We start from the raw sequence: 187,926 nt of genomic DNA on the forward strand, positions 1-187,926 counted from the left end.
CGCGATCTAATAGCTTGTCTGTTCTACGTGCAATGATGCGCAAACTAAGAAAACTGAAAATCGTTCCGATAATCAGTCCAAGAAATACATCCTTGTAAGAGGTAATTCCCCATCCTAGCACTAGAAGCGCAAGCAAGTAGTACATATATTTCTTTTGTCGTTGGACAAGTCCATGTACGTCTATCATCATTGCTCTCCCGAATAGTAATGTTGAATGAGTCGAATCATTGCGTATACCCCTGTTCCTAACCCGAGTAATAACCCTATAATAAGAAACAACGGAAACGTTCCAACCTTATTATCAATCCATTGCCCACCAAAGATTCCAATAAGAATAGAACCAACTAACTGAGCAAGTATTCCTGACATTAAAGCATACGCTTTTATATGGCTGCGATCGTTTTTTTGCAAGGATTCATCCCTCCAATATGTAACCCTCATTCACGATGTGTTAATAATAACTCATTTTTCTGCATAAATTCTATACAAAATAAAAAGTTTACATTTTCGTCACGGAATAGATGCATTTTTGTCACTGAAAGCCCTACCATCTATCCCCGTTGTTAGCATACAATAGGGTATTAACAGTGTCAACGAGAAATCGTAAAAAATCAAAAAATTTGAGTATTAGGCATTTCCTCCCAAAAATGAAAACGTTCCCCTTCTAAATACTGGTTAGAGATATGCAATTTCTAACAGTTTTCTCTTTATAATAGAAGAAAATGTTCACAAGTTTGTCACTATTATATTTTTAAGATATAGCGCTTTCCTTCCATAATATAGTGTCCCCGAGACGTAAGACTTCTATATTATATGTGATGTGTATATAACTTATGTTGTATATACCCTGTATATTTATCTCCCCCTCCCCCGTGCGCTGAGGGCGAAAAAAAAACGAGCGGGGAATCCCCCTCTCGTCTGTTGTCTTACTTCGTTCCGAATAAACGGTCACCAGCATCACCAAGACCTGGAACTACATAACCATGGTCATTTAACTTCTCATCTAATGCCGCTACATAAATATCAACATCAGGATGCTCTTCCTGCACTACTTTTACTCCTTCTGGAGCAGCTACGATACACATTAATTTAATTTGCTTTGCACCGCGCTTTTTCAGAGAATTAATTGCTTCAGCCGCAGAACCACCTGTTGCTAGCATCGGATCTAGTACGATAAAGTCACGCTCTTCTACATCCGTTGGAAGTTTCACATAGTATTCTACCGGTTGCAATGTTTCAGGGTCACGGTATAAACCAACGTGTCCTACTTTTGCTGCTGGAATTAATTTCAGAATTCCATCAACCATTCCTAAACCTGCACGTAAAATCGGAATTAAACCAAGTTTTTTACCAGCGATCACTTTTGTTGTCGCTTTGCTTACAGGTGTTTCAATTTCAATGTCTTCAAGTGGAAGGTCACGAGTAATCTCGAAAGCCATTAAGCTTGCTACTTCGTCCACTAATTCACGAAAATCTTTCGTACCTGTATTCTTATCGCGAATATATGTAATCTTATGTTGAATTAACGGGTGATCAAATACATACAGTTTTCCCATGTGAATCTCTCCTTTAGATGATATTCATGCGTTTACACGCTTCTTTACACTATTTACGATTGTAAAGAAAACGCTACTAATATTCAAGGGCAAATTTGGTAAAATCATGATTTTACGATGAATCTATCTAGTATCTTTACCAATTATGGGAGCTGTATCCTTCATTATATCGCCAAAATTTATTCATCATTTGTATACATACTTTAAAAATAATATATGTCCACAAAAAAAGACTACTAAAACAATTACGTTTCAGCAGTCTTTTTTAATCTATTATAGATTTGTATACATTGGGAATTTGCTCGTTAACGCTTCTACACGTTTGCGCGCTTCTTCTAGTTCAGCTTCATTCTCATGATTTTTTAATGTATGAGCAATAATTGCTGCAATCTCATCCATTTCTTCTAAACCGAAATCACGTGATGTTACCGCCGCTGTACCGATACGTACACCGCTTGTTACAAATGGGCTTGCTGTTTCAAATGGAATCGTATTTTTATTCACTGTAATACCAACTTCATCTAATACGTGCTCTGCTACTTTACCTGTAATTTCCAAGTTACGAACATCAATTAAGATTAAATGATTGTCTGTTCCACCAGAAACAAGTGTAAGTCCTTCCTTTTGAAGGCCTTCAGCTAAACGATTCGCATTATTAATGATATTTTGTGCATATGTTTTAAACTCATCTTGTAGTGTCTCACCAAATGCAACAGCTTTTGCAGCAATTACATGCATAAGTGGGCCACCTTGAATACCAGGGAAGATTGATTTATCAATTTGTTTTGCAAATTGCTCTTCACATAAAATCATACCGCCACGTGGGCCGCGTAATGTTTTATGTGTTGTTGTTGTAACAAAATGTGCATGTGGTACTGGATTTGGATGTAAACCAGCTGCTACTAAACCGGCGATATGTGCCATATCAACCATTAAGTACGCGCCCACTTCATCTGCAATCTCACGGAATCGTTTGAAATCGATAACACGAGGATATGCACTTGCACCTGCAACGATTAATTTTGGTTTATGTTCTTTCGCTTTTGCTAATACATCATCGTAATTAATACGGTGAGATTCAGCATCCACGCCATATTCTACGAAATTATATTGTACTCCACTGAAGTTAACAGGGCTTCCGTGTGTTAAGTGACCACCATGAGATAAATTCATGCCAAGTACTGTATCGCCTTGCTCTAAAATCGTGAAGTATACTGCCATGTTCGCTTGTGCACCAGAATGTGGTTGAACATTTACATGCTCTGCGCCAAAAATTTCTTTCGCGCGATCACGTGCGATATCTTCTACTACGTCTACGTGTTCACAACCACCATAGTAACGTTTTCCAGGATATCCTTCAGCATACTTATTCGTTAGAACAGAACCTTGCGCCTCCATTACTGCTTCACTTACGAAGTTTTCCGAAGCAATTAACTCGATCTTTGAACGCTGTCTTCCTAGTTCTGCCTCAATTGCAGCAAATACCTTTTCATCTTGACGTTTTAAATGATTCACCAAAATCCCCCTTTTCTGAACGAATTACATCAATTCCCAATAGTTTTTTCTCATTTATTCAGAAAAAACGAAAATTCAGGTTGTAATTCTTTCGAACCTTCATGTTTTCAACTACATTCTAACATGACTTTCTATATCATAAAAGAAAAAAAAAGACCAAAATTGGTCTTTTCTTTCTTCTATTATAAGGTCAGACTACATACCTTTTACCTTTCGATATACAGCTGTTATAAGACTTTATAATTTTTCATGTTTAACGGCAAGGAATAGCTTCTTCATTTGCCGCATAAACGGCACGTGCTCCACCTATTAGTTTCCCACGTGTTTTCGCCATCGTTACATGCGCACTTCCTATTTCCTTCACACTTGTACGAACCGGTACAGCTACATGCTTTAAATGCATACCGATAAATGTATCGCCGATATCCATTCCTGCATCTGCTTTAATAAACTCAATTACTACCGGATCTTTAAAATTGTGATACGCATACGTCGCTAATGCACCACCTGCTGATCTAACAGGCGTAACTGTTACAATTTCAAATTGATATTTCATCGCTACATCTCTCTCAACTACTAAAGCACGATTTAAATGCTCACAACATTGAAACGCCAATTCAATACCCGTTCTCTCTTGAAATTGTTTTAACTCAGAAAAAATCGCCTCTGCCACTTCCATCGTTCCTGATGTTCCAATTCTTTCACCTAGCACTTCGCTCGTGCTACACCCCACTACAAAAATTTGACCACTTTGCAGCGTGGCTTGTTCTTGGAAATCAGAAAGCGACATTTGTAGCTGTTCTCTTACCTTTACGATTTCTGTCATTACGCCTCTTCCTTTCACAGGTTGGTTCACCAAATTATATTTCATACTACTTATAGTTAGAATCTATTACTTTGTTTCGTACGTTTTAATTTTTCCTACTCGGTTTTCGTGACGGCCACCTTCATAGTCAGTTGTTAGCCAAATTTTCGCGATATCACGCGCTAGACCAGCTCCAATTACACGCTCGCCCATCGCTAACATGTTAGTGTCATTATGCTCTCTCGTCGCTTTCGCACTGAAAGTATCATGAACTAATGCACAACGAATACCATTTACTTTGTTTGCTGCGATTGACATACCAATGCCTGTCCCGCAAACTAAAATACCACGATCCACTTCACCATTCGCGACCATTTCTGCTGCTGGAAACGCAAAATCAGGGTAATCAACAGAACCAGCTTCACATTCACAACCTAAATCAATATATTCAATATTTAACTCTTCTAATAAACTTACAAGTTCTTTACGGATATTCATACCGCCGTGATCAGATGCTACTACTACTTTCATTTTTACCCCTCCGAAGTTTCAATCAATTATCTTCATTTCACACTCGCTACCTTAATGGAACAAAGTGATCTCCAATATCGTATTATACACGAAACATCAACCTTCTGAATGTTTTTTCAGTAAAGTTTGTACAAGTTTTTCCATCTCCTCTAACGTTTCTTTATAAATAGAAAGCGATCCGCCAAATGGATCTGAAATATCCTTACTTACACCCTTAGTTAATCCATATAATGTATCCAATTTCTTTTCCACGCTCGGATAATACCCAAGTACAATTTGCTTATGGTTTTCCGTCATTGTTACTACAATATCCGCCCAATCAACCAAAGTATCGTTTACCTGCTGCGCGGCATGATCGATTACAATTCCTTTTTCAGCTAAAGCTTCCTTTGCATGTATCGACACATCGCTTCCAGGATAGGCGAAGACACCAGCAGATTGCACTTCAAATTTACCTTCTCCATAATGACGAAGCAAAGCCTCAGCCATCGGACTACGGCATGTATTTCCAGTGCAAACAAATAACACCCGTTTCATCTAAACCCACCCCTTTTTTTCTGTTTCCTACATTTATCCCGATTGGTGAAGGCTAATAATCAGCGGGGGATGAACACCCTCCGCTGATTAAAGTTTCACTTTATCATAGCGTACATTAGAATAGAACAAAAGAAATGTGAATATACGAAAGGCGCATTTCTCTTATATTTTTTCTAAGAAAAATGCGCCTTATCCACATATATGAAACCCTATTTCCAAGTGCCCAAAGTATTTTACCATACATAACGAACACACTACGAAACAAAATAAGGAATCCATTTCATATGAAACGGATTCCTTCTATCAAATAATTATTTCATTGTAACTTTCATTACTTCTGTTGAACCTTTTGTAGCTGTTACACCTACAGTTGTCTTAATAGACTCAGCTGCATCTGTGTTTGTAATAACGATTGGAGTAATTGTGCTTTTCGCTTTTTCACGAATTAATTCTAAGTCAAATGAGATTAATTTATCTCCAGCTTTTACAGCTTGTCCTTCAGAAACGTGAGCTTCGAAACCTTCACCTTCCATTTTTACAGTTTCTAATCCAACGTGGATTAAAATTTCTGTACCGTTTTTCGCTTTAATTCCAATAGCATGTTTCGTGTGGAATAATTGTACGATTTCACCATCAACTGGAGATACAACTACACCTTCAGTAGGATCGATCGCAACACCGTCACCCATCATACGACCAGCGAATACTGGATCTGGTACTTCTTCAATATTTTTCACTGCTCCAGTTAATGGAGCTACGATTGTTTCTTCATTTGTTTTTGAACCAAAACCGAATAATTTTTTAAACATAGGATAGTCCTCCTTATAATTTACCTAAAAGTTTATAGGGCAATCTCTATTCAAGATCGAAATACACGTAAGACTTCATACTTCGAATGTTATACTGTAAAAACGCTTTCGAAATAAATCATGTCATTACTACTAGACTCTTATTGTAGCGCCTCACAAAATTCCAGTCAATTCTGATTGTCTGAATAACAATAAGAAGTTAACTTCTACTTATATTTTCTCTTTTTTTCACTTACTTGTCTAGAGGTCTTTACTACATTTTATTTTTTTGTTGTTAATTTGTAAAATTAATTTCAAACTTTTTTCAAAATCCACTTGACTAAAGTAAGTAACTATTTTATTATTACTTACATAAGATAAGTTAATAACTTTTAGGAGGTTTTTTTAAATGATGGATATCGGTCTTCTTATTATTCGTCTTATTATAGGTATTACATTCATGGGTCATGGCGCTCAAAAATTATTCGGTTGGTTCGGCGGTTATGGCTTAAAAGGAACAGGTGGCTGGATGGAATCAATCGGGTTACGCCCTGGTGTATTCATGGCATTTATGGCTGGCGCAACTGAATTATTAGGTGGTTTCTTATTTGCAGCAGGTATTTTCACTGTAATTGGTTCATTATTTATCGTTGGAACAATGTTAATGGCAATCTTCACTGTTCACGGAAAAAATGGTTACTGGGTAACACAAGACGGATTTGAATATAATTTAATTTTAATCGCCGTTGCAGTTGGTGTAGCTTTAATCGGTCCTGGCGCATACGTTTTACTTTAATATTTATCTCTATTTCGAGATATTTACCAAAAAAGAGATTACTTCAAATTGAGGTAATCTCTTTTTCACATCATCAAAAAAATATTATTTTCAGCAGGAGATTCCCATTGATATCTTGTAAACAAACAATAAGTATTCATATTTAGAAAGGGGATTACAACATGTTATCCATTAATCCAAACGAACAAACCGAAAAAGATAATTACAAATTACTAACAGGAAGTATCATTCCACGTCCTGTTGCATTCGTTACTTCTGTAACTAAAGATGGTGTATTGAACGGTGCGCCCTATAGTTATTTCAATATCGTCGCTGCCAATCCACCACTTATCTCAGTTTCAGTACAACGCAAAGAAGGAAAACCGAAAGACACTTCCAGAAACGCAATAGAAAAAGGGGAATTTGTCGTACATATTTCTGATGAATCTTACGTAGAAGCGATCAACGAAACAGCAGCCAACCTCCCTCCTAATGAAAGTGAAATCGAATTAGCAAAACTAACACCGATTGACAGTGATGTCATTTCAGTACCAGGGGTTAAAGAAGCAAACATTCGAATGGAGTGCATATTAGAACGCGCTATCCCACTCGGCGGAACCGAAGACTCGCCAGCTTGTGACCTACTAATCGGCCGCGTCGTTCGCTTTCACGTCGCTGAACACTTATACGAAAACGGTCGAATTCACGCCGAAGAACTAAAACCAATAAGCCGCCTAGCAGGACACAACTATGCAAAACTAGGAGAACAATTTGAATTAGTGAGGCCTATCTAAAAGTGGAGGCGACTCGTTCAGCTCTGACCAGCTAAGGTTCTTTCGTCCTAAAGGCGCTTTTTTCCTTTCGGGCGGAAGGTTCTTAGATGCGAAGAGCTAGTCGCCCGAACTGGATATCACACCCTAAAGGCGGAAGCGGCTCGTTCAGAATGAGAGGGGGATGGAGCTCCTGACGTAGAGGCGCTTTTTGCCTCGCAGGAAGGCGCGAAGCCACCGACCATTCTAGCCGCTGGAGCTGGATACATTTAAAAGCGGAACCGACTGCCAAGACCCGGTGGCTAAGGTTCTTCCTCACAGAAGATGCTTTTTATCTTCTCGTGGGGAAGGTTCTTAGACTCAAGGGCCTAGGAGGTGAAGCTGGCCACTGGAACTGGATATATCCCCTAAAAGCGCAAGGGGCCCGTTCACTTCCATCACCTAAACATAACCCCCGCTGAAAGCGGGGGATTTTTTATCGTAATTCTTCGTTCTTCTCCTCTAATGCCGGTAATTTCTCTTTTTTAGATCTACCAAGCTTTATTACAAAGAAATATAAGGAAAGTAACGTAATAAGGAAAACAATTAAAAACGGGTACGGAGAATAAAAAGTACGCGCCGCCTCCGATTTTCCTGCAACAAACTTCAATGACTCAATATCTAAAAACTCAGCAAACATTTGTACACCGAGCATACTGAACCAAAAAACAAAAAAACTAATAATAATACCAAAAACTTGCTTCAATCTCGTCATTCATCTCATCCTTTCTATATTTGTAATTTTTTAGTGTGATCAATATAGTACAAACGAAACTATGCACAGAAAGGAACTATCTCACCATTCACGAATTAACTTAATCCAACCTAACATCGAAATTTGCAAAATAACACCCAATATTATAAGTCTTCTTAGCCATCGAGGAAAGAAGGTTAAAAGCTTAACATACCATTCCAATAGCTTGTTCATAATTCCCTCCTACATAAAATTATATAGGAAAAAGGAGATACAATCCAAACCCAACAAGAATAATACCACCTACTATTTCACCGTATGTGCCAAGTATATTTTTGGCATGGCTACCAAGCAATAAACCCATCCAAGCCAGTAGCATACTTATTAGTCCGAACAATAATATCGTAATAATTGTCTCTGCTCCGTAAATTCCAAGACTAAGACCTACTGAAAAACTATCTATACTGACACCAAATGCAAATACAAATAAACTAATTCCAATTGGAGCAGTTCTAGTCTCTTCCCCTTCTAAAATAGACGAATATACGATATAGAACCCTAGCCCAATTAATAAAATAGCTCCTGCAAAATTTGCGACATCCCCATACCTCTCTGATAGAAAACGTCCTAGTACCATTCCGATAAATGGCATAATAATATGAAATATCCCAATCGTCATACCTATATAAAGGATTTGTCTTAACTTTAATGTTACCATCCCCATACCGAGGCTCACTGAAAATGCATCCATCCCCAGGGCAAATGCCATAATTATTAAAGGTATTAATTGTTCAAGTGTCATTCATATCCCCCCTCGGACGTGCTACTTCACAATATGCTTATCCGAGGAGAAATATTCTGTTTGCTAAAGGTACATTATCATTCAATAATAATCTGATGTCCCGCAGCTTTTGTTAAACGATTCATAATTGCATTTCCTATGCCTTCATTCGGGAATGATTCACTAAAAATAACATCTACTTCACTTGCATCAAACGTTCTAAGCACATCATATAACTTAGTCGCAACGCTGGCTAAATCGCTTCGCACACCACAAGACAATACAACATCTGCACTATACACATGCTGATACTCTTCTGTCGTTAATACACCTACTTTAAACCCTTCTTTCTTTTTCTCATCCACAATACGTTGAATAAACTCACGGGACCCTTCAACAATACTAAGTGGCGCTTTCGGTGCATAATGTGTATATTTCATTCCAGGTGATTTTGGTTTTTCTTTCTCATCCTTTAAAGCTGGATCTAAAGAAACATTTCCTATCACGGCCTCTAATTGCTCCTTCGTAATCCCACCTGGACGTAAAATCGTCGGAACCTCGCTCGTACAATCAATTACAGTTGATTCAACGCCTACTCCTGTTGCCCCGCCATCAACAATACCAGCAATTTTCCCATTTAAATCTTCATACACATGAGAAGCTAACGTTGGACTTGGGCGTCCTGAACGATTCGCACTCGGTGCCGCAACAGGCACGTTTGCCTCTTCAATAAGGGCGAGCGCTACTGGATGATCCGGCATCCTCACTCCGACTGTATTAAGTCCTGCCGTAACCCTCTCTGAAATCCCTTTTTTTCTCGGTAAAATGATTGTTAATGGTCCTGGCCAAAAATGCTCCATTAACTTTTCTGCAACCGGCGGAATTTCTCTTACGATACCATCTAACTGAGATTTTGTTCCTATGTGGACAATCAGTGGATTATCGCTCGGTCTCCCTTTCGCTTCAAAAATTTTCGCTATCGCTTCATCATCCATTGCGTTTGCTCCTAACCCATATACCGTTTCCGTTGGGAAGGCCACCGCTTCATTTTCTCTTAATAATCTCGCTGCTTCTTTTAATTGTGGATAATATTTTTTTCTTTCCACAACATTATCCACAACCCACATATTTGTATGCATTTTTTCCCACGTCCTTTTCTACCATGAAATACTTGTCTATTTTTAGTTTACTATAAGATTTATCCAAAAGACAAACAAGGTTTATCCACAAAATGTGGATAAACCTTGTTAATCCGTGGATAACTTTGTGAATAGCTGACAATTTAGTATTATTGCATTTAGCTCTTTTATATTTTTACAAAAGTGTTCTAACTGTCGAATTTCCTCTGGCACTTCCTCTTTCTCTATAATGACAAAGTTAAAAAACTGAAAGATGGTCACAGATTGTGGATGATTTGTGAGTAAGTACAATTGTCGAATATCTTTTTCTTTCATATACTGCAAAAACATCTCGAAAAAATATAAGAAAGTCTGTTTATCCACATTAGGTGTGAATAAACAAGAACGGATAAGTGCATTTTCTCCACTTTGTTCATATCCAATTACCGCTCGTATTTCTCCCGCCTCTTCCAAGATCATAAATTGTGCGTACAACTCATTTATTTTATCATCTTTTTTATTAGCTTGTCCGAAAAAAGAATGTAATCTTTCTACATCTGCTTTCGTAGCAAAATACACGTTCTTCATAATAAATCCCTCCTCATTGATATATATGAGGAAGGATTTATTAATAGCACTATTTAGAGAATAAAGATGTAAAAGCTTCGACGATAAATAATTTAACCTCTGGTTTCTCTTCCTCTTCTACTGTTACATACTCATTTTGCTTTTCTTGTTTTTGCTCCACAGGTTTCTCCACTTTTTCCACAGTTTTTGTTTCTACTTTTTTTACAGGCTGTTCTTCTACTTGTGTTTCGTGTTTTACTACTTTCTTTTCCTGTGCTGTTACTTTTTCAGCTTTTTCCGGCTTTACTACTTTCTTTTCTTTCACCTTATCCTCTTTCTTCTCCGGTACATCCACTACTTCCTCATCTAATTGTCTCACCTGCTCCTCTTCAGGAGATTCAGCTTTCACAACATGTTCTTCTTTCCTTACAGCTGTACCACTTGAAAAATCTAAGAAACACATCGGTGGAAATAATACACACCACCAGTTTGCACCTTCACCTTTTCCAATTGTAATAAGTACCGCTTCATATTCTCCTGCTGGATAAATAAAATTCCCATATACCTTTGTAGGAAATTTCACATTCTTACCGAATTTCACTTGAAACGCCTCTTTACTTCCTTCTCTTTTCAGTGTATTTGCCACTGTCTTTTCAATTTCAGGAATATGATTTTGAATTACTTTTCGAGCTTCTTCAAATGACGTTAAATCCGCTACCCATCCATCAATTTGCGCTTTTACTTCATCGCGTACTTTACGCTTTAACGCCTGATCTTTATCGGAATCACTATTAGCTAAAATACGTAATCGAACGGCCTCTTTCGGAATAACAGTAGGCCCTTTTGCATCAGCTTTCATATATCCAAACTGCACAAGTAACTGTGCACCAATTAATAATAAAAGAAAATAAGCAATAACTTGTTTTTTCATTTCCTCCACCGTCCCCTCTAGAAACAGTGTGGACAGAGTTACTTCTTTCTAAACTATTAAATTCAAAATCTATATAAAAAACCGATAGAAAAGCATTTTTTCATTGGCGAGAGGGACTGGCTATGTATAGGAGCGGTCAGGGCCTTTTCCTGCCACGCGCAAAGTGTTAAAACAAAGACAGGCAACAAGGTGTATGTCCATTTTTATCTTTATGACAACAATCTATAGGTAATAAGGTACGTATTTTCTCTGGAATAATACTCCTTACCAAACTTCTAAATAGAATGTATGGCTGAGTAGTTACGAATTTTTCATACAAAAAATAGAGTAAGGCTTATACCTTACTCTATCTCTGCAAATACCATGCGATCTTTTCCATTAATATCAAATACAACTTCAACTTGAGCGCGCGGGAAAGTTTGCTGTAATAATGCTTTCACATCTTCACCTTGCCCTACACCAATTTCAAACGCCACAATCGCCTTTTTCTGTAATACATTCGGTAATTCCTCCATAAAACGACGATAGAAATCTAGTCCATCTTCACCACCAACAAGCGCACGCTTCGGCTCATGCTCCTTCACAACAGTAGAAAGACCACGCCAATCTTCCTCTGGTATGTACGGTGGATTGGAAACAACAACATCTAACTTCTGACCTGTTCCATAAAACGGAGACAGTAAATCGCCGTGATAGAAAGTTACATCCGCCCCTAAAGTTTTTGCATTTTCTTTTGCAACTTCAATCGACTCCTGCACGATATCTACTGTATACACATGAAGATTTTTATTTTCTAAAGCGAGCGTAATAGAAATCGCTCCACTACCTGTTCCAATATCCGCTATGTGAAGCTCCTCATTACCGAAATGGCGCTCAATTCTCTCTAGCACCCCAACTATAAGTTCCTCTGTTTCCGGTCTTGGTATCAATACCTCTTCATTTACAAAGAATGATCGGCCATAAAACATTTCATAACCGAGCATATATTGGATCGGAGTACCTTCTACGTGCTTGTGGATAAATTGTGCAAAACTTTTCTCTTGTTCCGCAGTTATTTCTTCACGCATATTCATGAGCATTCCGGTTCTGTTCGTCTTTAATACATGACAAAGGACGATTTCTCCCGCATTTTCATCTCGTCCATTTTCCTGTAAAAAAGAAGAAGCCCATTTCAGGGCTTCATAGACACGCATTACTCAGCTGCCTCCATCTTTTGCGCCTGATCTTCCATCACTAAGGCATTGATGAAATCATCTAACTTACCTTGTAGGATTTGATCTAGCTTTTGAATCGTTAAACCGATTCGATGGTCTGTAACACGGTTTTGCGGGAAGTTATACGTACGAATACGCTCTGAACGATCTCCGGTACCAACAGCTTGTTTACGGTTTTGATCATACTCAGCTTGCGCTTCTTGTCTAAATTTATCATAAACACGTGCGCGTAATACTTTCATCGCTTTTTCTTTATTCTTAATTTGTGATTTCTCATCCTGACAAGATACAACTACACCAGTCGGTAAATGCGTTAAACGTACCGCTGACATCGTTGTATTAACGCTTTGTCCACCAGGACCACTAGAAGCAAACGTATCAACACGAACATCTTTTTCATGAATATTAATTTCTACTTCTTCTGCCTCTGGTAGTACAGCTACAGTTGCTGTAGATGTATGAATACGTCCGCCAGATTCCGTTTCAGGAACACGTTGTACACGGTGAGCACCATTCTCGAATTTCAGCTTCGCGAAAGCACCTTTACCGTTAATCATAAAGATAATCTCTTTATATCCACCTAACTCTGTATAGCTCGCTTCGATAATTTCAGTTTTCCAACCTTGCACCTCAGCATAACGGCTATACATACGATATAAATCACCAGCAAATAAAGCTGCCTCGTCACCACCAGCAGCGCCACGAACCTCAACGATAACGTTTTTATCATCATTAGGGTCTTTTGGAACAAGTAAAATCTTCAGACGTTCTGATAATGTTTTCTCTTGTCCTTCTAATTCAGAAACCTCTTCTTTTACCATATCACGCATATCAGCGTCTAACTTATCTTCTAACATTGCTTTTGCATCTCGTAATTGCTCACGAACATCTTTATACTCACGGTACACCTCTACCGTGTCCTGAATATCAGATTGCTCTTTTGAATACTCACGAAGCTTATTTGTATCACTAATAACCTCTGGGTCACTTAACAATTCATTCAACTTCTCATAACGATCTTCTACAGCTTGCAAACGATCTAACACACCATTCACCTCTACATCCTAGTATCTAATACAAATAGTATATGGTACTTAATCAAAAAAACGCAAATTATATTTAAAAGCGTAAGCGGCTTGCTCAGGATCGCAGGACATTGGAACTCTCGACCTTGAAGCGCTTTTTGCTTCGAGCGAGAGAGTGAAATGGCCGGAGATTCTAGCCGCTGGAGCTAGATAATATTTAAAGCGCAAGCGGCTCGCTCAGAATGGGAGGAGGTTGGAGCTTCTGACAGAGAGGCGCTCTTTGCCTCGCAGGAAGAAGCGAAACCACCGACCATTCTAGCCGCTGGAGCTAGATAATATTTAAAGCGCAAGCGGCTCGCTAAGCTCTGACTGGCTAAGGTTCTCTCGCACAAAAGGTGCTTTTCACCTTGAGTAGCGGCGGTTCTTAGACACGAAGAGCTTGCCACCAATCTTCATCTATTTTCGAAAAAAACCCGCTCTACATAGCGAGTTTCACTTATCTTTGTTTTGTAGGTACTGCATGACAATGACGACAACGTGGTTCATACGATTCTGAAGCCCCAACTAAAATAATTGGATCATCAAATGCCGCTGGTTCTCCATCGATTAAACGTTGCGTACGACTTGCAGGAGATCCACATTCAGAACAAACTGCCTGCAATTTAGTTACATGTTCAGCAATCGCCATCAGCTGAGGAACTTGTCCAAATGGTAGACCACGGAAATCTTGGTCTAATCCAGCTACAATGACACGATAGCCACGATTTGCCAATACTTGCACCACTTCCACAATGTCCCCATCAAAAAATTGTACCTCATCGATTGCAATAACATCCATTTCTTCTGTTACATGGTTAAATATATCTTTTGAAGCTGAAACAGGAACTGCTTTAACCTTTAATCCATTATGTGATACAACATCTTCTTCACTATAACGATTATCAATACATGGTTTAAATACAATCGCATGTTGTTTCGCAAATTGTGTACGGCGTATACGGCGGATGAGCTCTTCTGATTTCCCAGAAAACATACTCCCGCAAATCACTTCAATCCAACCATTTTGATTCATTAAGTACATTGAGCTCTCCTTTCATCTACTTTCCTAATCCAAAGTAGGGTAAAGGTTTAATATTTTCACAAAAAAAACAGACAAGCGAATACATACACTTGCCTGTTTTATGTTCTTTATTACTTGATGCCGTATTTCTTATTGAAGCGGTCAACACGTCCGTCTGCAGTAGCAAACTTCTGACGTCCAGTGTAGAATGGGTGAGAATCAGAACTGATCTCAATTTTTAGTAATGGATAAGTGTTACCATCTTCCCACTCAACAGTTTCGCTAGAGCCTTTTGTAGACCCGCTTAAGAATTTGAAGCCAGTGTTCGTGTCCATAAATACAACTTTATTGTAATTTGGATGGATTCCTGCTTTCATTCTTTTCATCTCCTTCCGCCCTGAATCATTTTCGAAACAGAGTTTTTCATCTTCAGCTGCTTACACAACTATATTGATGAAACACATATGATGAAATTATAACAAGGCTAACTCCATTTTGCAACTACCTGTTTTTGTCTTTTTAAAATTAAAAGTGGAGGCGGCTCGTTCAGAATGAGAGGGGGATGGAGCTTCTGACGTAGAGGCGCTTTTTGCCTCGTAGGAAGAAGCGAAGCCACCGACCATTCTAGCCGCTGGAGATGGAACTAGATACCCCTTAAAGCGCAAGCGGCTCGCCCAGAATCGTAGGGCACTTCAAGCTCTCAATCCAAATACGATTTCCATCTTAAAAAACAATTTTTTCCATATATTACTCTCTCTAATATTCCCTTAAAAACATAAAAAACTCGCTTACTACGAAATAAGCGAGTCCCCATCTTTTCCCTTACTTAGTGGTTACATACCTTTTTGAGTCTGCAACAATGTTTTGTAAAAATTCTTCATTTGTCTTTGTTTGACGAAGTTTACGTAAGAAGCCTTCAACAAAGTCTGGTGTATCACGCATTGTTTTACGAATACCCCACAGCTTGTCTAAATGTTCTTTCGGAATTAATAGGTCTTCTTTACGCGTACCAGAGCGACGAATATCAATCGCTGGGAAGATACGGCGCTCAGCTAATGAGCGATCTAAGTGAAGTTCCATATTTCCAGTTCCTTTAAACTCCTCGTAAATTACATCATCCATACGAGACCCTGTATCAACAAGCGCTGTTGCTAAAATCGTTAGGCTACCGCCCTCTTCGATATTACGCGCAGCCCCAAAGAAACGCTTCGGTCTATGAAAAGCAGCAGGATCAATACCACCCGATAAGGTTCTACCACTTGGCGGAATAACAAGGTTGTAAGCACGCGCTAAACGGGTAATACTATCCATTAAAATGACAACGTCCCTTTTATGTTCTACAAGACGCATTGCACGCTCTAATACAAGCTCCGCTACTTTAATATGATTCTCTGGCACTTCATCAAAAGTAGAACTTACAACATCACCTTTAACAGAACGTTCAATATCTGTTACTTCCTCTGGACGCTCATCAATTAAAAGTACAATTAATTCTGCTTCCGGATGATTTGTTGTGACACTGTGTGCAATTTCTTTTAACAGACTTGTTTTACCAGCCTTTGGAGGCGCAACAATTAAACCACGTTGTCCAAATCCAACTGGTGCGATTAAATCCATGATGCGTGTCGGTAACTTTTTCGTTTCCGTCTCCAATTTCATTTGGCGATCTGGGTATAACGGTGTTAATGCAGGGAAATGTACACGCTCTTTTGCTGAGTCTGGATCATCTCCATTTACAGCTTCAACTTGTAGCAATCCAAAATAGCGCTCATTTTCTTTCGGAGGTCGTACTTTACCAGAAACCTTATCTCCATTACGTAAATCGAAACGACGAATTTGCGAAGCCGAGATATAAATATCTTCTGAGCTTGGAGAATAATTGATAGGACGTAAGAATCCAAATCCTTCTGATTGAATAATTTCTAATACGCCTTCCATGAAAAAGAAACCTTCTTTTTCTGCTCGAGCTTTTAAGATAGAGAAGATTAGCTCTTTTTTCGTTAACTTGCTGTAATACGAAATCTTAAATTCCTTCGCAAGCTCGTATAACTCTTTTAATTTCATGTTTTCTAATGCTGCAATTGACAAATTCATTCAGACACCACACTTTAACTTTATTCTCTTTTCACATGGGTAAAGGGAAAAATACGGAAGGCAAATAAATAATAATGAAAGGCAATAAGTTCAAGTAGGATAATATTCACTATTGTAACCCTTTTATCTAGTTTTAATCAATACGTTGAAACACAAATACAAGAAGCGAAGACAAGAAAATTTGTCTTCGCCTTTTCATATTTCTTTCTTTTTTTCTACTCACCTGATTTTAAGGCAGAATAGATAAGGCATTTCTGCTTTTATTTAATCCAGTTCCAGCGGCTAGAATCTCCGGTCATTTCGCTCTCTCACTCGAAGCAAAGAGCGCTTCAAGGTCGAGAGCTTAAAGTGTCCTGCGATTCTAAACGAGCCGCTTACGCTTTTTATTTAATCCAGCTTCAGCAGCTAGAATGGTCGGTGGTTTCGCTTCTTCCTGCGAGGCAAAAAGCGCCTCTTCGTCAGGAGCTCCATCCCCCTCCCATTCTGAACGAGCCGCTTACGCTTTTTATTTAATAACCAAATTCGGTTTTTTATTTAAGCTATGGCGGCCGTCTACGAAGCGTACTGTGCCTGATTTTGCACGCATAACAAGGGATTGTGTTGTTCCGACGCTACCTTTAAATTGAACGCCTCGTAATAGTTCTCCGTCTGTTACACCTGTTGCTGCAAAGATTGCATCGTCACCTTTTACTAAGTCTTCCATACGAAGGATACGATTGATATCTTCAATACCCATTCTTTTACAACGAGCTAGTTCAGCTTCGTTTTGAGGTAAGAGCTTCCCGTGAATTTCTCCACCTAAGCATTTTAATGCGACCGCAGCTAATACACCTTCAGGTGCTCCACCAGAACCGAATAGAATATCTACACCAGTACGGTCAAATGCTGTATTGATTGCTCCAGCTACATCTCCATCGTTAATTAATTTAATACGAGCACCAGCTTTACGAATTTCTTCGATAATTGCTTGATGACGTGGACGGTTTAAAACTGTCGCTACAACATCTTCGATATCTTTATTTTTCGCTTTCGCAACTGCACGTAAGTTGTCGATAATAGGTGCGTCAATATCAACTGCACCAACTGCTTCTGGACCAACCGCTATTTTATCCATGTACATGTCAGGAGCATGTAACAAATTGCCGTGATCTGCAATTGCAATAACAGCAAGCGCATTCCAGCCGCCAGCCGCTACGATATTTGTCCCTTCTAAAGGATCAACTGCAACGTCTACGCGTGGTCCATATCCTGTACCCAATTTTTCTCCGATATATAGCATTGGCGCTTCATCCATTTCACCTTCGCCAATTACAACTGTACCTTTCATCGGAATTGTATCAAATACATCACGCATAGCTGATGTTGCTGCACCATCTGCCTCATCTTTTTTTCCGCGCCCCATCCAACGCGCTGATGATAATGCTGCAGCCTCTGTTACACGTACTAACTCCATAGATAAACTTCTTTCCACGATAATCCCTCTCCTTTAAGTCTTTATATTTCTGCCGTATTTTGTGAACCTTGTTTTTCTATAAAGTGTACTTCCGTTAGTAGTGATTCTTCGCTCCCCATTAACGGAAGTATCACCACCTTATCCCGATTGGTGAGGGTTAATAATCGGCGTGGGATACCCCATACTGATTAAAGTTTCACTTTATGCATTCTTCATTTCTTCAATTTCTTGCTTTGTCATTTGTTCTCGCCAAATGTTTGCACCAAGCCCTTTAAGCTTGTCTACTATATTTTCGTAACCTCGATCAATATGATCAAGTCCCGTTACTTCTGTAATGCCATCTGCCATTAAACCCGCAATAACAAGGGACGCACCAGCTCGGAGGTCACTCGCTTTCACCTTCGCACCTTGCAATAAAACCGGTCCAGTCACAATTGCTGAACGGCCTTCTACTTTAATTTGCGCGTTCATACGGCGCAATTCATCAATATGCTTGAAACGTGCGCTGTAAATTGTATCAGTTACAACTCCTGTTCCATGCGCTTTTGTTAAAAGCGTTGTAAACGGCTGTTGTAAATCCGTTGGAAACCCTGGATATACAAGCGTTTTTACATCAACTACTTTTAACCTTCTATTGCCGTTCACTGTAATTTGGTCATCGTTCGTTTCAATTTGAACACCAGCTTCTCTTAGCTTCGCAGTAACGGATTCTAAATGCTGAGGAATAACATTATCAACTGTTACTTCTCCTCCTGATGCTGCTCCTAAAATCATATACGTACCAGCTTCAATACGGTCTGGAATAATAGTGTGGTGACAACCGTGCAGTGAATCCACACCATCAATTCGGATTACGTCTGTACCAGCACCTTTAATACGTGCTCCCATACTCGTTAACAATGTAGCTACATCAATAATCTCTGGTTCTTTCGCTGCATTTTCAATAACAGTTCTACCTTTCGCTCGTACAGCCGCTAGCATAATATTAATTGTAGCTCCTACACTAACAACATCTAAATAAATACGTGCCCCACGTAGTTCGTCTGCTCTTAAATAAATGGCACCTTGTTCATTTGTAACATATGCCCCTAACGCTTCAAACCCTTTAATATGCTGATCAATCGGTCGTGGCCCTAAATGACATCCACCTGGAAGCCCAATAACAGCTTTTTTAAAACGGCCAAGCATTGCACCCATTAAATAATAAGAGGCGCGCAATTTTTTCACTTTTCCATTTGGTAAAGGCATCGCAACCATGTTAGAAGGATCGACTACCATCTCTTCTTCCTGCCCATAAGTTACTTTCCCTCCAATTTCCTCTAGTAAGTCTCCTAACATTTTCACGTCCGAAATATTAGGAACACCGCCAATAGTTACTGGAGTATCTGCTAAAATTGTCGCTGGAATTAGTGCAACAGCACTGTTCTTTGCACCACTCACACGAATTGTTCCATTTAAAGCTCTTCCGCCTTCAATTAGCAACTTTTCCATATTGAGCTCCCTTCTTGTGAATGTATTTATCTTCTACTTCTTTATAAGAAGTAGAAGATTCCCCCTTAAGAATCTCAATCACTCTTTCCATCCCGAAACTCAATAAGTAGAAAACCATCACCTGTAGCTCCCCTGCTGTACAAATAGATGAAGATTAACTATTCATCGAATCAAATTACTCAATTCAGATACTTACCACATTTATTAATAGGACTATGCACATTATTTTCTATATTTGCAAACCAAAAATTCACTTTATAAAATCTTTAGACTTGTTCGCGCTTTCATTATACAACGAAAGGAAACCGTCTAAAAGACTAGACGGTTTCCAAAACGGAATTTTATTCTTACGCTTTACCGTTAGAACCGAACTCACGCATTTTACCAGCAACAGTTGCTTTGATAGCGTCGCGGCCAGGTCCAATATATTTACGAGGATCGTAAACTTCTTGGTCTTTGTTTAATGCTTCACGAACAGCTTTTGTAAACTCAATTTGGTTCTCAGTGTTTACGTTAATTTTTGAAGTACCTAGAGAAATAGCTTTTACGATATCAGCAGTTGGGATACCAGTACCACCGTGTAATACTAAAGGTACGCCAGTGAAGTCACGAACTTGTTCCATTTCAGCGAATCCTAAGTTAGGCTCACCTTTGTAAGGACCGTGTACAGAACCTAAAGCTGGAGCTAGGCAATCGATACCTGTTGCTTCAACAAGGTGCTTACACTCTGCTGGATCAGCGTAAATTACGCCTTCAGCGATGATGTCGTCTTCTTGTCCGCCAACTGTTCCAAGCTCAGCTTCAACAGATACGTTACGAGCGTGTGCGTATTCTACCACTTTTTTAGTAGTTTCAACGTTTTCATCGAATGGGTGGTGAGAAGCGTCGATCATTACAGATGTGAAACCTGCATCAATTGCTTCTTTACATTTTTCGAAGCTTGAACCATGGTCAAGGTGAATCGCTACAGGAACAGAAATGTTCATTTCTTCGATTAAAGCTTTAACCATAGCTACAACTGTTTTGAAACCAGTCATATGACGAGCTGCACCCTCAGATACACCTAAGATTACAGGAGATTTTTCTTCTTCCGCAGCAGCTAAGATAGCTTGAGTCCACTCTAAGTTGTTCATGTTGAATTGACCAACTGCGTATTTTCCTTCTAGTGCTGTGTTTAGCATTTCTTTCATAGAAACTAAAGGCATGGTGAATCCTCCTAAAAAACGTTTTTTGTATCCGATAAATTCTTATCGCTGGTAGTATGACCAGAATAAGGTAAAATATGTATATTTACATACCGGACTTCTTTCTACACTCAATAGGATAACAACTTGTACTCAAAAACTCAACTGTATTCACCTGCTCAATAGTCCATGTAAACGCTTTTTTCCATATTTTTTATAAAAAATTCATTTTTTACGCCTCTACAGCAAGCTGATCTCTCACTGCTTGACGAATCTCATCAATATCAAACGGTTTAGCAAAGTGCATTAAAGCTCCTAAATCTTTCGCTTCTTGAATCATATCCAATTCTCCATAAGCAGTCATTAAAATCACTTTAATACTCTCATCAATTTCTTTTACATGTTTTAAAATCTCTATACCATCCATACCTGGGATTTTCATATCTAACACTACTAAATCCGGATTATCTTTTTTCACGATATCTAAAGCTTGAAATCCATTCGCTGCTTGGAACGTCTGATAACCTTCTTTTTGGAACACTTCATGCAATAAAACACGAATGCCATATTGATCATCAACGATTAAAATTTTCCCTTCCATAACTCCCAACCTTTCTGTGTAAGTACAAGATTTAAAGCTTCTTATATCTTATCGGTTTATTTTCGCTACTCTTTGCCAAATCCCTTCCTATTCTTTCTTATTTTACCGTTTCCTATTTTGTTATGCCACCCTACTATTTCCCCTTTCCAAAAAAAATAAGCTATAATGAGAACCAGCTAACACGAAAGAAAGGAGCAACAACATGTTAAAAATTTTCTCGACTCAATTAAGTGGATATTTCTCCAAAATTTCTCAAAAAGAAGAAATGAATATAGAAGATAGCGCTCGTCTACTTGCCCAGGCGTTAGTTGGGGACGGCTTCATTTACTTGCATGGTACAAACGAAATGGAAGGTATTGTTTCAGAAGCATTATTTGGCGCCGAACCAATGAAACAAGCAAAACGTTTAATAGAAAACGGTGAACCGGCGGCAGTGACTTCTGCGGACCGCGTGCTTCTTATTAGTCGTTTTTCGACAGATGAAGAAATTATAAAAACCGCGAAAAAACTTCATGAAGAAGGCCAATCTATCGTTGGAATCTCGACTATTCAAGAAGGTGTTGAATCACTGGAACAATATACAGATGTACATATTGATACAAAGCTGTTAAAAGGTCTTATTCCAGATGATGAAGGTAACCGCTATGGGTTCCCAAGTTTAATTATAGCTTTATTTGCTTATCACGGATTGAAATTTACAATTGATGAAATGTTAAACGAATATTAAAAAAAGCGCCCTATTTCAGGCGCTTTTTTTTATTACTTGCTCTCTTTATTCGTAATAGAAGCACTTACGAAGTCATGGAACAATGGTTGTGGACGGTTTGGACGAGATACAAGTTCTGGATGGAACTGTGCTGCCACGAACCAAGGGTGATCTTGTAATTCAATAATTTCCACTAGACGACCGTCTGGGCTTGTACCAGAGAATACAAATCCTGCTTTTTCCATATCTGGACGGAATTGATTGTTGAACTCATAACGATGACGATGACGCTCATATACAACCGGCTCATTGTAAGCATTGTAAGCATTTGTTTCTTCAGCAAGCTTACATGGATATAGACCAAGGCGAAGTGTACCACCTAAATCTTCTACATCTTTTTGTTCTGGTAATAAATCGATGATTGCATAAGGTGTGTCAGGATTAATTTCAGAAGAGTTAGCCCCTTCTAATCCTAATACGTTACGTGCGAATTCGATTGATGCAAGTTGCATACCTAGGCAAATTCCTAAGAATGGAACTTTGTTTTCACGAGCATATTGAATTGCAACGATTTTACCTTCTACACCACGATCGCCGAAGCCACCTGGTACAAGGATACCATCTGTGTCGCCAACTAATTCTTTTACGTTCTCTGCTGTTACGTGCTCAGCATTTACCCATTTCACTTCTACATCTGTGTCGAATGAATAACCTGCATGACGAAGCGCTTCTACAACAGAAATGTATGCATCTTGAAGCTCTACGTATTTACCAACAAGAGCGATTTTTGTTTTCTTAGAAAGGTTACGTACTTTATTAACTAGCGCAGTCCAATCTGTCATATCTGCAGCTGGATTGTCTAACTTCAAGTGATCACAAACGATTTGGTCCATGTTTTGTTCTTGAAGAGATAATGGAACCGCATATAAAGTATCTGCATCGCGTGCTTCGATAACTGCTTTTGTATCGATGTCACAGAATAATGCAAGCTTGTCTTTCATGTCCTGAGAAACAGGTAGTTCTGTACGAACAACGATAATATTTGGTTGAATACCTAAGCTGCGAAGCTCTTTAACGCTATGTTGCGTTGGTTTTGTTTTCATTTCACCCGCTGCTTTCAAGTACGGGATTAACGTACAGTGAATGTACATTACATTGTCACGACCGATGTCGCTCTTAATTTGACGAATTGCTTCTAAGAATGGTAAAGACTCGATATCACCAACAGTTCCACCGATTTCTGTAATAACAACGTCGGCATTTGTTTCGCGACCAGAACGATATACACGTTCTTTAATTTCGTTAGTAATGTGAGGAATAACTTGAACTGTTCCTCCTAAATATTCACCACGGCGCTCTTTTTGAAGAACTGAAGAGTAAATTTTACCTGTTGTTACGTTGCTGTATTTGTTTAAGTTGATGTCGATAAAACGCTCATAGTGACCTAGGTCTAAGTCCGTTTCTGCACCATCATCTGTTACGAATACCTCACCGTGTTGGTAGGGGCTCATAGTCCCTGGGTCTACGTTAATGTATGGATCAAACTTTTGAATAGTTACGTTTAAACCACGATTCTTTAAAAGTCTTCCAAGAGATGCTGCTGTAATACCTTTACCTAAAGACGATACTACACCGCCTGTTACAAAAATATACTTAGTCATGAAAATACTCCCTTCTACTTCGTTGTTATATAATCACCGTTGCAAAGCGCAACGTATGTAGATAACACTGTATCTATCTTATTGTTAGGCTCTTTTTATTTTCTAAACAAAAAACAAAAAAGAAAATTGCTCCCCTCATCACATAAAGTAATAAGTAGGGAGCAATTTTCTTTTATATTTACACTTTAAAAGTATTATCGTCTTTTTTTAAAGAGCCCAAAAATGATTCTACATGGACGATAATGAAAAGTCAAGAACTACCGCTCTTCCTCTTCTTCTTCTTCAGTTTCATCATACTCAAGTTCTTCTTCTGCGAAGTCTTCATTATCTTCTTCTAAATCATCAAGATCATCATCTGCGTCTTCGTCTTCAAGAACTTTGTCCAAATCTACTACATCTTCTTCTACTACTTCTTCTACTTCTTCTACATCATCTTCTTCAATGTAGTCGTCAAAACCGTCTTCTTCAACTTTACGTTTCTTCTTCGGTTTTGGCTGAGGCAGAATTTCTTCATCAATTTGCTCATATGGGTACCAGCTACGTAGCCCCCAACGATTTTCTCCTAAATTAATGAAACGTCCATCGATGTTTAAATCTGTATAAAATTGTGCGAGTTTCGTATTAACTTGCCCTTGAGATAGTCCCAGCACTTGAGCGATTTCTTGAACCAACTCGTTGAATGTCGTTGCTTGTCTTTTATTCCCTAAAACACTATGTACAACTTCAATCATTGAACATTCTTTTAGCTCTTCTGGTGAATATTGCTTAAAACCCACTTATGCGGCACTTCCTTTCTTCAAATATAAGCTTATATATAACGGTCTGCTTAAAAAAATCCATACTATTCATTATAAACAAAAGTCGCACAAATATGCTACAAAAAAAACGGGAAACTTTTATCCCGCTATTTACGGGCAATAAAATTATAATTTGTCCATTCTTTATTTCGGAGACATATGTGCTCCTTGCAGTACATACCTAATTTGCATTTCTGTATATTCTTCGAGAGTATACAGTTTTTGCAGGGCCCAACGTCTAAATCCCCACATTTGTCCTTGTATGAAAATATTATGTGCAAGAAGCTGTATTTCCTTTTTATTTAGTGTAAATGTCCCATTTTCCGTACACTGCTCTAAAATATCCTCAAACATCCCGACCATTTGAAACTCTTTTTCTAATACATATGGGAGTGATTCTTTCGGTAAAAAACGTACCTCTTGATACATAATTAATACTTCTTCTTGCAATTCATCCATCACTTTAAAATAATTCATTATCGCTATCTTTAAGCTTTCTATACTTCCCTTCTCTGTACACACTACTTCCTCTAACCGCTCTTTTACATGTTCATAAATACTATCACAAACTAAATATAATACATCATCTTTTGTGCGAATATACTCATAAAGTGTTCCGATACTAAATCCAGCCGCTTTCGCAATTTCTCTCGTTGTTGTACGTGGGAATCCTTTTTGCTTAAACAGCTGCACCGCACCTTTAATCATTTGTTCACGTCTTAACGCAACTAATTTTTCATCTTTCACTGACGCATGTACATTATGTTTAATCATCCCTTCACCTCTCTCTATTATTTTTGGAAGTAAAAAGCGTAGGAAAATACCTACGCTTTTGTTCCTACTTCGTTAACATACGAGAAATTACAAGCCTTTGAATCTCTTGTGTTCCCTCATATATTTGTGTAATCTTTGCATCGCGCATATAACGCTCTACTGGATAATCTTTCGTATAACCATAACCACCAAATACTTGTACCGCTTCAGTCGTTACCTTCATCGCTGTATCACCTGCAAATACTTTTGACATCGCTGACTCTTTCCCATACGGAAGCCCTTCAGATTCAAGCCAAGCCGCTTGATATGTTAAAAGACGCGCTGCCTCTACATCCGTTGCCATATCCGCAAGTTTAAAGCCAATTCCTTGTTGCGCCGCAATTGGCTTCCCAAACTGATGACGTTCTCTTGCATATTCTACAGAAGCATCTAAAGCGGATTGTGCAATACCGACTGCTTGTGCCGCAATACCATTACGGCCGCCATCTAATGTCTGCATCGCAACTTTAAATCCTTGGCCCTCTTCCCCTAGTAAATTCTCTACAGGAATACGGCAGTCTTCAAATATAATTTCAGTTGTTGGCGAAGAACGAATCCCTAGCTTACTTTCCTTCTTCCCAACCGAAAATCCTAGCGTATCACTCTCCACAATAAATGCACTCGTGCCGCGCTGCTTCGAATCAGGATCTGTTAATGCAAAAACAACATAAATATCAGCAATACCGCCATTTGTAATAAAGATTTTCGAACCATTTAAAATGTAATGGTCTCCATCTCGTTTTGCAGTCGTCCTCATTCCACCAGCATCTGATCCAGAGCTTGGTTCTGTTAAGCCATATGCACCAATTTTCTTCCCTTCAGCCATTGGGCGCAAAAACTTTTGTTTTTGCTCTTCCGTTCCAAATTTAAAAATTGGCCATCCAGCAAGTGAAGTATGTGCAGACAACGTTACACCTGTAGAAGCACAAACGCGGGATAATTCTTCAACGGCAATTACATACGCCAAGTAATCGCTTCCAATTCCGCCGTATTCTTCAGGCCACGGAATACCGGTTAAACCAAGCTCTGCCATTTGATCGAATAAAGCGCGATCAAATCGCTCTTCCTCATCACGCTCTGCTGCTGTCGGTGCTACTTCATTCCTTGCAAAATCCCGAACCATTTTTCTTATCATTTCATGTTCTTCTGATAATTTAAAATGCATTCCCGTCTCCCCCTCTGCCTTTTTATAAAGCTCGACTAATTACAAGCTTTTGTATTTCGCTCGTTCCTTCATATATTTGTGTGATCTTCGCATCACGGAAAAATCTTTCTACTGGATAATCTTTCGTATAACCATAACCACCAAATACTTGCACCGCTTCAATCGCAACTTCAACAGCCGTCTTAGAAGCAAATAATTTCGCAATAGAAGCTTCTTTACCGCATGGTAATCCTTGTGCTCTTAGCGATGCTGCTCTGTATACAAGTAATCGCGATGCTTCTACACTTGTTGCCATATCTGCAAGTTTGAATCCGAGTCCTTGCTGCGCCGCAATTGGCTTTCCGAATTGCTCACGCTCTTTCGCATAATCAATCGCACATGCAAGCGCCGCTTCCGCGATTCCTAATGCTTGCGCTCCGATTCCAATTCGCCCAACATCTAAATTCGCCATTGCCACCTTAAATCCTTGTCCTTCTTCACCAAGTAAATTCTCGACCGGCACTTTCATATCTTCAAACGTAAGTTGCACTGTACGAGAACCAAGAAGACCCATCTTATGCTCATCTTTTCCAATGATTAAGCCTGGTGTATCTTTCTCTACTATAAATGCTGAAATCCCGCTTTTCCCCGCATCTGGATTTGTAGACGCGAAGACGATATATGTACTTGCTTCACCACCATTTGTAATAAAGACTTTCGATCCATTAATGATGTAGTGATCGTCTTTCTTTACAGCTCTTGATTTCAAACTACCTGCATCTGATCCTGCATTCGGTTCTGTTAGAGCAAATGCGCCTAAATATTCACCAGTCGCCAGTTTAGAAACATATTTCTGCTTCTGTTCTTCTGTTCCGAAGTATAAAATCGGATTCATTCCAACTGACGTATGTACAGCCAAAATTACACCAACCGTTGCACTTACCTTTGAAATTTCCTCAATTGCTAGGATGTAAGAAATAAAATCCATTTCTGCCCCGCCATATTTTGCAGGTGCTGGAATACCCATTAGTCCAAGCTCACCCATCTTTTGCAAAATCTCTTTCGGGAACACCCCTTGTTCCATACTAGGAACAAAGGGAGCTATTTCCTTCTGTGCAAAATCTCGAACCATTTTCCTCATCATTTGTTGCTCTTCAGTAAAGTGAAAATTCATGTACTTCGCCTCCGTTTGCTATATATCTTTTTAACAATCTGGTAAGACCACTACTTCAATAAAGGGAGGCCTTTATTCGTAAACGTAGAAACCACGACCCGTTTTACGTCCTAACCATCCTGCATTCACATACTTACGTAATAATGGACATGGGCGATATTTACTATCTCCTAATCCTTCATGCAACACTTCCATAATGTATAAACACGTATCTAAACCGATAAAGTCAGCTAACGTAAGTGGTCCCATCGGATGATTCATACCGAGTTTCATTACTTCATCAATTGCTTCTTTCGTCGCCACTCCTTCGTATAACGTATAAATCGCTTCGTTAATCATCGGTAATAAAATACGGTTCGATACAAACCCTGGGAAATCATTTACTTCAACTGGCACTTTCCCAATTTTTTTCGTAATATCCTCAATCGTTTCGTACACTGCATCATCTGTAGCTAAACCACGAATAATTTCAACGAGTTTCATAACTGGAACTGGATTCATAAAGTGCATGCCGATTACTTTCTCAGGACGTTTCGTTACCGCTGCAATTTCCGTAATTGGTAACGATGACGTATTCGTCGCTAAAATTGCGTGTTCTGGAGCGATTTCATCTAAATTCGCAAAAATTTTCTTTTTAATATCCATTTTTTCAACAGCTGCTTCAATAATAAGATCAGCTTCTTTGACACTATTTAAATCAAGCGTCCATGTAAGACGATTTAAAGTCGCATCTTTCTCTTCTTCCTTCATACGGCCTTTTTCTACTTGGCGGGCTAAATTTTTCGAAATAACAGCTAGCCCTCTATCTAATTGCTCTTGCTTTAAATCTTGCACTTTCACATCATAGCCTGCCATTGCACACACTTGTGCGATACCTGAACCCATTTGCCCTGCACCAATTACAACAATCTTTTGTACACTCATTTTTTCTTCCCCCTTAATTGTTAATAAACTATATATCTTCTAATCTTAATTAGTGAACTTCAATCATCACTGCATCACCTTGACCGCCACCGCTACAAATAGAAGCAATTCCAATTCCGCCGCCGCGCTGCTTCAGTGCATGGATAAGTGTAACGATAATACGTGCTCCGCTCGCTCCAATTGGATGCCCCATTGCTACAGCACCGCCATTTACATTCAATTTTTCCGGATCGATCCCTGCGATTTCTGTACTTGCAATTGCTACAGCCGCAAATGCCTCATTGATTTCAAATAGATCTATGTCTTCAATTGTCTTACCTGTCTTTTTCAGCAATTCATTAATTGCATAACCTGGCGTTCTTGGGAAATCCTTCGATTCTACCGCAATCGCCGTATGCGCCAAAATTGTCGCTAATGGTTTTCTTCCTTCTTGCTTCGCTCTGTCCTCGCTCATTAATACAAGTGCAGCACCGCCATCATTTAGTCCCGGAGCATTACCTGCTGTCACCGCTGACGTCTTATCAAATACAGGCTTTAATTTCGCTAATTTTTCAATCGTTGTATCCGCGCGTGGCGCCTCATCCTTAGCCACGACGATAGGATCGCCTTTTCTTTGCTGAATTGTTACTGGTACAATCTCCTCTTCAAAACGCCCTTCTTTATGTGCCGAAACCGCACGTTGATGGCTACGATATGCCCATTCATCTTGTGCTTCGCGAGAGATTCCATCTTCCTTCGCAACTTCTCCGCCATAAACACCCATGTGTATACCTGAAAATGCGCATGTTAAACCGTCTGCAACGTTTAAATCGATAACTTCGTTGTTACCCATTCTGTATCCCCATCTTGCCCCTCGTAAAATGTAAGGGCTGTTACTCATCGATTCCATTCCACCAGCTACAATCAGTGATTGATCACCAGTACGAATAATTTGATCTGCTAACGTAACTGCGCGAAGCCCTGATGCACAAACTTTATTTATTGTTTCTGTCTGCACTTCCCAAGGAATGCCGGCCGCTCTTGCTGCTTGGCGTGATGGAATTTGTCCTTGCCCTCCTTGGATAACCGTTCCGAATATAACTTCTTCAACATCACTAGCGGAAACATTCGCTCTTTCAAGCGCTGCCTTAATTGCGATTCCTCCAAGTTCTGTTGCTTTCACGTCTTTTAAAGTTCCTCCAAATTTTCCAACCGGTGTTCTTGCAGCACTTAAAATAACTGTTTTACTCATGTTTCTTTCCCCCATTTCTTTTTTTAGCACCGAGCGCTCGCTCGGTATCCTTGCGCCTAGAAGAGGTGCAATTATTGCACCTCTTTCTAAATTTGAATGCATTCCTACAAACTACATTGCTTCTTTCTTCTGTCCGATAACTGAGCGTTCTAAAATCTCTGTTACGTCCAAAGTTTGAACTGTTTCTTCAACTTCTTTCGCTTTCGTGCCGTCACTAATCATCGTTAAGCAATACGGGCATCCTGTACCGATAATTGACGGCTGTACAGCTAGCGCTTGTTCTGTACGAGCAACGTTAATACGAGAACCTGTCGTTTCTTCCATCCACATTAGGCCGCCACCCGCACCACAGCACATTCCCGTTTCACGGTTACGCGCCATTTCTACAAGGTTTACACCTGGAATTGCTTTTAGAATATCGCGCGGCGCTTCGTATACTTCGTTGTATCTTCCTAAGTAACAGGAATCATGGTACGTAACTGTCTCTTCAATAGAATGGACAGGTTTTAAACGACCTTCCTTCACCCACTGGGCTAGTAATTCTGTATGATGATAGACTTCTGCTTGTAAGCCAAAGTCCGGGTACTCATTTTTAAAAGTGTTATAAGCATGAGGGTCAATCGTAACGATTTTCTTCACTCCTGCTTTTTCAAATTCTTCAATATTTTTAGTCGCCATTTCCTGGAATACAAATTCATTTCCAAGGCGGCGCGGTGTATCACCAGAGTTCTTTTCCTTGTTACCAAGAATTGCGAATGAAATGCCTGCTTCGTTCATTAGCTTCGCAAATGATATCGCAATCTTCTGACTGCGATTGTCATACGAACCCATTGATCCAACCCAGAATAAGTATTCAAACTCTTCGCCAGCTTTTGATTTCTCCTTTACAGTTGGAACTGTTACTTCATCGTCACCTTGGCGCCATGTTTCACGCTCTTTACGGTTCAGTCCCCACGGATTACCTTGACGCTCAATGTTTGTCATTGCACGCTGCGCTTCCGCGTCCATTTTTCCTTCTGTTAAAACGAGATAGCGGCGTAAATCAATAATTTTGTCAACATGCTCATTCATAACTGGGCACTGGTCCTCACAGTTACGGCACGTTGTACATGCCCAAATCTCTTCTTCTGTAATAACGTCTCCGATTAAACTTGGGTCGTACGCTAGCGCTGTAGCCGCTGATTCTTGTTGTCCTTTTCCAGCTGCCATCATCGCTAACTGATTTCCTTGTGTATTATTAAAAGCAACAACTGGAACCCACGGTGCTTTTGATGTTACCGCTGCTCCTTTATCAGTTAAATGATCACGAAGTTTTAAAATTAAATCCATCGGTGATAACATTTTCCCTGTTCCTGTTGCCGGACACATATTTGTACAACGACCACATTCGACGCAGGAATATAAGTCGATAAGTTGATTTTGTCTAAAGTCTTCAATTTTACCAACACCGAATGTTTCTTGTGTTTCATCTTCAAAATCAATTTTTTCAAGTTTTCCCGGATTTGAAAGACGACCAAAAAACACGTTAACTGGTCCAGCAATTAAATGCGCATGTTTTGATTGTGGAACATAAACTAAAAACGTTAACAAAATTAGTAAATGCACCCACCAAGAGAAATAGAACACTGAAATGGCTACGGTTTCATTTAATCCCGAGAAAACGTAAGCGATTGCAGAAGCGATAGGTTCACTCCATGAAAGCTCCTCGCCGTGCCATATAATTCCCATCCCATTACCAAGTAGCACAGAAATCATTAAGCCACCAATAAAGATAAGAACAAGGCCTGATTTAAAATTACGTTTCAAACGAACAAGCTTTTCAATATAGCGTCTATGAAAAGCCCAAAAGACTGCAATTAAAATAACGAGTGTGACAATTTCCTGGAAGAATGTAAATGCAGGGTATAGTGGTCCAAGTGGAAGATGCGATCCTGGTGCAAGTCCTTTCCAAACGAAGTCAATTGCTCCAAATTGGACAAGAATAAATCCGTAAAAGAACATAACGTGAATGATGCCGCTCTTTTTATCTTTCAGCAGCTTTTTCTGACCGAAAACATTGACCTTAAGAAGATCCCAACGCTCTTTAAAACGACGGTCAAATTCGATCTTTTTTCCTAATTGTATGTAGGCCATCCTTGTTCGTATAAGATATACAAACAAATACCCCGCATAAGCAATAACAGCAATGGCAGCCAGCCAATTAATGATTAGTAAGCTATTCATTTTATGCTACCCCTCTCTTTGTAAGCTCTCTTTCTTTTTTAGAATCTTCGAAAATATATAATTTTCTGAATTATATCCCCTATTCCCATTATATAATGAGTGAGCATTCAGTCAACAGTTTTTTGTTATACAACAACACATTTTTTAATAAAGCTGTTTATTTCGGTGAAACTATAAAGTGAAACTTTAATCAGTAGGGAGCTGTTTATTCCCTACTGATTATTAGCCCTCACCAATCGGGATTTTACGGGCGGTCCGAATCCCAACCAACTTCTTTGCTTTAACCCAATTTCGAGGTGGGAGTCTTACTGCCCGCAAATAGCGGGATACAGTGAAATTTTGATTTGTAAAAAATTGATGGTGAAAAGACCGTGAAGGAGGGAATTTACTTATGTTTTTCTTATCTCTCTTGTTATTAGGCAGCGCTCTCTGGATTACAATCGACCTTTCATATGGGAGAATTGTTCATTTAAAGCGTGTACGTTCTCGTTCTTTCTCTTTACGTCAAAGTGATTTTCGCCTTTATACATACGGAAATGATCTATACGATGCTCTCTTTACTGATATAAAACAAGCTAAACACCATGTGCACGTTTTATTTTTTATTGTAAAAAACGATGATATAAGTCGTACGTTTTTAAAGTTACTTATCGATAAAGCACAAGAAGGAATTGAAGTAAGACTTTTACTCGACCGGTTTGGAAGTCATTATTTATCAAAAGAAGCGATTTACTCGCTACAAAAGCATGGTGTCTCTTTTTCATTTTGTCATAAAGTGAAATTTCCTTTTCCTTTCTTTTCTGCAAATCAAAGAAACCATAGAAAAATTACAGTTATTGACGGGAAAATTGGTTATATTGGTGGATTTAACATTGGCGAAGAATATTTAGGGCATAATCAAAGGTTAGGGTTATGGCGAGATTATCATTTACGTCTTACAGGAGAAGGGATACAAGATTTACAAAAACAATTTTTACATGATTGGCTCGACGATACAGACCAAAATTTATTAGATTCATCTCTTTATTTTCCTATGCAACAACCAGGGACCATTCTACATCGTTTCATCCCTACTGATGGTGCCTATTTACAAAATACATTTTTACATTTAATCGAAAGCGCGAAAAAAGAACTCTTTATCGGTACACCATATTTTATTCCTGGAAAAAAAATTATGAATGCATTATTAAAAGCGCGAAAACGTGGGGTTCAAATAACTATTCTCGTTCCACAAAAAGCTGATCACGCCCTCGTTCGAGAAGCAAAATTCCCATATTGCCGAAAGTTAATACAAGCTGGTTGTAATATTTACGCTTTTCAGCAAGGATTTTTCCACGCAAAAATTATTATAGTAGACGATCATACTTGTGATATCGGAACTGCTAATTTCGATATGAGAAGTATATATATTAACCATGAAATCAATTGCCTTTTATACGATAAACATTTCATACAAGAAGTAAAACGTAAATTCGAGGAAGATTTGGAACGCTCCTTATTACTTTCCTTCGAAGATGTCAATCCTCTCTCCATTATCGATAGAGGAAAGGAATGGATAGGAACGATACTCGCGTTCTTTTTATAGCGAAATTTCAAGGGCCAAGGAGGTGCATCACATATGATAATTCGATTTGGATATGTCTCACATGCTACGGCATTATGGGACTGTTCGCCTGCCAAAACAATGACATTTACAAGCTGGAAAAAGCTAAAAAAACAAGAGCGTGAAGATAAATTATATAATGTTACACTGCAAAATCTAGAACACACAATACGCATCCTTCATTACAATATTGCACACGAAATTCCATTATATCGTTTATCATCTTCTATCGTCCCGCTTGCAACACATCCTGAAGTTGAATTTGATTACATTCAAATATTTGCTCCACTATGGCGTAAAATAGGAGCATTAATTCAAGAACACAATTTACGCGTAAGTTTTCACCCAAACCAATTCACACTATTTACAAGCGACAAACCACATATTACAACTAATGCAATTACAGATATGACCTATCATTATAACGTGTTAAATGCTATGGGAATTGCAGATTCTTCCTACATTAATATCCATGTAGGTGGCGCGTATGGAAATAAGGAGAAGGCAATCGAACGTTTTCATGAAAACATACAGAAACTTCCTTACCATATAAAAAGACAAATGACTCTTGAAAATGATGATAAAACATATACAACTTCTGAAACTTTGGCTATTTGTCAAAAAGAGCAAATCCCTTTCGTGTTCGATTATCATCACCACATAGCGAACCTTTGTAATGAACCGCTAGAAGAATTACTTCCTATGATATTTAAAACTTGGTCACATACAAATGTCCTTCCTAAAGTTCATATTTCTTCTCCTAGATCAGAAAAAGAATTTAGGGCCCACGCAGATTATATTGATTTAGAATTTATTAAACCCTTTTTACACATTACAAAAAAAATTAATCATAATTTTGATATTATGATTGAAAGTAAACAGAAAGATTTAGCAATGCTACAATTAATATGTGAACTATCCTCTATAAGAGGAATAAAAAGAATAAATAGCGCAACATTGCAATGGTAAATTGTAATGTTGCGCTATTTTTTTCAAAAAAAGTAATTTTTATAGTAAAAAACACCCTATTTTATATGCTATGATTGGAATTAGCATTTTCCACCTGCGATTCAACTTTATTGAAACGGAGTCATAATATGATTAATCAAAAAAAATATGTACACTTTGTCATGATGTATATAATTATATTTTTTCTTTGGATATTCCTTATTCCTAAGAGCTTGAATATAAAAGAAATTGGCATTCTCTTCTTATTTTGTTTTGCTACACTCTTTTCTTGCTATTGCCTATATAAAGCAATTAAGAAGATGAAGCACGGTGACAAACTATTTTGGGTTCTAGTACTATGCACTTGTATATGTGGATTAGCTATGGAGATAACTTTATTTCTTCATTCACTTTCTATATATGATCAAGTCATATTCTCATATAAGGCATTGCCTTTTTTCATCATACAATATATTTTGCTCTTTTCTGGCTTTGCTATAAAGTTTATAAAACATTACTCTATTAGAGGCCTTGCTCAATTTTCATTCGACAGCATCTTTATTGTTATTATGAATATTTATTTTACCTTAACCTTTATTTTAGATATTTCAAGCTTTCGTATGTTAACCAAGGAAGCGTGGATTTTGATTGGGTATTTTATTGCACAATCATTAGTAATTTACGCCGTTATTAGCCTATATAGAAGAGAACGGTATTCTTCTAGTAGAATCTCATTAATTATTGGCTTTACTATCATACTTGTTTACGGATATATACACTTGCTTCAGATAAACTCAGGGATGGAAACCTCTTCTGAAGTCTCTTACTTAATACATACTGCTTCGATTTTACTAATCGGTTTATCGTCCATACTGTACATTTTGGATAAACCAATACAACATGAAACGAAAACGAAATATTATCGATTCGATTATGTACGCTTTATATTACCTTATTTTAGTATAATCATTACTTTTTCCTTTGCTGTTATTCAGCCTTGGGATGATAAGTTCATGCTAATCGGTCTAGTATTATCACTAGTCTTATTATTCCTACGACAACTTTTCATGTGGAAAGATAATCAAGTATTAATCGATACGTATGAACAGTTGACTACACAACTAGAAGGTGCAGTTGAAGAAGGCGTATCTGCCCTATCAAAAAGTGAACAACGTTATAAATCTTTATTCGAAGATCATCCTGATGCTGTTTTTTCTTTAAATATGAATGGGATTTTTCAACAATCTAATAAGGCTTGTGAAAGTTTATTTACAGCCTATTATTGTGAAGTAACAAGCTATTCTCTTCAACACTTCATTGATCCACAAGATCATGAATTATTGAAGAAATCTTTACAAATTACAAAAGAAGGTAGACCACAAACTCTAGAAATTCGTACAAAAGAAAAAGAAGGATATTATTATCACCTTCACATTACATTCATCCCTATTTTTATAAATAAAGAGGTTGTTGGGATGTTTGGTATAGCACGTGATATTACAACTTTATATGAAAAACAAAAGCAAGTAGAGCATATGGCTTTCCATGATGCACTTACAGGACTACCGAATCGCCGGAAATTCGAAAAAGATTTAAAAACGATTTTAAATACAGCTCAAAACACCACTAATGACGTTGCGGTCATGTTCCTCGACTTAGATCGATTTAAAAAAATTAACGATCGACTCGGCCATGATGTCGGAGATTTATTATTAATTGAAGTAGCAAAAAGATTACGTGGATGTTTGCGTTCAAAAGATATCGTTGCCCGCCAAGGCGGAGATGAATTTACGATTCTATTACCAGATATGTACTCTGAAAAAAGTGCTTCTTTTATGGCTGAACAAATTTTAACTATTTTAAATAAGCCTTACTTTATTAAAGATGAAGAACTTTCTGTTACACCGAGTATCGGAATTGCGATGTACCCTGACTACGGAACCGATGTAACCGAATTAATGAAAAATGCAGATATGGCTATGTATCGAGCAAAGGCTAATGGAAAAAATAGATTTATTTTCTTCTCAAAAGAAATGAGTATTGCGCAAAATGAAATACACTTCCTAGAAGGTGAACTTTCAAAAGCTCTACAACAAAATGAATTTTTCCTTGAATATCAACCACAAGTAAATACAAAAACAAAACAAATTATCGGTTTTGAGGCATTAATTCGCTGGAAACATCCAAAACTCGGAATTGTATCGCCTGCCCAATTCATTCCTCTAGCAGAGGAAACAGGATTTATTATTGAACTTGGTAATTGGATTTTACGTACCGCCTGCTTAGAAGCAAAAAAGTGGCATAACCAAGGATTTTCTCAATTAAAGGTTGGTGTAAATTTATCTGTTGTTCAATTCAATCACGCAGATTTAATATCAACTATTTCAAAAGTCTTGGAAGAAACCGAACTAAAGCCGGAAGCGCTAGATATTGAGATTACAGAAAGTATCGCGATTAATCAAAATCATTCTGTAATTGCTAAACTAGAAGAACTTCAAAATCTCGGTATCCAAATTTCAATTGATGACTTTGGAACTGGTTATAGTTCTTTAGCTTATTTAACGAAATATCCAATCAATACATTAAAAATTGCTCGAGAATTTATTTGTGGAATTACAAATAGCCCTTTAGAAGAAGCCATTATCGCTTCCATTATTACGCTATCAAAAGAATTAAATTTAGAGGTTATTGCGGAAGGTGTAGAAACAGAAGAACAATGGAAGTTTTTACACGAGCAAAACTGTGACCACATTCAAGGATTCCTCTTTAGCAAACCTGTTTCTAGTAAAGACGTTTGGAGGTTACTCCACAAAAAAACAACCGTCTAAGTAAGACGGTTGTTTTTTTAATGTTCAAATGGTAAATCTGAAGCTAATTGTACCTCTTGATCATTATGAGAAATTACTTGGCTTTTCTCTAAAGCTGTATCTGTTAATGAAATACCCCATGCCATTGCTAACGTTAATAGACTACCAATAAGTAGTTTTTTCATATTCCATCACCCACATCGTTTTCTTTTAATATATCATGAAAATTTATCCACAACTTATGCAATTATGCATACCCATTTTTTGGAGATTTAATTACTTTTTGTGGATGTAACTTACGAAATATACCACTATACATATTCCAAATCATTTTAATTTAAATACTTCTTTTTTTTTAATAACGTCTCTTTGTAAGAATGTAAATCTAATAAATCAAAGAAGAAAGACGCTTTTTTATACACTTCTTTAATATCATCTGATGAATACTCTAATTTCTCAAGACACTCGCCCTTTTGATAATACAATTGACCGATTAATTCCATACTTCCCATATACCGAGAAGCTTCAATCGCTTCATTTACTTGATACAATGCCTCTTCAAACTGATCACTCAAATATAAAGCTTTTGCATAATTGTATCGAACTTTAACTGTGAATGCCTCATTATTATGTAGCGATTCTAACCGTTCTAAAATAGCTCGAAATGAAGTTATTGCCCTATCTAATTGATTATTTTCTGCACAAATACTTGCAATAGAATTTTCAATATATAAATTTTGAAATACATCTATCCCTCCGTATGATTGATGTACAATTTTTTTTAACTCTAAAATGCAATATTCAAAATTAATTTTCTGTAAAACATATGCAGATAAGTAATAGTACCAAAGAAGAAACTGATTAAATTCTGGATGAAACTTTTCTTTTTTTAATTCATTTGAAACAATGCTATAAATTTCAGCATATTGTTTCTTCTTACTCAACATTTGAATTCTATCTTTAAATAACTTTTTCCTCTCAATATCGGAATAAATGAGTACCTCATAAAAATGAATAATGGGAACTTGTAATTTTGCTGCTATACCTTGCAGTATATCCATACTTGGGTATACCGCGCCCGATTCAATTCGGCTCACTTCCGATTGATGACATACATTATCGGAGAGTTGTTTCTGTGTTAATCCTCTCATTACCCTAATTTTCTTTATTTCACTTCCTAATTTTTCTGCGTGCATACTTACTCACCATCCCATTATAACAATCTAATTTTTTTAAGTTGTCATACCACTACAATAATGTGAATTCGACAATTTTTGATATGAAATAATGCATAATATATATAAAATTCGGCTAATTCCTCATACAATTCATCTCACATACACAATACAAGATTAGGAGTGTTATAGATGAATTATAGAAAACTTGCTAGTGCTGTCGTTACATTCGGTCTTCTTTGTCCTTTATCAACAGAAGCTATTCACGCTCAAGAATTAGATAAAAATGAAGTGAAAGTTGAAATTGCTCAGCCTGGTTTAACAATCGGAAAATTAACACAACCTCAAAACGATACAAAAGAGAATATTGCTAAAAAGTATTTAAAAGGTGAGGTAAATGGGGCTAAAGCTCAACAAGAGCAAGTTACTACTGAAAAGAATGTCGATTTTCAACCTACAAATAAAGAAACAAAAGAAAATCAAACCGAATTACGCCTTGCACAAACATACAAAAATTATAAAGTATATGGTCAAGATCTCATTGTAAAAGTAGATAAAAATGGAGTAATTACAACTGTTAGTGGTAAAGTTGCCCAAAATTTAGACCAACAACTTAATCTTACTATAACAAATTTTTTGTCGAAAAATGAAGTAAAATCTAAATTACGCAATATACTTCAAATTCCAAGTGATGCGACAGAAACAGAATTTTCTAGCGAAACGGTAGTTTATAAGAAAAAAGATGGCTACTATACATACGCAACGGTCCTTACATTTACTTATGAAAACAATGAACAAGTTATAAACGGAAATGCAATCATGGACTTACAAACTGGTGAAGTACTTTTCCAAGAAAAGTTTATTAAAAATAAAGAGAATAAAACTATTAATCAAGTAACAGCACCTAAACTATCACCAGCGAAAGAACAAGGAACTGGGAAAAATGCGCTACAAGAAAATGTATTATTTAATATTGCGAAAGGCTCTGATGGAAAATTTTATTTAGCTGATTTATCCCGCGGAAATGGTATTTATATTTACAACGCAAACTACGCTGATTCCCTTGGTGGCGATAGCCAAGCTGGTTATCCAGGGACACTTATTTCAAGCGATAACTCTAACTTCTTAGATAAAGAAGCAGCTGGTGTTATGAAAAATATGAGTGATATTTACGACTATTTTAAGAAAGAACATAATCTGAAAAGTTACGATAATAAAGACTCAAAAGTTGTTGCTAGCGTCCACGGATTTGATTCTACTGAAGTTAGTGATGGTGTAAAAGAAAACTATGTAAATGCATTTTGGCATCCAGGTTGGAATCAAATGGTCTTTGGTGACGGGCTAAATGGAAAATTAACCTCTGCTCTTGACGTAACAGCTCATGAATTTGGACATGCTGTATTTAGTGGTACGACGAAAAATAAAATTGTGCGATATCCAAGTGCTGAAACATCTGCGCTAAATGAAGGTCTAGCAGATTTTTGGGGTACACAAATAGAATATTACGTAAAGAAAGATAAAGGAAATTGGATTATGGGTGATACGTTAGGTGGTCTAACAATTCGTGACATCCCAGGGGAAATTGGTGACGGCGGCAACAAACTATACACAAACTTAAAAGATTTCTATAATGATGGAAATGATCAAGAATCTCACGTGAATTCTGGAATTATCAGCCATGTATTATATCAATTAGCTGAAGGTAAAACGTATAACGGTATATCTGTTCAAAGACAAGGAAATGAAAAAGTAAGTAAAGTTGTTATGCGTGCATTGCAAAATTACGCAACTTCAGCAGAAGATTTTGAATCACTTCAATCCCACATCGTACAGGCTGCAAAAGATTTATATGGCAATACAACATCGACAGAATTCGAAAAGGCTTTCCAAGCACATGGATATAAAGCACTAGCAAAAATTAGTAAAGTAGTAGAAGTACAACAAGGAAAATAAGCAAAAAAGAAGTTTACCACTCATAGGTAAACTTCTTTTTATATCCATCCCTTTTCTTCCGCAATTGTAATTGCCTCAATTCTATTTTTTGCTTCCAGTTTCGCTAATACTTCAGAAATATAATTACGCACTGTACCAGGTGAAAGATAAAGTGCCTTCGCAATTTCATTTGCTGTCTTTCCCTCTTTCGCAAGTAACAGCACTTCTTTTTCACGATCCGATAACGGATTCTGCTCTTGCCATAAGCCAAACATTAACTCTTGAGAAATCTCTCGTTTCCCTTTCATTACGTTACGAATCGCCGAAGCTAAATCCTCACTTGGGCTATCTTTTAACAAATATCCGTGCACACCAGCTTTCATTGCCCTTTCAAAATACCCAGGACGCGCAAATGTTGTTAAAATCATTACTTTACAAGATGATTTTTCTTTCTTTAAAGTTTCTGCAACATCTAATCCACTTTGAATTGGCATTTCAATATCCATAATACTTATATCTGGCTCTAACGATTCAATTAACTTTAAGGCCTCTTCACCGTTCGCCGCTTGCCCAACTACTTCAATATCATCTTCTAGATCAAGCAGGGCTCCTAATGCACCACGAAGCATTCGTTGATCTTCTGCAATAATAATTCGAATCATGCCCTCACCTCATCTTTTCCTGTTCTAATTACAATTGGAACTTTCACCGTTAACAGTGTCCCTGGATTGATCGTATCCAGTTCAACTACTCCATCAATAAGGGAAATCCGCTCCTTCATACCTCGAATACCGTTTCCATCATGACTTTGATTTTCCAAACCGACGCCATTATCTTCTACTTTCAAAATCAACTCACCTTGTGATTCTAATATAGAAACTGTACATGCCTTTGCCTTACTATGCTTCACGACATTCGTAACAGCTTCACGTAAACACATACCTAAAATATTTTTTTCAATTGGTGATAACGAGCTAGAATTAGCCTCCTGCTTTACTTCTAATTCAATATTGGCAGCTTGCAAAATCGCTTTTATTTGCTCAAGTTCTTCTTCCACTGTAATCATACGCATATCAGAAATTAATTCTCTCAGCTGTTTTAAAGCGGTGCGAGATGTTTGTGTAATTTCCTTCGCTTCCATACTTGCACGATCTGGATTTTTCACAATTAACTTCTCCACGAGCTGGCTTTTCAAAGTAATAAGAGATAATGTGTGTCCTAACGTGTCATGAAGATCTCTTGCAATTCGCTGGCGCTCTTCACGTTTTACTAAGTCTTTAATTTGTTCATTTGCTTCGTTTAATTGATTTTTCAACATCTTTTTTTGATTAAAATTACGCATTCCAAATGGCGTAAGAAGCATTAAAATAAACATTGGAACTATATTCACTAAATTTGTAGTTGTTAAATGCTTAAAATATACGAATATAAAGGCCCCAAGCATTGTAATCAACAGTCCTAACAACACTCGAAATACTTTCTTACTTGGCGCAAAGCCCATCGCACTTGCCGTGAAAAAACCAAAAAATATCATAAAAGCATTATAAAATAAGGCAAATAAAAAGATGAGTACCATTTGAATACATGCCCATAAAATGAACGTCTTATTAACAAAATAAAGTTGACGGTATGTGATAATAAAAAGCACCAACATACCGCTCCCTATCCCAAGTTTCCACCCTGATACCTGCGTTAGATGGTAAATCGGAAATAACAGATACACTAACCACATATATGGGAAGAAACCCATCTGTTTCGGAAAAATCTCAAACTTCTTCTCTATCATTTATACCGCTTCCTGTCTTTTCCTTATATATATTGATACTACAACAAATATAAGGAAATAACCTCCTAGTACCGCTATATTTCCCCACCCAACTGACTTCCCAGCTACAATATCCCATGCCCCACTACCAAAATGATATGTCGGTGTCCATTCTCCAATAGACCTTAATACTTTTGGGAATACTTCTATCGGCATCCATAATCCGCCAACTACCGCTAAGCTCATATTTAAAATATTAGCCAGGCCAGCAGCTGCATCTGCCTTCTTAATTGAACCTATTACTGTTCCGAGTGCTAAAAATGGTGTCACGCCTAATAATAACCATAATCCGGCACCAATCCATTGACCTACTGTTAACTCAACATTATTAATTAATATTCCTGCCATAAAAATAACTAAGATTGAAAAAGCATTCACTACTGTTTGGGCAATAATCTTTGCTGCTAAATATGCCCCCTCTGGAAGTGGTGTAATTTTTAAAAGATGTGTCCATCCTTGCCCTTTTTCCTGAGAAAGTCTCACACCGAAACTAAAAAGTGCAGTCCCTACAATACTGAAAGTCGCCATTGAAATTAAATAATGAGCTTTCCAAGCATCTCCGTTTTGTGGTACTTGAATAACATTTGTAAAGATGTAGTAAAACATAACTGGCATTAATAATGAGAAAAAGATAAATAATTTATTACGGAACGTACGTAAAACCTCTATTTTACATTGCATCCATAGTGCTCTCATGCGATTTCCCCCTTCTGATTTGCGACAAACTGTTCAAATGCTTCATCGAGACTTCCACGTTCAACTGAAATATCTGTTACAGGTAAGTTCTTTTGATAAATTGCTTGTAACGTGGCATCGGTATCCTCCGTTGTTAAAATAATCCGCCCCTCATTTGACTGTACTCCTGTTACATTCGGCAATTCCTTTAGCAGGCCCGTAGGGATACTTTCTTTTGAATAAAACGAGATCGTTTTTCGAGAAATCGTCGCTTTCATTTCATCCGGCGTACCATCTGCGATAATTTTTCCGTTTGCGAATAATAAAATGCGGTCCGCTAACGCATCTGCTTCTTCTAAATAGTGCGTCGTTAAAATAATCGTTTTCCCTTCACTTGCTAACTTTCGAATCGTTTCCCAAAACACTTTTCGAGACGTAATGTCCATCCCTACAGTTGGTTCATCTAAAAATAATAAATCTGGATTTCCCGCAAGTGCGAGTGCAAAATTCAACCTTCTCTTTTGACCACCTGATAACTTTTCACATCTTTGCTTTCGCTCTGATTCTAAATTCGATAGCTGAAGTAATGTTTCTTTCGCTACTGGATTCGTATAATAACTACGGAATAACTCAATTGCCTCTTCTACTGTGATGCTGTCAATAACGCTTACTTCTTGCAACATCGCACCGAGGCTATTACGAACATCTCTATGCTTCGGGCTCTTTCCAAATATCGAAACATTCCCTTCTGTCGGATCTTTTAATCCGAGCATCATTGAAATTGTCGTTGTTTTCCCCGCACCATTTGGGCCGAGTAATGCTACTATTTGCCCTTTATTTACATGAAATGAAACGTTATTTACTGCTTTTTTATGTTTAAATGTTTTAGAAACACCATTTACTTCAATAATCTTTTCCATCTCTCCACCCCCGCCGTTTCTTATATTTACATTGTATGTGCTGGAAAAGTTAGGAAACAGTATGATGCGTCATGACATCCATATGACAATTGTCATGTATTCTTTATGAGAGGAATCAGCCTGCATACCGCATGCGAGTAGCAGTACAAAAACAAACATGATACAATCGGATAAGACATATATTCGAGGAAGGACAGTGGTTTTCATGATTATTCGTAATGAACAAGATTTAGAAGGTTTACGAAAAATCGGCCGCATCGTTGCACTTGCACGCGAAGAAATGAAAAAACAAGCGAAGCCAGGTATGACAACGAAAGAGCTTGATTTAATTGGTAAAAAAGTATTAGACGAGAACGGTGCTATTTCAGCGCCTGAAAAAGAATATAAATTCCCAGGTGTAACTTGCATTAGTGTAAACGAAGAAGTTGCTCACGGCATTCCAAGCGATCGCGTATTAAAAGAAGGCGATTTAGTAAACGTAGACGTATCGGCAGCACTTGACGGATATTATGCAGATACAGGTATCTCATTTGTTCTTGGCGACGATGAAGAAAAAGAAAAACTTTGCCAAGCAGCAGTAGACTCATTTTGGGAAGCAATGAAAAAAGTAAAAGCTGGCTCAAAACAAAATCAAATTGGTCGTGCTGTTTCTAACTTTGCACATAAAAGTGGATATAACGTTATTCAAAACTTAACTGGTCACGGTATTGGTCTTAGCTTACACGAAGCTCCAAACCACATCTTAAGCTACTATGATCCAATGGATAATGCGCTTCTAAAAGACGGTCTTGTTATCGCTGTAGAACCATTCATCTCTATGAAAGCTGATCATATCATTGAGCGCGGTGATGATGGTTGGACATTCGTTACACCAGATAAAAGCCTTGTTGCACAATGTGAACATACAGTCGTTGTAACGCGCGGTGAACCGATTATCTTAACAGAAATATAATAAAAAAACAGCCGTTTTGTAGATTCCTTCTACTAAGCGGCTGTTCTTTATTATATTTAGGTATGTAAAAGCTTATATAAATAAAAAGGTGATGCCTCAAAGTATCACCTTTTTAACGGGGTGAGGCTGTCCAAAAGTACGGAAAACCTTTGAACAGCCTCGTATTTTCATATGGATGCCTTACATATATCACTGATGATAATTATGAAATGCGGAAACATAGTTATCATCACATGATTCAAACAAAAGAAAAGAAACCCTATGACAGATCTCTTTTCCCCACATAATCTAAAGTTTGGGTACACTAGATTCATGCAATGTAGGAGCCTTCAGAACTGAAAGCAATCCTTCATTTAAAATGATAGCATACATATATCTGCTGAAAATATACAAATGTGCATATAGCGTTTTTTATTTCTCAACATTAAATTATTGAAAATTCAGATATATAAAGTTAAAATTAAGTCGTTATCCGTCTTCTTTTGTCAGTCAGAGAGAATAGAAGAATGGGAGAGGAAAAAATGAGAAAATCACTGAAACAAAAAATAGTAAGCTCCTTGCTTGCTGTATCACTCGCCGTTAGTTTAGCTCCAATCGGACAAGCAAAAGCTGATTCCACGTCAGAAATTACACAAACTCCATCTATTACAAAACAAGTTGATGCAAGCCGCGCCATCGAGCATATCCGTTTCTTATCCGAAACAATCGGTCCCCGACCAGGTGGTACAAAATCAGAAGAATGGGCTTCTCGCTATGTTGGTATGAAGCTTAAATCAATGGGATATGAAGTAGAATATCAGCCCTTTCAAGTGCCGGATCAATACGTTGGATTTATTGAATCAACATTATCCACAAAGCGTAATTGGCAAGCTGGCGCTGCTCCAAATGCACTAATTTCTACAGAAGCTGTTACAGCTCCGCTTATCTTTGTTCAAGGTGGTACAAAGTTGGATGATATTCCAAATGAGGTAAACGGAAAAATTGTTTTATTCGAAAGAGGTGCAACAGTAGCAGATTATAATAAACAAGTTGAAAATGCTGTTAGTAAAGGGGCAAAAGGTGTACTTTTATACAGCTTAATTGGAGGTCGTGGAAACTACGGACAAACCTTCAATCCTCGCTTAACTAAAAAGCAGTCTATCCCTGTCTTTGGTCTTGCTTATGCTCAAGGAAATGCGTTTAAAGAAGCAATTGCTAAAAAAGAGACAACAATGCTTTCCCTAAAAGCGAGACATGAATCTAATTTAACATCCCTAAATGTCATCGCTAAAAAGAAACCAAAAAATAGTACAGGTAATGAAAAAGCTGTTGTTGTAAGTTCACACTATGATAGTGTCGTTGGAGCACCTGGGGCAAATGATAATGCTTCTGGTACAGGATTAGTATTAGAATTAGCTCGTGCTTTTCAAAATGTAGAAACTGATAAAGAAATTCGTTTTATTGCTTTTGGTTCTGAAGAAACTGGCTTACTCGGCTCTGATTATTATGTTAATAGTCTGTCCCAAAAAGAACGCGATCGAATTTTAGGTGTCTTTAACGCAGACATGGTTGCAACAAATTATGATAAAGCAAAGAATTTATATGCAATGACTCCTGATGGATCAACGAACCTTGTAACAGATGCTGCCTTACAAGCAGGTAAACAATTAAATAATGATCTCGTTCTTCAAGGAAAATTCGGCTCTAGTGATCACGTACCATTTGCTGAAGTGGGTATTCCTTCTGCACTATTTATTTGGATGGGTGTCGATAGTTGGAATCCATTAATCTATCATATCGAAAAGGTATATCACACGCCTCAAGATAATGTATTTGAGAACATTTCACCAGAACGTATGAAAATGGCATTAGAAGTTATCGGAACTGGTGTTTATAACACCCTTCAAAAACCTGTTACTCAAACAGGTCAAAAAGCTGCTTAATACTATTTCAAGCTACCGATTAATCGGTGGCTTTTTATTAAGGAAAAACAAATATGTATAATAGCATATTTGTTACATGGCGTTATTACCCTAAAAAAATCTTACTACATTAATTTAAGTATATCAATTATACGATTTATTGTGTATAATATAAAACGTAATATATTAATGTAATTGTATTATTGAATGGTATTACCATGTAGAATAATACTAGTAATTACATCTAATAAAGAAGGCTTTCTACTATGAAAAGATTATTCTTGCAGTTGTGTTAGCTTTAACAGTTATTTTTAGGAACAAATGCCTTTATTCCTGAAACAAACGCTGATGCAGCTACTCACGAGCAAAGCTTTACAAAATACTATTTCTAAATTAGCCATAAAAATGGCTATGCATTCATCCAAAACTTAACGGAACATGGTCATTGATCTTAAATTACATGAGATACCACACCACATTCTAAGCTTATGGTCCAATACATAATCGACTTATCAAAAACGATTTCATTGTTACTTTAGAGCCGCTTAGCTCTATGAAAGCTGACCATATTATTCGGCCGCTGATTGAGTCCAACCTGAAATTGTTCTCTTTTTTCTAAAAAAAGCCCTTCAGGTTGCATTCTTCCCTTCACTTTATCGTGAAGTGTTTTTGAATACTTACCTAAAGGGCGTAATATCAATAGTAATTTTTTAATTTGTCTGCTACTCAGATTACAGTGTAATCAATAATCTAAATCTTTTTTATTATTTTATTCGCTGACGAGCGAGTAGGATTCCACCTAAAAGGAATAATACCATACCTCCAAGAATTGAACTCATTTCTGCTGATGTTCCTCCTGTGTTAGGAAGTAATGTTGGCTTATCATTTTCTGTAGTAGGTGGAACTTTTGAATCGCTATTTTTGTCTGCATTTGTGTTTGGATCTGTACCTGGATCTTTTGGATTTGTGCTTGGATCTTTCGGATCTGTGCTTGGATCTTTCGGATCTGTACTTGGATCTTTTGGATCTACACCTGGTTCGTCCTTGATTTTTGTATTCGTGATGTCATAACCATTTACTTCGGATTTGTATCCCGCTACTGGTTGTTCTTTCACTTCATACTTGTACGCCTTACCTTCAGCATCATATGCTGCTAAATCTTTAAACGCATATTTCCAATCACTTGCTGTACTCACTTCTTGTGTTGCGATTACTTGGCCATTTTGTAGTAAGTCTACTTTAATCATTGAAGGACGTTCTTTCGCATTATCGTCTTTCCACGTTTTCGTTCCTTCTACTTTTGTTTGACCAACCTTTGTATTCGTGATGTCATAACCATGTACTTCTGTTTGATATCCGTCTACTGCTTGTTCTTTCACTTCATACTTGTATGCTTTTCCGTCTGCATCATATGCTGCTAAATCTTTAAATTCATATTTCCAGCCTGTTGCTTTGCTTACTTCTTGCGTCGCAATCACTTTGCCGTTTTGTAGTAAGTCTACTTTAATTGCTTTCGGACGATCTTTCGCATTATCGTCTTTCCACATTTTTGTTCCTTCTACTTTTGTTTGGCTTACTTTTGTATTCGTGATGTCATATCCTTTTACTTCGGATTGATATCCGTCTACTGGTTGCTCTTTCACTTCATACTTATATGCTTTTCCTTCAGCATCGTATGCCGCTAAATCTGTAAACACATATTTCCATTCGCTCGCTGCGCTTACTTCTTTTGTATCGATAACCTGGCCGTTTTGTAGTAAGTCTACTTTAATTGCTTTCGGACGATCTTTCGCATTATCGTCTTTCCACATTTTTGTTCCTTCTACTTTTGTTTGGCTTACTTTTGTATTCGTGATGTCATATCCTTTTACTTCGGATTGATATCCGTCTACTGGTTGCTCTTTCACTTCATACTTATATGCTTTTCCTTCAGCATCGTATGCCGCTAAATCTGTAAACACATATTTCCATTCGCTCGCTGCGCTTACTTCTTTTGTATCGATAACCTGGCCGTTTTGTAGTAAGTCTACTTTAATTGCTTTCGGACGATCTTTCGCATTATCGTCTTTCCACATTTTTGTTCCTTCTACTTTTGTTTGGCTTACTTTTGTATTCGTGATGTCATATCCTTTTACTTCGGATTGATATCCGTCTACTGGTTGCTCTTTCACTTCATACTTATATGCTTTTCCTTCAGCATCGTATGCCGCTAAATCTGTAAACACATATTTCCATTCGCTCGCTGCGCTTACTTCTTTTGTATCGATAACCTGGCCATTTTGTAGTAAGTCTACTTTAATCATCGTCGGACGATCTTTCGCATTATCATCCTTCCACGTTTTCGTTCCTTCTACTTTCGTCTTGCCTATTTTTGTATTCGTGATGTCATTACCTTTTACTTCCGATTGATATCCGTCTACTGCTTGTTCTTTCACTTCATACTTATATGCCTTGCCTTCGGCATCGTATGCCGCTAAATCTGTAAACACATATTTCCATTCGCTTGCTGCGCTTACTTCTTTTGTATCGATTACCTTGCCATTTTGTAGTAGGTCGACTTTGATTATTTCTGGACGTCCTTCACCATTTCCGTCCTTCCATACCTTCGTTCCTTCTACTTTTGTTTGACCAATCTTTGTATTCGTGATGTCATTACCCTTTACTTCTGTTTGATATCCGTCTACTGCTTGTTCTTTCACTTCATACTTGTATGCCTTACCTTCGGCATCGTATGCCGCTAAATCTTTAAATTCATACTTCCAACCGCTTGCTTCTGTTACTTCTTGTGTTGCGATTACTTGGCCATTTTGTAGTAAGTCTACTTTAATCATATTTGGACGATCTTTCGCATTATCGTCTTTCCACGTTTTCGTTCCTTCTACTTTTGTTTGACCAACTTTAGTATTCGTGATGTCATAACCATGTACTTCTGTTTGATATCCGTCTACTGCTTGTTCTTTCACTTCATACTTATATGCCTTACCTTCGGCATCATATGCCGCTAAATCTTTGAATTCATACTTCCAACCGCCTGCTTCTATTACTTCTTGCGTTGCGATTACTTGGCCATTTTGTAGTAAGTCTACTTTAATCATATTCGGACGATTTTTCGCATTATCGTCTTTCCATGTTTTCGTTCCTTCTACTTTTGTTTGCGCCACTTTTGTATTTGTAATGTCATAACCTCTTACTTTGGATTGATATCCGTCTACTGGTTGCTCTTTCACTTCATACTTATATGCTTTTCCTTCAGCATCGTATGCCGCTAAATCTGTAAACACATATTTCCATTCGCTCGCTGCGCTTACTTCTTTTGTATCGATAACCTGGCCATTTTGTAGTAAGTCTACTTTGATCATTGAAGGACGTTCTGATGAATTACCGTCTTTCCATGTTTTCGTTCCTTCTACTTTTGTTTGACCAACCTTTGTATTCGTGATGTCATATCCTTTTACTTCTGTTTGATATCCGTCTACTGCTTGTTCTTTCACTTCATACTTGTATGCCTTACCTTCGGCATCATATGCCGCTAAATCTTTGAATTCATATTTCCAACCTGTTACTTCTGTTACTTCTTGTGTTGCGATTACTTGGCCATTTTGTAGTAAGTCTACTTTAATCATCGTCGGACGATCTTTCGCATTATCATCCTTCCACGTTTTCGTTCCTTCTACTTTCGTCTTGCCTATTTTTGTATTCGTGATGTCATTACCTTTTACTTCCGATTGATATCCGTCTACTGCTTGTTCTTTCACTTCATACTTATATGCCTTGCCTTCGGCATCGTATGCCGCTAAATCTGTAAACACATATTTCCATTCGCTTGCTGCGCTTACTTCTTTTGTATCGATTACCTTGCCATTTTGTAGTAGGTCGACTTTGATTATTTCTGGACGTCCTTCACCATTTCCGTCCTTCCATACCTTCGTTCCTTCTACTTTTGTTTGACCAATCTTTGTATTCGTGATGTCATTACCTTTTACTTCTGTTTGATATCCGTCTACTGCTTGTTCTTTCACTTCATACTTATATGCCTTACCTTCGGCATCATATGCCGCTAAATCTTTGAATTCATACTTCCAACCGCCTGCTTCTATTACTTCTTGCGTTGCGATTACTTGGCCATTTTGTAGTAAGTCTACTTTAATCATATTCGGACGATCTTTCGCATTATCGTCTTTCCATGTTTTCGTTCCTTCTACTTTTGTTTGCGCCACTTTTGTATTTGTAATGTCATAACCTTTTACTTTGGATTGATATCCGTTTACTGGTTGCTCTTTCACTTCATACTTATATGCTTTTCCTTCAGCATCGTATGCCGCTAAATCTGTAAACACATATTTCCATTCGCTTGCTGCGCTTACTTCTTTTGTATCGATTACCTTGCCATTTTGTAGTAGGTCGACTTTGATTATTTCTGGACGTCCTTCACCGTTTCCGTCCTTCCATACCTTCGTTCCTTCTACTTTTGTTTGACCAATCTTTGTATTCGTGATGTCATTACCTTTTACTTCTGTTTGATATCCGTCTACTGCTTGTTCTTTTACTTCATACTTATATGCCTTGCCTTCGGCATCGTATGCCGCTAAATCTTTGAATTCATATTTCCAACCTGTTACTTCTGTTACTTCTTGTGTTGCGATTACTTGGCCATTTTGTAGTAAGTCTACTTTAATCATCGTCGGACGATCTTTCGCATTATCATCCTTCCACGTTTTCGTTCCTTCTACTTTCGTCTTGCCTATTTTTGTATTCGTGATGTCATTACCTTTTACTTCCGATTGATATCCGTCTACCGGTTGTTCTTTCACTTTATACTCGTAAGCTACTCCGTTTGCATCGTATGCTTGGAGGTTTTCAAATGTGTACTTCCAATTTGTTGCTGCTGTTACTTCTTTTGTGTCTACTACTTTACCATTTTGTAGTAAGTCGACTTTAATCATTGAAGGACGACCTTTCGCATTATCGTCTTTCCACGTTTTCGTTCCTTCTACTTTTGTTTGACCAACCTTTGTATTCGTGATGTCATATCCTTTGACTTCGGATTGATATCCATCTACCGCTTGTTCTTTCACTTTATACACGTAAGCTACTCCGCTTGCATCGTATGCTTGGAGGTTTTCAAATGTGTACTTCCAATTTGTTACTTTGCTTACTTCTTTTGTGTCTACTACTTTACCGTTTTGTAGTAAATCTACTTTAATCATCGTCGGACGATCTGTTGCATTGTTATCGTTCCAAGTCTTTGTTCCTTCTACTTTCGTTTCGCCTACTTTTGTATTTGTGATGTCATATCCTTTGACTTCGGATTGATATCCTTTTACTGGTTGTTCCTTCACTGTATACTCGTAAGCTACTCCGCTTGCATCATATGCTTCTAAATCTGCGAATATATATTTCCAACCCATTACTGCTAGTACATCTTGTGTTTTTATCACATTTCCATTTTGTAGTAAGTTGACTTTGATCATTACCGGACGGTCTGTTGCATTTCCGTCTTTCCACATCTTCGTTCCTTCTACTGTCAATTTCGCTACTTTTGTATTTATGATGTCATATCCTTTGACTTCGGATTGATATCCATCTACTGCTTGTTCTTTCACTTTATACTCGTAAGCTACTCCGTTTACATCGTATGCTTGTAGGTTTTCAAATGTGTACTTCCAATTTGTTGCTTTGCTTACTTCTTTTGTGTCTACTACTTTACCATTTTGTAGTAAGTCTACTTTAATCATCGTCGGACGATCTGTTGCGTTGTTATCGTTCCAAGTCTTTGTTCCTTCTACCTTCGTTTCGCCTACTTTTGTATTTGTGATGTCATATCCTTTTACTTCGGATTGATATCCATCTACTGCTTGTTCTTTCACTTCATACTTATATGCCTTACCTTCAGCATCGTATGACGCTAAATCTTTGAATTCATATTTCCAGCCTGTCACTTCTGTTACTTCTTGTGTTGCGATTACTTGGCCATTTTGTAGTAAGTCTACTTTAATCATCGTCGGACGATCTTTCGCATTATCGTCTTTCCACGTTTTCGTTCCTTCTACTTTTGTTTGACCAACTTTAGTATTCGTGATGTCATAACCATGTACTTCTGCTTGATATCCGTCTACTGCTTGTTCTTTTACTTCATACTTGTATGCTACTCCGTTTGCATCGTATGCTTGGAGGTTTTCAAATGTGTACTTCCAATTTGTTGCTTTGCTTACTTCTTTTGTGTCTACTACTTTACCATTTTGTAGTAAGTCTACTTTAATCATTTCCGGACGATCTTTCGCATTATCGTCTTTCCATGTTTTCGTTCCTTCTACTTTCGTCTTGCTTACTTTTGTATTCGTAATGTCATAACCTTTTACTTCGGATTGATATCCGTCTACTGGTTGTTCTTTTACTTCATACTTATATGCCTTACCTTCGGTATCGTATGCCACTAAATCTGTAAACGCATATTTCCATTCGCTTGCTGCGCTTACTTCTTTTGTATCGATTACCTTGCCATTTTGTAGTAGGTCTACTTTGATGGTTTCTGGACGCCCTTCACCATTTCCGTCCTTCCATACCTTCGTTCCTTCTACTTTTGTTTGACCAACCTTTGTATTCGTGATGTCATAACCTTTTACTTCTGTTTGATATCCGTCTACTGCTTGTTCTTTCACTTCGTACTTATATGCCTTACCTTCGGCATCGTATGCCGCTAAATCTTTGAATTCATATTTCCAACCTGTTGCTTTGCTTACTTCTTGCGTCGCAATCACTGTACCATTTTGTAGTAGGTCTACTTTAATCATTTCCGGACGATCTTTCGCGTTATCGTCTTTCCATGTTTTCATTCCTTCTACTTTTGTTTCGCCTACTTTTGTATTTGTGATGTCATAACCGTTGACTTCCGGTTTGTATCCATCTACTGCTTGTTCTTTCACTTCATACTTGTATGCTACTCCGTTTGCATCATATGCTTGGAGGTTTTCAAATGTGTACTTCCATTCTGTTGCTGCTGTTATTTCTTTTGTGTCTACTACTTTACCATTTTGTAAAAGGTCTACTTTGATCATTGTCGGACGATCTTTCGCATTATCGTCTTTCCATGTCTTCGTTCCTTCTACTTTTGTTTCGCCTACTTTTGTATTTGTGATGTCATAACCATTTACTTTTGATTCGTATCCATCTACCTGCTGTTCTTTCACTTCATACTTGTATGCTACTCCATTTTCATCATACGCTGCTAAATCTTTAAACTCATACTTCCAACCTGCTGCTTCACTTACTTCTTGCGTCGCAATCACTGTTTCTTTTTGTGCTTGTGAGTTATCTTTTTGTACTAAATCTACTTTGATGGTTTTCGGACGATCTGACGCATTGTTATCGTTCCACGTCTTCGTTCCTGAAACTGATGTCTTACCTACTTTTGTATTCGTGATGTCATAACCATTTACTTTTGATTCGTATCCATCTACCGGCTGTTCTTTCACTTCATACTTGTATGCTTTTCCATTTTCATCGAACGCTACTAAATCTTTAAATTCATACTTCCAACCTGTTTCTTTGCTTACTTCTTGTGTCGCAATCACTGTACCGTTTTGTAGTAAGTCTACTTTGATGGCTTTATGCTCTTCCTCTGTACCACCTTTCCACGTCTTCGTTCCTGCAACTGATGTCTTGCCTATTTTTGTATTCGTGATGTCATAACCATTTACTTTTGATTCGTATCCGTCTACTGCTTGTTCTTTCACTTCATACTTATATGCTTTTCCGTCTGCATCGTTTATCGCTAAATCTTTAAATTCATATTTCCAGCCTGTTGCTTCGCTTACTTCTTGCGTCATAATCACTGTACCGTTTTGTAGTAAGTCTACTTTAATCATCGTCGGACGACCTTCCGCATTTCCGTCCTTCCATGTTTTCGTTCCTTCTACTTTGGTTGTTTGTACCACTTTTGTATTTGTAATGTCATAACCATTTACTTCTGTTGTGTATCCATCTATCGGTTGTTCTTTTACTTCATACTTGTACGCTACTCCATTTGCATCATAAACTGCTAGGTTGTCAAATTTGTATTTCCAACCATCCGCCGCTGTTACTTCTTTCGTGTCTACTATTTTCTCATTTTGTAGTAATTCTACTTTGATTGAACTTGGACGATCTTTCTCGTTATCGCCTTTCCACATCTTCGTTCCTGAAACAGATGTAGTTTTCACTTTATTTGGAATATCCAGTTCGACTCCATTTTCATCATCTGATTTTATTTCAAACTCTACTTTTTTCTGAGGATCGAAATCAATATAGTCTGGAGCTGAAACCTCTTGTACATAATATTTACCTGGTGATAATTGAGGAGTTTCAACTATCCCTTTTTCATTTGTTGTATATTCGCCCCCAACTTGTTCACCAGACTCTTTATACAACTTAAACGAAACATTCGGGATTATTTTTTCTTTATTTCCTTCAATATGTTTAATAATTTTCAGCTTTCCTTTTGGGACCTTGTTACCGGTAGCACCACCGCCAGCTGTCATATTTTCGACTGGATGAGTACCCGATTCAGTAACTGGTTCTTCGTTTAAAACTTGGTAATCAATCGTATAATCATTCTTAAAAAAATCTTGCGTCTTCCCAGCTTCCGTTATAGTAGATGTATAACCAATCGAAAAGGAGGCAAGACGTGCTTTATCCTTATTAAGCACAACTTTAAATGATTTGTCTCCGGTAAAGGTAATTGTTCCGTAACCTTGCCCTTCAAGCTCTTGTAGCGTTAAAGATCGACGACCTAAATCATCATCTACAATTATATAGAAACTATCCTTATTAAGTGTTTGACCTTCCTGTAAATTATCAGTCACAACAATATCACGACTTAACTCTTCTTTAGCTAAGTTTATATTCAAGAACCAACGTACTTCATCGTCCTTACCTGAGTTCATATCACCAGTTTTATAAAAAAACGGTGGCTTTCCAGGATCTGTACCACCACCACTGCTTGGGCCGGTAATTGTTACAGATTGCTTATCTACATTTGTACCAAAATTGGTTTCAATCTCTTTCTTTTGATCCGTTCCTACATTAGTAGCTTCCACGAAAAAGTTTAAATACCCTTGAATATTTTCATGTGTATCCACTTTATCATTAAATGTACATACCACAGTACCTGCTGTAACTTTACAAGTACCATAGTCATTTAATAGAAACTCGCTATTTAATCCTTTTAATTCTGGAGGCAGTGTTAATGTTAGTGTGTCTCCAGGCTTCAGCCTAAGTCCATCTTTTTCACTGAAGTTTACAGTTACTTTAGTCCGTTCTGTGGTACTTAGATTTGTTTTACCAATCTGAAAACTATCCACAAGTCCTGCTGTGTTTAGCTCTTGTGCATTTGCTACTATAGGTAGCAAACTCTGACCTATAGTAAACATGAAAATCATTATAATCGAAAAAATCGAAGTAATTCTTTTTAAATACATATTTTATGTTATCCTCCTATAAAATTAAAAATAGATAGATCCTGGTACAAGCATACTATGACAAAGATTCTATTATTCAATGTCATTAAGCCACTTTACTTAAATATTTTCGATAGCTATTATCATCTTTTTCTCTTTTTTCAACCCTTCTATTACTTAGAAACTTGCAGTTTGACTCTTATATAGATTCATCTAATTTCTCTGATGTTTCATTTCTCGTATATACTGTTTAACAAAAACAGATACAGGACAAATTTCGATAAAGAAATTCAAATTACAAGTACACATGAACGGACCACAGAATAACTTCAAAGTTAGAAGGAGACAATTTGAAAAGTACTCACGATAAAGCTCATGACAGCCATTGTCGTCTTATTATGCTGTAAAATTTCCGGAATTTCTCCAAACCCAATGCAAACGCTCGCTCTATAAATACCGAAAAATTCGTTACCGGCAAGTATGGCCTAGCTACTTCACAGTAAATATGCATTTGGTCAACTTCCTTACTTATCCTCCTAAAGAATAACAAGAAGTACCATCTATAATCGAAATTAGCATATCAGCCGAGGAAGATTACGATTGTGAAACATGCTAGGATACTCGTATTCTAAAAAATGTTATTGAAGATGCATTTTCTGCCATTATGAGTTGAGGTGAAATTGGCCATATGTTAAAACGTTTTGTGTTTAGTTACACAGCCGACCTACACACCGAAACAAGTAGAACAAGAAGCGTTCCACCGCCAGCATTATATAATTAAAAACGCTCTGGATGAAGTATTGTTTGCCTATGCAAGATGATAGTCATATTCTCCAAATTTGAATACAGTGGACCGAATTTGGGGGTAACTAAAAAAGAGTATGATTTTCAACTGATTTCATGTAAATCGCATAGAAATACGAAATTCAGCCTTTTCATTTTTGGAGTATATAAATGAGTGTCGAGAAAAAACACTTTGCCTAATGGGTTCCATGGCTATGTCGAAGAATTAAAATGAGCTTATATATGATGATAATATCAAAACCGAGAGATTTATATCCTTTCATTATTTTTTATCAAATCATGAAAACTTCAATTGTACTATATGTACTATTTTAAACATATCCCCCTAGTTTCTTGACTAAGCTGGAAGTTTTCAAGATTAATTACTAATTGGTTAGATACTTGGTTAGATGAATTGTTATTTTAGTATTTGGCATAGCTGTAACAATGTTTTTTACAACAATCACACCATTTCCTAGTAACATCCCACCAACTAATAATACATATATGGATTTTTGATAATTTTACCCCCAACAGTCTATTATTCTAGAATCGTTCCTAAAAATCAATAGTTAATTGGTACTTTACTATTTTCACTTCATCACCATAACATATATTTGTCACATGTATTTATATTAGTAAACTGAAATAAAAAAGAGACAGCTCTGCCATCTCTTTTTTATTTCAGTTTACCCTCATCAAGACGTACGTGAGGTTCTCCCCCATACGGCTTTTCGTTGGTCTTCTTTCTTTGACATGTAATCAGTTTATAGACTGATCAGATGTTTTTTATATCAACTTGTATATCACTTCTAAACAAAAATAAGTATCTTTTCTTTTGTCTACTACATTTTTTCTGGTGCAGATACTCCTACGATTGCTAATGCATTTTGAAGTGTCGTGCGTACTGCTTTCATTAATTCGTAACGAGCTTTACTTAATTCTAAGTTATCTTGGTTTAATACTTTTTCTGCATTGTAGAAGCTGTGTAATGCTGCAGCTAATTCAAATGCATAGCTTGTAATGCGGTGTGGCAGACGCTTTTGCGCTGCATCCGCAACTACAGCTGGGAATTCACCAAGTTTTTTCAGTAACTCTACTTCTTTCTCAGAAGTAACAAGTTTGTAATTCACGTCTCCGCCTGTAGCTAATCCTAACTCTTCACCTTGACGAAGGATACTGCATACACGGGCATGTGCATATTGTGCATAGTATACCGGGTTTTCATTAGATTTTGATACAGCTAAGTCCATATCGAAGTCTAAATGAGAATCACCGCTACGCATTGCGAAGAAGTATCGCATTGCGTCCACGCCTACTTCTTCCATAAGCTCACGAAGTGTAACTGCTTTACCTGTACGCTTACTCATTTTCATTTTTTCACCATTTTGGTACAGTTGTACCATTTGGATGATTTCTACTTCAAGTGTTTCTTTATCGTAACCTAGTGCTTGAATAGCAGCTTTCATACGAGGAATGTAACCGTGGTGGTCAGCACCCCAAATGTTGATTAGCTTATCGAAACCACGCTCTAATTTATCACGGTGATAAGCGATATCTGGCGTTAAGTATGTGTAAGAACCGTCATTTTTAATTAATACACGGTTTTTGTCGTCACCGTAAGTCATTGAACGGAACCAAGTTGCTCCGCCTTCTTCAAAGATTTCGTCACGCTCTTTTAATACAGCAAGAGCCTTATCAATTTTTCCGTTTTTGTATAATGATGTTTCTGAGAACCACACATCGAAGTTAACACGGAAGCTTGCTAAATCTTTTTGAAGTTTTGCTAACTCATACTTTAAACCGTATGAACGATAGAATTCATAGCTTTCTTCTGCATCAGCTTTTGCATAACGATCGCCAAACTCTTCAGCTAAGCGTTTACCGATTCCAATGATGTCCGCACCATGGTAACCGTCTTCTGGCATTTCTTTCTCTAAACCTAAAGCTTGCATGTAACGAGCTTCAACAGAAAGAGCTAAGTTATGAATTTGGTTACCAGCATCATTAATGTAGTACTCACGAGATACATCATATCCTGCTTTTGCTAATACGTTACATAAAGTGTCACCTACTGCCGCACCACGTGCATGTCCTAAGTGAAGATCACCTGTTGGATTCGCAGATACGAACTCAATTTGTACTTTTTCACCTTTACCAGTATTCGTTTCACCGTATGCTTCACCAGCGTTGACGATTGTTGGGATTAAGTCTGTTAAGTAGCTATTATCCATGTAGAAGTTAATGAAACCAGGACCAGCGATTTCAATTTTTTCAATAGAAGCTTTTGCTTTATCGAAGTTTGCAACTAAGTCTTCTGCAATCATACGAGGTGCTTTTTTCGCAACGCGTGCAAGTTGCATTGCCATATTTGTAGAGAAGTCACCATTTGTTTTATCTTTTGGAGATTCTAATACAACGTTTGGAATTTGTTCTTCTGTCGCTAGTTCTGCCTTTAATACAGCAGCTTGAATTTCTTCTTTAATCAATCCTTTTACTTGTTCTAAAGAATTCATTATTTTGCCTCCTTCAAATTAAGTGTAATTGTATATCTGCCAGCTTCTTGTTCACTTAGAAGCAATGCGTACGTTAAGAAGAGTTGTCCTTTTTTCTTTTCATCCGACCATTTAAAAAGAACGTTATCAGTTTTCGTTTGCAATGCAAACGTACCAAGTTCACTCGTATACGTACCAGTTGTCCATTCACCTTTCACATGCGTCTGACGCATAGAAATAGCACCTGAACGCATAATGAGAACTTGTTCATCTTGAATTTTAATAATTGTTTTCACTTCGCCTTGTTCGTTCGGCTCTTGGAATGTTATATATGTACCTTGACCTTTTACATAGTATTGACCATTTGCTTCAAAAGCAACGGTTTCCTTCCTCGCCCCTTCACGGATTTCTGTTACGAAATGAACGTGTACCGGCAAGCCTGCAAGTTGTTTCTTCACGTCTTGCACACCCTTCAAATGTTATAGATATTAAATACTACTTATAATAAATCACTTTTCCTATCATATCAAAAAAAGACTCTGTCTGTCTGCTGAAAAATCAGGAAAACTCCTTTTCAAAAAATAATTCACCTTCACTTTATTTCATATGTTAAAATATTTTTTAAATCTAAATATTCTTTCATTTCAAGGGGTGAATTTGGTGCTACTAACAAAATTAAAAAAAGGTGATGAAATAAGGGTTATTTCACCATCTTGTAGTTTAAGTATTGTCTCAAATGAAAACAGAGACCTTGCTATAAAAAGATTAACCGACATAGGCTTTCAAGTTACATTCTCAAAATATGCTGATGAGATAGATCGATTCGCTTCCTCTTCTATTTCTTCACGAGTTCAAGACCTCCACGAAGCATTTAGAGATCCTAATGTAAAAGCCATTTTGACGACACTTGGCGGATACAACTCTAATGGTTTATTGAAACATCTCGATTATGATTTAATTCGAGAAAATCCGAAAATTTTCTGCGGTTATTCTGATATTACCGCTTTAAGTAACGCAATTTATGCTAAAACAGGCTTAGTTACATATTCAGGTCCTCACTTCTCTTCATTTGGAATGGAGAAAGGGCTCGATTATACGACCGATTACTTTTTAAAGTGCTTAACTTCTCATGAACCTATTGAAATACTACCAGCTGAAACTTGGAGCGATGACTCTTGGTATATGGATCAAGAAAATCGAGAATTTATTAAAAATGAAGGATATGTTTCAATTCAAGAAGGGGAAGCGATGGGAGATATTATTGGTGGCAATATGAGCACATTTAATTTACTGCAAGGTACACCATATATGCCAAGCTTACAGGGCAAAATTTTATTTCTTGAAGAGGATAGTTTAACAGGAAAATCTACCCTAAAAACTTTTGATCGATATTTACATTCTCTTATGCAGCAACCTGACTTTGAACATGTAAAAGGCATTGTTATAGGACGAATGCAAAAAGGAGCAGAATGTACGATAGAAGACATTCAAGAAATGATTGCTTCAAAGCCTGAACTTACACATATACCTATCATTGCAAATACAAGTTTCGGACATACAACTCCTATTTTTACTTTCCCAATTGGCGGAAGGGCAAAAATCATTTCTAATAAAGAAAGTTCAGCTATCACCATTTTAACTCACTAAAAAAGGAGCGAACGATTCGCTCCTTTTATGGTTTTTCTATTTTTTGCAACGCTTTTTGCGGGATTGATTCTTTCGAGATTTCAGCCCATCCTTTTCCCTGCATACCTTTTGCATAAATTTTTATAAAAGCACCCGTATGCAATTCACGGTTCACCATTCTTTTAATAACTTGTAACTTTCCATCTTCTGTATACCCTTTAAATGTATACAAATATTCATCGTCTTTTTTTTCACTTTTATCTATAACAGCATAATAATCTTGTATTTCTTTATTTGAAAAGAAGTTGTCTACAAAAGCATGCACACCTTCTGTTTTCGTGTTTAAATAATATGCTGTTCCTCCTAAAATAATGGCGAACACAGCTAAAACTTTAATTACCAATTTCATAAATGCGCCTCCTGTTTGCACTTCTTTCTCACTAACTGTCTGTCTATACCTGTATTATACGAAAAAAGGCATACTATACTCTATCGAAATGCCTTACACTTTCCTTACATTATTGTAAGAGTTTTTCACCTTACAGCAATTTCCCAATAAAAATTTTTTCCGTTTAACAAACTTTTATATTATTATTGAATGATACAAATTTTTATTACAAAAATCAAAGGAGACAGTTTTCAAATGGCTATCTTGCAAGGTTTAGCACTATTACTTGTTGTACTTTGTCTATTTACACTTTTCAGTTACCGTGCGCCTTACGGAATGAAAGCAATGGGCGCTTTAGCTAATGCAGCAATCGCAAGTTTTCTTATTGAAGCATTTCACCGTTATATTGGTGGAGAAATGTTTCATAATGACTTTTTACAATCAGTAGGAGAAGCTTCTGGTAGTATGAGCGGTGTCGCAGCGGCAATTTTAGTCGCATTAGCAATCGGCGTTTCACCCGTATACGCTGTTTTAATCGGTATAGCTACTAGTGGATTCGGTATTTTACCAGGATTTTTCGCTGGATACGTTTGTGCTTTCGTCGTGAAATTTCTCGAAAAGAAATTACCAGCTGGTGTAGAATTTTTAGCAATCCTATGTATTGCCGCACCAATTTCACGTGGAATGGCCATGCTTATGGATCCACTCGTTAACGCAACACTCGGTAAAATCGGTTCTATGATTTCAGTTGCAACTACAGAAAGTCCTATCATTATGGGTATTATGCTTGGTGGATTAATAACAGTTATTTCTACATCTCCATTAAGTTCTATGGCACTAACTGCAATGCTTGGATTAACTGGTTTACCAATGGCAATTGGTAGTCTTGCCGTAGCAGCTTCTGCCCCAATGAACTTCATTTTCTTTAAACGACTAAAAATCTGTTCAAAGAAAGATACAATCGCCGTGGCAATCGAGCCGTTAACACAGGCCGATGTTGTCTCAGCAAATCCAATTCCTATCTATATGACAAACTTTGTTGGCGGTGCGCTTGCCGGTATTATTACGTCGCTATTCCAGCTCGTTAATAATGCACCAGGGACAGCATCACCAATTCCAGGACTTCTCGTACTGTTCGGATTTAATGATGTAATAAAAGTAACGATTGCTGCCGTATTATGTGGAATCGTTACCACTATTGTTGGATACGTCGGTTCCATTGTGTTCCGCAAATATCCAATCCGTTCTGCTGATGAAATTCGCGGAATTACTTCGGAAGAGAAAGTTGCGTAAAGAAAGGGAGCTATTCTCATCGTTTGAGAATAGCTCTTTTTTATGTCGCTTGACGGTAAGTGAAATTATATTGAACACAACTCCGCATATATCGACTTAACTACTAAATAAAACAATAATAACCTACCTATTAATAAAAGAAGCCGGCTCAAAACACTTTTTGAGTCGGCTTCACTTTTACTTTATCCAGCTACAGCGGCTAGAATGATCGGTGGCTTCGCTTCTTCCTTCGAGGCAAAAAACGCCTCTACGTCTGAAGCTCCATCCCCCTCACATTCTGAGCGAGCCGCTTGCACTTTTATTTTATCCAGCTACAGCAGCTAGAATCCCCGGCCATTTCACACTCTCGTTCGAAGCCAAAAGCGCTTCTCGGTCGAGCTTTCCAATGACCTGCGATTCTGAGCGAGCTGCCTACGCTTTTATTTAACCCAACCGAGCAGCATTTCCCGCACGAATTTGCTTGCTGCGATTGGTGTTTGATCACTATGATCGTAGACTGGAGCTACTTCTACTAAGTCTGCTCCGACTACTTTTATATTTGAATTTGCAATTGCTACGATGGACTCTAATAGTTCTTTAGATGTGATACCTCCAGCTTCTAATGTTCCTGTTCCAGGAGCGTGAGCTGGGTCTAATACGTCGATGTCAATTGTGACATAGACTGGGCGTCCTGCAAGTTTCGGTAATACTTCCTTTAACGGTTCTAATACGTCAAATTTATATAAGTTCATTCCTACTTCTTTTGCCCATTCGAATTCTTCCTTCATTCCAGAACGAATACCGAAAGAATATACGTTTTCCGGACCAATTAAATCGCACACTTTACGAATTGGTGTAGAGTGGGATAAAGGCTCTCCCTCATATGACTCACGTAAGTCAGTATGAGCATCCATATGGATGATTGCTAAATCCGGATATTTTTTTGCCATTGCCTTAAAAATTGGCCAAGACACTAAGTGCTCTCCGCCGAGACCTAGTGGAAACTTACCGGCATCTAATAGTTTTGTTACATATTCTTCAATCATGTCTATGCTGCGCTGTGGATTCCCAAATGGTAATGGGATATCACCCGCATCAAAATATTTTACCTCTTCTAGTTCACGATCTAAATACGGACTATATTCTTCAAGACCGATTGATACTTCACGAATACGTGCAGGGCCAAAGCGAGATCCTGGACGGAAACTTACTGTCCAATCCATAGGCATCCCGTAAATAACTGCCTCTGACTCTTCAAAACTTGGATGACTTTTAATAAATACTTTACCTGAATAAGCTTCATCAAAACGCATATTCTTTTCCTCCTTATGTGGAACTTAAGGTATCCCAACCTTTCACTATTTCTCAAATTTGGAGCGCATTGCTCCTCTTTCTCGATTTACCTGGGCCTTCTTGTTATCACAAGAAGACTACTTCATTTGTAGCAGTGTAAGTAACTAGCATGTTCAAGCCTTCTAGACAAACACCTTAAATGAGTTACTTACACTTTATTTATTTCAATTTAACGCTCTTACTTAATTAAATCGCCAACAAATTTCGGTAATGCGAATGCTGCATTGTGTAATTCTTTTGTGTAATATTTCGTTTCGATTTCATGGAAACGCTCTTCACTTACTTCTAATGGATCATGTTTTTTAGATCCGATTGTGAACGTCCAAAGTCCACTTGGATACGTCGGAATGTTTGCTGTGTATAGACGAGTAATTGGGAAAATCTCTTTTACGTCTTTAAACACAGTTGTAATTAGTTCTGGTGTAAACCAAGGGTTGTCCGTTTGGGCAACGAAAATACCATCTTCTTTTAACGCTTTAGAAATTCCAGCGTAGAAGCCTTTTGTAAATAGGTTTACTGCTGGGCCTACTGGCTCAGTAGAATCTACCATAATTACGTCATATTCATTTTCGCTTTCTGCGATGTGTAGGAAACCGTCTCCTACTTTTACTTCTACACGCTCATCATCTAATGCGCCTGCAATTGATGGTAAGTATTGTTTAGAGTACTCAATTACTTTTCCATCAATTTCAACAAGAGTTGCTTTCTTTACGCTTGGGTGTTTTAATACTTCACGAATAACACCACCATCGCCACCGCCTACTACTAATACGTTTTCAGGGTTTGGATGTGTAAATAAAGGTACGTGCGCTACCATCTCATGATAAACGAACTCGTCCTTTTCTGTTGTCATAACCATGCCATCTAAAATAAGCATGTTTCCGAACTCTTCCGTTTCAACCATATCAAGTTTTTGGAATTCTGTTTGCTCCGTATGTAATGTGCGGTTAATACGCGCCGTAATTCCAAAATGCTTTGTTTGTTTTTCAGTGAACCATAGTTCCATCGTACAATCACGCCTTTCAATGCAAATTTATAATAGGGACATCATTAATGTCCCCTAACAAAAATAAAACAAAACATCCAAAAAGTATAGTTAAAAGTACAAAAATACCGAAAATATATTTTAGTCAGAGGGTTCTAACATATATGTGAAAAGGGATTGCTCTGTAATAGGAAAGAAAACCCTTTCTTAAGAAAGGGTTTTTGTCTCTATTTCTACCGGTTTACGAATCGGAATTAAAATCATTACGCAACCAACTAACACAATAATTCCACCGACTAAAAACGGACTTTGTGGTGAAACTGTATGACCGATGACTCCTGATAAAATTGGAGCAATCGCGCCTCCTAACCAACGAACGAAGTTATAAACACCTGATGTAACAGATCTTTCATAAGGTGAAATATCCATTACATAACTTGTAAATAACGCGTTATTTAAGCCTGATGCTAATCCTGATAGAACGATTAACACGATTTGTAACCACATGATTTTAACGAAGAATAGTGCAATTAAGAAAATCGCAAATACAAGTAAACTACCTTTTAACAATGTTTTTGGTTCATATTTACCTTCTAGCTTATGTGCTAAAATTGCTGATCCGTAAGCTAATGCTAATCCCCATCCGCAAAATACAAATCCTAATTGAATAGCAGATAAATGCATAATCAGTGGTGAATATGCTAACACGACGAAAAATCCGTAGTAGTATAACATCCCGGAAATAGCACCTTGCATAAACGGTTTATACTTCACCAGGTTAAGTAATTCTCCTACGCCTGCCGCTTTACGCTTCACTTTTCGCTCCGGTTCTTTTACAAAAAAGAAAACTAAAATAAATGCTAAAGAAATTAAAATACTCGTCGCAAAAAATGGGTAACGCCAAGAATGTCCACCTAATATACCGCCTAATAAAGGTCCACCTGCCATCCCTAAACCGATAGCTGCTTCATATAATCCTACTGCTTCATGAACTTCTTTACTTAATGCAATTAATAATGTCATCGCCGTTGCGAAGAACATCGCATTTCCTAATCCCCACCCCGCGCGGAAAAGAGATAATTGAGCAATCGTTTGCGATATACCACATATAAATGCAAATACAGTTACAATCGCAAGACCGATCGTCATCATTCGTTTATCACCAAATCTTGATGCGAATATTCCAGCGGGTAACATCATAATTGCCATCGTTAAAATATAAGCTGTAAATAACATCTCGACTTGCCAATGCGAAGCACCAATTTGTTCAGCAATACTTGGTAAAATTGGGTCGACTACTCCTATACCTGAAAAGGCAAGGAAGGTAGCCACCACTGTAATCAATCTCCCTAATTTTTGTTTGCTCTCCATTTTGATTACTCTCCTTTTGTATTCTCTAAAAATGTAACTGCACGGCTTAAACTATCCTCTAGCTCTGCCTTAACACGCTGCATTTGCTCCATTTTTTCGTCTAACGTTTGCACTTGTTTTTCAAGCATCTCTTTAATTTCTTGAATCACTTCACGGTCACGCGGATTCTCACTATTTCTTCTTTGTTCCATTCTTTCTTTTAACGATAAGAAATGTTGCATTTCTTGAAGCGTAATTCCTAGTACTTCTTTCGCTTCCACAATCCTTTTAATTCTCGCAATGTCCTCGTCTGTATACAGGCGAATGTTCCCTTCACTGCGTTCTGGGGGATGAATTAAACCAATTTCCTCATAATAACGAAGTGTACGCTTTGTTAAACCAACTTGCTTTGTTACTTCATCAATTTTATACATGTGTATTCCTCCCTTCACCGATTATTACATTTTACGTTAACGTTAACTTTTGTGCAACTGTTATACTTTTGTAAATGTTTGTCATATGAATTGTATTTTTCTCAAAGCAGTTTCATAATAAAAGAAAAGAGATGATAAGGAGATTTCCACATGAATAAACCACTTATTTTCGCTCATCGCGGGGTAAAAGGAACACACCCAGAAAATACGATGATTGCCTTCCAAGAGGCTGAACGCATTGGGGCTCATGGAATTGAACTTGATGTTCATCTATCAAAAGATGGTGAACTAGTTGTTATTCATGATGAAACGGTGGACCGCACAACAAATGGCGTGGGACTTGTTTCTGAGAAAACTGTAGAGGAATTACAAGCTTTAGATGCTGGTAGCCATAAAGATCCTTCTTTCCATGAGGCGAAAATCCCAACATTACGAGAAGTATTTATTTGGCTCTCTACAACAAATTTACAACTTAACATTGAATTAAAAACAGATGTTCTTCATTATCCAAATATTGAAGAAAAAGTTGTTGCTCTTGTTCGTGAATATCATCTATCCAATCAAATTGCATTTTCATCATTTAACCACGATTCCGTTTCATTATTAGCAGAAATTGCTCCAGAAATTCCAAGAGCGATTTTGTACGATACACCACTTGCAGATCCTATTGCTGAAGCAAAAAGGCGCGAGGCGACTGGATTACATCCAAACTTTCAATTATTAACGAAAGAGTTTGTCCAATTAGCACAGGGGCAAGGATACGTTTTTCGTCCTTACACTATTAATGAATATAAAGATTTACAAACTATGATTGACTATGGTGTAGATGTCATCATTACCGATTGGCCAGCACGTGCCTTTGAGCTCCTTTCTTAATTGAAGGGGCTTTTTTGTTTTCAAAATTTCATTGTTTAAAATAAACGAAAACCCTCAATACTAATACAATAATGCTTGTATTAATGAGGGGCTGAAAAAGATGGATCAGACTATGAATCCAAAACTTAAAAAATATAAACGTCTTTTCTTCACCGTAATGTTTTCTTGTGTTCTTTTTTTCGTTTTTTCCTTTTTTATTATCATTATAGCTGCAAAAATTATGGGTCCTCCCCCTGTTGCAGTGCCGCAAACGAGTGTCTTTTACGCTAATGATGACACTGTTATAGGGCAAAGTAATGAAACACAAAAGCGCTATAATGTATCTCTTGATGAAATTTCTCCTTATGTAAAAGAGGCAACACTATCTATTGAAGATCAACGATTCTACAAACATCATGGATTTGATATAAAGCGCATTGTTGGTGCCATTGTTGCCGATTTAAAAGCAATGGCAAAAGTACAAGGTGCTAGTACTATTACACAACAGTATGCTCGTAACCTATACTTAGATCATGATAAAACGTGGAAGCGTAAACTATTAGAGGCAATGTATACCGTTCGCCTTGAAGTGAACTATAATAAAAATCATATTTTAGAAGGATATTTAAATACAATTTATTACGGGCATGGTGCTTACGGAATCGAAGCTGCTTCTCGCCTGTATTTCGATAAAACTGCAAAAGAATTAACATTAGCGGAAGCTAGTATGCTCGCAGGCATTCCGAAAGGACCTAGCTTCTACTCTCCCTTTTTAAAAGAAGAGCGTGCTAAAGGGCGTCAATCTCTCATACTAGATGAAATGGTAGAACAAGGTTATATTACAAAACAGCAAGCTGCCTCGGCAAAAAAGGAACCGCTAACTTTCGCCTCATTAGATACGAAAAAAGTGGCAGAGGTCGCGCCTTATTTCCAAGATGCTGTACAAGCTTCTCTTCTTCGTGATATCGGATTAGATGAGCAAGCCTTACAGCGAGGTGGCTTACGTATTTATACAACGCTAGACCCTAAATTACAATCTGTAGCAGAGCAAGCTGTAAAAAATCATATACCTGAAACAACAAACATCCAAACTGCCCTCGTCTCTATGAATCCAAAAACGGGTGAAGTGGCTGCCCTTGTTGGTGGAACTGATTATAATACGAGTCAATTTAACAGAGCTACACAAGCCGCTCGTCAGCCCGGCTCTACATTTAAGCCATTCCTATATTACGCAGCCTTAGAACGAGGATTCACCCCTGCTACGCGCTTAAAAAGCGAATACACTGTATTCACTTTAGGTGACGGTGTTTCCAAATATAAACCGAAAAATTATAAAAACTATTATGCAGACGACTTTGTGACAATGGCACAAGCACTCGCTGTTTCTGATAACGTATATGCTGTGAAGACAAATCTATTTTTAGGCGAAGACATTCTTACAAAAACAGCGAAGCAATTCGGTATTACTAGCGCATTAAAAGATGTTCCGTCTCTTGCTCTCGGCACATCTCCTGTAAAACCAATTGAAATGGTCAATGCTTATAGCATGTTTGCAAACGGCGGGAAAGAAGTAAAACCAATCTTTATAAGGCGCATCGTTGATCATGAAGGAAATATGCTATACGACGCTCATTTAGAAAGTAAACAAGTTCTAGATAAAAGCAAAGCCTTTGTGATGGAAGAAATGATGGCAGGCATGTTTAATAAAAAACTAAGCAGTTATGCCGCTGTGACCGGTCAATCGATGTTATCAAAACTATCAAGAACATATGCTGGAAAGTCTGGTTCTACAGAAACTGATAGTTGGATGATTGGATTTACCCCGCAGCTCGTAACAGGGGTTTGGATTGGATACGATCAACCTAAATCCATTTCAAACGTAGCAGAACAAGGATACGCAAAAAAAATATGGACCGATACAATGGAAAAAGGATTAGATGGACAGCCTAAACAAGAGTTCAAACAACCAGCAGATGTTGTTGCAGTCGATGTTAATCCTGAAAACGGTAAGATTGCTACAAAAAATTGTCCCATTTCTGTGAAAATGTATTTCGCAAAAGGTACAGAGCCAACAGAGTATTGTATGGATCACGTTGATGATAAGGAAGAGTTCGAAAAGGTTAGTGAAGAGAAGAAAAAGACGGGTTGGTGGAAAAAATATCTCCCGTGGTAAAAAAATAGCTGACGGAAATCCGTCAGCTATTTTTATTCGCCTAATAATGCGTGGCGCAATTCTTCACTAGATTCGTTCCAAATTGCTTCATTATGCTCTTTTAAGAATGTACCAAGTACTTTTTTAGATGATTCATCCATATGATCAATCATGATGTGACGCTTTAGTGATTTATCCATTTTATTTACATGCTCTGGAAGTGATTTATATCCGCGGCGAATTTCACGATCAACTGTCATTTCACAGGCTGTTGCACCTGCGTAATAAGCACCGTTTGGTGTTCTTTCAATTGTTACCCAAACAAGCCAAAACGGTTTTCCGTTTGGAACTTCATCTTTATTTGTTAAAAACTTAATTCCTTTTTCTACTGTACTACGCGCATGCATCGCACCGATATCAACGAACGCAGTTTTCTCTAATACATCAACAAATACAGGAGAAATATTTTCTAAACTTAATGCCCCAACGCCAAAACCACCATGTCCATCTGTTGAATCATTTTTCACGATATTAAAACCGATTTTTTTCTTTTTCTCTGTCATATGTAAACTCCTCCTCGCTTAATGATTAAAAAAGCCTGAAAATAGGCGCAATGATATTTTGTAAAAATACTAATACATATGGAATAACAACATTGAAAATAGGTTGAATTGTGTAATTGCTAAGCGGTGTAATAACAAGAATTAATAACGCAATTGATCCATACTTTTCATACTGTGTCATTTTCGCACGAATATTTGCTGGTGCTAAATCTTCCACAACGCGATAACCATCAAGTGGCGGGATTGGTAATAAATTAAATACAAGTAAAACAATATTAAGCATAATAAAAATTTGGAAAAATTGATCCAGCGTATCTGCTACTGCAAGTGGCATCGCATCTAACACACCAAATGTTATTAAGCTATACCAAATAATTAAACCAATTGCACTTAAGATAAGATTACTTATCGGTCCCGCAATAGAAACTAATATTCCTGCAAGACGCGGTCTTTTAAAGTTATATGGGTTAACAGGCACGGGTCTTGCCCAACCGAATCCAAGAATTAATACAGCAATCATACCGACAGGATCTAAATGAGCCATCGGTGATAACGTTAAACGCCCTTGCTTTTTCGCTGTATCGTCTCCAAATTTATATGCAACATACGCATGTGCAAATTCATGCACAGATAGCGCAATAATAATCGCCATTGCTACCAACGGAATTTGTTGCAATGGGTATCTAAATAACTGATCCATACTTCATCTCCTCTTCAATATGTCAAAAAAAGAAATTATTTGTTTTTCCGATTGTTCTTCCTCATAATCCGCTATAATAAGAGTGTAACTTACATAAAAGGAGCGATCATATATGCCATACGTAACAGTGAAAATGCTAGAAGGACGCACAGAAGAACAAAAGAAAGCTCTTGCTGAGAAAGTAACAGCAGCAGTAAGCGAAACAACTGGTGCTCCTGAAGAAAACATCGTTGTTTTCATCGAAGAAATGTCTAAAAACCATTATGCAGTTGGCGGAAAACGCTTAAGCGACAAATAATTTCAAGTTTTTTCATAAGAAGCAGCTCTTAGCTGCTTCTTATTTCTTTCCTTCTAACAACTCGATAATTCTCTCTTTATATTTTCCTTTTCTTCCATCTTCATAGATTAAATCATGCGGATAGAATAGCTTTTGATCCGTTCGCTTCTTACCTGTAATCGCCTCAACAATATCCGATTCACGCGAAAGCTCTCTAAGTTCCCCGTTCGGCATAAGAAGTAAGATTGGCAGACGCTCTTCTTCTTCTCCTGCACGGTAAAAGTCATACGGTAAGTCTGATGTTGAATCAACAACTAAATAATACTCTGGGTCTAGTCCAATTTTTTTAAATAAGCTACTTAGCTCCATCCAATTATCTAAACCGTGCTTATCTGTAAACTCCACATATTTAAATAGATTTCGATTCATAAAACGACGGCATAAGTCACTTAAAATCGGATCTTCTTCCTCTTGCCATACTTGGAAGTAATAATACATTACGTTCTCGTCTAGCTTTAAATAATCCTCTACTGTTACTTCTTCTTCAAATAAAGAATAGAAATGAACAGGATGATTTTTAAACGCATAATATTTCTCATGCAACGATTTAGCTCGGTGTAAAATCTTCGTTAAAATTACTTCTGCACTACGTGTTACCGGATGAAAATATACTTGCCAATACATTTGATAACGGCTCATAATATAATGCTCTACAGCATGCATACCACTATTTTTAATGACAACTTGATTACCGTACGGGCGCATGACACGCAGTATACGTTCCATATCAAAGTTCCCATACTTTACACCAGTAAAATATGCATCTCTTAATAAATAATCCATACGATCGGCATCAATTTGGCTCGAAATCATACTAATCGCTAATTTATTAGTAGATGTTTTCGCAATTACATCTGCTACCTTTTGCGGGAAATCCTTATCCACACGGCTTAACACACGATTAATTTCCGTATCACCAACGATAATCTTTTGCGTAAATTTCTCATGATCTAACGAAAATACTTTTTCAAACGAGTGAGAAAATGGGCCGTGACCGACATCATGAAGTAATGACGCACATAAACATAACAATCTATCTTCAGCATTCCAGTTCGGTCTGCCATCAAACACATCATCAATCATACGACGAATAATTTCATATACACCTAACGAATGAGTAAAGCGACTATGCTCTGCACCGTGAAATGTAAAAAATGTCGTACCAAGCTGCTTAATACGGCGCAAGCGTTGAAATTCTTTCGTTCCGATTAAATCCCAAATAACGCGATCACGCACGTGTACATATTTATGTACTGGGTCTTTAAACACTTTTGTTTCGCTGAGTTTGTCGTTTAAATATACCACTTTCCGACATCCCCCTTTCTTTACTGCATTCTTACTATATATTATAAACGATATAGGAAACAGAAAGAAATGAAAGACTATATTAATTCCTGTTATATAAAGAAAAATCACCTTTACCAAAGCAAAGGTGATTTTTCTTTATATATTATTTTCCTAAAATGAACTCAGTAACTTCGTCTAGGATCATTTCTTTACCTAGTGGGAAGTATCCTTTGTTTACATCTTCATTACTGATTGTAAATACATGGTTGTTTTTAACAGCGTTCATATTTTTCCAAATTGATTCTTCTTGGAATTCTTTTAGACGCTGAGAACCGTCACCAGTTGTAAATACGAATAAGTAATCTGGATTGTAATCAATTAAAGCTTCTTTTTGTATTTGTACTAACGGTTTATCAGTTGGTGTACCTTTAACTGCTGGTAATTTTAAATCACCAAAGATTACGCTACCGTAACCGTAGTCACCGTATACACGGAATGCATTTGGATATGCAGCCATTTTCATGAATGTTGCATCGCCAGTTTTAGCAACGATTTTGTCATGTAATTTGCTTGCTTTTTCATCATACTTTTTGAACCATTCTTTTGTTTCTTTCTCTTTACCGAAGATTTGTCCTACTTCTTCGAATTTTGGACGCCATTGGTCTAATGGAGTTTTTAACATAACTGTTGGTGCAATTTTAGATAATTGATCATAAATCTTTTCTTGACGATTGTTTACAATAATTAAATCTGGTTTTGCAGCAGCCACTGCTTCGATGTTAATTTTATCGCCCCACGCAGAACCAACCGGTTTTACATCTTTCAATTTCTTCTCAATATGTGAATCAATTTTTTCTTGTGTTGTATTTGCAGTAATAATCGGTTTCATACCGAAAATTAATAATTCTTCTGTTGAACCACTAAGGTCAGCAATTTTCTTTGGATTTGCAGGAATTTTAATTTCCCCTTTTGCGTGTTGTACAGTGCGCTCTTCAGTTTTCGCATCTGCTTTCTTTTCTTCTTCTTTGTTAGAACAAGCTGCAAATAGTACAGAAGTAACAACTAGTACCATTGCTAATAGTGCCATTTTAAAATTCTTCATATTCCGACTCCTTCTAGCTGTATTTCTCTTATAATTTGCATGTAACTATAAGAAACGAAACAACATTTAATTAATATATTTTTATTAATCGTTGTTTATAACCCGTTCTAACGGGCGTTCAACTTCCCATCCGTGGGTAAGAAGCTCAACGTCCATTAGAACTCCCCCTCTCACCTCTTTAAGAGGGGGAAATTCTATTAATTATGCTTTTTTACGCAATTGATTATTAATCATCGCTAAATCGTATGTTAAACAAATTGGTTTACAGTTTACTGGACATGGAACGATTTGCGCTTCAATCTCAAATACGTTACGAAGTGTTTCACTCGTCATAACTTCATCTGGCGTTCCTTGTTTCATTAACTTACCTGCTTTTAATGCAATCATATGATCAGAGAAACGAGAAGCATGATTTAAATCGTGAATAACCATAACAATCGTTCTGCCTTCTTCTTTGTTTAACTTCTTCAGTAAGTTTAATACCTCAAGTTGATGAGCCATATCTAAGTATGTTGTTGGTTCATCTAACACAAGTAAATCTGTTCCTTGTGCAAGAGCCATCGCAATCCATACACGTTGACGTTGACCACCTGATAAAGCTTCTGCTGGACGATTTGCGAATTCTGTCATCCCCGTCACTTCAAGTGCCCAATGAATGTAGCGATAATCCTCTTCTTTCAATGTTCCAAATCCTTTTTGATGAGGAAAACGTCCATATGAAACAAGTTCAAACACAGTAAGGCCTGTTGGCACTTCTGCAGTTTGTGGTAAAATCGCCATTTTCTTTGCGATTTCTTTCGTTGGCTGTTTCTCAATTGCTTTTCCATCAAGATAAACAGTACCTCGTTTTGCTTTCAAAATACGAGAAGCCGTTTTTAATAATGTGGATTTCCCACAACCATTTGGTCCAATAATCGTTGTAATTTGTCCTTCCGGAATTTCAACTGTTAATCCATCTATAATTAACCCTTCATTATATCCAACAGATACCGCATCAACTGCTAAAGTTGCCATACAAAAAGCCTCCCTTTATTTTGTCCTCATAAGTAAATATATGAAATATGGTGCACCAATTACAGAAATAACAAGACCGACCGGTATTTCTGAAGTTGGTAACACGCTTCTTGAAATTACATCTGCAAATAAAAGCAAGAACGTTCCTATTAATGCAGCTGTTGGTAACATAATTTGATGTTTACCACCAACGAGGCGTCTCGCTAAATGCGGAGCCATTAAACCGATAAAACCAATGCCGCCCGCCACCGCAACAGATGCACCTGCTAAACAAACTGCAATAAATAATAATTTACGTCTTTCCTTTTCTACGTTTACACCAAGGCCAACTGCTGTAGAGTCGCCTAAATTCATTACATTTAATATGTGCGCTTTACTAATGGCAAGTGGTAAGAAAATAACCATCCATGGGAGTACACTTAGTACGAACTTCCAATCTGTTCCCCATAAACTTCCTGCCAACCAAATCGTTGCAAAACGGAAGTCGTTCGATGTCATCTTCATAGAAAAAATTAAACTAACAGCACCAAATCCGGCTGCAACAGCGATACCAACAAGAATTAATCGAGTTGATGAAACGCCGTCTTTCCATGCTAGTAAATAAATAATAACCGCTGCTAATATCGCACCAACTAGCGCGAAGAATGGAAGGATAAATACAGATAAAAATGTACCAGTTCCAACTTTTCCAAAGAAAAAGTAGACGAATACAACAACTGTTAATCCCGCTCCGGCGTTAATACCGATAATACCTGGATCAGCAAGCGGGTTTCGTGATAGCCCTTGCAAAATTGCACCTGACATAGCTAATGCAGAACCAACTAATATAGCAATAACCATACGCGGCATACGAAATTCAAATAAAATAACAGATTGATCTTCTGCACCTAATCCAACCAATGACTTTAATACATCTATTGGAGGAATTTTAAATGTTCCTGTATTTAAACTTATTAAAAATACAGCAACAATTAATCCTACTAAAATCGTTAAAATAGAAACGTTCTTTTTTGTTAAGACGCTCGTCCTCACATCTTTCCTCTCCCTTCATTACGTGCTAAGTAGAGGAAGAATGGCACCCCAATTAGCGCTGTAATTGCTCCAATTGGCGTTTCAAATGGTGGATTAATAACGCGAGATAACATATCTGCACATTCAATTAGCAATCCACCTAAGACCGCAGAACATGGAATAACCCATCTATAATCTGAGCCTACAAGGAAACGAGTCATATGCGGAATTACAAGTCCAACAAATCCAACTGATCCTGCCATAGAAACCGCAGAACCTGTTAATACAAGAACAAGTACTGTTCCGATAAATTTAATTAATGTCGTATTTTGACCAAGTCCAATCGCAATTTCTTCACCAAAGCTTAAAATTGTGATATATCTCGACATCATAATTGCTATAATGAGACAAACAAGACCAATCGGTACTAACATATTAATACTTTGCCATTTCACTCCGGCAACACCGCCTGCATTCCACATACTTACCTCTTGGGCAAGGTTGAAATACAATGCAATTCCAGATGAAATTGCCCCTAATAAAGCACTAATTGCTGCACCTGCTAAAGCTAATTTTACAGGCGTTAATCCACCTGGTGAAGAAGACCCAATACCATATACAATGCTCGCTCCAAACGCAGCTCCAATAAAAGATGCGATAACAAACATTAAATAAGGTGAATTAGGGAAGAATGCATACATAATTGCAATTCCGAATACAGCACCATCTGTAATCCCCATTAACGATGGAGATGCAAGTGGATTTCGTGTCATACCTTGCATAATTGCACCTGATACCGCTAAAAAAGCACCTGCAACTACGCCCCCTATTGCTCTAGGCATGCGAAGTTCTTGAATTACGTTATGGTGCGTTATGGAACCATCAAACTGAAATACAGCTTGCCAAACGGTTTTTAAACTAATATCTGCTGCACCAAACGAAATAGAAACTGCCATACTTAAAGCTAACAAAATTGTGCCTGCTATTAAAATAATAGAAGCAACGAGCGGTCTGCTCTTAATCTCTTTAACATTCACATCTTGCTGTTCTATACTCCTTGCGCTCGCTTCCATCCCTCAACCATCCTAACCAACAACATATATTTAATAAAATGAAATTTATTCTCAAATAATAATAAAAAAATTAGGTGAATTGACCTTTTTCATGATAATGATTATCAGAATCAGACACTTTCTATTCTACCTACCACGTCAAAAGACTGTCAACCATTATTTTGAAATACGAATTCATACAAAACGCTATCTTATGGACATAAAAAAAGAAGAGTAATCTGTTCACTCTTCTTTTTCTTACTTATTTAATTTTGCTTCAATTTTTACAATTAATTCGTCTTCTGTTGGAGCCGCAACTGGACGATTATTTACAAACGCGAATGATTTTTTACGACCAGGGCCACAGTAAGACTGACATGCAACCTCAATCGTTGCACATGAATCTACTTTTTTTAACTTCGGAATCAACGTTTTAACGTTCGTTGCCTGACAATCATCACACACACGAAATTCGTTTCCCATTATATATAACACTTCCTCTATTTTAAACTTTTCACAAGTACATTTAAAAATAAACACTAAATGGTATTTTACCGCTCTTTGAAGCTTGTTGCAAGTCTCCGGGCATAGCTCTATTCCTATATAAAGCTACCTATTTTTTATATTTTCTCCTTCAAAAGCTTTCATCATTCATAGCCACATTTCTTCTCTTCATTGAAATCTACCATATTTTTAAAAGCTTTGTATAAAAGCTCATTTTTTTGCCCATTATAAAAATAGGAAGTTCATAAAAAGAAAGGGAGTTGAATCTATGAAAGTAAGACAAGATGCTTGGACAGACGAGGACGATTTATTACTTGCTGAAACGGTGCTTCGCCATGTTCGAGAAGGAAGTACTCAATTAAATGCTTTTGAAGAAGTAGGAGATCAGTTAAATCGCACATCTGCTGCTTGTGGTTTCCGCTGGAATGCTGTTGTTCGCTATAGCTATGAACAAGCTCTTCAACTAGCAAAAAAACATCGTAAAGATAAAATGCGTGCTGCGGGCGGTGAACAGACAAAAAAACGTTTGCTTTACACACCACCAGCTTCAGCGGCGGCGATAACTGATTATGAAGAACACGTACCGTATGAAACAGCTGTTCAATATACAGAAGCTACTCCATATCAAAAGCCGACTGTCCCTGCTCCAAAAAGCTCAATAACAATGCAAGATGTTATTTACTTTTTACAAACAGTTGGATCTTCAAATATAAAAGTAACAGCTCTTGAAAACGAGAATACGAGATTGAAACAAGAAATTAAAACGCAAATCCTGCGAAATGAAGAACTAGAAAAGAAACTAGAAAAATTAGAACAACAATCTCATACTGTACAAGAGGATTACGAAACACTTATGAATATTATGAACCGTGCTCGTAAATTAGCAGTAATGGATGATGAGGAACGCTCACAAACATCTTTCCGCATGGATCGAAACGGTAACTTAGAAAAAATTGCAGAATAAAAAGGATGCATGCAATGCATCCTTTTTATTCTTTCACCTCTAAACTTCCCTTTATATATGAGAAAACCCCTTTCTACATTTTTTGCTATAATAAAGGTTGTCATTTTAAAAATAAGGGGTTAGTTATATGAGCAATTCCCGTTCGATTTTATCTCAGCCAGAGTGGCGTATTGTAGATCAGTCTAGTTTAGGACCAACTTTCCATGCACTTCAGTCATTCGCAATGGATGACACGTTATGCACAAGTATTGGAAATGGTCTATCCGCTGCAACAATGCGCTCTTGGGTTCATCACAATACAATTGTTCTTGGCATTCAAGATTCACGCCTACCACATTTAGAAGAAGGTATTTCCTTTTTAAAAGAAAACGACTTCAATGTTATCGTTCGTAATTCTGGTGGACTTGCTGTCGTACTTGATGAAGGTGTTTTAAATGTATCACTTTTATTCCAAGAAACAGAAAAGGGTATCGATATCGACCTTGGATACGATACGATGTGGCATTTAATTAAGGAAATGTTAAAAGATTACGATGTTACTATCGAAGCAAAAGAAATTGTTGGTTCTTATTGTCCTGGTAGCTACGATTTGAGCATTCGCAATCAAAAATTTGCTGGTATTTCTCAGCGTCGTATTCGCGGAGGCGTTGCTGTACAAATTTACTTATGTGCGACAGGAAGCGGATCTGAGCGTGCCGCACTCGTTCGTGATTTTTACAACGTAGCAATTCAAGGCGAAGAAACAAGATTTACGTATCCCGAAATTGTACCGAGTACGATGGCCTCACTATCTGAATTACTCGGTGAAACAATTACAGTGCAAGATTTAATGATGCGCCTTTTAAAAACGTTGCAACAATTCACTCCAAAGTTAACATCATCTCAGCTAACAGTAGATGAAGTTCCTTTATATGAGACGAATTTACAACGTATTATTGACCGTAATAATAAGGCACTTGGTTTAGAAAAATAGAAACCAAAAAGACCACCCTCATTTCAAAATGATATTATCCCCTTTAGGTAGACAGTGTAAAAAAGACCATGTACACACATGGATGTTACACTATTACTTGGAGGGGATTTTTCATGACTAAAAAAGGATCGACATTTAATACCTATTCAGAAGAATTAAAGTTATCAGCTGTTCAAAGTTATTTAAACGGAGAAGGAAGTTACAATATGATAAAGGAAAGATATCAGATTAGAAGTTCTACCCAACTTAAAAATTGGGTCAAAAAATATAAAGAATGTGGTGAGATTACAGATACTCGCGGGAAAAATGGGGGAATGAAAGGTATACCAAACCCTCTAAAAGGAAAACGTGTTTATTTTAAGACAATTGAAGAGGAACGTGACTACTATAAGGCACAGGTTGAATATTTAAAAAAGCAGTATCCAAATCTATAAATGGAGGTGTACTAAAATATAAAGAGAGATATCATATCATTGAATCATTAAAGACAAAGTATCCAGTTATATGGCTTACGAAATTTGCGGGTGTACATCGTTCAAGTTACTATAAATGGATTCATACCAAAGGTATGAAAAACATACGACTAAAATCCGAGAAACGATTAAAAAAGGTAATACGATCTATTCACGTAAAGCACAAAGAATATGGTTATCCACGTATGAAAATCGCTTTACAGGAAGAGGGATATTTTATAAATCACAAAAAAGTATATCGCTTAATGAGTGAGCTCAATATTCAATCTATTATTCGAAAGAAGCGTCGCTTCTTTAAAGGGAACTATTCCAATATTTTTCCGAATGTTTTAAACCGTGAATTTAAAGATCGCCAACAAAATGAGGCACTTGTTACAGATATTACTTACCTACGATTCCAAGAGGGATTTCGGTATCTTTCTGTTGTACAAGATGTTTATAATAACGAAGTTGTTTCTTGGAAAATATCTACGCGCAATAATAATGAACTTGTATTAGATACGATTGAAATGTTGGCACAAAAAAGAGATGTGCGTGGAACCATTCTCCATTCAGATCAGGGATTCCAGTACACATCTCATGCCTACAACAAACGACTTTCCGATTTAGGTATCATTGGTAGCCACTCTCGCAAAGGAAACTGCCATGATAACGCTTGTATCGAGTCATTTTTCTCCCATTTTAAATCGGAGATGTTGTATTTGAATCATTTTAAAACAGAAGAAGATTTAATACAAGCAATTGAAGAATATATTTACTTTTATAACTATAAACGGTTCCAAAAACGACTCAACCATCGAGCTCCGATAGAATATCGAATCTCGATGGCTGCTTAGTCTTTTTCATACTGTCTACTTGACAGGGGTAAGACCAAAAGAAATAGGATGGTCTTTTTTCATATTAATTCGTTATAGAATTAAAGTGCTTGAGCTGCTGTAATTAAAGCTAACTTGTACACTTCTTCTTCGTTACATCCACGAGATAGATCATTTACAGGCATATTTAAACCTTGTAAGATTGGTCCTACTGCTTCGAAGTTACCTAAGCGTTGAGCGATTTTGTAGCCGATATTACCAGCTTCTAAGCTTGGGAATACGAATACGTTAGCATCACCTTTAATTGTAGAACCTGGAGCTTTCTTCTCAGCTACAGATGGTACGAATGCAGCATCGAATTGGAATTCTCCATCTAAAGTTAATTCAGGAGCCATTTCTTTTGCAATGCGAGTTGCTTCTACAACTTTTTCTGTTTCTGGAGATTTCGCAGAACCTTTTGTAGAGAAGCTTAACATAGCAACGCGTGGGTCAATACCGAATAGTTCAGCAGTTTTCGCACTTTCGATACCAATTTCAGCTAAATCTTGGCTGTTTGGTGCAATGTTAATTGCGCAATCAGCGAATACATACTTCTCTTCTTCACGTACCATGATGAATACGCCTGAAGTTTTTGTAACGCCTGGTTTTGTTTTAATAATTTGAAGTGCTGGACGAACTGTATCAGCTGTAGAGTGAGCTGCACCACTTACTAAACCTTGTGCTTTGCCCATGTATACAAGCATTGTACCGAAGTAGTTTTCGTCTTTAAGAATTTTACGAGCATCTTCTTCTGTTGCTTTACCTTTACGGCGTTCAACGAAAGATGCTACCATTGCATCCATCTCTTCGTATGTAGCTGGATCGTAAATATCAACGCCTGCTAATGTTAAGTTCATGCTAGCAGCTTTTGCGCTAATTTCTTCTTTATTACCAACTAAAATTGGTTTTACTAACTCTTCTTTTGCTAAACGCTCTGCAGCGCCTAAAATTCTTTCATCAGTTCCTTCAGGAAGTACGATAGAAATGCCTTTTCCTTGAACTTTTTCTTTTACTGCTGTAAATAAATTGCTCACGAATAAACCCTCCTACAAATGTTAAAAACTCTACCTTTAAGAATACTTCTTTTCAGCTATATTTTAAACTTATAGCTCCCAAAAAATAGATAAAATGAAAATGATTATATTTTCATAAAATTCAGCCGAGAAATATTGCCTACTTAAGCCTTATTTTCTCCCGTTTTCCAGTAAATATAAATGTGACAGTTTTATGCGCCGAAACTTTATGTAGATGTTTTTAATCCTATATATGCTATAGTTAACGTGTAAAATATCATTAACTGAGGTGAATAGAATGAGTGAAGCAACAACAACGTTAGATGGCTGGTATTGTTTACATGATTTACGTTCTATTGATTGGGCAGCATGGAAAACATTATCTAGTGACGAACGCGGACAAGCAGTGTCTGAATTTTTAAATGTCGTTGAAAAATGGAACGAAGTAGCTACTGCAAAAAAAGGCAGTCATGCAATGTATACAGTTGTTGGTCAAAAAGCAGATATTATGCTTATGATCTTACGTCCAACAATGGAAGAGTTAAATGAAATCGAAACAGAATTAAATAAAACAACATTAGCTGAATATTTAGTTCCTGCATATTCTTACGTATCTGTTGTTGAACTAAGCAACTATCTTCCAGCTGATGAAGACCCATACCAAAACCCACAAATCTTAGCTCGCTTATATCCTGAGTTACCGAAAGCAAATCACATTTGCTTCTATCCAATGGATAAGCGTCGCCAAGGTAATGATAACTGGTATATGCTTCCTATGGATGAACGTAAGAAACTTATGTACAGCCATAGCAAAATCGGTCGCCAGTACGCAGGTAAAGTGCGCCAAGTTATTTCAGGATCAGTTGGATTTGACGATTTTGAGTGGGGCGTAACATTATTTGCTGACGATGTTCTTCAATTTAAGAAACTTATATATGAAATGCGCTTCGATGAAGTAAGTGCTCGTTATGGTGAATTCGGAACATTTTTCGTTGGAAACATTTTACCAGACGAAAAGGTAGAGAAATTTTTACACATATAAATCGTAAAAAAGGAACGAAATTCGTTCCTTTTTTTATTACCCTCTATATTTCTCCTCAAAAAGCTTCTTTTCTCTGCAAATTTGAACAAAAATCGACAAATTCTTTTCAAGTCCCTTACAAAATTGTAACCTTTCTATATCCAAATTTATGCTAAAATGGTACGAGCTATATGCTAATAACGATGCGAAGGTGATAATGTATATGAAGAAAATCTTGTCTATTTTACTAGTGTCTCTATTGTCATTTTCTTCCTTAGGAGTAACAACATCCCATGCGGAAGAAAAAATACATATAGAGGCAGCTGCTGCACTTCTATTTGATGCGGATACAGGAAAAATACTGCATGAACAAAATCCAGATGAATTACTAGCTATCGCTAGTATGTCAAAATTAATTGTTATTTATGCCGTATTAGAAGCAATTAAAGAAGGAAAAATCACTTGGGATACGAAAGTAACTATTTCTGATTACGCTTATGAAGTTTCACGTAATAATGAATTCTCTAACGTGCCGTTCGAAAAAGGACGTCAATATACTGTAAGAGAATTATACCATTCTATCGTTATCTTCTCTGCAAATGGATCTAGTATTGCTTTAGCAGAATTACTTGCAGGCCGTGAAAAGAACTTCTTAAATCTCGCAAATGAACATGCGAAAAAACTAGGGTTAAAGAAATATAAATTTGTAAATGCTACGGGGTTAAATAACGCTGATTTAAAAGGAAAACATCCTGAAGGAACTGATCCGAATGGAGAAAACTCCATGTCAGCTCGCGATATGGGTATTCTTTCAAAAACAATTATTACAAAGTATCCAGAAATGCTAGAGGATACAAAACAAAGATTTAGAAACTTCCCAGATAATCATCCAAAACCAATTCGTATGGAAAATTGGAACTGGATGTTACCAGGTGCTGCTTTCTCTTATGAAGGAGCAGATGGTTTAAAAACAGGAAGCTCTGATACCGCTGGGTATGGTTTTACCATTACAGCAAAACGCGGTGATTTACGTCTTATATCTGTTATTATTAAAACGAAATCAATGGACGAACGTTTCACAGAATCTCGCGCATTAATTGAATATGGATTTAATAACTTCGAAAAACAGAAATTAAAAATAGATAAAAATAACAAAATTTCTGTAGTAAAAGGAAAAGAAGACTACGTAACAGTTGCACCAGAAAAAGAAGTGACAGTAGTTACTGCAAAAGGTAGCAAATCACCTTACAAAATTTCTACTGAAGCAGATAAATCACTTGCTGAAGATGGGCATTTAGTTGCTCCTATTAAGAAAGATGCAAAGGTAGGTTCAATCGTCTTAGAACCATCTGATAAATATGGTTTCTTAGACGGAAATAAAAGTATAAAAGTTACTGCAAAAACGACTGAAGAAGTAGAAAAAGCAAATTGGTTCGTATTAACAATGCGTTCAATTGGCGATTTCTTCTCAAATTTATGGTCTAAAGTATTTTAATGATGAAAAGCTAGCTCACGCTAGCTTTTTTTATTTTTCCCTCTAGATGTAAAACTTCGTTTGGTTGTCATATCTGCGTCCTTTTTCTCATACGTATGAACTAGTAATTGTTCCACACTTCATCTAAGAAAAACCTCTTTCCAAAGGGTATTCCAAAAAGAGAGGTGACACATAATGGGTGTTATCGCACATACAGAAGAAGATGTAAAGTTATTAGCTAGACTCATGCGTGCTGAAGCTGAAGGAGAAGGACAACAAGGCATGCTAATGGTTGGAAATGTCGGTGTAAATCGTGTCCGCGGAAATTGTTTAGATTTTAAAAAAGTACGGAACTTACGTCAGATGGTTTATCAAAATCCTGGTGGTTTTGAAGCTACTCAAAAAGGGTACTTTTATCAACGAGCACGAGAACAAGACATTGCCTTAGCAAGGCGTACCATTCAAGGACAACGTTTTTGGCCTGCAAATTTCGCTTTATGGTTTTTCAGACCTGAAGGTCCTTGCCCACCAACTTGGTATGACCAACAAAACTCTGGACGTTTTAAAAGGCACTGCTTCTTCCAACCATCCGGTCAGGATTGTCCAAGCGTATATTAAGGAATGAAAATGAGGAGGGATTTTTGAATGGCACAGCAACAAAATCCATACTATGGAACAGGTTTTTATCAACCATCTGGAACTTATGTACAACCGCAACAGATGAACCCACAACAGCAGCAACAGCAACAAGCAATGCAACAACAAGCTGCTCAGGCTCAATTGGCAGTTTCTCAAGGTATGTTGCCACTAGAGCAATCGTATATTGAAAATATCCTTCGTTTAAACAAGGGTAAACAAGCTACCGTTGTAATGACTTATGAGCGTGGTAGCTCGCTCGGTACACAATCTTATACAGGGATTATCGAGGCAGCTGGCCGTGACCATATCGTTATTAGTGAACCGAAATCTGGAAAACGATTTTTACTACTAATGATTTACTTAGATTATGTAGAATTCCCAGGAGAAATTATGTATTTACCTGGTCAACAAGCAACTTATGCTCCAAGACCATAAAAAAAAGCTGGCAAATGCCAGCTTTTGTTTTTTTATAACCCTTTTACAACTGCAGTTCCGACTAAAATCCAGGCCACAATAAATGCTACACCACCAATAGGTGTGATTGGGCCAAAGAATTTAATACCTGTTGTACTTAATGCATAAAGACTGCCTGAGAACATAATAATCCCAGCTACCATAAGCCAACCCGCAGCGCTTAAAAGTGATGATTGCATTTTATCCATTAATAGAGCAACTACGAATAAGCCACCTGCATGAAACATTTGATATGTAACGCCCGTCTTCCACACTTCTAACATTTTTGCAGAAATTTTATTTTCTAAACCATGTGCTCCAAAAGCCCCTAATGCAACAGATAGCCCCGCTGCAATACAACCTAGTAAAAAGAAAATTTTCATCTTAATTCCCCTTTTTATTTTTATCATAAGCAATTTTCACATATAATCCAAACGATTTAATCCCTAAAAATCAAATAAAGAATTACCATTTGCACCTTCTTCTTTTATATACACAGGTTCTCCAGAAACTGGCATAACCGGTTGAACTGTTGTTATAGGCTGAGATCCGATTATTTGTGATTGAACTTGTGGTTCTCTATACGTAGAAGGCTCAACTTGTTCATCTAATAATAAATCACATAATGCACGCACAACTAATAAATGCTCTTTTGATTTTTGTCCTTCACTACTTTTTGCCTTTGCAATTTCACTCGCCATTTTATTTAAAACCTTATCGCTAGATACTTGCATTCCTTGTCACCTCTTACTTTGTAGTTCTTTCTCAAATTGCCTCAGTTTCTCCACTGAACCAAATACTATTATCATATCATGTTCTTGCAGTTTTTCCTGCCCCGTTGGATTATGGATAATATCCCCATCTCTTAAAATCGCTAAAATTGTTACACCAAATTGATTTCTCACATTACTCTCTAATAACGATTTACTAGCTAAGTTAGAATCTTTACCAACTTGAATTTCTTCAATTACAAATGATTGCTCTATTCCATACAATACTGTATCAATATAATGCACTGTTAACGGATTCGCAATATCCAACCGTTAATACAGTAATCATCGTCATCCAAAATGCTTGAAACAAGCTAATCTCTTCAATTGTCATAAATCATAGCATTCCTAGAATTACAACAAAAGTCATACATATAACCGCTATCCATAATTGCTTCCGTACATTCATATTATGTTTCAACTCTTTTCTCTATCTACAATCTTTGCCAGAGGAAATGAAATACGTATATACTAGAAAACGGAATCTATGAAAGAGGTTGATATAATGAAGCTATTTCTTTCTGCCTTACAATGGGCACTATTTATTTTAGCTGGAAGTCTTATTGTACCAATTAGTGTCGCAACTAGTTACGGCCTTGATGGCGCTGAAGCTATCGCGTTTGTACAAAGAACATTATTTGTTCTCGGTTTTGCCGGTCTCTTGCAAGCTATATTTGGTCATAAACTTCCTATCCAAGAAGGTCCTGCAGGCCTTTGGTGGGGAATTTTCTCCTTGTATGCAAGTTTAGGCGTCGTATTATTTGGATCAAGCAATGAAACACTTAAGGTCCTTCAGTACGCTTTCCTATTAAGTGGCATCATTTGTATTATTCTTAGTGTTTTTGGACTTATTGATAAACTAGTTCGTTACTTTACACCGACAGTAATTGGAACGTATTTATTCCTTTTAGTCGCACAACTTAGTGGCTCCTTCTTAAAAGGCATGTTTGGCCTTGATGGACAACATACAGAAGTACAGCCAAAGGTATTTATTCTTTCACTCATTGTTATTTTACTATCTTTTTTCATTATGAAGCTACCTATTATTGGACAATATTCCGTTCTTTTCAGTATCGTCTGCGGCTGGATATTATTTGCGTGCTTCGGATTATCTAATCCAGTAACACCTGTGACAGATATAATTCGTCTTCCATCTCTGTTTGTTTTCGGAATGCCTCGCATTGAATGGAACATGGCAATTACGGTAGTTTTCGTCACACTACTACTTCTAACAAATATGTTAGCAAGTATTCGCGTTGTACAAAAGGTTGTTTCTAAATATGAAGAAGATGCTGCTCCAGATCGCTTCAAACAAGCTGGCATTATAACAGGAATAAATCAATTGCTAGGCGGTCTATTTTCAGCCATTGGTCCTGTTGCCATTTCTGGATCCGCAGGATTTATTGCAACGACAAATATTTATAAGCGCCTTCCATTTATGTTAGGGTCAAGCTTTATCATTCTTGTTAGTATATTCCCAAAGATTACTTCATTCTTTGCAGCCATCCCCGTTGCAGTTGGGTATGCTGCAATTTATCCTGTATTTGCAAGCATGATTGGTCTAGCTTTCCGCGAATATGACACTGTACAAAATAAAGAACAATTATTTAAAGTAGCAGGCCTTTCAATCTTTACAGGAGTCGGCGTTATGTTCGTTCCAGCAGGAGCGTTTTCTACGCTACCACCATTTTTGGCTTCATTTTTAAGTAACGGTCTTGTTCTTGGATCTGTAATGGCTATCTTGCTGGAAATATTATTTTCTCGTTCGCATGAAAAACAACCATCGTAAATTGGAAAACTTCCATTATTGCACTCTACCTTTAGAGTTGTTACGATAATGATAAAGTGAAACTTTAATCAGTGGGGTTTTTGTTCATCCCCACTGATTATTAGCCCGCACCAATCGGGCGTTTACGGGCAGTTAATCTCCCACCTAACTTCTTTGCTCCAGCTAAATTTTGAGGTGGGAGTCTTACTGCCCGGCAAATAGCGGGATAAATTATCATGGGCAACACGCTCATGATAATTTATACTAACAATGCAGAACTTCTCCTAGTTTCATGCAAAGAAGTTCGATGTCTTACTATATTCCCCACTATCTTCATAAAAATTTATTTCTATTTCAACAAAGAAAGGAATTTTCTATATGACTTATAAAATGATTGTTTTAGATTTAGATGATACTTTATTACGCGACGACCATACAATTTCACCTCGTACGAAAGAGGCTTTAATGACAGCACAAGAGCAAGGAGTTAAAGTTGTACTTGCTTCTGGGCGCCCAACGTTTGGTATGCGCAATGTTGCAAAAGAACTTCGTTTAGAGGAATACGGTAGCTTCATTCTATCTTTTAACGGCGCAAAAATTATTAACTGTAAAACAAATGAAGAAATCTTCAGTAGCACGCTATCTCCTGAAATCGTTCACAACCTATTTGAAATTAGTAAAACTGAAGATGTATGGATCCATACTTATATTGGCGATGATATCGTAACAGAAGAAAATAATCCTTATACTAAAATTGAGGGCGAAATTACTGGCATGCCGATTATTGAAGTAGATGATTTTAAAACTGCTGTTAAAGAACCTGTAGTAAAAGTATTAATGAATAAAGAAGCTGAACGCCTTGTTGAAGTAGAAAAGAAACTACAAAAACAACTAGAAGGTCAATTAAGCGTTATGCGCTCTAAACCATTCTTCTTAGAATTTACTGAATATGGTGTTACAAAAGGAACAAGCCTAAACCAGCTAATCCAAAAACTTGGTATTAAGCGTGAAGAGGTTATCGCAATGGGTGATAGCTATAACGACCAAGCAATGATTGAATTCGCTGGTCTTGGTGTTGCAATGGGCAATGCACCAGCTGATATTAAAGAAATTGCAAACTATGTAACAGACACAAATATGAACGATGGCGTTGCAAAAGTTGTAGAGAAATTCGTTTTAAAAACGGAAGTACTTGTTTAATATTTTCATTCATAAAACCTATTTGAAGTCAAATACTTCAAATAGGTTTTTATTTAAATTGCAATGCTTTTGTGACTATATTTTGAACTTTGCACTATTCTCGTAGTGTAAACTTTCTTTTTGTATATAATTAAACAAAATAGACTATTTCATTTTGAAAAAGAATACAAATTTACTATATACAAGCATACATTAAAGGAGGCTACTTCATGTTATCTACACCAATCGGAAGATTAAGAGCAATCGGCTTAATTGAGGGGATTTCTTTCCTATTACTATTATTTGTAGCAATGCCATTGAAATATTTCGCAGGATTTGCAACAGCTGTTAAAATTACAGGCATGGCTCATGGCGTTTTATTTATTCTATTCATCTTTGCGGTAATTCAAGTAACAATCGTACACCGTAAAACAATTTTATGGGCACTTGGTGCGCTTGTTGCATCAGTTATCCCATTTGGTACTTTTGTACTAGATGCAAAACTAAAAAATGAACAGTAATAGTAAAAAGGTAGTTAACAATTGTTAGCTACCTTTTTTGCGTTTATATATTCGGAATTTGCCAATCGATTTCTTTTTCATCCATGTTAGATAAAATCTCATTTACTTTAGAGTACGGCTTACTTCCAAAGAAACCTCGTCTTGCTGATAATGGACTTGGATGTACGGATTCAATAATATGGTGACTTGTATTCGTAATTAACTTTTTCTTCGCCTGCGCGTGACGTCCCCACAGTATGAAAATAACTGGCTTTTCACGTTCATTTAATAGCTCAATTACGCGATCTGTGAAATGCTCCCATCCTTTTCCCTTATGAGAATTCGCCTCACCTTGACGAACCGTTAACACAGTATTTAATAATAAAACTCCTTGCTCCGCCCACCTTACTAAATAACCGTTATTCGGAATTTCATAACCATATTCATCTCGAAGTTCTTTGTACATATTTAGCAATGATGGCGGCGTTTTAATATCAGGTTGTACCGAAAAGCTTAAACCATGCGCTTGATTCGGTCCATGATATGGGTCTTGTCCTAAAATAACGACCTTTGTATTTTCATAACTTGTATACTCTAGAGCGTTAAAAATATCTTCTTTCTTTGGATAAATCACATGCTCCTCATACTCTTCTTTTAAAAGGTTAGCTAAAGCTTGATAGTATTCTTTCTCAAATTCTGGCCCCAGTAATGGTCCCCAATCATTCTGCAAAATGTTTTCCATTCCTTCACTTCCTATCCAATTAATTCACCATATCCTGCCTTGTAAATACTACAAACGAAATGATAAGAGATACTACTGCCCAAACCGTTAAATTTATTAAAGAAAATCCCATTGATAATCCTTGTAATGCAGGCAGTTTTCCTGATAAATAATCCGTTAGCGATAAGTTGACACTAAAAATGTATTTCGCACCTTCCCAAGACGTTGCGAATGAACTTAAAATGCCGCCTGCAATTAACGCAGCTAACATAACGCCCATACCAGCTGGTGTATTACGAATTAAAACAGAGACCATAAATGATATAGTTCCAACAACGATAGCAACAAACCAAGCTAGTCCGTACGCCATTAAAATGTATTGCCACTGCGGAATAAGATGGACAAAGTTCGTATTTAACGTTTCCTTATCAATGACGAATCCTGTTAACACAGGTAAATTCCATCCAGAGTATCCAAATACAAGCCCTGATAATGCGTAAGCAAACAAACCGACAAGAAGCAATATGAGCGAAATGAAAAATAACATCGTCACATATTTACTAAGGAGTATTTTCCAGCGCCGAATTGGCCTCGTCAGAAGCATTTTCATCGTACCATCGCTTCGTTCTCCTGAAACAATATCAATGGCGACAATCATAACGAGCAATGGAATAAATAACGTTATTCCTTGTTCAATAAACGCCCTCACAAATGTCGGTGCTCCTGGCGCAGTCGGATTAATATTATGATCTAAATAATATTGTTGTTGTTCCACTCTTACTTTTAACCAATCCCGCCATTCTTCTGGCAATCTAGAATTGTTCAAGCGGTTTTGTGAATCAACAATTTGTTGCTGTAATGATACTTTCCAATCGGTCGTACCAAGCCTTTTTTGCGTCGTTTCTATTTCACGATACTGAGCATACACAAAAAGTGGAATCAAGATTGCTAAAATAAGCATGACAACAACAATTCGTTTCTTACGATAAATCTTTTCTGATTCATTTAAAACTAGATTCGCAAATTCACGCATGTTGCTCACCCCTTGTGAGTTCAATAAATAAATCTTCTAGCGTAAATACAAGCTCTTTGACGCTATGTACATCTATCCCGTTTTCTACAAAATGCTTATTCCAAACATTAATAGACGCAACATCCATACGACATAATAAACGCTCATCTTCTACACTAACTTCCTCTATCTCTTCAGCAGCGTCTAACATGTCTTTCGCTTTGGAAATCGGTGTAACGACCCATTCCACACGATCACTCGCTGTTTTGATCAACTCTTCAATAGGTGCAACTGTTATCATTTTTCCTTTATGAATAATAGCAACACGGTCGCATATCAGTTGCACTTCACTTAGCAAGTGACTCGAAATAAATACACTCATATTTTCTTCTTTTACAAGCTTATGTATAAATTCCCTAAGTTCTCTAATCCCAGCTGGATCTAAACCATTCGTCGGTTCATCTAATATGAGCAATTTCGGGTTTCCAAGTAGCGCCTGTGCAATTCCAAGGCGCTGCTTCATACCAAGGGAATATGTTTTTACCTTATCGTGAATACGCTCATCTAAATGAACCATTTTTGCAATTTCAATAATACGTTCATCTGATATATCACCAAGCATGCGCGCAAATTGCTTTAAGTTTTCCCATCCCGTTAAATATGTATAAAGCTCTGGGTTTTCAACTATACTTCCAATTTGACGCATCGCTTCTCTGAAATTTTCCTTAATAGAATAACCACCGATAGAAATAGTACCTTCTGTCGCTTTAATCAGTCCAACTAACATTCGAATTGTTGTCGTTTTCCCGGCTCCGTTCGGTCCTAAAAAGCCAAACACTTCTCCTTGTTTTACATCAAATGAAATGTCCTCTACAAGCGTCTTCTTTCCAATTACCTTCTTCAAGTCTCGTACAGAAAGTATCGTCGTCATTTTATCCCTCCTTGCTCTAGTTTTAATTTACTTACGACGTTTTGGACTAATCGCTCTGCCATATATGTGTAGCCTACTTCATTCGGATGAAAATGATCGGAGTATAATAAATCTTTTCCACGATTTTGGAATAAATCAAATGTCGGTGTAATATATACATTTTTATCATTTAATGCTAATTTCTCTAAAGAAGCATTCCAATCAACAACAATATTTGATGAACCTCTTAAATCTTCTACATCCTCAAAAGGATTGTATAAACCTAACCAAAAAATAGGACTATCTGTGTTTAATTTACGAATTTCTTCTATAATTTTCTTCGCTTCATTTTGAAACGTTTCCGTATCAGGACGATACGTCTCTAAATCTATCTTTCCGAGCGATTCCCATCCTGGGAATAAATCATTTCCTCCAATTGTTAAAACAATTACATCTGCTTGCTTAATTGAATATTGAGCTCCGCTGCTTTCGATTTGTTTTAATAAATCAGGCATTTTCGCACCACTAACTGCCAAATTGCTTAGTGCAACTTTTTGTTTATAATCTTTTTGTAAATTCTCTTTCATTCGTCCAATATAGCCAATTCCTTCTTTATCACCAACGCCGCGCGTTAACGAATCACCTAAACTAACTACTTGTAACGTTCCTGTTTTCTTTTTTTCTTTTTCCAATACGTCAGTCTTCGTAATTAATTTTGAAGCTTTCGGATTTAATACATCATTTACACCCGAAACAAAACCGTATGCAAATAAACAGAAAGACGCAATTGTAATGAGTAGAATTACTTTTACTAATTTTGATCTCATATCAAAACCCCTTTTAGCCCCTATAGGTTGTCCATAATTATACCAAACGAATTTTCGAAAAGCGATTTTCACACCTTCTCTATTATGTCGTTTCCCTATCTACCAAACCTGGTAATAACTCTACATGTTTCACATCTATTTCCTCATCATTAATCTTTTCATATAATAATTCAAATGCCTTTACACCAACATTTTTACTAGAATGCGAAATCGTCGTAATACCTAATATATTTGCCACCTCTTGATCATCACATCCGATAATCGTAATATCCTCTGGGATACGAATTCCTTGTTTTTTCGCCTCCGTTACCATTCCTGCAGCAATATGATTGCAAGATACAAGAAAAGCCGTCGGTTTTACAGACATACGAGCCCATTCCCTGACTACATTGCGCCCATCTTCCACCGTAAAACAGCCCTTAAACTTCCAGGCATCTAACGGTGTTACAACAATCTGTTGAAGTGAATCTTCATACGCCTTTTTTCGCCTCTGGCTATTAATACTATTACTTCTTCCAATGCAATATCCGATACGTGTATGACCAGCATCTATTAAGCTTTTCATCCCGCGCAAAAATACTTTGTAGTAATCAATATGTACACTCGAAATGAATTTCGAATCTATTTCTTCACACATCACAATTGGACCAAACTTCGTATACTCTTCAAGTTTTTCCTTACTATTTGTCCGTGAACATATAATTACTCCATCAAGCTTTTTCATTTTTAACATATGTAAAATTTCAAGCTCTTTTTCCTCGCTATAATTTGTCTGGCAAAGCATCATATTATAATTGTTCTTTGCGGTTTCCTTTGATATCCCCCCAATAATGGCACTGTAATATTGATCATTTACGTGCGGCAATAACACGCCAATTACATTCGTTTTTCCTTTCACTAAATGAATCGCATTCACATTTTGCGTGTAATTTAATTCTTCAATAATCGCTAAAATCTCTTTTCGTTTCTGTTCATTCACATACGGATGATTATTGAGTACACGTGAAACAGTTGAAACAGATACACCAGCAAGTTCAGCAATCTTTCTTATATTAGTCATCTCATTCTCCCCTTCCCCTCAAAAATTCTCGCTTGACCTGGTAAGCTTTCCACAGTATATCCTTTCTTAGCAAATACATTTTGAAAGGATATACAACTATGCTTCGATTCAAACTAGAATATATATTTTTCATTGGCGGTTTACTCATTCTCGCCATCGGTATTAATATGATGACGACAATTACTTCCTTTGGACTTAGCCCTTATGATTCCTTCTTTATTGCACTATATCAAAATTTTGGGATAAGTATTGGTTTTTGGATTTTCATGATTAACTTTGTTTTTACCCTGATCGTACTCTTTTGGGACAAAAAACAAATTACAATCGGCACAATTGTCACAATGATTCTTATTTCTCTTTTTGTTGATTGGGTTGGTTCTATTACGACTATTATGGACATTATCCGCTCTCTTCCAAAATATATAACACTTGTTTGCGGAAATCTATTCGTCGGAGCCGGAATTGGTCTTTACGTCTCTACTAACCTTTGCGCAGCACCTCAAGAGGCTTTCGTTTTAACTGTTGCTGAGAAAAAGAAATGGACATTTAGAAGAACAGAAATTTCATTAGCTTTTTTATTTTTAACATTAAGCTTCTTATTAGATGGGCCAATCTATTTTGGAACAATTATCTTATCCTTTACAACAGGTTGGATTATTCAAGCTTTTATTCAAGTTGGTACGCAAATTTTAAATAGAAAAAAACCTATTAAGCAAGCCGCTTAATAGGTTTTTTCGTTTTATTAGAAGAGATACTACTTAGCATCTCCTTCAATTCGATAATTTGCTTTCACACAATCTATTTCTTCATACGATTGCAATGTATGTAGAATGTACTCATAATCCGCAAGAGAAGCACGATGCGTTACGATTACGATTTCTGCTTTCCCTTTCTCTTCAAGTGGCATTTGAATAATCTTTTCAAAACTAACACCGCGCTCAGAGAACAATGATGTAATTTTTGCAAACACACCAATTTCGTCTTTCACATGAAGTCTTAAAAACTTTTTCACAACAATTTCATCTGGCTCTTTTAGTACCTTTTGATATTGCGGGACTACCGCACTATTTCCGTTTACACCAAGCCTAATATTTTGCATTACAGCAACTAGGTCAGAAACAACAGCTGTCGCTGTCGGTAAACTTCCTGCTCCCGGTCCATAAAACATCGTTTCTCCTACCGCTTCACCATACACATAGACAGCATTATATTCATTTTGCACTGCCGCAAGAGGGTGTGCATTTGGAAGTAACGTTGGCTCAACTGTAACCTCTAATTTCTCGCCATCTCGCTTTGCAAGACCAATTAATTTAATTGTATAGCCTAAGCTCTTACTATATTCAATATCTTCTGCTGTAATAGAAGTAATTCCTTTTACCTTCACATCTCCAAGCTCTACATTTGTAGAGAAACCGAGGGTAGCCAAAATCGTCATTTTTCTTGCTGCATCCAAACCTTCTACGTCTGATGTTGGATCTGCTTCTGCAAATCCAAGCTGCTGAGCTTCTTTTAACACGTCGTTATATGCTCTCCCTTCGTCTGACATTTTCGTCAAAATAAAATTTGTCGTTCCATTTACAATTCCCATTACTTTCGTAATAAGATCTGAAGAAAGTCCTTCTACGATGCTTCGTAAAATTGGAATCCCTCCAGCTACACTTGCTTCGTAAAATAAATCAGCCTGATTATCTTTTGCTACCGCTAAGAGTTCCGCTCCGTGTAACGCCATTAAATCTTTATTTGCAGTCACAACGTGCTTCCCGCTTTTTAAAGCTTGTAAAATATATGCTTTTGCATCATCAATGCCGCCCATTACTTCAATGACAACATCAATATTAGGATTATCTAAAATTTCATTCACATCTTGTGTTAATAGAGTAGAAGGCACGTCTACTTCTCTCTCTTTCTCAATGTTTTGCACCAATACTTTCGTTACTTTCACTGGACAACCTACTTGGTGTATAAGTCGTTCTTGATGATCTGTAATAATACGAACTACACCACTACCAACTGTCCCAAGACCTAATAACCCCACTTGAATTTCTTTCATAATACTGTCCACCCCTCAAAAATTGTGTTTAGATGCCATTATATAGACAAAAAATCTGAAAAACAATGTATTTTGAATATTGAGAAAAATAAAGGTTAATCTTTACAAATAAAACGCTACCACGTGTTATACAATCATTTACAATATATAAGGGGTTTCTTGATACACGTAATAATTCAGCCAATTAGAGAATAATAAATTCCCATGACTCCTCCACCTAACAATTGGCTTCTCATTTGGATTATTATGTTTAAAATAATTTTTTGGCACATCAATATTTAATCCTTTTTGGCAGTCCCGTTCGTATTCTTGCTTTAACGTATCACAACTGTATTCACTATGTCCGAGTGCGAAAACTTGCCTTCCCTCTTGCCCAATAGCAAGATGAACGCCTGCTTCTTCAGAATTGGCTAATAACGTTAATTCTTTCACTTTTTCAATATCGCTCTCTCGTACTTCTGTATGACGAGAATGCGGAGCAAAAAACACTTCATCAAACCCTTGTAACAATTTCACATGTTGCTCGCGAACCTCATGTTCAAATACACCAAACATTTTTTCCGCAAGAGGATACTTCGGCACACCATAGTGGTAATACAAACCAGCTTGTGCCCCCCAGCAAATATGAAGCGTAGATGTTACATTCGTTTTTGAATACTCCATAATACGTCCAAGCTCTTCCCAATAATCTACTTCTTCAAAAGAAAGAGTTTCAACTGGTGCTCCTGTAATAATGAGTCCATCAAATTTTTCATTCTCAATATCACGGAATGTTTTATAGAAGCTCGTTAAATGGTCCTGCGCTACATTGCGAGACAGATGCGATTCCATATGAAGTAAATGAACATCTAATTGCAACGGTGTATTTCCAATTAAACGAAGTAATTGCGCCTCTGTTTCTTGTTTTGTAGGCATTAAATTTAATATAGCAATTTTCAAAGCACGTATATCTTGCGTTACTGCTCGCTCCTTCGTCATTACAAAAATATTTTCCTTCTGCAATACTTTGCGAGCTGGTAAATCTTTATCAATTATGATCGGCATGTTGTTTGCCTCCGACTAGTGCCGCTTCTAAATCTGCAATAATATCAGAAACATCTTCTATACCGACCGATAAACGGATTAAATCAGATGTAACGCCAGCTAAACGCTGATTTTCTGCGCTTAATTGTCTGTGCGTCGTACTAGCAGGATGTATTACACAAGTTCTTGCATCAGCTACATGCGTTACAAGAGTTGCAAGCTTTACATTTGCGATAAATTCTTTCGCTGCTTCTAATCCGCCCTTAATACCAAATGTTAAAACTCCACTAGCACCTTTTTTCAAATACTTTTGTGCTAACGAATAATTTTCATTACTATCTAATCCTGGATAATTCACCCATTCAATGCGATCATGATTGGCAAGCCACTTAGCAACTTCGAGAGCATTTTCACTATGACGCTCCATTCGTAAATGCAATGTTTCAAGGCCAATGTTGCTAATATATGCATTGAATGGGCTCATACAGTTTCCGTAGTCTCTTAATAACTGAACGCGTGCTTTCACAATATACGCTGCTGCTCCAAAATTTTGAACATAGCTTACGCCATGATAACTCGGGTCAGGTTCGACAAGCTCAGGGTATTTTCCATTTGTCCAATCGAAGTTCCCTCCATCTATTACAATCCCACCTAGAGAACTTGCATGGCCATCAATATATTTCGTTGTAGAATGGACAATGATATTTGCCCCATGTTCAAACGCCTGGCATAAATAAGGCGTCGCCAATGTATTATCAACGATAAAAGGTACTTCTAATTCTTTTGCTGCCGCTGAAAGTTCTTTGAAATTCAAAACGTTCATTGCTGGATTTCCTAACGACTCTGCATAAACGAGTTTTGTCTTATCATTAGCAAGTGCCGCAATTTCATCTGCCGTTAAATTAGGATTAAAGAACGTAACATCTATGCCCAGCTTTCGCAAACTCACTCCAAATAAATTAAACGTTCCTCCGTAAACAGTTGAAGAACAAAGTAAATGGTCTCCACTACTGCAAATATTTAAAACCGCAAGCATAATGGCTGCCTGCCCAGAAGCTGTTGCAACAGCCCCTACACCGCCTTCTAAATCTGATAACTTCTGCTCAAATGCGGCTAGAGTAGGATTTCCAATACGCGTATATATATATCCCTCTGCCTCCAAATTAAATAGTGCTGCTAAATCATCTGACGTATCGTATTTATACGTTGTACTTTGATAAAGTGGCAAAACACGCGGCTCACCATTTTTTGGCGTATAGCCACCTTGCACACAAATCGTTCCTTTCCCCCATGATTCTCCCATCTCTCATTCTCCTTTCTTTTATGCAAAATAAAAAACTGCCCCTTCCCTGAAAACAAGAAAGGAGCAGTTTGAAAACACGCTCTAAGGTTCTTTCTTATCTCTCAGGATTATTACCTGCAGGATTTGGCACAATTCCGTTATACGGCTGTTGCCAAGGTTTCATCGGGCCTGTCCCTCCACCTTTTCTTGATAAGACTATGCAATTACCGTTGATTTTATAGCAATAATTTCCTAATGTCAAACAGTTTTTCTGAATGTTCCAAATTAAATGTGAGGAATTTAATATAAACAATAAAAGAAATATATTCCATATTCATTTGAAAAAGACCTTTTAAAAACTCCGATCAATATATAGAATTAAATAAGTGGTTTAACCGCGTTCGTTTCAAATTTTCATGAGATTTCAATATATTGAATAAGCCAAACCCTCAAAAAGATACTATATATATTCAATTCATTTCACACTAGCACATTTAATCCTTTCTACATGAAAACTTACATAACGGAGGTACAACATGACAAATAAAAAGGACATGCACTATATACTCGTCCTATATGGCCTTCTTTTAGGCTCTATAGTAGGAGCTACGGTCTGGTTATTTTTAGTTACAATAAATATCGGAATTCACTTCATTTGGGGATACTTACCTACTATTTTCTCTTCTCCCCCTTATTACACCATTTGTGTAACAATCATCGGTGGTATCCTCGTTGGTTTCACACAAAAATACTTCGGTACATATCCACGTCTTATGCCGGAAGTGATGGTTGAATATAAAAAAACAGGTAGAATTGAATACCGTTTTGTACATAAAGCTACTTTAACTGCGATTATCGTTTTAATATTTGGAGCTAGTTTAGGACCAGAAGCTGCACTTGTTGGAATTATCGGTGGACTTTGTACATGGGTAGGAGATCGCTTTAATTTTGCTTTAAAGGGAATGAATGAACTAACAGAGGTTGGAATTGGTGCTACTTTAAGTGTAATTTTTAATGCACCATTATTCGGTTACTTAGCTCCGAATGAAAATGAGGGTGAACAAATTAACGAATTTTCTAAAGGAAAAAAAGCAATTGTATATTTAGCTACCACTTTTGCTGGTTTTTCCGTTTACTTATTACTTAGTAAACTCGATAATCGCGGATCCTTTATTGTTGATTTCGGGGAAGGGTCTCTTGCTCTTAATGAATGGGTCGCCTTTCTACCACTTGCTAGCATTGGTGCTATAGTTGGTTTCTTTTATTTCAAATTAGAATTCGCATTAGAGAAATTAATCCACCCCTTCAGGGAATACAAAGTATCACTTGGAATTATCGGCGGCATTTTATTAGGAGTTACAGGAACTTTTCTCCCGTACACGTTATTTTCAGGGGAACATCAATTAAAAGATTTAGTCGTTGAATGGAACCATTTATCCTTCTGGATACTACTTCTTTCAGGAGTTTTAAAATTATGTATTACTGCCGTTTGTTTAAATACTGGTTGGCGCGGCGGACATATTTTCCCAATTATATTTGCTGGATCAAGTATCGGATACGCTATAGCTTCTATTCTACCTATAGATCCAATATCTTCTGTAGCCATCGTCACGACAGCTATTTCAAGCTATGCATTAAGAAAACCAATAGCTATAACATTACTATTACTCATGTTTTTCCCGCTCAATTTATTATTACCGATGCTCGGGGCTGCGGCAATTGGCAATGCATTTCCGCTTCCTAAACATAACGAAACTACAAATTAATAAAAATAGGCAGTCGGGACAAAAGTTCCACTGCCTATTTTTGTTACACAAGCTGCTTTAATAGTGCGTATAATTCTTCAAAATTATGCACTTCATATGTTGGCATAATCTCGCTATCATTTGATTTCTTTTCTGGATTAAACCAACAAGTATCAATTCCTGCTACATATCCACCTTTAATATCGGCGCTTAACGAATCACCAATAATAAGCCCTTCTTCAGAAGCGAAGTTAGGAATACGTTCAAAAACATAATCAAAATACTCTTTCATCGGCTTTTGGAATCCCGTATCTTCAGAAACAAAAATATCTTTAAACAATGAATGTAATCCTGCATTACGCAAACGTTTATCTTGCGTTTTAGAAATACCGTTTGTCACTATATATAAATCGTACTTACTTTGAATTTGATTTATAAATTCAAACGCACCTTGCATGAGTTGGTTTCCTTCTTCTAAGTAGCTGCGATAATTATTTTCGAATAATATTCCATCTACTTCTTCCCCGTACTCTTTAAACAAAATGGAAAATCGTGTATTTATAATTTCATTTCGCGCTATTTCACCTTTTTCAAAAGAATCCCAAAGGCTTTTATTTATTTTTTTATAACGATCCTCTATTTCATCGGTTAAAAGAAGCCCCTTCTCTTCAAAAAGCATCCGTAAAGCGATTTTCTCAGCCTTTTGAAAATCTAGTAACGTATCATCTACATCAAATAGCAATGTTTTATATTTTTTCATAAACCCCTCACACTCTCTTTTCTACAAAAACAAATTTACATAAATCGTATCATTCTTCCTTGTAAAAATAATAGGAGATATCTCATACTACAAACAGGGGTGAAAATATGAAAATCAGCAAAAATGAGAAAGAAATTTATCAACACATGCAAATTCACCAATTTCATACTCTTTTTTCCTTTAATGTCTTACCATATGTAGAACTGCATTCTTTTCAAAAGAAAGAGATGATCTGTAATGAGGGAATCGACCTCCCTTATCTCTATTACTTAATTTCTGGGAAAGCCAAAATATATATGAGTCACAAAAACGGAAAGGTTTCATTAATTAACTTTATTCAAGCACCTTCGTTCATTGGGGAATTAGGATTAATTGGCGTAGAATCCGTTACGAAAGCGGTTGAGGTAATTGAAGATTGTATTTGCTTAGCGCTTCCCCTTAAAGATTGTCAGCATCTTTTATTGCAAGATGCTACCTTTCTACAGAAACTATGCAAATTTATTGGAGAAAAAACAATTACCCGAACGGAAAATTACGCCAAAAACTATAGTTATCCGTTTGAAAATCGATTAGCTGCGTTTATTCTATTAACGGAACAAAATAATTGCTATACAGAAAAACATACTGAGGCCTCAGAATACTTAAACGTCAGCTATCGCCATCTTTTATATGTATTAAACCAGTTTTGCCAGCAAAACTATTTAAAAAAAGAAGGCCGAACATATTATATACAAGATCGAAATCAATTAGAAAAACTTGCTGACGAGCTAAAAATATAAAAAACAGCATTAACATAAAAGTTAATGCTGTTTTTTTGAGTGGCGATTATAATTTTAATTAAAATTTGCTTGCTACTTTAGCTGCTTCTTCAAGACCTGCTGCAATGATCTCTTCTGCTTTATCTGGGAATTGGTTATGTCCTTCAATAACTACCGTTTCCATATTTGTTGCGCCGAAGAAGCCCATCATGCTCGCTACATATTTTACAGCCATTTCCATTTCAGCTGCTGGTCCTTCAGAATATACGCCGCCACGTGCATTTAATAACGCAATCTTCTTATCTCCAATAAGCCCAACTGGACCTTCTGGTGTATATTTAAACGTTTTACCAGCACGGTTTAAATAATCAATATACGTGTGTAATACGGCTGGAATCGTTAAGTTCCATAATGGGAAACCGAAAACTACTTTATCAGCTTCTAGAAATTGATTTAAATACTTATCAGCAACTGCTACCACTTTTGCTTCTTCTTCTGTTAAATCAAATCCTCTACCTGCTTTGAATGTACCATTAATCATATCTACGCCTACATATGGTAATTCTTCTTTATATAAATCAAGTTCTACCACTGTATCATTTGGATGCGCTTCTTTATAGTTTGCTAAAAATGCCTCGTATAATTTCACACTAACTGCTTGTTCCGCTGGGCGGTTGTTTGCTTTTACAAATAAAACTGTTGCCATTGTTTTTCCTCCTACTACTCACTCTTATGTTGTTATATATCACTTACGAAAAAGGGTACTCCCTTATAATTATTGTTGCTTACAAATACATTTTATCTTTATATCAAGACAATTACGTCCTCACATAGACGTATTTTTCCATAAAAAAAGTCCACCTTCTAAAGGCGAACTAGGTCTTACGACTTTTGTCTTATACAATTCCATTTTTCACTGCATATAATGCTGCTTGTGTGCGATCGGATAAATGTAACTTACTCAAAATACTACTCATATGAGCTTTTACCGTTTTTTCTGTAATAACTAAAACAGAAGCAATTTCTTTATTACTCATCCCTTTCGCCAATAACTGCAATACTTCATTTTCTCTCGCTGTTAATACATCCACTTGAACGGAAGGTTCTTCTTCTTTCTCTTCCTGTGGTAATGTTTGAGAAAGAAGGGCATTTGCTATATCTGGATGTAATTGAATATTACCTTTATACGCGCTTCGAATAGCTTCAACAAGCTGATCTGGTTCGATATCTTTTAAAATATAACCGCTCGCCCCAGCTTTTAGTGCCGGCAATACATGAGCTTGATCAGAAAAACTAGTCAATACAATTACTTTCACGTTTGGATATTCTTTTTTAATACAAGCTGTTGCCTCAATTCCATCCATCTCAGGCATATATAAATCCATTAATACGACATCTGGACTCGTTTCGCCTACTTTCACTAGCGCCTCTTTCCCATTATTTGCTTCACCAACTAATTCAAAATCTTCCTGTGTGCTTAGAAAAAATGCTAATCCTTTTAAAACAACTGTATGATCATCAACTAACAATACTTTTATTTTCACAAACTTCCCTCATTTTCACATCATAATGGTACATTTACTTTTATACTCGTTCGTTTCTTACTACTTACAATTTTAATTGTTCCACCAACTAATTCTACTCTTTCACGCATCGTAGTCATACCGAGTGATTTCTTCTCTTTTATATCCTTTTCTACAAACCCATTTCCTTGATCGACTATTTCTAATGATACATTTTTCTCCGTCACTTTGAAATAAATCGTCGCTTCTCTTACATCCGCATGCTTACTTACGTTATTTAAAGCTTCTTGTCCAATTCGCCATAGTGCTTCTTCTACTACACGCGGCAAATCACGTACACCTGTAACTTGTTCCCGAATTTTCAATCCTAAACTTTCACCATATTGCTTTAAAGCTGGTAATAACCCTTTCTCTAATCCAGCCGGACGGAGCTGCCAAATTAATGTCCTCATTTCTTTTAAGGCACCTTGTGCTAATTCACGCATCTCATACAAAGACTGATCTACCTTTTCATTTTGACCCTTTAAGACAGCTTCAGCGCCTTTCGTCATAAACGTTAATGAAAACAACTTTTGTGAAACAGAATCATGTAAATCTCTAGCTAAACGATTACGCTCTTCCATTCGTACAAGTTCGCGGCGTTTTTCATTTAATCTTAAGTTCTCTATCATTAATGAAATATGATTTGCTAACGCTTGTACTACATCTATCGTATTTATATCAAATTCTCCATTATTAGAACTTACACTTAATACTCCAAATATATGATCTTGAATATGTATCGGAATAGCGATAACTGTCCTATTGGGATGCTCTATATTACCAACCTGACGCTTCGACAAGACAGACTCTTCTTTTTCCAACGCTTCCTGTGCTACTGCCCTCAAATCATCTTGTAGTTCACCTTTCTTATAAGAAGCTCTCACAGCTAGTTCATTTTCTTCTCTAATAAAGAATACAACTTGCTCCCATAGAAATAAGCTCCCTATTTGCATTACAATCTCTTCTGGTAATGCATTAAATTTATGAATTGTCCTTAAAGCTTGAATAAAGCGTTCTAACTTTACATAATAATGAGCTCTTCTCTTTTCATTTTCATACAGTTTTGTACGCTTTAATGCCGTTCCAATTTGAAAGGCAACTGATTGTAATAGTACTAATTCTTCTTCCGAAAAATGCGTTTTACCTGGGCTAGCTACATTTAACACGCCAAATTCATCTTCTCCCGCTTTTAGCGGTACTGTCGCATGATGTACAATCCCTTCTGTATCTCCCCAGTTGTATTCAATCGCATTATTAATTCTCTTACATTCAATAATATTAACTGCTCGCTCTAGTTTTCCTTCCACAAAGCGGTGTAAGCACCAGCAATTCCCCTCACACATCGGTCGTTTATTTTCGAATTTCAATCCCTCTGGTAATTGGTAATCAATTAATTTTGTATATCTACCATTTTCATCCGCAAGGAAAATCCATCCTGTCGTTAAACCAGTTACATTCAACAGCTTTTCCAGCACAGCTTGAAGTACGTGATATGTATCATTTGAGGTATTCAACGTTTCTGCAATCTCTTTTAATATAACTAATTCATTTGTACGATTCTCTTGAAACATAATTCGTCTCCTACATACAAGATTTTAAATAGTACTTAACATAAATCATCTACTTTTCACTTTGTACTTATTCGTAACATTGATATAATGGTGAAAACATAGTTTTCATTATATCACTTGAGGGGGCTTTCATAATGACATTGAATAAGGCACTTACTATCGCTGGTTCTGACACAAGTGGCGGTGCTGGTATACAAGCAGATTTAAAAACATTCCAAGAACTTGGTGTATACGGAATGACATCTCTTACGACAATCGTAACGATGGATCCACATAACGGTTGGGCACATAACGTATTCCCAATCCCAGCTTCTACATTAAAACCACAATTAGAAACGACAATTGAAGGCGTTGGCGTAGATGCTTTAAAAACGGGTATGCTTGGATCAGTAGAAATTATCGAAATGGTTGCGGAAACAATTGAAAAGCACAATTTCGAAAATGTAGTAGTTGATCCTGTTATGGTATGTAAAGGAGCGGATGAAGCGTTACATCCTGAAACAAATGACTGCTTACGTGACGTTCTTGTTCCAAAGGCATTAGTCGTAACGCCAAACTTATTTGAAGCATATCAATTAAGTGGTGTGAAAATTAATTCTCTTGAGGACATGAAAGAAGCTGCAAAAAAAATCCATGCTTTAGGCGCTAAATACGTACTGATTAAAGGTGGTAGCAAACTAGGCACAGAAACTGCTATTGATGTGTTATATGACGGCGAAACATTCGATCTTCTAGAATCAGAAAAGATTGATACGACAAATACACACGGTGCAGGTTGTACATATTCTGCTGCAATTACAGCAGAACTTGCAAAAGGAAAAACGGTGAAAGAAGCAGTAAAAACTGCGAAAGAATTCATCACAGCTGCAATTCGTCATTCATTTAAGATTAACGAATATGTAGGACCAACACATCACGGTGCATACCGCAAATTCGTTGCACCGAAAGAACTTGTCTAACATAACGCTTTTTATTCATAAATTTAAAAATAGATTAAAACCCACAGAACATTTATTGTTCTGTGGGTTTTAATTACTTTACAGAAATCTTTTAAAGTACTCCCCGAATTCCTATGATGCTGAACTAACCTTGTTTCTACCATTTCTTTTTGAATAATATAACGCATCATCCGCTGATTGAATAAATTGCTCAGGTGATTTTTTATATTCTGAAAGCCCAACAGAAACTGTAATTTTAATTTTTTCCCCATTTTGCAGTTGAAATGAATGCTTTTCAACTGCTAGTCGAATTTGTTCCCCTATACGAGTGCCAAATGCTACTCTCTTTTTTGGTAACAACAGAGCAAACTCTTCGCCACCTTTTCGAAAGACTAAATTTGGGAATGGCGCATTCTCTAACAAAATACGCCCTAGTTGTTTTAACACTTCATCTCCAGCAGGATGACCGTACGTATCATTTACATACTTAAAGTGATCAATATCGATAAGTAATAAACAAAGTGAATCATTTTTCATATGCTTACTATCAATATGACGATTCATCTCAAAATCAAACTGTCTTACATTTCCTAGATTCGTTAATGCATCTATCGTTGCATAATGCTTCATCGTTTGAAATAATTCATTGGATTGCAATATGTAACTTGCACTTACAAATGTGATGTATGCCGCTACAATACAACAAATTAAATATAATACCACTACATATATATCCTTAAATAAAATATAAAGTGGTAGTATTAAAATAGACAAACTGTACACATTAAACCATATCCATTTTGTAAATATAGAAATCTTCATCCGCCAAATGAGAGTAATGCCAATCCCTATTGCCACGATAGTATAGCAAGCTAATTCAGAGGCTAAAGAATACTCAGTAAAAAATACCCGCGTTATTAAAATAATCATAACAGTTATACTACTAGCTATCGGGCCACCAATTATAATTGCCAAAACAACAGCTAAATAACGTAAATCCAACATAATATCTTCAATATGCACACCAAAATGCATCAACAATATACTCAATATTCCAGTTAAAATACCGACCAAACATTTCTGCCAAAAAGAGAATCCTTCTTTTAATGGCTTATCTCTTAAAAGCTGAGCACCAACAAAGATAAAGGACAGAATAATTGTCATATTTACAAATAGATCTCTGAACATAAAATAATCTCCCTACTTTTTCTTTTCCATCTATCCCTTTCTATATGCTATTGTATTACGTAATCCCTATAATTCCCAATCTTTTTTGTTTTACTGTTCCACGTGGAACAGTAAAACAAAAAAGGAGACGAAATTTCGTCTCCTCCATTAACAACATCGCGATATCTTTCCGCCTTTTGCATTAAATCTAGCTTCTTGTGCCTCAGCAAAAAATTGCTTTTGACATAGAATTTTCTCTTCTGGATGATTTATTTTCATGTGATTTACATACGTTTCATAACTTGGAACTCCGACAAGTAAACTAATAAATTGCTTTCTCTTTCCCCATACGTTCCGTAAATTTTTAAGCATAGTTCCTCGACTCACTTTCATCTTTTGGAATATATGGTGCCTCTTTTAACGGCATTGGCTTATTTCTTAATACTTGAATCCAAATTCGAAGTGCAGAAATTAATACAGCAATTACAACTATCATAAAAATTCCACAAAGTGCCGCATCAATATAGTCATTAAAAATAATTTGTTTCATTTGCACAACATTTTTAGCTGGAGCTAATACCTTACCATCATCTAATGCTCCCTGAAATACTTTCGCATGTGATAGAAATCCTATTTTAGGATTTTCATGAAATAACTTTTGATAACCAGCTGTCATCGTTACAATAAGTAATCCTATAGTCGGAATAAGCGTTACCCAAACGTATGCCTTTTTCCCCATTTTGAATAAAATTGTCGTTCCAAGTAATAATGCAATCCCCGCTAACATTTGATTTGCAATACCGAAAAGTGGCCATAGCGTATTAATTCCACCGAGAGGGTCAACCACCCCTTGATATAAGAAGTACCCCCAGCCTAATACGCATAACGTTGTAGCGACCACATTCGCTATTGTGGAATCTGTTTTCGCAAACGGCTTGTACACATGCCCTAAAATATCTTGAATCATAAATCGTCCTACACGTGTTCCAGCATCAATCGTTGTTAAAATAAATAGTGCTTCAAAAAGAATGGCAAAATGGTACCAAAATGCCATCATCGCCGTTCCACCTATTACTTGTGAAAATATATGTGCCATACCAATTGCTAATGTTGGTGCGCCACCTGTACGTGATAAAATGGTCTGTTCCCCGACGTTAACAGCAAGTTCTTTTAATTCATTCGGTGTAATAGCAAATCCCCACGAAGAAATAACTTGAGCCGCTTGTGATACATCTGTTCCGATCAGTGCTGCTGGACTATTAATTGCAAAATAAGTTCCTGGTGTTAATACACAAGCTGCAATCATAGCCATCGCTGCTACAAATGATTCCATTAACATTGCCCCATAACCAATTGGCTGTGCATGACCTTCTTGCTCAATCATTTTCGGCGTCGTACCTGATGAAACGAGAGCGTGGAATCCAGAGACAGCACCGCAAGCTATTGTAATAAATAAGAACGGAAATAAATTCCCGGAGAAGACAGGGCCTGTTCCATCAATAAACTTAGATACTGCCGGCATCTTCAAATCTGGAGCTACAATTAAAATACCAATTGCTAATCCAAGTATCGTTCCTATTTTTAAAAATGTACTTAAATAATCACGTGGTGCAAGGAGCATCCAAACTGGTAATGCCGATGCAATGAATCCATATACGATAAGCATAATAGCAATTGTTTCACCACTAAAAGTAAACATACTTGCAAGTGTTGGATTTTCTGCTACATACTGTCCACCAATAAGCGATAGGACTAGTAGAACAATACCGATTACTGATCCTTCCCCTACTCGCCCTGGTCTAATGTAACGCATGTAAACTCCCATTAAAATAGCAATTGGAATTGTTGCTGCGATTGTAAACATTCCCCATGGGCTTCCAACAAGTGCCTTCACAACTACTAAAGCTAATACTGCTAATAAAATTATCATAATACCTAAAATACCAATCATCGCAATTAATCCTGTAACAGGACCAATTTCATCTTTAATCATTTCTCCTAATGATTTACCATTACGTCTCATTGAAGCAAATAAAATTACAAAATCTTGTACAGCTCCGGCAATAACTACCCCAACAATAATCCAAATAGTCCCAGGTAAATACCCCATCTGCGCCGCCAAAATTGGTCCTACTAAAGGACCTGCCCCTGCAATCGCAGCGAAGTGATGTCCGAATAAAACCCATTTATTTGTTGGAACATAATCCTTCCCATCATTTAACGTATGAGCAGGCGTTTGCCTATTATTATCTAGGCCAAAAACTTTCCTTGCTATAAATCTACTATAAAAGCGATAAGCAATCGCATACACTGATACAGCAGCAACTAATAGCCATACAGCATTAATTGTCTCACCTTGTGATAAAGCTATTACACCAAAAGCAGATGCTCCTACCGCTGCAATAACTCCCCAAAGTAAAATTGATTTCAATGTTTTCACGTACAATCCCCCCATTACTACTTCTTAGAGGAGATTGTACTAAATTTTCTGAATATTTAATTTAAATCCTCCTTATCATGAAGGATTTCTAGGCTATTATGTTAAAATTCTCTCATTACTTGTCATAGCTCAATTTTATTTCGAAGCCGTTTTACATAATTACGGCTTACTGGAATCGGTTGCTCATCGTACCTGTCTAAATGCAAATTATACGTGCCATTATAATAAGGTTTAAGTTCTTGTACATATGACATATTAATTAAATAGCTTTTATGTACACGTAAAAAATCATATGCATTTAGTTTATTTTCTAATTCCTGGAGTGTGTATGTTGAAATATACTGATTATTCGTTGTATAAATTGAAACGGTTTTATTTTCCTTATTTTTACTAATATATACAATATCCTCCGGGAGAATATATCTAATCCCCTCATGGCCTTCTATCGGCAGTTTACGCAGATGACTCTTTGCTTTCTCACCTTGTTCTTTTCCCATTTTATATAAAATGAATTGTAAATCTTCTTCACGAAATGGTCGTAATAAATAATAAAACGCTTGGAAACGAAAAGCTGTAATTGCCTCTCCTATATCCTCACCAATAAAAATAAATTTCGTATAACAATTCACTTCTCGTAACAAACTCGAATATTCAAAACCAGTACCATCCATTAATTGCGAATTTAAAAAAACAAAATCAGGTGTATGTTTTTTCATTATTAGCAAAGATTCTGTTCCAGTTTTCGCTTCAAAACATTCTACATTTCGAATGTTTTCAGTAAAGTTCTCAACTAATTTTCTTCGCTCTTCTGTTTCTTCCATGATAAGTAAGATTTTCATTTATCCAGCCACCTAATTCCTTTGTCCATATGTCTTGTTGTATACATTCGCTTTAGTAAGAAACATTCCCTTTTTCTTACTATACCATTATTTATCTAAAAAAACAGAAAAAAGGAAACCACTTTGGTTCCCCTTTTCTTTTATCCCGATTGGTGCGGGCTAATAATCAGTGGTTGATGGACAAAACACCACTGATTAAGGTTTCTCTTTATACTAATTCCCTCTGTTTCGTTTCTTGACCAAGTATAACTACAGCAAGTGCCCCAATTAAAATTGATCCACAGAAAATCGTAAATATTAGCGATAGTGAAGCTTGTGAAGCAACTAAATACCCTACTAATAGTGGTCCAAGAATACCACCAATACGCCCAAATGCAGCTGCCATTCCTGCACCTGTACCGCGAATAGTTGTTGGATACTGTTCCGGTGTATAAGCGTATAATGCACCCCAAGCACCTAAATTAAAGAAGGATAGTAACATACCCGCCACTATTAATGCTGTTAATGAATCCGCAATTCCGAACACATAAGCACTACATGCTGTACCAATTAAATACGTAACCAATACAAATTTACGACCAAGACGTTCAATAAACCATGCAGCTGTGAAATATCCTGGAAGTTGAGCTAAAGTCATAATGAGTACGTACTGAAAACTTTTTATTAAACTAAAGCCTTTCAGTACCATTACACTAGGTAACCAAAGGAACATTCCATAATAGGAAAAGACCACACAAAACCATAGAATCCATAACATAATTGTTGCTTTACGATATTCTACAGACCAAACCGATTTTATATTTTCAATAACAGATGGCCTTTTTGCAACCTTTTGGAACCTTGGAGAATCGGGTAAATTCCACCTTAAATATAAAGCATATAACGCTGGAACTGCACTTAATACCATAGCAACTTCCCAACCGTATTTAGGAATAACAAAATATGAGATAAGAGCTGCGATTAACCAACCACCAGCCCAAAAGCTTTCTAATAGTACAACTATTTTTCCACGTTCGTGCGCTTCAACACTTTCTGATACAAGAGTAGATGCAACTGGAAGTTCCCCGCCAAGTCCCATACCAATTAAAAAGCGTAAAACGAGGAACATCGCGAATGTCGTCGTTAAAGCAGTTAAACCACTACCGATAGAAAATAGTAATAATGTAATAATAAAGACTGATTTCCGTCCTATTTTATCTGATAGTATCCCAAAAAGGAGCGCTCCTACTGCCATACCAATTGAATTAACGCTACCTATCCAACCCATTTCTTGAGTACTTAATCCCCAATCTTTTTGGAGTGCTACGATTACAAATGAAAGCATTCCAACATCCATTGCATCAAATAGCCAGCCAAGCCCTGCTATACCAAGTAGCTTTCGCTTCGAAATTTCTTTTACCTTGCTCACAAGAAGTCCTCCTTACACAGCTGTCTTTACACATCATTTTACATGTGTGTATTGCATAAGTAAAATACTTTCTTATAAAAAATTCCCCTTCATCATTCCCAAAAAGTAAAATGTTTATCAAAAATAAACAAATAAAAAAAAGTAGCGATGTTCCGCTACTTTTTTGAACGCATTACTTCTTTTAAAAATTCAGCTAATACTAACTGACGACGCCAACGTGTTGGATTACTACATAATCTGTAAAACCACTCTAAATGAATAGATTGAATCCATTTTGGCGCACGCTTTACCTCTCCAGCCCACACATCTAAACTACCGCCTACTCCAACAGCCATTTTCGTTTCTAAACGATGCTTATTGTTTTGGATAAAGTTTTCTTGTCTTGGAAAGCCAAGTGCAACAAGTAATAGATCTGGTTTTGCCTCTTGAATACGTGAAACAATATTCTCTTCTTCTTCTTGTTTAAAATATCCATCTTGTATCCCCACGATAGATGCAGCCGAATATGTCTTCGTTAAATGATCAGCCGCGGCTTGTACAACATGTGGTTTTGCACCTAATAAGAAAACAGATACTGGTTTATTCTCTTCTGATAACTTCGCAAATAAATTACACATTAAATCAAAACCTGCTACACGTTCTTTTACAGGTGTACCAAGCATACCACTTGCTTTTACAACCCCAATACCATCAGGTGTAATTAAATCGGTATTTAGTAATGTTTTATGGAACTCTTCATCCTTTTTTGCACACATAACAATTTCAGGATTTGCTGTTACTACCTGAAAAGTATGAGTTTGCTCCAATTCTAGTTGTTCCTTTAAATATTGGACCGTTTCATCCATTGTCATTGTAGAGAAAGGAACACCTAGAATATCAACCGTTTGTACTGCCATAATTAACTATCCTCTCTATCATTAAAGGTTTTTTGCTATTAATTGCTTATATGTTTCTTTCGTATCTTCATATAATTTTTGAAGTGAGAAGTTCATAGTAGCATGCTCATAAATATGCTTGCCCATTACTGATAACTCTCCAGTTTTCCACTTATCATACGCCTCTTCTAATGCCGATGCCAATGCTTTTCCATCACCAGTTGGTACAATCCACCCATAAGTTTCATCTGCAATTAACGGTTCGATTTCTCCAGCTCTAGTCACAATTGATGGTACACGTTGATTTGCCGCTTCTAATAAAACTAATGGAAATCCTTCGCTATGGGATGTTAACAAATTGACATGTGATGAAGCAAATAATTGTTTCACATCTTGACGATGCCCTAAAAATTCAACTTTATCATTAATCCCTTTTTCAGTAGCTAACGCCTTTAGTTCTCTTTCTAACGGCCCGTCACCAACTAATAACACTTTAATTTTCTCCAATTTTGTTTGTTGTAACGCATCGAATAAAACTTCATGTCCTTTAACAGGATGCAAACGCGCTACTTGGATTGCCGTAAACACATCTTCATCAATATTAAACATTTCCTTTTTATTATAGCCATCTGCTTTTTCCTGATCATATTCAATCCCGTTATAGATAACATGCATCTTTTCATTTGAAATACCTAATGCGGCTAAGCTTTTTTTCAACCTATTCGTTACAACAAAAAATAAATCTATATTTTTTAAAGCTTTCAAATTTAATTTAGTAAAAATCCAGCCTTTTAAGCCTTGTTTAGTAAAGTCTTGAAATGGATCACTATGAATTGTCGTAACCCATTTTGCTGCGAATTTCTTCTTCATTAGAGAAACAAAGAAATTCGCCCTAGGACCGTGTGTATGAACTACATCAAATTTTTCTTTATTAATGAATTCACTTATGTTCTTTAAAATGGATAAATCATAGCGAGATTTTTGTGAAAACACATGAACTTTTATTCCTAGCTCTCTTGCTTCTTTCGCAACAATTCCATCTTCAAATACTGCTAATTCTACTTCACCATCCGGAAACTGATCGAGCAGTGAAATAATATGTGTTTTTCCTCCACCATCTTCTGCTCCTGCATTCATATGCAATATCCTCATATTTTTTTCCTCCTTTAAATCCTCGCTACATTTCCATCTATCTTTATTTTACTGTACTAAAAAATAAAAGCTAACAAAAGTTAGCTTTTATTTTTATCATTCAATTTCTAGATCTACGATTAGATAAGCTAACAACACTACAAAGTAAATCCCGACTCCTGGTGCTGTCAAAATATGTCCTGCAATATATGCAATACCTAATGCTAATACTAAGCTTGCTGTAATCATTCCATATTTTATATTAAATATCTCTTTAAATCTTGTAACAAATGCTAGTAGGATTCTTACGCCGTAATAAATAAATGGAATCATCATTAACGCAAAACCAATAATTCCGAAATCATAAAACCAATCATGGAAGTCCATTTCAATTAACTTCGGATCTGGTTGCTTTTGTTCATTATACTTAAAGTTACCTGCATAACCCATTCCTAATAATTTTTGTGACGTTGGCGCTTCTTTAAAGAATTGCTTATGTCTCTCTTCATATACTTGACGTCCGCTGAAAATAAGATTTTCTTGATTTTCTTTCTTTTGCTCTTTCTCAAGCTCTTTCTTAACTTCCGCTTCTACCTTCGCCTTTTCTTCTGGTTTCTCAACTTTATGTTGTTTTTCTTCTTTTTTAATTTTCTCTTTAATTTCTTTTTCTTTTTGACCTTGCTGCGCTACATTTTGTTCTGATAAATAGTTGTTATGAATACCCATATTTTGTGCTAATGGCGTCATTTTAAACGTCCCGACAACACCAGCTAATAGGACAATAGCGATTAATCCATTAAGTACAAGAGACCTTTTGTTTGGATTTCTTCTATCAAATAATAATTGTAGTACGATAATCCCGATTGCTGCTGCTAACGTAGCACCAATTGAGCCCATCCCTACTTTCGTACCAACTTGAATTAACGAGTAAATCATTAAAAGCGATGGAATCCAATATAAAACGTTTTTCACGCTCTTTGTTTTTTGAATAGAATATAGTACCACGATAGGGAAAATAATAGCTAAGATTGACCCTAGTTCATTACCTGCATAGAACCATCCTCGGGAACCAACTTTCATCCATTCATAACTACCGAAATCTGTACCTGTCGTAATAGAAATAACCATAACAGCACTAATAATTAATGTTGAATACATAATGTTATTTCTAACTTTATCGCTAATATTTACTGTTTTCTTTAGTGATTTTAAAGCTAAAATGTATGAACCAAGCATAATATATATATACAATGCTTTTCCAATGAATTTAACTTCTTCTGCGAGTACAATAGGACTCTTGATTAACTTGTTATTAATAAACCCTATTCCTAATGCAGCTCCTAGTAATACAAGATAAATCAAAAACTTCCTATTTTCTCTTTCTTTTGCCTGAATTAAAATATAGATACCGCCCATTGCCATAATGAGGAATCTCACCATAATTCCAACTGTCGCATTTACTTTTAATAACTCAATGCTAAGAGACGTTAATAAATCTAAAACAGGCTGTAAAATAATAAAAAAGAGCAAAAAATGCTCAAATCTAACCCTAGCTTGATTTGCTAACATTCCAAGACCTCCATACAAAATCTTCACATTATCTTTTAATCATAGTTTTCTACTGTTTAAACACACCTAGCAATTATAACATAACTCATATTTAAATTGAGAACTATTTTTCATGCCGAAACTAGTCAAGTCCAGCATTATTAGTAACCGAAAACATTGTCCTTTAGCTATCCTTCCCTCTCCCTATAAAAACTATCTAACACATATGCACTTATTTTCGACCGTACAGAAATATTTATTTATCATTTTATACAAATGTACAAATCGGACTTATCTTATTGTACCATCCCTCCAACTAAGCTACATCAAAAAACTATACTATTAATCTTTCCACACTTTTTCGCTTTACTTTATTGCTACTTATCAAGCATTTTCAAACGCTTTCTTTAGCTATTTCATCCATTTTTCTACATGTAGCGAAAAGTAATTGTTATTTCCAAAACTTTAGTGTATATTTTTTCTCTGGAACATCTTTAAGAGGAAGGAATTAAAGCCATGTTATTAATCGATATATTTACGTTTCTTGGCATTATCGCCGCTGCCATTTCTGGTACATTAGTTGGTTTAAAAAAAGATCTAGATTTATTTGGTGTCCTTTGTTTAGCTGTAGCTACTGCGCTCGGCGGCGGTATTATTCGTGATATTATGATTGGTAACCTGCCTCCTGTCGCATTTGTAAAACCCATTTACTTTTTCGTAAGTGTACTATCAGCATTATTCACATGTATGTTTTTTGAGCGCATTAATAAACTTCAAGTCGTTATTATGCTTTCTGATGCTGTTGGTTTAGGGGTATTTACAGCTATTGGTGCAAATGCAGCAATGTCACATCACGTTGACGCCTCGTTTTTAGTCGTTTCAATGGGAGTTATTACAGGTATTGGGGGCGGTATTTTACGTGACATTTGCGCTCAAGATATCCCGTATGTATTCCGAAAAGAGATATATGCAATTGCTTCTATTCTAGGAGCAGTTAGTTTCTTAATTACACATGCAATGGGGGCACACATATTAGCTTTCTATGTCTGTTTATTAATAACATTCGTTATTCGTGTAGTCACCGTAATATATAATGTACATTTCCCAGTTTTCTTTAAAACACATGCAAAAATTAATAAAGGCCATTAAGAGAATTCTACATAGAATTCTCTTAATTTATATACAATTCCATATACTATAGAGTAATTGTATATAAAAATATATAATTACATTAGAACAAAAAAATGAAAACGTTTTATAAACAGGGGGAAGAATGATGCTTGGGGTTTTTAAAAAAAATAAAACAAACACCAGTATAATTGAATTAAGCAAAGACCAACAAATCATATTTAACGTGCCTGCTAATTCTGAACTAAAAACTCAAATGGATATGCTACATATTTCAAAGGAAGATTTACAAATTGTTAAAGTATTACAGCCATTTATTTATGAGGAAATAGATTGGATAACAGAAAAATTCTACACCAACATCACAAAACAACCTAATTTAATTGCTGTTATTGAACGCTACAGCTCTATTCCCAAATTAAAACAAACTTTAAAGACACATATTAAAGAATTGTTCAGCGGGAATATGAATGAAGATTTTATTGAACAACGTGTTAAAATTGCAAAAAGGCACGTACAAATTGGTTTACATAGAAAATGGTATACCGCTGCTTATCAAGAATTATTCCGCTCCGTCATAAAGATTTTGCAAACGAAAATTTCAACGATAGACGATTTTTCTTATTCTATAAACGTAATAAATAAATTATTCACATTAGAACAGGAACTTGTTATTGCAGCTTATGAGTCCGAATATGAAAGAATCCAAAAAGAACATGAAAAAGAAAAAGAACTGACAACTATGACGATTACACATATTGCAACAGAACTAGCGGCAGTATCTGAAAAAACAAGCTCTTCTATTCAACAGTTAACATCTAAATCAGAAAGTATCGTAGGAATTGCAAAAACAGGTACATCATTAGCTACGACATCAGAAGAAAAGGCCAATAAAGGAAAAGAACAATTAAATTTGCAAAACAAACGAATGGAAAGCATCCAAACGAATATGGAAACTATCATTACTGATACTCATGAACTTCTTGATATTTCTAACAAAATTAACGAAATCATTGATATTGTAAAATCAATCGCCGAGCAAACAAATTTACTAGCATTAAATGCTGCTATTGAATCTGCACGTGCTGGCGAATTTGGTAAAGGTTTTTCAGTCGTAGCGGGAGAAATCCGAAAGTTATCAGAGCAAACGAAAGAATCAATTTCCAACGTTACAAAACTCGTTGAAAAAACTAATGAACAAATTATACACGTCTCTTCTTCCGTGGAACAAATAAGCTCTCTCGTATCTGAAGGGACAGATAGTATGCATGCGACAGATCAATATTTCCAAGAAATCGTAAAAGATATGTCTAACTCTAAAGAACAAAATAAAAAAATTGAAAATGAATTAGAGACTATCTCACAAGTAATGAAGAGTATTCAAGACGATTCCTCAACAATGGCCTTAACAGCGGATAATTTACAACTAGAACTAAACCGATAAGACGAATCGATATAAAGTGGAGATTCGTCATCTCCGCTTTGCATTCATCCTTATCATCCATCTACAAAAAAAGAATCCAAAATGGATTCTTTTATTTTCTGAAAAATATTTTTTGGCAGTAAAAATAACTCATATAAACACCAAAGCTTTGTAAAATAAACAAAGCTGGCATAATAATATTATAATATGCCATATCTACTCGGAAGAGCCTTAACGACACGTATCCGGTAATTAATAATACAAACAACATATATCCTTCACTTTGCTGTTTCTTAATTAGAAAATGTAATAAAGCTATGGCCATAAATAATGTCACCACTATATATATAAGCTTTTCACATTTAAAAATAATAGAATTTATTCCCTCGTCTGAAAGCTGGTTAATAACTGGTTTTAACAGTTTAAATCTTTCTACTTCCATTTCTGTTAACTCTTGATCAATGTGCTCTTTTACACTTTTATTTTTGGATATTTTTTCTTCATTTTGACTTTTTCCAATTAAAACAGATTGAACATAAGTCTGATTAGAAATCGTATACTGTGACATTCCCATCATCTTGATACCATAGCTCACACCAAAATGAGTACTATAAAACAGAATAAGTATTCCCATCACTTTTAATAGTAATTTTTGTTTCGTTGCTGATTGAAATAATTCAATTAACAGCACATATACAACTATAAAAATAGGTAAAAATAACCCCATTGGGAAAATCATATTGCTAAGCGCAAATAAAATGGCTGAAATTACCCACATATAAGGATGGTCTAATCCCTTATATAAAAATATGTAACAAGCACAATAAAATAAAAATATTGCGAGTGATTCCGCCGTTAATACAGAACTCATAAATATATTTGGAATATATAAAGCGTAAAACATTGATGCAATACGACCACACTCTTCTCCAAAGACCATTGACGCAATGCGATAAATGAAAAATGCAGTTCCTGTACAAAATAAAATATTAAATAATTGTAAAGCGAATACCGTATCACCAAATATACGAATGATGATCGATTCATAAATAATAAAAGGTAACTGTGCTATATTTTCTATATTATTGCCAATTGCAATCTGCTTTGCAGACTCATACATAGCTTTCATATCACCTATCATTGGAACATCTACAAATAGAACTGTGATAAGTCTTACAACTGTAGATATGCTTATAAGAAAAACAAGAAATTGTTTATCTGTAAAACGATATTGCAAAATTGATGCTACTAACAAAATAAGAATAACAAAAATCACTAATACAATTGTTATACTTGTTGTACTTCCTCCAAAAAATTGCTTACTTGTTTCAAAAGCCGACCAACAACTATAGGCAAAAAATGCGAGCATCGCACCAATCATTATTTTACTGAAGAAAGACGAAAAATTTGTTCTTATATGATTCATATGTCCATTGCACCTCTATTTCCATTCATAACAAAACGATTCTATCATGAATAAGCACAAGGTTAATAGGGAATTTCTATGACAAATACATAGTCATTACTTTTTCACTTGCAATGTAAGCGAATCCTCTTTTACACTACATTTTATATATGATAAATTTTCTTTCAGTTACATGAATACAAATACAGAAATTTCAATAAAGTGAAACTTTAATCCACGGGGGTTTTGTTCATCCCCCACTGACTATTAGCCCGCAAATAGTGGGATAATCCTCTTTTGGAACACTTTACTTCATTAAATATCTAATATGGGTACTCCACTTACACATGTCACTCTGATTGAAAACAGAAAATAGGGGATGAATATATGGAAAAGAAATTCATGCGAGAATCAAAAGCAATTAAAACAACACGTGTTTTTCCTAACGATTTAAATAATCACCAAACACTTTTCGGGGGGAAATTATTAGCAGAAATTGATAGTATAGCTTCAATTGCAGCTGCGAGACACAGCCGCAAACATTGCGTAACAGCATCTATCGATTCCGTTGATTTTTTAACTCCAATTCACCAAGCAGATTCTGTTTGTTATGAAGCATTCGTATGTTATACAGGAAAATCTTCAATGGAAGTTTTCGTAAAAGTAATTGCAGAGGATCTACTAGCAGGCGAGCGTAGAATGGCCGCAACGTGTTTCATTACATTTGTCGCATTAAAAGACGGAAAACCTTCATCTGTACCACAAGTAATCCCTGAAACAGAGGAAGAACATTGGCTACATACAACTGGTTCAGAGCGTGCAGAAAATAGAAAAAAAGGACGTTTAAAAAGTAAAGAAATGGCTGAAGTGTTAACTTTAAGTAAGCCTTGGAATATGTAACATTAGGATTTTATCTTATACATGCACAGGTTTTTTCTTCCTTGCATGTATTTTTTATTATAATAAAGTGTTACGCCTTAGCATTTTTATTCGATGCCTGTTTCCTAAAATCACCCATCAGCTTTTCCTTTATTTTGTTATACTATTAATGGTATATTAAATAATGTTCGTTTAAAAATAACCATAGTATGATTAAGTATATAAGGGATGGTGCGATAATGTCTATTGAGGTACCAATTTCAATACCAAAAACGTTAATTATTATTCCAGCGTATAACGAGGAAGAAGCAATTGCAGATACATTAACAAGATTATTAGAACTAAAACAGCATTTTACAGCATTAAGCATTTGCGTTATTAATGATGGATCAAAAGATAAAACAGCTCAAATCGTAAAAGATTTCCCTGTTCATCTTGTTAATTTACCATACAATCTAGGTATCGGTTCAGCTGTACAAACTGGATATAAATACGCTTATGAGAACGGATATGATATTGCGATTCAGTTCGATGCTGATGGACAACATAATCCTGATGATTTATACAAAATCATACAGCCTATTGCCGAGGATCAATGCGATATGGTGCTTGGTTCACGTTTTACAGAAAAAACAGCATATAAAGGTAGTATTTCCCGAAGAATCGGTATTTTTTATTTTACCGCTCTATTGAAAGTACTAACAAAACAAACATTTATGGATCCAACTTCTGGGTATCGTGCTATCAATCGAGAAGTAATTAAGATTTTTGCACACAATTATCCAAAAGATTATCCGGAGCCAGAAGTCCTTATTCATTTAAAAAAGAAAAAACTTCGCATTAATGAAATATCTGTAAATATGCAAGAGCGACAAGGTGGACAATCTTCCATCACTCCCCTTAAATCTGCATATTACATGGTTAAGGTAAGTCTTGCTATATTGATGCAAAAAATCGTGAAAGGTTGATAATAAATGCATATAATTACCTTTTCATTTATCTTTATTTTATTACTATTCTTCTTAATTATTAATTCCATTCGTCGTGGGACTTTAGAAACAAAATATGCTATTTTATGGATTTTTGTTTGTGTTGCAATGGCTATTTTAAGTTCTACGGATAAAATTATAAATTGGATTGGAAAACTATTAAAAGTAGAATATCCTCCGTCCATTTTATTCTTATTCGGACTATTATTCTGTTTTATTTTAATTTTTGACCTAACGAGAAAAATCTCTAAATTACACCATCAACTTGTAACATTAACGCAAGATTATGCTTTATTAAAGCAAAAGTTAAAAATAAAGGATAAAGAGTAAGATTCATCCATTAGAACTTATCTTTCAAAAATCTAACATTAAAAAAGCCTCTTAATTTCATCTTGACAATCAAGAGGCTTTTTTATAAATTTAATCGTTTTTAAACATACATTTGTTCGCTCTCCTTACATCCTACTCGCTATTTAAACTATAGCAAGCTACTCCATGTAGCGATATAAATAACCAATAATTATATTATTGATCAAAACCTCCAGTAATAGACTTACCTTTTATCCACAGTATAAAGCTTCGCACGAAATAACTACCTTTTATCCACATTATAAATAATATAAAAAGTTGATTTACAAAGTTTATATGCGGTAAACTTATACAGATGTTCTTGTTCTTACTTTTAACCTTTAAGACCGAATATTTTGGTCTATTACAAAAATAAAAAATATATTTAGAAGGGTTTTATTATGCAAAAATCAATTGCTAAAAATATTATATACAAAATTTTATTAAACGTTTTCAATGTCATACTTCCAATTCTTGTTGGCCCCTATGCTTATCGTACACTAGGTGCCTCTTCGATGGGAAAAGTGAACTTCTCTGAAACAATTTTTACTTACTTCTTTATTTTTGCTGTATTCGGCATTCATCAATATGGATTAAGAGAAATTAGTGCAATTAAAGATAATAAAAAGAAGTCTGAACAATTATTTACTAGTTTATTTATATTAAGTATCTTTACGAATTTATTAACATTTGGGGCATACTTACTATTTAGTTACTTCGGATATGCGGACAAAGGATTGTTTTATATCCTCCTTATATTCGGATTTAACTTTATTGCAAATATTTTTTATGTAGAATGGTTAAATGAAGCCTACGAAAATTTCGACTTTATTACATTGAAAACCATCATTGTAAAATTAATTTACGTCGTAATGCTCTTTATCTTTGTACAAACTTCTCAAGATTTTTATCAATTTACAGGACTATTAGTACTTTCTAATTTCTTAAACAATATTATTAGTTACGTATATATAAGGCGTACTGTAAAATTTGATTTTTCAAATATCACTATCAAAAAACATTTAAAACCATTATTATTAATTGCCATTTTTTCAAATGCACATATACTTTATACTCATTTGGATCGCTTCTTCCTTGGAGAATACGTAGGTGAAAAATATGTTTCCTTCTATGTAATGGCTTTTCAAATTATGTCTATTATTAACTTACTCATGTTAAGCGTTATACAAGTAACCTTACCAAGACTTTCTTACTTATCTGAAAGTGATGATGGAAAAGCATACGATAAATTATTAAATACAATATCTCAACTTTATTTCATTACCTTATTCCCAGCAGCAATCGGACTTATCATTGTCTCGAATTTAATTGTTGTAATCTATGGTGGAGCACAATATGCAGCCGCTGGACCTACATTGGCTATTTTTTCTGTTTATATGGTTGTGTTAGGTATTCAATCCATTCTCGGAAACCAAATTATGTATATCAAACGTAAGGAACATATACTAGTACGTGCGCTATTAGTATTTGGGGTTATAAATATTATACTTAAAGTAATACTGCTGAAGTCCAATTTATTCACACCAACGACAGCAACTTTGACAACAACAATTGCAACTCTATTGCTTGTTGCGTATATATATTTTTATATCAGAAAATCCTTAAAGGTAAACTATCGTCTATTTACGATGGCCAACTTTAAATATTTATTATACTCCCTTACATTCTTACCAATTTCTTATGTAGTTCAACTATACGTGTCAGGAACAATTCCTTTATTTCTAGCATTAGTTTTCGCAAATGGACTTGCATATACTCTATTGTTATTCCTGACAAAAGATGAAATCTTATTCATGGCTCTTTCCAAATTTACATCCAAATTAAAAAAATCTTAAAGACGTAATAAAAAGCGACGTACCATTCACTCGTGAATAGCACGTCGCTTTTCTGATTTTTAACCTTATAAAAACTATTCTCATTGTAATATATCAACATTGAGTTGCATTCCAATTACTTTTTCAGTAAACTTTTCGCAATTATACGTGTCAGAAGGCCTTTATCCATCAATGAAACAGAACAAAACTTAGGAGAAAACAGTATTTTTATATTCCATAAACCATGATGCGTTCCTTTCAGAATCATATCAAGCCATAGAAATTGAAATACTTGTTTAATATTTTGATCCTCTCTGTTGGCCTTACAATATTGTTCTTCTAATTGGCGTTTTACTTCTAGTAGTTCTTCTTTTGTTAATGTATTCCTTGCATATGGTACACGATCAAATTCAATTCCAATGCGAGATAGAGCCTCTGTAGAAATCTTTGCGGCCATAACCTCTTGATCAGAAGCATTAAGACTACTTACACTTGTTTCTGACCATCGATAATTCAATAGTGGTTCCTCTAAGTTAACTACCTTATACTTCTCACTTAGTCTCTGGAACAACTCATAATCTTCAGCATGTAAATAATTCAAATCATAGTAAATGTTATTTTCTTTTAAAAATTCCGTACGCATCATCACAGATGGATGAATCATACAGCTTCGAACATATAAACAATTTCTAATTAAATCTGGTGAACCTGAAATTTGCCACGGTTTTCGATTCTGATCTATAACCTTAACGCCAGTTCCACAAACCGCAACATCAGGGTGCTTCTCCATATACTGCAATTGAATTTCTAGACGTTTTGGATCTGCTATATCATCACAATCCATCCTAGCAATATACTCTCCTGTTGCTAAATCGATTCCTTTATTTAACGTTTTAATCAATCTTAAATTTTCTTCATTTGTCACTATTCTTATTCGTGCGTCATTATAAGAATTCAAAATCTCCATACTACTATCTGTTGATCCATCGTTTATAATCAGCAATTCAAAATTTGTAAAAGTTTGGTTTAAAATACTATCAACAGACTCTCTTAAGTATTTCTCACCATTATATACAGGCATTAGCACCGTAATTTTAGGCATCGTTGACCTCCAAAAAAAGATTTTAAATTTTTTCATATTATATAATAGATACTTTACACCATTCAAGAAAGGCTCCTCACCTTTCCATTTAAATCGAATACATCTATTTCCCATATATATAACCTGTATCCTGTAAACCACAAATATGAAATTCTTTGTATTTTTCCAGTGTATTTTTCATAATTGTCTTCACTTAGTATAACAGGTTCCCTTATTAAATATAGCATCTCTACAAATTCTTTCATCAACTTATCCAGTAACCTAATCAGTGTCAATATACTTATTTTTTATTTATTCGTTCCGGTATGTATTAACGCATTGTTCCAATTAATGAATTCCTCCTGTACACCTATAAAAACATAATAACCAAGCCGATCTTCTGTATTTTATCCATAAAGATCTGGAAAATGAATAATGTACCTTTTTGAAAGGATAGCATTATACTCAAGAATTTAGTATCATGATTCAAGGTACTATTTCAAGTTGGACGGAGGATACTATGAGCTTATTAACAGTAGAAAAACTAGGCCATACATTTGGCGATCGCACATTATTTAAAGATGTATCCATGCGTTTACTAGCAGGAGAACATGTCGGATTAGTCGGTGCAAACGGTGTTGGTAAATCAACATTTATGAATATTATTACTGGTCAACTTATCCATGATGAAGGCCGTGTAGAATGGACACCTGGTACAAATTACAGTTACTTAGACCAGCATACAATTTTAACACCTGGTCGCACAATTCGTGATGTATTAGCTGACGCGTTTTTACCTTTATTTGAAAAAGAAAAAGCTTTAAATGAAGTTGCAGAAAAAATGGGAACGGCAACACCGGAAGAATTAGAGGACCTTCTTGAGCAGATGGCAGAAATCCAAGATGCTCTCGAAGCAGGTGGTTTCTATTTACTAGATATGAAAATCGAAGAGGCAGCAAGAGGTCTTGGAATTGATGCAATCGGTTTAGATCGTGATGTTTCAGCACTAAGTGGTGGACAACGTACAAAAGTATTACTTGCAAAGCTATTACTTGAGCAACCAGAAGTGTTATTACTCGATGAGCCTACTAACTATTTAGACGTTGAACATATTCATTGGTTAACTAATTATTTAAAAGAATATCCACATGCATTCTTATTAATTTCTCATGATACGGAATTTATGAACAAATGCGTTGATGTTATTTTCCATCTAGAATTTACAAAAATGACGCGCTATACAGCGACATACGAAAAATTCCTAGAGTTAGCCGAAATTAATAAAAATCAACATATAAATGCTTATGAAAAACAGAAAGAGTTTATTAAAAAGCAGGAAGACTTTATTGCAAAGAACAAAGCTCGTTATTCAACGACAGGTCGTGCAAAAAGTCGTCAAAAACAACTTGATCGTATGGAGCGTATTGATCGTCCTGAAACAGCAATTAAGCCAGAGTTCTCATTTAAAGAGTGTCGTGCAAGTAGCCGTTTCGTCTTTGAAGGTGAAGATGTAGAAATCGGATATACACATCCATTATTACCAAAACTAACAATGACAATTGAACGCGGTGAAAAAATTGCTATCGTTGGATGTAATGGTGTCGGTAAATCAACATTACTAAAAACAATTTTAGGAAAAATTAAACCTTTAAGCGGTAAAACGAGTCTTGGTGACTTCTTAGAGCCTGCATACTTTGAGCAAGAAGTAAAAGCGGATAATATAACACCAATTGATGATGTTTGGAACACATTCCCTAGCATGGACCAACATCAAATTCGTGCAATGTTAGCGAAATGCGGATTAAAAAATGAGCATATCTCTCGCCCGCTAAATCAATTAAGTGGTGGCGAACAAGCAAAAGTTCGTTTATGTAAGTTAATGGGTGAAGAAAGTAACTGGATCCTATTCGATGAGCCAACAAACCATCTTGATGTTACAGCAAAGGAAGAACTTCAAAAAGCTCTGAAAGCATATAAAGGGACAATCCTTCTTGTATGTCACGAACCAGAATTTTATGAAGGCTGGATAACAAAAACTTGGAACATAGAAGAATGGGCACAAAACAAAAAATAATATACATGGGATAATTAACCATGATTTTATGATATACTATACTTTGCGTGACGACATCTTATTCTGTTGTCACGCTTTTTATAGAGACAAGATTTTATTTACGCTGGAGGCAATAATATGCTTTTTAATTCTTATGAATTCATGCTTTATTTCTTACCTGTAGCAGTAATTGGATATTTTATATTGCAAAAATTCAATCAAAACATTGCGAAAATTTTCTTAGTGGGCATGTCCCTCTACTTTTACGCATATTTTGAAGCGAAATATCTATTACTAATAGGAGTTTCATTATTTACAAACGCCTTTATAGGCCAACAAATCATACAAAAAACGAATAAAAAAACTCGAAAAATATTATTGACAGTTGGCTTAATATTTAACATTTCATTGCTAGGGTATTTCAAATATTCTGATTTCTTCTTAGACAATATAAATACTATATTTGGAACTGATATACCTTTATTAAAGCTGCTATTGCCTTTAGGAATTAGTTTTATCACCTTCCAAAAGATAGGTTTTTTAGTAGATTGTTATAAGAGAGAATTAACAAAGTTTAACTTTATTGATTTTTGCTTATTCGTAACGTTTTTCCCGCAACTTATTGCAGGACCAATTGTCCATCATAGTAAGGTTCTACCTCAATTCCAGGATGAATCCAAGAGAAAGTTGAACGTTGAGAATATTGCAAAAGGCCTTTATATATTCGGAATCGGCCTTACTAAAAAAGTAGTAATTGCTGACTCACTAGCACAATGGGCTGATTTTGGCTTTAGCAACGTAAATCAACTATCTACGACTGATGCATGGATTTCATCGCTTGCATATACATTACAACTGTATTTTGATTTTAGTGGATATTGTGATATGGCAATAGGTGCCGCGCTGTTATTCAATATTACATTACCAACTAACTTCTTCTCTCCTTATAAATCTTTAAGTATTCAAGATTTTTGGAGACGCTGGCATATGACATTAGGGCGATTTTTCACTCAATATGTATATATTCCACTAGGGGGCAGTCGTAAGGGACAAGTTCGAACTTATGTAAATTTATTTACAATCTTCCTTATTAGTGGTATTTGGCATGGCGCTGGATGGACATTTGTTATTTGGGGCGTTTTACACGGATTGGCTATTGTAATACACCGATTATTTAAAAACTTAGGTGGAAAAATGCCTAAAGTATTCGCATGGATCTTAACAATGGGATTTGTTCATGTAACGTGGGTATTTTTCAGAGCAACTTCAGTAGAAGATGCATTAACTATGTTAAATCGCATGTTCAATGTAAATTACTTGCACCTCCAAACAGCACTTATCCAATTCCGTCCAGAAACATTAACCGGTGTTTCTACATTGGATAATTTAATTTATTCAATCGCTAATTTATTCCCATTCCAAGTAACTGGTAGTCAATTTAACTTCCAAACTATCTTATACCTAGCAATTGGAATGGTTATTGTATTATTTACGAAAAATTCTATAGAAAAATTAGAATCTTTTCGTCCAAAACCGATTTATGCTCTTGCATTAGCTAGCATGTTTATACTGTCTTTAATGTATTTAAATCGTGTAAGTTCATTCTTATACTTTAATTTCTAATAACCGTAGGTGAAAAATATGTATAAGCGTTTTATATGTTGGTTTATTATATTCCTATTCATTTTATCTGGAATAGTTTGCTCTATTGTCTATAAGCTTGATCCATTGTACGTATATAAATTTAAGAAAAATGATTATTTTTATGCTACTGAACGCTATCAAATGCCTGGACTTGTTAAAAATATGGATTATGATACTTTATTTGTAGGAACTTCTATGGGTAGAAATTTCCTTGAACCTGATGTTGATAAATTACTTCATACTACAAGCTTTAACGGCTCTCTTCCAGGTTCAACAGCAAGGGAACAAAATATGACAGCTCAGTTAGCTACGCATTCAAAAACTGTTAAAAACATTATTTGGGAGCTTAATTTATATTCATTCTCTGGAAAACCTGAATGGGTATCAGAAGGAACTTCACCGTTCCCAACTTACATGTATGATACAAATAAATTGAATGATATCCAATATTTTCTTAGCCCATATTCTCGAAAAACGGCATTACAGAACATGAAATTAAATTTAGATCCAACAAAATCTCCACAGGATCCTCATTGGCTATATAAATTTGGAGATGACGAGCCAAAATTCTCAGTAGATATAGCCAAAAAGGTTGTCGATGGAACACCGCATCAACCAATCATTGAGGGTTGGTATCATGAACAAATGCTTAAATCTTTTGATTCTAATATTATTGAACTTGTAAAACAAAACCCGGAAGTACAGTTTACATTTTTCTATGCACCGTATCCAGTAACATATCACGTAGTTATGGATAAAAACGATCCAAAGCATACAGAAGAAAATATGTTATTTAAGAAAGAAGTATACAATAAATTAAAAGAACTAAAAAATGTAAAACTCTATGATTTCCAAGATCAAAAAGAAGTTACGTATAATCTTTCTAATTATATGTCCGATCAAACGCACTATTACAGATATATAAATGATTGGATTGTAAAACAATTAGCGACAATTGAGCCTATTACTAATAAAAATGATTATGACCAAAGGCTAACTGATTTCTCTAATGAAATAAAGAATTTCGATACTTCTAAACTAATAAATTCAGATGAAAGACCTAAATAATAAAAAGGGCCCATTACAAATGGTGCCCTTTTTATCTTGGCAATTTATTTCTGTTTTAATTTCGCGCATTGTAATACTCAGTTAACCTTAACCTAAAATCTGTTAGTTCGTCGTAACTTTTTAAATTAGCTAACATCCCTCTAATGACTGGAATCCTTGGATTTGATAACCGTATTTCAGCCTCTAAAACATCTAGCGTAACAAGCAATTCATCATTTTCTAATTGATCAGCTAATGTTCGTTTAAATACAATAATTTCACTTAAAAAATGTTCCTTCACCTGTTCCTTAATAAGCTCGGAACTGCAAAGAAATTCTCCAAGTCTCTCTTCATGTAGAACAGGTTCCTCCGAAGATTCTAGAAGCCCCTCTACTAAATTGTCTATCCTTTTTAAAATAAAAGCTGAGACATAGGACAAATCAATTTCTGGCGTATTTATAATAATTAATTGTAAATAACCGTGGCATATCCCTTCCACCATAATTACCAAATCTAATAAGTATGAACTGATCTTTTCACCATAAATAGACAGTAGGCTATTCCGATAAAATGCATGAGATTCTAACTTCATCCGCACCATAAACTCTTCTACTTCTTTATTAAATGGAATGGCATTTTCTCTTGCATGCATAATAATAAATTCTTTATGTTTTTGCACATCAGTAAACTGAAAATATAATTGTTTTTCAAATTTTTCACGTGGTAATAACGATTCTTTTTCAATATCCAGCATTTTCTTTTGGATTTTGTCATAATAATATCGAAGTGTTGCTAATAAAAGCTCATCTTTCGATTTAAAATACAAATAAAAAGCCCCTTTTGATATCCCACAAGCTGTGACAATTTCTTGTACTGACGTTGCATTTACACCCTTAGTCGCAAATAACTTCATAGCCATCTCTATAATTAAGCGCTCTTTTTCTTTCATATCTTCTCTCCTAAACTTAATTTCGCATCTTATGTAAATTTAAATTCAATTTAATTTTATATTAGCAAGTAGCAAGATCACTACCCAAAAATTTAGCGAGACAAAATTCTTTTCGAGGCCTACTATCTATATAGAAGCTCAATTAATAAAAGCTAATGATTCAGTAAGGACCAGTAAAAAATCTCTCCCCTTACAGTTTCACTTTATTATACCATCCCTTTTCATTGACGACTGACCAATCAGTCAGTTATATTATGTATTAGACTGACCAGTTGGTCAATACAATAAAAAGGGAGCGCAAACATGAACAAACTTATCAATTTCTCGTTAAAAAATAAGTTCGCGGTTTGGCTACTAACCATTATTGTTACCATTGCAGGCATTTATTCTGGGATGAATATGAAGTTAGAAACAATTCCTGATATTACAACGCCTATTGTAACAGTAACTACGGTTTATCCTGGTGCTACACCAGAAGAAGTAGCTGATAAAATTTCAAAACCAATGGAAGAGCAACTCCAAAATTTAAGCGGTGTAAACGTTGTTAGTTCATCATCTTATCAAAACGCATCTTCTATTCAGGTAGAATATGATTTTGATAAAAATATGGAAAAAGCCGAAACGGAAATTAAAGAATCGCTCGCAAACGTGAAACTGCCAGAAGGTGTGAAAGACCCGAAAGTCTCACGAGTAAACTTTAATGCCTTTCCTGTTATTTCATTAAGCGTAGCGAGTAAAAATGAATCTTTAGCTGCCTTAACAGAAAATGTAGAAAAAAATGTTGTTCCTGGATTAAAAGGACTTGATGGTGTCGCATCTGTTCAAATCGCAGGTCAACAAGTAGACGAAGTACAGCTTGTCTTCAAAAAAGATAAGATGAAAGAATTAGGTTTAAGTGAAGATACTGTAAAAAATATGGTTAAAGGTTCGGACGTATCGTTACCACTTGGCTTATATACATTTAAAGATACGGAAAAATCAGTTGTTGTCGATGGTAACATTACAACAATTAAAGCATTAAAAGAATTAAAAATTCCAGCTATCCCTTCATCACCGAATGGTCAAGGTAGCCAAGCACCACAGATGAATCCGGCCGCTATGAACGGCATGCCAACGGTTACATTAGAGGAGATTGCTGATATTAAAGAAGTTGGAAAAGCAGAATCCATTTCTCGAACGAATGGAAAAGAAGCAATCGGTATTCAAATTGTGAAGGCTGCTGATGCGAATACAGTTGATGTTGTAAATGCAGTTAAAGATAAAGTGAAGGACCTTGAGAAAAAATATAAAGACTTAGAGATTATTTCAACATTCGATCAAGGTGCGCCTATTGAAAAATCAGTCGAAACAATGCTTAGCAAAGCTATTTTCGGTGCTATCTTTGCGATTGTTATTATTATGTTGTTCCTGCGAAACATTCGAACAACACTAATCTCTGTCGTTTCTATACCACTTTCTTTATTAATTGCAGTTTTAGTAATAAAACAAATGGATATTACCCTTAACATTATGACACTTGGAGCAATGACAGTTGCTATTGGACGCGTTGTTGATGACTCAATTGTTGTTATTGAAAATATTTACCGACGTATGTCTTTATCAGAAGAGAAATTACGTGGGAAAGATTTAATTCGTGAAGCTACGAAAGAAATGTTTATCCCGATTATGTCTTCTACAATTGTAACAATCGCTGTATTCTTACCTCTTGGGCTTGTAAAGGGTATGATTGGTGAAATGTTCTTACCATTTGCTTTAACAATTGTTTTTGCCCTACTTGCTTCCTTACTTGTGGCAGTTACAATTGTGCCGATGCTAGCACATTCCTTATTTAAGAAGGAAAGCATGAGAGAAAAAGAAGTACATCATGAGGAAAAACCAAGCAAATTAGCAAACGGCTATAAACGTATACTTGAATGGGCGTTAAACCATAAAATTATTACATCAAGTATCACAGTCCTCCTATTAGTAGGCAGCCTTGCACTTGTACCAATCATCGGTGTCAGCTTCTTACCATCTGAAGAAGAAAAAATGATTATCGCAACGTACAAACCTGAGCCAGGTCAAACGTTAGACGACGTTGAAAAAATTGCAACGAAAGCTGAAAAGCATTTCCAAGATAAAAAAGACGTCAAAACGATTCAATTCTCATTAGGCGGCGAAAACCCAATGAGCCCTGGTCAAACAAATCAAGCGATGTTCTTCGTTCAATATGATAACGATACGAAAAACTTTGAAAAAGAGAAAGAACAAGTCGTTAAAGATTTACAAAAGATGTCTGGAAAAGGTGAATGGAAAAACCAAGATTTCGGAGCAGGTGGCGGTAGTAACGAAATTAAGCTATACGTTTATGGAGATAGCTCTGAAGAAATTAAGCCTGTCGTGAAAGACATTCAAAATATCATGAAGAAAAATAAAGATTTAAAAGACATAGACTCTAGTGTTGCAAAAACATATGCAGAATATACTTTAGTCGCTGATCAAGAAAAGTTAAGTAAAATGGGGCTAACTGCTGCTCAAATTGGAATGGGACTTTCTAATCAACATGACCGCCCTGTTCTTACAACAATTAAAAAAGATAATAAAGATATAAATGTATATGTAGAAACTGAAAAACAAAACTATGAAACGATCGATGACTTAACAAATCGTAAAATTACAACACCACTTGGTAATGAAGTTGCTGTTAAAGATGTTATGACTGTAAAAGAAGGTGAAACTTCTAACACAGTAACACATCGTGATGGCCGTGTTTATGCGGAAGTTAGTGCAAAACTAACATCTGATGACGTTTCAAAAGCATCTGCCGCTGTTCAAAAAGAAGTAGATAAAATGGATCTTCCTTCTGGTATAGATGTTTCTATGGGTGGTGTTACACAAGATATTCAAGAATCATTCAAACAACTTGGCTTAGCGATGTTAGCTGCGATTGCCATTGTATACTTCGTTCTTGTTGTTACATTTGGCGGTGCCCTTGCACCATTCGCAATTTTATTCTCGCTACCATTCACAATCATTGGTGCACTCGTTGCCTTATTAATCTCTGGCGAAACGTTAAGCGTATCTGCGATGATTGGGGCTCTTATGCTAATTGGTATCGTTGTAACGAACGCAATCGTGCTCATTGACCGTGTTATTCATAAAGAAAATGACGGCCTATCAACACGTGAAGCATTATTAGAAGCTGGTACAACACGCCTGCGTCCTATCTTAATGACTGCAATTGCAACAATCGGGGCTCTTATCCCGCTTGCATTAGGATTTGAGGGTAGCGGCTTAATTTCTAAAGGACTTGGCGTAACAGTAATTGGTGGATTAACAAGTTCAACGTTATTAACACTTTTTATTGTTCCAATCGTTTATGAAGCATTAAGCAAATTTAAAAAGAAAAAAGTAAAATAAAAAAATAACCTCGCTGACTGCGAGGTTATTTTTTATTCCCAAACAAGATTAGGAAATCACCATATCCTTCTTTTCCTAAATCTTCTTTTTGAATAAAGCGTAGCGCTGCCGAATTAATACAATAACGAAGGCCGTTTTGTCCTGGGCCGTCTGGAAATACATGCCCAAGATGTGAATCTCCTTCTTTACTTCTCACTTCCGTACGCGTCATATTATGGCTAACATCCATTTTTTCTTTCACACTAGCTGACATAACTGGTTTCGTAAAACTCGGCCATCCACAGCCGCTATCGAACTTATCGAAAGAAGTAAATAATGGTTCCCCCGAAACAATATCTACATAAAGCCCTTCTTCTTTATGATTCCAATACTCATTTTGAAAAGGCGGTTCTGTCCCATTTTCCTGTGTTACATAAAACTGCATCTCGTTTAATCTTTCTTTTAAATGAGCATTATTCTTTGGCCAATGTTGTTTAATAAAAGCATCTCGACCTGAGCCTTTACGATATAACTCATAGCGAAATGTATTCTTCTTATAATATCCTTGGTGATATTCTTCAGCTGGATAAAACGTAGCAGCTGGCAATATTTTTGTCGCAATTGGCTTCGAAAAATGCCCACTTTTCTCGAGCTCTTCTTTTGAAGCCTCTGCCTTTTTATGTTGTTCTTCATTATGATAAAAAATCACCGTTTCATAAGACTGTCCACGGTCGTGGAATTGTCCCCCTATATCAGTCGGGTCAATTTGTCTCCAATATATATTTAACAACTCTTCATACGGCATTTTATTTGCATCAAATGTAATTTGTACTGCTTCATAATGCCCAGTTGTTTCCGAGCACACTTCTTTATACGTTGGATCCTCTTTATGGCCACCTGTATAGCCTGAAACAACCTGTATAATCCCTTCCATCTCTTCAAATGGCGAAACCATACACCAGAAACACCCTCCGGCAAACGTAGCTAACTCTATCTTTTCATTTACAGCCATTATTTCACCCCTATTCTATCTTCTCCTTACAGTATGGCATAAGGAACGTCATGTTATAAAAGAAAAAGCATCGAACATCGATGCTTTTTCTTTACTTCACTTTATTTTTTTCCAACGTCCTTCTCCATTTCATCACTTGTCACATCTAAGACATCTAATAAGAAAATGAAGATTGGAATACCGATAATAAGTCCCCACACACCTAAGAAATGCTCAGAGAAAATTAATATCATAAATGTGTAGAAGATTGGTAAGTTTGTTTTTTGAGACATAAACTTCGGATTTAATACATAGCTCTCAAGTGCATGAATTACTGTTACGATAACTACAATATAAACGACATACATAATACCGCCAATATTGTAAGCAATCATACAGAGTGGGAATAACGAGATAATAACACCCGCCACTGGAATTAAACCAAGCAAGAAAATCATTAACGCTAAACCTAGTAATTGCGGGAATCCTAATATCCATAATGCAATAACAGATAAAACACAGTTAACAATTGCAATTAAAAATTGTGCTTCGATTACTTTTCCGAATGAACGTGCAAATTTCTTTCCGAAATACTCTATTTCGTTATAGAAAATTGCAAGTCGGCTTTCTTTAAATTTCGAAGTAAAAGCAACGATACGTGCTTTTTCAAGTAAGAAAAATAAGCTTAAAATTACAGAAAGTAAAACTTGAAGGCCAAATTTCCCAACATTCGTAATAGATTTATACAAAATGTCTACGCCTTGCCCCACATATTTAGAAAGCTCCATATGATTAACAGCATTAACTGCATACTTAATTAATTCACTATCAGGTGGATTTCTTAAAAATACATTAAATTGATAAATCAATTGTGAAATTTGTATTGTTAATACCGGTAAATATTTAAATAGCGTAATGGCAATTCCTGCCACCAACATTACATATAAAAGCGCTATAATAATTTTTCGATTAATTGGCATGAAATGATCTAATTTACGAGAAATAAACTTTTGGAATCGATCCATTAAATACGTCAACATAAACGTAATTAAAATTAAATTTAACATACTTTGCATCCCATACAATATGAGAGCAAGTAATACTAATACGATTAACCTCTGAAATCCTTTGCTTTGAAACAGGTTTTTTATTTGCATAATCGACGAGTACTCTCTCCTGTCCTATAAAGTAAAACGTTAACAAGTAGATCTCTCTCTATCCTCTACTTATAATTATCCTTTAATATTAAAGCCATTGCGAGCAATTTATATTCAACCCTAACCACCCGTTAATTGTGCTATATATTATGTTACTTCTTATTTTACAATACAATGACCTATTTCAGAACGCATTATACGTAGTATTAATGAAGATTTAAGGAAACTTTTATCCTTCAATAGGTCTTACCACTACTGTAACATAAAAAGCAAGCTATCAGTAGAAATCCGTCCTACAAATAACTTGCTTTTATATTTTTTTTAGTAAGTTTTATCATCCAATAAACGGCATGAACATTGGAATAACCACCACTGTTACGACACCAACCACTGTCACAGCGATACTGGCCATAGCTGCTTCTACTTCACCCATTTCGATACCTACTGCAACCCCTAACGCATGTCCTGCTGTTCCAAGCGCTAAACCTTTAGCAATCGGATGTTTAACTCTAAATGTTTTTAAGAATAAAGCTCCTAATGCGTATACGATAACAGCATTAAAGATAACTGCAAATGATGTAATTGCTGGAATACCACCGATACTTTCAGAGATTGGTAATGCAATTGCTGTTGTTGCTGCCTGCGGTAACATTGAGTTCATTACAGCTGTGTCTAGACCAATTGCTTTTGCGACAATGTACACAACAACCACTGAACAAATAGATCCAACCACAATAGCCGATAAAATTTGCCACCAATATTTTTTTAACTTATCAACTTGTTTATATAATGGAATTGCAAACGCGATTGTTGCTGGTTCTAAGAAGAAGCTAATCATTTTTCCGCCAGTATTATATTCTTCAAAAGTAAAGTTACCTACTTTTAGAAAGACAATCCCTAATACCATCGCTACGAATAATGGTGTGAATAAGAAGAATCCTTTTGAATGCTTAAATAATAATGTTCCGATTCCGTATGCGATTAATGAAACGACGATTCCGAAATATGGAGTCATTGTGCTTGCCATGTTCATTCCCTCCTAACAATATATACTAAATTGGTTACGCAACTTTTCCGTGCTTGCGTCCTTTATTTACTACTTTCAATTCTTTCGTATCTTCTATTTCTTTATCGTCTTTTCCTAAAATAAATTGTGCAAATAATCCTGTTACAGCGAGTAAAATAATTGTTGCGACAACAATTACAGTTAAAATTTGTACAAAATATTGTCCCATTACACCGAGAGAATTAATAACCGAAATACCTGATGGAACGAAAAGGAATCCGATAATACCTGTTAAAGCCGTTCCGAGTGATTCAACTTGTTCCAATTTAATAACTTTTAAACATAATAGGCTAAATAAAATAACCAATCCGATCACCGATGAAGGCATCGGAATTGGTAAATGCGTTGCAATAATATTAGAAACTAACATAATAGCTGAAAATATGAATGCTTGTGATAAGAAACTATATACTTTTTTCGTACTCATTTTGGCCACCTCTTTCGATTTGGTACCTTTATTGTATAAGATAAAAATAAAACTGTAAGCGTTTACATAACGGAACGTCAAATATACAAAATTAGTTACAAAAATAGGCAGACGAAATACAAAAAGCTGCTTCTTAAATACGAAGCAGCTTTTTAAGTTCTTTTGCATATGTACGGCTAACCGGGACTTTGGATCCCTCTTTCATAATTAAGTTATAAGTCGAATTAAACCACGGCTGTATCTCAGAAATATGATTAATATTAGCAACGAAACTACGATGAACACGCATAAAAATTGTTTGTGGTAATTTCTTTTCCAAAATGACAAGCGTATCATGTGTTACATATGTTTCTTTCATTGTTTTTACAGTTACTTTCCCATCTACAAGCCCTACATAAATAATATCTTCAATGTTAACAAGTACAATTGATTCCTCAATTGGTAATGCTAATTTATGCATCTCGGCCGTTACATCTACACTCTTTACATCTTGCTTTGTTTCTAACTTTATTTGCTTTTGTTTTTTATATTTCTTTAATGTCTGTACGATACGTTCTTCATCAAATGGCTTTAAAATGTAGTCTAACGCATCTACTTCAAATGCTTGCAATGCATATTGATCATAGGCAGTAGCAAACACAATTGAAGGTGGATTTTTCATTTTCTTTAATATATTTGCGATTTCAAATCCATTATCATCAGATAACTGAATATCTAGAAAAACAATATCTGGTTTGTTTTTCATTAATTCTTCTAATGCATCCTCTACACAATCCGCCTCACCAATTATCTCTACTTCTTTTGTTTTCTCTAATAAATATTTCAATTCATCCCGTGCTAACATTTCATCATCAACTACTAATACTTTTAACACTCCGTTTTTCCTCCTCTACTTTTTTCGGAATCACAAAGAGGATCTTTGTCCCTTGCTCTAATTCACTTTCAATTTGAAGCATTGTCTCTTTCCCAAATAACCCGATAAGTCGTTCATTAATATTATATAAGGCTGTTCCCGTCCCTTTCTTTGATGGAACTACCATTTTTCCTAATTCCTCTAGACGTTCACTCTCAATCCCTTGTCCATTATCCTTTACTTCAAAGTGAACCATCCCTTCTTTTTCAAACACATGTACCTCGACTTGGCACACTGGCTGCTTTTTCGGAAAAGCATGGCGCAATGCATTTTCAACTAATAGCTGAAGCACAAATGGTGGAACTAAAGTCACCTTTAGTTCCTCTTCAATGTACATCTTCACTTCATACTTATTCGGAAACCTCGCTTGCTCTAACGATAAATATGCATGTACATGATTCAACTCTTGTTCTAATGGAATAAGTAATTGTCGTGCCCCTTGCAAATTACAACGAAAATAAACGCTAAGCTGCAATAATAATTTTCTCGCTTTCTCTACATCTGTTCGGCATAAAGCTGATACTGTATTAATTGCATTAAATAAAAAATGCGGATTGATTTGTGCTTGCAACGCTTTTATTTCGGCATCTTGCAATAACTTACTTTGTAACTCAGCTTCACCTAACTCAAGCTGTGTGGAGAATATTTTCGCTAGCCCTTCCGCTAACTCTTCTTCAACACGACTTAATTGATTAGGGTTTTTAAAATAAAGTTTTAATGTTCCTATCGTATTTCCATGTGAAGTTAATGGAATAACAACTGCCGCTTGTAATGGACACCCTTCATGTTGACAATTAATAATCTCACGTGATTTTGCCTTCATTATTTTCCCTGTTTTTAATACTTCTTTTGATAAACCTGTTATTAAACTGTGTGAAGGAATATGATGATCTGATGCTAATCCAACGTGAGCTAAGATTTCCTCTGTATCTGTTAAGGATACCGCATCTGTTCCCGTAAAGCGGTGAATAATTTGTGCCACATGTTTACAAGACTCTTCTGTTAACCCTTGGCGGAAATATGGTAACGTCTTATCAGCAATTCGTAATACTTTATGCGTTTGCAAAGCTTTTGCGTTTTCTTCTTGTCGTAAAATAGCTAGTATCATCGAAAGTAAAATGAAACTGCCAAAACTATTTACAAGAATCATCGGTAGCGCAATTGTTTTTACAACACTAAGTCCATCTTCTATAATTAATAGAATCATAAGCATTTCTAAAGTAACGATAAAAACACTTAAAATCGCAGAAAATTTAGGCGTAATTACACGATTATATTTTTTGAAAATGTATCCAATATACCCCGTTATAACACCTGCTAAAATTGATGAGATTGCACAACTGAGCGCTGTCGTCCCGCCAAGCATATAACGGTGAATACCCGCAATCGATCCCACTCCAATACCGACGATAGGACCACCAAGCAATCCACTAATTCCAACACCCATAATACGTGTATTCGCAATTGTACTAGATGACGAAACACCTTGTAGCCAATTTTCTTTCATAATTGTATTCCCGGCAATTTCAATTCCTGTGTAATTGCTTACAATTGTAAACACTGAAAAAATACAAATAAGCTTAAGCTTATCTACATACCCATCTTGTCTATGAAGAAGGCGCCTGAACGTTTTAATATGAGAAAGTAAAAATCCTAAAATAACAATAAGTCCGACACGTTCAATCATCATAAGTACTAAATTTAGCATCTGTGATTCATTCCTTTTTATATGAGTTAGTTTTATTATGGGAAAATAATGAAGTGGGCGTCAAGAAGAATGCAATATCTTTTGAAATATTTCACACATAACTATCCCCTCTTTATTTGACAATCTAACAGAAGAGTGCTAAAAATAAAGTAATATAATACAGTCCTTTAACCCAACCCCGTGAGGTTGAGAAGGAAGTCGGAATATACTATACGTATGGTCTTTTTTAGGGATACGTATGCTTTTTTGGCCTTCTCATCATATCAGGTGAGAAGGCCTTTTGTTATTCTTCCATAGCGACTGTAGAAGAAAATAAGGAGGAGTAATGATGAACGTCACTACTGATGTACAATCAACAACAGAGGAAACGAAGGAGAAAAGATATAAAACATTGTTTGGTTCTGCGCTAGGATATGCAGCAGAAGGTTTAGATATGTTGCTCTTATCTTTCGTACTCGTCTACATTTTAAAAGAATTTCATTTAAGCCCTGTTGAAGGTGGAAACTTAACATTAGCTACCACAATAGGAATGCTAACCGGGTCTTATTTATTTGGATTTATTGCTGATTTATTTGGGCGTATCCGTACGATGGCCTTCACAATCTTACTATTCTCACTAGCAACAGCACTTATTTATTTTGCAACAGATTATTGGCAATTATTAATTCTTCGCTTTTTAGTTGGAATGGGGGTTGGTGGTGAATTCGGAATTGGAATGGCCATCGTAACTGAAACATGGTCTAAAGAAATGCGCGCTAAGGCGACATCCGTTGTTGCACTTGGATGGCAATTTGGCGTACTAGTCGCTTCACTCCTTCCGGCATTTATCGTCCCGCATTTTGGATGGAGAGCTGTTTTCTTATTTGGACTCATTCCCGCTCTATTAGCTGTTTACGTTCGCAAAAGTTTAAGTGAACCGAAAATATGGGAACAAAAACAACGATACAAAAAAGAATTGTTACAAAAAGAAGCTGAAGTTAATTTAACAACCACTGAAGCAGAACAACTAAAGCAAATAAAAAAGTTCCCACTTCGAAAGTTATTTGCCAATAAAAAAGTAACGATAACAACCATTGGTCTTATTATTATGTCATTTATCCAGAACTTCGGATATTATGGAATTTTCACTTGGATGCCAACTATTTTAGCAAATAAATATAATTACACGTTAGCAAAAGCGAGCGGTTGGATGTTCATCTCTACAATCGGCATGCTAATTGGAATTGCAACTTTTGGTATTCTAGCCGATAAAATTGGTCGACGTAAAACTTTTACAATCTATTATGTCGGTGGTACTATATACTGTCTCATTTACTTCTTCTTATTCACAGACTCAACATCATTGTTATGGGGAAGTGCATTGCTTGGATTCTTTGCCAATGGCATGATGGGGGGATTCGGAGCAATTTTAGCTGAAAACTATCCTGCTGAAGCTCGCTCGACAGCAGAGAACTTTATTTTCGGTACAGGACGTGGGTTAGCTGGATTTGGACCTGTTATTATCGGCTTACTTGCTGCAGGTGGTAATTTAATGGGAGCATTATCTCTCATCTTCATTATCTATCCAATCGGTTTAGTTACAATGCTATTATGTGTCCCAGAGACGAAAGATAAAGTATTAGAATAGATTGAAACTGTACGAAATATTTATCCAAATACTGTCCCCTCAGGAAAAGTATTTGGATAAATAGCAAAGAGGAAGCATCTCAAATGAAATGCTTCCTCTTCTTATATAAATACAATTATTTATTTTGATTTACTAGCTTTTTGGAACAAGAAGCTAGTTTTATCTTCTTCTTTTACAATACCTTGTTTTAACGCTAATTCCCCTGCGACTTTAGGCGCTAGCCATAGCATTGGGAATAACAGAATAGATACCGGAACAGCCGTCACTACAATGAAGGATTGTAAGGCATTAATACTTCCCTCACCCATATATAAAAGAATCGCCGCAACTGCGCCCATAATAAGCGACCAAAAAACTCGCAAACTAATTCTAGGATCTCCATCTCCAGTCACTGCCATTGAAATCGAATAAGCCATTGAATCTCCTGTTGTCACTACAAATAAAATTGTTAATAAAAGAAATGCAGGTCCAATAATATTAGATAGTGGCAGTTGCTCTGTAATTGCAATCATAGCCGCTGGCATACCAGATTCACTTAATGCGGTCGAGATAGAACCAGGATTCATTAACTCATAAAACACACCTGATCCCCCTAGTATAGTAAACCAAAACGTTGTAATAATAGGTGCAATAATTCCAATTGCAACGATGATTTCTCGGATTGTTCTTCCTCTTGAAATTCGGCTCACTAAAATTGCCATCATCGGTCCATATCCAATAAACCATCCCCAGAAAAAGATTGTCCACGATCCTAACCAAGCTGTATCACCACGATATGTGCTCATTGGAATAAATTCATTTATATAAAACCCAAACGAAGAAACAAATGAATCGATAATAAATCCACCTGGTCCAAATAGTAATACAAATACCATTAATAGAACTGCTAACCTAACATTTAAATTACTTATAATTTGAATCCCTTTATCAATTCCTGTTACCGCAGATATAGTAGAAACAGCTACTACACAAACAATAATGGCTAATTGAGTAGTAAACACATCAGGAATGTTAAACAATGCTTGTAACCCATAACTTGCTTGTAGTCCTAAAAATCCAATTGGACCAATCGTCCCTGCAGCTACCGCAATAATGGCAAATACATCGATCATTGTTCCAAGCCAACTCTTTCGCAATTTCTCTCCAAAAATAGGATATAAAAGCGTTCGAGGTTTTAAAGGCATATCTTTATGATAATGCCCGTACATCATAACTACCGCACTAATTGTACCTAAAATCGTCCAAGCCAGAAAACCCCAGTGCATATAACTTTGTGCTAAAGCCGGCATTACCGCTTCTTTCGTTCCAGCAGTTATACCTTCATGTATTGGTGGCACCGTCATCAAATGGTACATCGGCTCTGCGGCTGCCCAAAAAACGCCACCTCCGGCAAGTAATGTAGACATAATAATAGCGAGCCATTTTGTCGTACTAATCTCAGGTTTTTCTAGTCCCCCAAGTTTAACTCTCCCATATTTCGAAAACGCCATACACATTGCAACAACAAATGTACCAATTAATAAAACCTGCCAAAAGGCACCAAAATATTTAATTGAAGCTGCAAAACTGCTATTAATGGCTCCCTCTACGTAACTTTTATTTAAAATAACTGCAATTACAAATAATAAAAGTGAGCCACCACTGATAAGAAATACAGGCCAATCCGTTTTTCGACTCTTCATCCTCATTTACACTTCCTCCTTCCTCAGCAATCTAAAAAAACAACTTTATTATGTTTTCTTGTTTACACCCAAAACACAATGATTATATAAGCATAATAATTCATCAATTTCCTACACACTTATGTTGTCCCTAAAAATATGCTAAATCCCTTATTTAAAAGAAATTTTCTATTCCTATTACATAAAAAAGCAAAACAAAAGACCTTATATTTCTATAAGGTCTTCGAAACAGAAATTTGATTATAACATAAGGAACTCCTTGGTTCAAAAAGTCCTTTCCAAAAATAACCGATAGTAAAGGCTTCCATTTGCTACGTAACAGTAATTAAAAAAAATTATATTTTGCAGAAAAAAAAACTATACTAGCTATTATTTATGAAAGAAATTCGGCTTCAAAATTTCATTTGGATACGGTTTATGATAAATATGAGTGGTAGCTGGCGACAACGGTGGAATGAGCCACACCCAATTACCTGTTACAACCCGTCCACATGCCGCTTCCTGCTTCTCAAATTGTTGAAATTGTTGTGCAGCTGTATGGTGATCCACAATACTAACTCCTTGTTTTTTAAAAGAATGTAAAACAGCCACGTTTAATTCAATTAGCGCTTTGTCTTTCCATAACGTACCGTTTCTCGATGTATCGAGCTTCATCATCTCCGCAACAGCCGGAAGTAAATTATAGCGATCATGATCCGCTAAGTTACGAGCCCCAATCTCCGTTCCCATATACCATCCATTGAACGGGGCTGCCGTATAAGAAATACCGCCAATTTCTAAGCACATATCTGAAATCATTGGAACCCCATACCATTTTGCTCCAAGTGACGAAATCGGGTATTCTGGGTGTTCAATTGGCACTTCTTTTACTTCTTCTCTCGGAATTTCTTTATATATAGGTGCCTTCCCGTTTATAGAAAACACAAGTGGCAATACATCGAAATTCGTACCTTCTCCTTGCCAGCCAAGTTCCTGACAAAAATCTGTAAACGCAGTGGAATGAGAGTCACCAATCACTCCCATTTCTGTTTTATATCCTGCATATCGAATCAATTGGTGATTATAAATTCGTATATTATTTTCTTCACCTTGATATTGCTTAAAAATTGTAATTGTCGGTTTAACTTTCCCATCGTTCGTTGCATATTTAATATGATGAATTAATGCATTGTATACACCTTCCTCATCATTTACTTCACGTGCATCTAATATGTGCATCTTACTCCAAAATAGTCTTCCGATACATCGATTACTATTGCGCCATGCCATTCGTGATCCATGAACAAGTTCTTCAAATGTATGCTCATACGTCCCCGTCTTCTCTATCTCAACTTGAATTTCTTTTATTCTCTCTTCTATGAATTGTTCTTTATTAAGCTCTTTATAGCAAACCGTAATAAAATGACTCGCTTCCTCTATTAATTGTTTCGTTTTACTCATAAACGATCTCCTTCTATTTCAACAAAACGTTACTACTTTACAGTATAAGCAAAAAGAATAAGAGTCACAAATGAAAGTCGAAGTGTTACTTTTATTGTAATATTTTTCAGAAAATTAAAGAGATTACTATTGACTTGTATAAAAAATAGGTGTATTTTTGACTCAGGTAAATTATTTTTACCTAGACCAACTTTTTTTAATAAGAAAGAAGGGAATGTTATGTCTTCATTTCAATTGCCAAAGCTTTCATATGACTATGATGAACTAGAGCCATATATCGATAGCAACACGCTTTCTATTCATCATGGAAAGCACCATGCGACATACGTAAATAACTTGAATGCCGCTTTAGAAAACTATACGGAATTACATAATAAATCTTTAGAAGAGTTACTATGTAATTTAGAAACTTTACCAAAAGAAATTGTTACAGCTGTCAGAAATAACGGTGGTGGACATTATTGTCATAGTCTTTTTTGGGAATTAATGAGCCCGCGAGGTGGCGGTGAGCCTAATGGAGACGTTGCAAAAGTAATTGATTATTATTTCAATACCTTTGACAACTTAAAAGATCAACTTTCCAAAGCAGCTATTAGTCGTTTTGGAAGTGGCTATGGATGGCTTGTTCTGGACGGTGAGGAACTTTCCGTTATGAGTACACCCAATCAAGATACACCTTTGCAAGAAGGTAAAATTCCATTACTCGTCATCGATGTATGGGAACACGCCTATTATTTAAAGTATCAAAATCGGCGTCCAGAATTTGTTACCAACTGGTGGCATACGGTGAACTGGGACCGGGTAAATGAAAAGTATTTACAAGCAATTCAATCACAAACACATTAGTCGTACGTATAAGGTAAATTTGGTAATGTAAAATTAGTATTGTCGAAATCCTCCAGAATCCCCCGGATTGCCACCGGGGGATTTATGATTATTTCATTGTATTTATGTAATAACGTAAAACTTTTTCCGTCTCTAATTTCAACTCTCGGAACGGGAACCCTAATTCACGAGCCTTTCCATTATGTAACGTACAATTAATCACTTCATTATAAGGAGCTATATTATCTCCTACTTCTTGAATGAGCGCTTTTATCCCGGTATTCTCTTCTATGAAACGAATAACTTCTCTGGTAGAAACCACCCCGTTACTACAAGCATTAATTGGCCCTTCTATGTTTTCCATCCCGCACCAAGCTAAAAACTGTCCTGCTTCCTTTTCATGTATAAATGACAACTCTCCATCTACATGATCCACAACGATAGACTCTTGTTTCACAACATGTTCAACGTAAAATTGTAATCTTTTCGTATAATCGTTTTCTCCAATAACGACGGGAAATCTTACCGCAACGACTGGGAATGTTGCATGTTGAAATAAAACTGCTTCAGCTAATCGCTTGCCTTCACTATAATTGAAATCATTCCTACCTCCATACGTAATTGTATACTCGTACGGATTGAAGTTTTCTTCTAATAGGCCTAACGCAGGCTCATAGACAGCCATTGAAGATGTCATAATGTATTTCTTCGTTTTTCCTTTTAGCACTTCACATATTATCTTCGCTGCATTCGAGCTATAGCATAAATTATCGTATACGATATCATAACTTTTACCTTCAAAACGCTCTTCTAGTAGCCTCTCATCTTCTCTATCTACAATCAGTCTTTTTACTGCACTTCCAAAGGGATCTTCAGTAACTCCCCTCGTCGCAATCGTTACATCATGTCCAGCTTGCAACAGTACTTCTACTAAATGTTTACCAAAAAATCTTGTTCCCCCTAGCACCAATACTTTTTTCACCTTCATCATCCCCGTTTTTACAAATTGTAAAATACTACCTCTATTATTATAAACGCTAAAATAAAAAAACATGGAATCAGTTTAACGATTCCATGTTTTTTCTACACACGATACATTAACGTACTCGATATTTAAAAATACAATAGCAGCAATATAAAATAGAAATTACTGATACATAAACCCATAGTTCATATATGAATCCCTCGCCCCATACTCCCATAAAATAAAAGAGTGAAGGCAACGTCAATGTTACCCACGATTGTACAAAAGCAATTCTGCCAAGATATTGATTGATATTCTTTTTTTGTGCATTTAATACAAAGAATAAATACCAAAGTAATGCCCACATAAACCATGTTAACGCATTAACAACATCGTGGAATTGAACAAATGAAACAACCATATAGAATAAAGCAATAATTGCTACCCAAATACAGAACCAGCCTAGTCCACTACTATCCATTCCTTTAATAAAAGTAACGCCTACATATAAATAAGTTAAACCAAATAAAAAAGTAGCTGCATATGAATATACCGTCCAATTACTTTGATCAGAAATCATAATTAAATAAAACGGTATAATAATTTGTAACGCTCCTACAAATAAATTAAAAACACCTGCACTTTTCATCTCTACTTTGCCTAATATGACAAGACTATTTAAAAATAAAGCTGCACCTGAAAGTAATAATCCTACGTAACCCATATATATTCGTGTGAAAATCTTTCCCTTTCACACTTTTAACCTCCCCACAATATAAAGTGATACTTTATCCTGCATTAACGAGCAGTACAACCCCCACCTCAAAATTCAGCTAGAGCAAAGAAGTTAAGTGGGAGATCAACTGCCCGTAAAGCCCGATTGGTGAAGGCCAATAATCAGTGGGGATGAACAACCCCCACCCACTGATTAAAGTTTCACTTTATTATTTTTCTTCCTATTTAAAACTACATACATAATTTTTAACCTGAATAAGTTAGACTTCCTACCTTAAAAAATAACAAATTTAAAACGCTTTCAATAATAAATAACCCTATCAAAACATGAAATAGGATTCCTTGATTATAAACGTACTCTAACAATGATACAAGTGTTGGAATACTTTTCAATACTACGTTTTGAATTTCTATAAAAAATTAGTAGAATGATACATTTTCCCTATCTCATTCTATTAATTTTTTGCATAGAATATCGTACACTCATATTAATTTAGAAAGGTTTGATATTTATGCCTCTTCATTATCCAAATCATTTTGTTTTTCACTCCACAGGTGTATTAACAAGAGAGCCCGCAACTGTTTCAGCAGTAGTAAACATTGTAAATTTAGATGCATATTACACACACCATGTAACTATAGAGGTTTGGGATTGGTCTAACTATTCTAATCCTGTAAAATTACCTGTACTACTTGGTGAAAATACGGAAGTAGCATTCCCATATATTTTACAAGGCAACCACTTAGCAGTTTTTTATGCTGATTTAGATGACTCTATTGATTTGTATGAAATTCGTATTTCTTATCCTGGCCACTCCAATATTGTTGCAAATTGTTTTGGGCGAAGTATCCCGCCATATACAAGCCAAGAAGGTAATACAGTATACCATAAACAACTCGTTCGAATTCATTAAATCTCCCCCTATTATGTGAAAGGGGCTGGTCAGTAATAAGATTATCTTTATAAGATAATCTTATTACTGACCTAAAGCGTGATAGTCAATCTTGATAGTTTCTCATTTTGAACACTTGCTATTTATATGAAGAAAGTAGTGGATCCTTCTTAAATTACTTTTGGATGTGGAGATCTATGTTCACACCAATAATTCAAATTTTACAAATTGATTTTCCTGAATTAGATCTTATTCATTCTGTATCGACAGGGTATGGTGGATTGCTTGGTGCTGCAATTAGTGCCAAGTCCGATATACCATTTATTCTAACTGAACACGGTATTTATTCTCGGGAGCGTGAAGAAGAAATACTACAATCTACTTGGATACCAATTGAATATAAAAAAAGATGGGTTTCTTTCATCACTTGTCTCATCAAGCATATGAACAAGCCGCTGATGTAATTACGTTGTTCGGCCGAAATAGTGCATATCAAAAAGAATTAGGTGCTCCGGCCCATAAACTAAAAATCGTTCCAAATGGCGTTACTTTATCTGACTATAAAGGGTTACGTAAACCAAAATACAATTCGGATAAACTCATCATTTCCGCTATTATACGAGTTGTGCCAATTAAAGATGTAAAAACAATGATTTATGCAGCTAAATTATTATTAGAAAAAGATATTCCATTTATATACTTACTAGGTCCTGATACAGAAGAAGCAGAATATGCTCAGGAATGTCGTGATTTAATTCAACAATTAGGATTAGAAGAGCATGTAATAATGACCGGCAAAGTAAATATTAAAGATTACTTAAAACAAACAGATATTCTCGTATTAACAAGTATATCTGAAGGACAACCATTAGCCTTGTATTATAAAATTGTGATGCTATTTTTATTTTTAGCTTTAAACATCATTTGGATTCAATCCATTTCTTTAACAGCAGCTAAAGATTATCAGTCCATCGCTCTTGCATTTTTAATTGGTTCCATTTTCTCCTTATCTGGAATTGCACTTATCGCTTACTGGCATCCAACACTTGGAATAGAACACGGATTAGCCCTATTACTTTTAATTTCTTTTACAATCGGGACTTTCATTACATTAGTGTGGTTAAGTATAGTTATTGTACGAATGTTTCCAAATAGTGATGCTACTGAACAATTTACCTTTCTTTCTTATTTAGATAAATATCCAGAACTATTTTGGTCAAGCTTACTTTACAATATTGGCATTTGGGTATGTAACTTTGTTATTTGGTTCGGAGAAGGGCGAGGAAATATTGAAAACACGTTTATTTATCATCAAATTTATGATACATCTGTTTTCTGGGCCTATTTAAGCATTATCCCAACCTATATTTTCTTCGTAGTATCCATTGAAACAAGGTTTTATGAACGGTATAAGAAGTTCTTCGGTTCAGTTAACAATGGGGCGACATTAAATACAATTTTACAATTAAAAGAATCAATGAACTTTGTCCTAAAGCAAGAAATGGAACGAATACTTCGTAATCAAGGTATTTTTTCTTTACTTATTATTTTTATAATATGGATGTTTAGTTCACAATCTGGGAACGTAACACTTGAATACTCTATTTTGCAGCTGACTATAATTGGTGCTTATGCAAACGGGATGGTCCTTGTTATCACGTTACTACTCTTATATTTTGAAGATCGTAAAGGGGCATTTCAAACATCAGCCCTGTTCTTTTCTGCAAATTTGTTATTAAGTCTTCTTCTACTTCCATTTGGGTTCAATGGTTACGGTATTAGTTTTGCACTCGGATCTTCTATTACATTCTTATATGCTATTTCTAGACTCTTTACTTACATTAAAGATATTGATTACTATACGTTTTGTCAGTCAAATACTCCTATAAAACGGCGAACTTTCTTTACTAAATTTGCTAATAAACTTAATGGAAATCAATAAATAAAAATGACCTTTTGCTCCCGCAAAAGGTCATTTTTTTATCTGTTTATTAAACTTCTAGATAGCCATTTTTGTTATTTGATTGCCATCTCCAAGAGTCTGCACACATCTCTTCTAATCCGCGTTTTGCTTCCCATCCTAATTCACGCTTCGCTTTCGATGCATCTGCAAAACATACTGCCACATCGCCAGGTCGACGCTCCGTAATTTTATAAGGAACTTCTTTTCCCGAAACCTTTTCAAATGCTTCAACCATTTCCAACACACTATAACCAGTACCTGTACCGAGATTGTATGCATCTATCCCAGTAGTGCCAAGTACCTTTTCAAGCGCCTTTACATGGCCATTTGCTAAGTCTACAACATGAATATAATCACGGACACCCGTGCCATCTTTTGTTGGATAGTCATTTCCAAATACACTTAATTCCTCTAACTTCCCTACTGCTACTTGCGTTACATATGGCATTAAGTTATTTGGAATTCCGTTTGGATCTTCTCCAATACGTCCACTTTCATGTGCACCAAATGGGTTGAAATAACGAAGTAATGCAATACTCCATCCTGCATCCGCAAATGCTACGTCACGCATAATTTGTTCAATCATTAATTTCGTTTGACCATATGGATTCGTTGCACTTAATGGAAACTCCTCCGTAATTGGTGATGTTTCTGGAATACCATACACTGTTGCAGACGAACTGAAGATCATCTTCTTCACATCATGCTTCTGCATCACTTCACATAGCACTAATGTGCTTGTAATGTTGTTATGATAATATGTTAACGGAATTTCTACTGATTCCCCTACAGCCTTAAAGCCTGCAAAGTGAATAACAGCTTCAATTGTATTTTCTTCAAAAATCGTATCAAGTGCTTCTCGATTTAAAATATCTTCTTTATAAAATTTAAACTGTTTTCCTGTTATCTCTGTCACTCGATTTATAGACTCTACTGAGCTATTCGAAAGATTATCTACTACTATAATTTCGTAACCGTTTTTTAGTAATTCTACGCATGTATGACTACCAATATATCCTGCTCCACCTGTTACAAGTATTGCCATAATTATAGTCCTCCATATTTCATTCATTATAAACTTCTCAAAGTATATCACATATTTCTTATCATATGTTTATTATGCGAACACAGAAACTTACATTTTATCCCATGATTTTTTGTACAATACACGATTCAAATCAGGTAATAAAAAAACGCCACATAACAGACATCGCGTGGCGTTTTTTGATCAAATTACGTAACAATATACACTTAGAAAATGTGCAAGACTACCTAACAATACAAAAACATGAAAAATTTCATGGTGTCCCATATATTTAAACTCCAACCATTTTGGCTTCGCACCGTAAATAAACCCACCAATTGTATAAAAAATACCTCCAAGTACTAAGAAAATAATACCTCCTGTACTTAGATTCTCAGCTAGCGGTGCAAAGAATAGAACAATTAACCAACCCATCAGAAGATAAATTGCTGTCGATAACCATCTTGGACAATTAAACCAAAACATTTTAAAAGCAATACCACAAATTGCCGTTGCATAAACTAAACAAAATAATAGTAAACCATTTGCCGAATTTAATGTAATTAAGCAAAAGGGTGCATATGTACCTGCAATTAATATGAAAATCATAGAATGATCTAGCTTCCTAAAGAAATAAATAACACGTTCACTGGCTACGACACTATGATACACAGCTGATGCCATATAAAGGACCATCATCCCGATACCGAATAAAATAACAGCTGTAATTGCAGCAACAGATGGCACCTTAACAGAAACTTTCACAAGCATAGCTAATAATGCAATAAATGATAATACAGCTCCTCCTAAGTGAGTAAATGCATTAACCGGTTCTCTTACATAAACATTCATATAAACACCCCTCATATAATTACATGTAGTTTTCATAACTACATGTAATTATATACATATTATCCGTGCGGGTCAACATTTACAATTCATTTGTTTCGTAATACCATATTTAAAGATATACTAAACATTAAGTTCCACTAAGTTATAAAAGTGAGGGGTTCTACGTGGAAAATATAAATAAATTACTTGAATCATTACATTTAGAAAAAAGTATTAAACTTGAGGATATCCCAAATGTCGACTTATATGTAGACCAAGTTGTCCAACTATTTGAGAATACTTATGCGGATACAACGAGAACTGATGATGAAAAAGTATTAACAAAAACAATGATTAACAATTACGCAAAAGGGAAATTATTCATCCCTATCAAAAATAAAAAGTATTCAAAAGAACATATGATTTTAATCAGCTTAATTTATCAATTAAAAGGAGCTCTTTCCATTAATGATATAAAAAGCTCCTTAGAAAATATAAATGCACCGTTAATAAACGATGATACATTCGAATTAAATACTCTATATAAAGATTACCTTTCTCTTACTGACACCAATGTGGAAAGCTTTAAGCAAGACGTGAATAACCGTGTTAAGGAAGTAAACGAGGTTTCTTCCTTAGAAGATCCAAAGCTAGAAAAGTTTTTATTACTAACATCCTTCGTGACTATGAGTAATATGTATAGACGTTTAGCAGAGAAACTAGTTGATGACCTCAAAGAAACTTAAACAAAAAAACTATCCACCTGTTAGAGGTGGATAGTTTTTTTGTTTACTTAATTGCTTCATGAACCTTTAATTGTTTCCCTTTAATCGTTGTATTTTTCATATTTTTTAAAACAAGTGGTCCTTTTCCATTTAATATTTCAACGTAAGAAACATTGTCTTGTATTGTAATAATTCCTATATCTTCTGCTGTAACACCTTTAATTTTAGCAATTGTACCGACGAAATCTACCGCCCTAATTTTCTTTTTCTTCCCGCCATTAAAGTACAATTTCATAATTCCTTTGTTTAGGTCTGCATTTTTATCTTTCTTTATAATTGGTTTAGCATGTATCTTTTCCTCAAATACTGCTTTCCCTTTCATAACTTCTTCTTTTGAAGGTGCAAGTGCCTTTGGAATTTCAAAGCCAATGTACTCCTCAATCTCTTCTAAAAATCTATTTTCATATGGCGTCATGAATGTAATAGCTTTCCCGTTATTACCAGCTCGTCCCGTTCTTCCCGTACGATGTACATAACTTTCTTTTTCTAATGGAATATCATAGTTAATAACATGTGTAATATTATCAATATCAATTCCTCTAGCAGCTACGTCTGTCGCTACTAAATAACGGAACTTTCCTTTTCTAAAATCGTCCATAACTTCAAAACGATCTTCTTGTACCATACCACCATGTATTTTGTCACAAGGATAGTTAACCCGCTTTAACTGCTGAAATACGTGATCTACATTTTCTTGCGTACGGCAAAAAATAATACAACTATCTGGATTCTCAATCGTTGTTACATCTTTAAGAAGTGAAAGCTTCTCCTCTTCTCTCATCTCAAAAAGTGTATGTTCAATTTTATCTGTTGTAATCCCGGTAGCCTTAATTTCAATATGCGTTGGCGAATCCATATACGTACGAGATAACTTTTCAACATCTTTTGGAAGTGTTGCTGAAAATAGCATTGTCATTCGTTTTTTAGGTAATTCGTCAATAATTGCCTCTACTTGATCGATAAAACCCATATTCAGCATTTCATCCGCTTCATCAATAACTAAATACTTCAAACACTCTAAAGAAAGGGTACCTTTTTCAATATGATCTAACACACGGCCAGGAGTCCCAACTACAATATGTGTTTTTTGCTTTAACTCTAATTTTTGACGTGCAAATGGAGATTTACCATAAACTGCAGCGGCCTTAATTCTTTTGAAACGACCTATATTCGTAATATCTTCTTTTACTTGCACCGCAAGCTCTCTCGTCGGTGTTAAAACTAAAGCTTGTGGCTTATTCTCTTCCCAATCCACCATTTCACAAAGTGGTATGCCAAATGAAGCGGTTTTTCCACTTCCAGTCTGTGATTTCACGACAAGGTCTTTCTTTTGCAAGGCAACTGGAATAACCTCTCCTTGCACTTCCGTTGGATGTTCATATCCTAAACCAGTAAGTGCTCTTACAATTTCTTTACTTAATGCATAATCGGTAAAACTTTTTTTACTCATATATTAACCTCTTTTTATTCTGTATTATTTTCTTTTTTCGCTTTTTCTATCAATGAATCATCATATACCTTATTATCACCTTATTCATTATACTTGAAAGCTCACATAAAAAGGCGAATCATTCGTGATTCGCCTGACTAAACAAAAGGATCTTCTATTTTAAAAACTTTTTAAAAATATTATTCCATATTATTCTGCCTTCTGACCGGTAATAACACTTTCTTTCTTCGGCTTCTCTTCTATTACTTTTTCTTCCTTACGGTTCTCATCTTTTGTTTTATCTACATCTACTGCCCTCGGCACACTCTGTATAATTTGTTCATTCGCATTTTGATAATATATTTTAAACTGTTCTTTCCCTTTCGTTTCCCTAATAATTACGTTAAGTTGCTCTTTTACATCCGCAAACTTCTGCTCGTTTTTCAACTCCTCTACTTTAACTAGCATTTGCTTATATTTTTCTTCCTCATCTTTTTGATTAGCTAAAACTTCTCGTTTTTCTTTTGCTTGTTTGGCTAATATAACTGAACTAGCAGAATCATTTTCAATTTCCCTCAATAACGAAATTGCTCGGTCTATATTACTTCCCTGTAATGCTTCAATCATTTTATTTATTTGTTTGATTCACCTTCAGCCTTATTTCCCGATCATCCTTCTTTTCTTTTAACGCTAATTCAAAAGATACGACTGCTCTATCGTATTCTTTATTTTCCAATGCTAAATCTCCTTGTTTCTCTGCCTTATCAAATGCATCATTATTGCTACATCCGGCAGTAACCAACAAAGTTATTCCTATTATTAGTATTAACTTTTTCATAGTATTTCCCCAGCCCCCTCGCTCAAAATAAGAGGCATACATACAATCTTATGCAATTATCGCAACTTTCCTTACTTTTTTATAAACGAACATTATGCATAATAAATCTATTTAAATTCGTTTTTAACGTTATTTTTAAAATGTATTGGCTTCTTTTCAAAAAAACGTTAAGAAAATCTTTGACTTCTTACTGAAAATGATGTAAATTATCCTATGGACGAACATTTTCAATCAATAAAAATAAAATATTCGTATTTTAGGGGTGTAAATGATGGAAAACGTATTTGACTATGAAGATATTCAATTAATTCCTGCAAAATGCATTGTAAATAGCCGATCTGAATGTGATACAACTGTCACTTTAGGAAAACATAAATTTAAATTACCTGTCGTACCTGCAAATATGCAAACGATTATTGATGAAAGAATCGCAACTTATTTAGCTGAAAATAATTACTTCTATATCATGCATCGTTTCCAACCAGAGAAACGAATTTCATTCATTAGAGATATGCAATCACGTGGATTAATTGCTTCAATCAGCGTTGGTGTTAAAGAAGACGAGTACGAATTCGTACAACAATTAGCTGCTGAGCAACTTTCACCTGAATACATTACAATCGATATCGCACATGGTCACTCTAACGCTGTGATCAACATGATTCAACATATTAAAAAACATTTACCAGAAAGCTTCGTTATCGCTGGAAACGTTGGAACTCCAGAAGCGGTAAGAGAATTAGAAAACGCTGGCGCTGATGCAACAAAAGTTGGCATTGGACCTGGTAAAGTTTGTATTACTAAAATTAAAACAGGCTTTGGAACTGGCGGTTGGCAGCTAGCTGCACTTCGCTGGTGTGCAAAAGCTGCAAGTAAGCCAATTATCGCTGACGGTGGTATTCGTACACATGGCGACGTAGCTAAATCAATTCGATTTGGAGCAACTATGGTTATGGTCGGTTCTCTATTCGCAGGTCATGAAGAGTCTCCAGGGGAAACAATCGAAAAAGATGGCAAACTTTATAAAGAGTACTTCGGTTCAGCTTCTGAATTCCAAAAAGGTGAGAAGAAAAACGTTGAAGGTAAGAAAATGTTCGTTGAGCATAAAGGTTCTTTAGAAGACACTTTAATCGAAATGGAACAAGATCTTCAATCTTCTATCTCTTACGCTGGTGGAACAAAATTAGACGCAATTCGTACTGTAGATTATGTAGTCGTGAAAAACTCTATTTTCAACGGTGACAAAGTATATTAATCTATAAATTTAACTAGAAGGACAAGCATTTTTTATGCTTGTCCTTCTTTTTCATGTATAAAAATGTAAAATATTTTCATTTCACTGAATTTTCTAGTATCATGTTTTTAGATACTTATAATAAGGGGGATATAACAAATGAAAAATGTAATTGAGAAACGCCTTATTCGCGCGGAAGTCTCTACTGAATTGACATGGGACCTTTCTGATTTATACGAATCTGATAAAGAGTGGGAAACTGCATTACGTGTATTAACAGACGATATAAAAAAACTTGATGCATTTAAAGGACAATTACACACTAGCCCCGCTACCTTATTAAATTGCCTACTTTTAGAAGAAGAGCTTTTAATGAAGCTAACAAAACTCGGCGCATATGCAAATTTAAAAGAATCCGCTGATCGTACAGATTCAGTTATTCAAGCGAACTCTTCCAAAATTTCCGCTCTAGGAACGAATATACATACCGCACTATCCTTTATTCATAACGAAATTCTCTCATTTGAGGAGGGAACAATTGAAAAATATTTAACTGAGGAAATAAAACTTGAACCTTTCCGTAAATCATTACTAGAGATACTCAAAAAGAGGCAGCACACTCTCTCTCCTGAAACAGAAGAAGCTCTTGCTGCACTCGGCGAAGTTCATAGTTCACCCTACAAAATTTACGGCATGACTAAATTAGCCGATATGTATTTCCCTTCTATACAAGATGAACAGGGAAATGATTTGCCTGTATCGTTTGCATTATTCGAAAGCAAATATGAGTTTTCTCCAAGCGCATATATACGTAAAAAAGCATATTCATCATTTGTTTCCACATTGAAACGATATAAAAATACAGTTGCAACAACATATGCTACTGAAGTAAAAAAACAAGTGGCGCTTTCTCGTTTGCGCAAGTACGAGTCCGTTACCCATATGCTTTTAGAACCTCAAAAAGTTCCACTTGAAATGTATAACAACCAACTAGATATTATTTATAACGAATTAGCGCCTCATATGCGCCGTTTTGCAGATTTAAAAAAGAATGTATTAGGGCTTGATCAAATGCTTTTCTGTGACTTACATGCACCGTTAGATCCTGAATTTAATCCAACAATCACTTACGAAGAAGCTGGCAAACTCATTCAAGATTCTTTAAAAGTATTAGGAAATGAATATAGTTCCATTATCGAAAAGGGCTTCAAAGAAAGATGGATAGACCTTGCAGATAACGTAGGAAAATCAACAGGTGCCTTCTGTTCTAGCCCATACGGTTCTCACCCTTATATTTTAATTACATGGCAGGGTACGATGCGCGGGTGTTTCACATTAGCTCATGAATTTGGACATGCTGGTCATTTTTATTTAGCAAATAAAAATCAGCGTATTATGAATGTGCGTCCATCTATGTACTTCGTTGAAGCTCCATCAACAATGAATGAATTACTATTAGCCCAGCATTTACTTGCGACTACTGAAGATAAGAGAATGCGCAGATGGGTTATTCTGCAACTACTCGGCACATATTACCACAACTTCGTTACCCATCTACTTGAGGGAGAATATCAAAGAAGAGTATACGCTCTAGCAGAAGAAGGGCAAGCACTCACAGCTACAACTTTAACTGAAATAAAAACGAAGGTCCTTTCGACATTCTGGGGAGATTCCGTAGAAATTGATGAAGGCGCCGGTTTAACATGGATGCGTCAACCTCACTATTATATGGGCTTATATTCTTACACATATTCTGCAGGACTAACTGCTTCTACCGCTGTAGCTCAAATGATTAAAGAAGAGGGACAACCTGCTGTTGATCGCTGGCTTGATGTACTCCGTGCAGGCGGTACAATGAAACCACTTGAATTAATGAAACACGCTGGAGTAGACATGTCAAAACCAGATGCAATCCGTAAAGCCGTTTCTTACGTCGGTTCCTTAATTGATGAATTAGAACGTTCTTATCAAGAATAAAAATAAGCCCTCGCTTTATGAGGGCTTATTCTATATTTACTTTCCAAATCTTTTGCGGTATCCGCACTTTCTACATAGTTCTTCTACTGCAACCCTTTTTGAAAATCCATCTACAATATTGTTCGCTCTTTCGCCTTCAATAATATTAGAGAATGAATCATTATTAATATTTCCAAGATTAATAATTCCCTCACCATCTAGACAACAAGGAATAACCGTTCCGTTCGCTAAGATTCCAGCCTGATTTCGAAGACCATGACAGAATCCTTTTCCATCATCCTCTTCTTCATGCAATGCCGGCCACTGGAATTCATAGTCCTGATTAATAAAGACACGTTCCGCAATTTTTATACCTTTTCCCGGTGTAAGCTTCTCTTCAATTTGATAAGATAGATCAAACTCATTTTCAATTATAGATAATAAATCCCTATTTTTTTGGATTTCAGCATTTGTTTTATTATCCTGAGTTAAATTCCATAATCTTAGTGAAACGATTAAGTCCGATTGACTTGTTGCCTCTCTAATGAAAGAAAGTATACTCCTTACATAGCCCTCTTTATCTTGCGAACCTGGGTGTCCATCAAAACTGTGCAGTGAAAAATTCATTTGTCTTAACGCAGGCTTATTTAACAGTCTATGCCTTCTCTTATTAATTAACGTTCCGTTCGTTGTAATATTAACTTTAAACCCTTTTTCATGGCTTAAATCTAATAGTTGATCTATTTTCGGATGGAGCAACGGCTCACCCTTCACGTGCAAATAAATGTAGTCTGTGTGAGGTTTAATTTGGTCTAATCTTTTAGCAAAATCCTCTACAGAAATGAATTGCTTCTGCCTTTCCGTCGGCGGACAAAAGCTGCACGCAAGATTACATACACTCGTAATCTCCAAGTAAAACTTCTTAAACTTCTTCACCTTTAATTCCTCACTTCTATGACTACTTATACTTTTTCCCTCTTCATATTACAGCATATTTTTTTAGAAATAGAAACATACTTATTTTAGGAAATCTACATACCATCTATTAATGTTTAAAAGACCATCGGTGATTTTTGTCCAATGGTCTTTTTTACTCTTTATATACAAATGAAAAATTTATTTATGATACGGTTCACCACGATTAATCCGAAACGCTCTATACACCTGCTCAAGCAATACTAATCGCATTAATTGATGTGGTAATGTCATCTTCGAAAAAGAAAGAGATTCGTTTGAACGCTTCATTACTTCAGAACTAAGCCCCAGTGATCCACCAATTACAAATGTGATCTTGCTCTTTCCATATGTAGCAAGGCGATCTATACTTATCGCAAATTCTTCTGATGATTTTTGTTTTCCTTCTATAGCTAACGCAATGACATGCGTATCATCAGAAATTTTATCCAGTATACGAATACCTTCTTTTTCTTTTACAATTAACATTTCTGCTGCACTTAAATTTTCTGGTGCCTTTTCATCTGGCAATTCAATTACTTCTACTTTTGCGTAAGAAGATAATCGTTTTAAGTATTCTGCTATACCTTGTTTTAAGTATTTTTCTTTTAATTTTCCGATTGAAATAATCGAGATATTCACATTTATTCCCCACCTTACAAACACGTTATCCACAGGACTTATCCACATATCCACAAATGTTACCCACATATTGTGTGAGAATCTGTGTTCGATACAACATATGTCGCCTCATTTTGACAAAATTCACATGTTTTTTTCTCTTCTTCAGAGTTATCCACATTGTTAATAACCGGTGCGACTTCACACTCATCCACAATGATATCTAATGCTAATTCAACATGTTCTAAACAACAAGGTAAATTCATATTCCTCACCTCACTTTTCTACAATAGAAAACAGGAGGTAGGCCCTCCTGTTTTTAATACTTTTGAATGCCTAATTTCACCGTTGTTGTCGCTCGTTTTGTACCACGATAAAACGTAAGAGTCATTTTATCATTAATTTTTTTATTATATAAGGCCGTGCGGAACCCAATAATATCGTGCACCGCTTTTCCATCTACCGCCACAATAACATCATGTTCTCTAAGACCCGCATCCGTACCTGGCGAAGGACTTTTCACATCTAAAATGCAGACTCCTTCTGTTACGTTACCTGGTAAGTGTAATGTTTTTGACCAATAGTAACTCGGAATCTCATTTAATGATCTTAGTTCAATCCCAACGTAAGGTCTTCTTACTTTACCGTACTTTTCTAGTTCATTCATAATAGGAACAGCTCTCGTAACTGGAATAGCTAATCCAATTCCTTCTACTTCTTTTGCTGCAATTTTCATTGAGTTAATACCTATTAATTGTCCCGCTACATTTACAAGCGCTCCACCACTATTACCTGGATTAATTGCCGCATCTGTTTGCAATACTTCTACTTGCCAATCGTAATGTCCATCTTGATCTAAATCTACAGGAACAATACGCTCATTAGCCGAAATAATACCTTGTGTGACAGTTCCGGAAAATTGTAACCCCAGTGGATTTCCAATCGCAATAACTGGTTCTCCTCTACGAACGGTATTAGAGTCGCCAATTTCAATCACTTTCTTCACATGCTTCGCATCTATTTCTAGTACAGCTAAGTCCGTGACTACATCGGTTCCTAATACTTTACCTGGAATTTTCTTACCGTCACTTAAGCTCACTTCAATACGATTCGCCCCAGCAACAACGTGGTTATTCGTTACAATATACGCATGTCCATCTGTTCTCTTATAAATCACACCAGAGCCTGTACCAGCTTCCGAATCAGCCTCCGAAAAATTGTCTCGTTGAATATTAATAACACCAACAACAGCCTCTGAAGCACGATCAACAGCGTCTACAAAGCTAATCTGTTTAACAGGAACATTTCCACTTTGAGCTTCAGCCATATTTTTTTCACTTGCTTCAGCTTGCGGAAGCTTACCCGCATGATTTGAAAATAAAGGAGCTCCAAATGCAAATAATGAAGCCCCTACAATCGTCCCCGCTATGCTAGAAATGACAATACCTTTATGTTTCTTTTTGCCTGCACGTTTAATACGATATTTTTCTTCATCAATAAAGGACATATTTGTTCACCTATCTTCCTGAAAACAACTATATTCACCTTTATTGTTTACTAAAATGAAGAATTATACGTATTGAATTTTCGTAGGCACTTTTTGATCCGTATCATGTATTTCAAAGGATTCTCCAACCCCAAAACCTTTTTCTTCTAATACTTGTGATACAGACATACGCGCTAATTCTTTCATGTTATTATCTAAGCTTAAATGTGCTAAATAAATGTGTTTTGTCTCATCTGTAATAACATCAGCCATCGCTAATGCAGCGTCCTCATTACAAACGTGGCCAACGTCGCTTAAAATACGTCGCTTAATGCTCCATGGATAGCGTCCCATACGAAGCATTTCCACATCATGATTGCTTTCAAACACGAAAGCATTTGCTCCCTTAATAACACCTTTCATACGGTCACTTACGTAGCCCGTATCTGTAATAAGAGCTAACTTTCTATTATTGTTATGAAAAGCGTAAAACATCGGTTCCGCCGCATCATGAGAAACACCAAATGATTCAACTTCAATATCCCCAAATGTTTTCACGTCTCCTACTGAGAAAATGAATTTTTGATCAGTTGGGATATTACCTATTAAATGTTCCATTGCATTCCATGTTTTCTCGTTCGCATAAACAGGTAAATCATATTTACGCGCCAATACACCTAATCCTTTAATGTGATCACTGTGCTCATGTGTTACAAGAATACCTGATATGTCATTTATATTCAGTTCAGCTTGTTTAAATAAAGCCTCTGTCGCTTTACCACTTAAACCTGCATCGACAAGCAGTTTTTTTTCATCTGTTCCTACATATAGCATATTCCCTGTACTTCCACTTGCAAGTACACTAAAATGCATGCTCATTCTTTCTCACTCCATTATGTTCTTCCGGCACTTGAGTTTCCCCTAATTCCATAACTTGTCCTTCAATTGCATTCACAAAAAAATCCTTTTTTTGTTCTGTCTTTAAGTTCCATGTTGGAGCAAGCACTTGTATATTAGAAGAAGACTCCGCAAGAGTCGCATATCCAATCTGCGCCTCTTTCACGTGCGTATTTTCTGCAATTTTATTTTTCAAATATATATTTTCTAAAGCTGTTTGAGCAGTAATAATTTCTTGTTCTTTCGTCTTTTCGCTTTCGCCCATTTCCTTCAAATCCGTTAACATTGTTTGTGTATATGAAATAAGCTCATTTTTTTCATTTAAATCTACAACAATCATCGCACGATTATTGTAGAAGATTGGTTTATCTTTATACTTTTGAAAGAAGTAAATTTTTGAGTCCTTTATTGCTCCAAACTCATATTTTTGTCCATCCAGCACATAATTTTTCAAAAACTCATTATACTTATCTTTTGACAATGATTTTGTATTTAAAAAAGGCTCTTTTAATTTACCCTCTATTTGATATTCGTCTTGCACATGCGCTGTCTGATTTTTTAAAGATTGCACATCTTCTTCTTTGAAACCCTTATTTTTTGCCATTATAAATGACTCTTTTTTCGGTTCTTTAGGGAAATTTCCCATAGTAATTTTTTCGGCTTTTAATTGTTGATCGATTTTCGTTTCCGTCACAAGTTCTAATTGATTACTATCTTGCTTTTGAATGAACTGAAAGATAAGAAAGAGGTCTAAAACAAAAAAGGTCACAATAAATATGGTTTTAATTCGATCCCAATCCATTTAGTCCCCCCTCACTCCACTCATATATTTGTTGCTTACCATCTTCTTCACATTTTACATACCATATCGGCTGTAAGACAGCGATTCTCACATCACTGATGGACGGTTCCAATGACATTTTATAACCAATACCAACATCCTGAATTGATTTTTTATCAATTTCTGGATTATTCTCTAATGATGTCATCACTGTACGACCTGATGCGAGAGAAGTTGTTTGTTGTTTACTAGGCAAAGTAATACTGAACTCAAAAAAGGGTCTTTCATACTGCATAATTTCACCTGAACCCCATACTTGTTTTAATTCCGCCATTCCATTTGCATTAAATACAGGCAAACCATCCTCATATAAACGGAATGAAGTTTTCCTCCCATTAATATAATCAAAACGATAGGACTTCAAGGATCCACTATGCCCACTTACAAAGTCAAAACTTTTTTGTAAAATTACCGCATTATCCGTAGATTTATCACCATGTACAGCGGAATTTTTATATTTCAACATTGCATCCGACTTATCAATTTCCATAGAACGGATGCCATCTGTAAATGTTTCCTTTGTTTTCTCAGAAATAGGACTTAAATAACGTGGATCACTAAATAAAGCATTTTTAAATGGATCCACTTCTAGTTTAGCTGTAATATACTCTGCCTTACTTAATTCCGTAATCCCCTCTGGTAAAAAAAGTTTTTTTGTATCATTTATTTGATACTCAAAATATGGTCTTGCTACTGTTATAAGTTGATTTTGAGCATTTATAATATCCTTTATATAAGCACCACTCAATGTTGCTTGATATATTTTATGAGGAGTATCATAGGAAACAAAGCTAACTTTAATTTCTTGGTCCTTACTTCTAGAAGGATCAATTATAATACGATTAAAACTTCTGTTACTTTCTATGTTTTTATCTTTAATATTAGACATATTTTTAATCGTATCTAACGGGATATTTGTAGGAAAAACAAATTCAATTTTTTCTTCTCCGTGTACATAAGACAGAAAATCACCTTTAGGGACTGTCCCCGTTATTTCCTCGAAATTATGTAATTCTCCGTTTTCAAGAATTTTATAGATCGAATCCACATTTTCCTTTTTTTCGCTTACATAATGATTTTTCTCTTTATGAATAACGACAGAGGATGGGCGAACAACCTCCGAAATCTTTATCGTATTTATCTCTTCGTTACCTTGAACGAACTTTGTATTTTGCATAGAAGTAGAATCAGGAACATATGTCCACAAGTTAAAAGTAAGAAATAGACTAATGACAACCAAATTAATTAGAACTATCGTTTTAAAGTTTTCCATACTCATTCCCAATCGTCCTCTTCATCTGTCGCCATTGGCAATGTGAAATAAATAGTTGTCCCTTTTCCTTCCTCACTTTTCGCCCAAACCGAGCCGCCATGTGCCTCAATCATTTCTTTCGCAATGGCTAACCCAAGACCTGTACCACCCATTTGTCTCGAACGCGCTTTATCTACACGATAAAAACGTTCAAATATTTTATCTACATTTTCTTTCGGAATTCCCATTCCTTGATCACTCACACTAATCTCTAATAACTCCCCGCGGTCACGTAGGCGATATGTTACTGTACCACCTTCTGGCGAATATTTTAGTGCATTGGAAATAATGTTATATAAAACTTGTGTAATTTTGTCTGTATCCATATCAATAAATCGAGATTTTTTAGAGAAAGATCGTTTGAAGCTTACATTTTGCTCTTTAGACATTTCAAAACGATCGATAACGTTATTAAAGAAATCAGTAAAGTCGACCCATTCCTTCATTAAGCGATGTTCTGTACTATCTAGTTTAGATAATTGTAACAATGCATTTACAAGCCTGATCATTCTTTCCGTTTCTTCTTGTGTAACTGTTAAAAATTGCGGTGCAATATTGGGATCTTGCCATGCTCCATCAGTAAGTGCTTCTAAGTAACTGCGCATCGTTGTTAACGGCGTTCTTAACTCATGAGATACGTTCGCAACAAACTCACGGCGCTCTTGTTCTATCCGCTCCTGCTCTGTTACATCATATAATACAGCAATTAAACCATTTGCCTTCCCTGTTTCTTTTTGAATAACAGAGAAACTAGCACGTAAAATATATGGTTCATTTCTCGTACTAAAATCTAATAAAACTGAATCAGGCTCTTCATATAAATGATCCAGTGTAAATTCTTCTTGTATTCCTAGCACTTCTAACACTGATTGATCTAGCGCCGTTTCACGCGAAACATTTAACATCTTTTCCGCAGGATCATTTAATAAAATGATATCCCCTTTTCGATCAGTAGCAATTACTCCATCTGTCATATGTGATAAAACGGATGATAATTTTCGTCTTTCACTTTCTGTGGAGGAACGAGCTTGTTGTAATTTTTTAGATAAATTGTTAAAAGATAATGCTAATTGTCCAATCTCATCGTGACTATGCACCTTTACTTTTCGCGAATAATTTCCTTTCGCCATTTCAATTGCTTGTCTTCGCATATCTGAAATTGGTCTCGTAATTGTTTGAGCCAATAAAATTCCAAGTACAGCTGTTACTAATAAAGCAATTACTGTACCCGTTGCGAAAATTTGGTTGATGTCCTTCATTTGTTTATACACATCTTCCATAGATGCAACGATATGAATGACACCAAGTACCTCTCCGCCTGGATCTTTTAGAATAGGGGTAATCATAACTTGAACTCGATGACCTGTATTTCCATCTTTCTCAATCTTTGACTCTGGTTTCTTTTGTACCATTACCCGTTGTACAGCTGTATCTGCTGACGTTCTTCCTACCTTATTTTGCTTAGACCCGTCTGAAATTGCCATTAATTTTTTAGTAGAATCAATTACACTTACTTCTTGAATATCTTTCTTACGATCTGATGCGAATTTTTGAATCGAATCATTAATAGCTTTATCTACTGATTCTGTTTTAGGACGTTCTTTTACAAACTCTTGCTTCAGATTATAAGAAAGTAGATTTGTTTGCTGCGTTAAGGAATCTTGAAAGCCTTTTACAAGGCTTTTTTCTAATTCCCTGACGAAATATACACCAATTACTTGCATTGCTATTAATATTAACAGCATATATATGAGCACAAATTTTAAATGAATAGATTGAAAAAAACCAACTTTCTTCATATACTATTCCTGTTCTGGGTCACGCAAGTAATACCCTACCCCACGTCTAGTTACAATTAAAGTAGGATGACTTGGATTATCTTCAATTTTTTCGCGTAAACGACGTACTGTTACGTCTACTGTACGTACATCTCCAAAATAATCATAACCCCAAACTGTTTGTAATAAATGTTCACGAGTCATAACTTGACCTAAATGCTTCGCTAAATAATGTAGTAATTCAAATTCACGATGTGTAAGCTCAATGCTTTCTTCACGCTTTGTTACACTATAAGCGTTCGAATTGATAACGATTGGTCCAATAACCATTTCGGTATTTTCTTCTTTCTCTGCAGCACCACCCTGCTGATGGCGACGTAAATTCGCTTTCACACGAGCAAGTAACTCCCTCGTACTAAATGGCTTCGTTACATAATCATCTGCCCCAAGCTCAAGCCCTAATACTTTATCAATTTCAGAGTCTTTTGCTGTAAGCATAATAATTGGCATTTCTGAGCTTTTACGTATTTCACGACATACCTCTAAACCGTCTTTTCCCGGTAACATAATATCTAATAAAACCATATCTGGCTGTTCTTCATTTGCTTTTTCAATCGCCTCATCACCATCATGCGCCATTACAATTTCAAAACCTTCTTTTTCTAGGTTGAACTTCAAAATATCCGCAATTGGCTTTTCATCATCAACTACTAAAATTTTCTTTCCCATCATCGTCTATTTCCTCCTTATAAAAATATGATCAATAATCCTCAAACATATTGGTGTTTCTATAGTATGTTCCTATATGACAACAATCTTAGTCTAAGTATTTCTCCTCTATTCTCATAGACTCATGTATCATCCACTTTTACACGGAATCCTATACGATCTATAGAAAAACCTCTAGCTTCAACTGCTAGAGGCTCCTCATTCTATTGTAAAATAACTACCCACATTTGTAAAACTGGACAAAATAAAAAGGATATTAAGTGGGCCCACTTAATATCCTGAGAGTGGCTCGGGACGGAATCGAACCGCCGACACGAGGATTTTCAGTCCTCTGCTCTACCGACTGAGCTACCGAGCCAAAACTATATATAAAACCACTAATGGTGGTATAAACAAAAGTGGCGGTCCCGACCGGGGTCGAACCGGCGATCTCCTGCGTGACAGGCAGGCATGTTAACCACTACACCACGGGACCAAAAATGAACATAAAAAAAACATGACCCGTACGGGATTCGAACCCGTGTTACCGCCGTGAAAGGGCGGTGTCTTAACCACTTGACCAACGGGCCACGAAAAATAAAATGGTGAGCCATGAAGGATTCGAACCTTCGACCCTCTGATTAAAAGTCAGATGCTCTACCAACTGAGCTAATGGCTCATACTCACCAACGTCATATTTTCGTGACGACAAGACATATCATAACATGCTATCTTTCATTTTTGCAATACCTTTTTTTATTTTTTTATAAAAAATAAGAAAAAACTCATAAAAATATGAGTTTTTTCTTAAAAAAATCAATTTTTTATATCAATTAAGCTTCGTATACGTTACGAACGATATTTGTTTGATTACGATCTGGTCCAACCGAGAACATAGATAATTGGATTCCTGTTAATTCAGAAACACGCTCTACGTATTTTCTTGCATTTTCAGGAAGCTCATCCAGTGATTTCACAGCAGTAACATCTTCTGTCCAACCTGGAAGCTCTTCATATACAGGCTCACATTTCGCTAAAATGTTTAAGTTAGCTGGAACTTCATCGATAACTTCGCCATTGCATTTGTAAGCAACACAAATTTTAACAGTTGGAATACCTGTTAATACATCGATAGAGTTTAATGATAAATCTGTTAAACCACTAACACGACGTGCATGTCTTACAACAACGCTATCGAACCAACCTACACGGCGTGGACGACCCGTTGTTGTTCCGTATTCACGACCAACTTCACGAATTTGGTGACCGATTTCATCATTAAGTTCAGTAGGGAATGGACCATCACCAACACGGCTTGTATATGCTTTACATACACCTACAACGCGAGTAACTTTCGCAGGACCAACTCCAGTTCCAACTGTTACACCACCAGCAATTGGGTTAGAAGATGTAACGAACGGGTACGTACCGTGGTCGATATCAAGCATAACACCTTGTGCACCTTCAAATAATACACGATTATTGTTATCTAGTGCATCATTTAATACGACAGATGTATCGCATACGTAATGTGCGATTTGTTGTCCGTATTCGAAGTACTCTTCAAAGATTTCTTCTACGCTGAAACCTTCTGTATCGTACATTTTTTCAAACAAACGATTTTTCTCCACTAAATTACGCTCAAGCTTCTCTTTAAATGCTTCACGGTCTAAAAGATCAGCCATACGGATACCAATACGAGCAGCTTTATCCATATATGCAGGACCGATACCTTTTTTCGTTGTACCGATCTTGTTATCACCTTTACTCGCTTCTTCTAATTCATCTTGTTTTAAGTGATAAGGTAAAATAACGTGTGCACGGTTACTTACACGTAAATTATCAGTACTTACACCACGATCGTGTAAGTATTTCAACTCTTCAAGTAATGCTTTCGGATCTACTACTAAGCCATTTCCGATTACACAAATTTTCTCTTTATAGAAAATACCAGATGGAATTAAGTGTAATTTATATTTAACTCCGCCGAAAACAATTGTATGTCCCGCGTTATTTCCACCTTGATATCTTGCAACTACTTCCGCATGCTCAGAAAGAAAATCAGTGATTTTACCTTTTCCTTCGTCGCCCCATTGTGTTCCTACAACTACTACTGAAGACATTATTAAAGCACCTCCGCAATTTTCAAACGATCTATTCAAACAATATAATTGTACCAAAACAGAAAGAGAAGTCAACCAAAAAGCGAACATTTTTTTATCGAAAAACGTTTTCGTTCGTAAGAATTACATATTCACCTTATGAAAGCCCTATCTTTCATATAAAAAAAAAGAAACACATCTTATTATAAGAAATGTGTTTCTTTTTTATACTGCCTTTATGCGTGCGGTGCATGTCCATCCTCAAAGCGGCGTTCTAAGTTGACGAATTTATTAAATTCCTTAACAAACGCAAGCTCTACTGAACCTACCGGACCATTACGTTGCTTTGCAATGATAATTTCAATTGTATTTTTATTTTCTGTTTCACGATCATAGTAATCTTCACGATATAGGAAGGCTACAATGTCAGCATCCTGCTCGATACTTCCTGATTCACGAATGTCAGACATCATCGGACGTTTATCTTGACGAGATTCTACACCACGAGATAACTGCGACAAGGCAATAACAGGTACTTGCAATTCACGTGCAATCCCTTTTAATGTACGAGAAATCTCAGATACTTCCTGCTGACGGTTTTCTCCTGATTTCCCACTTCCTTGAATAAGCTGTAAATAGTCAATCAAAACCATCCCAAGACCTTGCTCTTGCTTTAATCTACGACATTTTGCTCGAATCTCATTTACTTTAATCCCTGGTGTATCATCAATATATATACCAGCATTAGAAAGGCTACCCATCGCCATTGTTAATTTCGCCCAATCATCAGAAGTTAATGAACCGGTACGAAGTCTTTGTGCATCAATATTTCCTTCTGCACAAAGCATACGCATAACAAGCTGATCAGAGCCCATCTCTAAACTAAAAATCGCTACATTTTCATCAGTTTTCGTCGCTACGTTTTGTGCTATATTTAGTGAAAATGCAGTTTTCCCTACCGATGGACGCGCCGCCACGATGATTAAATCATTTCGCTGAAAACCTGCGGTCATCTTATCTAATTCAGTAAATCCAGTTGGTATCCCGGTAACTTCACCCTTTTGATTATGCAAAAGTTCAATTTTATCATAAGCATCTACAAGAACATCTTTAATGTTTTGGAATGCTTTTGCATTTGTTTGGTGAGATACTTCTAATATTTTTTTCTCAGCCTCATTTAAAAGGCCATCCACATCATCTTCTCGCTCGTATCCATCCGATACAATATGAGTCGCCGTTCGAATTAAACGACGTAAAAGTGCCTTTTCAGCGATGATGCGTGCATAATATTCTACGTTAGCAGCTGTTGGAACAACTTCTGCTAACTCTGCTAGATAAGAAACCCCACCAACTTCTTCTAGTAATCCTTGATCAGCCATCGCTGATGTCATTATTACTAAGTCGATTGGTTCTCCCTTATCAGACAACCCAAGCATGACTTCAAAAATCTTTTGATGTTTCGTTCGATAAAATGAGTCAGGTACCAATAGTTCCGATGCTGACGTTAACGCATCCTGATCAATTAATATGGCACCTAAGACTGCCTGCTCAGCTTCTATATTATGCGGAGGGGTACGATCAGCCATTACATCACTCATGCGCAATCCTCCTTGCTTAATTTATTTTTATTGTTCACTAACATGAACTTTCACTGTTGCTGTTACTTGCGGATGCAATTTCACATTGACGTTTGTATAACCTAATGCACGGATTGCATCATCCATTTCAAATTTACGTTTATCAAGTTTAATCTTGTGTGACTTTTGCATTACATCTACAATTTGTTTACTCGTGATAGAACCAAATAAGCGGCCACCTTCTCCAGATTTCGCCTTTACTTCTACAGTTAATTTCTCTAATGTTTCTTTCAGCTCTTTTGCATTCTCAACTTCTGCTGCTGCATCTTTTTCCTCTTTGCGCTTTTGAGCATCTAAAGTTTTCATACTGCTGTTTGTCGCTTCGGCAGCTAACCCCTGTTTTAGTAAGAAATTATTTGCATAACCGTCTGGTACGTTTTTTATTTCTCCTTTTTTACCTTTACCTTTTACGTCTTTTAGAAAAATTACTTTCATGATTGTGTGCCTCCCTGTAAATAGTCATCAATAACAAATCGAAGCTTCTCCTCCGCTTCATCTACTGTAACATTTTTCATTTGTGTGGCTGCATTTGTTAAGTGCCCGCCACCTCCTAAATTCTCCATAATTAGCTGTACATTCAATTCACCTAAAGATCTACCACTAATTCCAATGAAATTTTCTCCACGTTTTGCAATAACAAACGATGCAATGATACCTGTCATTGTCAATAATGTGTCTGCTGATTGTGCAATAAGTACTTGGTCATAATATTCATCACCATCAACTTTAGCAATCGCAATTCCATTTTTATAAATGTACGCATTTTTAATGGCTTTTGCAACTCGTAAATACTGACCCATATCTTCTTTTAAAAGCTCTTGTACAAGTACAGTGTCTGCGCCATGCGAGCGTAAATAAGAAGCGGCATCAAATGTACGAGCGCCTGTACGGAATGTAAAACTTTTTGTATCAACAATAATACCAGCTAACAATGCCGTTGCTTCTAACATTGTCATCTTTAAATTTTTCGGTTGATACTCAAGTAATTCTGTAACAAGCTCTGCCGTTGAAGAAGCGTATGGCTCCATATAAACAAGTAATGGATCTTCAATGAAATCTTCCCCGCGGCGATGATGGTCAATAACTACTACATTTTCAATCTTGTGTAACAGTTTTTCCTTCATCACCATTGAAGGTTTATGCGTGTCAACAACAACAAGTAATGAATCATCATTTGCAAATTCCATCGCTTGCCCTGGTGTAATAAAATGTGACCATAACTCTTCATTTTGTTTCACTTTATCCATCAAACGTTTGATTCCTTTATCAGAATCATTTTCATCTAATACAATATATCCTTTGCGCTCATTTAATTGAGCTACCTTTAAAATACCAATCGCTGCACCAATCGCATCCATATCAGGAGCTCTATGCCCCATTATAATGACATTACTGCTTTCTAATACTAAATCCTTTAATGCATGCGAAATAACCCTAGCACGTACACGAGTACGCTTTTCAACCGGATTCGTCTTACCACCGTAAAACTTAACTTTACCCGTTGCTTGTTTAATAGCTACTTGGTCTCCTCCTCGTCCTAATGCAAGGTCTAAACCAGATTGGGCCATCGCTCCAAGCTCTGATAAAGGTAAATCACCTGAGCCAACACCAACACTTAATGTAAGTGGTATATTCCTTTTTGATGTTTCTTCACGCACTTGATCCAAAATACTAAATTTCCCTTTCTCCATTTGCGCTAAAATACTTTCATTTAGTACAACGAAGAATCTTTCTGAAGATGCACGTTTCAAATATGCACCATACTTAACAGCCCATTCATTTAGACGTGACGTCACAAGACTTGTTATATTCGTACGTAATTGGTCATCTAATCCTTGTGTAACTTCATCATAGTTATCTAAATAAATAACAGCTAAAACAGTGCGTTGATCTTCATACATCTTTTCAATTTCTGTTTGTTCCGTTACATCAAAGAAATAAATTAGTTTTTCTTCTTTCCTTACAAAAACACGAAACTTTCGATTATTTAAAGAAACTATATCGTCAGAAGTTTCCCCCTTAATAAAAAGGAGTAATGTTTCTGATACATCGTAAAGGTGCCAACCAGCTAATGCATGCTGCCCCAAACATGATGATAAATAAGGATTCGCCCAATCAATCCCATAATCCTTATTGTATAACAAAATACCAATTGGCATTTGGTTAAATGCTTCATTACTCACTTTCTTTACCCTTGTAATCATATCTGTCGTATGTTTTTCAAAATTCCTTTGAAAAGTAAGTTCGAATCGTATAACGAAAAAAAGTACAATACAAAAGATAAAAAAGGCTGATATCCCCATAATTAAATGAAAGTAACAGAGGAGTGAAATTAGCACGAATACAAAAAATGCCAATACGTAAACAGGATATAAAAACCACTGTTTCTTATAAAATTCAGGCATGTATACAACTCCTATAAAGTAAAACTAACTCACTTTCCAGTTAGTTAAACAAATTAAAATAGTGTAAGGAATATTATTTTATTCCCCTATTTTAGAACGCAATGAAATCCCTAAATCAATTATACCTAAGATTGTTACAAGAGGAAACATCATCGGAATAAACATGCAGACAATAAAACTAATAACAGGAACACCTTTAGTAAATCCTTTTCTATGTGCCAAAAAGGCGATAAATGTCAAACCTTGCAGTACGAGCAATAGTGCAAAGATTACATATAGGTTAGAAAATACCATATGTAAATATGATGTTGGTTCTACCTTTATAAAAGTTGCTAACAAAATAAATATGACGTAATACCAAATAATACTCTTTGGCAATTGTATGTCTTTAAATTTAGGCCAAAGTGTTACTTCATGCTTTAACTTTTTCAAAACACTACCTGATATCATAACCGTAATCCAAGAAAGACACACAGAAACCATTACAAGTATACTCGGGAGTATCGTTTGTAATATATCATTCATTTGTGCGAATAAATCTTTTTGTTTCTTACTAACCTGCATACCAGCAGCATTTGCTATCTTTTCACTTTGTACTACACTTTCACTAAACATATTTTGCATTTTCTGTATTAAATCTATGTTGAAAAATTTTATACTCACAACATAAATGAGCATAATACCGATTAAGTATGCAAGTGTCCCTGCTATCAAAATTTCCAACGGCTTTCTTTGTTTTTTATACATGTATCCTAAAACAATACCCGTACACCCAAACATAATTGTCTTTACTAGACCTATCGGTTGACCCACAATAACAGCAATGAAAAATGCTGCTGTAAAAACCACAAAAGCATTAGGTACGCCATATTTTATCGTTAACAATATAAATGGTAACGGCAATACAAATGTTACAACTGTACCCAAAATCGGAACATACATAGATATGAGCAATAACATTGCATATACAGCCAATAACGCTGCGCCTTCGGTAATAAACCTTGCTTGTTTCACATTTTAACCTCTCTTTCAAAAAGAAAAGCATAGCAAAATGCACAGTAGAGTCCGACTCTACTGTGCATTTCATACGCTATTATTCACCAACATATGGTAAAAGTGCCATTTGACGAGCACGTTTAATTGCAACTGTAAGTTTGCGTTGGTATTTCGCGCTTGTTCCTGTTACACGACGAGGTAAAATTTTACCGCGCTCAGAAACGAAACGTTTTAATAAATCAACATCTTTATAGTCAATGCGAGTGATGCCGTTAGATGTGAAGAAACACACCTTACGACGCTTCGCACGTCCACCTTTGCGTCCTGCCATGTCTATTCCCTCCATTCTTTGTTAAAAATAGCCGATTCACACCATTAAAATGGTAAATCGTCGTCCGAAATGTCAATCGGTTGACCAACATTCGAAAATGGATCGTCATTCTTCGTAAATCCAGAGTTACCTTGATTACCTTGGTTACCTGAATTACTAGATTGACCAAATGGGTTAGAGCTTTGGTTACCGAAACCAGCTCCTGATGGTTGCTGATTGAATGAACCACGTTGCTCCCCACCGCCATTACGCGGCTCTAAAAATTGTACGCTCTCCGCAAGAACTTCTGTTACATATACACGTTTACCATCTTGTCCATCGTAATTACGAGTTTGAAGACGTCCGTCTACGCCTGCTAAGCTACCTTTTTTCAAATAATTTGCCACGTTTTCTGCTTGTTTACGCCATATTACACAATTAATAAAGTCAGCTTCACGCTCACCTTGTTGATTCGCAAATGCGCGATTCACAGCTAACGTAAAAGTAGCTACTGCAACACCATTGGGCGTGTAACGTAAGTCAGGGTCCTTAGTTAAACGACCAACGAGGATAACACGATTCATCAATCGAACCACTCTCCCTTATATATCAATTATTTTTCTTCTTCTTTAACAACGATATGACGAAGGATATCTTCGTTGATCTTAGCTAAACGGTCGAATTCGTTAATCGCCTCTGAGTTAGAGTTCACGTTTAAGATCATGTAGAAACCTTCACGTAAGTCGTTGATTTCGTAAGCTAAACGACGCTTACCCCACTCTTTCGTGTTAATGATTTCTGCACCATTGTTTGTTAAAACACCTGCAAAACGTTCAACTAAAGCTTTTTGAGCTTCTTCTTCAACGCCAGGACGAATGATGTACATAATTTCGTACTTTCTCATTACACTTTCACCTCCTTTTGGTCTAAACGGCCCATAATGGGCAAGGAGCAATTAATTTATAGTAATTACTCACGAGTTTAGATTATATCATAGTAAGTTATATGAATCAACTCACCAATACGTAAAAAACTTGGCAAACACATAATATATTTGCCAAGCTCATATCTTTATTTTTCCTAGGAAATATTAAATTAAACGTTGAAGCGGAAGTGCATAACATCTCCGTCTTTTACGATATACTCTTTTCCTTCTAAACGTACTTTTCCAGCTTCTTTTGCAGCTGTCATAGAACCGTTTGTCATTAAATCATCATAAGAAACTGTTTCTGCGCGAATAAATCCACGCTCAAAGTCTGTATGAATTACGCCAGCACATTGTGGTGCCTTCATACCTTGTTTAAACGTCCATGCACGTACTTCTTGCACACCAGCTGTGAAGTAAGTAGCAAGTCCTAATAAATCATATGCAGCACGAATTAATTGATCTAAACCAGATTCTTCAATGCCTAGTTCTTCAAGGAATACTTTTTTCTCTTCCTCGTCTAGCTCAGCGATTTCTTCTTCGATTTTTGCACATACAACGATTACTTGAGAATTTTCATTTGCTGCAAATTCTTTTACCATTTGTACATATTTATTGTCAGAAGGATCCATAATATCATCTTCACTTACGTTTGCTACATATAGCATTTCTTTCGTTGTAAGTAAATGAAGGCCTTTAACAATCTTCATTTGCTCTTCTGTAAATTCAACAGTACGAGCTGGTTTTCCCTCTTCAAAAGCTTCTTTTAAACGAACTAAAATTTCATGCTCATATACAGCTTCTTTATCTTTTTGTCTTGCTAACTTCGCAACTCGTTCGATACGCTTATCAACAGATTCCAAATCCGCTAAGATTAGTTCTAAGTTAATTGTTTCAATGTCATCAATTGGATCTACTTTTCCTGAAACGTGCGTAATATTTTCATCTTCAAAACAACGAACAACTTGGCAAATTGCATCTACTTGACGAATGTGAGATAAGAATTTATTTCCTAACCCTTCACCTTTACTCGCACCTTTTACGATACCTGCAATATCAGTAAATTCAAATACAGTCGGAACAGTTTTTTTCGGTTCTACTAATTCCGTTAATTTATTTAAACGCTCATCTGGTACTTCTACAATCCCTACGTTTGGATCGATTGTACAGAATGGATAGTTCGCAGATTCTGCTCCTGCTTGTGTAATTGCATTAAATAAAGTGGACTTACCTACGTTAGGTAATCCAACAATCCCAGCCGTTAATCCCATATTTTTCACTCCTATGTCTCAATCTTTCATCATTATAGATAGTAACGAAAAAAATGACAAGTTTCCACCAAATGAAAAAAAGCAACGACTGTCTACTGCAGCCGTTGCTTTTTCACTATTCTTCGTGCTTCACAAGTATTTTTTTCACCTTGCGATCAAACTCTCTTCGAGGAATCATTACCGAATGGTCACACCCCTCGCACTTAACGCGGATATCCATTCCCATACGAATAATCTTCCAGCGATTTTCACCACATGGATGGGCTTTCTTCATTTCCACAACATCGTACAAGTTATATTGCTTTTGCTCCATTCTCTAAATCCCTCCCACTATTAAATTGCTTTTTCACTAACTAATTCTTCGCGACTATATAAAACCATACGTGGGTATGGAATTTCAATCCCATGTAAATCAAGACGATTTTTAATCTCTTTGCGAAGAGCCCTCGCAATAACTGCATGCTGCATCGGCTCAACTTCAGCAATAACACGTAATACAACTTCAGACGCTGCCAATGTTTGAACACCTAGCAATTGAGGTGTTGTTACCATTTTCTCATATTTTCCTGGTAATTCTACTAATAAATCTTCAATAACTTGCTCCGCTCGTACTATATCACTTTCATAAGAAATAGATACATCAACAAATGCTACACTATTACTAACGGAAAAGTTCGTTACTTGTACAATACTACCATTTGGTATTATATGAATTTCACCTGTCCAGCTTTTCATCTTCGTTGTACGTAGTCCAATTTCCAAAACAGTTCCTTCAAATTGCCCTATTCTTACATAATCACCTACTGAAAATTGATCCTCTAACAAAATAAATAATCCTGTAATAACATCTTTAACTAAACTTTGTGCACCAAAACCGACTGCTAAACCAATTACCCCAGCACCGGCTAATAGACCTGATGCATTAATATCAAACACACCTAAAATCGCAATTAACATAATGAACATAACAACGTATGCCACAATATTTTCAAGCAACTTCGCTACCGTAACTGTACGACGTTCTGAAATTTGAATCGGCGAACGGCTTCCCATACGAAACGCATTTCGTACAATTGCCCTTGCAACTCGCACAACGATTGCACCAAGTATTAAAATAACGATTATTTTTAGTGACTTCACACCTATATTCGTCCAATCAATGGACTCAAACCATTTCAACGCTAAATCCATGTCCCTCTACCTCTCTAGCTAAAATTTCTTTTTAGTTATCCTTATTATTGTATCAGAACTCTCTCTGATTTCTGAAAAAAATTTATGACTTTAATTCCATTTGTTAACTTCCATTCAGGTATAAAATGAAACGAATATATATATACTAGTACTATTATTTCCATTTTCATTCACAGTTTGTAGAAAGTATGCACTTATAATTTTCCATTTCACACACCATATAACATATTGTGAAAATTTATTAAAAGGATGGGTGCTTCATGAATATTAGAAGTTTTCGCTTACCTTTTTTTGAAAAAGAAACTCAAAATGTTATGCATCATGACTTAGAAGCCTCTGAGACAATCAGTAATTTCTTACTTTCCCATATTCCCATTAAGACTAATATGCCACTCATTCTCGTTTGTATCGGAACAGACCGTTCCACCGGTGATGCACTTGGTCCATTAGTTGGTACTAAACTAGAACAAATTGAAATCAAAAACCTTCAAGTATTCGGCACACTAGACGAACCAATACATGCACTAAATCTAGAGGAAAAAATTCAGAATATACAGAAAGAAAACCCTGCTTCATTTATTATTGCTGTTGATGCATGTTTAGGAAAATCTCAAAGTATCGGTTCTATAACTACCGGAAAGGGCCCCAGTAAACCTGGAGCTGCGATGAATAAGAAATTACCTGAAATTGGTGATTTGCATATTCATGGCATCGTAAATTTAAATGGTTTCATGGAGTTTTTCGTACTTCAAAATACAAGACTAAGTTTAGTTATGAAGATGGCCGATGTAATTGCACAAAGTATAAAAGAAACCGATCAAAAATTATCTGCATTAAAAAAAGCAAACCATCTATAAACAATAAGATGGTTTGCTTTTTAATTTCCCTTTGATAATAATTCTAAAATTCGATTTAAATCTTCTTTATTAAAAAATTCGATTTCGATTTTACCTTTTTCTTTTTTCGTTTCTTTAATTTTTACATCCGTACCAAACTTTTCTCTTAAAAACGTTTCGCGCTCTACAAAAAATATATTTCTTTCTTTTTTCACTTGTTGTGTTTCACGTGAAACACGTTGATTAATTTCCTGGACAATTTGTTCCAATTGGCGAACGTTCAGTCCTTCTTTTTCAATTCGCTTCAATAAAGATTTCAACTGTTCTTCATCTTTTATTGTAAGTAAAGTTCTTCCATGAGCCATTGAAAGTTGACCGTTTGCAATCATATCTTGAACGAATGAAGGGAGGCTTAACAAACGAGTATAATTTGCGATATAAGGCCTGCTTTTACCAAGACGTTTTGCTAATTGTTCTTGTGTTACATTTAGCTCGTTCATTAACATCTGATATGCCATTGCCTCTTCCATAGGATTTAAATCTTCTCGTTGTAAGTTTTCAAGCAAAGCAAATTCCATCATTTGCTGCTCATTTAATTGCCTTACGACAGCAGGCACTTTCTCAAGTCCGGCCTCTTTAGCAGCACGATATCTTCTTTCACCTGCAACTATTTCATATCCTTTAATACTCTTTCGAGCAATTAAAGGTTGCAATATACCGTGCTCTTTAATAGAAGCCGCTAATTCCTGAATCGCTTCTTTATTGAAATATTTACGTGGTTGATATGGATTCGGCCTTAATTCAGTTACTATAATCTCCTGAATTGTTTCTTCTTCTTTCACATCTAAATCTGGAAAAAACACGTTGATTCCTCTTCCTAATCCCTTAGCCACCTGCAATCACTTCCTCTGCTAAATCTAAATATACTTCTGCTCCTCTTGATTTAGCGTCATACTGCATAATTGGTTTTCCATGACTTGGTGCCTCACTTAAGCGAACATTACGAGGAATAATCGAACGATATACTTTATCTCTAAAGTATTTTTTCACTTCATCTATAACTTGAATTCCTAAATTTGTACGAGCATCCAACATCGTTAACAATACACCTTGAATTGCTAAATTTTTATTTAAATGCTTTTGCACAAGTCGAACTGTATTTAATAGCTGACTTAACCCTTCCAGCGCGTAATATTCACACTGTACAGGAATAATAACAGAATCTGCTGCTGTTAATGCATTAATCGTTAATAACCCTAAGGATGGGGGACAGTCAATAATAATATACTCATATTCATCACGAATCGGCTGTAACGCTCTTTGCAAGCGTACTTCCCGGGAAATGGTTGGTACCAATTCAATTTCAGCACCAGCCAATTGAATTGTAGCGGGTAGAACATCTAAGTTTTCAGTTGCGGTTTTCCGTATGGCACCTTGAACATCTGCATCTTCTACAAGAACATTATAAATACATTGATCCAATTCAGACTTTTCAATCCCTACACCAGTCGTTGCATTTCCTTGAGCATCAATATCTACGAGAAGGACTTTTTTTCCTACTTGTGCCAATCCAGCCCCTAAATTAACGGATGTTGTTGTTTTTCCAACACCGCCTTTTTGATTAGCAATAGCAATGATTTTTCCCATGATGTCACCTACTTTCAACCTTTCTTTCTTATTCTAGAAACAATTACGTTTATTGTAACATGAAATAAAAGTTTTTCTTTTACGTCCTTATTAAACTTCAAAATTTATTTCTAAACTCCTTCTTGCTTTAACAAGAAAATATAGTAAAAGAGACCTCTCCAATAGGATAAGGTCTCTAGCACGTAATTATTTTTTCTTCGGAATTTTAATCGTAATTTGATAGTATTCATCAAACTCTTCTTCCGCAGAATTAACATTCAAACCACTATTAGCAACCATTTGTAATGATTGTCTAATCGTGTTCATAGCAATTCTCGCATCTCGACTTACTGCTTTTTGCTTCGCTTTGCGCTTTGGTTTTACTTCTTCTAATAACTTTGCAATTCGTTCTTCTGTTTGCTTTACATTCAATTGCTTCTCCACAATCTCTTGTAAAACCTTCAGTTGTAATTCCTCATTCTTCAAAGGAATAAGGGCGCGAGCATGCCGTTCTGTAATACTTTTTTCTAATAATGCACTTTTGATTTCTTCAGGCAATTTTAATAATCGCAATTTATTTGCGACTGTCGATTGTCCTTTTCCAAGTCGTTGTGCCAATGCTTCTTGTGTTAAATTATGTAACTCAATCAGCTTTTGATATGCCACAGCTTCCTCAATTGCTGTTAATTCCTCACGTTGCAAATTTTCAATTAACGCTACAGAAGCTGTCTCAGTATCATTTAAATTCTTTATTATTGCAGGAACTTTTTCCCACCCTAACTTTGTTGCTGCGCGGAAACGCCTTTCCCCGGCAATAATCTCGTACTTATCATCCTCATACTGTCTCACAACAATCGGCTGGATAAGCCCATGCGTACGAATCGTTAATGCTAGCTCCTCAATACGTGCATCGTCAAAAACTGTTCGTGGTTGATAACGGTTAGGGGTAATGTTTACTATCGGAATTTCCTGTATTTCTTCATATACCTTTTTAGCTATTTCTTCATGGCTTTCGTCTTGTAATTCGAATTCGCTCTCTTTATCTCCAAAGCCAAATAAACGAGAAAACGTATTTTTCATACATATTCCACCACCTTTTAGGCCTATTGACTGTTCTACATAAAATGTTTCCTATGAAACATTTACGTTTTCATTTATATAATTTAATCTTACGTCTAATAAGATTTATTTTTCAATAGGTAATTTATTGGGCGTTCCCGGTTTGCGTGGATATTTCTTTGGTGTCTTGCGCTTTTTCTCGATTAATAAAATATTACGCTCACTTTCTTCAAACGGTAATTGGAACGTAGACATTTCTTTCAATTCTCCGCCAAGTACCTCTAAAGCATATTTGCCATTTTCGATTTCTTCGTTCGCCGCTGCACCTTTCATTGCAATGAATGTTCCCCCTACTTTTACAAGTGGTAAACATAGCTCACTTAATACAGAAAGACGTGCAACTGCACGTGCCATTACAATATCGTATGCTTCACGTACACCTTCTTTTTTTCCAAATGTTTCAGCACGATCATGACAAAATGCAACATCACTTAATTCTAACTTTTGCGCTAAGTGATTTAAGAAATTAATACGTTTTTGTAATGAATCTACAATTGTTACTTTTAAGTGCGGGAAACAGATTTTTAAAGGGATACTTGGGAATCCAGCTCCTGCTCCAACATCACAAATAGAAAATGGTTTCGAAAAATCATAATAAAAAGCCGCTGTAACAGAATCAAAAAAGTGTTTTAAGTATACTTCTTCTTTCTCCGTAATAGCCGTTAAGTTCATTTTTTCATTCCACTCTACTAATGTTTCAAAATAGATTCCGAACTGCTCTAACTGTCTAGAAGAGAGGGAAATACCCTTCTCTTCTAGCATAGATTGAAATTGTTCTATGTTCATCTAGCAATATCTCCTTACTATGTTATTGGTTCGATACTCGTGCAATTTTTCCTTGTTCAATGTAAATAAGCAAAATGGAAACATCAGCTGGATTTACGCCAGAAATACGTGAAGCTTGCCCCATTGAAAGCGGACGAACATCTTTCAATTTCTGTCTCGCTTCTGAGGCAAGGCTAGAAATCGCATCATAATCAATATCCACAGGAATTTTTTTGTTTTCCATTTTCTTCATACGTTCTACTTGCTGTAAAGATTTTTCAATGTATCCTTCGTACTTGGTCTGAATTTCAACTTGTTCCGTAATTTCATCACTTAATGGTACTTCACTTGGTACTAAAAGATGAATATGCTCATATGTCACCTCTGGACGACGTAATAAGTCACTTGCACGTATTCCATCTTTCAATTCACTTCCACCAATACTACGAATTAATTCTTGAACTTCAGGACGCGGTTTAATAAAAATACTCTCTAACCGTTCCTTCTCCTGTTCAATTTGTAACTTTTTATTTGTAAATCGCTCATAGCGATCTTCTTTAATTAAGCCAATTTCACGACCAACTTCAGTTAAACGAAGGTCAGCATTATCATGGCGTAATAATAAACGATATTCTGCACGAGACGTTAATAAACGGTATGGTTCATTTGTGCCTTTTGTTACAAGGTCATCAATTAAAACACCAATATATGCATCAGCGCGACCTAAAATAACTTCTTTTTTACCTAAAGAACGACATGCTGCATTAATTCCAGCCATAAGCCCTTGTCCTGCCGCTTCTTCGTAACCAGAAGTTCCATTAATTTGTCCTGCTGTATATAAATTTTTAATTTTTTTCGTTTCAAGTGTTGGCCATAGTTGAGTTGGTACGATCGCATCATATTCAATTGCATAACCCGTACGCATCATTTCAACATTTTCCAGGCCAGGAATTGTTCTAAGCATTGCACGCTGTACATCTTCTGGTAAGCTCGTCGATAAGCCTTGTACATATACTTCTTGTGTATTACGTCCTTCTGGCTCTAAGAAAATTTGATGACGTGGTTTATCATTAAATCTTACTACCTTGTCTTCAATTGAAGGGCAATATCTAGGCCCTGTTCCTTTAATCATACCAGAATACATAGCTGAGCGATGTAAGTTTTCATCTATTAAACGATGTGTTTCTGTACTTGTATACGTTAACCAACATGGAATTTGATCCATAATAAATTTTGTTGTTTCAAAAGAGAAAGCACGTGGCTTATCATCACCTGGTTGAATTTCTGTTTTACTATAATCAATCGTATTACTGTTTACACGCGGAGGTGTACCTGTTTTAAATCTAACAAGATCAAAACCAAGTTCCTCTAAGTGTTCAGATAATGTAATAGATGGTTGCTGATTATTTGGACCACTTGAATATTTTAAATCTCCCATAATAATCTCACCACGTAAAAATGTTCCCGTTGTAATTACAACTGTTTTCGCTGTGTATTCAGCACCAGCTTGCGTAATTACCCCTTTACATACACCATCTTCAACAATTAAACGCTCTACCAGACCTTGAAACAACGTTAAGTTTGGTGTTTCTTCAATTGTTTTCTTTAATTCATGCTGGTAAGAGAATTTATCAGCTTGTGCACGAAGCGCGCGTACAGCTGGTCCTTTACCCGTATTTAACATACGCATTTGAATATGTGTTTTATCAATATTGCGTCCCATTTCTCCGCCTAATGCATCAATTTCACGAACAACAATCCCTTTTGCTGGTCCACCAACAGAAGGGTTACATGGCATGAACGCTACCATATCTAAGTTAATTGTTAACATTAATGTTTTTGAGCCCATCCGTGCTGCCGCAAGACCAGCTTCACATCCTGCATGACCTGCACCGATTACTATGACATCATATAAACCGGCATTGTATCCCATTGTTTATTCCTCCTAATAACCTCTATCTTACTAAATCATCTCTGATTAAAGTTTTACTTTATTTTCCTAAACAAAATTGAGAGAACAATTGGTCAATTAAGCTTTCATGGATAGTATCACCAGTAATTTCACCAAGTATTTCCCACGCTCTTGTTAAATCAATTTGAACCATATCAATCGGAACACCATTTTCTATCGCTTCAATTGCATCGTTAATTGTTCTTCCTGCTTGTGTTAATAATCCGATATGTCTCGCATTAGACACGTATGTCATATCCGCAGAATCAATTGTTCCTTCAAAGAATAAATCAGCTATTGCCTTTTCAAGCTCATCTATTCCTTGCTCCTCAATTAAAGATGTTGTAATAACACGATTGCCTACCGCTAAATCTGTAACACGTTCCATATCAATTTCTTGCGGTAAATCTGTCTTATTTACAATAACAATGAAATCTTTTCCTTGTACGGCACGGAATAGATCCTCATCTTCATTTGTTAAAGCCTCGCTATAATTCACTACAATTAACACTAAGTCTGCTTGGCTCATCATTTCCTTCGAACGCTCTACACCAATTCGTTCAACAATATCTTCCGTTTCACGAATTCCGGCTGTATCTATAAGTTTAAGTGGTACACCACGCACATTAACGTACTCTTCAATAACATCACGAGTTGTTCCTGCAATATCAGTTACAATTGCCTTTTTCTCCTGAACAAGACTATTTAATAGCGATGATTTCCCAACGTTAGGTCTACCGATAATCGCGGTAGAAATGCCTTCACGTAAAATCTTTCCTTGCTTCGATGTTTCTAATATCTTTGCAATTTCAGCACGGACATGTGTAGCTTTCTCAATTAAAATATTATGCGTCATCTCTTCTACATCATCATATTCTGGGTAATCTATATTCACTTCAATATGAGCTAATGTTTCTAATATTTCTTGACGCAGATGGCCGATTAATTTAGATAATCGTCCTTCCATTTGGTTAATCGCTACATTCATAGCACGATCTGTTTTCGCACGGATTAAGTCCATAACAGCTTCTGCTTGTGACAAATCAATACGTCCATTTAAAAAAGCACGTTTTGTAAATTCACCAGGCTCTGCCAGTCGTACTCCTTGCGCTAAAATAAGCTGTAATACTTTATTTACCGAAACAAGTCCACCATGACAGTTAATTTCTACTATATTTTCACGCGTAAAAGTCCTTGGTGCACGCATAATGGACACCATAACTTCTTCAATAACTTGATTTGTATCTAAATCGACAATATGACCATAATGAATTGTATGAGAAGAAACCTGTGTTAAATCCTTCCCTTTAAAAATACGATCGACTTTCTCAATCGCATCATCCCCACTTACTCGAACAATGGCAATTGCACCTTCCCCAAGTGCTGTGGAAATTGCGGCAATTGTATCAAATTCCATGTCCTTTCACCTCACTTGCTTATTTATCTCTATTTCAACATGAATTTTTTCCGTCACTAAATTATTAGGATACCATAACGAACCTATCTACAAAAGAATAATAACTCATTTTATTATGTCCTTATGTAAAAAACACTAAACTTATTCACAGTGGATAAGTTTAGTGTTTTTTAGTTATCCACATTTATTTTCTCCTCAAAAAAACCGGCACTCAATTGAGTAACCGGTCACTTGGAAGATATTACAACATACCGATGTGGTTCTTTTCCTTCAGAAGTTGTAATGATATTTTGATGATTAGATAATGCTTGGTGAATAATTTTTCGTTCGAAAGAAGGCATTGGTTCTAGAACAACTCTTTTTTTCGTACTCACTACTTGTTTTGCTAATCGATAGGAAAGAGATTCTAACGTATTTTTTCTTTTACTACGATAGTTTTCAGCATCCAGTGTAATACCAATATATTGCTTTGTATTACGGTTCGCAACAAGCTTTGTTAAATACTGTAAAGAATTCAACGTATTCCCTCTTTTACCAATTAAAACACCAATATTTTCACCAGAAATTGTAAATTCAACTTCGCGTCCTTTTACAATTTTTCTAATCTCAACTTCCACACCCATATTTTGAATAACATTTTTTAAATATTCTTCACATTCTTGGATTGGATCTTTTTTCAATACAACTTCTACAACAGCGGGGCGATTCCCAAATAAACCTAGGAACCCCCTCTTACCCTCATCGATAATATTTATATCTACTCGATCTTTCGAAGCATTTAATTGTCTTAAAGCATCTTGTACTGCCAGCTCGACTGTTTGTCCTTTAGCAGTAATCATACTCACTTGCTTGATCCTCCTGCCTTACTAGCCTTAATTTCAGGCCCTTTGATCATATACATTTGAGCGATACCAAAGATATTACCAACTACCCAGTACAATGATAGTGCTGCTGGGAAGTTAATTGCAAAGACTAAAATCATAATTGGCATAAGCCAAATCATCATTGCCATTTGCGGATTTTGTCCAGCCGTTCCTGCCATTGCAAGCTTTTGCTGAATAAACGTCGTAATAGCTGCAACAATTGGAAGGATATAGAACGGATCCGCCTGTCCTAAATCGAACCATAAAAATGTATGTTCACTAATTGCTGTTGTTCTCATAATCGCATGATAAAACGCGAATAAAATAGGCATCTGAACAAATATTGGTAAACATCCTGCTAATGGGTTTACACCATTCTTTTGATATAACTGCATCATTTCTTGTTGTAGTTTTTGCTGTGTTGCTTGATCTTTAGAACTATATTTCTCTTTTAATTTCACCATTTCTGGTTGTAACGCCTGCATTGCTTTCGTACTCTTCGTTTGTTTAATCATTAATGGTAGTAATGCAAAACGAATGATAAGAGTTGTAACAACGATTGCTAAACCGTAATTACTACCAAATAATTCTGCAAAATACGTGATTAACTGAGAAAGCGGGTATACGAAATATTCATTCCAAATCCCAGTGCTTTTCGGTGTAATCGGTTGATTTGTTTCACTACAGCCGGTAGCAATTGCCATTAGCATAATAACCATGGCTAATAAACCTATTTTCTTTTTCAAAGCCTGCTCCTCCTTGTTTCGGTATGTATATAGTGTAATTCATTTCCTTACGCTACTTTTTTATTCTTTTCATACCAGAGCGTTTAAAGACATGAATTAAGCTTTTCTTTAACTCTTCATATGTCATCTCTGCACAAGGCTTCCTTGCTATTATAACAAAATCTTTTCCAGAATCTATCTCATCTTTTAATTCTATAATCGATTGGCGAATCATACGCTTAATTCGATTACGCACTACTGCATTTCCTATTTTCTTACTAACAGAAAGACCAATGCGAAAATGCGGCTGTTTTTCTTTATCTAATTTGTATACAACAAACTGGCGATTGGCATTCGATTGTCCTTTTTGGAAAACAGCCTGGAATTCATCATTCTTTTTTATACGATTTTTTTTCTTCATATCATTTGACACTCCTGTATTTCATCAGCGGAAACTCATTATTATTAGAAAAAAAGACCACTGAACGATCAGTGGTCTACGCAGATAATACTTTTCTTCCTTTACGACGACGAGCTGCTAGCACTTTACGTCCGTTTGCTGTGCTCATACGGCTGCGGAAACCATGTACTTTGCTGCGCTTACGTTTATTTGGTTGGTAAGTTCTTTTCATTATATGACACCTCCCTGAGGAATATCTGTTAAAGACAGTCTAATAAATTATAGTAAATCAAATAGGAAAATGTCAATGGTTCTCGAAATTTTCATCAAATATTCATTTTTAACCTATTCACAAACTTTTTCACAGTACCTATATTTCCTTGTGGATAAATATATTTTCTCTTTTTTGTATCCACAAACTCTTTTTTTACTTTTACACAGTATATCGTATTGTGGACAAGTTTATTCCACAAGGTATTGATTTTGTGGATAACTTTCTTAAATTCATTGCTATAGCTGCTTTTTTTTGATATTATAGTTGTGTTTTCACTTTGAATAAGTTTTCCACACCTTTATTTTATCCACAATTTGTGTATAACATGTGGATAGTTTAAATCACATGTGAGTAAATAGTTGTCCACATGTGTTATTTTGTCGAAAACTCTATCTCGGATACTAACGACGTTTTTATATTTTAAAATACGTTTCGTATAAATATGCATTAGAAGTATTTACAGGTTGTACAATTGTTGCGCAACCTTATTCTTTTACCATCTTTGTAAAGGAGGGACACCT

General features: G+C 36.0%; 174 protein-coding genes, 4 tRNA genes, 3 pseudogenes and 1 riboswitch (1 of these 182 only partly in view). Of the genes and pseudogenes, 48 read left to right on the plus strand and 133 right to left on the minus strand.

All coding sequences use genetic code 11. The features are described 5' to 3' along the window. The 9 genes from QCI77_RS26915 to QCI77_RS26955 form a co-directional block, all read right to left on the minus strand. Positions 1-187 carry the start of an ATP synthase subunit I gene (locus QCI77_RS26915; RefSeq protein ID WP_002016288.1) on the minus strand. The gene continues 206 nt to the left of window position 1, outside the view, so only the first 187 of its 393 coding nucleotides appear in the window; it begins with the start codon at positions 185-187; the stop codon falls past the left edge of the window. Further along, positions 187-411 carry an AtpZ/AtpI family protein gene (locus QCI77_RS26920; RefSeq protein WP_002089742.1) on the minus strand — a complete coding sequence of 75 codons (225 nt, stop codon included), beginning with the start codon at positions 409-411 and terminating at the stop codon, positions 187-189. The genes QCI77_RS26915 and QCI77_RS26920 overlap by 1 nt, the downstream gene beginning before the upstream one ends. Positions 412-437: 26 nt before the next feature. Beyond that, positions 438-551, minus strand: a complete 114-nt coding sequence (locus tag QCI77_RS26925; RefSeq protein WP_000232963.1) for a DUF4024 domain-containing protein — start codon at positions 549-551, stop codon at positions 438-440. Positions 552-926: 375 nt separating this feature from the next. Further along, a complete protein-coding gene (gene upp / locus QCI77_RS26930) occupies positions 927-1,556 on the minus strand; it encodes a uracil phosphoribosyltransferase (RefSeq protein ID WP_002034907.1) in 630 nt (209 codons plus the stop codon). Positions 1,557-1,829: 273 nt separating this feature from the next. Further along, the gene (gene glyA, locus QCI77_RS26935; RefSeq protein WP_002034906.1) at positions 1,830-3,071 is read right to left on the minus strand and encodes a serine hydroxymethyltransferase; all 1,242 of its coding nucleotides are present in this window, start codon (positions 3,069-3,071) and stop codon (positions 1,830-1,832) included. 253 nt (positions 3,072-3,324) lie between these two features. After that, positions 3,325-3,897: a TIGR01440 family protein gene (locus QCI77_RS26940; protein WP_002130064.1), complete on the minus strand. Its 573-nt coding sequence runs from the start codon at positions 3,895-3,897 to the stop codon at positions 3,325-3,327. 66 nt (positions 3,898-3,963) lie between these two features. After that, on the minus strand, positions 3,964-4,407 hold the full coding sequence (gene rpiB / locus QCI77_RS26945) for a ribose 5-phosphate isomerase B (RefSeq protein ID WP_000869917.1): 444 nt from the start codon (positions 4,405-4,407) through the stop codon (positions 3,964-3,966). Between the two features lie 96 nt (positions 4,408-4,503). Further along, positions 4,504-4,944 (minus strand): low molecular weight protein arginine phosphatase, encoded by a 441-nt coding sequence (locus tag QCI77_RS26950; RefSeq protein WP_088031721.1) that lies wholly within the window; start codon positions 4,942-4,944, stop codon positions 4,504-4,506. A 311-nt stretch (positions 4,945-5,255) separates the two neighbouring features. Next, positions 5,256-5,753, minus strand: coding sequence for a PTS sugar transporter subunit IIA (locus tag QCI77_RS26955; protein ID WP_002016294.1), 498 nt, complete (start codon positions 5,751-5,753; stop codon positions 5,256-5,258). Between the two features lie 388 nt (positions 5,754-6,141). On the opposite strand from QCI77_RS26955, the gene QCI77_RS26960 reads away from it, so the two are divergent. Then, entirely contained in the window at positions 6,142-6,528 is a 387-nt protein-coding gene (locus QCI77_RS26960; RefSeq protein WP_002113051.1) for a DoxX family protein, read from the plus strand. Positions 6,529-6,689: 161 nt separating this feature from the next. Then, complete coding sequence (locus QCI77_RS26965; protein WP_002034901.1) at positions 6,690-7,301, plus strand: flavin reductase family protein; 612 nt, start codon at positions 6,690-6,692, stop codon at positions 7,299-7,301. A gap of 451 nt (positions 7,302-7,752) precedes the next feature. On the opposite strand, the gene QCI77_RS26970 is transcribed toward QCI77_RS26965, so the two are convergent. From QCI77_RS26970 to spo0F, 15 genes are all read right to left on the minus strand, one after another. Further along, positions 7,753-8,031, minus strand: coding sequence for a DUF3935 domain-containing protein (locus QCI77_RS26970; RefSeq protein WP_113733745.1), 279 nt, complete (start codon positions 8,029-8,031; stop codon positions 7,753-7,755). An 81-nt stretch (positions 8,032-8,112) separates the two neighbouring features. After that, positions 8,113-8,244: a hypothetical protein gene (locus QCI77_RS26975; RefSeq protein ID WP_002139014.1), complete on the minus strand. Its 132-nt coding sequence runs from the start codon at positions 8,242-8,244 to the stop codon at positions 8,113-8,115. Positions 8,245-8,263: 19 nt separating this feature from the next. Continuing rightward, positions 8,264-8,812: a manganese efflux pump MntP gene (locus tag QCI77_RS26980; protein WP_002016298.1), complete on the minus strand. Its 549-nt coding sequence runs from the start codon at positions 8,810-8,812 to the stop codon at positions 8,264-8,266. 77 nt (positions 8,813-8,889) lie between these two features. After that, positions 8,890-9,930, minus strand: coding sequence for an L-threonylcarbamoyladenylate synthase (locus tag QCI77_RS26985; RefSeq protein ID WP_002016299.1), 1,041 nt, complete (start codon positions 9,928-9,930; stop codon positions 8,890-8,892). Positions 9,931-10,038: 108 nt separating this feature from the next. Beyond that, positions 10,039-10,497, minus strand: a complete 459-nt coding sequence (locus QCI77_RS26990; protein WP_002016300.1) for a GNAT family N-acetyltransferase — start codon at positions 10,495-10,497, stop codon at positions 10,039-10,041. 49 nt (positions 10,498-10,546) lie between these two features. Further along, the gene (gene spoIIR / locus QCI77_RS26995; protein WP_002130069.1) at positions 10,547-11,407 is read right to left on the minus strand and encodes a stage II sporulation protein R; all 861 of its coding nucleotides are present in this window, start codon (positions 11,405-11,407) and stop codon (positions 10,547-10,549) included. Positions 11,408-11,748: 341 nt separating this feature from the next. Further along, the gene (gene prmC, locus QCI77_RS27000; RefSeq protein WP_353825717.1) at positions 11,749-12,600 is read right to left on the minus strand and encodes a peptide chain release factor N(5)-glutamine methyltransferase; all 852 of its coding nucleotides are present in this window, start codon (positions 12,598-12,600) and stop codon (positions 11,749-11,751) included. Beyond that, the gene (prfA, locus tag QCI77_RS27005) at positions 12,600-13,667 is read right to left on the minus strand and encodes a peptide chain release factor 1 (RefSeq protein WP_002113060.1); all 1,068 of its coding nucleotides are present in this window, start codon (positions 13,665-13,667) and stop codon (positions 12,600-12,602) included. The genes prmC and prfA overlap by 1 nt, the downstream gene beginning before the upstream one ends. Before the next feature lie 475 nt (positions 13,668-14,142). Beyond that, entirely contained in the window at positions 14,143-14,727 is a 585-nt protein-coding gene (locus QCI77_RS27010; RefSeq protein WP_002016305.1) for a thymidine kinase, read from the minus strand. 110 nt (positions 14,728-14,837) lie between these two features. Further along, a complete protein-coding gene (locus tag QCI77_RS27015; protein ID WP_000643447.1) occupies positions 14,838-15,083 on the minus strand; it encodes a type B 50S ribosomal protein L31 in 246 nt (81 codons plus the stop codon). Positions 15,084-15,528: 445 nt separating this feature from the next. After that, the gene (rho, locus tag QCI77_RS27020; RefSeq protein WP_002016308.1) at positions 15,529-16,800 is read right to left on the minus strand and encodes a transcription termination factor Rho; all 1,272 of its coding nucleotides are present in this window, start codon (positions 16,798-16,800) and stop codon (positions 15,529-15,531) included. 505 nt (positions 16,801-17,305) lie between these two features. Beyond that, positions 17,306-18,271, minus strand: a complete 966-nt coding sequence (gene glpX / locus QCI77_RS27025) for a class II fructose-bisphosphatase (RefSeq protein ID WP_002016310.1) — start codon at positions 18,269-18,271, stop codon at positions 17,306-17,308. 183 nt (positions 18,272-18,454) lie between these two features. Beyond that, complete coding sequence (gene murA / locus QCI77_RS27030) at positions 18,455-19,744, minus strand: UDP-N-acetylglucosamine 1-carboxyvinyltransferase (RefSeq protein ID WP_002034893.1); 1,290 nt, start codon at positions 19,742-19,744, stop codon at positions 18,455-18,457. Between the two features lie 347 nt (positions 19,745-20,091). Further along, complete coding sequence (locus QCI77_RS27035; RefSeq protein ID WP_002016312.1) at positions 20,092-20,949, minus strand: class II fructose-bisphosphate aldolase; 858 nt, start codon at positions 20,947-20,949, stop codon at positions 20,092-20,094. Positions 20,950-21,160: 211 nt separating this feature from the next. Continuing rightward, on the minus strand, positions 21,161-21,529 hold the full coding sequence (gene spo0F / locus QCI77_RS27040; RefSeq protein WP_000398592.1) for a sporulation initiation phosphotransferase Spo0F: 369 nt from the start codon (positions 21,527-21,529) through the stop codon (positions 21,161-21,163). A 202-nt stretch (positions 21,530-21,731) separates the two neighbouring features. On the opposite strand from spo0F, the gene QCI77_RS27045 reads away from it, so the two are divergent. Beyond that, positions 21,732-22,256: a DUF2529 domain-containing protein gene (locus QCI77_RS27045; protein WP_113770392.1), complete on the plus strand. Its 525-nt coding sequence runs from the start codon at positions 21,732-21,734 to the stop codon at positions 22,254-22,256. A 32-nt stretch (positions 22,257-22,288) separates the two neighbouring features. Here the strand turns inward: QCI77_RS27045 and pyrG are convergent, their stop codons facing one another. The 8 genes from pyrG to QCI77_RS27085 all read right to left on the minus strand — a co-directional run bounded on the left by pyrG (position 22,289) and on the right by QCI77_RS27085 (position 32,202). Then, complete coding sequence (gene pyrG, locus QCI77_RS27050; protein ID WP_002016314.1) at positions 22,289-23,896, minus strand: CTP synthase; 1,608 nt, start codon at positions 23,894-23,896, stop codon at positions 22,289-22,291. 257 nt (positions 23,897-24,153) lie between these two features. Further along, a complete protein-coding gene (rpoE, locus tag QCI77_RS27055) occupies positions 24,154-24,672 on the minus strand; it encodes a DNA-directed RNA polymerase subunit delta (RefSeq protein ID WP_353825718.1) in 519 nt (172 codons plus the stop codon). Between the two features lie 165 nt (positions 24,673-24,837). Next, positions 24,838-25,467, minus strand: coding sequence for a TetR/AcrR family transcriptional regulator (locus QCI77_RS27060; RefSeq protein ID WP_353825719.1), 630 nt, complete (start codon positions 25,465-25,467; stop codon positions 24,838-24,840). Positions 25,468-25,531: 64 nt separating this feature from the next. Next, entirely contained in the window at positions 25,532-26,671 is a 1,140-nt protein-coding gene (gene acdA, locus QCI77_RS27065; protein WP_002016320.1) for an acyl-CoA dehydrogenase AcdA, read from the minus strand. A 22-nt stretch (positions 26,672-26,693) separates the two neighbouring features. Then, entirely contained in the window at positions 26,694-27,824 is a 1,131-nt protein-coding gene (locus QCI77_RS27070; RefSeq protein ID WP_113770389.1) for an acyl-CoA dehydrogenase, read from the minus strand. A 72-nt stretch (positions 27,825-27,896) separates the two neighbouring features. Beyond that, the gene (locus tag QCI77_RS27075; protein ID WP_002016322.1) at positions 27,897-28,748 is read right to left on the minus strand and encodes a 3-hydroxybutyryl-CoA dehydrogenase; all 852 of its coding nucleotides are present in this window, start codon (positions 28,746-28,748) and stop codon (positions 27,897-27,899) included. A gap of 49 nt (positions 28,749-28,797) precedes the next feature. Then, positions 28,798-30,081, minus strand: coding sequence for an acetyl-CoA C-acetyltransferase (locus tag QCI77_RS27080; protein ID WP_078203580.1), 1,284 nt, complete (start codon positions 30,079-30,081; stop codon positions 28,798-28,800). Positions 30,082-30,090: 9 nt separating this feature from the next. Continuing rightward, positions 30,091-32,202 carry a (Fe-S)-binding protein gene (locus QCI77_RS27085; RefSeq protein ID WP_002130078.1) on the minus strand — a complete coding sequence of 704 codons (2,112 nt, stop codon included), beginning with the start codon at positions 32,200-32,202 and terminating at the stop codon, positions 30,091-30,093. A gap of 391 nt (positions 32,203-32,593) precedes the next feature. Here QCI77_RS27085 and cls point away from each other — a divergent pair, with 391 nt between their 5' ends. The 3 genes from cls (at position 32,594) to QCI77_RS27100 (ending at position 37,581) form a co-directional block, all read left to right on the plus strand. Continuing rightward, positions 32,594-33,787: a cardiolipin synthase gene (gene cls / locus QCI77_RS27090; protein ID WP_113770387.1), complete on the plus strand. Its 1,194-nt coding sequence runs from the start codon at positions 32,594-32,596 to the stop codon at positions 33,785-33,787. Positions 33,788-33,820: 33 nt separating this feature from the next. Beyond that, positions 33,821-34,774 carry a UV DNA damage repair endonuclease UvsE gene (gene uvsE / locus QCI77_RS27095; protein ID WP_113770386.1) on the plus strand — a complete coding sequence of 318 codons (954 nt, stop codon included), beginning with the start codon at positions 33,821-33,823 and terminating at the stop codon, positions 34,772-34,774. A 128-nt stretch (positions 34,775-34,902) separates the two neighbouring features. Next, positions 34,903-37,581 (plus strand): DUF4084 domain-containing protein, encoded by a 2,679-nt coding sequence (locus tag QCI77_RS27100; protein ID WP_113770385.1) that lies wholly within the window; start codon positions 34,903-34,905, stop codon positions 37,579-37,581. Positions 37,582-37,598: 17 nt separating this feature from the next. On the opposite strand, the gene papR is transcribed toward QCI77_RS27100, so the two are convergent. Together papR and QCI77_RS27110 are read right to left on the minus strand one after the other, a co-directional pair. Next, the gene (gene papR / locus QCI77_RS27105) at positions 37,599-37,745 is read right to left on the minus strand and encodes a quorum-sensing peptide PapR (RefSeq protein ID WP_000734740.1); all 147 of its coding nucleotides are present in this window, start codon (positions 37,743-37,745) and stop codon (positions 37,599-37,601) included. 147 nt (positions 37,746-37,892) lie between these two features. Beyond that, positions 37,893-38,756 carry a helix-turn-helix domain-containing protein gene (locus tag QCI77_RS27110; RefSeq protein WP_002130082.1) on the minus strand — a complete coding sequence of 288 codons (864 nt, stop codon included), beginning with the start codon at positions 38,754-38,756 and terminating at the stop codon, positions 37,893-37,895. Positions 38,757-38,927: 171 nt separating this feature from the next. Here QCI77_RS27110 and QCI77_RS27115 point away from each other — a divergent pair, with 171 nt between their 5' ends. Further along, a complete protein-coding gene (locus QCI77_RS27115) occupies positions 38,928-40,688 on the plus strand; it encodes a M4 family metallopeptidase (RefSeq protein WP_113770384.1) in 1,761 nt (586 codons plus the stop codon). A 38-nt stretch (positions 40,689-40,726) separates the two neighbouring features. On the opposite strand, the gene QCI77_RS27120 is transcribed toward QCI77_RS27115, so the two are convergent. Genes QCI77_RS27120 through QCI77_RS27135 form a run of 4 tightly spaced genes read right to left on the minus strand, consistent with a single transcriptional unit; the run spans position 40,727 to position 44,087 of the window. Next, a complete protein-coding gene (locus tag QCI77_RS27120; RefSeq protein ID WP_113733735.1) occupies positions 40,727-41,329 on the minus strand; it encodes a response regulator transcription factor in 603 nt (200 codons plus the stop codon). Beyond that, positions 41,326-42,453, minus strand: coding sequence for a sensor histidine kinase (locus tag QCI77_RS27125; protein ID WP_353825720.1), 1,128 nt, complete (start codon positions 42,451-42,453; stop codon positions 41,326-41,328). The genes QCI77_RS27120 and QCI77_RS27125 overlap by 4 nt, the downstream gene beginning before the upstream one ends. After that, positions 42,454-43,188, minus strand: coding sequence for an ABC transporter permease (locus tag QCI77_RS27130; RefSeq protein ID WP_341026257.1), 735 nt, complete (start codon positions 43,186-43,188; stop codon positions 42,454-42,456). Then, entirely contained in the window at positions 43,185-44,087 is a 903-nt protein-coding gene (locus QCI77_RS27135) for an ABC transporter ATP-binding protein (RefSeq protein WP_002034877.1), read from the minus strand. Before QCI77_RS27135 ends, QCI77_RS27130 begins: the two co-directional genes overlap by 4 nt. A gap of 157 nt (positions 44,088-44,244) precedes the next feature. On the opposite strand from QCI77_RS27135, the gene map reads away from it, so the two are divergent. Together map and QCI77_RS27145 are read left to right on the plus strand one after the other, a co-directional pair. Beyond that, complete coding sequence (map, locus tag QCI77_RS27140; RefSeq protein ID WP_105586089.1) at positions 44,245-45,039, plus strand: type I methionyl aminopeptidase; 795 nt, start codon at positions 44,245-44,247, stop codon at positions 45,037-45,039. Positions 45,040-45,560: 521 nt separating this feature from the next. Next, complete coding sequence (locus tag QCI77_RS27145) at positions 45,561-46,961, plus strand: M28 family metallopeptidase (protein ID WP_060749295.1); 1,401 nt, start codon at positions 45,561-45,563, stop codon at positions 46,959-46,961. Between the two features lie 743 nt (positions 46,962-47,704). Here the strand turns inward: QCI77_RS27145 and QCI77_RS27150 are convergent. The 3 genes from QCI77_RS27150 to QCI77_RS27160 form a co-directional block, all read right to left on the minus strand. Then, on the minus strand, positions 47,705-56,347 hold the full coding sequence (locus tag QCI77_RS27150; protein ID WP_353825722.1) for a Cna B-type domain-containing protein: 8,643 nt from the start codon (positions 56,345-56,347) through the stop codon (positions 47,705-47,707). 1,655 nt (positions 56,348-58,002) lie between these two features. Continuing rightward, positions 58,003-59,673: an arginine--tRNA ligase gene (argS, locus tag QCI77_RS27155; RefSeq protein ID WP_353825723.1), complete on the minus strand. Its 1,671-nt coding sequence runs from the start codon at positions 59,671-59,673 to the stop codon at positions 58,003-58,005. Then, positions 59,673-60,110: a YwiB family protein gene (locus QCI77_RS27160; protein ID WP_002089794.1), complete on the minus strand. Its 438-nt coding sequence runs from the start codon at positions 60,108-60,110 to the stop codon at positions 59,673-59,675. Before QCI77_RS27160 ends, argS begins: the two co-directional genes overlap by 1 nt. Before the next feature lie 148 nt (positions 60,111-60,258). On the opposite strand from QCI77_RS27160, the gene QCI77_RS27165 reads away from it, so the two are divergent. Then, on the plus strand, positions 60,259-61,299 hold the full coding sequence (locus tag QCI77_RS27165) for a S66 family peptidase (protein ID WP_328011349.1): 1,041 nt from the start codon (positions 60,259-60,261) through the stop codon (positions 61,297-61,299). Positions 61,300-61,324: 25 nt separating this feature from the next. On the opposite strand, the gene QCI77_RS27170 is transcribed toward QCI77_RS27165, so the two are convergent. Further along, a complete protein-coding gene (locus tag QCI77_RS27170; RefSeq protein ID WP_002130097.1) occupies positions 61,325-61,687 on the minus strand; it encodes a YxeA family protein in 363 nt (120 codons plus the stop codon). Positions 61,688-61,921: 234 nt separating this feature from the next. Here QCI77_RS27170 and QCI77_RS27175 point away from each other — a divergent pair, with 234 nt between their 5' ends. Continuing rightward, complete coding sequence (locus QCI77_RS27175) at positions 61,922-62,959, plus strand: PTS sugar transporter subunit IIC (RefSeq protein ID WP_002068536.1); 1,038 nt, start codon at positions 61,922-61,924, stop codon at positions 62,957-62,959. A gap of 419 nt (positions 62,960-63,378) precedes the next feature. Here the strand turns inward: QCI77_RS27175 and speB are convergent, their stop codons facing one another. The 4 genes from speB to QCI77_RS27195 form a co-directional block, all read right to left on the minus strand. After that, a complete protein-coding gene (speB, locus tag QCI77_RS27180) occupies positions 63,379-64,251 on the minus strand; it encodes an agmatinase (protein WP_002016350.1) in 873 nt (290 codons plus the stop codon). Positions 64,252-64,469: 218 nt separating this feature from the next. Then, a complete protein-coding gene (gene speE / locus QCI77_RS27185) occupies positions 64,470-65,297 on the minus strand; it encodes a polyamine aminopropyltransferase (RefSeq protein ID WP_000424693.1) in 828 nt (275 codons plus the stop codon). Positions 65,298-65,483: 186 nt separating this feature from the next. Beyond that, complete coding sequence (locus QCI77_RS27190) at positions 65,484-66,647, minus strand: MFS transporter (RefSeq protein ID WP_353825724.1); 1,164 nt, start codon at positions 66,645-66,647, stop codon at positions 65,484-65,486. Between the two features lie 5 nt (positions 66,648-66,652). After that, positions 66,653-67,060 carry a MerR family transcriptional regulator gene (locus tag QCI77_RS27195; protein ID WP_002016353.1) on the minus strand — a complete coding sequence of 136 codons (408 nt, stop codon included), beginning with the start codon at positions 67,058-67,060 and terminating at the stop codon, positions 66,653-66,655. A 150-nt stretch (positions 67,061-67,210) separates the two neighbouring features. Between QCI77_RS27195 and QCI77_RS27200 the strand changes: the two genes are divergently transcribed. Then, the gene (locus QCI77_RS27200; RefSeq protein WP_002089801.1) at positions 67,211-67,936 is read left to right on the plus strand and encodes a glycerophosphodiester phosphodiesterase; all 726 of its coding nucleotides are present in this window, start codon (positions 67,211-67,213) and stop codon (positions 67,934-67,936) included. A 100-nt stretch (positions 67,937-68,036) separates the two neighbouring features. Continuing rightward, positions 68,037-70,088 (plus strand): transglycosylase domain-containing protein, encoded by a 2,052-nt coding sequence (locus tag QCI77_RS27205; protein WP_002068524.1) that lies wholly within the window; start codon positions 68,037-68,039, stop codon positions 70,086-70,088. A 32-nt stretch (positions 70,089-70,120) separates the two neighbouring features. Here QCI77_RS27205 and QCI77_RS27210 read toward each other — a convergent pair whose 3' ends face one another. Together QCI77_RS27210 and QCI77_RS27215 are read right to left on the minus strand one after the other, a co-directional pair. Further along, positions 70,121-70,630 (minus strand): YwhD family protein, encoded by a 510-nt coding sequence (locus tag QCI77_RS27210; RefSeq protein ID WP_002016357.1) that lies wholly within the window; start codon positions 70,628-70,630, stop codon positions 70,121-70,123. Between the two features lie 25 nt (positions 70,631-70,655). Beyond that, the gene (locus QCI77_RS27215; protein WP_353825725.1) at positions 70,656-71,330 is read right to left on the minus strand and encodes a site-2 protease family protein; all 675 of its coding nucleotides are present in this window, start codon (positions 71,328-71,330) and stop codon (positions 70,656-70,658) included. Positions 71,331-71,442: 112 nt separating this feature from the next. Here QCI77_RS27215 and QCI77_RS27220 point away from each other — a divergent pair, with 112 nt between their 5' ends. After that, complete coding sequence (locus tag QCI77_RS27220; protein WP_001147171.1) at positions 71,443-71,628, plus strand: 2-hydroxymuconate tautomerase; 186 nt, start codon at positions 71,443-71,445, stop codon at positions 71,626-71,628. 39 nt (positions 71,629-71,667) lie between these two features. Here the strand turns inward: QCI77_RS27220 and QCI77_RS27225 are convergent, their stop codons facing one another. The 6 genes from QCI77_RS27225 to QCI77_RS27250 form a co-directional block, all read right to left on the minus strand. Then, entirely contained in the window at positions 71,668-72,972 is a 1,305-nt protein-coding gene (locus QCI77_RS27225) for an HD domain-containing protein (protein WP_002130105.1), read from the minus strand. 145 nt (positions 72,973-73,117) lie between these two features. Further along, entirely contained in the window at positions 73,118-74,056 is a 939-nt protein-coding gene (locus tag QCI77_RS27230; RefSeq protein ID WP_002138981.1) for an ABC transporter substrate-binding protein, read from the minus strand. Between the two features lie 201 nt (positions 74,057-74,257). Then, entirely contained in the window at positions 74,258-75,070 is an 813-nt protein-coding gene (locus QCI77_RS27235; RefSeq protein WP_000212073.1) for an ABC transporter ATP-binding protein, read from the minus strand. 15 nt (positions 75,071-75,085) lie between these two features. Continuing rightward, the gene (locus tag QCI77_RS27240) at positions 75,086-76,102 is read right to left on the minus strand and encodes a FecCD family ABC transporter permease (protein ID WP_113733726.1); all 1,017 of its coding nucleotides are present in this window, start codon (positions 76,100-76,102) and stop codon (positions 75,086-75,088) included. Next, complete coding sequence (locus QCI77_RS27245; protein WP_000388282.1) at positions 76,099-77,154, minus strand: FecCD family ABC transporter permease; 1,056 nt, start codon at positions 77,152-77,154, stop codon at positions 76,099-76,101. Before QCI77_RS27245 ends, QCI77_RS27240 begins: the two co-directional genes overlap by 4 nt. Before the next feature lie 237 nt (positions 77,155-77,391). Further along, positions 77,392-77,616: a YuzB family protein gene (locus QCI77_RS27250; RefSeq protein ID WP_000526075.1), complete on the minus strand. Its 225-nt coding sequence runs from the start codon at positions 77,614-77,616 to the stop codon at positions 77,392-77,394. A 289-nt stretch (positions 77,617-77,905) separates the two neighbouring features. Between QCI77_RS27250 and QCI77_RS27255 the strand changes: the two genes are divergently transcribed. The 3 genes from QCI77_RS27255 to QCI77_RS27265 all read left to right on the plus strand — a co-directional run bounded on the left by QCI77_RS27255 (position 77,906) and on the right by QCI77_RS27265 (position 80,883). Next, positions 77,906-78,601: an RsfA family transcriptional regulator gene (locus QCI77_RS27255; protein WP_002016365.1), complete on the plus strand. Its 696-nt coding sequence runs from the start codon at positions 77,906-77,908 to the stop codon at positions 78,599-78,601. Positions 78,602-78,728: 127 nt separating this feature from the next. Next, positions 78,729-79,574, plus strand: a complete 846-nt coding sequence (lipL, locus tag QCI77_RS27260) for an octanoyl-[GcvH]:protein N-octanoyltransferase (protein WP_002034931.1) — start codon at positions 78,729-78,731, stop codon at positions 79,572-79,574. A 113-nt stretch (positions 79,575-79,687) separates the two neighbouring features. Beyond that, positions 79,688-80,883 (plus strand): IS3 family transposase gene (locus tag QCI77_RS27265; RefSeq protein WP_483298979.1). Its coding sequence is split into 2 segments (ribosomal slippage): positions 79,688-79,982 and positions 79,982-80,883, totalling 1,197 coding nucleotides; the frame shifts between segments, so codons are not numbered across the junction. Positions 80,884-80,963: 80 nt separating this feature from the next. Here the strand turns inward: QCI77_RS27265 and pta are convergent. Continuing rightward, positions 80,964-81,935, minus strand: a complete 972-nt coding sequence (pta, locus tag QCI77_RS27270) for a phosphate acetyltransferase (protein ID WP_002016367.1) — start codon at positions 81,933-81,935, stop codon at positions 80,964-80,966. 277 nt (positions 81,936-82,212) lie between these two features. Here pta and hemQ point away from each other — a divergent pair, with 277 nt between their 5' ends. The 4 genes from hemQ to gerQ all read left to right on the plus strand — a co-directional run bounded on the left by hemQ (position 82,213) and on the right by gerQ (position 85,483). Beyond that, the gene (hemQ, locus tag QCI77_RS27275; protein ID WP_002089820.1) at positions 82,213-82,956 is read left to right on the plus strand and encodes a hydrogen peroxide-dependent heme synthase; all 744 of its coding nucleotides are present in this window, start codon (positions 82,213-82,215) and stop codon (positions 82,954-82,956) included. A 196-nt stretch (positions 82,957-83,152) separates the two neighbouring features. Further along, complete coding sequence (locus QCI77_RS27280; protein WP_353825802.1) at positions 83,153-84,430, plus strand: serine hydrolase; 1,278 nt, start codon at positions 83,153-83,155, stop codon at positions 84,428-84,430. Positions 84,431-84,604: 174 nt separating this feature from the next. Beyond that, positions 84,605-85,027, plus strand: a complete 423-nt coding sequence (cwlJ, locus tag QCI77_RS27285) for a cell wall hydrolase CwlJ (RefSeq protein WP_113768868.1) — start codon at positions 84,605-84,607, stop codon at positions 85,025-85,027. Between the two features lie 27 nt (positions 85,028-85,054). Continuing rightward, entirely contained in the window at positions 85,055-85,483 is a 429-nt protein-coding gene (gerQ, locus tag QCI77_RS27290) for a spore coat protein GerQ (protein WP_113768869.1), read from the plus strand. Between the two features lie 32 nt (positions 85,484-85,515). On the opposite strand, the gene QCI77_RS27295 is transcribed toward gerQ, so the two are convergent. The 4 genes and pseudogenes from QCI77_RS27295 to QCI77_RS30980 all read right to left on the minus strand — a co-directional run bounded on the left by QCI77_RS27295 (position 85,516) and on the right by QCI77_RS30980 (position 86,605). Next, entirely contained in the window at positions 85,516-85,884 is a 369-nt protein-coding gene (locus tag QCI77_RS27295; RefSeq protein WP_113768870.1) for a DUF423 domain-containing protein, read from the minus strand. 63 nt (positions 85,885-85,947) lie between these two features. Next, a complete protein-coding gene (locus QCI77_RS27300) occupies positions 85,948-86,235 on the minus strand; it encodes a YwdI family protein (protein WP_001198367.1) in 288 nt (95 codons plus the stop codon). Between the two features lie 6 nt (positions 86,236-86,241). Beyond that, positions 86,242-86,535: pseudogene (locus tag QCI77_RS27305) on the minus strand (cation:proton antiporter regulatory subunit); the annotation flags it as partial. After that, positions 86,504-86,605 carry an ion channel gene (locus QCI77_RS30980; protein WP_002130114.1) on the minus strand — a complete coding sequence of 34 codons (102 nt, stop codon included), beginning with the start codon at positions 86,603-86,605 and terminating at the stop codon, positions 86,504-86,506. The pseudogene QCI77_RS27305 and the gene QCI77_RS30980, both read right to left, overlap by 32 nt. Before the next feature lie 171 nt (positions 86,606-86,776). Here QCI77_RS30980 and QCI77_RS27310 point away from each other — a divergent pair, with 171 nt between their 5' ends. The 3 genes from QCI77_RS27310 to QCI77_RS27320 all read left to right on the plus strand — a co-directional run bounded on the left by QCI77_RS27310 (position 86,777) and on the right by QCI77_RS27320 (position 89,739). Further along, entirely contained in the window at positions 86,777-88,060 is a 1,284-nt protein-coding gene (locus QCI77_RS27310) for a purine/pyrimidine permease (RefSeq protein ID WP_063219244.1), read from the plus strand. Between the two features lie 357 nt (positions 88,061-88,417). Continuing rightward, on the plus strand, positions 88,418-89,239 hold the full coding sequence (locus tag QCI77_RS27315) for a Cof-type HAD-IIB family hydrolase (protein WP_113768871.1): 822 nt from the start codon (positions 88,418-88,420) through the stop codon (positions 89,237-89,239). Positions 89,240-89,448: 209 nt separating this feature from the next. Further along, positions 89,449-89,739 (plus strand): DUF3817 domain-containing protein, encoded by a 291-nt coding sequence (locus QCI77_RS27320; RefSeq protein ID WP_002144657.1) that lies wholly within the window; start codon positions 89,449-89,451, stop codon positions 89,737-89,739. 43 nt (positions 89,740-89,782) lie between these two features. Here the strand turns inward: QCI77_RS27320 and QCI77_RS27325 are convergent, their stop codons facing one another. From QCI77_RS27325 to QCI77_RS27345, 5 genes are read right to left on the minus strand one after another with little or no spacing between them, the layout of a single operon-like run. After that, entirely contained in the window at positions 89,783-90,460 is a 678-nt protein-coding gene (locus QCI77_RS27325; protein WP_353825726.1) for a uracil-DNA glycosylase, read from the minus strand. 19 nt (positions 90,461-90,479) lie between these two features. Next, complete coding sequence (locus tag QCI77_RS27330) at positions 90,480-91,472, minus strand: ABC transporter permease (protein WP_002089839.1); 993 nt, start codon at positions 91,470-91,472, stop codon at positions 90,480-90,482. Then, entirely contained in the window at positions 91,465-92,382 is a 918-nt protein-coding gene (locus QCI77_RS27335; protein WP_002089840.1) for an ABC transporter ATP-binding protein, read from the minus strand. Before QCI77_RS27335 ends, QCI77_RS27330 begins: the two co-directional genes overlap by 8 nt. Continuing rightward, a complete protein-coding gene (locus QCI77_RS27340; protein ID WP_353825727.1) occupies positions 92,379-93,260 on the minus strand; it encodes an SGNH/GDSL hydrolase family protein in 882 nt (293 codons plus the stop codon). Before QCI77_RS27340 ends, QCI77_RS27335 begins: the two co-directional genes overlap by 4 nt. A 10-nt stretch (positions 93,261-93,270) precedes the next feature. After that, positions 93,271-94,248, minus strand: a complete 978-nt coding sequence (locus QCI77_RS27345) for a LacI family DNA-binding transcriptional regulator (RefSeq protein WP_002167305.1) — start codon at positions 94,246-94,248, stop codon at positions 93,271-93,273. A gap of 98 nt (positions 94,249-94,346) precedes the next feature. Here QCI77_RS27345 and QCI77_RS27350 point away from each other — a divergent pair, with 98 nt between their 5' ends. Then, positions 94,347-94,973 (plus strand): YczE/YyaS/YitT family protein, encoded by a 627-nt coding sequence (locus QCI77_RS27350; RefSeq protein ID WP_002130121.1) that lies wholly within the window; start codon positions 94,347-94,349, stop codon positions 94,971-94,973. Positions 94,974-95,002: 29 nt separating this feature from the next. Here QCI77_RS27350 and QCI77_RS27355 read toward each other — a convergent pair whose 3' ends face one another. The 3 genes from QCI77_RS27355 to QCI77_RS27365 form a co-directional block, all read right to left on the minus strand. Continuing rightward, a complete protein-coding gene (locus tag QCI77_RS27355) occupies positions 95,003-96,298 on the minus strand; it encodes a homoserine dehydrogenase (RefSeq protein ID WP_002191326.1) in 1,296 nt (431 codons plus the stop codon). 138 nt (positions 96,299-96,436) lie between these two features. Then, positions 96,437-97,342, minus strand: coding sequence for a homoserine O-acetyltransferase MetA (gene metA / locus QCI77_RS27360; protein ID WP_002191327.1), 906 nt, complete (start codon positions 97,340-97,342; stop codon positions 96,437-96,439). Next, a complete protein-coding gene (locus QCI77_RS27365) occupies positions 97,326-98,624 on the minus strand; it encodes a bifunctional O-acetylhomoserine aminocarboxypropyltransferase/cysteine synthase (protein ID WP_002068601.1) in 1,299 nt (432 codons plus the stop codon). Before QCI77_RS27365 ends, metA begins: the two co-directional genes overlap by 17 nt. Before the next feature lie 91 nt (positions 98,625-98,715). Next, positions 98,716-98,820, minus strand: a riboswitch (SAM riboswitch). A 319-nt stretch (positions 98,821-99,139) separates the two neighbouring features. On the opposite strand from QCI77_RS27365, the gene QCI77_RS27370 reads away from it, so the two are divergent. Beyond that, on the plus strand, positions 99,140-100,369 hold the full coding sequence (locus QCI77_RS27370) for a chloride channel protein (protein ID WP_353825728.1): 1,230 nt from the start codon (positions 99,140-99,142) through the stop codon (positions 100,367-100,369). Positions 100,370-100,412: 43 nt separating this feature from the next. Here QCI77_RS27370 and QCI77_RS27375 read toward each other — a convergent pair whose 3' ends face one another. Beyond that, a complete protein-coding gene (locus QCI77_RS27375) occupies positions 100,413-101,108 on the minus strand; it encodes a YjjG family noncanonical pyrimidine nucleotidase (protein WP_016121137.1) in 696 nt (231 codons plus the stop codon). Between the two features lie 107 nt (positions 101,109-101,215). On the opposite strand from QCI77_RS27375, the gene QCI77_RS27380 reads away from it, so the two are divergent. Then, positions 101,216-101,887, plus strand: coding sequence for a transcriptional regulator YeiL (locus QCI77_RS27380; RefSeq protein WP_353825729.1), 672 nt, complete (start codon positions 101,216-101,218; stop codon positions 101,885-101,887). Positions 101,888-101,945: 58 nt separating this feature from the next. Here QCI77_RS27380 and QCI77_RS27385 read toward each other — a convergent pair whose 3' ends face one another. The 3 genes from QCI77_RS27385 to QCI77_RS27395 all read right to left on the minus strand — a co-directional run bounded on the left by QCI77_RS27385 (position 101,946) and on the right by QCI77_RS27395 (position 105,002). Then, the gene (locus QCI77_RS27385; protein ID WP_002167303.1) at positions 101,946-102,572 is read right to left on the minus strand and encodes an FMN-dependent NADH-azoreductase; all 627 of its coding nucleotides are present in this window, start codon (positions 102,570-102,572) and stop codon (positions 101,946-101,948) included. A gap of 190 nt (positions 102,573-102,762) precedes the next feature. Continuing rightward, complete coding sequence (locus QCI77_RS27390; RefSeq protein ID WP_002016393.1) at positions 102,763-103,410, minus strand: response regulator; 648 nt, start codon at positions 103,408-103,410, stop codon at positions 102,763-102,765. Between the two features lie 20 nt (positions 103,411-103,430). Then, positions 103,431-105,002, minus strand: coding sequence for a GAF domain-containing sensor histidine kinase (locus QCI77_RS27395; protein ID WP_113733711.1), 1,572 nt, complete (start codon positions 105,000-105,002; stop codon positions 103,431-103,433). A gap of 134 nt (positions 105,003-105,136) precedes the next feature. Between QCI77_RS27395 and pdxK the strand changes: the two genes are divergently transcribed. Then, the gene (gene pdxK / locus QCI77_RS27400) at positions 105,137-105,961 is read left to right on the plus strand and encodes a pyridoxine/pyridoxal/pyridoxamine kinase (RefSeq protein WP_002016397.1); all 825 of its coding nucleotides are present in this window, start codon (positions 105,137-105,139) and stop codon (positions 105,959-105,961) included. Between the two features lie 111 nt (positions 105,962-106,072). Here the strand turns inward: pdxK and QCI77_RS27405 are convergent, their stop codons facing one another. From QCI77_RS27405 to QCI77_RS27440, 8 genes are all read right to left on the minus strand, one after another. After that, positions 106,073-107,128, minus strand: a complete 1,056-nt coding sequence (locus QCI77_RS27405) for a diguanylate cyclase (protein ID WP_060750544.1) — start codon at positions 107,126-107,128, stop codon at positions 106,073-106,075. Positions 107,129-107,275: 147 nt separating this feature from the next. Beyond that, positions 107,276-107,479, minus strand: coding sequence for a YbdD/YjiX family protein (locus QCI77_RS27410; protein ID WP_002130134.1), 204 nt, complete (start codon positions 107,477-107,479; stop codon positions 107,276-107,278). Beyond that, on the minus strand, positions 107,472-109,547 hold the full coding sequence (gene cstA / locus QCI77_RS27415; protein ID WP_033709603.1) for a carbon starvation protein CstA: 2,076 nt from the start codon (positions 109,545-109,547) through the stop codon (positions 107,472-107,474). The genes QCI77_RS27410 and cstA overlap by 8 nt, the downstream gene beginning before the upstream one ends. A gap of 122 nt (positions 109,548-109,669) precedes the next feature. After that, positions 109,670-110,386: a LytR/AlgR family response regulator transcription factor gene (locus QCI77_RS27420; RefSeq protein ID WP_002191333.1), complete on the minus strand. Its 717-nt coding sequence runs from the start codon at positions 110,384-110,386 to the stop codon at positions 109,670-109,672. A gap of 208 nt (positions 110,387-110,594) precedes the next feature. After that, positions 110,595-111,794, minus strand: a complete 1,200-nt coding sequence (locus tag QCI77_RS27425) for an MFS transporter (RefSeq protein ID WP_012262069.1) — start codon at positions 111,792-111,794, stop codon at positions 110,595-110,597. 155 nt (positions 111,795-111,949) lie between these two features. After that, positions 111,950-112,690, minus strand: a complete 741-nt coding sequence (locus tag QCI77_RS27430; RefSeq protein WP_002016406.1) for a WecB/TagA/CpsF family glycosyltransferase — start codon at positions 112,688-112,690, stop codon at positions 111,950-111,952. Between the two features lie 21 nt (positions 112,691-112,711). Next, on the minus strand, positions 112,712-113,821 hold the full coding sequence (locus tag QCI77_RS27435; RefSeq protein WP_002089874.1) for a glycosyltransferase family 4 protein: 1,110 nt from the start codon (positions 113,819-113,821) through the stop codon (positions 112,712-112,714). A 96-nt stretch (positions 113,822-113,917) separates the two neighbouring features. Then, complete coding sequence (locus tag QCI77_RS27440; RefSeq protein ID WP_012262070.1) at positions 113,918-115,369, minus strand: O-antigen ligase family protein; 1,452 nt, start codon at positions 115,367-115,369, stop codon at positions 113,918-113,920. Positions 115,370-115,864: 495 nt separating this feature from the next. On the opposite strand from QCI77_RS27440, the gene QCI77_RS27445 reads away from it, so the two are divergent. The 3 genes and pseudogenes from QCI77_RS27445 to QCI77_RS30990 all read left to right on the plus strand — a co-directional run bounded on the left by QCI77_RS27445 (position 115,865) and on the right by QCI77_RS30990 (position 117,920). Continuing rightward, a complete protein-coding gene (locus QCI77_RS27445; RefSeq protein ID WP_002016412.1) occupies positions 115,865-116,497 on the plus strand; it encodes a trimeric intracellular cation channel family protein in 633 nt (210 codons plus the stop codon). Between the two features lie 241 nt (positions 116,498-116,738). Then, a pseudogene (locus tag QCI77_RS30985) lies at positions 116,739-117,119 on the plus strand (protoglobin family protein); the annotation flags it as partial. Continuing rightward, positions 117,114-117,920, plus strand: coding sequence for a methyl-accepting chemotaxis protein (locus tag QCI77_RS30990; protein ID WP_370458378.1), 807 nt, complete (start codon positions 117,114-117,116; stop codon positions 117,918-117,920). The pseudogene QCI77_RS30985 and the gene QCI77_RS30990, both read left to right, overlap by 6 nt. 91 nt (positions 117,921-118,011) lie before the next feature. Here QCI77_RS30990 and QCI77_RS27455 read toward each other — a convergent pair whose 3' ends face one another. Next, complete coding sequence (locus QCI77_RS27455) at positions 118,012-119,325, minus strand: ArnT family glycosyltransferase (protein ID WP_353825731.1); 1,314 nt, start codon at positions 119,323-119,325, stop codon at positions 118,012-118,014. Between the two features lie 366 nt (positions 119,326-119,691). On the opposite strand from QCI77_RS27455, the gene QCI77_RS27460 reads away from it, so the two are divergent. The 4 genes from QCI77_RS27460 to QCI77_RS27475 all read left to right on the plus strand — a co-directional run bounded on the left by QCI77_RS27460 (position 119,692) and on the right by QCI77_RS27475 (position 123,376). Then, positions 119,692-120,204 carry an acyl-CoA thioesterase gene (locus QCI77_RS27460; RefSeq protein WP_000412118.1) on the plus strand — a complete coding sequence of 171 codons (513 nt, stop codon included), beginning with the start codon at positions 119,692-119,694 and terminating at the stop codon, positions 120,202-120,204. Positions 120,205-120,422: 218 nt separating this feature from the next. Beyond that, positions 120,423-121,151, plus strand: a complete 729-nt coding sequence (locus tag QCI77_RS27465) for a glycosyltransferase family 2 protein (protein ID WP_000021472.1) — start codon at positions 120,423-120,425, stop codon at positions 121,149-121,151. A gap of 6 nt (positions 121,152-121,157) precedes the next feature. After that, positions 121,158-121,502 carry a DUF2304 domain-containing protein gene (locus QCI77_RS27470; protein ID WP_353825732.1) on the plus strand — a complete coding sequence of 115 codons (345 nt, stop codon included), beginning with the start codon at positions 121,158-121,160 and terminating at the stop codon, positions 121,500-121,502. A 419-nt stretch (positions 121,503-121,921) separates the two neighbouring features. Then, on the plus strand, positions 121,922-123,376 hold the full coding sequence (locus tag QCI77_RS27475) for an oligosaccharide flippase family protein (protein ID WP_012262074.1): 1,455 nt from the start codon (positions 121,922-121,924) through the stop codon (positions 123,374-123,376). 115 nt (positions 123,377-123,491) lie between these two features. Here QCI77_RS27475 and QCI77_RS27480 read toward each other — a convergent pair whose 3' ends face one another. Then, the gene (locus QCI77_RS27480; RefSeq protein ID WP_012262075.1) at positions 123,492-124,457 is read right to left on the minus strand and encodes a glycosyltransferase family 2 protein; all 966 of its coding nucleotides are present in this window, start codon (positions 124,455-124,457) and stop codon (positions 123,492-123,494) included. A 62-nt stretch (positions 124,458-124,519) separates the two neighbouring features. Then, a complete protein-coding gene (locus QCI77_RS27485; protein WP_353825733.1) occupies positions 124,520-124,705 on the minus strand; it encodes a hypothetical protein in 186 nt (61 codons plus the stop codon). Between the two features lie 251 nt (positions 124,706-124,956). On the opposite strand from QCI77_RS27485, the gene QCI77_RS27490 reads away from it, so the two are divergent. The 3 genes from QCI77_RS27490 to QCI77_RS27500 all read left to right on the plus strand — a co-directional run bounded on the left by QCI77_RS27490 (position 124,957) and on the right by QCI77_RS27500 (position 129,201). Next, positions 124,957-126,510 (plus strand): ABC-F family ATP-binding cassette domain-containing protein, encoded by a 1,554-nt coding sequence (locus QCI77_RS27490; protein ID WP_002191340.1) that lies wholly within the window; start codon positions 124,957-124,959, stop codon positions 126,508-126,510. 117 nt (positions 126,511-126,627) lie between these two features. Next, positions 126,628-128,112 carry an MBOAT family O-acyltransferase gene (locus QCI77_RS27495; protein WP_002191341.1) on the plus strand — a complete coding sequence of 495 codons (1,485 nt, stop codon included), beginning with the start codon at positions 126,628-126,630 and terminating at the stop codon, positions 128,110-128,112. 18 nt (positions 128,113-128,130) lie between these two features. Next, on the plus strand, positions 128,131-129,201 hold the full coding sequence (locus QCI77_RS27500; RefSeq protein WP_012262077.1) for a hypothetical protein: 1,071 nt from the start codon (positions 128,131-128,133) through the stop codon (positions 129,199-129,201). Between the two features lie 55 nt (positions 129,202-129,256). On the opposite strand, the gene QCI77_RS27505 is transcribed toward QCI77_RS27500, so the two are convergent. Further along, positions 129,257-130,129 carry a TetR/AcrR family transcriptional regulator gene (locus QCI77_RS27505; protein ID WP_353825734.1) on the minus strand — a complete coding sequence of 291 codons (873 nt, stop codon included), beginning with the start codon at positions 130,127-130,129 and terminating at the stop codon, positions 129,257-129,259. Positions 130,130-130,432: 303 nt separating this feature from the next. Between QCI77_RS27505 and QCI77_RS27510 the strand changes: the two genes are divergently transcribed. Then, on the plus strand, positions 130,433-133,528 hold the full coding sequence (locus tag QCI77_RS27510) for an efflux RND transporter permease subunit (RefSeq protein ID WP_353825735.1): 3,096 nt from the start codon (positions 130,433-130,435) through the stop codon (positions 133,526-133,528). Positions 133,529-133,553: 25 nt separating this feature from the next. On the opposite strand, the gene msrB is transcribed toward QCI77_RS27510, so the two are convergent. From msrB to lytS, 7 genes and pseudogenes are all read right to left on the minus strand, one after another. Next, a complete protein-coding gene (gene msrB / locus QCI77_RS30995) occupies positions 133,554-134,006 on the minus strand; it encodes a peptide-methionine (R)-S-oxide reductase MsrB (protein ID WP_372421061.1) in 453 nt (150 codons plus the stop codon). Positions 134,007-134,051: 45 nt separating this feature from the next. Further along, positions 134,052-134,519: pseudogene (msrA, locus tag QCI77_RS31000) on the minus strand (peptide-methionine (S)-S-oxide reductase MsrA); the annotation flags it as partial. Between the two features lie 101 nt (positions 134,520-134,620). Then, positions 134,621-135,655: an AI-2E family transporter gene (locus QCI77_RS27520; RefSeq protein WP_002016425.1), complete on the minus strand. Its 1,035-nt coding sequence runs from the start codon at positions 135,653-135,655 to the stop codon at positions 134,621-134,623. A gap of 334 nt (positions 135,656-135,989) precedes the next feature. Next, positions 135,990-136,682, minus strand: a complete 693-nt coding sequence (lrgB, locus tag QCI77_RS27525) for an antiholin-like protein LrgB (protein ID WP_002191346.1) — start codon at positions 136,680-136,682, stop codon at positions 135,990-135,992. Positions 136,683-136,716: 34 nt separating this feature from the next. Next, positions 136,717-137,148 carry an antiholin-like murein hydrolase modulator LrgA gene (gene lrgA, locus QCI77_RS27530; RefSeq protein WP_000104908.1) on the minus strand — a complete coding sequence of 144 codons (432 nt, stop codon included), beginning with the start codon at positions 137,146-137,148 and terminating at the stop codon, positions 136,717-136,719. 133 nt (positions 137,149-137,281) lie between these two features. After that, positions 137,282-138,022 (minus strand): LytR/AlgR family response regulator transcription factor, encoded by a 741-nt coding sequence (locus QCI77_RS27535; protein WP_002130151.1) that lies wholly within the window; start codon positions 138,020-138,022, stop codon positions 137,282-137,284. After that, complete coding sequence (gene lytS / locus QCI77_RS27540; protein WP_113770246.1) at positions 138,000-139,769, minus strand: two-component system sensor histidine kinase LytS; 1,770 nt, start codon at positions 139,767-139,769, stop codon at positions 138,000-138,002. Before lytS ends, QCI77_RS27535 begins: the two co-directional genes overlap by 23 nt. Positions 139,770-140,097: 328 nt before the next feature. Between lytS and QCI77_RS27545 the strand changes: the two genes are divergently transcribed. Next, entirely contained in the window at positions 140,098-141,396 is a 1,299-nt protein-coding gene (locus tag QCI77_RS27545; protein WP_353825736.1) for an MFS transporter, read from the plus strand. Positions 141,397-141,515: 119 nt separating this feature from the next. Here QCI77_RS27545 and QCI77_RS27550 read toward each other — a convergent pair whose 3' ends face one another. Beyond that, complete coding sequence (locus tag QCI77_RS27550) at positions 141,516-143,084, minus strand: BCCT family transporter (RefSeq protein ID WP_002089904.1); 1,569 nt, start codon at positions 143,082-143,084, stop codon at positions 141,516-141,518. Positions 143,085-143,447: 363 nt separating this feature from the next. After that, positions 143,448-144,518 carry a nitric oxide synthase oxygenase gene (locus QCI77_RS27555; RefSeq protein ID WP_002089906.1) on the minus strand — a complete coding sequence of 357 codons (1,071 nt, stop codon included), beginning with the start codon at positions 144,516-144,518 and terminating at the stop codon, positions 143,448-143,450. A gap of 219 nt (positions 144,519-144,737) precedes the next feature. On the opposite strand from QCI77_RS27555, the gene sodA reads away from it, so the two are divergent. Next, positions 144,738-145,364 (plus strand): superoxide dismutase [Mn], encoded by a 627-nt coding sequence (gene sodA, locus QCI77_RS27560; protein ID WP_002068665.1) that lies wholly within the window; start codon positions 144,738-144,740, stop codon positions 145,362-145,364. A gap of 88 nt (positions 145,365-145,452) precedes the next feature. Here sodA and QCI77_RS27565 read toward each other — a convergent pair whose 3' ends face one another. After that, positions 145,453-146,397 carry an NAD-dependent epimerase/dehydratase family protein gene (locus tag QCI77_RS27565; RefSeq protein WP_353825737.1) on the minus strand — a complete coding sequence of 315 codons (945 nt, stop codon included), beginning with the start codon at positions 146,395-146,397 and terminating at the stop codon, positions 145,453-145,455. A gap of 43 nt (positions 146,398-146,440) precedes the next feature. Beyond that, positions 146,441-147,031 carry an AmiS/UreI family transporter gene (locus tag QCI77_RS27570; protein WP_061673851.1) on the minus strand — a complete coding sequence of 197 codons (591 nt, stop codon included), beginning with the start codon at positions 147,029-147,031 and terminating at the stop codon, positions 146,441-146,443. A 523-nt stretch (positions 147,032-147,554) separates the two neighbouring features. On the opposite strand from QCI77_RS27570, the gene QCI77_RS27575 reads away from it, so the two are divergent. The 3 genes from QCI77_RS27575 to pelG all read left to right on the plus strand — a co-directional run bounded on the left by QCI77_RS27575 (position 147,555) and on the right by pelG (position 149,877). Beyond that, on the plus strand, positions 147,555-147,956 hold the full coding sequence (locus tag QCI77_RS27575; RefSeq protein ID WP_002143948.1) for a hypothetical protein: 402 nt from the start codon (positions 147,555-147,557) through the stop codon (positions 147,954-147,956). A gap of 164 nt (positions 147,957-148,120) precedes the next feature. Then, positions 148,121-148,399, plus strand: coding sequence for a DUF3492 domain-containing protein (locus tag QCI77_RS27580; protein ID WP_353825738.1), 279 nt, complete (start codon positions 148,121-148,123; stop codon positions 148,397-148,399). Beyond that, complete coding sequence (gene pelG / locus QCI77_RS27585) at positions 148,363-149,877, plus strand: exopolysaccharide Pel transporter PelG (RefSeq protein WP_353825739.1); 1,515 nt, start codon at positions 148,363-148,365, stop codon at positions 149,875-149,877. The genes QCI77_RS27580 and pelG overlap by 37 nt, the downstream gene beginning before the upstream one ends. 49 nt (positions 149,878-149,926) lie before the next feature. Here pelG and galE read toward each other — a convergent pair whose 3' ends face one another. Further along, a complete protein-coding gene (gene galE, locus QCI77_RS27590) occupies positions 149,927-150,943 on the minus strand; it encodes a UDP-glucose 4-epimerase GalE (protein WP_002035009.1) in 1,017 nt (338 codons plus the stop codon). Positions 150,944-151,126: 183 nt separating this feature from the next. Further along, positions 151,127-151,774, minus strand: a complete 648-nt coding sequence (trhA, locus tag QCI77_RS27595) for a PAQR family membrane homeostasis protein TrhA (protein WP_353825740.1) — start codon at positions 151,772-151,774, stop codon at positions 151,127-151,129. A 164-nt stretch (positions 151,775-151,938) separates the two neighbouring features. Between trhA and QCI77_RS27600 the strand changes: the two genes are divergently transcribed. After that, complete coding sequence (locus QCI77_RS27600; RefSeq protein WP_002035007.1) at positions 151,939-152,499, plus strand: DUF1836 domain-containing protein; 561 nt, start codon at positions 151,939-151,941, stop codon at positions 152,497-152,499. Between the two features lie 43 nt (positions 152,500-152,542). Here the strand turns inward: QCI77_RS27600 and QCI77_RS27605 are convergent, their stop codons facing one another. The 3 genes from QCI77_RS27605 to QCI77_RS31005 form a co-directional block, all read right to left on the minus strand. After that, positions 152,543-153,988, minus strand: a complete 1,446-nt coding sequence (locus QCI77_RS27605) for a DEAD/DEAH box helicase (protein ID WP_353825741.1) — start codon at positions 153,986-153,988, stop codon at positions 152,543-152,545. A 189-nt stretch (positions 153,989-154,177) separates the two neighbouring features. Continuing rightward, on the minus strand, positions 154,178-154,594 hold the full coding sequence (locus tag QCI77_RS27610) for a hypothetical protein (RefSeq protein ID WP_483298988.1): 417 nt from the start codon (positions 154,592-154,594) through the stop codon (positions 154,178-154,180). A gap of 1 nt (position 154,595) precedes the next feature. Next, positions 154,596-154,805, minus strand: coding sequence for a hypothetical protein (locus QCI77_RS31005; RefSeq protein ID WP_232301875.1), 210 nt, complete (start codon positions 154,803-154,805; stop codon positions 154,596-154,598). A gap of 271 nt (positions 154,806-155,076) precedes the next feature. On the opposite strand from QCI77_RS31005, the gene guaC reads away from it, so the two are divergent. Both guaC and pepF read left to right on the plus strand, forming a co-directional pair. Beyond that, complete coding sequence (gene guaC, locus QCI77_RS27615) at positions 155,077-156,060, plus strand: GMP reductase (protein ID WP_002068771.1); 984 nt, start codon at positions 155,077-155,079, stop codon at positions 156,058-156,060. 138 nt (positions 156,061-156,198) lie between these two features. Then, positions 156,199-158,016: an oligoendopeptidase F gene (gene pepF / locus QCI77_RS27620; RefSeq protein ID WP_353825742.1), complete on the plus strand. Its 1,818-nt coding sequence runs from the start codon at positions 156,199-156,201 to the stop codon at positions 158,014-158,016. A 36-nt stretch (positions 158,017-158,052) separates the two neighbouring features. On the opposite strand, the gene QCI77_RS27625 is transcribed toward pepF, so the two are convergent. From QCI77_RS27625 to QCI77_RS27740, 24 genes are all read right to left on the minus strand, one after another. Continuing rightward, a complete protein-coding gene (locus tag QCI77_RS27625; protein WP_002016446.1) occupies positions 158,053-158,931 on the minus strand; it encodes a radical SAM/SPASM domain-containing protein in 879 nt (292 codons plus the stop codon). Between the two features lie 180 nt (positions 158,932-159,111). After that, on the minus strand, positions 159,112-159,591 hold the full coding sequence (rlmH, locus tag QCI77_RS27630) for a 23S rRNA (pseudouridine(1915)-N(3))-methyltransferase RlmH (RefSeq protein ID WP_098635884.1): 480 nt from the start codon (positions 159,589-159,591) through the stop codon (positions 159,112-159,114). Between the two features lie 59 nt (positions 159,592-159,650). Beyond that, positions 159,651-159,836, minus strand: coding sequence for a CxxH/CxxC protein (locus tag QCI77_RS27635; protein ID WP_001052825.1), 186 nt, complete (start codon positions 159,834-159,836; stop codon positions 159,651-159,653). Between the two features lie 53 nt (positions 159,837-159,889). Next, positions 159,890-161,077 carry a S1C family serine protease gene (locus QCI77_RS27640; protein ID WP_002035000.1) on the minus strand — a complete coding sequence of 396 codons (1,188 nt, stop codon included), beginning with the start codon at positions 161,075-161,077 and terminating at the stop codon, positions 159,890-159,892. 63 nt (positions 161,078-161,140) lie between these two features. Next, positions 161,141-161,935 carry an MBL fold metallo-hydrolase gene (locus QCI77_RS27645; protein WP_002143955.1) on the minus strand — a complete coding sequence of 265 codons (795 nt, stop codon included), beginning with the start codon at positions 161,933-161,935 and terminating at the stop codon, positions 161,141-161,143. Beyond that, positions 161,919-162,755 carry a two-component system regulatory protein YycI gene (locus tag QCI77_RS27650; protein WP_002166372.1) on the minus strand — a complete coding sequence of 279 codons (837 nt, stop codon included), beginning with the start codon at positions 162,753-162,755 and terminating at the stop codon, positions 161,919-161,921. The genes QCI77_RS27645 and QCI77_RS27650 overlap by 17 nt, the downstream gene beginning before the upstream one ends. Continuing rightward, positions 162,736-164,073 (minus strand): YycH family regulatory protein, encoded by a 1,338-nt coding sequence (locus QCI77_RS27655; protein WP_353825743.1) that lies wholly within the window; start codon positions 164,071-164,073, stop codon positions 162,736-162,738. The genes QCI77_RS27650 and QCI77_RS27655 overlap by 20 nt, the downstream gene beginning before the upstream one ends. Continuing rightward, complete coding sequence (gene walK, locus QCI77_RS27660) at positions 164,070-165,905, minus strand: cell wall metabolism sensor histidine kinase WalK (protein WP_002143958.1); 1,836 nt, start codon at positions 165,903-165,905, stop codon at positions 164,070-164,072. Before walK ends, QCI77_RS27655 begins: the two co-directional genes overlap by 4 nt. A 3-nt stretch (positions 165,906-165,908) precedes the next feature. Then, entirely contained in the window at positions 165,909-166,616 is a 708-nt protein-coding gene (walR, locus tag QCI77_RS27665; RefSeq protein ID WP_000971867.1) for a cell wall metabolism DNA-binding response regulator WalR, read from the minus strand. 282 nt (positions 166,617-166,898) lie between these two features. Beyond that, positions 166,899-166,971 (minus strand) — tRNA-Phe (locus QCI77_RS27670). Between the two features lie 41 nt (positions 166,972-167,012). After that, positions 167,013-167,088 (minus strand) — tRNA-Asp (locus QCI77_RS27675). 22 nt (positions 167,089-167,110) lie between these two features. Beyond that, positions 167,111-167,182, minus strand: a tRNA-Glu gene (locus QCI77_RS27680). A 13-nt stretch (positions 167,183-167,195) separates the two neighbouring features. Beyond that, positions 167,196-167,271: transfer RNA gene (locus QCI77_RS27685), tRNA-Lys, on the minus strand. A 154-nt stretch (positions 167,272-167,425) separates the two neighbouring features. Next, positions 167,426-168,715 (minus strand): adenylosuccinate synthase, encoded by a 1,290-nt coding sequence (locus QCI77_RS27690; protein ID WP_002034994.1) that lies wholly within the window; start codon positions 168,713-168,715, stop codon positions 167,426-167,428. A 215-nt stretch (positions 168,716-168,930) separates the two neighbouring features. Beyond that, positions 168,931-170,292, minus strand: a complete 1,362-nt coding sequence (dnaB, locus tag QCI77_RS27695) for a replicative DNA helicase (protein WP_002016457.1) — start codon at positions 170,290-170,292, stop codon at positions 168,931-168,933. Positions 170,293-170,319: 27 nt separating this feature from the next. Further along, positions 170,320-170,766, minus strand: a complete 447-nt coding sequence (gene rplI / locus QCI77_RS27700) for a 50S ribosomal protein L9 (protein WP_002130186.1) — start codon at positions 170,764-170,766, stop codon at positions 170,320-170,322. Continuing rightward, positions 170,763-172,736 carry a DHH family phosphoesterase gene (locus QCI77_RS27705; RefSeq protein ID WP_353825744.1) on the minus strand — a complete coding sequence of 658 codons (1,974 nt, stop codon included), beginning with the start codon at positions 172,734-172,736 and terminating at the stop codon, positions 170,763-170,765. The genes rplI and QCI77_RS27705 overlap by 4 nt, the downstream gene beginning before the upstream one ends. A 78-nt stretch (positions 172,737-172,814) precedes the next feature. After that, positions 172,815-173,750, minus strand: coding sequence for a YybS family protein (locus QCI77_RS27710; protein ID WP_353825745.1), 936 nt, complete (start codon positions 173,748-173,750; stop codon positions 172,815-172,817). Between the two features lie 79 nt (positions 173,751-173,829). After that, entirely contained in the window at positions 173,830-174,063 is a 234-nt protein-coding gene (gene rpsR, locus QCI77_RS27715; protein ID WP_000918874.1) for a 30S ribosomal protein S18, read from the minus strand. 44 nt (positions 174,064-174,107) lie between these two features. Further along, complete coding sequence (gene ssb, locus QCI77_RS27720; protein ID WP_000981963.1) at positions 174,108-174,629, minus strand: single-stranded DNA-binding protein; 522 nt, start codon at positions 174,627-174,629, stop codon at positions 174,108-174,110. A 26-nt stretch (positions 174,630-174,655) separates the two neighbouring features. Then, positions 174,656-174,946, minus strand: coding sequence for a 30S ribosomal protein S6 (gene rpsF, locus QCI77_RS27725; RefSeq protein WP_001233782.1), 291 nt, complete (start codon positions 174,944-174,946; stop codon positions 174,656-174,658). Positions 174,947-175,137: 191 nt separating this feature from the next. Beyond that, positions 175,138-176,238, minus strand: a complete 1,101-nt coding sequence (ychF, locus tag QCI77_RS27730; protein ID WP_002089951.1) for a redox-regulated ATPase YchF — start codon at positions 176,236-176,238, stop codon at positions 175,138-175,140. Between the two features lie 115 nt (positions 176,239-176,353). Then, positions 176,354-176,551, minus strand: coding sequence for a DUF951 domain-containing protein (locus tag QCI77_RS27735; RefSeq protein WP_000436054.1), 198 nt, complete (start codon positions 176,549-176,551; stop codon positions 176,354-176,356). Between the two features lie 20 nt (positions 176,552-176,571). After that, positions 176,572-177,429, minus strand: coding sequence for a mechanosensitive ion channel family protein (locus tag QCI77_RS27740; protein WP_002016466.1), 858 nt, complete (start codon positions 177,427-177,429; stop codon positions 176,572-176,574). Between the two features lie 260 nt (positions 177,430-177,689). Between QCI77_RS27740 and yyaC the strand changes: the two genes are divergently transcribed. Then, positions 177,690-178,286, plus strand: a complete 597-nt coding sequence (gene yyaC, locus QCI77_RS27745; protein WP_016106800.1) for a spore protease YyaC — start codon at positions 177,690-177,692, stop codon at positions 178,284-178,286. Between the two features lie 20 nt (positions 178,287-178,306). Here yyaC and spo0J read toward each other — a convergent pair whose 3' ends face one another. The 10 genes from spo0J to rpmH form a co-directional block, all read right to left on the minus strand. Next, positions 178,307-179,158, minus strand: a complete 852-nt coding sequence (gene spo0J / locus QCI77_RS27750) for a stage 0 sporulation protein Spo0J (RefSeq protein ID WP_170935246.1) — start codon at positions 179,156-179,158, stop codon at positions 178,307-178,309. After that, a complete protein-coding gene (soj, locus tag QCI77_RS27755; RefSeq protein ID WP_002016469.1) occupies positions 179,151-179,912 on the minus strand; it encodes a sporulation initiation inhibitor protein Soj in 762 nt (253 codons plus the stop codon). The genes spo0J and soj overlap by 8 nt, the downstream gene beginning before the upstream one ends. A 186-nt stretch (positions 179,913-180,098) precedes the next feature. Beyond that, positions 180,099-180,971: a nucleoid occlusion protein gene (noc, locus tag QCI77_RS27760; protein ID WP_002016471.1), complete on the minus strand. Its 873-nt coding sequence runs from the start codon at positions 180,969-180,971 to the stop codon at positions 180,099-180,101. Positions 180,972-181,076: 105 nt separating this feature from the next. Then, on the minus strand, positions 181,077-181,796 hold the full coding sequence (rsmG, locus tag QCI77_RS27765) for a 16S rRNA (guanine(527)-N(7))-methyltransferase RsmG (RefSeq protein ID WP_002016472.1): 720 nt from the start codon (positions 181,794-181,796) through the stop codon (positions 181,077-181,079). 22 nt (positions 181,797-181,818) lie between these two features. Beyond that, positions 181,819-183,708: a tRNA uridine-5-carboxymethylaminomethyl(34) synthesis enzyme MnmG gene (gene mnmG / locus QCI77_RS27770; protein WP_353825746.1), complete on the minus strand. Its 1,890-nt coding sequence runs from the start codon at positions 183,706-183,708 to the stop codon at positions 181,819-181,821. A 58-nt stretch (positions 183,709-183,766) separates the two neighbouring features. Continuing rightward, positions 183,767-185,143 (minus strand): tRNA uridine-5-carboxymethylaminomethyl(34) synthesis GTPase MnmE, encoded by a 1,377-nt coding sequence (gene mnmE, locus QCI77_RS27775; protein ID WP_353825747.1) that lies wholly within the window; start codon positions 185,141-185,143, stop codon positions 183,767-183,769. A gap of 227 nt (positions 185,144-185,370) precedes the next feature. After that, positions 185,371-185,988, minus strand: coding sequence for an RNA-binding cell elongation regulator Jag/EloR (gene jag / locus QCI77_RS27780; RefSeq protein WP_002166368.1), 618 nt, complete (start codon positions 185,986-185,988; stop codon positions 185,371-185,373). Next, positions 185,985-186,752, minus strand: a complete 768-nt coding sequence (gene spoIIIJ / locus QCI77_RS27785; protein WP_002089960.1) for a YidC family membrane integrase SpoIIIJ — start codon at positions 186,750-186,752, stop codon at positions 185,985-185,987. Before spoIIIJ ends, jag begins: the two co-directional genes overlap by 4 nt. A gap of 52 nt (positions 186,753-186,804) precedes the next feature. Continuing rightward, entirely contained in the window at positions 186,805-187,152 is a 348-nt protein-coding gene (gene rnpA, locus QCI77_RS27790; RefSeq protein ID WP_002089963.1) for a ribonuclease P protein component, read from the minus strand. A 76-nt stretch (positions 187,153-187,228) separates the two neighbouring features. After that, entirely contained in the window at positions 187,229-187,363 is a 135-nt protein-coding gene (rpmH, locus tag QCI77_RS27795; RefSeq protein ID WP_000831901.1) for a 50S ribosomal protein L34, read from the minus strand. Positions 187,364-187,926: the final 563 nt, after the last annotated feature.

It is taken from the genome of Bacillus cereus group sp. MG9 (assembly GCF_040459995.1).
In the GTDB taxonomy this organism is placed as follows: Bacteria; Bacillota; Bacilli; order Bacillales; family Bacillaceae_G; genus Bacillus_A; species Bacillus_A mycoides.

Excerpts from the sequence above, each read along its gene's own strand:
- QCI77_RS27300 (WP_001198367.1), bottom strand. The coding sequence starts at position 86,235 with ATGCAAGTATCTAGCGATAAGGTTTTAAATAAAATGGCGAGTGAAATT.
- galE (WP_002035009.1), bottom strand. The coding sequence starts at position 150,943 with ATGGCAATACTTGTAACAGGTGGAGCAGGATATATTGGTAGTCATACA.
- QCI77_RS27110 (WP_002130082.1), bottom strand. The coding sequence starts at position 38,756 with ATGCACGCAGAAAAATTAGGAAGTGAAATAAAGAAAATTAGGGTAATG.
- QCI77_RS27085 (WP_002130078.1), bottom strand. The coding sequence starts at position 32,202 with ATGAATAGCTTACTAATCATTAATTGGCTGGCTGCCATTGCTGTTATT.
- QCI77_RS27455 (WP_353825731.1), bottom strand. The coding sequence starts at position 119,325 with ATGAATCATATAAGAACAAATTTTTCGTCTTTCTTCAGTAAAATAATG.
- QCI77_RS27510 (WP_353825735.1), top strand. The coding sequence starts at position 130,433 with ATGAACAAACTTATCAATTTCTCGTTAAAAAATAAGTTCGCGGTTTGG.
- murA (WP_002034893.1), bottom strand. The coding sequence starts at position 19,744 with ATGGAAAAGTTGCTAATTGAAGGCGGAAGAGCTTTAAATGGAACAATT.
- QCI77_RS27570 (WP_061673851.1), bottom strand. The coding sequence starts at position 147,031 with ATGGGTTACGTAGGATTATTACTTTCAGGTGCAGCTTTATTTTTAAAT.
- QCI77_RS27245 (WP_000388282.1), bottom strand. The coding sequence starts at position 77,154 with ATGGAAGCGAGCGCAAGGAGTATAGAACAGCAAGATGTGAATGTTAAA.
- rpiB (WP_000869917.1), bottom strand. The coding sequence starts at position 4,407 with ATGAAAGTAGTAGTAGCATCTGATCACGGCGGTATGAATATCCGTAAA.
- cwlJ (WP_113768868.1), top strand. The coding sequence starts at position 84,605 with ATGGGTGTTATCGCACATACAGAAGAAGATGTAAAGTTATTAGCTAGA.
- speE (WP_000424693.1), bottom strand. The coding sequence starts at position 65,297 with ATGGAACTATGGTTCACTGAAAAACAAACAAAGCATTTTGGAATTACG.
- ychF (WP_002089951.1), bottom strand. The coding sequence starts at position 176,238 with ATGGGATTAACGGCTGGGATTGTTGGATTACCTAACGTAGGTAAGTCC.
- hemQ (WP_002089820.1), top strand. The coding sequence starts at position 82,213 with ATGAGTGAAGCAACAACAACGTTAGATGGCTGGTATTGTTTACATGAT.
- QCI77_RS27200 (WP_002089801.1), top strand. The coding sequence starts at position 67,211 with ATGAATAAACCACTTATTTTCGCTCATCGCGGGGTAAAAGGAACACAC.
- QCI77_RS27410 (WP_002130134.1), bottom strand. The coding sequence starts at position 107,479 with ATGCTTAAAAATTTACGGAACGTATGGGGAAAGAGAAAGCAATTTATT.
- QCI77_RS27690 (WP_002034994.1), bottom strand. The coding sequence starts at position 168,715 with ATGTCTTCAGTAGTAGTTGTAGGAACACAATGGGGCGACGAAGGAAAA.
- QCI77_RS27335 (WP_002089840.1), bottom strand. The coding sequence starts at position 92,382 with ATGACGACGATACTTTCTGTACGAGACTTGAAGAAGGTAATTGGAAAG.
- QCI77_RS26975 (WP_002139014.1), bottom strand. The coding sequence starts at position 8,244 with ATGAACAAGCTATTGGAATGGTATGTTAAGCTTTTAACCTTCTTTCCT.
- QCI77_RS27735 (WP_000436054.1), bottom strand. The coding sequence starts at position 176,551 with ATGGAGCAAAAGCAATATAACTTGTACGATGTTGTGGAAATGAAGAAA.
- guaC (WP_002068771.1), top strand. The coding sequence starts at position 155,077 with ATGGAAAACGTATTTGACTATGAAGATATTCAATTAATTCCTGCAAAA.
- QCI77_RS27135 (WP_002034877.1), bottom strand. The coding sequence starts at position 44,087 with ATGGAAAAGATTATTGAAGTAAATGGTGTTTCTAAAACATTTAAACAT.
- QCI77_RS27740 (WP_002016466.1), bottom strand. The coding sequence starts at position 177,429 with ATGGATTTAGCGTTGAAATGGTTTGAGTCCATTGATTGGACGAATATA.
- QCI77_RS27495 (WP_002191341.1), top strand. The coding sequence starts at position 126,628 with ATGCTTTTTAATTCTTATGAATTCATGCTTTATTTCTTACCTGTAGCA.
- QCI77_RS27480 (WP_012262075.1), bottom strand. The coding sequence starts at position 124,457 with ATGCCTAAAATTACGGTGCTAATGCCTGTATATAATGGTGAGAAATAC.
- acdA (WP_002016320.1), bottom strand. The coding sequence starts at position 26,671 with ATGCATTTTAAATTATCAGAAGAACATGAAATGATAAGAAAAATGGTT.
- pepF (WP_353825742.1), top strand. The coding sequence starts at position 156,199 with ATGAAAAATGTAATTGAGAAACGCCTTATTCGCGCGGAAGTCTCTACT.
- QCI77_RS27070 (WP_113770389.1), bottom strand. The coding sequence starts at position 27,824 with ATGAATTTTCACTTTACTGAAGAGCAACAAATGATGAGGAAAATGGTT.
- prmC (WP_353825717.1), bottom strand. The coding sequence starts at position 12,600 with ATGCGTGTCTATGAAGCCCTGAAATGGGCTTCTTCTTTTTTACAGGAA.
- QCI77_RS27125 (WP_353825720.1), bottom strand. The coding sequence starts at position 42,453 with ATGATAGAGAAGAAGTTTGAGATTTTTCCGAAACAGATGGGTTTCTTC.
- QCI77_RS26980 (WP_002016298.1), bottom strand. The coding sequence starts at position 8,812 with ATGACACTTGAACAATTAATACCTTTAATAATTATGGCATTTGCCCTG.
- QCI77_RS27175 (WP_002068536.1), top strand. The coding sequence starts at position 61,922 with ATGGCTATCTTGCAAGGTTTAGCACTATTACTTGTTGTACTTTGTCTA.
- QCI77_RS26970 (WP_113733745.1), bottom strand. The coding sequence starts at position 8,031 with ATGACGAGATTGAAGCAAGTTTTTGGTATTATTATTAGTTTTTTTGTT.
- lrgB (WP_002191346.1), bottom strand. The coding sequence starts at position 136,682 with ATGGCAAGCACAATGACTCCATATTTCGGAATCGTCGTTTCATTAATC.
- QCI77_RS27550 (WP_002089904.1), bottom strand. The coding sequence starts at position 143,084 with ATGAGGATGAAGAGTCGAAAAACGGATTGGCCTGTATTTCTTATCAGT.
- spoIIR (WP_002130069.1), bottom strand. The coding sequence starts at position 11,407 with ATGAAAAAACAAGTTATTGCTTATTTTCTTTTATTATTAATTGGTGCA.
- QCI77_RS27215 (WP_353825725.1), bottom strand. The coding sequence starts at position 71,330 with ATGGATCAGTTATTTAGATACCCATTGCAACAAATTCCGTTGGTAGCA.
- QCI77_RS27345 (WP_002167305.1), bottom strand. The coding sequence starts at position 94,248 with ATGACTAATATAAGAAAGATTGCTGAACTTGCTGGTGTATCTGTTTCA.
- QCI77_RS27365 (WP_002068601.1), bottom strand. The coding sequence starts at position 98,624 with ATGGGAGAATCATGGGGGAAAGGAACGATTTGTGTGCAAGGTGGCTAT.
- QCI77_RS27440 (WP_012262070.1), bottom strand. The coding sequence starts at position 115,369 with ATGTTAGCAAATCAAGCTAGGGTTAGATTTGAGCATTTTTTGCTCTTT.
- pyrG (WP_002016314.1), bottom strand. The coding sequence starts at position 23,896 with ATGACTAAGTATATTTTTGTAACAGGCGGTGTAGTATCGTCTTTAGGT.
- QCI77_RS27295 (WP_113768870.1), bottom strand. The coding sequence starts at position 85,884 with ATGAAAATTTTCTTTTTACTAGGTTGTATTGCAGCGGGGCTATCTGTT.
- rpmH (WP_000831901.1), bottom strand. The coding sequence starts at position 187,363 with ATGAAAAGAACTTACCAACCAAATAAACGTAAGCGCAGCAAAGTACAT.
- sodA (WP_002068665.1), top strand. The coding sequence starts at position 144,738 with ATGTCTTCATTTCAATTGCCAAAGCTTTCATATGACTATGATGAACTA.
- QCI77_RS27115 (WP_113770384.1), top strand. The coding sequence starts at position 38,928 with ATGAATTATAGAAAACTTGCTAGTGCTGTCGTTACATTCGGTCTTCTT.
- QCI77_RS27165 (WP_328011349.1), top strand. The coding sequence starts at position 60,259 with ATGTTAAAATATTTTTTAAATCTAAATATTCTTTCATTTCAAGGGGTG.
- spo0F (WP_000398592.1), bottom strand. The coding sequence starts at position 21,529 with ATGGAAGGGAAAATTTTAATCGTTGATGATCAATATGGCATTCGTGTT.
- rho (WP_002016308.1), bottom strand. The coding sequence starts at position 16,800 with ATGAATTTGTCAATTGCAGCATTAGAAAACATGAAATTAAAAGAGTTA.
- pdxK (WP_002016397.1), top strand. The coding sequence starts at position 105,137 with ATGACATTGAATAAGGCACTTACTATCGCTGGTTCTGACACAAGTGGC.
- mnmG (WP_353825746.1), bottom strand. The coding sequence starts at position 183,708 with ATGGGATACAATGCCGGTTTATATGATGTCATAGTAATCGGTGCAGGT.
- QCI77_RS27035 (WP_002016312.1), bottom strand. The coding sequence starts at position 20,949 with ATGCCTTTAGTTTCTATGAAAGAAATGCTAAACACAGCACTAGAAGGA.
- QCI77_RS27490 (WP_002191340.1), top strand. The coding sequence starts at position 124,957 with ATGAGCTTATTAACAGTAGAAAAACTAGGCCATACATTTGGCGATCGC.
- QCI77_RS27405 (WP_060750544.1), bottom strand. The coding sequence starts at position 107,128 with ATGTTCAGAGATCTATTTGTAAATATGACAATTATTCTGTCCTTTATC.
- QCI77_RS27230 (WP_002138981.1), bottom strand. The coding sequence starts at position 74,056 with ATGAAGAATTTTAAAATGGCACTATTAGCAATGGTACTAGTTGTTACT.
- uvsE (WP_113770386.1), top strand. The coding sequence starts at position 33,821 with ATGATAATTCGATTTGGATATGTCTCACATGCTACGGCATTATGGGAC.
- QCI77_RS27435 (WP_002089874.1), bottom strand. The coding sequence starts at position 113,821 with ATGAGGATATTGCATATGAATGCAGGAGCAGAAGATGGTGGAGGAAAA.
- cls (WP_113770387.1), top strand. The coding sequence starts at position 32,594 with ATGTTTTTCTTATCTCTCTTGTTATTAGGCAGCGCTCTCTGGATTACA.
- QCI77_RS26965 (WP_002034901.1), top strand. The coding sequence starts at position 6,690 with ATGTTATCCATTAATCCAAACGAACAAACCGAAAAAGATAATTACAAA.
- QCI77_RS27575 (WP_002143948.1), top strand. The coding sequence starts at position 147,555 with ATGCCTCTTCATTATCCAAATCATTTTGTTTTTCACTCCACAGGTGTA.
- noc (WP_002016471.1), bottom strand. The coding sequence starts at position 180,971 with ATGAAAAATACGTTTTCTCGTTTATTTGGCTTTGGAGATAAAGAGAGC.
- QCI77_RS27505 (WP_353825734.1), bottom strand. The coding sequence starts at position 130,129 with ATGAAAGAAAAAGAGCGCTTAATTATAGAGATGGCTATGAAGTTATTT.
- rsmG (WP_002016472.1), bottom strand. The coding sequence starts at position 181,796 with ATGAACATAGAACAATTTCAATCTATGCTAGAAGAGAAGGGTATTTCC.
- QCI77_RS27220 (WP_001147171.1), top strand. The coding sequence starts at position 71,443 with ATGCCATACGTAACAGTGAAAATGCTAGAAGGACGCACAGAAGAACAA.
- QCI77_RS27370 (WP_353825728.1), top strand. The coding sequence starts at position 99,140 with ATGACAAATAAAAAGGACATGCACTATATACTCGTCCTATATGGCCTT.
- mnmE (WP_353825747.1), bottom strand. The coding sequence starts at position 185,143 with ATGGAATTTGATACAATTGCCGCAATTTCCACAGCACTTGGGGAAGGT.
- QCI77_RS27475 (WP_012262074.1), top strand. The coding sequence starts at position 121,922 with ATGCAAAAATCAATTGCTAAAAATATTATATACAAAATTTTATTAAAC.
- speB (WP_002016350.1), bottom strand. The coding sequence starts at position 64,251 with ATGCGTTTTGATGAAGCTTATTCAGGTAAAGTATTTATTAAAAGTCAT.
- QCI77_RS30980 (WP_002130114.1), bottom strand. The coding sequence starts at position 86,605 with ATGACAATTGAAGAGATTAGCTTGTTTCAAGCATTTTGGATGACGATG.
- QCI77_RS27315 (WP_113768871.1), top strand. The coding sequence starts at position 88,418 with ATGACTTATAAAATGATTGTTTTAGATTTAGATGATACTTTATTACGC.
- QCI77_RS26925 (WP_000232963.1), bottom strand. The coding sequence starts at position 551 with ATGGTAGGGCTTTCAGTGACAAAAATGCATCTATTCCGTGACGAAAAT.
- trhA (WP_353825740.1), bottom strand. The coding sequence starts at position 151,774 with ATGAATGTTTATGTAAGAGAACCGGTTAATGCATTTACTCACTTAGGA.
- QCI77_RS27080 (WP_078203580.1), bottom strand. The coding sequence starts at position 30,081 with ATGCATTCAAATTTAGAAAGAGGTGCAATAATTGCACCTCTTCTAGGC.
- QCI77_RS27385 (WP_002167303.1), bottom strand. The coding sequence starts at position 102,572 with ATGGCAACAGTTTTATTTGTAAAAGCAAACAACCGCCCAGCGGAACAA.
- QCI77_RS27100 (WP_113770385.1), top strand. The coding sequence starts at position 34,903 with ATGATTAATCAAAAAAAATATGTACACTTTGTCATGATGTATATAATT.
- QCI77_RS27655 (WP_353825743.1), bottom strand. The coding sequence starts at position 164,073 with ATGAGTATGGAAAACTTTAAAACGATAGTTCTAATTAATTTGGTTGTC.
- QCI77_RS27075 (WP_002016322.1), bottom strand. The coding sequence starts at position 28,748 with ATGAGTGTACAAAAGATTGTTGTAATTGGTGCAGGGCAAATGGGTTCA.
- dnaB (WP_002016457.1), bottom strand. The coding sequence starts at position 170,292 with ATGAGTGATGTAATGGCTGATCGTACCCCTCCGCATAATATAGAAGCT.
- QCI77_RS27460 (WP_000412118.1), top strand. The coding sequence starts at position 119,692 with ATGGAAAAGAAATTCATGCGAGAATCAAAAGCAATTAAAACAACACGT.
- QCI77_RS27650 (WP_002166372.1), bottom strand. The coding sequence starts at position 162,755 with ATGGATTGGGATCGAATTAAAACCATATTTATTGTGACCTTTTTTGTT.
- QCI77_RS26985 (WP_002016299.1), bottom strand. The coding sequence starts at position 9,930 with ATGCATACAAATATGTGGGTTGTGGATAATGTTGTGGAAAGAAAAAAA.
- QCI77_RS27190 (WP_353825724.1), bottom strand. The coding sequence starts at position 66,647 with ATGGAGAGCAAACAAAAATTAGGGAGATTGATTACAGTGGTGGCTACC.
- rpsF (WP_001233782.1), bottom strand. The coding sequence starts at position 174,946 with ATGAGAAAGTACGAAATTATGTACATCATTCGTCCTGGCGTTGAAGAA.
- walK (WP_002143958.1), bottom strand. The coding sequence starts at position 165,905 with ATGAAGAAAGTTGGTTTTTTTCAATCTATTCATTTAAAATTTGTGCTC.
- QCI77_RS27120 (WP_113733735.1), bottom strand. The coding sequence starts at position 41,329 with ATGATTCGAATTATTATTGCAGAAGATCAACGAATGCTTCGTGGTGCA.
- QCI77_RS27645 (WP_002143955.1), bottom strand. The coding sequence starts at position 161,935 with ATGAGCATGCATTTTAGTGTACTTGCAAGTGGAAGTACAGGGAATATG.
- QCI77_RS27235 (WP_000212073.1), bottom strand. The coding sequence starts at position 75,070 with ATGGCAACTTTAGCAGTTGATGCGGTATCTGTTGGATATAATGAAGGG.
- QCI77_RS27445 (WP_002016412.1), top strand. The coding sequence starts at position 115,865 with ATGTTATTAATCGATATATTTACGTTTCTTGGCATTATCGCCGCTGCC.
- QCI77_RS27330 (WP_002089839.1), bottom strand. The coding sequence starts at position 91,472 with ATGCGTGAATTTGCGAATCTAGTTTTAAATGAATCAGAAAAGATTTAT.
- QCI77_RS27355 (WP_002191326.1), bottom strand. The coding sequence starts at position 96,298 with ATGAAAGAAATTCAAGTGGGGTTATTAGGTCTTGGGACAGTTGGTAGT.
- QCI77_RS27195 (WP_002016353.1), bottom strand. The coding sequence starts at position 67,060 with ATGTATAAAATTGATGAAGTAACAAAGCAAGTTGGTTTAACAAAGCGT.
- QCI77_RS27130 (WP_341026257.1), bottom strand. The coding sequence starts at position 43,188 with ATGAGAGCACTATGGATGCAATGTAAAATAGAGGTTTTACGTACGTTC.
- QCI77_RS27430 (WP_002016406.1), bottom strand. The coding sequence starts at position 112,690 with ATGGCAGTACAAACGGTTGATATTCTAGGTGTTCCTTTCTCTACAATG.
- QCI77_RS27545 (WP_353825736.1), top strand. The coding sequence starts at position 140,098 with ATGAACGTCACTACTGATGTACAATCAACAACAGAGGAAACGAAGGAG.
- QCI77_RS31005 (WP_232301875.1), bottom strand. The coding sequence starts at position 154,805 with ATGAAAAAGTTAATACTAATAATAGGAATAACTTTGTTGGTTACTGCC.
- QCI77_RS27250 (WP_000526075.1), bottom strand. The coding sequence starts at position 77,616 with ATGGGAAACGAATTTCGTGTGTGTGATGATTGTCAGGCAACGAACGTT.
- walR (WP_000971867.1), bottom strand. The coding sequence starts at position 166,616 with ATGATGGGAAAGAAAATTTTAGTAGTTGATGATGAAAAGCCAATTGCG.
- QCI77_RS27565 (WP_353825737.1), bottom strand. The coding sequence starts at position 146,397 with ATGTTTTTTTATTTTAGCGTTTATAATAATAGAGGTAGTATTTTACAA.
- QCI77_RS27380 (WP_353825729.1), top strand. The coding sequence starts at position 101,216 with ATGAAAATCAGCAAAAATGAGAAAGAAATTTATCAACACATGCAAATT.
- QCI77_RS26940 (WP_002130064.1), bottom strand. The coding sequence starts at position 3,897 with ATGACAGAAATCGTAAAGGTAAGAGAACAGCTACAAATGTCGCTTTCT.
- QCI77_RS27210 (WP_002016357.1), bottom strand. The coding sequence starts at position 70,630 with ATGACAGAGAAAAAGAAAAAAATCGGTTTTAATATCGTGAAAAATGAT.
- soj (WP_002016469.1), bottom strand. The coding sequence starts at position 179,912 with ATGGGAAAAATCATTGCTATTGCTAATCAAAAAGGCGGTGTTGGAAAA.
- lrgA (WP_000104908.1), bottom strand. The coding sequence starts at position 137,148 with ATGAGTACGAAAAAAGTATATAGTTTCTTATCACAAGCATTCATATTT.
- QCI77_RS27610 (WP_483298988.1), bottom strand. The coding sequence starts at position 154,594 with ATGATTGAAGCATTACAGGGAAGTAATATAGACCGAGCAATTTCGTTA.
- QCI77_RS27500 (WP_012262077.1), top strand. The coding sequence starts at position 128,131 with ATGTATAAGCGTTTTATATGTTGGTTTATTATATTCCTATTCATTTTA.
- QCI77_RS27420 (WP_002191333.1), bottom strand. The coding sequence starts at position 110,386 with ATGAAAATCTTACTTATCATGGAAGAAACAGAAGAGCGAAGAAAATTA.
- QCI77_RS27015 (WP_000643447.1), bottom strand. The coding sequence starts at position 15,083 with ATGAAAGCAGGAATCCATCCAAATTACAATAAAGTTGTATTTATGGAC.
- rnpA (WP_002089963.1), bottom strand. The coding sequence starts at position 187,152 with ATGAAGAAAAAAAATCGTATAAAAAAGAATGATGAATTCCAGGCTGTT.
- QCI77_RS27465 (WP_000021472.1), top strand. The coding sequence starts at position 120,423 with ATGTCTATTGAGGTACCAATTTCAATACCAAAAACGTTAATTATTATT.
- QCI77_RS27555 (WP_002089906.1), bottom strand. The coding sequence starts at position 144,518 with ATGAGTAAAACGAAACAATTAATAGAGGAAGCGAGTCATTTTATTACG.
- gerQ (WP_113768869.1), top strand. The coding sequence starts at position 85,055 with ATGGCACAGCAACAAAATCCATACTATGGAACAGGTTTTTATCAACCA.
- lytS (WP_113770246.1), bottom strand. The coding sequence starts at position 139,769 with ATGCTAAATTTAGTACTTATGATGATTGAACGTGTCGGACTTATTGTT.
- QCI77_RS27375 (WP_016121137.1), bottom strand. The coding sequence starts at position 101,108 with ATGAAAAAATATAAAACATTGCTATTTGATGTAGATGATACGTTACTA.
- QCI77_RS27280 (WP_353825802.1), top strand. The coding sequence starts at position 83,153 with ATGTATATGAAGAAAATCTTGTCTATTTTACTAGTGTCTCTATTGTCA.
- QCI77_RS27320 (WP_002144657.1), top strand. The coding sequence starts at position 89,449 with ATGTTATCTACACCAATCGGAAGATTAAGAGCAATCGGCTTAATTGAG.
- QCI77_RS27255 (WP_002016365.1), top strand. The coding sequence starts at position 77,906 with ATGAAAGTAAGACAAGATGCTTGGACAGACGAGGACGATTTATTACTT.
- QCI77_RS27045 (WP_113770392.1), top strand. The coding sequence starts at position 21,732 with ATGTTAAAAATTTTCTCGACTCAATTAAGTGGATATTTCTCCAAAATT.
- QCI77_RS27060 (WP_353825719.1), bottom strand. The coding sequence starts at position 25,467 with ATGATTAAACATAATGTACATGCGTCAGTGAAAGATGAAAAATTAGTT.
- QCI77_RS27310 (WP_063219244.1), top strand. The coding sequence starts at position 86,777 with ATGAAGCTATTTCTTTCTGCCTTACAATGGGCACTATTTATTTTAGCT.
- QCI77_RS27150 (WP_353825722.1), bottom strand. The coding sequence starts at position 56,347 with ATGTTTACTATAGGTCAGAGTTTGCTACCTATAGTAGCAAATGCACAA.
- QCI77_RS26990 (WP_002016300.1), bottom strand. The coding sequence starts at position 10,497 with ATGAAGAACGTGTATTTTGCTACGAAAGCAGATGTAGAAAGATTACAT.
- QCI77_RS27395 (WP_113733711.1), bottom strand. The coding sequence starts at position 105,002 with ATGTTTCAAGAGAATCGTACAAATGAATTAGTTATATTAAAAGAGATT.
- argS (WP_353825723.1), bottom strand. The coding sequence starts at position 59,673 with ATGAATTCTTTAGAACAAGTAAAAGGATTGATTAAAGAAGAAATTCAA.
- QCI77_RS27470 (WP_353825732.1), top strand. The coding sequence starts at position 121,158 with ATGCATATAATTACCTTTTCATTTATCTTTATTTTATTACTATTCTTC.
- QCI77_RS27010 (WP_002016305.1), bottom strand. The coding sequence starts at position 14,727 with ATGTACTTAATGAATCAAAATGGTTGGATTGAAGTGATTTGCGGGAGT.
- yyaC (WP_016106800.1), top strand. The coding sequence starts at position 177,690 with ATGAATATTAGAAGTTTTCGCTTACCTTTTTTTGAAAAAGAAACTCAA.
- QCI77_RS26955 (WP_002016294.1), bottom strand. The coding sequence starts at position 5,753 with ATGTTTAAAAAATTATTCGGTTTTGGTTCAAAAACAAATGAAGAAACA.
- QCI77_RS27705 (WP_353825744.1), bottom strand. The coding sequence starts at position 172,736 with ATGCCTGAATTTTATAAGAAACAGTGGTTTTTATATCCTGTTTACGTA.
- QCI77_RS27205 (WP_002068524.1), top strand. The coding sequence starts at position 68,037 with ATGGATCAGACTATGAATCCAAAACTTAAAAAATATAAACGTCTTTTC.
- papR (WP_000734740.1), bottom strand. The coding sequence starts at position 37,745 with ATGAAAAAACTACTTATTGGTAGTCTATTAACGTTAGCAATGGCATGG.
- rpsR (WP_000918874.1), bottom strand. The coding sequence starts at position 174,063 with ATGGCAGGACGCAAAGGTGGACGTGCGAAGCGTCGTAAGGTGTGTTTC.
- lipL (WP_002034931.1), top strand. The coding sequence starts at position 78,729 with ATGAGCAATTCCCGTTCGATTTTATCTCAGCCAGAGTGGCGTATTGTA.
- rplI (WP_002130186.1), bottom strand. The coding sequence starts at position 170,766 with ATGAAAGTAATTTTTCTAAAAGACGTAAAAGGTAAAGGTAAAAAAGGA.
- QCI77_RS27640 (WP_002035000.1), bottom strand. The coding sequence starts at position 161,077 with ATGTCCTTTATTGATGAAGAAAAATATCGTATTAAACGTGCAGGCAAA.
- QCI77_RS27605 (WP_353825741.1), bottom strand. The coding sequence starts at position 153,988 with ATGAGTAAAAAAAGTTTTACCGATTATGCATTAAGTAAAGAAATTGTA.
- QCI77_RS27635 (WP_001052825.1), bottom strand. The coding sequence starts at position 159,836 with ATGAATTTACCTTGTTGTTTAGAACATGTTGAATTAGCATTAGATATC.
- QCI77_RS26960 (WP_002113051.1), top strand. The coding sequence starts at position 6,142 with ATGATGGATATCGGTCTTCTTATTATTCGTCTTATTATAGGTATTACA.
- QCI77_RS27325 (WP_353825726.1), bottom strand. The coding sequence starts at position 90,460 with ATGGAAAACATTTTGCAGAATGATTGGGGACCATTACTGGGGCCAGAA.
- QCI77_RS27350 (WP_002130121.1), top strand. The coding sequence starts at position 94,347 with ATGCTTCGATTCAAACTAGAATATATATTTTTCATTGGCGGTTTACTC.
- QCI77_RS27145 (WP_060749295.1), top strand. The coding sequence starts at position 45,561 with ATGAGAAAATCACTGAAACAAAAAATAGTAAGCTCCTTGCTTGCTGTA.
- metA (WP_002191327.1), bottom strand. The coding sequence starts at position 97,342 with ATGCCGATCATAATTGATAAAGATTTACCAGCTCGCAAAGTATTGCAG.
- QCI77_RS27580 (WP_353825738.1), top strand. The coding sequence starts at position 148,121 with ATGTGGAGATCTATGTTCACACCAATAATTCAAATTTTACAAATTGAT.
- map (WP_105586089.1), top strand. The coding sequence starts at position 44,245 with ATGATACAATCGGATAAGACATATATTCGAGGAAGGACAGTGGTTTTC.
- upp (WP_002034907.1), bottom strand. The coding sequence starts at position 1,556 with ATGGGAAAACTGTATGTATTTGATCACCCGTTAATTCAACATAAGATT.
- QCI77_RS26950 (WP_088031721.1), bottom strand. The coding sequence starts at position 4,944 with ATGAAACGGGTGTTATTTGTTTGCACTGGAAATACATGCCGTAGTCCG.
- QCI77_RS27170 (WP_002130097.1), bottom strand. The coding sequence starts at position 61,687 with ATGAAATTGGTAATTAAAGTTTTAGCTGTGTTCGCCATTATTTTAGGA.
- QCI77_RS27520 (WP_002016425.1), bottom strand. The coding sequence starts at position 135,655 with ATGCAAATAAAAAACCTGTTTCAAAGCAAAGGATTTCAGAGGTTAATC.